We start from the raw sequence: 230686 nt of genomic DNA on the forward strand, positions 1-230686 counted from the left end.
CGGAATCCGCCAAAGCAAGCGGTGACGTTTTAGTACGACATAGCGACTTAAAGAAGCACTTGTTCTTGTGGACAGAAATACGTGGTTCGCCCGCCTACCTCAGTTATTTGAATGGCTGTTCCGCATCGTGGACAGTACTTGTAAGCTTCTGGGTCTTCGTAAGGTGACGTATCCCATTGCCGGGCATGAATCAGGAAGGAAGGGGGAAAGTCTTTATAATTAGCTTCGCAGCTGATAGCTGTATCAAGCACAAGGTGAATTGCATCGTGAATGGCTTGAACTGATTCAAGAGAAAGCTCAGAGCTGATATTCGATGGATTCACTTTTGCCTGAAATAGAACTTCATCAACTATCCAATTTCCTAAGCCTGCTGTAGTAGCTTGATCCAATAAAACCGGCTTCACTGGTGACCGCCGTTTTTTTAGCTTTTCAGCTAACGTAGCTACATCAATGGATAAAGCATCGGGTGCAATTTTCTTTAACTTTAGGTATTCATCAATATCGGAGACAAGACCGACGCGTTCAAACTTCCGTGGGCATACAAAACCCAGACAGAATCCATTCTTAAAGTAAAAAACGATACGGGCGTGTCTGGGCCGATCAATTGAGTTGTGGTAGTAGACTAAATCCCCTGTCATGCCAAAATGCATTCGAACAATGACAGAGGGATCGTCTGTGTAGATAAACAGGTTTTTGCCAACTCGTTTGGTGCCCAGAAACCGCCGTCCGTGAAGGCTCTCTTGTAACGTGCTGAAATCCGTGGTGAGTAGCTTTTTGTCTTCTACAGTGATTGAGTCGATAGGTTGATCGAATGATGTGGCTTCTAGATAAAGCCGCCGCATCTCGACCTCTGGTAATTCGGGCATATGGAAGTGATAAATGTCAGTTATATAACGAATCTGTTGCTGTTTGTTCGTAAAAATTTACAGCTACCGTTTCAAAATCAGACTGAATAACTATTTTTGTGCTCCGGATCGGGGTGTAGCGCAGCTTAGTAGCGAGCTACGTTCGGGACGTAAAGGTCGTGGACGGTCCGCCGCAGCGGTTCGAATCCCACCACCCCGATACTGTTGAAAAAAAGAACATGAACCAGATTACGAACAAAGCATGGTGGTGGCACTTTTCCTGCAAAGGATGAGGGTTGCCCTGTTGTGTTTTGTATAACACTATATCAAAAGGCTCACCGTCATCCCGGTGAGCCTTTTTTATTGTCCGAACTTCCGTCTAACGCCTTTCTACAATGACTATTTCGCCTCAAACCAGTCAACAGTATGCTGTTCACACCACGCATCGGCGCATGCTGGCTGACATCATCACGCCAGTAAGCAGCTATTTACGCATTCGAGATAAGTATCCTAATAGTATTTTGCTCGAAAGTGCCGACTACCACGGCAACGATAACAGCTTTTCATATATCGCATTTGACCCTGTTGCGCGGTTTACATACGATGAAGGCATTATTAGCACGGTGTTGCCTGGGAAGGAAGAAACACGTAGAACAGCTAATCCAGATGAGTTGATGCCTGCGTTACGTGTCTTTAAAGACCAGTTCGCAGCTCCGTCGTCGGGCTTTCCGTTCATCTCGAATGGCTTATTCGGTTACTTTGGTTTTCCGGCTGTTGAAGGATTTGAAGATATTCATTTGACAGCCCCGGTTCCAGAGGAGAATCATATTCCAGCAGCAGTCTTTCAGGTGTATAAGTACGTCGTGGCGATCAACCATTTTAAAGATGAACTACACCTGTTCGAGCATCAATACCTTCAAGAAGGTGAGGAACCTGCTGAAAGTCGAATTGACGAAGTCACCGCTTTTCTAACGAGTCGTAATTACGCGCTCTATTCATTTACAACGATGGGCGACGAAACCTCTAACTTTAGCGACGATGCGTTTCGGGGTGTTATTCAGCATGGCATTGATCACTGTCGCCGGGGCGATGTATTCCAGATCGTGTTGTCAAGGCGGTTTCAGACACCATTCAGAGGCGATGAATTTAATGTATACCGGGCATTGCGGTCATTGAATCCGTCGCCTTATCTGTTCTACTTCGACTATGGCAATTTTAAGCTGTTCGGCTCATCGCCTGAGTCACAAATTGTGGTGAAAAAGGGAGAGGCTACTATCTACCCGATTGCAGGTACGTTCCGCCGAACAGGTGATGATGCAAAGGATGCTGAGTTGGCCCAAAAGCTATACGATGATCCGAAAGAATCAGCCGAGCACGTGATGTTGGTTGATCTGGCCCGGAATGATCTTAGCCGGAACTGTGATGTAGTGAAGGTAGAGACGTTCAAGGAAGTTCAGTATTACTCGCACGTTATCCATTTGGTGTCGAAGGTCGTTGGTCAGTTGAATGAAGGGGCCGATCCGTTACAGATCGTAGCCGAAACGTTTCCCGCAGGTACGTTGTCAGGGGCTCCGAAACATATGGCGATGAAGCTTATCGACCGCTACGAAAATCAGAGTAGGGGCTTCTATTCGGGCAGCATCGGCTACATGGGCTTCGACGGTGAGTTCAATCATGCTATTATGATTCGCACATTCATGAGCCAGAACAACTCGCTGTACTACCAGGCCGGAGCTGGTATCGTAGCCAAGTCGATAGTGGATAGCGAATTACAGGAAGTGCATAATAAACTGGCTGCTTTGCGCTCGGCAATCAAGCAGGCAGAGACGCTTTAATCAACAGGTACAATTGATCAGGAAGTCATGAAAATTCTCGTTTTAGATAATTACGATTCGTTTACCTACAACCTCGTCTACATCTTGCGCGAGTTAGGCCACCGCCCCGATGTGATTCGGAATGATAAGTTGACAGTCGAGGAGGCTGGTAAATATGATAAGATCTTACTGTCGCCAGGGCCGGGTATACCCGATGAGGCTGGGATTTTGAAGCCCCTGATTGATGAATACAGCGCAACTAAGTCCATTATGGGCGTATGCCTGGGCCATCAGGCAATCGGTGAGGTATTTGGCGCAACACTCGAAAACCTGGGTGATGTATTACACGGAGTTGCGCACTCGGCCTATGTATTGGATCGAGATGAACTTCTATTTAATCAACTACCCGATGATATGAAGGTGGGCCGGTATCATTCGTGGTCAGTGGTGCGTGATTCGTTGCCTGAAGAACTGCTAGTTACTGCCGAAGATGAAGATGGTCGGGTGATGGGGTTGCGTCACGCTCGGTACGACGTTCGGGGCGTGCAGTTTCACCCGGAGTCGGTACTGACCGTTGGCGGCGTGCAAATGATGAAAAACTGGCTGGATAGCTAAAGAGTGAGTGATTAAGTAAAGAGAGCTGCCTGGCATTTTAGGGCATCTTTTCATTCACTCTGTTTACGATTTAGTCTTTTCTTCAGTCTGTACCTCTATCACCCGTTGCTTCTTTTACCCTTATGAAAGCAATCCTGAATCACCTGTTTGAGTACAAAACGCTGACCACTCAACAGGCCAAAGAAGTATTATTAGGTATTACGCAAGGCCAGTATAATCAGTCGCAGGTAGCGGCGTTTATGACCGTCTACATGATGCGGAGCATCCGTGTAGAGGAACTGGCAGGTTTTCGCGATGCTATGCTGGAATTGTGCCTACCGATTGATCTGGCCGACTATGACGCTATGGACGTGTGTGGTACTGGTGGCGATGGTAAAGACACGTTCAATATGTCTACACTGTCTGCATTTGTCGTTGCCGGAGCAGGGCAACGGGTGGCCAAACACGGTAATCATGGCGTATCGTCGCTGACTGGTTCGAGCACTGTGATGGAGCGGCTGGGCTATAAGTTCACCAACGATATCGGCGAATTGAACCGGAAGATGGAAACGGCTGGCATCTGTTTCCTGCATGCCCCCTTATTTCACCCGGCTATGAAAAATGTGGCGCCCATCCGAAAAGAATTAGGCGTAAAAACTTTCTTCAATGTACTCGGGCCAATGGTGAATCCGGCAAGGCCTCAAAAGCAGCTTGTAGGGGTTTTTAGCCTTGAATTGGCCCGCCTTTATGCGTACCTTTATCAGCAGACAGACAAGCAGTTTATGGTCGTTCATTCGCTTGATGGGTACGATGAAGTGTCGCTTACCGGCCCCTTTAAAGCAATCACGAACAAGACAGAGCTCATGCTGAATCCAGCAGATATAGGGCTTCAACGGCTCACACCAGAATCGTTATCGGGTGGTAAAACAGCAGAAGATTCAGCCCGCATATTTATGAATGTGCTGAACAATGAAGCAACCCCCGCGCAGACCCAGGCCGTACTGGCTAATGCGGCTATGGCGCTGATGGCCGCAGGCCGGGCTACAACCAGTGAAGAGGCTGTGGCTCAGGCGCGCGAATCGTTGGCAAGTGGCCGGGCAAGGCAGTCTTTCGACAAATTGATGAAATAAGTTTTACCCCAACCTTCGAAGAGCTAAAGCTTCACGGCAGCATCCTGCAGTGCAGTAGTCTTCTTTAGGGCGACCGCCGTTACGGGTTAAGGTATAAGCTAGTAAATGACCACTTAATGACTATTCTGGATACGATAGTTGCCCGTAAATGGGAGGAAATTGCCGAGCGAAAAGCAGCGGTTTCAGACAGTGAACTACGTGCTATGCCACTTTTTGGTCGCTCAGTAAACTCAGCGCGGGCATCGATTTTGGCGGCAGGATCAACCGGCATCATCTCGGAATTCAAGCGTAAATCACCGTCGAAAGGAATTATAAATGACCGGGTCGATGTAGCTGAAACGACGCGTGGGTACGTTGCTGCGGGCGCGGCTGTGTTATCGGTGTTAACCGACGAGCCATTTTTCGGAGGTACCCCCGCCGATTTACAGGCAGCGCGTGTCGCTAATCCGCAAACGCCAATCTTGCGAAAAGACTTCGTCGTCGACGCATATCAATTGCTGGAAGCCAAAGCATGGGGAGCTGATCTGGTCTTGCTTATTGCATCATGTCTCACTCCCGAGCAGGTGCGTTCGCTGAGTGCCTATGCGCACGAGCTTGGCATGGAAGTGTTGCTGGAAGTGCATGATGCTGATGAGCTACAGCGTTCTTTATGCGACACCGTTGATCTGGTTGGCGTGAACAACCGCAATCTGAAAACCTTTGTCACAGATATTAATACATCGGTTCAGTTGGCTAGGTTGATTCCCGACCAGTTTGTGAAAGTGACTGAAAGTGGGTTGCACGAAGCCAGCACTATGGTGCGGCTACACGAAGCCGGTTATCAGGCATTTCTCATTGGAGAGGCGTTTATGAAAACGGATGATCCCGCTACAGCTTTAGGTCATTTAGTGACCGATTATAGAGAACAACTTGTTACGTCTAAAACCATTCATCAAATCGTATGAAGATTAAAGTATGCGGCCTGCGCGACGCGGCCAATCTGGAGCAAGTGGCGGCTCTGAATCCGGATTTTGTCGGCTTTATCTTCTACGACCAATCGCCCCGGTTTGTGGGCGACGACCTGGATGCAGACGTGGTCAAATCGCTACCCCGGTCAATCCGGAAAGTGGGCGTATTTGTCAATGCGAATCCAGAGTACATTCTGCGATCTGTGAAAAAGTACGATTTACAGTACGTACAGCTTCACGGAAACGAGACGCCTGATTTTTGTCGGAGCCTGCAGAACAGAGGCATAAACATCATCAAAGCGTTTCGGGTCGATGGCTCGTTCAATTTCTCGATGGTAAACAATTATAAGGCGTACGCCGATCTGTTTCTGTTCGATGCCAAAGGTGATCAGCCCGGTGGCAACGGACATACCTTTGATTGGCGCGTGTTGACCAATTATGACAATGAGAAGCCATTCTTTATTAGCGGCGGTATTGGCCTCGAAAACCTTGACCAGCTAGAGCAGCTGAAAGGCATGAAGCTATATGGTGTCGACGTTAACAGCCAGGTCGAAGTATCGCCGGGCGTGAAAGATGTGGCAAAAGTAAAGGAACTTATAGACCGCCTGCGGCCTATCGAAGAAGAGGAAGAAGCGTAGAGAGTAGTAGCATCACTAATGGGCGGATGGCCACTTTATGGCTACGTCTGATAAAGTACTAATTTTATGCAAACCACAGTTGAAACCCAGTCCCCATTCGAGGTAACCGATAAAGGCTTCTATGGCCATTTTGGGGGGGCGTTCATCCCCGAAATGTTGTACCCCAACGTAGAGGAGCTACGCCAGAACTACCTGAATATTATAGCCGATCCATCGTTTCAGGCTGAATTCTGGCAGCTGCTTACCGACTATGTAGGTCGCCCTACGCCTTTGTTTTTGGCCAAACGGCTATCGGCACAACTGGGGGCAACAATCTACCTGAAACGGGAGGATCTTTGCCATACGGGTGCCCATAAGATCAACAACACCATCGGGCAGATTCTGGTGGCACAGCGGCTTGGTAAGAAACGCATCGTTGCCGAAACAGGCGCTGGTCAGCATGGTGTAGCTACGGCTACTGTTTGCGCCCTGATGGGTCTGGAATGCATTATTTACATGGGTTCGATCGATATCGAGCGGCAGAAGCCAAACGTTGACCGTATGCGGATGCTGGGCGCTGAGGTGCGTCCCGCCAAATCAGGTAGCCAAACATTGAAAGATGCAACCAACGAAGCAATGCGGCACTGGATCAACAATCCGGTCGATACGCACTACATCATTGGCTCGGTGGTTGGGCCACACCCATACCCCGATATGGTAGCTCGTTTCCAGTCGGTAATTTCGGAAGAGATTCGGAAACAGCTATTAGAAAAAGAAGGCCGCGAAACGCCCGATTATGTGGTAGCCTGCGTGGGTGGTGGTAGCAATGCAGCTGGCGCATTCTTCCATTTCCTCGACGAGCCTCAGGTACGTCTGGTTGCCGCCGAAGCGGCTGGTCAAGGCGTGACAACTGGCCACTCAGCTGCTACAACGGCGTTGGGTAAGCCTGGGGTATTACATGGTTCGCGTACGATCCTGATGCAAACGGAAGACGGGCAGGTAACTGAACCTTACTCAATTTCGGCAGGCTTAGACTACCCCGGCATTGGCCCGCTTCATGCTCACTTGTTCGATTCGGGACGGGGCTATTTTTACAGCGTTACCGACGACGATGCGCTGAAGGCCGGATTCAACCTCAGCAAGTTGGAAGGCATTATTCCAGCCCTCGAAACTGCCCACGCGCTGTCGGTACTGAATGAGCTACCGTTGAAAAAAGACGATGTGGTCGTTGTCTGTCTATCAGGACGGGGCGATAAAGATCTGAGCACCTATACAAAGTACTTATAAAGGAATTCCGGGTTTGATGTTTCGAGTTTGACGTTGCTCTGCTATGTCTGGATACGCTAGATCAGGGAAGCAATGTCAAACCCAGAAAATCAAACCTGAAACCTGTTCTCTATGACCACTTCCACCATACAAAACCGCATCACCGACTTATTTGCGACGAAAAGCGATCGGTTGCTTAATGTCTATTTCACGGCTGGTTTCCCCCAATTGAACGACACACGCACGGTGCTACGTGGCTTGCAACAGGCAGGCGTTGATCTGGTCGAAATCGGTATGCCGTATTCTGATCCGGTGGCCGACGGTGAGGTTATTCAGCAAAGCAATGGCGTTGCTCTCGACAACGGTATGACGCTGCGCGTCCTGTTTGAGCAACTAGCCGATTGCCGCCACGAGATTACGGTGCCATTGTTGTTAATGGGTTATATAAACCCGGTACTGCAGTTTGGTGTTGAGGCGTTTTGCCAAAAATGCCGGGAGGTAGGCGTCGACGGTGTGATCCTTCCCGACTTACCATTTGATTTATATGTGGCTGAATACAAAGACACGTTTGAACGGTACGGTATTCTGAACATATTTCTGATTACGCCACAAACAACAGACGAGCGCATCCGCTTTATCGACGAAGCATCGGAAGGGTTTATCTATATGGTGTCATCGGCGAGCATTACCGGGTCTGTATCTGGTATCAGCGACACCATGAAAGCTTATTTTGAACGTGTAGCAACCATGAACCTGCGTAACCCACGGTTGATCGGTTTTGGGATCAACAATCAGGAGACGTTTGATACGGCTAGTGAGCATGCCAACGGGGCTATCATTGGTAGTGCGTTTGTGAAGCATCTGGAAAAAAATGGGCCCGGTGCTGAAGGCATTGAAGCCTTCGTAAAAGCGGTAAGGCCAGCATAAATACAGTTGGCGTTGCGCCACATAGGCCGGTAACTGTTTGTGAACACGAGCAGCTACCGGCTTTTTTTTACATTTGAATTCACGAATCAACCGATGTATGCGCGCGGTACTGCTGCTTCTGTGTATGCTTACAACCAGTTCACTCGCTGCCCAGCCGGCACGTACCTACGATCTGCAGGGCCATCGGGGGTGCCGGGGCTTAATGCCCGAAAATACAATCCCGGCTTTTTTGACGGCCCTCGACCTGGGCGTAAACACACTGGAACTCGACGTGGTGATAAGCCAGGACGGGCAGGTGGTCATTTCGCATGAGCCCTATTTCAACGCCGCATTTAGCATCAAACCAGATGGTACGCCGGTGACGAAGAGTGAGGAAAAAAGCCTGGTTTTATACAGGATGCCCTACGCTGATATTAAGCAATATGACGTTGGCTCGAATGGGAACGCCCGTTTTCCTGAACAGCAGAAACTGAAGGTAGCCAAACCGCTTCTCACCGATATGATTGCGGCAGTGGAGGCCTATCGAACCGAAAAAAAGCTGCCAGTTTTCGCCTACAACATTGAGTTGAAAAGCGAGGAGACGGAATATGACGTAAGCCAGCCCCGCCCGGTGGAGTTCTGTCGGCTGGTAAACGCGGTGCTTACCAGGGCAGGTATCCCGGCTGAACGATTAATTATTCAGAGCTTCGATTTCGCAATCTTGCAGGAATGGCACCTGCAAATATTGGCTAAACAAGCGCTGCCTGTTCGACTGGCGGCACTGGTCGAAAACATTCGGGGTATCGACCATAACCTAAAAAAGCTTGGTTTCAAACCGGCTATTTATAGCCCCGGTTATCAGTTAATTGGGCGGGATGGCGTGGAAAAACTGCACCAACAGGGTATCAAAGTAATCCCCTGGACGGTGAATAATGTGGCCGATATGCGCCGTATGCTCGACTTCGGCGTCGATGGGTTAATCACCGATTATCCTAACCGTGCAAAAGATCTATAGAACAAGCCAACGCAATACGTGTTTGTACTTAGACCGGCAAACGGTTAAGTTTATAGCTTAATCGCCTGATCGTACCGCCCGTATGACATTTCTGAACACGACGCTCAGTTGGCTTCTCCGTCGGCGCCTTCCCCGAATTGAGGGACTGAAGGCCCGCCCTGGCGAAGCGCAACAACTCGTTTTCCGATCGCTGATCGGTCGGGGGCGGCGTACCGAATGGGGTCGAAAATACGGCTACAATGCCATTCAGTCGGTGCAGGATTTTCAGCAACGGGTGCCCGTATCAGGTTACGAAGAGCTTTTTCCGTATATAGAACGGATCATGAAAGGCGAGCAGAATGTACTCTGGTCGTCGCCTATCCGTTGGTTTTCCAAATCGTCAGGAACAACCAATGCCCGTAGCAAGTACATTCCTGTTTCGTCGGAAGCGCTCGATGACTGCCACATAAAAGGCGGTAAAGACATGATGGCGCTTTACATCGCGAACCGGCCGGATACCCGTGTTTTTGAGGGGAAAGGGCTGTCTATCGGTGGTAGCCTGCATGCAAATCCATACGGCCACAACAGTGCAACGGGCGATATATCGGCTGTTGTTATGAAAAACCTGCCTGCCTGGGGGCAGGTAATCAGAACTCCGTCGCTCGATGTAGCCCTGATGGACGAATGGGAGGCTAAAATTGACCGGATGGCTCACATCACGGCGCAGGAAAACGTAACCAGTATTTTGGGCGTACCTACCTGGACTATGGTGCTGATACAACGGGTGCTTGACCAGACCGGTAAAGAAAGTATTCTTGATGTGTGGCCCAACTTTGAAGTGTTTATTCACGGAGCCGTTGCGTTTCAGCCTTACCGTAAATTATTCAGTGAGCAGGTTTTTGGTCGTAGTAGTGTAGGATTTCAGGAAGTATACAACGCTTCTGAAGGGTATTTCGCCATTCAGGATGATATGACCCGGGCCAACGAGATGATGCTCATGCCCGATTATGGCATCTTCTATGAGTTTGTACCAGTCGAAGAAGCTGATCAGCCATTCCCAAAAGCATACACCATTGAAGAGGTAGAGTTAAACCGAAACTACGCGCTGATCATCTCGACCAATGCTGGCCTGTGGCGTTACCGAATTGGCGATACGGTCCGTTTCACCTCTCTATACCCCCATCGGATCCGGGTTAGTGGGCGTACCAAGCATTTTATCAATGCCTTTGGGGAAGAGGTTATTGTCGAGAACGCTGAGATGGCTATTACGCAGGCTTGCCTGGCTACAGGCGCCGTTATCGCCGACTATACGGCAGGCCCCGTCTATATGCAGCACGGTCAGCAGGGAGGGCACGAATGGGTGATCGAATTTGCCCGTGACCCAAGTAGCCTTACGGAGTTCACACGCGTGCTTGATGATACCCTCCGGCAGGTTAATTCAGATTACGACGCTAAGCGTTACCATGATTTGGCGCTCGTTAAGCCCGTAGTGCACGCCGTGCCTACAGGTACGTTCTACGCCTGGATGAGTCAGCGCGGTAAAGTTGGCGGGCAGCACAAAGTCCCCCGCCTCAGCAACTCCCGCGAATACGTCGACGATTTACTCGGCGGCCGCTATGGCAACGTCTATAAGTAGCAACTGAGCTAAGCCTTCTCCGCAGTAATTACACGTTAGTACACAACGTATGTTAGGAACCAGCCACTAACTTAATATACTATTTGTCGCAGTTTGATAGATAATTGATAAAAATAACAGTTATTAGTGGCTAAAACAGTCTGTTAGTAAGCTCTTTAGGCTTCGTTGTCTCCCTTCTGTCAATACAGTATATATTCATTCGGCATATCTATTTATCTGACTTCTTTGTCGATTTAGTTTGACAATGACAGGCACGTAATGAACCGAATTTACTCAACCGTCTGAAAGCTGATGAAGTAACGCAACCACATCATTGATATAAATGTCGTTTACTACTCCAGAGACACTACACACAAAAACCAAACGTAAACCAACCAACCAACAGTATCAGGAAGTCAAGTGGCCGCAATGGGTCCTTTTAGGAGCATACGCGCTATTTACGGGATTTTTGATGCGTCGTCACGAACCCTGTTTTGACGAGATACACGCCTGGGTGATTGTCCTGCACAGCGAGTCACTAAATGCACTTCATGCTAACAAAGTATATGAGGGACATCCAGATGCCTGGTACGTAATACTGTATGCTATAAGCCAGTTTACTAAAGATTTTTTTTGGGTTCAGATAGCACATTGGGCTATGATTGTAGGGGCCATGCTTTTATTAGTACGTTATGCTCCTTTTTCAATCGTTACTAAATCACTACTTCTTTTTAGCTATCTGTTTGCCTACGAATATGCAGTTATCAGCCGGAATTATGCGCTCGGAATATTATTGTTATTCGTCGTATGCTCGCTTTTCCGGTACCGATCTCGCAGCCTGGTTTACCTAAGCATTTGCTTAATCTTGATGGTGCTGATACAAGTATCTGCATTAACCGCGTTGGTAGGATGCGCTTTATATGGCGCGTTGATTCTTGACAGCATCCTACATAATAAAGCTGCCATACGAGCAAATTGGCTTATTTATGGAGTAGGCTTGTTGCTGATTGTGGCGGGGTTAGCTTTCTGTTACCTATCTGTAGTCCCCCCGGCTGATCTCAACTTATACTGGATAGATACAAGGTTAACTGTAGAGCGATTCTTCAGATCAGCTACCTATTTCGTAAATGCGTTCCTCCAGATACCGGCAGATCCTTGGTATTTCTGGAATACAGCTTTGCTAGATAATATACAAAACGGGTCACTTCAGTTGCTGGTGAAATGCATGGTTGTGCTTGGTATCATTGGTCTAGTGGCAGTACCAATGTTCCGTAGCCGTGTGGCACTACTTGGGTGGACAGCAGCATGCCTTGCGGTCTTTATTATGTTTTACACCCGCTATCCAGGAATATTTCGCCATCACGGTCACTTTTTCATTGCTTTTGTGTGTTTCCTATGGATTCAGCCCCAACTGATCGACTATAGAAAGTCAATAACCGTGTCTAAGAAGGCTGGCATTCTGTTTGCCAATAAAGCCTGGGTCCTGCTGCTGAGCTTACAGGTTGCAATGGCATTTTTTGCCGGATATCAAGATGCCAGACGGCCTTTTTCCATGGGAAAACAAGTAGCAGCGTTCATTCTATCGCAAGGCTATAAAGATCATTTTCTGGCTGGCTATCTCGACAATATAGGGGAGAGTGTTGCTGCCTTCATTCCGGGCTTTAGAATGTATTACCCTTCCTCAGGTCGGCAGAACAACTATTTAAAAAATGATAGCAAGGTGAAATTTCTGACAAACAGACAGTTGGTCGACTCTGTCAGAAAGCGTACTATCGGGCCAGTACTATTAATTGTCAGCGGCAAAATGCCCCATCAAGAGGCTGATTCGTTAAACTTAATTCCTGTACAGCATTTTGTAGGGAGCATTGTGATGGATGAACAGTATATGCTATATGAACTGAGACCAGAAAACTAAAATCATCCTCTGACCAATTTCTTATCTTTCAGGTAGTCGTTGGTCAATACTGTCTTGCCGGGGTTGAGCACCACCTGCCTGATCACATCACAGATAAACACATCGTGATCGCCGCCATCGACACTGTCGAGGACGCGGCATTGAACGTACCCAACGGCCTCGGTCAGGTAAGGACAGCCCCGATCATCGTAGGCATGCGGTAGCCGGATGAACTTGTCCACGGTGCGGCCCGACTGGCGGCCCAGCTTACGGATCAGACCAGTTTGGTCTTGGGCCAGCAGGTTTACATTGAGCAACCCGCTCTGGCGCACAAGCTCAATGGTGTAGTCAATTTTATAAAGAGCCACGGCCAGTCGGCTACCGCCCAGTGCTGTCTGCATTACCCAGGTAGCAATATTGGCATTTTGGCGTTGCTGAGGTGTACCTGGGTCGGCCACGGCCGTGATCGAGTGGACATCGTAATTTTTATACTTGAGCAGACGTTTGGGCATAGGTTCGGTGGGTGGTTAGGTAACGTCGGGTATCAATAACAAAAAGCGTAAAAACAATTCCGTATTCAACTAGAAGTAGCATATGGTCCTCCTGAACGGGGTCGGTTCGATAGGCCGAGTAGGAGAGCCACACCAGGCCAGACCATACCAACATATATCGAATGGAATAAGCTGGTGAGGCCACAAAGATTGATGCCGCCACCAACGAGGTGATATACCAGGGATGAACCGTTGTTGCCATAGCCAGGTAGAGCGTAAGCATCCAGAGTATACGTACCCAGACCGGGAAAACGCGGGCAAAGGCAATGACCAGTAAACCAACCGTTGTTGCCAGCGAAAGCCACAGCCCGATACGGCCGAGGATATTGTAGCCTTCCAGCCAAAAACCAGCTTCCCGAATCAGGTAGTACAGGCTGGCGTTGAACTCAAATTTCCGGAAATACAGTTCAATGCTTTCCAGCATATTCAAGAGCAGCGATACATCGAAGAACGGAATAAACAACACGCCCACCAGACCCAGCACCAGGGCTGCGTACCGAATACCACGCGGCCAGCCAATATGGGCGATTATCACAGGTAGCGCAATCAGTGGAAGCAGTTTGGTGGCAATGGCCATGGCCAGCGCAGCTGCTGAAAGAACTCGTCTGTGTACCTGCCAGAGGTACACAGCCAGCAAGGTAAAGAAAATCATAATGGCTTCGAAGTGGACATTGCCGGTCAGCTCCAGAATGATCAGTGGATTCAGGCCATAAAGAAAGGCTAGATTAGGGTTGCGACCGTTGCGTGTCAACAATCTGATCATTAACCATAACGTACCTAAATCGGCCAGAATAATCGGTACCCGCAACGCCACTACACTACTTGCGGCATTAGTGGGAGCTATCCAGGCAGCCAGTGCGAAGAGAAGTTGGTCGACAGGTGGATAAACGGTGTAGTAATTGGGTGAGTTTAAGAGTTGGTACAACGTAGGGTCGATATGAGCATCCGGTGCTACGCCACCAGCCATCAGCTCAACGGGTAAGTACCGAAAGGGATTGACCCCGTTGAGCAGCAGCCGGCCATCCCAGATGAATCGGGCATAGTCATCTGAGAGAGCGGGCATGGCCAGTAACAGCAATAGCCTGAATACTATAGCTGACCCAGCTAAAAACTTGTCGGGCGCTGCTGTGGCATCAGTAGTGGCCAGCAATAGAGGCTGAGCGCGCAGGCTATAGCCCCACATCAGCAGTGTATATAGGCCAATAAGCATCGGAAACTGCCCACGCGGCGTAGCGTAGCCAAGCAGGCCGTATAGACAGGCCGATAAAAGGAGCCAGCCCCAGCGTAGGGCTGGTGTGGCAGAGAAAGGGTTGGGTAGGATCATGCAACCGCACCAGCCGGTCGCCGTTCAGTGTTGGGCGTATCGGTACTGATTGACCGAGGTCCCGCCGAAAGACGCACTGTGTGCAGCAGCGAATATACGAATACCATACCGAAGCCTGCTGTCAGCATACAATGGAAGAAGAGCATCCGGTAATCGTTTAAGTAGATACCCAGCCCAATACCGCCTAGGAAATAAAGTAGCATAAGGCCCTCCAACAGGGTGAGCCACGGAAACCCCGACGCCATGTACACGTTAGACCGCCAGTTGTCAGAGCCCTTTTGAACGTTGAATTTAGGCGTTCTCACAAAAGGCGTTTTTCGACCGATATAGCCTTCGATAACGGCAATGGCGTTATGGAGCGATAACCCCATCATCAGCGATGAATAGGATAAGAAATAAAGCGGAAACCACCGGCGGCGTTGCGTATGTGATCGCCAGAACGGTATGCCGTAGAAAAGAAGCAGGATAATAAGGTTGTATTGAAAGAAATTAATCAAGTAGTAAGCCGTTGCCCATTCGGGGTGAAGGCTGCGGATATAAAGAACAGGAACGCTCAAAAAAGCCAGCATGAATACCAGCAGAAAGGTAGAGCTGCTGAAGAGATGAAAAAACGCGTGCAGCTTATTGACAACAGGTACGTTCGGCGAACGTAATACGCTTAGCATCAGGCGGCGGGCGCATTCGGCTGCACCTTTCATCCATCGGTACTGCTGCGACTTCAGGGCGGCCATTGCTACAGGTAACTCAGCGGGTGAGCCAATGTCTTCACGGTATACAAATTTCCAACCTTTCAACTGTGCCCGATAACTCAGGTCAAGGTCTTCGGTAAGGGTATCGCTGCTCCACCCCCCCGCGTCATAAATAGCTGACTTGCGCCACACACCCGCCGTACCGTTAAAATTCATGAAAAAGTCGGCCGCATTACGGCCACCCTGTTCAATGAAAAAGTGCGCGTTTAATCCAAAGGCTTGCAGCTGCGTCAGGAGTGAGTAATCTTCGTTGAGGTGCGTCCAGCGTGTTTGGACGATCCCTACCGACGGGCTGGCAAAATGCGGAATTGTTTTCAGCAGGAAATCCGGATCAGGCACAAAGTCGGCGTCGAAAATAGCAATGAACTCACCGGCAGATCGGTCGAGCCCATAGGCAAGGGCTCCCGCTTTGAACCCCACCCGCTCGGGCCGCTGAATCAACTGGATAGTTAAGCCAAGCTGCTGGTAGTAGGCTACTTTTTTGGCACTCAGGTCAACAGAATCATCTGTGGAATCGTCGAGCACCTGAATCTCCAGCTTATCTGCTGGGTAATTCAGCGCAGCTACAGCATCAATGAGTCGTTCAACAACATAGCGTTCATTATAGAGGGGCAGTTGTACGGTTACAGCCGGAAGCGCCGACCAGGCTGCTGAACCGGGCATACTGACTGGCGCGCGCTGAGCCTGCTGTCGTTTTCCCGATCGGAGATAGATGACAATCAGGCTTAGCTGTCCCAGGTTGTAGATGAACAGCAACAGCAGCGTAAGGGCATAAAGCGTAAGAATAAACTGTTCCATAAAGTCAGACAAAGTCGTCTGGATAGGTTCATAACGTTGGCAGTTCGTTAAAAATGCCAAAAGCAATTTCGGGTCATGGGCCTGTTGTCAGTGGCCACACAACCCTGTCGCTTTCGCGTTATGCTACTTACGACCGTCCAGACGTACCACTGTATCTGGCAATGGTAGTCAAAATTTTATAGCCCGCCAGAACAGTCCCCCGTAACGTACCCGAAATCTTGGAATGACCAATTCGACGGCGATATCGAACGGGTACTTCCACACTACGCAACCCGCGCTTAGCCGCTTTTACCTGCATCTCCACTGTCCATCCGTAGGTCGTGTCCTGCATATCGAGGGCTATCAGGCTAGTGTAACGAATAGCCCTGAATGGCCCCAAATCGGTAAAACGAACGCCGTAGAGCCAATGAATTAGCCGCGTTGCCAGCCAGTTGCCAAACACCTGTTGTGGAGTCATCGACCCCTGCTGCCGCTCACCCAATGCCCGCGAGCCAATGACTAAGTCGGCGGAATTGGCCAAAATTGGCGCAATCACGTCGGTCAGCTCGGCCGGGTAGTCAGAATAGTCGGCATCCAGAAAAACGATGATATCGGGCTTTTGTTGGCGATTGTGAGCGTACGCGATTCCACGGAGGCAGGCCCGGCCATATCCCTGGATGGGTTCGTCGAGAACCGTAGCGCCGGCCGCGGCGGCCTGAACTGCCGTTTGGTCGTTTGAGTTGTTGTTGACCACAATAACCTCCGAAACGACATGCATCGGAATTTCGCGGATAACGTTGCCTACCGAATTCTCTTCATTGAAGGCGGGAATGATAACCAGAACAACGGGGGCAGGGGAATTATGCACAGGAATGTATACGTAAAAAAGCCGGTAAAGGTCGATCCTTTACCGGCATCTTGGGGTACGGGCTGTACCTGGTTTATTCAATTTCGATTACTACGTTTTTAGACGCCGGATGGGCTACGCAGGTCAGAATATAACCCGCTTTTATCTCCGAGGCCGACAGGCCGTCTTCTTCATCCAGTTTCACTTCGCCAGACACACACTTGCCTAAGCAGGCAGTACACATACCGGCCTGGCACGAATAGGGCAGATCGATATCCTGGTCGAGTGCTGCTTCCAGAATAGTCTGATGCGGCTCAACGGTAAATTTGTATTCGTTGCCTTCATAGAGCACTGTTACATCCTGCGTGCTGCTGTCGTCATCATCGGTATCGCCTTCCAGCACCGCGCCAACAGCCTGAGCTGTGGTGGCCGTCTGGAAACTTTCACGGTGAATTTTGTCAGTTGGTACGGCTAGCAAATTTAACGCCGAACGTACCTCGTCCATCAACCCATCGGGGCCACACAGGTAGTAGTCGGCCTGACGCAACGATTCTACCTTGTGCGACTCCAGCAGTTTCAACAAATTAGACTGGTTGATCCGTCCCGAAAAACCACTCCAGCTGGGGCTTGGCTGACTAAGCACGTGTGTTACCGTCAGGCGGTCCGTGTATACGCCTGAGATCGCATCCAGATGTGCCTTGTAAATGATCTCTTCTTCGTTGCGGTTACCGTAGATCAGCCATACTTCGCTTTTGGGTTCGGTATGCAAAATCGACTTCATCATCGAGAAGAGGGGCGTAATGCCACTGCCAGCTCCAATCAGAATATGCAGCCGTTTAGCCATCGAGTCGAGTGCCGGGGTGAACGTACCCATGGGTTCAAGGGTCTCCAGTACGTCGCCTTCTTTGATCCTGTCGCAGAGATAATTAGATGCTAAGCCACCGGGTAGCCGCTTCACAGTAACGGCCAGAGATGCATCTACGTGTGGTGAACTCGACATTGAATAAGACCGCCGGACTTTTTGGTTACCAATGGTCAATAAAAAAGTCAAGAACTGGCCAGGCTGGTAGCGAACTACTTCATTGATAGGGTGCCAGAATTGTATCGTGATGGCGTCGGGGGTTTCCCGTACCACTTCTTTCACTTTCAGATAATACCGATTAGCCATGAATGAGTAACGCCTCGTAGACGAACTTTGTTGATGGATTTTTTACCAGTAAAGGTCGTTATAAAACCGATAGTACAGGTGTGGAATTAACCATATAGACTAAAGGTAATAGTCTATATTTGTTCCAGACCGTGCTTACCTTACTGTAATGAATCTACCACTGAATAAATTTCTTTTCATCCTACTTCTTCGCACGATAATTGCTAAACGATCTGGCAGAGACCATTTAATTCCTTATATCGTTATACAAACTGGTCTTTTTCTAACCCAAACTATAAGTAGATCCCCCTTGCCCAACCTGGTGACAGCCTCCCGCTGGTTGAGCAGAATTAGTAAGCATACAAAATCCAACTAAAAATTATGCAACAATCTTTTACGATTGGTAGGCTGCTTGTGTATTGGTTTCTTATACTAATAGGAGTAGTTATTGTAAAACCTGCATTTGGGCAGGGTTATGTAGAAGACGGTAAGCGATATGCAATGTACACGCTCTATCACTACGGAGACAGTGATGGTAGTATGCAAAAACGTCAGATTTTGGGAATGGAACAGGCTTTTGCTAATGGCTGTAACTCGGTCGTTATTGGTATTGCCTGGGATATCCTACAGCCTTCGCTGAATAGTGCGCCCGATTGGGCCTATATAGACCGGTTTATTCAGGTAGCCGAGAAGTACAAAGCAAAAATAGCTATACGGCTTCGTACAGGTCGGAAAGATCGGATTGGGTATTGGCCAGAGGAACAATGTATGCGCGACACCCGCGGAAACATCATGGATCTGGAAGGAACATCGCATGCACGTTTCGGCTACACCCCTGCTATGGATAAGGTGCAGGAATTTGTTCGAACTGTAGCTCAGCGGTATAAATACATAAATGACCGGGGCGATCTGCTGTTCATGTCGGCTACGTTTAACCCACAATGGGAGAACGAATACTGGGCTACTAATTTTCCGGATCAGTATAAAACTACTTACGACTATAACGAGCTGACAATCGCAGATTTTCAGCGCTGGGCACTGGCTAAATATAACGGTAGTCTTGCCGAACTGAACCGGGCCTGGAATACAGATTATTCAACTATTACGGCAATCCGGCCAACGTACCCGGATCAGAACAATCAGGGTGGATTTCCCGGTAAGCGGGGTGCCGACTGGTACGTGTTTCGCCACCAGCTGTTGAAGACATTCAATGACCGGTTTGCTAAAACCGTCAAGTCCGTAGATCCAACTATCCACATCATTACGGAGCAGGGAAGCGTGTGGGATGGTAATAGCGCGAATCGGGGAACCCTGGCCTTCAAAAGCTTAGCCGAGTTGTATGATGGTATAAAGGTGAACGATGATGCCGCCTATATTCATCAGTACTCAATGGATCTACTGCGCAGTAATATGAAGCCCGGCGCGTGGATTCTCAACGAAATAGATGGCGCTGCGTACTTATATGATCGTGTCGATAAGTCGGCCCAACAGGCCGAAATGGCTGAGGAACTCTATAAGTACGGCGCCAAGATTATTACATTTGCCAACTTCTGGCCCGATGCCAATGGCGAGTACTTCAAAGCCATTATGGATAAAATAAGGGCTAAAGGATTGCTCAGCCAGCCGGTCACTACGGTGACGCCTGTTGGTACGATGACGTTTAAGTTGTCTACAGTCGTTCAGAGCAATATCTACGAGACAGGCGTCTTCGGGCAGTGGAACACCATTCGTGGGGGTAATGAAGGAAAACCTGTCCGTATATTGATTGATGAGGATTTGCTGGCTACAACCACAACACCCGTGGTCAATCAGGCCCCAACGGTGGCCAACCGGGTGCCTAACCAAACGGCAATCATTAATAAAGCATTCTCGTTTAAAATACCCGACAATACCTTCACCGATGCTGACGGACAGATTACCTCAGTCAATATAGCGGGCCTGCCGGTTGGGTTGAATTATGATGCTGCCTCGCGGACGATCAGCGGTACGCCAACACTGATTGGCTTAAACGAGATAACGATATCAGCTACTGACAATGGAAACGCTAGTGTTACTGACTATTTTACGCTAACGGTAAAGCGGGCGACGCTCCCACTCCAGTTGCTCGACCCTGTGCTGGATTGTGCTTCGGGTCGGTTTGAATTCCGATCGACAGAAGGTGATGGGACCACTATAGAGTATGCCGTCGATGGTTTGTATGCCTGGAACACACAAGCAGTGTACACCTTGACAGAGCAACTTCGCTCGGGGAAGGCGCTGACTATCCGGGCCCGGCAAAGCGGGACAGAAATTTCGCTGATTTATACTACCACCTGCGCTACTTCTACCACAAACCTGTCTCCAGTTGTCAACAGCACCATTCCTGATCAGGTAGTTGCTGTGGGTAAAGCACTCAGTGTAAGTGTAACGGCCAACATGTTCTCAGATCCAGATGGGTCAATTGCATCGATCAGTGTATCGGGCCTCCCCGCCGGAATAACTTATAACGCATCAACCCGTATCATCTCGGGAACCGTAAGCACCTCGGGTGTATGGGCGGTTACTATCCTGGCCACTGATAATAAGGGGGCTACTGTAACTAGCTCCTTTAAACTTACAGTGGAAAGTAGCACGGGTGTGAAGCCGTTTAGACTCTTAGATCCACTGATTGATTGTATAACAGGTCGGTTCGAGTTCCGCTCGGCCGATGGGGATGGTACTCCTGTCGAGTATGCAGCCGACGATTTGTATGGTTACAATACGCAAACTGTTTACAACCTGGTCGACCAGTTCCGCTACGGAACGCGCCTGACTATCAGGGCCCGGCAAAGCGGAGTAAACTTTTTGATATACTACACCACAGCTTGTCCGATTGTCAACAAGGCACCGGTAGTTAGCGCGGCCATCAGTGAACAGCGCGGCATAGTCAACCGATTCCTGTCAATCTCTATTCCAGCTGCTACGTTCACCGATCCAGATGGCCAGATTGCGTCGGTTAGCGTGAGCGGATTACCATCGGGCCTCAGCTATGATCCATCGACCCGGATGATCACGGGGACCGTAACTACTACAGGAAACTGGCCCATCACTGTTGTCGCCGCAGATGACAAAGGAGCTACCGTATCAACAACATTTTCAATTATTATCAGCACCGATTCAAAACCACTTCGGCTGCTCGAGCCCGTGCTCAACTGCGAAACAGGTGTTTTTGAGTTCCGTTCAGCCGATGGTGACGGGACACCTATAGAATACAGTATCGACAGACTAGTGGCTTGGTCAACGCAAACGTCATTTACGCTGGCGGCCAATATGCGTACAGGTTCGCAGTTGGACATTAAGGCCAGACAAAGTGGACAGATTATTTTCGGAGTGTATTACACAGCCTGCCCACCTCCAAACCAATTGCCAACGGTTGCTAACCCGATTCTGAGCCAAACCATAACGCAGTTTCGGAATCTGTCGGTTGTTATGCCTGCCAGCACCTTTGCAGATGCTGATGGAACAATCGCAAGTATTGCGCTGATGGGTTTACCTCCGGGACTAACGTACACGACTGCTTCGCTTGTTGTGAGTGGTGCTCCCACAGTAACAGGTACCTGGACAGTGACAGCCACAGCAACGGATGACCGGGGAGGTTCAGTCAGTACAATGTTCAACGTGACAGTAGTGCCTCAGCAAAAGCCGTTACGTTTACTGGCTCCGCTGTTCGATTGCGCCACGGGAAAACTTGAATTTCAGACTGCTGACGGCGACGGAACTACCATTGGCTACAGCATCGATCAGTTGCTGGCCTGGACTAGCCAGTCTGTCTATACCCTGGCCGAAGGCCCGCGTTACGGTACCTCGCTAACACTGCGGGTGCGCCAGAGTGGGATAGAGCAAACGCTCACATATACCACTCCCTGTTTACGGCCAAACAAGGCGCCAGTGCTAGCCAAACCACTCGCCGACCAGGTGCTGACAGTGAACGTACCCGCTTCTATTACGCTGCCGGTTGGGATGTTTACAGATGCCGACGGTACCATTTCGTCGATCTCACTAAGTGGTTTACCGGTCGGGCTCAGCTACAACCCAACTAAGCAGGCTATAGAAGGTACCCCAACTCTGATTGGGAGCAGCCCGGCTATCGTAACAGCAACAGACAATGCCGGTGTTTCTGTCAGCGACACGTTCCTGATCACAGTACGTACGGTGCCCCGTTTTGCTGTGACCACTATTTTGCTCGATGCGCAGGGAAGGGTATTGAAGGAACTGATAGACGGTGATTTGCTCGACAGCAAAAAAATGCCTGTTCTAGCCAACCTAAGTTGCCAGCCTAAAGTAACTGCAGGAAGCGTGTTGATGGAACTGACCGGAAAAGCAAAACGGACGGTATATGCCAACAATGCACCTTACTTGCTTTACCCGACAGGTCAGGGCTTTAAACCAGATGTTGGGTCGTATCAGCTAAAAATAACAGTATTTTCTGGTGCCAATGGTACGGGCACGTTGATAGGCACCACCACCATCCGGTTTGACGTTGTGGTGCCGAATGAAGGAGGTTGATAAGCTCTGCAGCGGGCAAGCTCGTAGATAAAAGAATGACAACCAGGCAACTGGTTGTCATTCTTTTTATGTGTGATACGCAATCAACCCGTCGATAGGCACCTGAACGAAGCGGCCTGCCAGCAGATGCCGTTCAGACAGGAGATCCTGAAGAAAATCGGAGAAGAAATAAGCTACTGAGCCCACAAAATGAATCGGAAACTGGTCATAATCGGGCATTCGGGTAAGGTAGAGGGTCAGAAAATCGGCAAAGGCGGTGCGTACGAGTGCCTGTACAAAGGGACTCTGACGATGCTCAGCTAAAAATGGCACGAAGTGTGCGAAGTATCGATTAGGGTACGGCTTGTTATAAGCGTGGTCCAGTACAGTCAGTCGATCGAGGTTGTACTGGTCTGCAAACGCGTTGTGCAGGTCGGTGGGTAAGTTGCCATGAAGAAAAGCGGTGACCAACCGTTTGCCCAAATTGCCGCCGCTGCCCTCGTCACCGAGCCAGAAGCCCAGCGAATAACTGGGCGTCGTGATGGTTTGGCCGTCGAAAAAGCAAGTGTTGGAGCCAGTTCCGAGAATACAGACGATACCCGGTTCGGTACCAGATGCCCCGCGGGCTGCACCCAGCATATCGCTAGCTACTTCAATTAAGGTAGCCACAGGAAGTATTGATTGTAGGGCATTGGCAATTCGGGTGTTACTGTCGGGGCCGGTGCAGCCAGTGCCATAGAAGTAAACCGTACAGGGTGCTGTCAGGGTTGGTAAGTCAGGCAGCAACTGCGTTTGTAAGGTTTGCCGAAGCTGGGCTTCGTCCTGAAAGTAAGGGTTCAGCCCATCGGTTCGGATAGCGAGTGTTGGCTGCCCGGGGCGAATAAGGCGCCATTCAGTTTTAGTGGAGCCGCTATCCGCAATTAGTTTAGTGTTCATTCGTTAATCAAATCAATACCCCAACAGCCTTAAACCGCTGAAATACAAGCTCAGAATGGGGGGCGTCGGCTAGTTCGTCAGTAAGGTCCTGTCCAGCCCAGTGTTCATAGTGCTTTCCGTTACGCCATAGCCGCGATGCACCTACGTCGTAGATGAGACCCTGGTAGGCGCACCATATTTCATCGCGGTCATTGCCGTTGCGCAACGCTAGCTGAGATCTTGAGTAATGGGGTAAATGGGCAGGGTATTGCATAGCGAACCATTTAGTCACTCCCACAAAAATAACGGGAAGTACCTTTGTCTATTTACTGAATATACATGTACCTTTAACATTCGGGTCAGATGCATGAAAGGCTTATGAAAAAGACACAATACACACTCTTACTTGCGCTTAGCACAATTTTCTATGTCCTTACGAGCTGCAAGGGAACGGAACCTGCCGTACCTGTCGCCGATCGGATTAAAAACAACTACGTAGCTGCATCAGTGCTGGAAGGTAGCACAACGGTGTATACAAGCGGTGGTACGTCGAACACAAAGCCTGGCTACTCCCAGTTTCGGCTTAACCTCTCGAATCCACCGGCCGTAACCTATACCGCCGTCGACGGCAGTGTATTTACGGGTACCTACACAGTAGTAGGTGATAACCAGATCGTTCTAAGCGGGCTGACACCTCAGCCATCCGGCACGAACGGCACCATCACGTTTACGATTACAAACCTGGCCGACGGTACCGTGACGCTGACGCGTACAACGCCCGATCAGAAAACGGGCAACACAACAAACGTATATAACCTACGGAAGGGGTAACCGTCCGCAACTTATTCAATACCGAGGCCGTTCCGTTAAACTGGAACGGCTTTTTTGATATGACTACACTTGACACTATCGGCGAAATCGGTTTAATCGATCGCATTCGGAAAGAGACCCCATCGCCCGTGCAGCCCGGCACTATTCGGGGCATCGGTGATGATGCCGCTGTCTTCGCCCTTTCCGACTCAGAATTCGGCTTGCTGTCTACTGATATGTTGCTGGAAGGCATCCACTTCGACCTAACCTACATGCCACTTCGGCACCTGGGCTTTAAAGCCGTAGCCGTAAACGTATCTGACATTGCGGCCATGAATGGCTTGCCCACGCAGATCACCGTCAGCCTGGGATTGAGTAGCCGGTTTACCGTTGAGGCCGTCGACGAGCTATACGCGGGTATCCGGGCTGCTTGCGACGCGTATAAAATCGACCTGGTTGGTGGCGACACTGCATCATCGCGCTCGGGCTTGGTGATTTCCGTGTCGGTGCTGGGGCAGGTACCCAAAGACCGCATTACGTACCGCAACACCGCCCAGCCCAACGATGTGATCTGTGTTACGGGCGATCTGGGCGCGGCGTACCTGGGCCTGCAACTGCTGGAACGCGAAAAGCAGGAATACCTGGCCAACCCCGATATGCAGCCTGCGCTGTCTGAAGAGAGAGCCTATCTGATTCAGCGGCAATTACGGCCCGACGGACGAACCGACATCATTCATGAACTGCGCGATCTGGCCATTGTGCCCACCGCCATGATCGATATCTCTGATGGATTGGCCTCTGAACTGCTGCACCTTTGCTCGCAGTCGGGAACGGGGGCGGTTATTTTCGATGAGAATATTCCGCTCGACGATCAGACGTACCTGGCTGCCGAAGAATTTAAAATCAGCCCGATTACCGCCGCGCTGAATGGGGGCGAAGACTACGAACTGTTGTTCACTGTGAAACCGCAGGAATTTGAGAAGCTAAAAAACCACAGTCGCATTACTGCCGTTGGCTACATGACCAATACCCCCGACCGTGTGGTGTTGGCCACAAAAGCTGGGCAGCAAACACAGATCAAGGCACAGGGCTGGAACCGTTAGAAAAAAGGTTCGTGCGTATATTTGGAACTTACTGTGTTCCTTCGATTAATTCAGGTTATGAAAAAAAAGGTTGATGTGGCGGTTATCATTTACGGTAAGCCCAATCACACGATTATTGCGATTAAAAGTATTCTGGAACATAGCAGACAGCATATAGATAAAATATACCTGTCGTACGAATACCGCCAGCCACATAACGATTGGGGCGGCCTGCACAAAATAGTCGATTATTTCAAAGGCGATCCCGTAACGTTTGTTATTCACCGCCCCACTTACTTTCTGGCGCCCGATACCCACGATGTAGAACGTACCCGCACCGACGAGCGGTACCGGCACAGTATCATGTTTCAGTACGCGCTGGAAAAAACTGATAAGCCGTATCTCTGCGTCATTCATAACGACCTGCTGTTTCACCGCGACATGATCGGTGATATGCTGGCTACGTATGAAAAACAGCCCGAACTGGCTGGTATTGGCTCTATTGGCCAGTGCTGGAGCTGCCCGGCGTCGCATGCCTTTGCCAATCGGTGTTCGTCGACGACGATGCACCTGTACGTACCCGATAGGCAGGAAGCGGTTGAGCTGCACAAGAATTACAATACGCCCCGGAAAGTACTTGACATACAGGTAATTGAAGCGGGGCGTGTGCACCCGCTGCCCGAATGCCGGCTGAATGAGTACTGTGCCCTGATCAATATTGATACCTACCGGAAAAACACCTTACCGGTTGGTCCTGTTGGCTGTTATGGCGGGGGGTGGCGCGGTGCCGATATGGCTACGGTCTGGTTCCACGAGATGTTCAACCGCGGCTTTAAATTCCAGCATATTGTGCTGGAAGACTACCTAACCCACGCCCCATTTGAAGAAAGCGGCAGTGGCAGCATTGCCTACGATAAGGTTGATCGCTACTGGCAGGCCGAAGAACGGGCTAAGGCGTACATCGATACCAACTACCCTAAAAAAGCTGATTTTGGCTTCAACGTGTGGCTCAACACTGCCTGGGATAATGCCCGGCGCGAAGCCTGGTTGCTGACCATTCGTAGCGTAGGAGTGGCTAAACGGCTGGTTGGCCGTAACTAGCCCGAGACCTACTGGTTCCGGTACCAGCCGGCGTACATGACGTAGTTGTTGGCGGTGCGCATGAAGACCTCAGCCTGCTCGGGCGACACGGCCTTGAGCAGGCGGGCCGGATTGCCAGCGTAAATACTGCCTGGCGGTACAATGGTATTCTGCGTAACGATGGCCCCTGCGGCAATGATCGACCCGGTGCCAATGACGGCCCCGTCCATCACAATGGCTCCCATCCCGATCAGTACCAGATCTTCGATGGTACACCCATGAACGATTGCATTGTGGGCAATGGATACGTAATTGCCAATGGTTGTTGCTGTTTTCTGGTAAGTACAGTGAATGACCGCCCCATCCTGTACGTTGCAGCAGTCGCCCAGCCTGATCTGGTTGACGTCGCCACGAACCACGGCGTTGAACCACACGGTACAATCACGGCCCATCACAACGTCACCTACTACGGTGGCGTTATCGGCGATCCAGCACGAGTCATCAAATTGGGGGGAAATGCCGCGAACAGGTCGAATCAGGGCCATAGTGATTGTAAAAGTGAATTGCTGCAAAGGTCGTAAAGAGAATCGTTGCCGGTATGGTATACCCCATAAAAAAAGCGGTGTTGACCTGTCAGCCAACACCGCTTACGCCTCAATCGTCCGCTCTATTTTTTGTCAGTAGCCTTTTTGACGAGCTTTTCCATCGAATCGGTCACGTCGTCGACAAGGCGGTTCGTTTCGCGACGTACCTGACGGAAGTCACTTTCTGACGTACGCTGCACTTTGTAGGCCTGATCGGTCAATTGCCGCCGTTTCTCCTGAAGGTCTTTCTGGGCATCTTCCCGGGCCTTACGGGCCGACCGATTTTCGTTCGGTACGTCGGCCTTCAACTCGTCCATCTTTTTGTCGATTTTCGAAATCTCGTCGTCGATCTCCTCGATCAGATCCTGACGGTCGTTAGTGAAGCGATCATTATTGCCTGAACGACCTCCGGCGTTCATTTCGCTGCGACCACCGCTGTTCATCATTCCGCCACCCCGATTTGGGTCGTTTTGGTTCGATGATCTGTCTGCCTGCGAATAAGACCGGTCCTGACTGTTCCGATTCTGATTATCCATCATCGATGAATCGCTACCAGATCCGTTCATGTTCCGGCTGTCCTGATCCTGCCGCATTCCCTGCTGGCTCCGCGAGTTAGTGTTGTAACTGTCATTACCACTTCCCGACCTGTTGTTGTACGAATCATAGCCGTTCGACTGATTCGATCCCATCCGACGATCATCGTTCATGCGGTTGTCAGAATTCCTGTCACCGCTTTGTGAGCCATTATATTGGTCATTTCGTGACGAGTTCCGATCGTCATAGCTGTTTCGGTTGTCGCCACGATCCATATAGGCGTTGCGATTGTCGAAGCCACCGTTGTATGAATTACCGGAATTGTAAGAATTGCGATTGTCATTCCGATCATCGCTACGGTACGAGCGACCGTTCATGTCAGTGCTGTACCGGTCTGAACGACTGTTATCCCGATCGTCATTGTAAGAAGAACGGCCGTCGCGGTCAGGGCGGCTGTTGTACCGGTCATCTGAGTAGCGAGAATCATACCGATCGTCGTCGCGGCTGTACCGATCGTTCGACGAACGTGAGTCGTACCGATCATCGTCACGGCTATACCGATCGTCATCCCGATCTGCGTACGAGTCTGAATTGTACCGGTTGTTATACGAGGGTGAGTTTCGACGGCTATTGTCGTCTCCCGACCGGTACCGATTGTTGTAAGACCCGGAGCGTTCACGACTTGATACACGGTCGTCATCATCGCGGTCACGGTCGCTGTTTCGATCCGAGAACAGGCCTTTCAGCCCTTTGTTATCATCGTTCCGGTCGCTGGTGCGGCGGTCCCGATCAGTACGTGAGAAAAGGCCATCGCGGTCATCATCCCGACGGTCGGTAGTGCGGCTGCTACGATCCGAATCACGGTCGTTGCGCGAGAAAAGGCCTTCACGGTCGCTGTCTCGCCTGCGGTCGTCATCCCTATCTGAGCTACGTGCTGTCGATGGGGCTCTGTTTACAGAATTAGAATCTTTGTAAAGCCACCCCTCTACGGTGGCGCAGGATGATAAACTGGTAATGGCAGCTAACATAGCGCCTACTACCCACACCTTCTTTTTCATAACGTTGCTATTTTCACAAAAAAGCGGCCCAAAATTGGTGCCAATGCCAATTTTGGGCCGCTAAGCGCATTTTAGGTACGGGGAGTGTAGAAGTATTCTACAAAAACTGTAGAATATATTGCCTACTGCTTATTAAGTACCCAATGATGTAGTTAGGCGGTCTGATCATCCACTGTTGCGTCGGGAGCATTCTTCTTCACCGACTCAATACCATTATCACGGGCCGACGTGCTTTCATACATCTCGCTCGAGCCTATGATCTGACCATTTGTAGCTTTCAGGCTAAAGAAGGGCTTACCACTCGATGACTCTCTGCGCTCGAACCGGTTATCGTCCTGTGCATTGCGTTTTACCGACTCGATGCCATTTTCACAACCTGACTTTGAGGAATAGCCCTCGCTGCTTAGGATTGTCTGGCCGTTACCAGCTTTCAGATTGAATTGGAACTCGCCATTGGCGCGCTTGGTAATCACGAATTTTCCCATGGTTATTTAGTTAAGTATTTAGCGGAGGAATGAATAGTAAAGAAATAACTTTTTCCGTTGATTATACGCGTTAAAGTTATCCGTTCGGCAAACGAAGAAGCTGGTTTAGGGTGGTAAGGATGATCAGCTGGCAACAATTTGGCGCGACGCCACCCAGCGTATCATCGCTTGGAGGCTGCGTGTTTCTCCAGCAAGCGGATCGTATGCGTCAGTGACTTGGTATCGCCCCATTCTTCATGACCGGGAACCACGATTTTGGCGCTACCGAACCGAGCCATCACCCGCCGCATTGAGGTAGCCCACTGGTTGATGTTTGCATCGCCCACGAAGCCCATCCCAAAGGCCGCTGTGCTTTTCACGAAACAACCGCCGTGTAGAATCCGCTGCTTCGGTAGCCAGACCACGATGTTATCACTGGTGTGGCCTTCGCCGGGGAAATAGCACCGAATAGGTACGTTGCCGATGGTGAAGGTGGTATCGGCCGGGAGAATACCTTCTGGCAACGGGTACCCGTCTTTAACCGCCAGCTGAGCCGTTCGCGGTGTACTAATGACCCGGATGCCCGCTTTTTGCATCTCGCCAGTGCCGGCAACGCGATCGCCGTGGGCGTGGGTAACAATGCACAACCGAACAGGCTGGTGCAGGCTATCGGCCACCCATTGCAGTAGCTGACGCGTATTGTCGGTGTTGTCGCGCGTGTCCCAACCTGTATCAACCAGCACTACGCCGTCGTCTGTCCGGATGATGAGTCCGTTCGAGGGGGTGAAGCTGTTTTGGTATTCGCCATACGTAACGTGTACGTATACCCGGTCGGTCAGGGGCGTAACGGTGAGTTTGGGTTTCGACTGTGCATGGGCAAAACCAGTGAAGAGGAGAGCGAAAATGAGTGTAGTGAGCGTGCGCATTGGCCGGAGGAGAAAGCGCTAATTTACAACGCTGATGCATTATATGAGGCGAAATGGCTGACGTATAGCCGTTCGACTAAGTACCAGCCATTTCGCCTCATAAATACAGCATGAACTCAACTGCGCATGTAGCAATCAGTTAAACGATTGCCTGAATGCCAGTGGCGACTGGGCAGTTTTGCTCTTGAACAGTTTGCTGAACGACTGCGAATGCTCGAAACCCAGCTCGTAGGCAATTTCCGTAACGGTTAACTCAGTGGTCGATAACCGTTCTTTCGCCTTCTCGATCAGCTTATCGTGGATGTGTTGCTGTGTGCTCTGGCCAGTCAGTACTTTCAGCAAGCCACTTAGGTAGTTGGGTGACACATTGAGCGCATCGGCCACGAATTGAACGGTGGGTAAGCCCCTTTTTGCCAACGCATCGCTGTTGATGTAATCGGTCAGAACGGTTTCGAGCCGGTCGAGGAGCTGATAATTCGTGATTTTGCGGGTGATAAACTGCCGGTGATAAAACCGGTCGGCATAGGTCAGCATGAGCTCCAGCTGCGCAATGATCACATCCTGACTGAAGGTGTCGATGGGGGAGTGGTATTCCTGCGCAATCTGTTGCATCAGCCCCGAAATCATTGTCTCTTCCTTATCCGACAGGTGCAGGGCTTCGTGTACGGCATAGCTGAAATAGTCGTACTGCCTGATCTTTTTGGCCAGCGGGGTATTCCACAGAAAATCGGGATGAATCAGCAACAACCAGCCCGTATGGGATAACTCGGCTTGGGCTTCGATGGTAAACACCTGACCGGGTGAAACGAAGAACAGTACACCTTCATCAAAATCGTACGCCTGCTGCCCGTATTTCATCTTGCCGTTGAAATTTCGTTTCAGGGCGATGGAGTAAAAATCCTGAACGATGCTGGTCGACTTCTCGCACGAAAACCCTTTGATCGATTCAAAATTGATCACGCTGATCAACGGATGCTCCGGCTTCGGCAAGTGCCTGCTCTGGTGATACTCGGTAATCGTTTTCAGGCGAAGCGGCTGTCCATTTTTCATAGGTACGTTGAGTTGGTAGTGATCAGGTGGTTTTGCTGTGTGTTGCTAGGCTTCGGCAACGTACGGCGTGAAACCCTACACCAGGCAATCTACAAGGTAAACAACGCCTTCAACCCTTCCCGAAGCGACGCCGGTTTGCGCCCAAGCAGGTGTTCAAGATCAGCGCTTACTGTATCTTCCTGCCCGTTTTTGATGTCGGTCATGAAGCCAATCATACGCTGAACCCTGAACTCGGGCAATCCCCGCTGTTGCATCTGCTCAGCAAAGGCTACCGCTGGCGTATCCGTATAACGTACCTCTCTACCGGATAGGTCTGTCAGCATAGTCGCCACATCGCTGAAAGAATACGATTCGCTGCCCGTCAGTTCATAGACCGTGTTATCCGTACCCGGCGTAAGCAGAGCATTGGCCATTGCTTCGCCCATTTCGCTTCGAAGCGCAAAGGCCACCCGCCCTTCACCCGCTGGCAGGTAAATGCCCCTGTCGAACACCGCTGGACCCACAAATAGCGGAATGGTGTCCATGTAGAGAATATTTCGAAACAGCGTGTAGGCCAGTCCGCTCGCTTTAATGTAATCTTCCGTCTGGAAATGACCTTCCATTAACTGATTCGCCAGCGTGCTCCGGTCTTTCAACGCCCGACTGGTATAGGCAATCCGCTGAACGCCGGCTTTTTTCGCGGCGTCGACCACCCGCTGGTGTTGCCGAAGCCGGTTGTCTTCATCGGTTCCGGCAATCAGCAGTACCGTGTCGATTCCCGCCATTGCCTGGTCGAGTGAAGCAGGATCGTCGTACGTACCCAGCCGGATAGATATACCGCGTTCGGCCAGATGGCTAGCCTTCTGCTCATCGCGAACCAACGCGGCAAGCTGGGAAAAAGGCAGTTTTTTGAGTAAAGCCTCGATAACGGAAGCGCCAAGCTGGCCCGTTGCGCCGGTTACAAGAATCATAGTGTTGGTTGTTGACATGGAGCTACGCTGCTACTGATCCGTTATACACCGCCGCAAATTCCGTGGCGAACTCCTCCAGTTTTACCTTTCCCTGCGGTGTCGACTGGTGCAGGTCGTAATCGCGTCGCATACTGCCTGAGTGAATACTGGCACCCAAATCGACCAGATCGGCGGCAATACTGGCTGGGACGCCACTGGCCTCCATACCGCTGCGCGCCTGCTCATCGGTGAACGTGACCCACGTTAGCGTTGGTTTGCCAATGGCGGCACCCAGTACGTGCGCAATCTCGGCACAGGTGCGATCATCGCTGGCAATGTAACGTACCGACTGGCCCGTAGCCGCTGTGGTCAGCTCGTCGGCCGCAACAAGGGCAATATCGATGGGAGCCACCATTACCAGCTTGTCGTCGCCGCCGTAGTTAGCACCCATGAAGCCCATGCCATTGATCATGTCGACCTGGGTGAACAGGTTGTAATAGAAGAACGCCGGGCGTAGCAGGGTCACATTCACGTTTGGCAACGCCGTCAGCATGCCTTCAATATCATGCGCCCCAAGAATAACGCCGGTGCCCTCGGTCAGGTCGGCGCCGTAGCTGCTGAGGTAAACTACCCGCTTTACGCCCGACTGCTCGATGGCCTGCACGTAGGTACGTCCGATGCGCCCGTAATAGGCCCGCAGGTCAGGTACGTTATAGTTGGGCGGTACCATCGCGTACACGGCGTCGGCACCGGTAAACGTGATTGTCAGAAAGTCGGGGTCGTCGAGCGTGCCGATAGCGGCAATTGCGCCCAGCGCCTCAATGGCGGCCTGTTTGTCGGGGTTGCTGCTGATTACCGTGACGGTATGCCCTTGCTGGACAAGCGCTTCGGTCAGTGGTTTGCTGATATGGCCCAGCGAGCCGGTTACTACAAGGTTCATCGTCGTTGATTTTTGACAAAGGTCCATCGCTGCGGACAACCAACTGTAACCGAATCTATGGTCGTTGTATCCGAAACCACGTACGTAACGAAGTACAGAACCGAACTACCGACTGGTGTAGCCCGCGACAGGACAGGTACGTTTCCGGCAACCAGCAACGTACCTGGTTCACCGGATACCACGGTTGGCCACCCGGTATGTGTGACCGCTACAACCGTGCGCCCTGAATCAGGATAGCCGCCCGAACTGATTGCTCTTTCAGGTGCAGAAACTGCTTTCGGCTCTCGTCCTGCGAAAAAGCCCTGAAATCCTGCTCGGTCTCAAAGCGTACGAAATGGATTTCATACGGCTTTTCCATCAACTGCTCGTCAATAAACGCCTCGTCAGTGGGACGTACCCGCAACAAAAGCTGCCCGTTGTACTTCGCAATAAGCGGAATGGCTACGTCCTCAAACTCATGGAATACCGCTTCCTGCCCTTCGTTAACGTAAATTAGCTGCGTGAAGTAGATCATGATTGCGTTAGGTTATCAGCAAGTTAGCAAACGAGTTGGGCAAGCCCATCGCTACGTAACGGATTAAACGTAGCTACGTACCCGCCATCTGAGCCTTCCTCGTATTACCTCAGAAACGCCAGATCAACTGCGTTTACACGCCGACGCTGTAGGCCTTGTAATTCAGCGTTTGCGAGGTGTGGTTCACCGCTGGTTTGTAGAAAGAATACGACGCCGTGGGCTGAACCAGCAGCGACAGGCGCGATGTGAACCGGTAATCGCCCCCGCGCCAACTACGCCTTCTAGCCAGAGGTGATAGTCTGTAAACGCTTTGCTTTGGGACAACACGATACCCGCCGAAAAATAGGACGATAACCGCTGCCCTATCATCTGATAGCTACTCTTGCTTCGGGCCGAATTGATGCTGGTACTTGGGCCGGTAGAATGTAATGCCTTCAATGAAGTCGAAATCTTTCTTGTTGAAGGTAAACAATTCAACTGGGTACGTCAGGGCCGTTGCTGCAATCAGCATGTCGGCAATGCCGGGGCGTTTTGTGTGGTGTTCCCAGGTTAATCGAAGAAGCGTGCGGGAAATTTCTGCATCCAGGCCAATGATATTGAATTTGTTAATGGTCTCTGTTGTCTTCCGCCGCTCTGTTCGCTTCATACCGACATACATCTCTGCTTCTGATATTACGCTGAGGGCCAGCCGAGAGAAACCGAGTTCATCAAGTTCCTGTAGCATGACGGGCGTACCTCGGAAATACTCAAACAAGACGTTTGAATCACAAAGGACTATCTTCTTTTGGGCCATGCTGCCTTACGAATAGACTCCATTGTGCGCTCGTCTTTCGCCCATATGCCGCCGAACGAAGCAGGGGTTTCGGTGGGGCTAGCATTACCAGTACGCAGAAATGGAATGGGCGTCTCTACCTGAGCGTCTATGCCATTCTCGCCCAGCAGCTTAAGGGCTTTGGCTAAATCATTATCGCTGACGAGTAAGGTCTTCATTGGTCTTTGTGCTATGCTACAAGTATACAACAAATTTCGCCCCGTTAATGGCTCAGCAGCGTAGCACCGGTGGCTATCCAGCAACGTACCTGCCGCGCTTAGCATTAGGCCCTACCGGAATCGTGTTACCTTATAACCGCCAGATCAATTGCGTCTGCGCGCCAAAGCTGTAGGCTTTGTAGTTCAGCGTTTGTGAGGCGGGGTTGACAGCCGGTTTGTAGAAAGAGTACGAAGCCGTGGGCTGAATCAGTAGCGACAGGCGCGAGTTGAAGCGGTAGTCTACCCCCGCGCCAACTACGCCTTCCGTCCAGAGGTGATCGGCTGTAAACGTTTTGCTTTTGGCGAAAATGACACCCGCCGAAAAATAGGGCGATAGCCGCCGATCCGTTAGCCAGTAATTCACCAGAACGGGCACTTGCCATCCCTCACTGGTGAAGGGTGAGGGGTCACCAGGCCCTTGCCAATTCGCTATCCGAGCCGTGTTCCGGTAATACAACGCCCCGACCGACACATCCCATTTCGGCGTGACATGATACCGCGCCGTTAGCCCAACCGACGAAACCGTACTACGGATATCCGCCGGAATCAGCGTTCTCGACCCGTTGGGGTTGAGGACATCAACCTGATAACTAGTCTTGGTTGCGTTAAGCCAGTAAGCGGGCGCGATCGATACCCAGCTTCGAGCCAAAACGCCCGTCATGCATGCGCCCAGCAGAGCAACCGAAATTGGACTAAAACCGAATTGCTTATTATAAATAATAAAACTTACTGTATACTTATTGATAAGCTTAGGGCTTATAATTTAGGACTTTTTCTATATCTGATCCCCGAACAACGGGTCTCCCTAATTTAATATCTAAGTCTTGAATTCTTATTTTGGGGAAGTTTATTCCGTTTGGCCCCTTAATTCCATCGTAATTTAAAATGTATAATTGAATTTCAAGTTTATCATATAAATTTAAAAGTTTGCTGAACCAGTCTTCAGACATAAAAACCTCACTCTTTAATTGTTTAAAGTTTTTAGGGATTGGGTACTTTCCCCAGTATGGAATTACGTCGCTTAATACTTTGCAGATTTCTTCTTCTTCATTGCTGAATACCAAAGATTTAACCTTTTCAGATAAAAACAGAATATTATGCCCAGAAGAAATATCTCTATGTATAATTCCATCCTTAACGTATTCTGGATTTTCAGAAATCAATAATCCTTTAAATAGATTTTCTATTGCTAAACCCATTAATAGAAAATAAGTGCGAGAATAAAGTTTTCTATGATAATTTCCCTCATCGTGGGTAAGATAAACAATTAATTCGTTAGAATGATTTCTCCATAATATAAGAGATGCGTCTCTTAATTCCCTAGCATAATCAAACCAGTGTTCTGGAAATGCTCTCTTAATATATCTATCAATTCGTGATTTTTCCATTGTCTTTTTATAAACTTATTGACCTGTCATTCTAGGAAATATTCCAGCTTCTGCAATGCCGTAAAGCAGAAGTTGGAGTTTTTAAACTCATTCTATTCCACCACAACCCGCCCAGCGCCGTTGTAGCTGCGGAGTTCGGGGTTGTACATGGCGTCGGCGGCGGCGGGGCCTACGATGAAACGGCCTTTCGAGACGGCGCGGACCATGTAGTAGACGGTTTTGGTTTCTGAGCCGCCCACCGAGAGATAATAGTTGACCCGGTCGTCGCGGATGTCGAAGTAATCGATGGGCGAGGCGTTTTTGATCCAGTCGAGGGTGCGCTGTTCGGCGGTGCCGTTCTGGGCGGTGGCGCCGCTGAGGCGTGGGTTTTCTACCTCGAAACCGGCGGGCAGCAGGTCGGTCAGCACCACGTTCTTCACCGGTAAGCCCGATTGGCTGCTCAGGGTCAGCTTCACCACAACCAGGTCGTTTTGCTTGAAGCGCGTCTGCACGGCCCCATCGCGGCTCAGGTACGTCCGGCGCACGATCAGGCCACGGTCTTCGTCAAGAACCATCCCTGATGTCGGTACGCCTTCGCTTTGGCCGAAATAATACAGGCTTCCGCTGCCTTTGGCGGTCAGCGTCAGCGGTTGGCCGGTGGGGAGTCGGCGGAGGGTGACGTCGGTGCCGGTAAACGCACCCAAGGCTTTTCCAGCGGCGGTCAGCGTAGCGGTGGCGGTGCTGTTGGCGTTCTGCTTGGCCAGCTTGCCGAGGGCCAGAAACGCAAAAGCGGCCTCCTGCGTATTCAGGTAATCGGCCTGCTGCACCGCGCCAGCCAGTTGCCGGGCCAGCGTCGGAATCTGCAAATTGTCGGGATCGGTGTCGACCAGGTTGCTCAGCACCAGCGCCACGTTGCGGATCGGCGAGGCGTAACTGTCGCCGGTTTCGCGGCCCATCGTTCCGTCGGCAAACTGCTTCGGCAGGAGGGACGCGCTGCTTGCCTGATCGCCGAGGCGGGCGTAGGTCGTTGCCAGCAGGTAGCGTCCGTCGGTGGTGAGCAACGTACCGGCCGATTCCTTGTAGACGCTCATGGCGGCGCGGTTCGGTTTTTCGGCCAGCGCCAGCACATACAGGCCGTAGAGATTCGTCCGGCTCGCCACGGTGCGGTCGGTGCGTGACCCGTCTTCGTTCATCACCGACACCGTTTCGGTGCGGTTGTTGCCCGTCAGCGTCGTGAGGCGGTCAATGAGTTTGCTCTTCACCGTGGCGTTGGCTTCAAAACCCGCTTTTTCGGCTTCGACCATGAAATGCAGCGCATAGGCCGTGGCCCACGGGTCTTCCACGTTGTAGCCCGGCCAGAGCGTGACGCCGCCGTTGAACAGTTGCCGGTTTTCGATCTGCTGCAACGCCTGCTGAATGTTCGTCGCCGGGTTATAGTCCGACTCGCCATTGCGGACGAAGTAGACCGTGCCCTGCCGAACCGTTTTGGTCAGGTCGGCGAAGTAGAGCTGCGGAAACGCTTTCGAGATGGTCTGTTCCGTGCAGCCGTGCGGGTAGCCCAGCAAATAGCTCAGCGTTTTGGCGTACTGTACCACCGGCGACCGGCTGATGGTGAGGCTGCTGCGCGTGGTGCCAGGTAGGAAATTGCCCGTCAGCGTCAGGGCCTGGGTACGTCCACCCGCCACCACGCCCGCCACCGTGGTTTTCTGCAACGGCGCGGCGGGGCGAACGGTGATGTCGGTTTTCTCGACAAACGTTTTGCCCATCGCATTCACCGTCACCGTAATGTCGCCCGGTCCCACGCCGCCCGTAGCCCGGATGCGGAACGTCGTGCGGCTTTCGCGCCCCGGCTGAACGGTCAGCGACTGCGACACGCTGCGCCCCGAATCGGCCACCACCTGAAGCGGCCCGCTGACGGTGACTTTCGCCACCACCCCGGCGGCTTTGCTGGTGGTGTTGCTCAGGTTGACGGGCATGTTCAGCTCATCGCCGGGCGACAGAAAACGCGGAATGCCGGGGCTGATCACGATCGGGTCCGACACGGTCATGCCCTGCTCGCCCGACCCGAAGGCGTTGTCTTTGTAGGCTACGGCCATCACGCGCAACGTACCCGAGAACTGCGGAATGTCGATGGTGTATTCGGCTTCGCCCGAGCTGGTGGCTTTGAGTACGCCGCTCCAGAGCGCCACCAGTTGCACGCGCTTGTTGCTTAGCGGATTCACGCGCCGTTCCAGATCGTAGCCGTCACCGCCACTGCTCGATCGGCTGCGGAGCGACAGTTCGGGATACAGCAAGGCGTAGCCATCGGACGGGATCACTTCCAGCGCCCGTTTCTGGAAAAAATAACCGTGCGGATCGGGCGTTTTGAAGTTCTTCAACTGCAAAATCCCCTCGTCGACCACCGCCACTGTCACCGAGGCGTTGGCCTTCGTTTTCACGCGGATGGTCTGTTTCGTCTTGGAAAACGACTTCGCCACGGCCTCTATCGCCACCGGCAGTTTGGTATCGGGGTCGGTTACGGCCACCGAGGCAAAACCGTGGGCGACGGTCAGAGGGAGGTCGGTGCCGTCCATGGCGCGGATGAGCGTAGCCGTGACGTAGGCGTTGGGCAGGTGCTCGTCGTCGACGGAAAATGTCCATTCGGCGGCTTTGTTTTCGGTCGTTAACCAGCTGTGGGTCAGTACGCCGCTGCGCTCTACCGTCACCAGGATTTTCCCCTCGAACGGGGCTTTGAACAGGACTTTGACCTTATCGCCGGTTTCGTAGCTCGGCTTGTCGAATTCCATCAACACCTCGCCTTCGGTGCTCACTTCAAACGACGAAGCCGATGTGCTGCCGTAGCCATAGGCGTAGAAATCAGCCGCCGTGTACCCGACAGCGCCGGGGCGACGTACCCGTACCTCGTACTCACCCGAGACCGTGGGGACGTACCTGAACGGCATGGGTTTCGCGCCGAGACTCAGCGTGTTGGTGTACACGATCTTCTCGCGGCGTTTGCTGCTGTATTTGATCTGCCCGTCGGCCTGTTTTTCGGTCACGGTCTGGTAATCGTACCGCACCACGTCGACCTGCGCCTTCGCCGATTGCGGTTGCCCGTCCTTGTTCAGGCCTACGACCTCAACGGCCAGCGGCGTGTTGGTGGTCAGGTACGTATCGGCCAGCCGGATGCCGTAGAACACATCCTGCGTTTGCACATCCAGGCGGCGGAGGCGGTTCACGGGTCGGCCATTTTCGTCGAACACCGTCACGAACAGCTTGGCTTCGAGCAATCCAATGTCGCGGTAATCGGCGGGGATGGGGAAGCTCTCGGTAGCCTGTCCGGCGGCGTTGGTCCGGCCCTGCCGCAGCGTTTTCTCGAACGACGTGGGTACGCCCGTTGCCTCGGCAGGAATGCTGAACGTGTAGGCTCCGTAGCCTTTGGGGGCAAAGACGCGGCGTTTCAGTTGTAATTCCACTTCGTAAGCGCGGTCTGACGCGGGTGGCCCGAACAGGTTCTGCGCCGTAGCCGACAGCACGATCGTTTGCCCCGCCTTGTAGCTCTCCTGCGCCGTCTTCACGTCGACCTTGATGCGGTCGGGAATAAACTCTTCAATGCTGATGGCTTGGGAGGTCAGCAGCGTATTGCTGGCGTTCAGCACCTCCACGGTGTAGCTGCCCGTCACGGCGGCGGGGTCTACCGGTACGTCGGTTTGCACGGAGCCCTGCTCGTCGGTCACCTTGCGGAACACGCGGTACTCGCTGCCGTTGGGCATCAGCACGCGCACCGTCAGCGGAACCTCGGCCACTGTAGTTTTGCTGCCCGCTTCAGGGCGGATAACGGTGTTCAGGTGAATGGTTTCGCCGGGGCGGTAAATGTTGCGGTCGCCATAGACGAAGGCGTTCAGGCCCGTCGCATTCGTGCATTTGCCGTCCACCTCGAAGCGCGACGTTTCCACCTGCGTGTCGGTCAGGTGCAGGAAATTGAAGTCGTCGCCTGTCCGGGCCGTGAGCATGGCGATGGTGAAGCCTGGCGCTTTCTCCTGGATCTTCTCGAATTTGACAAAGCCCTTTCCGTCCGTCTTCAGCGTGTACACCGACTGGTTATTGCTGCTGATCAGCGAAATCTCCACGCCATCGAGCGGCTCGGCACTCTGGATGGAATTGGCCCAAACCAGCAGATCGGTATCCGTTTTCCGGGCAATCAGGCCAATATCCGAGATCGACACCAGTTGTGTCGCCGATACGTAGGCCTCGTCTTTCGACTGCACCGATACCAGATACGCGCCACGCAACGGCCGTTCCCGATCACCGCCGCCCTGCTCAGGAATGGACAGGTTCAGCGCCGACACACCGCGCACTTTCGGCAAATCGCTCGTCTGTACCGTCTTGTCGACCAGCACGCTGCTCAGGTCGCCTTCTTCGTCGTTGCCGTAGGTATACGTACCCGACGGACCCCAGGTCGCATTTTCGCCACTGCCCTGCTGCACGTAGGCCTCGTAGCGGTTATTTTTCAGGTAATGCAGCAGGTTGTTTTCGTACAGCCGCGCAATTTTTACCTGCACTTTTTCCACGTTCGTAATGCTCAGTCCCACATTTCGCGACCCTTTCGACGATAGGTAAAGCGCGTTTTTCGTGGCGAATTGCAGTCCGGCGGGCATTTTTCCGAAAAACATATCGCGCGTAACGGGCTCATCGAGTTTGGTATTCAGTACGCCGCGCATGGCCTCGGTGAAAGTGATCACGTAGGTGTCTGTCTCGTTGAAATCGCCTTTGATCAGCAGGCCGTTGTCGGTGAGTTCGGCGGTGGTGGCCAGAGCGGGCTGAATGGTGTAGTACTGGCTCAGGTTCTGGGTTGGTTGTAGCGTTTGGGTCGTCACCACGCGCACCGTTCCCTGCCGATTGGCATAGCCCGTTTGCACGTCTACCACCTCCAGCTTCGCGCGGGTAGGCAGCGTGGCGGTTTGCTCAATGGCCTCGGTGCTCGTATAGGCCGTGTTGGGCACTTTCACGCCTTTATCGACGGTCAGGATCAGCGGCTGCTCATTGTCGGCACTGGGCGCGTCGGTCAGGGTCACCACCAGGCCGCCGCCCGAGAGTGCATCGCCCTGCGCCTGAATCGGTCCCGCCGTTACGGTCGCTTCGTCCGCTTTGATGCCCAGCCGGGAAGCTACCTCCGCCGCCGAAACCGGGTAGTTGAACCGAAGCCGCGTTTTGGCCACCGGCTGTCCCGACGTACCTGTACCGTTGCCCGTCGCGCGTGTCCACCACGTTTCGGTACCGACCAGTTGCAGGTAGGGCGTATGAAATTCGATTTCCTCACCCGATACGCTCAGGTCTTTGTCGGTGGCATTCCTGAGCAGCTCTTTCGACAGTTCGGCGCGGTAATTCGTGGCCGGATCGAAGGCCGTAGCGGGCGAAAACACCAGCTCGCTCGGCGACGTCCATTTGAATTGCCCTTTCACAGCGGGCTTAAACGTGATGTAGGGCGTTGACTCCCATACGTCGGCCTGCGCGCCGTTCCCATCCGGTCCGACGTTTTTGTTAAAGGAAAAAACCAGGTTTTGCGACTGCTGAATCTCGTCTTCGAAGTTCTGGCCAACCACCGAAACAGTATTCGATAAACGGGCGCAGTGCGACAGCGTCAGCGTGACGGTCAGGAGTGCCAGCCACAGGCGGGCAGAGGCAGAAAAGGACATGAATGGTACAGGTTTATGCTGCTAATAAACGCAGAAAACCAGTGCCTTTCGCGTATGCGCCGTGCGAAGGGAGTGAATGTATTTTGTACGGTAGTGGGGTGGGTTAGCCTCAAAAGCCGATGCTGGATATGTTTCCCTGTCGAAGGGCACCACTGGCGAAAGCATCCTATGGCAAGAAGCTTCTCTCTAGTCTACGAACTCGCCAGCACGCAGGCCGACGCGTTGAGCAGGTTATCGGCAATGCAATCCCCAGCGGCTTGATCAGCCGAAGCGTGGGTAACGTGCACCGTCTTAACACCCACGCGGCGACCGGCAAGCATATCGCGCAGGGCATCGCCGATCATCCACGATTGCGATACGTCGATGTTGTACTTGGCGATGGCCTTTTCAAGCATCAGTGACTCCGGTTTGCGCGTCAGCGAACGCGTCGTGTAATCGGGATGGTGCGGGCTGTAATAAATATCGTCGATCAGGTGGCCGCACTTTTCCTGTAGGTACGTATGGCAACGCATTACATCGTCGCGGGTGTAGAGCCCTTTGGCAATTCCGGCCTGATTAGTAATCACGATGAGCATGTACCCTGCCTCTTTAAGACGGCGAAGGCCTTCCACAACACCATCCGGAATGATGAAGTCTTCGACCCGGTATACGTAATCGGTTCTGTCTTCATTCAATACACCGTCGCGGTCCAGGAAGATGCACTTATTCATGGTTGAACTGGAAATTGGTTTGGGAGCTGGGGGCAATATACACATATAATTACATTATTTCATTAACTAATTGTAATTAATCAAGCAAAAAATAGATCGTATGGTTTATAATAAGGTAGTTTGTTTACTAGATCGCTTTCTGGTGATACGTGATAGACAACGTTTTTTATGATTCGTTTAACGGTTTTAGTACTTCTCGCTCTCTCTACTTATCAGCAGTCGGTTGCGCAGACAACCACTTTTTCTTCCTACACGCAAGTCATTACGGGTAGTAATCAGACCTACCCCATGCAGGCAATTCCGGGCGGAACGTACCTCATGGGCAGCCCCGCTACTGAAAAAGGCCGCAAGCCTGACGAGGGGCCGCAACACAAGGTTACGCTTGAGCCCTTCTGGATGGGTAAGTATGAGATTACCTGGGATATCTACGATTTGTTTACTACGAAGAACATCGAAAAGGAAATGGCCGCCCGCTATCCTGAGAACGCCGATCTGAGTAAAACAGATGCTACAACCCGGCCCAGTCCATCGTACGTCGACATGTCGTTTGGTATGGGACGGACGGGGTATCCGGCCATTAACATGACCCAGTATGCAGCGGTCAAATTCTGTGCCTGGCTGTACGACAAAACCGGAATTTTCTACCGGTTGCCTACCGAAGCCGAATGGGAGTACGCCTGTCGCGCCGGCACCGCCACACCCTATTCGTTTGGTGCCGATTCGAAATTGCTGGGTACGTATGCCGTGTACAAAGCCAACAGCGGCGGGGGATACAAGAAAATTGGCACCAAAAAACCCAACGCTTTTGGCCTGCACGACATGCACGGTAACGTGATGGAATGGACCCAGGATCAGTACATTACCGATTATTATGCGCAAGTGGCCAAAGGCCTGGTGAAAGAGCCATATGCCCCCCGCAAGACGCTGTATCCGAACAGTGTTCGCGGCGGCTCGTGGGACGATGACGCCACCATCCTACGCTCGGCCGCCCGCACGCCATCTGACCCCGCCTGGAAAGTGATCGACCCGCAAAGCCCTAAATCTGATTGGTGGATGACCTCGGCTTCATTCTGCGGTTTCCGCATCGTGCGCCCACTCAAAACGCCATCGACTGAAGAAATCAGAGCGTATTACGATATCAAACCGATCAAAGATTACGGGTATTAAATTGAATGTGGCTTCGCGCTAAGTACCGGCTTCGCTAGGTAGGCCCTTCGACATGCTCATTTATAAGTGCAAGAGCCCAAGCAAAAGGGGTGTTTCTTTCCAATGATCTCGTTGGAAGGAAACACCCCTTTTTTGTTTCGCTGGCCGAGGCTAACGAAACAGCGGCTTAGTAACCCGAATTTTGCGGGAACGTAGACGGGTTGTTGTACGTGTCGATTTCCGACTGCGGAATGGGGTACACGAGCCGGTTGGCGGGCACCGTAATGCCCGTTACCTTTAGGGCGTCTACTGCCCTCCCCGTGCGGACCAGATCAAACCAGCGGTCGTTTTCCAGCGCCAGTTCGAGGCGACGCTCGTTAATAACGGCATCACGGAAAGCGGCCTGGGTACCGATCTGCGCTTCGGTGTAGAGCGGAACACCTGCCCGCGAACGTACCTGGTTCAGGGCGGTAAGAGCGTCGGCGCTAAATTGGGTGCCTGATTCGGTCAGGGCTTCAGCATAGAGCAGCAGTACGTCGGCGTAGCGCAGCACGGGAAAGTCATTGCCCACGTCGTTGGTCGATGAAAATTCATCGTAAAATTTCCGGGGCACTACGTTTACGTTGCTTGGCACCGGAATTTGCACCGTCAGCGCCCGACGCGTATCGCCCGCCGGGTACGCCGCCCGGAGCGACGCTTCGATGTTGTCGCCGATGTTGGTGCCGTACCAGAGCGAATGCCCTTCTGGTAATGCCCCGCCAACGCCTTTCTTGAACTTCACCGCGAACAGGATCTCGGCGTTATTCTTATTGGCAACGGCAAACACGTCGGCCACGTTGGGCAGCAGCCGGTACGTACCTGAGGTGACGACGTCGCGCAGTACTGTGGCCGCCTGACTAAACTTCTTTTCGGTTACCAGCACCTTACCCAGTAACCCTTTGGCCGCCCCCGACGTGGCCCGACCTACATCGGCGCCCGTGTAGCTGGCGGGTAAATTCGCCGCTGCGTCGGTCAGGTCTTTTTCAATGGCCGCATACACATCGGCCACTTCATTGCGGATATACGAACGCGAATCGGTGGTGGTACCGGCTTTCAGCACCAGCGGCACTTTTCCCCACAGGCGAACCAGGTTGAAGTACGACAACGCCCGAATAAACTGCGCTTCGCCTTTGTAGCGGTTTTTCAGCGCATTGTCGAACGTCACCGCGTCGATCTTGTCGAGAATCAGGTTACTGCGGTTGATACCGGTATACAGGCTGCCCCAGGTATCGCGCAGGATCGAGTTGGTAGTCGGCTCAATGAACCGGTCAACGTTGTAGCGAAGCCCCGCGTTAGACGACGGGTCATTGTCGAGCACATTGTCACTGCGGGCTTCGAGCAGAGTGTTGAAATCACCCCCGTACTGACTGGCTGATTGCAGCACGTCGTAGGCACCGTTCACCGCATTACCAAAATCATTGGCGGTCTGGTAAAAGTTATCGACGTTCGGTTGCGACTGGGGTTTCAGATCCAGAAAGCCCTGCTGGCACGCCGAAAGGCCCGCTATCAGCAGCGAAAGGGCAACCGTCTTGCGCAGTGATCCACGAAAGACCGACTGCTGGATAGGATGTGTTTCCTTGTTCATAAAGTTGGGTGGTTTAGAAGCTGAGGTTAATGCCGATCGACGTGGTGCGGGCGAGTGGGTACGTGCCGTAATCTTCGCCCTGCGACAATGAATTGTCGGGTCGGCTGCTTACCTCAGGGTTATAACCGCTGTATTTCGTGAACGTAAATGGGTTCTGCGCGCTGGCGTAGATGCGGGCCCGGCTCAGGTGCAGGCGTTGTAGCAGGGCCGTAGGGAGCGAATAGCCCAGCGAGATCGTCCGAATCCGAACGTAGGAACCGTCTTCGATATGCCAGGTCGAAATTTCACCGTTCGAGCCTGTTTGCAGGCGGTTAGCCCGGTTAACCAGGCCACTGCCCGGATTGTCAGCCGACTGCCAGCGGTCAAGCGCACCGCGGAACTGGTTGCCATTCCCTTCCGAGTTATAGATGTAGCGGCGAATGAGGTTCAGGATCTTGTTGCCCTGCACACCCTGTAAGGTTACGCCCATGTCGAAGCCCAGGTACGTAAAGCGGTTGGTGAAACCGAACGTGTATTTGGGGAAATAACTGCCGGTAACGGTGCGGTCGCTGCTGAAATCAATTTTCTTATCGCCGTTGGTGTCGATAAACCGGAAATCGCCGGGGCGGGTCGTTGAAGTATGCGGATAGGCATCCACCTCAGCCTGATTCTTGAATACACCGTCGTACTGCATGGTCCAGTATTGGCCAATCGGTTCGCCGATCCGTGTGATAAACTGCGCACCAGCTACTCCGCCCGACACAATGATGGGGTCTCCCGACGCGCCCAGGGCCTTGACCTCGTTGCGGTTGGTCGCCAGGTTGGCGCTCGCTGTCCAGCCAAACCGCCCAAAGGTCTGCTGCGTGCCGAGGGTAAACTCAAAGCCCCGGTTATTCACCTTGCCGATGTTCTGCAGTTCGGTGCTGAAACCCGAGGTGCGGGGTACAGGTACGTTCAGCAGCAGGTCAGACGTATTGGCAGTGTAGTAATCGACGGTTAGGGTGAGGCGATTCCGGAAGAAGCTGGCGTCGAAACCAAGGTCGAGCATGGCCGTTTTTTCCCACTTCAGTTTGTCGTTAGCCGAGTTGCCCGGTGCCAGTCCACTCACGATGGTTTCGGGACCGAGCACGTAGTTCTGGTAGTTGAGCAGGCTGACCGATCCGTAGTTGGGAATCTGGAAGTTACCCGTGAGGCCGAAGCTGCCGCGTAGTTTCAGGTCGCTGAGCCAGGTCGATGATTTCAGGAAAGGCTCCTGCGCAATGTTCCACCCCGCCGACACGCTCGGGAACGAACCCCAGCGGTTGGCCGCGCCAAAACGCGATGAGCCGTCGGTCCGGATGGCGGCCGACACCAGGTAACGTCCGTCGTAATCGTACTGTACCCGCGCCAGATAGGATAGCAACGACCACTCCTGAATGTCGGAGCTACCCGCCGTTACCTGCCCGGCGTTGAGCGTTTGCACCAGATCGTTAGGGAAGTTCGTAGCCGTCAGCTCGCTGGCGGTGCGGCGGTCTTTCTGCGACGAGAAACCAGCCAGCGCCGAGAAGGTATGGCGACCTACGGTACGGTTATAGTTCAGCGTGTGCTCAACCAGCCAGTTGATGTAACTCTGAGTCCGCGAAAAACCGGTTGGGATCGACGGGCCTTTGCGGTCGCGAATCTCAACGGTCGACGGGCGGTAGTAATCGCGCTGGAAATTGTTCAGGTCGGCTCCAAGGCTGAGACGATACGAAAGTCCCTTGGCAATGTCGTACTGGGCGTAGGCATTACCCAGCAGCCGGATCTGGTCGAGTTTGTCGCTGATTTCCTTGGCTACGGCTACCGGATTAAGGATCGAGGTAGCGCCGTAGCCCCAGCCGTTCGCATCGAAATTATACGAGCCGTTGGCATTGTAGACCGGCCAGATCGGTGCCATCTGCACAGCTAGTCCAATCACGCCATCGGCCAGATAGGGGCCTTCGGCCTTGATCAGGTCGTGGTGGGCAAAGGTCGGGTTCAGGTTGAAACCAACCGACAGGCGACCGCTTTTGATGTCCAGATTGGCGCGGGCACTATAGCGTTTAAAGCCCGAATTGATCACCGTTCCCCGCTGATCGAGGTAGTTGCCTGATACGTAATACCGCACGTTGGCCGTACCGCCCGAAATAGACAGCGTGTGGTTTTGAATGGGTGCCGTCTGGAAAATTTCGTCTTGCCAGTCTGTGTTTGTCAGGCCCGCCTGCCCCGACAGATACGGCGTAACCTGCGGTGGAATCAGCGTACTTGGTGCGCCGACACCCCGGTTACGGATATCGTTGGAATCGGTTACCCGGCCGGTTGGATTCCGTTCCAGATAAGCCGTATTCTTACCTTCTGCGTTGAGCAGGGCGTATTCGTAGGCGTTGAGCAGATCCAGCTTTTTGGTCACCTGCTGGAAACCCACGTACGTGTCGTAGTTGATAACGGTTTTGCCTTCTTTACCGCGTTTGGTGGTCAGCAAGACCACGCCGTTGGAACCCCTTGACCCGTAAATAGCCGCCGCCGAGGCATCTTTCAGCACTTCGATGCTCTCGATATCGTCGGTGTTAAGGGTACTCAGCACGTTGATCGGGTTGTCGGGAAACTGCGTGCTGGTGCTGCCTGTGGCAAACTTCGTGTCGCGCGAGAGCGGAATCCCGTCGATTACATAGAGCGGATCAAGACCCGCGCTGATCGAGCCGGTACCCCGTACCCGCACCTGTAGGGCTGCCCCCGGTGCGCCCGACGTTTGGGTGACCTGCACCCCGGCGATTTTAGCCGCCAGTGCCTGATCAAAGCTGGAAACGGGCTGGTTGGCAATGTCACGCGCCTTCACCGAACCAATCGACGTGGTGATGTCGCGGCGGTTCTGCACGCCATACCCAACCACAACCACTTCACCCAGCGCATTATCTGAATTCGTCAGTTTTACGTCAATTACGGTTCTGCTGCCAACTGCCTGCTCGAGCGGCTGATAACCGATAAACGAAACGACGAGCGTAGTGCCCGCTCCGTTACCGGGTACGTTGATGCGGTACTTACCCTGCGCGTCGGTGGTGGTGCCAACGGTTGTGCCTTTGAATTGAACCGTGGCGCCGGCTAATGCTTCGTTAGATAGCGCATCGGTGACGGTGCCGGTAATGATTGTCTGTGCCCAGGCCGACGAAAGGCTGCATAATAGGGTCAGACAGAGCAGCCATTGTCGCGTTACGGAGCTGGCTGATCGGTGCTTACGTACTAATTGGATCATAGAGATGATAGAAAAAGGTTTCCAAACGGCGGCTGGTCGTTTACCGGCCACATACTCAGTAAAATAATAAAGACATGCTGTTGGCGACAGGTACGTGCAGCCTGCCCCGGCTTCCCCCGCAACCCATTGAAAAGGCAGTGACGCAAAGTTGAGACGTAAAATTCAGTTCCAATAGGAAAGTTAATTAAATGACTATCAAATGGTTGTGTAAAAGTCTATAGGTTTTAGGGATTATTTGCGTTTGTCACTAGGCTAAGGCTAGTAGTCGCCTCATTCTCAGCCTGAGACACGATTTTTTCGCATCCCGATTTTTGGCAGAAATGGATTAGTAAAAAGGCTGATTAGTTAATGGGCAGATGCGCCGACGAGCGAACTCCGCGTGAATTTGGCATAGGTAATCAGGTAGGAATTTTTATTTCACGAGTTACCATATAAAATTTATCGAACAAAAAGACTTTTTGCGGAGGTCTTTCGCGTTTACAGATATGATCTCGAAAAAAGCTAAATATGCCATCAAGGCACTGAAAGCACTTACAGAGGCCTACGGCGAAGGGCCGGTGCTGATTGCTCAGATTGCCGCGAAGGAGTCGATTCCTCAGAAATTCCTGGAGTCGATCTTGCTCGAGTTGCGCAATCATGGCGTGTTGCAGAGCCAGAAAGGAAAAGGTGGGGGTTACCTCCTCCGGGTTGATCCGGAGCGCATTACGCTGGCGCAGATTATTCGCATCATCGACGGACCCATTGCGCCTACGCCCTGTGTGTCGCTCAACTTCTACGTGCGTTGCGACGATTGTGAGGATGAAGAAACCTGCACCATTCGTCCCATCATGCTTCAGGTACGTGATGCCAACCTGGCCGTGTATGAAACAACCACGATGCAGATGCTCGTAGACCGCGATAAACCAATGCGGTAGCGAAGCGGTTAGCCTGTATTAGGATAAAAAGCCTGTTTATCAATGTCAATTCAGCGACTTGATAAACAGGCTTTTTAAGTAGTGAAGGCGGCCTACGCTGCCTTCTGGAAGGGCACAACCACTTGCGTTTCGTCCCAGGTGAGCAGCATAGCCAAACCACCGGGCTGGGGTTCGAAGCTGATAAAAAACTGCTCCGAGGCCGGGGTGTAGGTACGTGTCTGGGCGGTGAAGCGCATGATGTCGGCGGCTTCTTTATAGCTCACGCCCCACTGACCCGTCCGGCGGTTGATGATGATCGTCCAGTCATTGGGAGTCGGGATGGTATAGAGCGAGTAGCGCCCTTTGGCCAGCAGGTTGCCGTTCACCCGCACGTTCTGCGACAGCTCAATGATGGTAGCTGCGTTGGCCCCGGTACGCCAGACCTTATCGTATTTCACCACATCGCCGAAGACAGTGCGGCCTTTTTTGCTGGGTTGGCAGTAAAGCACTTTTATCGTGATGCCGTTTTGCGTAGCCTGAGCCACCGCTTTTGGACTCTTTTTGGCCGATTCGCGGAGGTAAATCGCAACGCCGATGATGAAGAGTACAATGCCTCCGATAATAAGCCAGGTAGAGGAATCAATCGAATACAGAAAATCCATTGTTGGTTGTGTTAACGTCATTGGCGGCGATTGTCGCCGTCCTGAAATGACTACTTAATTTGTGGACCGAAAGTTACGGGATTCGAGAAGAAACCGCTCGTGTAAAATAATAGTATGCATGCATACTACCTATCAAATTTATCCCCATCTTTGTAGGTAAATAGTATGCACGCATAACAATTCCTGAACAATGATTGCGACCGACAACAAAGCTTCGATTAAAGGCGGCGAGTTTTTGATTAAAGACACGGATGCCGCGCAGGTGTTCATCCCTGAAGAATTTACTGAAGAGCAACAGATGATTGCGGCGACCTGCCGTGAGTTCCTGGCTAAAGAAATATGGCCCCGCCTGGACGAAATCGATGCCGCCAAGTCGCCAGACCTGATGTCGTCATTGATGGACAAAGCGGGTGAGCTTGGTTTGCTGGGTACGTCGGTTCCTGAGGAGTACGGCGGATTCGGCATGAACTTCAACACGTCGATGCTGGTGGCCGAGGCTACCGGTGCCGGTCACTCGTTTTCGGTGGCTCTATCGGCCCATACGGGCATCGGTACCCTGCCGATCGTGTATTACGGTAATGACGAGCAGAAGGCGAAATACCTGCCTAAGCTGGCTACGGGCGAGTGGAAAGCCGCCTATTGCCTTACTGAGCCTGATTCGGGATCAGATGCCAACTCGGGTAAAACGAAAGCCAAACTATCGGACGATGGTACATTTTACACCATCACCGGTCAGAAGATGTGGATCACCAATGGTGGTTTCGCCGATCTTTATATTGTCTTCGCCAAAATCGACGATGACAAGAACCTGTCTGCTTTCATTGTAGAGCGTTCGTACGAAGGCATTACGATGAATGAGCCTGAGCACAAGCTGGGTATCAAGGGGTCAGACACACGTCAGGTGTTCTTCACCGATGTGAAGGTGCCCGTCGAGAACCTGCTGTCAGAGCGGGGTAATGGTTTCAAAATCGCGGTGAACATCCTGAACATCGGTCGGATCAAACTGGGTATTGCCGTAGTAGGTGGTGCCAAGCAGGCGATCAACGACGCGGTTCGGTACTCGAACGAGCGCAAACAGTTTGGCATCAATATTTCGCGGTTCGGTGCCATCAAGCACAAGCTGGGCGAAATGGCGATCAAGGTATACGCCTCTGAATCGGCCAGCTACCGGGCTGGTCAGAATATCGATGATGCCATCGAAGACCTGAAAGCGGGCGGCATGGACGATGCCACGGCGAAACTGAAAGCGCTGGAGCAATTTGCCATTGAGTGCGCCATTATGAAAGTACACGGCTCGGAAGTGCTCGACTACGTAGTCGATGAAGGCGTGCAGGTGTACGGCGGCATGGGCTACTCGGCCGATGCCCCCATGGAGCGCGCGTACCGTGATGCCCGGATCAACCGGATTTTTGAAGGTACCAACGAGATCAACCGGATGCTGGTGGTGGACATGCTGTTGAAGCGCGCCATGAAGGGTGAGCTCGACCTGATGACCCCGGCTATGGCGATCGCTAAAGAGATCATGTCGATTCCTGATTTCAGCGCCGACGAAGACGAGTCGATGTTTGCTGCCGAGAAGAAGGTGTTGAAAAACCTGAAAAAATCGGTGTTGATGATCGCTGGTGCGGCCGTTCAGAAGTTCATGGGTAAACTCTCGCACGAGCAGGAGATCCTGATGAACCTGGCCGATATGGCGATCGAGGTGTACGTGGCTGAATCGGTGCTGCTGCGCGTCGAGAAGTCGATCGGGGTGAAAGGCGAGGCTGCGTTGGTCCTGCAAAAAGACATCGCGATCACGTACCTGCACGAGGCCGTCGAGAAAATTAGTGCCGCTGGTCGGTCAGCCATCACTAGCTTTGCCGAAGGCGATGAGCTTCGTGTGATGTTAATGGGGTTGAAACGGTTCACCAAAATTGAGCCGATCAATCTGAAAGAGGCTCGCCGTCGTGTGGCTGATGCCATGATCGCCGAGAACAAATACATTTTCTAAGTGGCTGCAAGTCGCTAATTGCACTTTTACAACAACTGAAGAATCAAAAAGCCGTTCCTGAGTCAGGAACGGCTTTTTTGTGTGGCTACTATTGCCTGACGTTTGTGGGTTGCTTCAGGTTGCGTGGGGCTTTAGCGAGTCGTGTCCACTACAGCGCGAAGCCTTAACGTGCTAATCCATCCCGCTTTGCCCGGTCACGTACGCGCTGCGCCCGTTTGGCACTGTCGGGGTGGCTCGAGACGAATTCAGTCAGCTTGCCACCACCGCCGCCGCCCAGTTTGGCTAGCTTCTCAAAGGAAGTGGCCAGGGTAAGTACGTTATAGCCGTTTTTCTTCAAAAACTGATAGCTGTAGTCATCTGCTTCGGTCTCTTGCTGCCGACTAAATTTGGCGTTGGCCAGGTAATCGAAGGCACCGGCCAGTTGTGATCGCGATAGCTTACCCAACGTACCTGAAGTAGCTCCCAGTACGTTGATGGCGGCCGACCGACGGAGGGCAGCCTTCATGCCGTCGCGTGAATCCTGATTGACGACGTGGCCGATTTCGTGGCCCATCACTGCCAGCAACTCCTGGTCAGTCATGATGTCCATCAGGCCTTTCATTACCCGAACGCTACCATCGGCCGTAGCAAAAGCGTTTACATCTTTTACCATATACACCTTGTAGTTGATCGGAATGCCGCTGATAGTGCGGTGCCGGGCCACAATCCTGTTCAAACGAGTGGTGTAGGGGTCGTTGGGTCCTGCCACTGGATTCTTGGCGTCCATCTCCAGAACCGCCTGCCGCGATGCTTGGGCGATCTGCGCGTTGGAAATAGCAAAAGAGCCTACTGCTTCAACGGCGGCTTGGGCGAGTCCACCGTTTTGAGCCATGGTTAGGGTAGACGTGGCTAACAGCGTGCCTACCAGTATGTGTGAGAAGCGATTCATGGTATGTGTGAGTTAGTTGGATAAACGTCTGCGATATACTGCGCAGATATATACCTTAGATTAACTAGACTACCAATGGTTTAGGCGCAGGATCTTAACGAATGGACAAGTACCCGTGACAGTAAGGCTGGCAACCGACGACGCGTCATCCCTCATCGCTTCGGTCTGATCCAGTACGTGGCTCCCCCCACCGCCACAACAGCCAGTCCAACCAGGCTTTCGCGGGGGCGGTCGGTGAGGATAAACCCCAGCACAAACAAACTAAAGGCGATATAGGCCCATTGCAACCACGGACGGAACGGGCTGGGGAAATCGTCGGACTGTCGCGGAGTACGGAGCAGACTGGCTACCGCCAGCGTACCCATCAGTTGCAGCACGAACGAAGTGCAGAGCAGCACCTGTTCCAGCGTACCTGAGAACAGCAGCAGCAACGTGATGCCTACCTGAAGCCAGATGGCCCGTACCGGAATTTGCTGGACAGACTGCTTGCTAAAGAAACGCCAGAGCGGGAAATCCTGCGCCATACGCTGCGTTACTCGTCCGCCTATCCAGACATACGAACTCATGGTGGCGATCAACTGAAAAGCAATACCAGCACTGACCCAACGCCCACCCGACGTGCCCAGCACATTTGCCAGTGAAATGACTGCTACGTCGACCTGCCCCTGTAACTGAGCTACCGACGCAAACTTGAGCAGCACCAACTGCAAGCCAACGTAGATAATCGCCACGCCTAACGTACCCAGTAGCAAGGCACGGGGCAGATTCCGGCGCGGATCGCGGATCTCGGCCACGATATACGCCGCCGCATTCCAGCCTGTGTAGGCGTAAGTAACGTACAGCAGCGAGACCGCAAACGGCGACGTGAACACTTCAGTCTGATAACTGGCATCCCACCGCAGCGCATTGCCGGGAATAGCCGACACGAACACGCCAACACCCAGGATGGACGCAATGAAACCGATTTTTACCAGCGTCGTCATGTTTTGGAACACGCTGCTATGGCGCAGGCTGAACGAGTGAAGTAGCCCAAGCAAGAGGATCAGCACAACCGTTAGAAACCGTAGGTTTGGTATGCCAAGCGGGGCGAGGTACGATTCCATGGCTTTTCCCGCAATAGCCACCGGTGCTGCAAAACCACCTACCAGCGATACCCAGGCCGACAGGTAGCCAAGAAAAGGATGTAGCCCATTGGCAATGAACACATAATCGCCCCCGTTTTCGTGGGCGTAGTGCGTACCCAGTTCGGCAAACGTAAAGGCGCCAATCAGGGCCAGTAGCCCGCCCAGTACCCACAGCAGCACAATCGACCAGGTGTTTTGCACCACGGCCACTTGAAATCCCAGGCTGGTGAAAACGCCCGTGCCCACCATATTCGAGATGACTAACGCACAAGCCGTTCGCCAGGAAATTTTGGTAGAAGAGAGCGACATAGCAGGTTGAACGCCCGGCCAAATCGGCTACGGTTTTCGCCGAATCTGTTGCCAGAGCGCTACTAAGGTACTGTCGTGGGCAGGAACAAAATGCGTTTTTGTGGCCAGTTCATTGGTTGCTTCAATGCGAGCCTTTGTTTTGGGGTGCGATTGCAACATACCCGGTAGCCCATCGCCATCGTCGGGCAGGCGCGTCATGAGCCAGCTGGTGCCGCGTGGATTCAGGCCCGCGGTGGCCAGTCTGTGTACGGCGAACGCATCGGCATCGGCTTCGTGCTGCCGCGAATAAGACAGCGACAGCAGATTGCCTGCCCCTTGCGACACTGCCGTTGTTAAACCACTCACATCCCCATAGAGCACCGCAACGATGGCAAACCCCGCCGTTGCCTGAATTAGTTGTTGTAACGTGTGGCGATGGTCGACATGAGCCGCTTCGTGGGCTAGCAATGCCGCCAGTTCTTCGTGTCGTTGTAGTCGGTTAAGCAGGCCGTCATAGACAATGATATGGCCACCCGGAACGGCAAAAGCATTGATCTGGTCAGATTTGACCACGGTAATGTGCAGCGGGAACCGGGTTTTTATGTGCAGCGCTTTCCAGTAAGCCTCTACCGACCGTGACCGGGCTCTATCTGGTACAAAATTGCTTTGCGAAGCCATAGACAGGTATAATTTATTGCCCAATGTGACTTCCTGCCCAACGGGAACCATACGTACGGCATACCGGGAAAGACCCGGCACACCATACGTATAAATGGCCCAAAGCATGATGATGATAGTTACGCCCAGGGCCAGAAAACTCCTTACGCCCCGGCTTAGTACCTGTTCATACAGGCCTAACCGAACAATGTCTGCCTGTTGTGAAAACTGATGATACGACTCAGTAGGAACATCGAGGTACTGATGCGGAAAGGGCCCATATTGTAGTCGTGTTTTCCCCGCCGGATTCCACGATGCCAGCCTGATTTGATCGACAGGCCATTGCACAAACTGTTCTTCACCGGCTGCATCGATGTAGAAAATTTGCAGCTGCTTATCCTGTAGTAGTGCACGTGCAGGATGATTGCGAGCTACTTTGCCATCGAGGTACGTAGCAATTGTTTCCATAACAGGCTAAAGGCGGCGGAAGTGTGTTGGGCAGGCGTTTAAAACGGACTTATATCCAGGATATCGGCCAGGTCATCGCCAGTGGCATTCCGGTAGTCGGCTTCGGTTTGTAGGATAGCGGCTGGTTCAAACCGTTCATCGATAAGAATATTGTCGAAAATGATCCGAAGCGACCGGGCGATAACCCAGGGCATGGCCAGCCCCAGTGTGAAAACCAGCAGCAATACATTCACGACAACCAGGTTAAAAAAGGTACCCACTGTCATCGACGACTGAATCCCGTATTCCATGTCGTCATGTTCGATGTGCAAATTATCAATCTGGTAGTCGAACCGGTCGCGGCCCCACCAGAAGCCGTAGATGCCAAGGGTGAGAACCGTCAGGATATACCCTTTCACGTTCAGCCAAAAATACGACTCGCCACTGCCGGTAAACGCTATTTTAGCCGATCCAAATCGGACATGTCCTGTAGTATAACGTAGGATATTCACGGTCATCCAGGCGCTGTAAAGGCCTAACGTGATAATCGTTAGCAGGCCATTGGTCAGAAACAGTTTGATCAGTTCACCCCGATCGCCCCGGTAACCAAAATGAATTCCCTGCCATGAGGTGCGCGATAGTCTGTATTTTAACGATCCGTGAATGGCAATGGGTGTAATAAGCAGAATAGCGGCCAGGTAGCCAACTATGCCAACTAGGCGCAGGGCAGGAACTGATGAATTGAAGCAATACCCGATTACCAGAAAAAAGGCGAGAATAAGGCCAATGGCTTTAATAAAGCCGATAAACATTTCGCGACCTGTACCGTGAAATTGAAACGGGTTATTGTCGAGGTTTGTATTGGCGTAGGTATACTGCAAACGGGCGGCTTTGGCCCAGGGGTAGTAGAAGCCGATGGTAACAACAGTCAGAAGTAAGTTGACTAAGTAGATACCGAAATAATCGGCACCAGTACCTACAAATTGCAGGCGGTTTCGAAGAACGTGCATGGACAGGTGGTGAATAGGTTACAAACGGCTGGTAAAATACACGTTACCAGTTTGCTGACTTTCTGAGAATACATATTTATTTTTAAACGCGCCCGGAGAGACTACTTATGAGCTATCGCCATACCATAGGGCAACGTACCTACACCTTTACTGATCTGAAAACGTTGCTAGCGCGGGCGTCTCCCCGGCGATCGGGCGATGAGTTGGCAGGGTTGGTGGCGGCCTCGGCTGAGGAGCGGGTAGCGGCGCAAATGACCCTGGCCGACCTGCCGTTGGGTACGTTCCTGAACGAAGCCGTCATTCCCTACGAGCAGGATGAAGTAACCCGCCTGATCATCGATACCCACGACACCGACGCTTTTGCGCAGATCAATCACCTCACCGTGGGCGAACTGCGTGACTACCTGCTGGCGGCTCAACCCGCTCAACTGACGAGCCTGCACCGTGGCCTGACGCCCGAAATGGTGGCCGCCGTGTCTAAACTGATGCGTAACCAGGATCTGATCAGCGTAGCGCGGAACTGCCATATCGTTACCAAATTCAGGAACACGCTCGGTGGTCCCGGCCATTTTCACACGCGGCTGCAACCCAATCACCCCACCGACGATTTGCGCGGTATCACGGCCAGCCTGATCGATGGGCTCTGCTACGGCTCGGGCGACGCAGTGATCGGCGTGAACCCGGCTACCGACAACGTACCTGCCACAGTGAACCTGCTCCGGATGCTCGATCAGGTACGGGAGCGGCTGGATATTCCCACCCAAACCTGCGTATTGAGTCACCTGACTACCACCATCCGCGCTATTGAGCAGGGCGCACCGGTCGATCTGGCATTTCAAAGCATTGGCGGTACCGAAGCCGTGAACCGGTCATTCGGCGTTGATCTGGCCCTGCTCCGCGAAGGGTACGAAGCTACGCTGGCGTTGGGGCGCGGCACGGTTGGCCACAACGTGATGTATTTCGAAACAGGGCAGGGGAGTGCCCTATCAGCCAACGCGCATCACGGTGTCGACCAGCAAACGTGCGAGGTGCGAGCTTATGCCGTAGCGCGGGCATTTGATCCATTGCTGGTTAACTCGGTAGTGGGCTTTATCGGCCCCGAATACCTCTACGATGGCAAGCAGATCATTCGGGCGGGGTTGGAAGATCATTTCTGCGGAAAGCTGCTTGGCTTGCCCATGGGGGTCGATGTGTGTTACACCAACCACGCCGAAGCGGATCAGGACGATATGGATACGCTCTTGACATTGCTCGGTGCGGCGGGTGTCACCTTCGTGATGGGCCTGCCCGGTGCCGACGATGTGATGCTACACTACCAAAGCACCAGCTTCCACGATGCGCAGTATGTACGGCAGGTACTTCAGCTTCGACCTGCACCGGAGTTTGAAGCCTGGCTCATGAAAGCCGGGATTATGAACGAGCGATTACAACTACAACCGGTTCAGCTGGGTCATCAGGTCATTAAACTATTGCCAACTTCCTGACATACCCGCTTATGCAACGCGCTTTAACCCTGTCTGCCATGTTGCTACTCCTGCTAACCGCTCTGTCTTGTGGTCAGGAGGAAGTCAACCCGGACCTGCTCTACCTGAAGATTGCCAGCACGACCAAAGATTGCCAGGGTTTTATTCCTCAGAAGTGCCTGCAGGTCAAAGAGAAGGACTCTGACAACTTCCAATACTTTTACAATCAGATTCAGGGCTTCACTCATGAAGAGGGCTACGAGTATGAGGTACTGGTGATTCGCAAAGACATTAAGAACCCGCCAGCGGATGGGTTTGGTAGCGAGTATTTTCTGGTCAAAGAAATCAGCAGGACGAAGAAGTAAACGCGCTGAATAAAATGGACAACGACCCCTGGGACTTTCTGCAAACCTATACCGCCGCCCGTATTGCGCGGGGGCGCACGGGTCATAGCCTGCCAACGCGCGCATTGCTCGATTTCCAGCTCGACCATGCCCGCGCCCGCGATGCGGTGTATTCGACCCTGGAAACGGGACGGCTGCTGGCAGACATCGATCGTATTCATCCCCGGCCGGTGTTACTCCAGAGCCAGGCAGGTGACCGTAAAACGTACCTGCAACGCCCCGATCAGGGTCGCCGCCTGGAGTCTGATTCGTGGCTACGACTGAAGACACTGAGTACCCGGCCAGCCGATCTATCGATTGTCGTTGCTGATGGCCTGTCGGCTACAGCAGTCAATACGCATGTTGTACCATTACTGACCCAATTAGTGCCCGAACTGATGGCACAAGGCTGGTCGCTGACGCCTATCTGCCTGGTGCAGCAAGGTCGCGTTGCTATTGCCGACGAAGTGGCCCATACGTTAAAAGCCAGTGTGACACTGATGCTCATTGGCGAGCGCCCCGGCCTAACATCGCCCGATAGCCTGGGGGCCTATCTAACCTACGCGCCCCGCCCAGGCCTGACAGACGAATCTCGCAACTGCGTGTCAAACATTCGTCCCGAAGGCATGCCCTACGAGTTCGCAACGCAAAAGCTGCTCTACCTGCTTACCGAAATGAAAAGCCGAAAGCTCTCCGGTGTTCAGTTGAAAGACGAGATGGGGTTGTTGGAAGGGTAGCCTACCCTCACCCGCCGCGACAGTCCGCCGTTGCGGATGAGGAAAGAGAGCGACTCAGCAGTTTCCTGCTGCCCGGGCTACCGTAGAGCCCCCAGAGAGAGGAAGCCCCATAAAATTTGGAAAATAGTATACGCGGAAGGTGCCGTTGTCATTGATAGTCCAGCGTTCGCGGGTGGCAATGCGAAATAGCCATGATGACACTTCAGACTGCCCGGCCCGGAAACCCCGGTCGCGGAGATATGACTTTACGTTAAGTGTTGTTGTGCTTCCTTCGGCCAGCATCAGCAGGGTAGCGGCCATGCGCACAGACTGCCGGTTAAGTGGTTTTAGCTTCATGATTCTCAGAGGTTATGGGTTGTTACAGTTTCACCCGAATCAGGTACCGAATCGTATTTTGATTCTGGTTGTAGACGATGAACTCGTTCCTAAGCAAGCTCTTACCACGCTGAGCATACACCGAGTCGAAACTGGCCCCGTGTTTTGCCAACGTGTCGCTCGTCAGGCTATAGTGCCAGGCTTCGTGTTCATGTATGACAAACTGCTTGCCAACGTGTACTTCGTAAATGGCCAGGTACGCCTCGCGCTGCCGTCCGCCCGCCCAGAATGAACCGCTGAGCGATGTGTAGTTGAGCGACTTACTAAACTGATCGGCGAAGTAAATGCCGTAGCCAAACATTTTTCCGGTAATCACCGCATTGGTAGGGCGCAATACCAGGCCACTCTTTAAGATCGACAACCAGTTTTCTGACCGGCTTCCGTGCCAGAGCAGTTGGGTCTTTTTCGCTTTGGCAGTTGCCATGTGTTTGGCAAAAGCCGCCTCAGTAAGAGCTTGTTGCACAGAAAAAGCCGCATCGAACTTGTGGGCGTCGTTGCCCATCATCCGCTTAATCAAGGTCAGTACTCGCTCGTCAGTGACCGGCTCCATGGTCAGGCCCAACGAGTCGAGCAGCGAAGGCGCGGCCTGCTCAGGGCTGGTGGCATCGGGCTTGGGCTGGTTCAGGTCTACCTGGCTTCGCATTACGTCGAGTGTGTCCTGTTCGGCCGACAGATAGTCGCGTAACGCCTGTATGTCAATACCTGTTTGTGGACTTTGCTGCACAAGGTGTTGACTTACCTTCCCCATTTTCCTCGGGATAGTCTTGAACAGGCTGAGCAGCTTATCGTTGTATCGGCTTACGTCTAGGTTTAGATCGATCAGCGCTGCCAATTCATCCAGCAGTTGTTGGGCCGCCTCCACCTGCTGTTTCGTCACTTGTTGGGCCGATACCACGTAGTTCTGGAAAATCGATTGGTTGGCGTAGTCCATCAGCTTCGCTACCAGCGAACGAACCTGAGCGTCGGTAATCGTATCTGTACTGGTCGTAGCAGATTGGTCGGCGTAGAGATACGTTTGGTCAACATATCCCTTCGATACTTTCTCACGGAATTTCTTGTCCCACTGATCTATTGGGTACGTGGCTGTACTGACCGAACCACCCACCCGGCCATAACTGACCGTGAACGTACCTGAGGCGGTTTCGTGCATTTCATAATACTTGTTGTTATTGGCGGCCGTTACCATGATCAGCTTTACCGTTCGCAACGCCGGTGCCGTTGAGTCGGTCGTTGTTAATGGGGCGGGGGCTGGCGTCGACGTAGTGGTCAACACAGGAGCCATAACCGTTTTAAGCGCCGTCGCTGGATTCGCCGCGCCGGTGATATGTTGGATGAGTTGAGATAGCATAAAGAAGGAGTTTTACCCCACCCGGACGCGGGGCCGCCCCGGCCCCCTTAACCAAGGGGAGGGGAGCAATGCTTCGATAGCTATTGTATCGCTTGATGCGTAGCTTTTCGAGTGAGCGGAGCATCCCCTCCCCCTGGTTAAGGGGAGGGGCTAGGGCGGTCCCGCGTCCGGGTGGGGTCTTTTCTAGATCATTGCCCGCCAGAACAGGGTCAGGCGTTCACGCTGGGTATAGCTGCCAGCCTGCGCTCTGGCGCCTTCAGTGATGCTACCGTACTGGCTCAGGTTATACATACGGGCCTGAACGGGTAGCGATGCGTACTTCACCAGCGCCTGAAACCAGGTAGCGCGGTCTTGATACGGGGCCAGCAACGTACGGCCACGACTCAACAGACGGTGCTGTTTGGGGGTCCACACGGGCCGACGCAGGTAGATCAGACCGTTACCCGACAACAGATCAGGCAGGGCTTCGGGTGGCGCATCGGGCAGCAGTTCGGTAAGCAGAAAAAGACCTAATTCTATATTCAGGAGGCGATTGGCTGATTGGCCCGCCAGGTTGTACTGATGCTTCAGGCGCGTAGCCAGGGGTTCCTGCCAGCCGAAACGCGCACTTGGAGTAGGCTGCGAAGGCAGTGGGCTGGAAGCTAGGGTGAAAGCAGTCATGTTCATTTTCTTTGTTGTTGTTCGAGCAAGAGTAGTACGGCATCCCGCCCTACGCCAGAAGCTGGCGAAGAGTAAAGACGCGGTTGCGAAAAAAACCAACCGACTTCTGGTTGAAGTGGCTGCGGTCGTTACTAATGTCGAATGCCTGCATCTGGTCAGTCAGGCGGCTGTATCGGTCAAGGAGGTCGCTCCAGAGCGTGCTGTGTTGAAAGGGGCGTAGCAACGCGCGGCCACGGTTCAGGCAGCGGCGTTGTTTGGCGGTCCAATCGGTCTTGCAGGCTGCCACGTCGTCATTGAGCAGAGCAGGCAGGTGATCGGGCGATGCCGTCGGCATCAATTGGCTCAGGAGCACAAGGCCCAGTTCAACATCAAACAGTTGGCGGGCCGATAGGCTAGCCCGCTGTTGACGGGTTGCGGCAACTGGCAGGCTGGCCAGTGCGGCGGGGTAAGGTGCGTTTGGTCGCGGACGTTGCGTAAGGTTCATGATTATCGTTTCTGTATGTCCGATACAAATATTTACCTAGCAAGACGTAATCTTTTTACGTTGATCTTTTTTTTTAGAATTATTTTTGACGGTGATTCACCTCACCCCCGGCCCCTCTCCTTGTGAAGGAGAGGGGGGTGCTCGGCCCAGTATTTAGCGTAGCTAGTCAACGGCGCATTGCTCCCCTCTCCCAATGTGGGAGAGGGGCTGGGGGTGAGGGTAAACCCCCAAAATCCCTTATGCCCATCACTCGCTCTGCTTTTCAACGCTACCGCCTGATCGACGAGGTTATTAGTCGGTATCCACGTCAGTATTCCAAGGAACGCCTGTTCGAGCTGTGTCAGGAAACCTGTGGAATCCGGTCGATCTCGTCGCTGGAAAAAGACATTCAGCGCCTACGGGAAGACCACGATGCGCCCATCGCCTACGACAAGCGTGCCAATGGGTACTACTACACCAATCCGCAGTTCAGGCTGCTGAAGCTGATGCTCACGCCCGACGATATGGAAGCACTCGACTACGCCCGTGAGGTGCTGGCGGCCACACAGGGCGCCTCGGTGGCGGATGAACTGACCAGCGCGTTGCAAAAAGTGCGGCAAAGCCTCGACATCATTCGGGAGGTGAAACCCGGTGATGGGCCCGAAGGCATTGGCCGGCGCGTAGTGTATGTAGAAGAGAAAATTCTGGGGGGCAACCGCCAGTATGTCCCCATCTTGATCCGGGCCGTGAACCAGAACCGGCAAATCATGTTCCGGTACACCAAACACGAACCAACCGAGCCAGGCGTGGTGCCTGTATTACGTACCTTGCACCCGATTTTGCTGCGCGAAGTGTGGGATAGCTGGTACGTGATCGGTTACGATGAACGTACCCAGAAGGAGCGCACCTTCGCCCTCGACCGCATGAGCGACCTCTCAATTCTCGATGAGCCCTGCTACGTACCTGAGGCTATCCTGACCAACGTCAGCGAACTGTTCGAGCATATCTACGGCATTACGGACAGCAGCGGTCCCGTTGAGGAAATTCGCCTGTCGTTCAGCCCGTTGTTTGGCCGCTACGTTAAGGCCAAGCCAATTCATCAAACGCAGGAGGTTATTTCCGACACCGAGACCGAATGCATCGTGAAACTCCGGCTGGCTCCTAACCGCGACCTGCTCATGCACCTGCGTTCCTATGGTGAACACCTGCGCGTACTGGCCCCCGCCAGCCTCGCCGAAGCCATGGTCTCGTCGCTGAAAGCAACCCTGGCGCAGTATTGACCCGGACGCGGGACCCTCCTAAATTCCTTGAAGGGATTTAGACAAAGCCAACGCAGGTACGGCAGGCTAGCCCTAAAACATCAAACTTACCAGCCTGTTACTACCTTGCCTGTCTGACTTTCCAAACCCCTTTGCAATGACCATTCAGTTTATGGGTGCTGCCCGTACCGTTACCGGTAGTAAGCACCTCATTACCACCGCCGACGGTTTTCGGATCCTGCTCGACTGCGGCCTGTTTCAGGGCATCAACACCGACGAGCTAAACCAGGAGTTTCACTTCAATCCCGCCGATGTCGACGTCTTGATCCTGTCACACGCTCATATCGATCATACGGGATTGGTGCCGCGGCTGGTTCGGCAGGGCTTTGCCGGGGCCATTCTCTGCACCCCCTCGACGCTCGATCTCTGTCGCATTATGCTCATGGACAGCGCGCGTATTCAGGTGAAAGATCTAGAGCGGGTAAACAAGCGTCGTCGCAACCGAAACGAGCCCGAACTGGACGTTCTGTACGAAGAAGCCGATGTAGAGCAGGCCCTGACTCAGATGCAGGCCGTTGAGTACGGCAAACGAACGTACCTGAACTCGAACGTCAGCTTTCTCTACACCGATACTGGCCATCTGCTGGGTAGTGCGGCCATCAGTCTGAGTATCAAAGAAGCCAACACCCAGGGGAATGTGGTGGAAAAAAAGCTGTTTTTCAGCGGCGATATCGGACGTCCCGACGATAAGATTCTCCGAACGTTCGAGACGTTTCCGCAAGCCGATTACATCCTTTGCGAGTCGACCTATGGCGATAAGGTGCATGAGACCGAGCCTGACATGAAAGCCCACCTGCTGCGGATTGTGGAAGAAACCTGCGTGCAGAAGCGGGGCAAACTGCTCATCCCTGCCTTCGCCGTTGACCGTACCCAGGAGTTGATTTACGCCCTCGATCAGCTGGCCAGTGAAGGGAGACTGCCACACCTGCCCGTCTACATCGATTCGCCCATGTCGGTGAGTGCCACCACCGTGATGCGGAATCATGAAGAAGATTTTAACCCTGAGATTCTGGCTTACATCAAAAAAGACGGCGACGCCTTCGATTTTCCGAACCTGCATTATATTTCTGACGTAGAGCAGTCGAAAGCCATTAACGGCCAGCCGGGGCCCTGCATCATCATTGCGCCATCGGGTATGGCCGAGGCGGGTCGGATCAAGCACCACATCAAAAACAATGTGGAAGATCCCAGCACTACTATTCTGTTTGTGGGCTACGCATCGCCCAACAGCCTGGGGGGCATTCTGAAGCGTGGTGACAAACAGGTAAACATTTTCGGCGAACGCTACGATGTCAATGCCACTATTGAGATCATGGATTCGCTTTCGGCCCACGGTGATTCGGTCGAGATGCTCGAGTTTTTAAGCTGCCAAAACCCCGCCGCTGTCAAAACCTTGTACCTCGTTCACGGAGATTACGACACCCAGCAGATCTGGCGCGAAAAGCTACAGGCTGCTGGCTTCAAAAACGTAGAAATCCCGGATATGTACGAGCAGGTAGAGCTGTAGAAAGCTGGGTACGCGGATTTAGGGGCTTTTAGTTTCAGTTGGTAAATCCACCTCGTCGGGCTAGAACTAAAAGCCCTTAAATCAGCATACCAATGTTTTTTTGCAGAAAACGTTTGCAAAACGCGTATATCGCCCCTTATCTTTGCAGTCCCAACAGGGGAAAGCGTACCTGCCGAAGTGGTGAAATTGGTAGACACGCACGTTTCAGGGGCGTGTGTCTTTACGGACATGCGAGTTCGAGTCTCGCCTTCGGCACCAGCCTGCAAATTATTGATTTGCAGGCTTTTTTTATTGCCTTTCGGCCAAACGAATGGCAATCTATCGGGCAGTATTGTCGAAAGGAGATCTTGATTGCGCACACCTGTAGGTAAACGAGATAGACACGCTTGCGCAAGCAGCGCAGGCCGAAAGGAGCTTACATATACAGTAGCTAGGTGAGTCATAAACTGATCGCCCTTGCTCAGCGGGGAGATTGAAACCTTGCGCACCGCATTTACGAGCAGGGCGTTTCAATGCATGAACAACTGCTGGGTACGTTGCTAGAGCGATTACTGAGCGCAGACCTTTCGGTGAAATCAATACTATCGGAAAGAGTTCTATTCTACGGTATCAGTGCTGGTTTAGCCAACTATTCTATCTCGTTTCGTTATAGAACCCATATAAAATGGCGTACTTCGAGGCTAATTCATCAATGAGCTCCCCGGCTCTCGTTCATTCTATGTTCCGTACAACTTTACTTGCTTTAAGTACAGCCTTGCTGCTGCATGTGTCGGCACTGGCGCAATCTGTACCGACACCGAAAGACCATTTCGGCTTCAATATCGGCGACGATTACCAACTCGCTACCTTCACTCAAACCGAGGCGTATTTTAAGAAGCTGGCCGCTTCGCCCCGCACCAAGTTGGTCAGTATCGGGAAGACAGAGGAAGGCCGCGATCAGTTTATGATGATCGTTACCTCACCCGAAAACCACAAAAAACTGGCCCGCTACCAGGAGATTTCAACCAAAATGGCGCGGGCCGAGGGGCTAACCGAACAGCAGGCACGCGCATTGGCCGAGGAAGGAAAAGCCGTGGTCTGGATTGATGGCGGCCTGCACGCGACCGAAACCGTGGGTACGCACCAGTTGATCGAAACGGCCTACCAGCTCGTTAGCCGCACCGATTCCGAGACGATGCGGATCCTGGACAACGTAGTTATTCTGCTCACCCACGCTAATCCAGATGGGCAGGAACTGGTTTCGAATTGGTACATGCGGAACCCGGCTCCTGAAAAGCGGTCGCTGGATAACCTGCCCCGCCTGTATGAGAAATACGCTGGTCACGACAACAACCGCGATTTCTACATGATGAACCTGAAAGAATCGCAGAATATCGGCCGGCAACTGTTCGTCGACTGGATTCCGCAAATCATGTACAACCACCACCAGCGCGGCCCGGCCGGGTCGGTACTGGCCGGACCACCCTACCGCGACCCGTTCAACTACGTGTTCGATCCGCTGATGGTGACCGGGATCGATGCGTTAGGGGCGGCTATGTACAACCGCCTGAATACCGAAAATAAACCAGGCTTTACCCGACTCGGTGGCTCGGTTTTCTCGACCTGGTACAATGGTGGTCTGCGCACAACCACGCACTTCCATAACATGATTGGCCTGCTGACAGAGATTATCGGTGGCCCAACGCCCGAGAACGTACCCCTGATTCCATCGCGGCTCATTCCGAATGGCAACACGCCCAACCCGGTAACGCCCCAGCGGTGGCGGTTCCGCCAGTCGATCGATTATTCGGTGTCGCTCAATTACGCCGTACTCGATTATGCCGCCCGGCAGCGCGACCAGTTGCTCTACAACATCTACAAGATGGGCAAGAACTCGATTAACCGGGGCAGCGACAATTATTGGACGCTCTCGCCAAAGCGGGTCGATGCGATTAACGAACTATACCAGGCCGACTTGAAAAAGACGGCTCCCGGCGTGGCAACGCCTGCCAATGCTACGGTGGCTAGCGCTGCCAGCCGAACCGCAACGGTACCAGCCAGTACCACGGCCCTCGGTAGCACTACTGCCTTGTCAGATGCCGGGCCGACGCCGCGTGGCGAAGGGGTTCCGGTGAAATACTTTACTGCCGTGCTCCAAGATACCACCTTGCGCGATCCGCGTGGCTACATCATTCCGTCGGGCCAGACCGACTGGCCTACGGCGGTGAAATTCGTAAATGCGCTTATCAAAACAGGCATCCAGGTGCAGGAGGCTACGGCTAGCTTCAGCGTAGCGGGCAAGACGTACCCAGCAGGTTCGTACATCGTGAAACTTGATCAGGCATTCCGGCCACACATACTGGATATGTTCGAACCGCAGGATCACCCCAACGATTTTCAGTACCCCGGTGGCCCGCCGGTTCGCCCTTACGACGCCGCTGGCTGGACACTGGCCTACCAGATGAACGTGAAGTTCGACCGTGTACTCGCTGGTTTCAACGGGCCGTTCAAGAAGTTGCCCTACGGCGAATTACAATCGCCCAAGGCCAACGTTGTTGGGTCGGGTGCTGGGTACGTGCTGAACAGCCAGGTTAACAACGCGTTTTTGGCGGTTAATGACCTGATTAAGGCGGGTGTCGAGGTGTACCGGATGCCGGCTGGAACGAGTACTGTAACGGCTGGTTCATTCTACGTACCAGCGTCGGCCAAAGCCAAATCGATCCTTGATGCGTCGGGTATGACAGTAGCTAGCCTGGCTAAACGGCCGACGAACGTGAAAAAAGTTACGCCCATGCGCATTGGCCTGTGGGATACCTACGGCGGATCGATGCCCTCGGGCTGGGTACGTTGGTTGATGGAGCAGTACCACTACCCGATGCAGCTCGTGTATGCGAAGGACATCGACGCGGGTAATCTGAAGAGCAAATACGACGTGATCGTGTTCGTGACCCGCGCCATTCCGGCGGTGGGTAGTGGCAATGCCCCGGCACGCGGTGAAGGCGATACGGGTGGGCCCCGCGAGCCAAAGATTGAAGAGATCCCTGCTGAATACCATCCTTCGATGGGGCGCATCACCGCCGATAAATCGATTCCGCAGCTAAAAGCATTTATGGAAGCAGGCGGTCAGGTAGTGACCATTGGCAGCAGCACGAACCTGGCGTATCACCTTGGTTTACCCGTACGGAATGCCCTTGTGGAGATGGGACCGACCGGGCAGGAGCGCCCCCTGAACAATGAGAAATATTTTATTCCCGGTAGCATTTTACGCGTATCGCTCGACTCAACGCAGCAGGCTACCTGGGGAATGCCTACGCAGGCCGATGTGTATTTCGATTCGAGCCCGGTCTTCAAACTGGCCCCGGAAGCCATTGCCAAAGGCACAGTGAAACCGCTGATGTGGTTCCCAACCGACAAGCCACTCCGTAGCGGCTGGGCCTGGGGGCAAGCCTACCTCCGCGATGGCGTAACGGCTTTCATGGCGCCCGTTGGTGCTGGTAAACTCTACGCGTTCGGCCCCGAAATCACGTTCCGGGCACAGGCGCAGGGTACGTTCAAGCTCCTCTTCAACCAGTTGTATGGATTGGCTGAGTAGATAAGTAAGCCTGAAATGAGATTAAATACAGAGGCACCGCGTACACAAAGATTCCTTTTCTGTGTACGCGGTGCCTCTGTATTTAATCTCATTTCAGGCTTAAAACAACTTCTCCTGTGGTGGCTTGGCACCCGCCAGACGAATGTAGACCGTGGTTTGACCCCGGTGGTGTGTCTGGTGCTCGAACGCTTTAGCCAGCGCCATCCCCCGGCTCATGTCGAAGCGGCCGAATAGTTTTACCTGCTCGCTCAGTTGAGCAGGCGTCAATTTCTTCACCCCGGCGATCACGAAATCATAGCTGGCCAGTACGAGTTTAGTGATGTTGGCTTTCGATTTATCAGTTGTCGATTTCTCCAGTTCGCCGACGCCAGCCGGTAGTTTCTCGCCGGTTGCTGCCGAGCCAAATCCGTAACCGGCGTCCGTCAGGTGCAGCATCTGCTCAGCGAACGAACGCATTTCCGGCGTGGGTTTCAACGCATAGCCCGACTCAGGCATGGCATCCAGATACTCTTTGGTGTAGGCTTTAGCCCGTTCCCATTCCTTTACTGTTTCGTCGATTGAGGCCTGCGCCTGTACAGCCTGGCTGATACCCAGGGCGAGGCATAGCGATAGGAGTAGCTTCTGTAGTTTCATAGTTCAGCTTGGTTAAATGCTCCTGCAAAGCTGGTAAGGAATCTGCGTGGGCACAAGAACTTGATCAGTAAATCAGTAGGTTACTTTGCGGCGCTGGTTATGCCCTTGTTTCTGCCATCTACGTTTTGTAATGCCGCTACTCGTTACTGTTCTGGGAATCATCCTGCTGGTGCTGTTGATTTCCTATGTGCGTTTGCACGCCTTTCTCGCGTTTTTGCTGGTTTCGCTGGGGGTTGGGCTGGCGTTGGGTATGTCGCCGGTTAAGCTGGTCGACTCTATTCAGAAAGGCATTGGTGGCACGCTTGGCTCCATTCTGGGCATCATCGCCCTGGGCGCCATGCTGGGCAAGTTGGTAGCGCAAAGCGGTGCCGCCCAGCGAATAGCGGCGAGTATGATCCGGTTGTCGGGCACTGGTCGTATTCGGTGGGCGTTTATGCTGACGGGCTTTGTGGTAGGCCTGCCGCTGTTTTATTCGGTGGGCTTTCTCCTGCTGGCTCCACTGGTGATTACGGTAGCGCAACGGTACAAACTACCGGCGGTGTACGTGGGCATTCCCATGCTGGCGTCGCTGTCGGTGACGCAGGGCTATTTGCCGCCGCACCCGGCTCCGCTGGCTATTCTCAAGCAGTTCAACGCCGATATGGGCCTGACGCTGTTTTACGGTATACTGGTTGCCATTCCGGCTATTCTGGTGTCGGGTATTCTGTTCGGCTCGACCCTGAAACGCTACACTACGCTGCCCAATCAGGCCTTGATTGCGCCGGAACTGACCGACCAGCAAATGCCATCGACGGGGGTGAGTTTCCTGACGGTGCTGCTGCCCATTTTTCTGATTAGTCTGGGTACGTTGCTCAACCCGTTTCTAATCGACGGGTCATTCATCAAACAAGCCTTGTTATTCTTGAGCGAACCCGTTGTGAGCATGCTGGTTTCTGTGCTGGTAGCCATGTACACACTTGGCATTCAACGGGGCAGGTCGCTGGCCAGCGTAACGGACTTGTTGGTTGATTCGGTGAAAGAGGTAGCCATGCTCTTCCTGATTTTTGGTGGTGCCGGTGCGTTAAAGCAGGTGCTGACCGATGCGGGCGTGAGCCAGTCAATTGCTGACCTCATGCAGGGCTCGTCGCTGCATCCGTACATCATCGGCTGGGGCATTGCCGCCATCATCCGGGTTTGCGTGGGCTCATCGACCGTATCGGGCATCACCACGGCGGGTATCATGATGCCGCTATTGAAGGCGTCGGGCGTGGAGCCAAACCTGATGGTGCTCAGTATCGGAGCGGGCAGCATGATGTTTTCGCATGTGAACGATACAGGCTTCTGGCTCTTCCGGGAGTATTTCCAGCTGTCGATGGCCGACACGCTCAAGACCTGGTCGGTCATGGAAACGCTGGTATCGGTCTGCGGCCTGGCCGGAGTGATGGCACTTAACCTGTTCGTAGGCTAGGAGAGCATGCCGCTTCGTTTACCTGTTTGCCGCTTCTAGGGCTTTGGGTAACTGCTCAAAAGCTTCTCTGCCAGCCAGATAAGCGACTACGTTTCCGGCTTTGTTAATAACAAACATGGACGGCCACATGGTCACGTGAAATTTCTGGCTAAAGTTATAGGCGCTGGGAATCGCCACGAATGGAATTGGCTGCGAAGCCATGGCGGCAGCAACCTCCTCTTTCGAATCACGTACCACACCTAAAGCAACAGGGCCCATTTCTGACTGGTAGGGCTGCAAGGCATCGGCGAAAGCGGCTGCTTGCTTAACGTTCCAGGTAGGCGGCTTCAAGCCCGCCCAGAAGCTGAGGACAACAACTCGGCCTTTCAATGTCGAAAGCCGATACGATTTGTCATCAAACCCCTGCATGACGAATTCGGGCATTGGTTCGCCAACCTTGGGTCTCAGGGCTGGGTCAAAGGGCATGAAACGGCGTGTTTCGCGCTCTTCAGTCGTTGTTGGACGGATGGAATATGAGCTGACTTTCCCATACTCGTCAATGATAGACTCTAGAAAGTAACCTTGTCTATCTGTTCGCATTAGCTCAAGATACGCCTGGTATGAAATTGGGTTGCCGGTGCGCTTATCAATAAATTTGGTCGATTCATTGATCACCCGTCTTTCCATAGGAATCGCCACTATTTCCTGTCGCACAACTGTTTGGGTTGTTTGGGCAGTAAGCGATTGACAACTAAAGAGTGTAAGAATACCGGCGAACGTAAGCAGGAAGAAAGAACGCATAACTTCTGGCGTAGATTTAATTCTCTACCAAGTTACAAAGCGCTTCGGAATAGCTCTTGATTTCTTTCTTCAGTGGCTTGTCTAGTCCTGCGTAACCAGATTAGTGGCAGGCTGCGTATCGGTTTTCGCGAGTTTGGGTTTTTGGTATAATCGGTAAATACCCCAGGCTGTGCCCAGGCCCAGCAGTACGAAAATGACCAGTTTATCATGCTGGCGTATGTGGGCGTACACCTGCTCGGCGGCGTGCGCGATGCTATTGCCAGCCAGTGCCACCACAACCGCCCAAACGATTGCCCCGAGAGCGTTGATAAGCAGAAAACGGCTATTCGAATAGCTGGCCAGGCCGAGCGATGCGGGAATGAATCCGCGCAGGCCATACAGCGCCCTGTAGCCAAATACCAGCCCCGATCCGTAGCGATGGAGCATGGTTTGTACGCGGCTAAACCGCTGTTGCCATTTAGGCCGCTTGGCAATGAAGCCCGACCCATATCGATGGCCGAGAAAAAAGCAGAGTTGGGCTACTGCAAAAGAAGAAAGAGCTGCCACACCGATCACGATCGGCAACGAAAAGTAGCCCCGGTGTGCCAGATAAGCAGCCATGATCAGAAAGGCTTCGCTTTCGATCATCACGCCTACGAACAGAATCGGATAGCCGTAGGTCAGCATGAGTTCCTGGAATGACATAGCCGGATAAGTTTAGGTAAAGCGTATACCTAAAACCTACCCGTTTAACCAGTGTTCAGTTACCTACTGAGTGGGAATTTTTTAGCCCATTGTGGCTTGACAACCAGCTTATTGTATGCCGTTTTATATAAGAAGGAACTCGCGAGCCGGTCCCATTGACGAGGTATTTCCGGCTATGCGAAGCCTACTATATACTACAGTAAGACAATGCCCTCAGAACCAGTCGCTATGCATATCCAGCGTGAGGTGATCGGTTGATTGGAGGCGCTGCGCCAGCGAAAGGGTTTTTACTAATTCGTATTCGTAGAAATAGCGGGCGGCCATGAGCTTACCGTTGTAGAACGCCTGATTGTCGCCCTGAGCGGTAGGCAACGCGGCCTGCGCGACGGTGGCCTGCCGAAGCCACTGCCAGGCGAGGGTGACGATACCGAAAAATTCGAGATACAGTGTGGCGTCGGCCAGGAAAACGGCGGGATCGGCGGCGAGGCTCAGCAGGTACGTAGTCACCTTTGTGAGCCGGTTGATTGCCTCGCCCAACTGGCTGGCCAGCTGACTCAATGCTGGGTACGTTGTGGCCTCAGTCATGGCCTTCTGCATCTCGGCGATAAGCAGTTGAACACCTTTACCGCCGTGCAACGTTACCTTCCGGCCTAATAAATCGAGGCCGTGAATACCCGTGGTGCCTTCGTGGATGGGGTGAATGCGGGCTTCGCGGTAAAACTGCTCTACCGGAAAGTCAGTGGTGTAGCCCGCCCCACCCAGGATCTGCACGGCCGCGCTGGTGGTGAGGCAACCCATTTCCGACGGATACGATTTGGCAATGGGTGTCAGCAGGTCGAGTAAGATGGCGGCGTTTTGGGCCGCTACGCCGTCGCCAGCATGGGCCACGTCGGCGTAGTAGCTGCATTGCAACAGTAACCCCAGCGATCCTTCCAGCACCGATTTCTGAAATAACAGCATACGGCGCACGTCGGCGTGACGGATGATCGGCACTTGCGGACTACCGGTCACCTTTTCGGCGATAGGCCGCCCCTGTGGCCGTTCGCGGGCATAAGCCAGCGAGGCATAATAGGCGGCGGTGCCGATAGATACGGCATTCATACCCACGCCCACGCGTGCCTCGTTCATCATCTGGAACATGTAGCGCAGTCCCTGATGCGGTTCACCCACGAGGTACCCAATGGCGCCTTCACCCGACCCGATCATCAGGTGGGCGATAGGCGCGCCTTTGTAGCCCATCTTATGGTACATACCCGCCGTTTGCACGTCATTATCGACTAGCTGATTCGTCGTTGAGAGTGTGTCAGTTGTGCGTTGGCCCCAGGTTGACAGACGTTTCTGAGGTACAGCGAACAGCGAGATGCCTTTTGCGCCGGCGGGGCCGCCTTTGATCTTGGCCAGCATCAGGTGCACCACGTTTTCGCACGCATCGTGATCGCCCGCCGAGATGTAAATTTTCTGCCCCCGAATGCGGTATTGGCCCGGTACGTCGGTGGGTTCGGCAGCGGTTATCATGTCGGAGAGCGACGATCCGGCATCGGGTTCGGTCAGGGCCATGGTGCCCTGCCAGCGACCGGCGTACATCATGGGCGTGAACCAATCGACCAGTTCCTTTGAGCCAAAGGAGCGCAGCAGATTGGCCGCACCGGTGGTCAGGAACGGGAATACGCTCGACGAATAATTAGCTGCGCCGAAAATAAACGTGGCTGCATTCATGATCGTGGCCGGGAGTTGCTGCCCACCCTCGTCGTAATCAAACGGGGCGTTGATCCAGCCATCGTCGCCGAACCGACGGATAATGGCCCCCATCTGCGGGTGTACCCTGATTTTCCCGTCGACGAGTTGCGGCTCCTCGCGGTCCATCACGGTCAACAACGGTCGAAGCAGGGTTTCGCTGATCTGACCGGCTGCATCCAGCACCATATCGAACGAGGTTCGGTCATGGTCGGCAAAGCGGGGTAGTTGGGTTAGTTGGTCGGCCTGAATGACTTCATACAGGTGAAACCGAAGGTCGCGGGGCGAATAGAACATAAAAAAGTCCGCTGTCCTCTGTTGCGCTGCTCAGTTACAACTAGGTACGTTAGCGGAGCAACAGAAGACAGAGGCCTTGAAAGTTACAAATCGAGTTTCTCAATCCGTGCCTGGTGGCGACCGCCTTCGAAAGGGGTGCTGATGAAAATATCGACGATGAGCAGCGCAAGGTCTTCGGGAATCTGGCGGGCGCCCATCGACAGTACATTGGCGTCGTTGTGTTCGCGGGTAAGGCGGGCGGTTTCTTCGCTCCAGCATAAGCCGCAACGGATGCCTTTAAGGCGGTTGGCCGTCATGGCCTCGCCGTTGCCAGAACCACCAAAAACGATGGCCCGTTCGGCTTCGCCGTCAAGTACAGCCTGGGCGGCAGGCCGGATATAGTCAGGATAATCGACGGGGTCGGGCGAGTACGTGCCTTTGTCGATAACGGTGTGGCCAGCCTGCGTCAGGTGGGCTTTTACCAGTTCTTTGTAGGTGAAACCGGCGTGGTCGGTGCCGAGTGCAATGATCATAACAAACTGCTTTTTACAGCCTGCAAGGTACGGCGCAAATTTAGTTTCAGGTGCCAAGTTTCAAGTGCGCTGCCCAGGAACGGTTGGTGGATGAGCAGCGCACTTGAAACTACTGTCTACAGCGTCGGATCGGCCGGCGTGCTGGTATTGTTATCGCGTTCGGTACGCGGATACGGGAAAAAATTCCGATTCCGTTCAGCTCCAGTTATGCCCGCACCGGGCCGACCGAACCGGCGGCTATCTTCAAGGCGGAATCCCTGAAAGGCTAGCTCAACAAGACGGTTCTTGTAGATGTCGAGCAAAACATCAGCGGCGGTGGCTGACCCCGAATAAGCGGGCAAGGCGGCACCCAGACCGAACACATCAGCCGTGGCCACTTTGGTACGTACCCGGTTCAACTGCGTTATGGCGTTGGTCAGATCGTTTTTCCGGGCATAGGCTTCTGCCTGAATCAATATGATTTCGCCCGGTACGTATACCGGAATGGCCGCGGTGTTGGCAGTGTAATAGGCCGTAGCTACCACCGGCGTAACGGCCGTATTGCTGCTCGTTCGGGTCAGAAACGTGAGTCGCTTATCGGCAGGGTCAGGCGCCAACGTACCCGAGATGCCGAGGTTAGCATTGGTGGGCTGAAATACATTCAGGTTGCCAAACGTGTAATCGAACAGTGGATTGCGGGTGTTATCGTCGAAATTAAAGACCGACCGGCTGCTCAGATTAACTTTAGCGGCGGCAGTAAGGGCTTTGTCGTAATCACCTGCGAACAAGGCATAGCGGGCAATTAACGCCTGAATGGTGTTCGGAATATCGATGCCCGGCACCACCTTATTGGTGAAATTAGCCGAGACGGGCGTAGCCGCCACCTGCGTAGCGGCCGTTTCCAGAGTTTTGATGGCTTCCTGTAAAACCTGAGTCCGGGCCACAAATGGTGCGTTGGTACCCGTCGTGATTGGTGATTGCTCGAAGAACTGAGCTAACGTACCCAGCGAGAGCGCCCGGAAGATCGACGCGTAGCCTACGATACCACTTTTTGTACCAGGGTCATTATCGACCACCGCCGTGTTGGCCAGGATCAGTTCAGCGTTGGCCCGCACCAGATGTGACTGCGTCCAGAGGTTACGTACAACCGCGTTTCCGTTGTTCACCGTGCCGCCGCCGGTAGCCAGGTTCGCTTCCTCAATGTTGCCGACGTTCAACACGCTCAGTTCACGAGTGGTAAGCCCACCACCCGCCGTGGCGTTATACAGAACGCTCAACGCGCCACCAGTGGTGTAGCGGTATTGCAACCCATTGGCCAATGTGATCAACCCATCGGGTGAGCTCACCGCCTGCGACTGACTAATCGAACTGGGATTTAGGTATTCGGGCGATTGGCAACCCATCTGCGACAGGCCCACCGCCAGTAGGGTGGTAAGAATGAGGTATCGTTTCATTATGAAGGTGTTTGCCTTCACCCCTGGCCCACTTTCTTATGGCAAAGAGAGGGGACGGGGGTGAGGGGGGTTAGAATGATGCCGTCAATTTAAGCTGGTAGGTACGTGGGATGGGTACGTTGCCGAAGTCGACACCACGGATCAGGTCGTTGTTACCACCAGCGTTGGTTTCAGGGTCGAAACCGGTGTACTTATCCCATGAATACAGGTTGCGGCCAATCAGGGCCACATTCAGGCTGCGGATCGCTTTGGTAAAGGTTGGCAATGCGTAGCTAAGCGCCACTTCACGCAGTTTAGTGTACGAGCCCGGATCAACACGGAACTCCTGCGTGTTATAAATGCCGAAGATGTAGCCGCGTGGTAGTTCGCCCCGTAATTCGCGCTCGGCAAAATCGCCAAGACCCACGCCCTGCCGGGTACGTTTGTCGGCGTTGAACACATCAACACCCTGAACGGCGTCGAGCAATACGTGGAGATTCAGCTTCTTGTAGGTCAGGTTGGTGCTGAACGAGCCCGTCCACTTCGGATTTGGGTTACCGATAATCACGTTGGCCAGGGGCTTGGTGACATCGAATGTGCCGTCTGCATTACGGGCTGGCACAAAATCAATCGAACCGGTTGCCTGTTGCGAAGCCCGTTCCGACTGCGGGAAACCAGACGACGTCAGAATCAGTGATCCGTCGGCATTACGTGCGTAGGCCGTACCGAAGAATACACCAACGGGCTGGTTCAGCAGGAGGCGAACCGGCGCACCAGATACCACTTCAGCCCCCACGTCAACTACCGTCAGGCCACCCAGATCGGTCACTTTGTTTCGGTTCTGGTTGTAGATTACCGTGAAATCCCAGCTAAAATCTTTGGTCTTGATGGGCTGCACATCCAATGAAACTTCGAAGCCGGTATTCTGCATTGCCCCCACGTTGTTCAGAATGCTGGTACCGCCCGTTGATGGGGCCAGCGTACGGTTCACAATCAGGTTACTGATTTTCTGCTGATAGGCCGTGATACCTAGGTTGATTTTGCCATTGAGCAGCCCTAGATCAACACCTCCTTCCAGTTCAGCCATGCGCTCGGGCTGTACCTCCGGGTTGGCCAGCTGTGTGCCGGGCGTGATCGTATTCCTTCCCAGGAAACCAACGGGATTGAACTGGTAGAAACGGGCGTATGACCCAATCCCCGACAGGTTACCGGCCTCGCCATAACTGGCCCGGAGCTTCACGCTGTTCAGCGTTCTGCCAATGCCCGCACTCTTCCAGAAGTCCAGATCCGACAGGATGAACGACCCGCTTACTTTTGGGTAAAACTGGTTGGTTTGCGTAGGCGAGAATTTACTTGACTGGTCGCGGCGGATAGCTCCCGTCAGAAAAGCCAGATTTTTGTAGCCGATCGTGGCCTGACCAAATAAGCCGGCCAGCGCATACCGATCCAACCCGTAGCCCAACCCATAGGTTGTATTGCTGGTGCCACTTACCGTTTCGATAAACGGTGATAGATTCTGCCCACTTAATGTGGTATAATCAGACTGGAAATACTGGTAGCTATAACCAGCAATGGCGTTCAATTTAAAATCCTCTCCGAATAGCGTCTGGTACGAGACGTTCAGGTCATTGTTGAACTGCATCACCATGTTGGTGGCGTTGGCCGCGTAACCTTGCGGGTACCGCGCCGCTGGCAAACCAGCTACGGCCTGGTAGGGATAGGGCCGGATGTAGTTTTTGCCCAGTTGCGAGTAGGAGTCGACACCGGCGATGTAATCGACGGTTAGGCCTTTGAGGGGCGTCAGGTTCAGTTGTACACTACCGATTGTCCGGCTCACTTGCTGCGAGAACTTCATGTCTTCGATGGTCGAGAGCGGGTTTACGCGGGTGGGTTCAACGGCGAGCAGGTTACCGGCGGCATCGCGCTGGGTGATGTCGTAGATGTTATTGGTGATGTTTACCGCGTTGATGGGGCTGTAGAACACGTTGCCATTGGCTTTCTCATTCGAGAGGCTGTTGGCGTAGCTCAGGCCAACGGTCACTTTGGCCCAGTTGGTCAGGCGTTGGTCGACGCGGGCCCGAAGGCTGTAACGCGTAAAGTCGGTGCCCTTAATGATGCCCTGATTCTTCAGATACCCTAGCGATACGTAATACTGTGTGTTGTCGTTTCCGCCGTTGACTGATAGGTTGTTATCGGTGCCGGTGCCTGTCCGGAAAATCTGGTCGAAATAGTTGTAGCGGGTTACGTCTACGAGGTTTGTGGCCAACGGGGTAGTGGCGCCATCGCGGAAAATGCCGACGGTAGTAGTGCCGGGGTTCGCGGCGATCTGGGCGGCCGAAATGGCACCGATAGGGTAGAGGCGCAGGCCCGTAAAGCCGAACTGCTTACCGTAGGTGTTGACGGGTACCATCTTCCGCAACTCGTTGACGTTGAACGAGGTCGAGAAACTTACCTGTGGTTTGCCACTCGTGCCGCGCTTAGTCGTGATGATCACCACCCCGTTGGCGGCCCGTGAGCCATACTGCGCTGCTGCTGCCGCTCCATTGATGACGTTCAGCGTGGCAATATCGTCGGGGTTAATGTCCGACAGGCGGTTTTGTCCCACGTTCGAGGTGCCTACGTCGTTGGCCAGCGCTATCTGCGACACGTTCGTGCTGGCATTGCTAACAATGACACCGTCGATGATGTAGAGCGGATCAGATGAGCCCGCCAGCGATTTGATACCGCGTAGACGAATGGTGATGCCCCCCGCCGGATCGCCGGAATTCTGCGTAATCTGCGCACCGGGAACCTTGCCCTGAAGCGAATTGATCAGGTTGCCCGATCCAGACTGAACCAGGTCTGCCGCCCGAACTGTGCTAATGGCGTTGCCCAGTTCCCGTTTTGGAGCCGATAGCGTTGACCCCGTCACGACCACCTCATCGAGGTTCGTTGGGGCCGCCTTGACGGTAACGTTCAGGGTAATCTGCTCAGATGTACCAAGGGTAATCTCCTGGCGAGCCGTTTCGTAGCCAATGGCTGAAATGACCAGGGTTGCAGGGCCAGGTTTCACTGTAGCGGTGAGCGTATAGTTGCCATCAGCGTCAGACGAAGTACCGATGGTCGTTCCGGCAATGAGTAGTGTAGCGCCAGGCAGACCCTGTCCGTTGTCTTCAATCACACGACCTTTAATGGTGTAGCGGGTTGGCGATTGGGCCACCGCGCTCAGGGTTGCTACCCAAAAGCAGAGCAACCACAGTAGGCTCTGGGTAAGCAGAGGCCTGGAGAGTGTATACAGTTTGTCCATTGGCGAAATGGGAAAGAGGTAAGTACTGAGGCTAAAATACGCGTGAACAGGCAATCCGCGACCGACTATCGTACAAAAGGCAGGTACGTTATATGATGGGGTTGTTCGTATAGTAGTATACAGACATGGCATATGATTTATTGGCTATACTAGTAACGCCTGCTGTTGAACCAGGTACTCAAAAGCCGACGCGCCTACACAGCCAGCTAGTCGGCAGTATAGGCGCGTCGGCCTCGTAATCAATGGACAGAATAGCCGTTACTCTTTCGGCAATAGCACAAACCGGATCAGGTTGTCGACGAGGTAACGATTGGCGGCGGCCTTTGTGCTTTCGACCGTTACCTGCTTGATAAGTTCGGGCTCGCGGAGAATTTCCAGCGGGTCATCTCCGTTGTAATACTGGTTCGACAAATAGCCTAACCAGAAACTGTTGTCTTTGCGCTGAACTTCCTGTTCCCGCTGGGTTTCTGCCTTGAACTTGGCAATGTCGGCGGCATCGGCCCCAGTCGCTTTCAGTTTGGCAATCTCCTTATTCACCAGCGCAATCAGCTTATCTACATTCTCGGGGGCACAGCCAAAGTTGATCCGGAATGTGTAGCGTGGCACCGGATACCGGCCATATACGCCACTGGCCGAAACGCCGTAGACACCGCTTTCGGCTTCGCGTAGTTGCTCAATCAACTTAATTTCGAGCACTTCTGCCAGGGCATCAACCTGCGTTGCGTTCTCGGCGGTCCATTCGAAATTGCCGGTATACACCAGCTGAACGCTTGCTTTGGGATCAACGCCCCGCCGAACCGTTTTGCTGAGCTGCCCCTGCGGTGCCCGGATGCCCAAATCCCGGAAGGTCTCTTTGCCGTTGGTGGTGGGTAGGCTACCCAGGTACGTCTCCAGCAACGGACGAATTTTGGCTACGTCGAAATTGCCTACAAAGACGAACGTGAAGTTGCTGGCGTCGGCGAACCGTTCCTTATAAATCTGAATGGCCCGGTCCAAATTTACCCGGTCGAGGTCGGCGGGCGTAAGGGGCTGGCGGCGGGGATTGTTGTTGCCCAGCGTCACGCTGATCGTATCCTGAAACACCCGCTGTGGGGTTGGAGTAGCCAGCTGATTGGCCAGCGCACTTTTCTGATTCGACAGGAAGCCGGCTACTACGTCGGGGTCGCGGCGAGGCTGGGTAAAGTAGCTGTTCAGCAGTTGAAGCGCCGTTTCCAGATCCTTCGGTGCTGTGCCGCCACTAACCCCTTCGCCCAACTCCGACACGTAGGTCGACACGTTCAGGGCTTTTCCGGCCAGAAATTTCCCAAGTTGCACCTGGCTGTATTCGCCCGTTCCGCCCAGATTGACCAGCGTAGAGGCAAAGCGAGCCGTCTGGTAATCGGGGAGTTCATACAGCGACGTACCCCCGAGGCTATTTCCAGTGAATAGGATCTGGTCGTTTTTAAACGTCGTTGGCTTAAGTACTACACGCACGCCATTTTTCAACCGCAATTCTGTCACGTCGATCTTTTCGATCTTCGTTGTATTCACCACGGGGCCGGGCGTTGGCGGGGTAGCCAGCAGCGGCTTATCGAGGACTTTATCGTCGTAGGCTGTCAGGTCTTTTCCGGCGGCATCGATATAGCCGATCACCTGGTCAATGCCGGGCAGCTTGGCTTTGTCAGACTCAGGGGCCATAATTACTACCGCCCGGTTTTCGGTCCGGATGAACTGATCGACCAGCCCATTGATCTCGGGTAGCGCAATACTGCCGAGGTTCTGTTTTACGAAGTTGTAGTAATAATCGATGCTGACAACTGGCTCCTGGTCAGTGAAATTACCCACGTATTGACCTACGTAGTTGGCCGACCGGGTTTTGTTGCGTTCCAGGTACGCCTGCTCCGCTCCGCGCAGTAATTCGGTTTTGGCGCGGGCCATTTCCGTGGCCGTAAATCCAAACTGCTTTACGCGCGATGTCTCGTTAAGTAACGCCTGTATTGACCGTTGAATGTTGCCTTCCTTCGCCACGGCATAGGCAGTAAATGCGTCCAGGTTGCCTAAAAATGAGCCGTAGTTGCTGGCTCCGTACAAAAAGGGTGGGTCGGCCTGTTGGGTGAGTTCCTGAATTCGGTTGCCCAGCATGGCGTTGAACAGTTCGCGTGTAATGTCAGACCGCAGGTCACCAAGGGTGCGGTCTTTCAATTCGGGGCGTTTGTAAATGATCTGGATGGTGGTGTTTGGCTGCTCATTATCCGTCACAATGACCACCTTCGTGTCTTTGTGCGAGTCGATCAGGTACATTGGGCGCGGCACCGGCGTAGCTGCTTTTGGGATCCGTCCGAATTTCTGACGGATCATGGTTTCCACCTTAGCCACGTCGAAGTCACCCACAGCAATCACGGCCATCAGATCGGGCCGGTACCAGGTCTTATAGAAATTTCGCAGTACCTCGGGCTTGAAGGTGCGGATGATGCTGTCTTTACCAATAGGCAGCCGGTTGGCGTAGCGCGAATTATTCAGGATGTACGGGAAGTATTTGTCGCGCATGCGCTGTTGTGCGCCACGACCCAACCGCCATTCTTCCAGCACCACGCCACGTTCTTTGTTTATCTCGGTGGTATCGAGGCTGACATTGTGAGCCCAGTCTTCCAGAATTTGCATGGCCCGCTCAAATACCCGCGCCGAGTCAGTTGGTACAGGCAGCTCATACACTGTTTCGTCGAAGCTGGTGTACGCGTTTAAATCGGCCCCAAACCGGATACCCGATGACTGCAGGAAGTTGACCAGTTCGTTTTTAGGAAAATTTTTTGTGCCATTGAACGCCATGTGTTCCATGAAGTGGGCCAGCCCCTGCTGTGCATCGTTTTCCAGTACCGAGCCTGCGCGTACCACAAGCCGCAGTTCGGCCCGGTTGGCGGGTTCGGCGTTCTTGCGGATGTAGTAGGTCAGACCGTTTGGCAGTTTCCCCACTTTCACGGACTTGTCGAATGGAATCGGCGCAGTGGGGTTAAAACGTGCCACAGCGGGTTTAGTGGCTTTTTTAGGCTGCGCCAGGGTCGGCAGCGATAAGCCAAGCGCGACCGTCAGTAGCAACGGCCAGTTACGCAAAGAAATCATAGGGTAGGGGCAAAACTGTGTATATAAAGGTGTAACAAATTGCTGTAGAAAACAGATTCGCTTCCCTCAAAATAGTGTAGCTACCCACTAGGCACGTGGCCAGACCTGTCTGTCAGGGTTGAGTGCTAATCAGCTACTGGAGTTCCCTATCGCCTGAGGCCTGACAACGATGGTAAAGTGTTTTGGTCACATGGTTACCACATAAATGGCTAACCGTCTACGAAATAAATGATGAGTTGATCCTTTTGACCATCCATTTATTACTGAAACTAATTATTTGATTAGTACAAAAAATTGTCACATTGGCTGTTAGCTTTTGATAGATAGGACCAATCGTTCGATCGGTCTACCGCCTGCGTACTTACCCTGATAGGGTGCATCTTGGCATGAGACAATTGAAGAGGGGAACACCAGCAAACGGCCCTTATGTAGGCGTCACTCTCTTGTTTTTATAAGTGTAAGATGTACACTACCCGAATGAGTTGATCAGCCTGTTAAAACTTGTCGCTCTTCTTTGTAACTAGCTCAAAAAGAATTGTTTATAGGTAAGCATTTCATGCGTAAATATATACTGCGCCTTATTTTAGAAACTCAAACTGAGTATCAGTTAAAGTCGAGCGTTTTCAGATATTAGGCACAGGCTGAATAATATGCGTGAGCGTGCCGATGCAAACGTCAAAAACAAGAGGGAAGTAGCGGGCCTGAAAACGGGCAGGTTCGTGAATACGCCGGCAGGATAGGACGATTGACGAGAAATGGAGCCTTACTAATTGGGAGGCTGTAAAAGAGATGCGAACACGGAATAATTAAAACGAGGCTACTTCTGTGACTACCTAAGCAGTTATGTAGTCTAAAGCTTTAACTATTGACATAACCGTACATAAACGCCGATTGAGCTACCTGGAGAGGGAGCTACATAAGACGATTTGTACGGTGCTATAGCTTAAATAGGGACGGCCTCTTTTAATTACTTAGCTGGTTCTACTTGGTGTGTAGCAATAAATGTGCCATCATCAAGTTGAGAACCTTCCATTCCACAACAAAACATGAAAAAAATAAAGCGTCAACTCCTGATCGTTGAAGAAAACCCTCACATTGTTACAGTCCTGACGCAAACATTGCGCGATGAGTATACGATTACCGTGGCTACAAACAGCCGCGATGCGGTTCGTTTTCTAATCCAGGGACTTCAATTTGATTGCATCATCACCGAGTTGAATTTGCCGTTTTTTGATGGTTTAGAATTAATTAAGCTACTCAGGATGAATAAGTTATCTCGCAATACGTTTGCTATCGTATTGTCTGATGCTGCAGATAGCGATACGCGAATAGCGTGCCTAGAGGCTGGTGCTGATGCGCACATTGCCAAGCCATTCAACCCCGTTGAAATTAGTGTCACGCTACGCACACTGGCTAACCGGTATGGCCTTGCCGAGACACAGGACGAAACGCCTGTAATTCCTATGCATTCGTCGTTGTTGAAGCGATTTTGGTCGCCCAACTCCCTGAATTTATAGAGCTCGCAGTTGAATTTGGGCGTATCAAAATCTATGCCATCATTTACGTATTTCCAGGATTCCCGATTAGAGAAATTGTCTATTCAACGTCACTGAACCACTAGTAATCTATGATACGCGCGGAAACGAACCGGCAAACGGCCACTTGTCTGGTGTTGGTTGAACGAGAAGAAGCCGTATTCAATCAATTATCAGCTCTAATTGATTCCGCCTATCTAATCCATTGGTATCGCCGGATTGATGATGCAATCGCCTGGATGCGCGATCGTCAAATGGCCTCGCTCATTATTGTTAATGAGAACCAGAGCAATATTGAATCATTAGCTGCGTTACGCGCCACAACGATACAGCAAAGTGTGCCGATCCTACTACTGTGCAATAAATCAACTGAAGAGACTGTAAGCCTTGCGCTCCGGGCGGGCGTAACCGATTTACTATCGCTGTCTGATCTGGCGCATCTCGAAAAACGTATTCATTTCTTCCTGACGCTCATGCGCCGGGTTGCTGCCCAACCCGATGCACCGCTGCCTGTCGGTAGCTTCCAGTTTGAACTGCCCACCTGGAAACGGGCTATTGATATTGCCGCATCACTACAGGCACTTGTTGTTTTTAGTCCTTTGATGCTACTGGTAGCTATTCTGATCAAACTGGATTCAAAAGGCCCGGTCTTTTATAAATCGAAGCGCGTGGGGGCAAACTATCGGGTGTTTGATATGATCAAGTTTCGAACCATGCGGACCGAGGCAGATCAACTGCTGAAACAGATGGTCTCAGGAAACAACATGTACAACACGGGTCAGGCACAAGGGAATTCTGAGTCGGTTTCCGAATCAAATCTGTGCGAGGAATGCGCTATGATTGCCTCATCCTGCCAGCGAAAGCTGTTTGATCAGGATCGTTTCGTGTGCGAGCGCGACTACCTGCGTCGGGGTGAAAAAGGAGCCGCCTTCGTCAAATTCCGGAATGACCCCCGCATCACTCGATTAGGTAACTTTCTGCGTAACAGTAGTATCGACGAACTTCCGCAGTTGATCAATATTCTGCTTGGTCATATGTCAATCGTGGGTAATCGCCCGCTGCCGGTATACGAAGCCGAGAAGCTAACCACCGATCAGGCCGTAAAGCGATTCGCCGGGCCGTCTGGACTAACGGGCCTGTGGCAAGTAGAAAAAAGGGCTCGGGGCGAATCCCGGATGGACGAACAGGAGCGGATAAGTCTTGATATCAAGTATGTGGAGACATTCTCGTTTCTGAACGACATGAAAATTATTTACAAGACATTCTTCAGCCTCTGGCAACAGGAAAACGTCTGATTTCCATCTCTATGTTCTTACTTATACTCTTCTGGTTTCTCATGGCCGTAGTCGTCTACACCTACGTAGGGTACGGTGTAGTGCTATATGCGCTGGTCAAAATCCGCCGTGTGTTGGGTATTGGGCAGCGTACGTTACCCTCAGCTGGTCTGCCACTGCCTGTAACGATTGTAGTACCGGCCTACAACGAGATCGACTGCTTACCGGCGAAGTTGCAAAACTGCCTGAATCAGCACTACCCGGCCGCCCAACTGCACCTGCTGTTCGTGGTTGAAGGGTCAACCGATGGTTCGGCCGAGTGGCTGGAGGCGCAACGGGTGAACGTACCTAACCTGACTATCCTGTCGGGTACACAGCGGCTGGGTAAGATCGAGGCTATGAACAACGCCATGCACCAGGTACGTACCCCACTGGTCATTTTCACCGATGCCAATACCACGTTGAATCTGGAGGCTGTAAGCCGTTTGGTCAGGAAGTTCGACGACCCGAAGGTTGGTGCCGTTACCGGTGAAAAGCGCATACAGATGGAGGTCACCGAAGCCGCTTCGGGTAGTGGTGAAGGACTTTATTGGCGATATGAGTCATTATTAAAACGGCTCGACGCCGAGTTACACACCATCGTTGGTGCGGCAGGTGAACTCTTTGCTATCCGAACCGAGCTGTATGAGCCCGTTGAGGCCGATACACTGCTCGACGATTTTATGATTTCGCTCCGGATTGCAGCGCGCGGTTTCCGGGTCGAGTACGAACCCGAAGCCTATGCTCTGGAGCGCCCATCACCATCGATCCGGGAAGAGCAAAAGCGGAAAATACGCATTGCCACAGGCGGGTTTCAATCCATTCGCCGGCTAAGCCCATTACTAAACGTAGTCCGTTATGGCTGGCTTTCGTTTCAGTACGTATCTCATCGGGTATTACGCTGGGCCGTAACGCCCTTCTGCCTGCCATTGCTTGTTATATTGAACATAGCAATCGTAGGTCAATTGACAGTCGCTTCGGCATCTAAGCTATCTTTACTTTTCTGGTGGCTATTGCTGGCTGGGCAGGTAGGTTTCTACGGACTCGCGTATGTCGGGTATCGTAACGAAGACAAACAAACCCGCTGGAAGCCTGCTTTTGTACCCTTCTATTTTGTCTTTATGAATGCCTGTGTACTTGCTGGACTGGCGCGATATTGGCAAGGAAATATCTCGGGGATATGGGAAAAGGCGGCCAGAACAACTCAATCTGACGATTTACAACCGATAGAGTCGATAAATCCCATAGGTTAGTATCATATTTGCTATGCCCTAAGCGGGTGCGTTCGACGTGAGGGCGCCCCGACAACGAGCCTTACAGGGCATCACGTAACATACACCGTTGATTTCTGTCAAAAAGGAAACGCGACCAAGTCTTGTTGGGCCCTTCGGGGAATAGCCTTAGTCGTATACCTGCGTATCTCATAGTTCAATCGCTTAATCGCTTCGTGGTTCTTTTCCGTTTGTCAAGTTTAGTCATTACCATGGTAATCCTCAGTGTGGGATTACCTGCCGTTGCCCAAAATACAGGTGCACGGGGAATGGTGTCTTTTGGTCGATCGGCCGGGTTGCCGGGCGATACGCTCTACCTCGATGTGAATCAGGATATCGCCGTTCAACTCCTGCCTTTTGAGCAACTCCTGAAAGTGGCGTTGGCTTATTCTCCGCTAGTTAAATACCAGCAGGAACTGGTAAATGGACTCGACGCCGCCGTTGATCAGACACGTACCCAGATTTACCAGAACCTATCGGGTAATTTAAATTATTCAGTTGGCGACCAGACGATCATCGCTACAACTACCGACACAAGAGCGAACACATTGGGCCAGATCGCCAACGGCTATCGGGCTGGGGTCGACTTGCGGATCTCACTGTATGACCTGTTTGGCCGGAAACATGCCATTCGGTTGGCTAAGTCGAATCAGAAGGCCGCTCAATTGCAACGTGAGGTGATCGAACTGCAACTAAAACAGCAATTGATTTCCATTTACCAGGACATGATTACGGCTCAGCAGATGTTGAAACTTCGGCTTGTCGATGAACAGGCATCGTTGACGGCCTATCGGCTGGCCGAACTGGATTTGCAGAAAGGGCGGATCACTGCTACTGCAATGGCAACCATTACAACACAATATGTACTGACTCGGACGAGCACCGAACAGGCTAAAGGTGACTTCCTGAAACAGGTTCACTTTTTTGAATCCCTGATGGGTGTGCCTGTTCAACGGCTCAAACGATTATAACGCCTCTGTATGAAAATCGCCGTTTTTCTACGCCTCTTGAAACAGCACGCTTTTTGGTTTGTGCTGATTCCGCTTGTAACGGCAGGCACTGCCTTTTACCTGACTCGCAACGAGGTAAAGACGTACAAGTCGGAAGCTGCGCTTTATACTGGCCTGGCGTCGGGGTATACGCTGTTAAGCGATAAAATAGCGTCACCCATGGACCGCTCAACCAGCGCGTTCGACAACCTGCTGTCGACTCTCGGTTCGAAAGAAACCATGTTACAGGTTGGTGTGGCCCTGCTGGCCGACCATCTACAACTCGAGCAGCCCGATAGCCTGGTGCTTGGAGCGGCTGGTTTTCAGAAGTTACAGCAGGATATCCCCGTTGAAACCAGAGACCTGTTGCCCATATTGGGAAGTACTGCCGACTTGCGCATGGCGCTGGATAGTTTCGCGAAGATGCCCGCAGCGAACCCGATCAAAAGCCTGCTGCTGAATTCAGATTCGTACTACTCGATTACCAAAATGGGGGAAAAGCTGAAGGCGGCGCCCCGGAAGAATACCAACGATGTGCTTCTGATGGAGTATGAAGCCAATGACCCGGCGGTAGCCCAACGAACGTTGACTTACGCCATAGAGGCCCTAAGCAAACGAAATGCGTATTTCAAAACGTCGGAAACAAAATCGGTGGTTGGTTTCTACGAAGAGAAACTGAAACAGGCGAAGGCTCGTCTCGATGCGGCAGATGCGGCGCTGCGCGCCTTCGGGACCAACCACCAGGTGCTCGATTACGATGAAGAGGCGCGGAATGTAGCCTCCTCGCGCGAGGCCCTGATTTCTGAGTACAATCAGGAGAAGATGCGGCGAAATGGCGCAAAAGCGGCCTTAGACGCACTAAATAAACGCTCGGGTATGCAAAGCAGTGTACAGCTTGCCAGCGCAGACTTAAATGCCAAACAGCAAAAATTGAGCGAGGCCGAAAGTCAGTTGGCTAATGCTAAAGCGTATAACCAACCCAGAAGCGTGCTTGCCCGATTGCAGGCAACTGTCACGCAGGCTACCGATGACCTGAAGGCCAGTACGCAGCGCTACGATGCCATTGCCAATAACTCAGACGGGCTGCCGCAGCAGACACTGGCCACTGACCGGCTAGCCAGGTCGATGCAGTACGAAGAATCGTCGGCTAAGCTGGAAGTGTACGAAAAGCGCATTCGGGAGTTTGAGGCCAAAACGAATGAATATGGTCCACTGGGGTCACAGATTCGCCAGCTGAATCGCAACCTGGCTCTTGCTGAACGAGAATATACCGATCTGCTAAACCAGGTGGATCAGTCACGTACCCGCGAAAAAGATGTGTCGGTAGGGGGTAAGCTTGATATTCTCGATGCGCCCAATTTCCCGCTGGCACCACTGGCTTCGAAGCGGAAACAGCTGGTGATTGTTGGTATAGGCGTTGGGATCTTCATTGCCCTGCTACTCATGGCGCTCCGTTTCTGGCTCGACAAGCGGATCAAATCGCCTGATCATGCCGAAGAATTAATTGGTCGTCCGGTTGCGGCTTTGTTTCCAAAGGTTAAAAATCCACTGGCACAGTCGAAAGTTACGAGGGCGTCGCGCAGCATGTTCGAGCAGCTGATGAACACCATCAATATTGAGATTGCGCAGGTAACCAATAAGCCATTCCCACCAATTATTACTTTATTTAGTATTCGGCCGGGACAAGGTAAAACCTGGATTTCTAATGGCTTGATTCGATTATATGCAGAAGCTGATTTACGGGTGGCCTGTTGCTACCCCAGGCGCACCGGCAACGAACAGCGGGAAGACAAATTAGGGGTAACGTACTTGCCTTATACCGCCCGTCCGGATTTTATGAACGTGACCAGTCTGGAATACCTGCTCGATCACACAACAGATTTTGACCCAACGCAATACGATCGAATTCTGCTTGAACTGCCACCGCTTATTAATCATCAGATTCCGGTATACATGATGAAACAGAGCGCATTAGCATTACTCATTATGGATGCTGATGCTGCCTGGGGGCGAACGGAGCAACAACTTCTTGGCTTGTTCGATCGGGTAACGCAACAGCCGATACTACCTGTTCTGAATAACGTTGACGGTGACTACCTGGAAGAGACCAGCCAAATGGACATGGGAGAACTTACCGGTAGACCTAAAAAAACGCTACAGCGAGTTGGCCGGTAGGTGGCTAAGACGATTTAAATTGTAACAAAAAGGTAAGTGACGGCCAATAAATTTATGGCGAATTGGACCAAGTTAAAGCCGTAATTTCTACAGACAGCCACAGAGTGACCAATCAGGTTATCTTCCATCTCAAAACCATCGCTTATCTTTACCTATCACATATAGGTGCGTTCCAAGGGGCCTCACAGGTTCGTATCGATTAAGTGGTTTGATTTTTGCGAGTATAATGCAGCCTGTCGACGGGCTGCCGGTTTATGCAAACTGAGTAAAGATGCGCGAAACTACTACCTCGATTATCAGTACAGCCCCAGATTTTGACCCCTTTGCCGGCCCTCAGCTTGCCCGGATAGTACCCACGACGCAACCGCAACTTGAAATCTGGACTGCCTGCCAGCTGGGCGGTGATGCTGCCAGTTGTGCCTATAATGAATCAATTTCGCTTCGGCTTACGGGCCCGCTTAATCAACAGGCTTTTAGCCAGGCATGGGCAGAATTGGTTACTCGTCATGATGCCCTGAGAACCACGTTCAGTGCCGATGGGCAGCAGATGTGCATTTCCGATGAAGTAACCATTGGCCTGGAGATCAATGATCTGACTCATAAATCACCGACAGAACAGCAGGATGATTTAGCGGAGTATATTCACCAGCAAGCCTGTTTCCCGTTCGATTTTCAGGCGGGCCCGTTAGTGCAGGTTCGCTTAACCAAATTAGCCGCTGCCGACTGGCAATTTACGCTAACTGCCCACCATATCATCTGCGATGGCTGGTCGACGGGTGTATTGCTGCAGGAATTAGGAACGCTCTATTCGGCCTATAGTCATGGGATAAAACCATTACTCGCTACTGCGCCTCAACTGGCTGACTACGCAATGGAGCAGCAGGAACTGGCAGACAACACCGATTACCGGGAAATAGAGAGGTATTGGCTTAACCAGTTTCGGGATAACGTACCCACGCTCAACCTGCCCACTGATACTACCCGGTCAGTACCCCGCACCTTCGCCAGCCGACGGGCCGAATTGGTCATTAGTGCCGAGTTGGTCAACGCCGTTAGGCAACTCGGCCTGCGCACGTCGAGCAGCCTGGTGGGTACATTGACGGCTGCTTTTGAACTGTGGCTCCATCAGCTCACCCATCAAAACGATATAGTATTGGGGTTACCCACGGCCGGCCAGCTTATAGTTGGACAGGCAGGGTTGGTAGGACACTGTGTCAATCTACTCCCATTACGAAGCCGTTATCTGCCTCAGGAATCGTTTCTACAGTATCTCCGCAAACGACGGTCAGCTCAGCTAGATGCCTATGAACACCAGCCATTAACATTTGGCAGCCTGCTACGGCAACTAGCCATTCCTCGTGATCCGGCCCGCGTTACGCTGGTGCCTGTCGTGTTCAATGTTGATCTGGAACCCGATAAAGGCGTACATTTTTCCGGCCTCACGCATCAATTGCTGACGCATGCCCGCGCGTTCGAAAATTTCGAGCTATCGCTCAATGCACTTGGTACTGAGGGCGGACTTACGTTGCTGTGGTCATACAATCAGCAGCTGTTCCGGCCCGAGACCATTGCTCGCTTCCACCAGTCGTTTGCTGATCTGCTACTGGCCGTTACCCAGCAGCCCGACGCAGCATTGGCCGACCTAAGCATCGCTTTAACGGGTAAAGCCACTGGGAACGTACCTGCACCGTTCAACGAGTATCCTTACCCGCGCGAAAAGCCACTGTCGACTTTATTGAGCGAAACCGCCCGGGAATTTCCCAATAAGGTGGCTATTCGGTTCAAAGAAGAAGCATTAACTTATGCTGAACTGGAGCAACAGGCCAATCAGGTGGCGCATGCGTTGCTGGCGCAGGGTGTGAAGCCCGGCGATCGGGTTGGCCTGGCTGTAGACCGGTCGCTGCCGATGGTGACGGGTATGTTGGGTATCCTTAAAACCGGTGCTGCCTACGTACCTGTCGACCCGCAACATCCGGCCGACCGACTCACGTACGTGCTGACAGATGCGGGTTGTTCTGTGCTGCTTACCTCGAAGGCGCATCAGGGGCGCCTGGCGTTGGCAAACGTGCGTGAGCTGCTGGTAGAAACACTCTGGCCAACGCTGGAACACTATCCCGTAACGCCCCCGGAGGCGGGCCCCGTTGGTCAGGATATTGCCTACATTCTATATACATCCGGCACCACAGGCCGACCAAAGGGCGCGTTGATTCGTCATCACAGCGTGGCCAATGTGCTCTTCAGCATAGCCCGTGAGCCTGGCCTGACCAACACCGATAAGACCATTGCCCTGGCAACCATCGCCTTCGATTTGGCCGTTGTTGAACTATACACGCCGCTGCTGGTTGGTGCCGAACTCCTCCTGATCGACCCGGCCACCGCCCGGAATGGCGAAGCATTGGCCCAGTGCCTCAACGATCCGTCTATTACGTTCATTCAGACCACACCCGCTACGTTGCGGCTCCTGCTTGAGGCTGGCTGGCGGGGCCATGCTGGGCTGCGGCTTATCTCGTGTGCAGAGGCCTTACCCCTCGAACTGGCTCAGACGCTCTGGGGTTGCTGCCGCGAGTTATGGAACTACTACGGCCCCACTGAAACGACCATATACGCTACCGGAAAGCAGATTCTGCCCACCGACGAGCGCATTACCATTGGCCATGCCATTGCCAACACCCGGATATACCTGATCGACGAAACCGGACAGCAGGCTGCCGAAGGTCAGCCGGGCGAAATCTGTATTGCTGGTGAAGGCGTGTCGGGCGTGTACCTGAATCAGCCCGAGCTAACGGCGGAAAAATTCATTGACAATCCCTTTTCGGCCAAACCCGAAAAGCTGTACCGCACAGGCGATCTGGGCCGTTATCTGAACGGGGGCACACCCAGCACGGCCGATATCGTTTATCTGGGCCGAATTGATCAGCAGGTCAAGATCAGGGGCTTCCGGATCGAGTTGGGCGAGATTGAGCATACGCTCGTGCAACTAGACGGCATAAAACAGGTACTGGTAACGGCTCGTGAAGATCAGCCCGGCGACCAGCGACTGGTGGCCTACGTTGTGCCCGAAGAAAGTCCGGTTGGTGGCTTCGGTGAGAGCGGCGTAAGTGCCGTCGGCAGCGAGCAGGCTAAGACCTGGCGTCAGCAGGCTGCTAAGCTCTTGCCCGAGTATATGCTGCCGACTGATTTCGTGCTGCTGCCCCGGTTTGCCGTAACCACCAACGGTAAAATTGATCGTAAAGCGTTGCCTGCTCCGCCAAATACGCGTGTTGCGGCGGCAACGGCAGCACCCATCCCTCTGAGTCAACAGCCGGAAACGCCCGAAGAGCAAATGCTATCGGCACTTTGGAGTCAGGTGTTGAGCCGAGACCGCATTGGCCTTGACGATAATTTCTTCGAGCTGGGTGGGCACTCGCTCATGGCCGTTCAGCTCATGGCCCGGCTGCAGGAAAAAACGGGCCGTCGGTTACCCCTGGCTTCGCTCTTCGAGTACCCGACTATCCGCACGCTGGCCGCCCTCGTGCGGGAGGATGACAAGCCCGTATCATGGGAGTCGCTGGTGCCTATCAAGCCTACCGGCACGCGTCAGCCGCTGTATATTGTGCATGGGGCTGGCCTTAACGTATTGCTGTTCAACGCTGTGGCTCAAAATCTACATCCCGACCAACCGGTATATGGGTTACAGGCCAAAGGGCTAAATGGCGTCGATGAGCCGTTGCGCAGCATCGAGTCCATGGCCGCGCATTACAACGAAGAAATCATCAAGCACAACCCGTCTGGCCCGTATTCACTGAGTGGGTTTTCATTTGGCGGTATTGTTGCATTTGAGATGGCCCGTCAGCTCACTGAGCAGGGCAGAAAGGTGGCACTGGTGGCACTGTTCGATGCTGGGGCCTATGATCCCGGCCATGAAAACCCGTGGTGGCAGCGCAAGCAGCAACGCCTGACCTTGTTGAGTAATAAAGTAAGCCACACAATGTCGTTTTTGGCTAAACATGGCTGGCAGGGCGTCAACTACAAGATGGAGTCGATTGACCGGCGGCTGATCAAGAAGTACTGGTGGCTAAAGTCCAGCACCCGGCCTGACAAAGTACTGCTTCGGATGGCTATTCGGGCCTACTGGCAGCTTAAGTTTGGTCAGGCCCAGCAGCAGGAAGCCATCCTGGATACTCGCTTCAAAATCGAAGCGATCAACGATGTAGCCCTGGCGGAGTTTCGGCTGAGACCGGCCGACGTAGCGGTGCATCTTTTCCGGGCTACGGTGCAAACCTTCTACATGGATGATTACGAGTATTACGGCTGGCGCGCCTTTGCCCTGAAGGGGGTCCATGTCCACGACGTACCCGGCGAGCACAGCTACATATTTGCCCCGCCCAACGATAAGGAGTTTGCCCAAAAGCTCCAGGCAGTTCTGGACGGGCGGTAACACGTCACTGACCTGGTTTGTGTCTTATTAGTAAAAATTGACGCTGCATTGTGCTACCGTACCCGGCAGCACAATGCAGCGTCAATTGGTTGTTTCTCAGATTTGCCGGCGAGGTTCTACAACGCTTGCCGTAGCTGTTTTAACTCCCTGATCGAGAATTTGAAGGCAAGGGTGAGGCCGCTGTATATGGCGCCACCAATAACTATTTCGCTGAGGGCGTTTACGATACCTTCATACCCAAAAAATGCCTTGTAGGCAGTTACAGCACCAACCATCAGCAGGCAAAATAGCACTGGGCGCGCTACATTACGCAGAAACACGCCCATAAAACTGCCAATCAGGTAGTGAACAATGGCAAAGTTGAGAATGAGGTTAAACAGCGTGGTAAGCAAAAAAGCCATGGCTGCCCCCGTAACGCCGTATTGCCGACCCAGCCAGTACACCAGCGGGATCTTCACCACCAGCGTAACCAGATTCAGATAGAATAGGAGGTTGGGCTTACCCTTCGTGAAGGCGAGCGTAAACAGAGGATGATTCAGGCACATCATCATGCCGATAAACACAAAAATCCGGATGAGGTCAACTGTGCCTTCCCAGCCGGGTCCATACAACAGCGGAACTACACTGTCGGCCGTCAGAAAAAGACCAACCAGCAATGGGAAATTACAGTAACTCAGGATGTCCAGAATTTTCAGATAGAGCCGTTTTAACTCGTCGTTGTTATTCTGCATCTTGGCCAGTACCGGGTAAGCAACCTGCAGAATGATGGGGTTTAGCTTGGTGATCGGGAAGATGGCCAGCTGGTAAGCAAGCGTGTACAGGCCCAGCATTTCATTGCCCAGCACAAAGCCGATAAACAGGTTATCGTAGTTTGACTGTACATAGCCCAGAATACCGTCGCCAAGGTTGAAAATGCCGAACCGGAGGTGCTCTCCGACTTTATCAAAGGTGAAGCGCAGGACAGGTTTAAACAACGAACTGCCCAGGATGATCAGCAGCGGGGTTTTAATGGCCTGCATGACCAGTTGCCCAATTACCAGCGACAGCTCATGGTAGCCGTTGTAGGCCAGTGTCAGCGTAGTGAGCGTGCCAAAGAACGTACCCACAATTTCGATGAGGGCGATGGTGCGGAACTGTAGCTCCTTTTCCATCAAAAACAGATAAATCTGCCCGAAGTAAACGATCAGGAAATAGCACGATGACAGATGCAATACCCGTTCCAGTCTAGGCTCCTCCTTGAAGGCAACAATGGCTGGCGTTGCCAACTGAATGACACCGAAAATCAGTAGGCCTAGGGTGAGGTTCATCAGGTAGATGGTCGACAGAACCGATCGGTCACTTTCCTGCTTGTATATGATCGAGTTGGAGAAACCCAGATTGGTGAAAAGCTGAAAGAAGCTCAGGATCAGGTTACTGACTGCTACCAGCCCAAAATCACCGGGAGTGAGCAGTCGGGCCAACACAACCATCTGCCCAAACTGGAATACCGTAGAAATCACCGTAGCAATGGTGATCCATTTCCCCCCGTTTATCGCCGCACTTTTTGTATTCATTGTTTACTAGTTAAGGGGCCTTTACTGGCAGTAGGACGACCATGCCGGATGGGTGAAAGCAGAACAAAAACAGGCGTTTCGCTTACAGGAACAGAGACATTTCCATTTAGACTGACAAGGAGGCGTTTTGTCATAGTTTCCTGTCGGGGTGCGGGCATATAAAGTTGAATTGTATCGCCTTTAGGGACTGGCAGGGTGTAAAACCCAGTACGGTTGCGTTCGTCAGGAATCATCAAGACATAGGCCGTTTGGGTCAACTGATTGGGCAAATCCAGTGTGTACCTGTCAACAAGTGGCTGGGTAGGGCCCGATCTGCGAAGCGTTTCCTGATAGGTATAATTGCCAATCAGCCGCGTGGCCTGGAAAAGGTAATCGGCGGCGGGCTTACGGGTTCTGTTTTTGTTAATGAGGCCCATAGAACTAAACTGCGTAGGATCATCGGGATTTTCGTCGTACATCTGGTAGAAGAAAACCCGGTCGATGCCTACGCGGAGGTACAGCAGGGCGGTGCGCAGTATCCAGTCGGCCTGCGTTTGCTCCACTGATTTAGACCCAATCGCGATGGCTCGAAACGGGCTGCCGGGGTTGGTGTCATAGCCTGCTTCGGTAATCCAGACGGGCATATCGTTACAGAGTTCATGCGCCAGCTTCACAAACGCGGCCGCCTGCTGGCCGACTCCTGCCAGTTCCGGAGCGGCACCCCGCTGGGCGGCTCCATTATTGCTCTGCGACGTACCTGCGTCGTTGGCGTACAAGTGGTGATTAATTACGTCCCAGCACAGGTTCACGCGTCCATCGGGGTGGTAGCCCCGAAACTCGCGGCACCAGTCAACCATAGCCCGAACGTAATCGGTGGTGTGGCCGGCCAGCCCGCCAATGACCACCGTTACCGACGGATCGGCGTTTTTTACCCCGGCCTCGGGGCCCATCGTCTGTTTATGACCGTCGTAGAAAGCCGACAGGTTGGCGGCATATTCACGAGCAGTCTGGTAGCCCTGCCGGCCATGCCAGGTTTTGTCGCGTTCGTTTTCGCACTCAATGTAGCGGATCAGGCCCAGCCCGATTTTTTTCTGGTTTACGGGTTGCCAATGGTCATGCTCAGTCGTGACCGACACCAGCGCGGGATCGATGCGTTTGTTATGGCCGTAGCGGGCCATGTATTGAAAGGCCACCCGCGCCTGATCGACGTAAGACGCTGGTTTTGACAGATCACTGCCGTAGCGCACGGGGTTGTTGCTGTAATTGCGCCGATCGGCCGGGTACAGGTTTTCGAGCCACTTGGGAATGGTTTTCAGGCAGGCCAGCACGTCGATCTGCTCGGCCTTCAGTCGTTCGTATAGGGCATCGTAGTTCCAGCCCCCGCTGAGGGTGGGGTTAAACGAGTAGTGACCGGGTCGGGCTTCCAGCTTTTCCCAATCCATGTAATGCCGCACCGCCGCAAAGCTGCGCATGGCTGGCAACTGACGTTCGTCGATCACCAGCGCGTGTGCCGGATCCTCCATGTTCCACTCAAACATGTTAACGCCCGCTGCCTGCCGAAACGGCGTTCGACGTACCTGTGGTCTGTTAGCCAATGTCTCGCCCGGCACGTAGCGGCCATACAGTTCCAGCTCCGATGGATAGGCGCCCGAGGTGTGAAGGAGTAAATAACGGGCGCCTGTTATGGGCGTTTTCAGGCGGAACGTACCTGGTTGCGCGGGATCGGGGCCAACCCACTCGTTGTATTTATCGCCAATGAACCGGGCAATTGGAATCCGCCGCCAATCAGCCGTAATGATCGACAGGGTCATGGGCTTGTCGAGGTTCTGGTCGGCGAAATCAAAGAGACGAATCCGGTCGATGGTCATCTGCTCGCCGATCCGAAGGGGGTAATACGCTTCGTAACTGTCGGTCATTTTACTCCAGCCGGTGTTGACCGACACATCGGTAACGCCGTCGAAAAGCGCTTCCAATCCATTACTGCTATTGATGACCTGGTACCACCGCGTGGCGTCGATGGGAATGCGGCCGCTGGTATCGAAAGCGCTGGACGGAAGTAAGGTGGCTAATTTGGGCGGATGAGCGTCTACGCTATTCGGTCGATTCACCAGGAGAAGCACAATTCCCAGGGCAGCGGCCAGAAAAAAAAGCAGACGTTTCATTGGTGTGGTACAAGTCGGGAAGGGGGGCGTGCGTCAACAGTACGTAGCAACTGTCGAAAACGTTGGCAGAGCGGCTACATCAGAATGGGCTGGCCGCCTCCCGAACAGGCGAGTAGACAGCGTAGCCGTCTGGTTTCGCTGGCCGGTTGTTGCCCGAAGGTGGCCATGATACTTACGGTTTATCGTATTAATTTAGACCCAACCTCATTCGCTTCGTCACGTAATCCACCCGCATATAATGCACCATGTCAGAACGTTCGCCCATTAATCCCGTAGATGTACAGTGGGAACGCTGGTCCAGCGAGTTGCAACCGTCGTTAATTGCAGTGGTGCGCTATCGTATAAATTCTGCCGATCAATCTCGATTTTACGGGCTACTCAGCCTAACCGAAAAAGAACGAGCCAATCGCTTTGTTCAATTGGCTGATAAACAGCGGTTTACTGCCGGTCGTGGTCTGCTTCGACTGGTGGCAGGACAGCTTACCCAAACGCCTCCCAACCAGATTGACTTGCTGACGGGTCCGTTTGGAAAACCGGAGCTGGTATTCCCGGTGGCATCGCAGGTCGACTGGCAGGTGAACGTGTCGCATGCGGGCGAGTGGGTAGTACTGGCCGTTGGGTACGTACCTGTGGGCATCGATGTGGAGTGGATAAACCCAGACTGGCCGTATCAAGACCTTATTCCAATTATGTTTGACGCCGACGATCAGGCCTGTTTAGCCGCCAGCGCAGACCCCCGAACGCTGTTCTATACCTTCTGGACCCGAAAAGAGAGCCTGCTAAAAGCTACCGGCGAAGGGCTTATCAATGACCTGACGTGCATTTCATCGTCAAAAGGGATATACAAGGTTGAATCTGACCAGTTAGCCGGGGTTGAAACCTGGCGGACAATGAGCTTTTTGGTGTCAGATGGGTACGTTGGAGCGGTTGCCTGCCCGGAAGGCGTAACGGTATCTCGCTTTTTCACAATCGACACGACCCAGCTCGATTTTGCTTATTCACCACACAATGGGGCGGAAAATTAGAATACTTGAAACGATCCGGCAGGGTCAGATAGGGGGTGGGGAGTCTCACCTGCTCGACCTGGTCAATAATCTCGACAGAACGGAGTTCGAGCCCGTGGTGCTTTCCTTTACGGAAGGCCCTATGATCGACCGGTTGCAGAAAATGCAGGTGCCGGTGACCGTGATTGGCACAACCCGCCCGTTCGACGTGACCAAGTGGAAAGCTGTTCGAACATTTATTGAGCAGCAGCGGATTGATCTGGTTCATGCGCACGGTACCCGTGCGGCATCCAACGTGTTCTGGGCCGCGGGACAGCTGCAGTTACCGCTCATTTACACGGTACACGGCTGGAGTTTTCACGATGATCAACCCTATCTTGTTCGGCAGATACGGACGGCTGGCGAACAGTTGCTGATCCGTAAAGCAGCCAAAACGATCTCGGTATCGGCATCAAACCAGCAAACGGGCCAAAAGTTAATGCCTGCTTTCGAGTCGGTAGTGATCAACAACGGGATCGACACCCGCCGCTTCGATCCGTCGCGGGCGTTCCCGGATATTCGGGCTGAACTAGGCATCAATCCGGCTGCGGTGCTACTCGTGTTCGTGGCCCGGTTTACGCACCAGAAACAACCATTGGCCTTACTCAACGCCTTTGCGCAGCTAGCTGCGCAGAACCCGAACCTGCACCTGTTGATGGTTGGCGATGGCGAACAGCGGGCCGAAGCACTGGCGTTACTGGCTCAGTTGCCCTGCAAAAATCAGATTACGCTGCTCCCGTTCCGGCAGGATGTGCCGGCGGTGCTGGCGGCTGCCGATATCTACGTGCTACCCTCGCTTTGGGAAGGCCTGTCTATTGCGCTGCTGGAGGCTATGAGCATGGGTAAAGCCATTATTGCCTCGAAGACCGATGGCACCACCGAACTCATTGCCGACGGCCAGAACGGACTGCTCATCGAGTTGAATGACCTCACCAGACAGCTTGTCACGGCCATACAGCGACTCGGCAATAACCCAGCGCTTCGGTCGCAGCTGGGTAGGGCAGCCCGGCAAACGGTATTGACTGGTTATGACGCTGTAAGCATGGCCAGCGATGTCGCACAGATTTATCGCCAACTCACTGGCCAAATTGGAAAGGCTTCCATGGCGATGCCCACTCTTTAATCTGCCTCTGGCTGCATGCAAAAACTGGTTCTTAAATTTCTGTACGTAGTGGCGGCGGTACGGTACCCGCATTACCGGCCCGATCTGCGGTACTTCGTGCGCGATAACTACTTTGCTCGTCTTAGCCAAATTCGTTTCTGGAAAGCCGATTTCATGACGAAAAAGCCGTACAAAGTGATTGAGTTTTATGGTGAGTTTGATCAGGAAGTACGCTACGCCATGCCATTTGCTTACTGGCATTACCTGAACGGCACGCTGCAACAAACGATTTCGGCTAAAAACACCCGTCCATTTTATTTCTTCAGTCCCGATCATGTCGAGAAGCACGACAAGCGGGTATGGCAGGCGGGTTACGGCAACTACAGCATTCCGAACATGACCCACGCGCCCGCCTACGATTTCTCGAAATGGGCGCCGGTGCCGTTTAAGCAGCAGTACCGAAATGACTTGTTTGTTTACGATAAGCCGCTGCTGGTGATTGCCAATAAGTACAATATCGAGTGGGATAAGCCGCCCATTAACTTCCTGGACATTCCAGCGCTCGATCACCTGATTGGTACGCTGAAAGGCCGGTATCAGATCATTTACAACCGGCCGCTGGGCGGGCAGATTGTAAATGATAACAGTGAAATCATGGACCTGGGCGAACACGCCTGGCTACGAGACAACCACCCGGAAGTGCTGCTGATGAACGACCTCTTCGATCAGCACAAAGCACGGGTCGACAACTTCAACCACCTGCAACTGATGGTGTACGCCAATTGCGACCGGTTTATATCGATGCATGGCGGTACGGCGGCCCTGGCGAGTTGCTTCGGCGGTATCAACACGTTGCTGTCGCACCCGGGCGGCGGCTTCGAGCATGATTTCGACGAATACACGAATCTGTTTCCGGCACTGTCGGGTGCTAAAATTCTGCACGCCCGAAACCGTAGTGAATTGTTCAGGTACGTTGAGGATCAGTACTAAGCGATTCAAAAACGGTCTCGAACTCGTCGGCGCGGTGTGCCCAGGAGTTTGCCTGAGCCATGTCGACACGGGCCTGAATGCGCTCGGGTGCCTGATCGGTAAGGGCGTGGCGAAGAGCGGCGGCAAAGGCTTCCGGGGTATCGGCTAGGTCAACAATGCCCGCAAAATCGTCGAGAATCGAGAAAGGCGTTGATACTACGGGTAACCCACCCGCCAGGTATTCGTTGATCTTGAGTGGATAGATCGTGTACGTATGGGCATTGCATGCGAACGGAATCATGGCCGCCGATAACCCCGCCAGTACGGCAGGCAGGTCGGCGGGCTGGTGCGGTGGCGTAAATACCACGTTGGGCGACGTCCCCGTCGTGAATTCGCTCAGCCGTTGTAGAATGGCCGGCTCTTTTATCTCGCCAATAAACTGGAACACCACGTCAGGCATCGTTTTCACGCAATGCTCGATGATGTCGACGTTCAACCGATCGTCGGCGGTGCCGAGGTACCCCACAACTGGCCTGGTTGCCGGGCGCTGTTCGATCAACTGCCGCACCTGATTGAATAGCGGAAAATTGACGCCATTCTTCACGCAAAAAGCGTTCGGCTGCAGGCTCGACTTGGTTTGTCGCAACGGTTCGGAAGTAGTCACCACGGCGTCGACCCGGCGGAGGTAGTCGGGTTCGTGACGGCCGCCATGCTTGCTCATCCATTTAGAGATGGTGATCTCGTCGAAGCAGTAATAAATCGTGCCTGCTTCGTTCAGCTTGCCCAGCATGGCCCGGCCCAGTACCGGATGCATGCCATTGATTACCAGCGGTTTTTTGAAGCCCAGTGTCTTCATTACCCCCCGCAGCCCCGAAACCAGCCGGTCGGCATTCAGGGGCAGCAGGCTGTCGTGCAGGCCAGCGGGCAGGAAATTAATAGGCAGCATAACGGGTGGTTGCCAAACGTGCACCAGGCTACCGGCCTTTCCCGGCTTGGTCGTCAGCGGATTGCCGAGCCGGAGAACAGACCGGACAGGTACGTCTTTTTGACGCCCCATTGCCGCCATGAGTACGTCTTTGGCCGTGTGCTGGTAATCGACATACAACACCCGGTGCCGAACCGACAGCTCGCACATGAGTTGCACCACAGCTTTCTGAAAATCGCCTTCCCAGGTGGTCTGGCCTACGCAAATGATACTGTCGAAGGGGGGCATGGTCATTGACTGCGTTATCAGTTGGTAGGGAAACTGGTTATACGTTCACAGTTTTCTGCTCCCAGCGCGTGGCCGAGGCGAAGAGCATGGAGTTGATATACACCAGTGTGCTGGTGGGAAACTGCCCAAGAATCGGGTTCGAGTAGCTGACCACGCAAATGCCGATGAATTCGCTGAGTAATACCAGCATCAAAGTAGTAAGCCACGGATCTTTCAACTGCCAGACTTTCCAGATACCCGTCAGGATGATGCCGGCCAGCACAAACAGGTACAGACTCAGGCCAACAACGCCCGTTTCGATCCAGAGCATGACGTACCAGCTGTCGGGTGGAATCTGCGAAGCCCAGTGCCAGGGCGAAAACCGGGCACCCGCGCCCGATGAACTGCCAATGCCCGCACCAAATGGCAGGTCTTTTAAATAGCCCCGCAGGCGCTCCTGGTTTTCGAGCCGTACCAGAAACGATTCATCCTTGGTGGGATGCAGTGCCGTTCGGATCCGGTAAATCTGATAGACGCCGTCGCCGAGGTGGGTGAAATAAAGGATGCAAAAAATAGGAATACCAACGATCGCGCTATGAATGATAGGCATCATCTTCCGCTGCAACACAATAAAGGCACCAAAGCCACCAATGAGTACAAACAGAGCCGACCGCGTTCCGGACACAGCGAACCCCCAGAAAATCAGCAGGATAAGTATGCTGTAAAGTGCCCAGTAGTACCAACGGCGTTCGGCCATGAGCAAAATGAGGCAAATCAGCGTAACGCCTGCCATTTCAGAGCCAAACTGCCCCGCATCGGAGTAAAACGAAAAACTGCGCAGCTGACCCCATAAGATGTGGGTACGTGCCCCGCCCGCCGCCAACCAGTTCAGCTCAGCCTGCTCCAGGCCAATGTATTGCTGCTTAAAGCCCCACAGGGCCGCCAGAATAGACCATACAATCCAGGTCTTAACTAGCAGCCACACATCTTGCCGCGTAATGGGGTTCACCAGTACAATAACCGCGATGAAGAGCCAGCTTAACGCAAACGACCGGGCGTGGTAGAACCAGGCGGGTGGGTGGGGCGAAGCCGGATTGAAGTAGGAAAGGCTGACATACACTACCCAGAGGACCACCAGAAAGAAGGCCGGGTTTTTCAAGCGGCCCCATGCCATTCGACGGGCGTTGAGCAACGTACCTGCAAACGTGAGCACCAGCAGCCCGTCGAGGCCGAGGCCTACCTGAAGGTCACCGTCCAGAAAACGCGCCGCGCCAATCAGGAAGCTCAGGTTCACGTAAACGTATAAACCGATTTTGGGTTCTGTCAGTATCCCGGCCAGCAACGCCAGGCCGAGGGGCAAAGCAATGAACAGCAGACCGCCCAGAATGCCCAGCTTCGCAATGAGCAACCCCGCCAGCACCGCCAAGGCAAGGCCTGCCACGCCGTATAGCCACGGGTTATACCGCCATCGGTTGGTCAATAGGGTGAGTTGATCGAGCAAGACTTAACCTAGTTTCGGGGTAGTGGTATCAGACAGCAGAGGCCGAACCGTTTTGCAGGTTCCAGAGCGTCGCTTTCAAAAAAGCACCGGCATGTTCGAACCTGCCCTTGAGCACATAGGAAGCTACATGCTTAGGCAGTACGGCCACAGCAAAAAAACCGTAAAAGAACACCCGTTCGGCCAGAGAACCATGCCGCCGGATGAACAGAATACGGTTGCGGGTCATGTAATAGGTGCGGATGGTGCTTTCCCGACCTACCGAAGCCGACTCTTTATGCCAGATGGTGGCGGTGGGCTGGTACTGAATGGAGAAGCCCGCAGTACGAATACGTTGCGACCAGTCGAGTTCTTCGTAGTACAGAAAGAAGCGGTCAGCAAACCGCCCTACCCGGTTCACCACCGTCCGACTTACGAGCATGGCACATCCGTGGGCAAACGGCGACGTACCCGGCTGGTCGAACTGCGGGCCGTCGGGCTGGTTGAACCCTACCAGATGAGCCGTTCCGGTAAACATGTTCATGGGGCCGTACCCCGCAAACTGCACGAGGTTAGGCGTATCGAAAAACCGGATCTTAGGACACACCACACCTACCCTGGGGTCTTGCAGGAAGGGTTTGATGAGTTCGGTCAATAAATTGGCTTCCAGCTCGGTATCGTTGTTGACGATAAAAAAGTAGTCGCCTTTTGCGGCCTCTATCCCAAGGTTGTTCCCCCCGGTAAAACCCAGATTCTGCTCACTCCGAACAAGCCGCACAAACGGGTACTGCGCCAGGTCGACCTGCGTGCTCAAAGCGGGAATTGATGCGTTGTCGACCACAATGATTTCAAAAGCCGGGTACGTCAGCTTCCGCGCCGATTCCAGAAAGAGCCGGGTCATCTCGGCCTGGTTATAATTGATCGTGACCAGCGAAATCAGGGGGAAGGCCGAATTCATGCGTTGTGGGGCGTGTGCATAAAAGATTTGAATGCCTTGCGCATATTGAACAGCGCCCGCCCGAAGCTCACCATTAAGGCAACTACCACACCCAGATCGCGAATGGAGAGCCGTTTCCAGAGGTAACCGGGAATCGACAGCGCCAGGCTGAGGAACAGCGCCAGCAGCAGCCCAATAGCCATGAGCAACGTGGGTACGTGCCCGGCCAGCAGACATACGACCGTGGTGAGCAGCAGGATTCCCAGCAACAACACCTTCGGCAGGGCTAATTCTTGTACCAACTTAATCCCGCTGAGCCAGCGCCCGGTCAGCAGACTACGCATGCCGAGCGGAAAATAATCGGCCACAAACTGCCACTGCGCCGCAATCCAGCGGGTACGTTGCTGTTCGAATACTGCCCGTTTGGCCACCTTTTCGTCGTACACGTACGCTTTTTCAAGGTAACCGATCTTGTGTCCGCCCACGGCCAGGTTCATAGCCAGTTCTTTATCGAACCCGCCGATGGTGGTCAAGTTGTCCATGGCGGCTTTCATCAGACCCAGGTCTACGGCCATGCCCGACCCGATGATAGTGGCCGAGACGCCTACCGCCCGGTATCCTTTGCGGGCAATGTGATTGTTGATCTCTTCACTGACCGCATCGAGAACGGCCACGCGGGTATTGGTGTTTTTGGCTACCCGATGCCCCTGAATGGCGCGCCATCCCTGCGCAAAGGCGACGTTGACCCGGCTCAGGAAGTCGCTGGCCAGATGGTTGTCGGCATCGGCTACCACCACAATGTCATATTCGCTGGTCGACAGCGTACCCAACGCGGCATTGAGCGCCTTTGTTACCGTCGAGACCTCAAACGAAACGGGCAGCACCCGCACAGGCAGGGTCGCCAGCGCGTCGAGGGTGTGTTGCTGAAATGAATCGGCAATAACGATTAGGTCGTACTGGCTGCGTGGGTAATCCTGTTTGAGGTTGGCCTGCACTGATTCCAAAATGACGGCGTCTTCTTTGTAAGCCGGCACCAGTACGGCAATGCGTCGGTAGGAGATGCCGGCCGCCGCTGCATCGTGCGGGGGCGTTACATCGTCGGCCCGGCCCAGACGGCCCATGAGGGCGTAGAAGAGGTAATGTAGCGTGTTGAGGGCCAGAAAACCGAAAAAGAGACCAACAAGTAGCTGGAAAACTGTTTGCATGGGAGTAACCAACGGCGTCTGTCAAGGCGCTGTTGGCTCGTACGTTCAGCTATTTAGACGTGAAATGGCTGGTTTGGTAACACCCATAGTGGTGAAGTGCCTCACCAATTACGTTTCCCGGTTCTTGTAATACCGGATCATTTCGCTGTAACCCATACCCATCAAAAAACCGGTAATGGCCTGCGTAATTCGCTTGGCCTTTGTGTTGGCCGTTTTCGCACTCTCGATCCAGTTGGTGTAATAACGCTGATGGCCCGGTGGCAACGAATCGTAGTAGGCCTGTGCGTCCGGGTCATCGGCGAGGCAGGCTAGTAAGTCGGCCGATTGAGTAAACGGCTCATCATCTACCTCAATGGATAAATGCACCGTAGCACCTTCCTCCTTGCGAATGGCCCGGCGCATAGTAGCATTAACGGGCAACACAAACGTACCGTCGCCAATGGGAATCAGGGCCACTTGCCGAAGTGGGTATGTGTCCAGCCACCCTTTTATACGGAACGAGGTACGTTGGCCCGGTTTAAGCGATTCAGCCAATTCGCTCAAAATAGCAATATACGTCCAACCGGTTTTTTCGCCGTTCGGGCCGTATTTCAGGAGAGTTGCTGTGAACGAGGTAGGCATGGGAATGGTGGAAATCTGGCTTGCGTCTATGTACCGAACCGAAATATACGCTCTTGTAGGCTATCGAATACTCTTAGTTCGACAAGGCTTCTGCTGGATGTTAACCGCGTTGGACAAGTTAATTGGTAGACTAAATTGTCTTTTGCATAGAATTTATGTAGACACAGCAAGAATTATTGAGGTATCAGCAGACAAGCGAACCATTCGGCTTGGATTCATGATTTGGTGAATACTTAATTTGTAAACTCTATTAAGTCAATAGGATATAAGTACTAATAGTCTATCTGGAATAGGGAGTAATCAAAGCGAGTACAGATTTCGGCCGGGGAAGTTCCGGTGTCACGCATGAAACACACTACATACCAGTACCAATGAAACAAGTTCTAAAATCAACGTTTTTGCTTGGAGCCCTGCTGCTGCCCTTACTATTGTCGGCACAGAATGCGCCTGTTATCAACGCTACAGTATCCGGGAAGGTGATCGATGCCCGCACGAATAAGAAACTGATTGGTGCCACGGTGGCCATCAAAGGCACAACCAACGGAGCCTCGACCACCGAAGAGGGGCAATTTACCCTGTTGACTGGTCAGAAGCTTCCGTTCACGGTTGTGGTCTCGTTTGTTGGGTACAAAACAACCGAGGTTCTCCTAAGTGAGAATAACGTAGAAATTAAGCTGGAAGAAGGAACCAGCCAATTGTCAGACGTGGTCATCACGTCGCGGCGGCGGCAGGAGTCGGCGCAGGACGTGCCTATTCCCATTTCGGTGATAGGTGGCGTGCGGGCCGAAGATGCCGGCGCTTTCAACGTGAACCGCCTGAAAGAGCTGGTACCTACGGTGCAGCTCTATTCATCGAATCCGCGTAACACAACGCTCAACATTCGTGGACTTGGTTCAACATTCGGATTGACCAACGATGGCGTTGACCCCGGGGTAGGTTTCTATGTCGACGGCGTTTATTTTGCCCGTCCCGCTGCCACCACGCTCGACTTTATCGACATTGAGCAGATTGAAGTGTTGCGGGGCCCTCAGGGAACGCTCTTCGGTAAGAACACAACGGCCGGTGCTTTCAACATCACCACCCGGGCCCCAAGTTTCGAGCCGGGTGCCAATTTTGAGGTTAGCTACGGTAATTACGGCTACATTCAGGCGAAAACCTCAATTACTGGTCCGTTGAGCAAGAAACTGGCCGCACGGGTATCTTTTTCGGGTACGCAGCGCGACGGCCTGCTCTACAACGTCGTAACGCAGCAGTCGGTCAACGATATCAATAACCTTGGTTTCAGGGGTAAACTGCTCTACACGCCCACCGAAAAAGTAAACATCACCCTGACCGGCGATGCATCGAGCCAGAAGCCGAACGGCTACGCGCAGGTAATTGCTGGGGTTGCCCCCACGCTACGACCCGCCTACCGGCAATTCAACCAGATCATTGCTGATCTCAATTATAAGCTGCCCAGCCAGAATCCATTCGACCGGCTGATCGACCACGATACGCCCTGGCGGTCGGGGAATCAGCTGGGTGGTGTATCGCTCAATGTCGACGCCAAGCTGGGTACAGGTACGTTAACGGCAACTACTGCCTGGCGCTACTGGAATTGGGACCCATCAAACGACCGCGACTTTACCGGCCTGCCTGTGCTGTCGAAATCGGCGGCTACGTCGCGGCATGAGCAATGGACGCAGGAAGTTCGGTATGCCGGCAATGTGTCGGCGCGCCTGAGTGGCGTTGTGGGGCTGTTTGCCATTGGGCAAGACCTCATCACTGACCCCGTGCATACGGAAGAATCGGGCGCAGCTCAGTGGCGCTTTTCGCAGAGTTCGACCAGTGCCCTGTGGAAAACGCCCGGCCTCTTTGACGGCTTTGGTATCCGGACTACCTCGCGACTAAAAAGCTTTGGCGGTGCCGTTTTCGGTCAGGCCGACTGGGCTATTACGCCCCGTCTGCACCTGTTGCCTGGCATTCGGTACAACTACGACGAAAAAGACGTGAATTACAGCCGGCAAACCTACGGTGGCCTGCAGACTACCGACCCGGCTCTACTGGCGTTGAAGAACGCCGTTTATACCAATCAGGCGTTCACAACAAACGTAAAAGAAAATAACCTGTCGGGGCAGGTGACGGTGGCCTACCGGGCCGGTAAGCAACTGAATGCCTTCGTGACGTATGCAAACAGCTATAAGCCGGTGGGTGTAAACCTTGGCGGTTTGCCAACGGCGAATGGCGCGGTGCTGATCGATCTGGCGCGCATCAAACCTGAATACGTAAGCCACGTAGAAGCCGGGGTAAAAACCAGGCCGCTGCCCGGCGCTACGTTGAACGTTACGCTGTACAACACAAACATCCGGGATTTCCAGACGCAGGTTCAAACGGCTGAAGTGGGCGTGAACCGGGGGTATCTGGCCAATGCTGAGCGGGTACGGGTAATGGGTGTTGAACTCGACGGTAGCCTTCGGATCAACAATGCGTTCTCGCTCAATGCGGCCCTTGCCTATACAGATGGCAAATACATATCGTTTAAAAATGCGCCGGTTCCGCTGGAAGAAACAGGGGCAGAATCGGCGTTCAAGGATATTTCGGGTGGAGCATTGCCCGGTATTTCGAAATGGGCAGGTACGTTGGGTGCTGAGGTAACCAGCGCTGGTAAGTTGCTTAGCCAGAGTGGCCGGTTCTTCTTCGCGGCAGACACGTATTACCGCTCGTCGTTCTCGTCGAGTCCGTCGCCTTCAAAATACCTCAATATCGATGGGTATGCGCTACTCAATACACGGGCTGGCTTCCGGGCGTCGAATGGCGTGTCGGCATTCATATGGGCTCGCAACCTCCTCGATCAAAACTATTTCGAACAACTGTTGCCAGCCGCTGGTAATGCTGGTCAATACGCCGCTGTGCTGGGCGACCAACGCACGTACGGCGTCACCTTACGCTTCTCCTATTAATGCCAGACCAGGTGCATTCGGGGCAGTTACTCCGCAACGTACCCAAGACCCGTCTGCCGGTTAGCCCTGACAGATTGTCAACATTAAACCCGTCTGTGTTTTGTCATTCTGCCGCCCGGTAGGATGACAAAACACGTGTGTGGGTACCCCAGCCCCAAATGGCTAATTAACCGGTGCTGAAAGACTCCCGATCTTTCGCCTATTTTGCATTTATCGATTAAAAACTGTTGCTTTTCAATACTCACCTGTATGAGCAAATTACTACTACCGCTACTATGTACGCTGTTTTGTGCCTTTTCGAGCCTGGCCCAGACCCGGTTGACGGGAACGGTGAAAGATGATCGCAATCAACCCATTCCCGGCGTCAACCTGCTGATTAAGGGTAGCAATACCGGAACCGTAACTGATCGGGACGGGGCCTTTACGCTTGAAAGCAGCCAGACGCCGCCGCTCACGGTCGTGGTGTCGTTTGTTGGGTATGCCCGTCAGGAAATTCCTGTTACCAGTGCCAGTCAGGTGCTGACCGTTAGCCTAACCGAAGAGGCTATTCTGGCTGATGAAGTGGTAGTTTCGGCCAGTCGGGTACCGGAAGATATCCGGAAAGCGGCAGTGACCGTCGAGAAACTCGGTGCCCGGCAGTTTGCCAACTCACCCGCAGCTACGCCATTCGACGCCCTGCAAAACCTGAAAGGCGTTGACCTGCTCACGCAGAGCCTGACATTTAAGTCGGTAAACGTGCGGGGGTTCGGGGCCAATAACAACAACCGCTTTGTCCAACTTACCGACGGTATGGACAACCGGTCGCCGGGTCTGGGGTTCGGCTTTGGCAACGTAGCCGGTATTTCTGACCTCGACATCGAAAGCATCGAACTTATCCCCGGCGCTTCGTCGGCGCTCTATGGGCCAGATGCGTTGCAGGGTCTGATGCTGACAACCAGCAAAAACCCGTTTACCTACCAGGGCCTGAGTGCGCAGGTGAAAGTGGGTATGAACAACGTGGGGAAGACGGGTTTCGGCCCTAAAGGCTACGCCGATCTGGCTATTCGCTACGCCAAACAGCTGAGCGACCGCTTTGCGTTTAAAGTGAGTTTCCAGCGCCTGAGCGGTACCGATTTCATTGCCGACGATTATAGTGACCGGTCGACACGTGACCGCAGCCCGTTTTGGACTACTGATGCTGGTCGCGGAAACGTAGCTACGGGCATCGCCTACGTACCCAATAATAACCCCGCAACCAACTTTGAGTATGATGGAGTAAACATATATGGCGACGACATCAACGCGGGGGGCGCATTCCGGTATCCGGCCAGCTTCAGTAACCCGGCGCTGGCGGGGAAACTCGTGACGCGTACGGGCTACACCGAGCTGGACGTATTGGGTAACAACGGACAGGTGTTTAACAACCGGGCCAACGTATCGCTGCATTATAAAATCACGGACAAGATCGAGGCATCGCTGGGCTGGTACTACGGTAACGGCAACTTTGTCCGCACGGCCGGTTTCCGCGAATACTTCCCCAACTACATTCGCAACCAGTTTAAGGCCGAAATTCGGGGCGAAAACTTCTTTGTCAGAGCCTACACCACACGGCAGAATGCCGAAGGCTGGAACATCGGTCAAACCGCAGCCGCCATCAACAACATTTCGAAACCCCTGGGCACCACCTCAACGGCGGGTTGGGTGAGTGACTTTGCTACGGCCTTCACGGCCAATGGCGGCAACATTGCCGCTGCCCGCGCCACAGCCGATCAGGGCCGGATTCTGCCCGGTTCCGAGCGGTTCAATACCCTGCGCGACCAGCTGTCAGGTACGTTCAACAATCAGGCTATTCCCGGTTTAGGGCGTAACGGCCTTCGCTTCCGTGACAACACAACGATGAACCACTACGAGGGGATGTATAACCTCTCGAAGCAACTGCGCGTAGCCGAACTGATCGTGGGCGGCAGCCTGCGGCAGTACCTGCTCAACACCGGCGGTACGGCCGTAGCTCTGAACACTGACGGGTCTGAATACACGATCAATGAATATGGTGCTTACGCGCAGCTGGCGAAGGAAATTCAGCTGGGCACCGTGGCCGATCTGGCGTTTTCAGTAAAGCCAACGGTGGCTATTCGTTATGATAAGAACGAGTACTTCAACGGCGGTTTTACGCCTCGGGCATCGGCGGTGATAAGCCTCGGGCCACACAACTTCCGGGGATCGTGGCAGTCGGCGTTCCGTAACCCGTCGCCGGGGCAGTTATTTGCCGTACCTGCCGCTGGTCAGGGCGGTGACGTGGGTGGGTCGCGGCTGGCGGCTGAGCGGGCCGGCCTGTTCACGAATCCCGCGTATCTGAGCAACGATGTAGCCGATTTTCAGGCTGGCCGCATTACCGCCGCCCAATTGTCGAGCCGGGCCTATGACCCTACCCGCTTCACAACGGAGAAGATCAAGACTTGGGAGATTGGTTATAAAACGCTTATCAAAAACCGGCTGTATGTAGATGCCTTCCTGTTCCGGAGTGTGTATACCGACTTTATTGCGGCGCAGAGTTTCTTCCAGTTGCTGACACCAGGCTCTGTAGACGGGATTACCAACGCTGCCAACCGACGCACGCTGCAGGTCAACTTCAATAATTTCAACGAGATTTTTGTCAATGGCTGGGGACTTGGCCTTGAGTACGGCCTGGGCCGGAACTTCACATTGAGCGGCAATTATGCGCGGCAGGTTGGGTTGATCACGCTGCGTGATGCCCAGGGAAACGTGCGGAATAATCTGGCTGGTGAGCCCGTTGTCGAACGCCGGATGAGTGATCCCGATGTGGCGCAGTTGGGCCGTAACTTCTTTATTTCGCCCGAAAACCGCTACAATATCACCCTTGCCAATACCCGCCTGACCGACCGCCTGGGGGCAAACATCACCTACCGCTGGACCGACCGGATGTGGGTTGAACAGGGCACTACGGCGGGCGATATCTGGCTGCCAAGCTGGAGTACCGTCGATGCACAGGTAAGCTACCGGCTGCCCGCTCTGAAAACGGTGGCGAAACTGGGTGCCAGTAACCTGTTCAATCAGTATTATGCCCAGGGTTACGGCCTCGCCCGAATTGGCGGTCTGTATTACCTGAGCCTCACCTTCGATGAACTGTTCCGATAAACGCACTGCTACGCTTAAAAAGAGAGTAGGTTAGTTGTTACGTGGCTTCGCTGGGCGGGCTCCGCGAAGCCACGTAACAACTACTCGTTCTATAAATTGCACGCTGAATGAGCTACAGAGAATCCGTTATTTATCAGATATACCCCCGTTCGTTTGCTGATTCAGATGGCGACGGCATTGGTGATCTGCAGGGCATCATCGGCAAGCTGGATTACCTCGCCGAGTTGGGCGTAGACATTCTGTGGCTAAGCCCTATTTTTCAGTCGCCCAATGCAGATAATGGCTACGACATTGCTGACTATGAAGCGATCATGCCCGAGTTTGGCACGATGGCCGATTTCGATGCGTTGCTGGCCGGAGCGCATCAGCGGGGCCTGAAACTGATTCTTGATCTGGTTGTCAACCATAGTTCAGATGAGCACCGCTGGTTTCAGGAGAGCCGCCGGAGCAAGACGAACCCGTACCGCAATTATTATATCTGGCAATCGCCCCGCCCCGATGGGTCGCCGCCCAACAACTGGCAATCGTTTTTCTCCGGACCTGCCTGGAAGCTGGATGAGCAGACTGGTGAGTATTACCTCCATCTTTTCGCCGATAAACAGCCCGACCTGAACTGGGAACACGAGCTCCTGCGGCAGGAAATTTACCAGATGATGCGTTTTTGGCTCGACAAAGGCGTTGACGGTTTCCGGATGGACGTAATTCCGTTTTTGTCGAAAGAACCAGGATTCCCTGATTATCCCGAAGGGCGGTTCGGCGACCTGACGATTCACGCCAATGGGCCGCGTATCCACGAATTTTTGCAGGAGATGCACCGGGAGGTACTAGCCCGTTATACGGCCTATGACGGCACACCGCTGATTACGATCGGGGAGGGCTTTGGCGTATCGGCCGGGCAGGCCAACTTGTATGTGGGTGAAAACCGTCGTGAGTTGGGCATGATCTACCATTTCGATCATGCCGTACCGCGCGAAGAGTACCGTTTTCTAAACCCGGCCCCCGAACTGACCCTGCCTGAACTGAAAGCTATTTTTGCCGGGTGGAACAAGGCCCTGGATACCACTGACAACGTACCTGACCCTACGGGCCCAGGCTGGCAGAACGTGTATTTCGGTAATCACGACAACCCGCGCGTGCTGTCGCGGTTTGGTGAACCCGACGGATTCCATGACGAGTCGGGTATGTTGCTGGCTACTGTTCTGCTTACGCAACGCGGTACGCCAGGCATTTACCAAGGCGACGAGATAGGCATGAGCAACTGCCCATTTGCCTCCGTTAGTGAGTTCGACGATATTCAGGTGAAAAACGCGTACCGGGAATTGGTAGAAAAGGGCGGTGGATCTGCATCAAAATTCCTGACCGTAGCCAACCGCATTGCCCGCGATCACGCCCGCACGCCGATGCAGTGGGCCAACGTACCCGGCGCAGGATTCACAACCGGAACGTCTTGGCTGAAAGTCAATCCGGCTGTGGCGCAGGTAAATGTAGTGGCGCAGCAGCAATCGGCTACGTCGGTGCTGTCGTACTACCAGAAACTGCTTCGCTGGCGAAAGCAAACGCCCGCTATGCACTACGGCACCTACCGCGATTTATTGCCCGATCATCCCACGTTATGGGCTTTCGAGCGAAACCTGAACGGGGTCAGGTACGTTACCGTTGCCAATTTTTCTGGTCAGGCGTCCGTACTTCCACCGGGGTTGGCAGGCACGGCCGTACTGGGTAATTACAACAGCATGACCAGCGAACTACAGCCCTGGGAAGCTCGGATAATGACCCCGAATTAGTGATCGGCTATTCTACTTCTGTCATGGAACGCCAGATGGATTTGGCGGCAGATTGCAAAAAACCGGGGCCTTCTGATTTACCCTGATTGAACTCCAGAACATAACCGTCGGGATCAGATACGTAGAGTGTGGTGATGCCTGTTATCAAGCTTTGTTTTGATACTGCCACTCCCCGTTGCCGGAGCTGTTGTTCTGTTTGCTTCAACGAACTGACAACCAGGGCCAGATTGGTACCGGCTGTTCGGCTGGCATCGGTACGGCCTTCGACCAGCCTGATCTGCTGGCCCCCACCGATGTCGAACCAGGCTTGTGAATTGGCTATTCCACTGGGAACAGCTACTGGTTTTAGGCCAAGTACGTTATTGTAAAAAGGGATGCTAGCCCCCAGCGATTTGACCGGTAGCACTATGTGGCTATATCGTTGAATACCAAGCCGGCCTTGTGCGGCCGCACAGAGCGAAGCAAGCATAAGCAAGACCGTCAATCGTTGTTTCATACGTTGTATTCGTTTCGTTTGGCAAGTTACGGCCTGGTGGGGACGTCTTTGCTACTAATCAGCAATAGATAGATGCTAAAACAGGGTCCATTCGTTGCATGACGATGTCGTAAAATAACGTATTAGCCCCGTAAGACGGGGCCTGCTATAACATAGCGAACGGCTGAAAGTTACGTCGATGAATGAGTTAGACCTTAGGGTTCGAATGTGGTAGTAGCAGCCGCTAGTCAACAATATGGCCTACAAACTGGGCGGTGTTGTCGATCACCGCTCCGCCGCGCCTGAAACCCAACCCGCATGCCTCGCCGGCGAAAAAGACGCCTGCCTGATAGCGGTTTCCGGCTGCATCCTGTGGAAAATCAACGTATTGCTGGTAGATAGCTGGCTGGTCGCCATAGTCGCCATCAACGGCTTGAGTAACCTGCCCAGTGGCATCGAGCAGTCGAACGTTGGCCCCTTCGCGACCAAATAATACTTTCTCGACCGATGGCTTTCCGGGGAGCGGCTGCGTGGCTGTTTCGAGCAATAGTGGATGATCAGGGAAGAGCTCCCAAAGCACTTTCAGCATGTATTTCGACTGAAACAGCAGAGCGTAGGCTGGATTCATGATGACGACCTTCCGCTCGCGCACCAGTTGCGTTAGTATACCGGCCAGTTCGGGTTCGTCGTTGCCGATGTATTCCCAGGGGATGAGCTTGAACCAGAAATCGAAGCGGGTGAATGCGCCATTGTCGAACCGGTAAATGCCTTCGGTAGCCGAAAATTCAACCTCGTCGATGTAGGCGAAGGCCACCTCAAAACCGGCTTCGCGGGCGGCTTCGCCCAGTAGTGCTACATTGGCATCGTCTTCGGCAGAGTCGCGCATGGCCGACAGCAACAGCGTGGGTGTGAGGTCGGCATTTTGCGCCCTTATTTCCTCAAACTGAGCTACCAGCGCTTCAAAAACGGCGTTTACCTGCTGGCTTTCATCGAGCCCATTGGCTTTCAGGTGCGCGTACTGTACCACAGCCGTTTCGGGCAGGCAGGTAGCTGTGTCGGCATTAAATTCAATGAGTTTTACGGGCGTGTTATCGATGCCGCCTGCCAGATCGAAACGCCCATAGAGCAGGATGTTCCGATCATCGTCCCAGGAATGACGGATGAGCTCGATCAGGTTAGCAGGAATACCCAGCTCAGCAAAGCGGTCCTGATCGATCACGTGCTGACCGGCCTCGACCAGCAGTTCGAACAGGCGATTGGCGGCTTCAGCATAAGCCATTGCCTGCTGCACGTTGAGTTGAACAACTTCGTTGGTGAGGTACGGCAGGGTATCGGTGCCCAGCATCCAGTCCCACCCGATTTGCCGCAACTGTGCATCGGGTGACTGGGGGAGGGGTTTAAGGGAGATCATTTCGGTTTAATGTTTGTCGTTTGTGCGGTCCGCCGCTGCGGTTTGTGGTTGCGCTGCTACATAAGCGGTTGCGTAGAGTAGCAACGCAACCACAAACATCAAACGACAACCCACAAACTTATTTATCCCGAAAAGCCACGTCCGCTAGAGCCACGGCTGAAGAAACCGCTGCGGCCACCCGACGGACGGCTGGTCACTACCCGCGATGAGGTGACAGTTCGGCCTAATTGCTGCGAGCGATTATAGGTATTGGGGTTCGTGTAAAAGCCTGAGCTGTAGCGTTGTTCGTTATAACGCGGTGCCGTGCTACGCCCGATCATGTAGCCCAGACCACCCCACAGCAGTGCGTTGGCAAGGCCGTTGGAGTGATGCTGCCCATACGAACCGGGGTCATTGAAATACCGGCTTGTCGACGGGTCGTTCTGCACCAGTTTCCGGGCTGCTTCTACACTCAGCGTATCGGCGTGGCCGTCTTTGTACTTCACAATGGCCCCCGACTGAGAGGGATCAGCCTCTACTTCGTCGGTAATTTTAAACTCGCCCGGAGCCGTTTCAGTAATGACCGAACGGACTCCTTTTTTAAAGGTAACGGTCTCTTGGGCGGGTCCATCGCCGTAGCTGCCCCCGGCTTCTTCAGACCGGTTGTTGCCGCAGCTTTGGAGCATCACTGTTCCATTTACCAGAGCGATGGTGAGCGTAGTGCTCAGTGTTATGTCTTTAACACGCCGTAACAGCGTGCCTTGCTTGAGTATGGTCATGAGTGTTAACGGCCTGTATACGTATACTAAACTACAATCAGCCAGTGCTGGTTGCAATCGCTTTTGGGCAGGCGGTTCCGGGGCTGGGCAAGCGTTAGTTGGGCGGGGTGAGTGGGGTTGAGCAACGTACCTGCTACTCAACCATGGATTTTTGTCATCCTGAAGATTTTGTCATTCCGACGTTAGAAGGGATGACAAAATCTTCAGGATGACAGGCCTCTAGAGCCTAATGTCTGTGTTACCCCGCCAGTTCCATGGACAGGAACTTGCCGGTGTAGCTGCCTTTGGTTTTGGCAACTTTTTCGGGGGGGCCTTCGGCAATGATGGTGCCGCCTTTATTTCCACCTTCGGGGCCGAGGTCGATCACGTGGTCCGAGACTTTGATCACGTCGAGGTTGTGTTCGATCACCAGCACCGTGTTGCCTTTGTCGACGAGCTTTTGCAGCACGCCGAGCAGCAGGGCGATGTCCTGGAAGTGCAGGCCCGTGGTGGGTTCGTCCAGAATGTACATGGTCTTGCCCGTGTCTTTCTTCGACAGTTCTTCGGCCAGCTTCACCCGTTGTGCTTCCCCACCCGAAAGAGTCGTGGCGTGTTGACCTAGCGTGATGTAGCCGAGGCCCACATCGCTGAGGGTCTGGACTTTGCGGATGATCTTTGGCTGGCTCTGGAAAAATTCGAGTGCCTGCTCAACGGTCATGTCGAGCACGTCGGCGATGGATTTTCCTTTGAAACGTACCTCCAATGTTTCACGGTTGAAGCGCTTGCCTTTGCAGGTTTCGCAGGGTACGTGTACGTCGGGCAGAAACTCCATTTCGATCTTCTTCATGCCCGCGCCTTCGCAGTCTTCGCAGCGGCCGCCTTTCACGTTGAACGAGAAACGGCCCGGCTTATACCCCCGAATTTTGGCTTCCGACAGTTCGGCAAACAGCGTGCGAATTTCCGAGAACATACCCGTGTAGGTAGCCGGATTCGAGCGCGGGGTACGTCCAATCGGCGACTGATCTACCTCGATGACCTTATCCAGAAACTCCAGCCCTTCCACGCTCTTGTGCGGCATCGGCTCGCGCTTCGACTTGTAGAAGTGCCGGTTCAGCACCGGGAACAGCGTATCGTGAATCAGCGATGATTTGCCGCTACCCGACACGCCCGTGATGCTGATCATGCGGCCAAGCGGCAGTTTCAGGGTAGCGTTTTTCAGGTTGTTACCTGTTGCGCCCTTGATGATCAGAAATTTACCGCTGCCTTTACGCCGTTCGGCAGGTACGTCGATGTTCGTACGACCGCTGAGGTAATTGGCGGTGGTGCCGCCTTTCTGAATGAATTCGGCCGGCGTTCCGTAGCTCACCACCTGCCCGCCATGCCGCCCCGCGCCAGGACCAATATCCAGGATATAGTCCGACTCGAGCATCATGTCTTTGTCGTGCTCAACAACCAGCACGGTGTTGCCCAGATCGCGCAGGTTTTTCAGCGATTCAATCAGTTTTACGTTGTCGCGCTGATGGAGGCCGATACTTGGTTCGTCCATAATGTACAGTACGCCAACGAGTTGGGTGCCGATCTGCGTAGCCAGCCGGATACGTTGCGCTTCCCCGCCCGAGAGCGTTTTCAGCGACCGGTTCAACGTCAGGTAATCCAGCCCAATATCGACGAGGAAACCAATGCGCTTGCGAATTTCCTTCAGGATCTCTTTGGCAATCGTGTTCTGCCGGTCGGTCATCCGCGACTCTACGTCGACGAACCACTCGGCCAGTTCGGCGATGTCCATATTGGCCAGCTCGGAGATGTTCTTCTCGGCCACTCGGAAATACTGCGATTCCTTTTTCAGGCGCGCGCCGTTACATTCCGGGCAGGTGTTGACCACCAGAAAATCGCGCAGCCATTCCTGGATCTTCTCAGAACCCGTTTCCTGCTGCCGTTTCAGAAAGTTAACAATGCCTTCGAACTTGAAATTGTAGTAGTCTTCGCCCGGATGCTTCTTCGACGGAACCGCCGCTTCCTCTTCCGTACCATACATCAACACGTGCAACAGTTCGGGCGGGTATTTGCTGACTGGCGTGGTCAGGTTCATCTTGTATTTTTTCAGGATGACCTCCACTTCTTTGAAAAACCACAGTTCGCGGTATTCGCCCAGTGGCGCAATGGCCCCCCGGCTAATACTCAGTGACTTGTCGGGAATGACCGACTCTTCGGTAATCTCTTCTACCACGCCCAGGCCCTGGCAGACGGGGCACCAGCCGTAGGGCGAGTTAAACGAAAACGAGTTGGGCGATGGCTCGTCATAGCTGATCCCCGATTCGGGGTCCATCAGGTTTTGCGAGAAGTAATGCAGCTTGTCTTTATAGTCGAGCACCTGGATGGCGCCTTTTCCCTGCTTCAACGCCGTAGCTACCGATTGGCTCAGTCGGAAACGATCCTCAAGCGTCGGAACCAGGCGGTCAATCACGATTTCGATGTCGTGCACCTTGTACCGGTCGACTTGCATCTTTGGCACAATATCCTGAATCGCCCCATCGACCCGCACTTTGGTGTAGCCAAGTTTGGCAATCTGCACGAACAACTCGCGGTAGTGTCCTTTCCGACCGCGTACCACCGGAGCCAACAGCGTTGTCTTCTTGTTAGCGTACTGTTCCAGCAGCGTATCCACAATCTGGTCCTGCGATTGGCGGATCATTTTTCGACCCGTTACATACGAGTACGCTTCACCCGCACGGGCGTAGAGCAGACGCAGAAAATCGAAGATTTCGGTGGTGGTGCCAACCGTTGAACGCGGGTTTTTTGAGGTCGTTTTCTGCTCGATAGAAATTACCGGGCTCAAACCGTTGATTTTGTCAACGTCGGGCCGTTCCATATCGCCCAGAAAGGAGCGGGCATAGGCCGAAAAGCTCTCCATGTACCGCCGTTGCCCCTCGGCGTAGATGGTATCAAACGCCAGCGACGACTTGCCCGATCCGCTGATGCCGGTGACGACAACCAGTTTATTTCGGGGAATAGAGACGTCGATGTTTTTGAGGTTATGTTCACGGGCACCGAGCACGTCGATCTGCTCATAGCCGGTTAATTGTACGTCGGTCAGCGGTGAGCGATCCGACTGGGTCGATGGCTCGGCTGTTGGCGTAGTATGGGTTGTTTGTTGTTCCTGCGTCACGTGTTGCTCATTGGCCCAAAGCAATAGGGCTATTCTTAAGATCAACACCCAATCGAAAGGGGGAGTTTCCGGGCACTTTTATTTGTGCGCGATTGCCGTTCAGGTACGTTGACTGATGGCTACTTCGCCGATCCGGCCCCGTTTAGGAGTGCGCCTGCATTAAGGGTACCCGGGTCGGGCGGAGCAATGACGGTGGAACTGGGCTGGTTACCCATCACGTTTTTCAGCACCAATTCATACGACTCCGGCGTCACGCTGACGTCACCCCAGTATGGGTGATCAAGGGCCGCCAGCAGAAAAACCAGCAGACCGATCATGCCTGCCAGCAGGCCAGTCATGCGGGCATGAACCCAGAAGTTTTTCAGCGAGAAGTAATAGGAGGAAATCAGGGTGATAATGGCTCCGATCAGCACGACCGCCCATAACACACCCGGCACGCTGCCCCGTACGGATTCAATTCGCTGGCGCCGCAGTTCAACCATGTTGTTGAAGGCACGCACAGCTTCGGTATGTATAATTTCCTGTCCCGTCGTTTCGGGTTCAGTAGTTAGCAGCTTCTCCTGAAAATCAGTCAGCAGCCCGGCCTCACCGTCGCTGATGCGCCCACGGCGCTGAATGGGCCACGATTTGTTGATGATATAAGCAGTATAGTCTTTCAGCAACTGCCGAAGCTGTTGCTGCTCAGGTTGTTTATAGCCGCTCAGGTCACGGTATAGCACTGTTATGGTGGCCGATTCGTTGGAGGCAATGGACGAAGCCTGCGAGAAATTGCTCCATGTAGCTACGGTTATCAGACCAAGTGTGAGGCCGTAAAGAACAGTGACTGACGAGAAAAACCAGCCGATTGTGCCGTTGTCAAGCAGTAAGGCTAATTCGCTTCGATGAATACGACGATGAACAAAGCCAAGCCCGATCAGCGCGGGGACTACGAATACCAAAACAGTGAGCAACCCGAAAAGCCAGGTCGGCAAATCATATAGCCAGAGCATAGGCAACAATACATCGTCGACCGAACGCCCGGTTTCATCGTTCGTCAGCATAGGTTCACGTAGCTATATCAACCCCAGGTTTGGGATGTAGGTACGTCACCTGTAGATACTACCCTTTCTGGCAGATGTTTCGTAAAGCGACTATGAGGGAGAAAGTAAGAGGTTCTGCGAGCAGGGCTAATGGGTGCCTCCGTAGATCAGTTCACCGGCTTTGATGGCTACTGTCAGGCGGTTGGCGGCAGGTGGAATAGGGCAGGCGTATCCTTCTTTGTAAGCGCAGTACGGATTATAGGCCTTGTTGAAGTCGAGTTCAAGCTTGCCATTCTGAATCTGCCCGGTCCGTATATCGAGATAGCGACCGCCACCATACGTTTCTTTGCCGGATGTGGCGTCGGTGAAGGGCAAAAACAGGTAGTCGCGGTACATGGGGTTGGTAGCCAGGCTCAGACTCCGGTAGATCGTCAGCTGGCACGGCTTACCATCGATCAAAAAAGAAAGGGTGGCGTAGGGTGCCTCTGCTGCGGTTTTGTTGGCCATCGACGTGGGTAGGTCAACCGGCTTCGATCCCGGTAGGCGCTGAACAGTAGCTGTTACCCGGTAAGCGGAGTCGGCAGGGTAGAATCGAAGCAGATCTACGGCTTCTTTTGTCTGTAACGGGCTACCTCCACTGCCAAGAAATTCAGCTTTGTAATGTTCGCGATGCTGTTTAATCGCCTGTTCATACGGCGACTGAGCAACGGCTGAAAGACGGAGCAGGCAAAAGAAGATAATGTATAGACGCATAGAGGTATGGGTTGTGCCAGTTTCAGCAGCTACGGTAAACCAGACGAAGCCTTTGTGGAACGGGTCTGATCCTGGTAGTCCTTACTGGTTGCCGGTTGTCTTCGCTGACGGACTCTGGGTTCCTTGTAAGGTCAGGGCGATGTCGCGGTTAGTGGTGAGGGCCTGGCCGGGTTCCAGCGACTGGCCAACGACTTTGCCGCGACCTTGTGCCGTAACGCGTAACCCCCGGTTTTCTAGCAGGGGTAAGGCATCGCGCAGGGCTAATCCGCGTACATCAGGCACTCGGTCTTTTCGGACGGGTACGCTTTGCCATGACCCACCTTCACTGCGACGTACCCACCCTTCGGCGGCGGGCTGGCTGTCGATGTTCAACTCATTGCCAATTGTATGCAGATCATCGGCGTAACCGGCGCTGGCCAGCATAGCCCCCGATCTGGCTGCTTTATTTTTCCGTACGCGCATGGGTGCGTGAATGTCAATGTCGTAGGCATAGATTCGATCGGCCACTTCTTTGAACACCGGTGCCGACACGCTACCCGCATACAGCAGGTTGACGTTTTCACCGTGTGGATTGTCGACCATTGTCAACACGCTGTATTTGGGTTTGTCGGCGGGGAAGTACCCAATAAAGGAGGTGTAATACCGGCCTTTCTGGTATAAGCCGTTCACTATTTTCTGGGCTGTTCCGGTCTTACCGGCAATCGAGTAATGCGGGTTCTGTACGTTGCGAGCCGTTCCGTGCGTGACCACTCCCTCCAGCATTCTCTTCACTAACCGAATGGTTTCAGGCTTTGCAATCGGGTTCGGCGACGCGTAAGGCTCCGTTTCTTCGATGACCTCACCGGCCAGTTTAATCTGCTTCACCAGCATAGGACGTACCCACTTGCCGTCGTTGGCAACGGCATTGTAAAACGTCAGCATTTGCAGGGGGGTAAGTTGCATCTCATAGCCATACGACATAAATGTCAGCGACGTCTTGCTCCATCCTTTCATGTCGGGATTGCGCATCACCGGCGGCGCTTCACCCTTCATGTGAATCCCCGTTGGCCGGTTCAGGTGGAATTTGCGCAGGTATTGGCAATACAAATCGGGACGGGCATAGAAGTAACTCTGCATCATCAGGTGAATGCCGACGTTCGATGACTTCTCGAATACTTGCTGCGCCGTGATGCTACCCGAAGCACCGCCTTTCGAATCGGCCACCTCAACGCCATGATACCGCACTGCATGATTGCCGGTGTGGATCATCTTTTCCGGATAAATTGCTTTCTCTTCCAGCAGGGCCATCATCGTGGCCAGTTTGAAGGTGCTGCCAGGGTCGGTACGGCCAGCCAGGGCGTGGTTGAAGTTTTCAACGTACCCATCCTCCTGCTTGGTCAGGTTGGCCAGTGCGCGGATTTCGCCCGTCTGCACATCCATCACGATCACGCACCCTTTGTCGGCATTGTAGTTGATCAGGGCCTTCTTCAGCGCTGTTTCGGCAATGTCCTGAAAATTTACGTCGAGGGTCGTGTGCAGGTCGAGACCAGCCTCCGGCTTCATGTCGGGCCCGTCATCAACGGGTTTTTTTACGCCGCCAGCCAGGATTTCGACCAGCCCAACGGCATTTTTTCCGGCCAAAACGGGCTGGAATGACGCTTCGAGGCCCATCTGCCCCTGCATGTTGCGCGGATTTAAATCGCCAACCGTTCGCAGGGCCATTTGCCCATACGGGTGGTAGCGTTCATAATAAGCCCGCAGGCCACCGCCCCGCGCCGACAGTTTTTTGGTAGCGCGGAAAAAAGGCCAGGTTAACATCTGCTGCCGTTCGTCGAACGAAATCCGACGGCGGTTGAGCAGAAGGTATTTTCGGTTGCTCTGCCGCGCCGCCCGAACCAGACTGGTATACTCTCGGGCCGATTTGTCGCGGAACATACCCGACAGCAACAGGCCCAGCGAGTCTACTTTACTGTTGAAATACGTGTCTTTGGCTACGCGCGGGTCGATACCCACTTCGTAAGTCGGCAGCGACGTGGCGAGCAGGCTCCCGTCGCGGGCATAGATGTCGCCACGTTTGGCCCGGATCGTATCCTGCCGAATCTGAAACCCTTCGATGCGATCATGCCAGTATTTGCCTTTAAAGGTGGCGAAATACTGCATATACACCAGCCGGGCAGTGATTGCTACCCCCAGCAATACCAGAAAATAGAAGGCGTGCCGTGACCGGATGAGGAATTCTTCTTTGATGTTCATCGCTCAATGAGCAAATGAATAAACGAGTCAATGAGGGAGTAGACTTCGCTGGTTACCAGTTGGGGAGCAGTATAGCCTATTCCTTCATTCACTCATTTACTCACTCACGATTAGTTTCGTTGGGGGGCTTTGGCTATCGAGGAGACTATCCGCGAATACGCGTTTGCTGAGCTCTGACTGTTTGCTGCTTTGCGCCAGTTTCGCCTCGAGCGTAGTGGCTTGCGCGCGTAACTCATCTACGTCGGTACGGGTGCGGTGAATGCGGCGGACCAACCGTTCGGCGTTGTGGTTCAGACCAATATAGAGCACTAGTAGCAACGTTACCCACAAAATGCGGTTAATATTCCGGATGGGCCAGGCGTTGTCGGAGCCAAAGAGCTTATCAAAGCCCATCACTTCGTTGATCCAGACCGCAAGGCGATTGGGTCGCCGTTTCCGCCGCGCCGGTTTCACCGGTGGTTGATGCTTAAACGTGTTGAGGGCCATGGGAAGTCAGTAAACAGAAGCTAGTAAACTTATTTTTTCTCTGCTATTCTCAGTTTCGCACTTCGGGCTCTTGGGTTGCTGGCTACTTCCTCGGCGCTGGCTTCTACGGGCTTGCGCGTAACGGATTGCAATGGCTTGATCTCGTTGCCATACAAGTCTTTCTCTACCTCGCCCGAAAACTTGCCTTTGTTAATGAAGTTCTTCACCAGCCGGTCTTCCAGCGAGTGATAGCTCATCACCACGAGTCGGCCACTGGGGGCCAATACGTCCGGCGTTTGTTCCAGAAACTCTTCCAGCACTTTCAGTTCGTCGTTCACTTCAATGCGTAACGCCTGGAATACCTGCGCAAAGTACTTGTTTTCCTTGCCTCTGGGCGCACATCGTTTCAACGCATCTTTCAGGTCGTTGATTGTCTGAATGGTCTGGTTGGCCCGGGCTGAAACCAGCGCGGCTGCGGCCGTACGGGCGTTGGTGAGTTCGCCATACATGCCCAAAATGCGGTGAAGATCGGCCTCAGGATAAGAGTTAACCACCTGCTGGGCTGTGAGATCGCCCTGCTGGTTCATACGCATATCGAGATCGGCCTGGAAACGCGTTGAAAAGCCCCGTTCGGGTGTGTCGATCTGGTGCGACGAAATGCCCAGATCGGCCAGTATACCATCTACCTGCCGTACGCCATAGAGGCGCAGGTAGCGTTTCAGGTTACGGAAATTGGCGGCAATAAACGTTAGTCGGGGATCATTGATCGCTGCCGCATTGGCGCGGGCATCGGGGTCCTGGTCAAATACCAGCAATTTGCCTGCCTGCCCTTTGTCCCCCGGCTGCAAGGCGTCGAGGATAGCCCGGCTATGACCGCCGCCTCCGAAGGTCACGTCGACATAGACCCCGCCTGGTTTCAGGGCGAGACCGTCGATGCATTCGGCCAGCATAACGGGATTATGATATTCGGTAGTCATAGGGCGTGGGGTTAAGGTAGCTCGTTGGAAAAGCCTTATACAAACTTAGCAAAACCCGGCCAATGACGCCCTCATAAGCTGGCAGACCGGCTTATTTTGTGAGGGGCAGGTGCAGCCTGACGTTGATTGTTGGTGGCGAAACCCGGCTGAACCCCGCCACAAGTTGATAGAACACAGGTAGGCTGGCCGACACTGAAAGCATTTTCTTATAGGATAGCCCGGCACCGGTATCTAACGGGCCGAGTACTATGGACATGCCCGTGTACCACATCCCCTGTACCGCACCCGTGCCGAAGTAGCGGCCACCATACACCGCCAGATTTGTTCGAAAATCATTGATGGTAGCACCCTGGTAAGAAATCCTGGCCACTTCAGCAATCAGGAAATAGTTGTTGAAGCGTTGCGGCAGCAATAGGCGAATCGATAAACCGAACTGCATAGCCTTTCCGTACCGGATAGGGTCGTTTACATCATTGGCAGACGGTATATGGCTGTTAACAGCGCCAAGGCTGATTTTTATTTTGCCATAATCCTGCTGCTCCTGATATACCCGACTATCTATACGGCAATACGAGTGGTACTCTCTCAGCAAGGCCATGATGGCCGTTTCAGTATAGCCGAGGTCATCAGTTCGAAGTGTAGGACATTCATTCAGCAGGGTTTTCAATTTGTTCCTAAAGAGTGGGTTGTCGTATTCGCCTCGTTTCGTATCGGTTGTAACCATAGTCTGGATGTAGTCGAGCGGATGGAGGAGGCCGTCTTTTTCGAGGAAAAACCGTTTTCTGTTTTGGCCGTCGAAAAAGCGGTAAAACCGGACGGCGTCGCTTTCGAGTAACAGTTCGAGCAGGAGGTAAGCGGTTGTTGGCTGACCGACTAAAGCAGCGGCAATGCTGGACGTTGATTTCTTGTAAACCGAAAACGAGACCTGCCGCCCATCGTACACACGATCGGGAGCGATTACCATTCGTCGGATTTCTTTTGCCGCAACTTCCCGTGTGGTTCCGCCCGAAGGCGTGAAGTTGATGGCAGTAGGCGAAACGTCCCAATCATAATAATTTACCTGCCCAAGCAAGGTGTCGCTCTGCGTAATGACGGTGGCCGAACGGAGCTCAAACTGACTGTAGGCCGGAGTTGATACGGCGAGTAACCGGATGGTGAACGTAAGGAAAATAAGTCGGGTGACTAACAGGTGGATCGGCATGGCGAGTGGAATGGGTACGCTTGATGAGCTACGCATACTTGTTGGTAGACAAACATAGCGTACACAAGCTGTACCAATTCCGTTAAACGCCAGATTATAGGTAGACCTGCCGGTTCAGCTGTATGGGTAATAGACCGGGGGAGTAAAAACCCTCACCAGTTAGTTGCCGCTGGTCATCTCAGGTACGTAGGGTGCCTCGCTAGAGATGATCCGGTCGGTTCGCAGGCGTCGAACGATCTGTTCGGCATTGGGGACAACCCCACCGGGAGCTTGCGCAATGGCTTTCCAGAACGACTTCTGTGTGCTCATGTCGGTCATCTCCAGCAACACCTCGTCAGTCGATCGGATGTACTCGCCCGATCCGGTTGTGTAATTGCGGTACGGATTGATCGTTAGCATCACCTGACTGCGGCAGGCCGTCAGTTGTTTATTAATCAGACTATCGGGGTTACCGAACGCCAGTGGCCCGGCTTCAACGATACACACTTCATATTGCCTGGGAAACATGTTGAGAAACATGTAGAGGTAATCGGGCTTCGCATTGGGCAGCTTCGAAACGACCAGCAAGCGGGTGAATTCCGGAATGGATTTCCGGTCAACGTTACTGTTGAACGACACGCAACCTGTAAGCAGGCCCAGCGTTAGGATGGCAAAAGCAGCTTTCATAAGGTAAGTAGTTTTGTAGAATAGGCCCAACGGCGTTGGTTGTCGCGCATAAGACCTATTTCATGCGTGTAAAGTTTAACAGCGTATCCTCTTTTCTTTGTGAACGGGAGAACCGCTATTTGCTGTTGCCCATGTTGTAAAACTGAGTAAGCCTACGGGCGTCTTGTGTATGAAAAATCTAGTGAAGAACACCTTTATAAGCTTTCTCTTTCTGCCATTCCTACTGAATTGTCAATCGTCGCCAACCGTAAAAACGGGCGTGTGGCGGGCAACGCTGGAGACGAGTGGTGGCCAATTACCGTTTGGCCTTTCAATTGAACCAGCCGCGCAGGCAGGTAAATACACCGTTTTTGCCTTAAACGGCGCTGAACGACTGCCTATGGATGAAGCTACCCTGGTAGGTGATACACTCCGAATTCCGATGGATTTGTTTGAATCGGAGCTGGTAGGCAAGGTGTCTGGCGATAAGCTGACTGGTGTTTGGCGGAAACGGCGGGTTAAAGCTGATTTTCAGGTGGTACCCTTTTCGGCTGAATTCGGGCAGGATTACCGGTTTGCTCCTGCCGGGAAAGCCCCTGCCGCCGACCTGTCGGGTACATGGCAAACGCTGTTTCGGGCGGCTGGAGCTGAGGCTGCTCCGGGCGATACAACCGTTGCGGTCGGCGTATTCAAGCAGCAGGGCTCTGACGTGTCGGGTACGTTTCTGACTCCCACTGGCGATTACCGCTATCTGGCCGGTAATGTGTTTGGCGACAGCCTGTTACTGTCCTGCTTTGATGGAAATCACGCCTTTCTGTTTAAGGCTCGGCTAGCCGGGGCGGGTACAGATCGGACACTGACGGGCGTATTTCATTCAGGACCAACTTATCGCGAAACCTGGACCGCCCGCCTCAACCCGAACGCGACCCTGCCCGACCCAGCGAAACTAACGTACCTGAAACCCGGCCAGCGCTTTAGCTTTGCCTTTCCAGATCCGGCAGGGAAAACGGTGTCGCTGAGCGATCCGCAGTTTAAGGGAAAAGTGACCGTGGTGCAGATTATGGGTTCGTGGTGCCCAAACTGCATGGACGAGACCAAATTTTTAGCGCCCTGGTACGCTAAAAACAAGGCACGCGGTGTCGAGGTGGTGGGGCTTGCTTTCGAGAAAACGGCTGATCTGGCGGAGTATGGGCCAAAATTGACCCGCATGAGCGAACGCTTTCAGATTCAATACCCGGTGTTGCTAGCCGGCACAAATGACAAAGCCGAAGCAGCCAAGTCATTGCCTGCGCTAAGTAGCGTAGTGGCTTTTCCGACTACGATCTTCGTTGACAAAAAAGGAGCGGTACGCCACATCCACACTGGCTTTTCCGGCCCTGGCACGGGGGTGTACTATGACCAGTACGTGGGTGAGTTCAATCGGCTTATCGATAAACTTCTGGCCGAATAATTGCTGCGTGAATTGACATTTGCCTGTTGCACTTGTCAAAGGGCTGTTAAGCCTAACTGTCCGCAGCGAAAAAGGGATATACGTCGGCACAAAAAACCTATGTATCGACACTCGTTTTTTTCTGTGGAGAAGGAATTCGTCATTTGCCATTGTACTTAAAGTCCCCAAAACACATGAAACTTTTACTCCTTCCCGTGGCTGCGTTACTGTCGATGTCAGCTGCTTATGCTCAAACTTGGGCTGTTGATAAGTCTCACTCTCGCGTTGGTTTCACGGTTACGCACCTGTTGCTGTCGGAAGTTGATGGCAACTTCAAAACATTCGACGCGAAAATCACGTCATCGAAGGCTGACCTGTCAGATGCCGTTTTCGAAATGACGGCGGACATCAACTCGGTAGATACCGACAATGAGCGGCGCGATGGTCACCTGAAAAGCCCTGATTGGTTCGATGCGGCTAAGTTTCCAACGCTTGCTTTCAAGAGCACCTCGTTTAAGAAAGTAGACGGTAAGAAATACAAAATCATGGGCGACCTGACGATGCACGGTGTGACCAAGCCAATTACGCTGGATGCCGTACTGACTGGTCCCGTAACGATGGAAGGCCGGGGTGGCAAGCAGGAGAAAGCTGGTCTGAAGGTGAACGGTGTCATCAAGCGGACTGATTTTGGCGTAGGATCGGCTGGTGGTGCTACGGTTAGCGAAGAAGTGGAGCTGAAAGCCGCTGGTGAATTTACCAAGCAGGCAGCCGCTACAGCTGAGAAGAAATAAGATTCCCGTATCCGACTCGATCAGGTACGTTATATAGAAAAGCCGACACGGTCTACTGTGTCGGCTTTTTTTGTGGTTACAATGCGCCGATCTGGTCGATTGACTGGGTCGGAACAGTGCTCAATTGGTAACAGACGAATCCGTTCAACTCGAAAAGATCCGTGTAGATCCGGTTAATCCCTGTACCAGTACACCCACATAAAATTCGTATTTTTGCGGCCTTAACGCGGCCCCGGCCCTATCAGACGGCATGATTGCAAAGACATATTCACCCACCGATATTGAAGCTAAATGGTATCAGTATTGGCTTGATAATAAACTGTTTACCTCTACGCCCGACGAGCGTGAGCCGTACACCATCGTGATTCCGCCACCCAACGTAACGGGTGTGTTGCACATGGGCCACATGCTTAACAATACCATTCAGGACGTGCTGATTCGCAAGGCCCGGATGGAAGGGAAAAATGCCTGCTGGGTGCCCGGTACCGACCACGCCAGTATTGCCACCGAAACTAAAGTGGTGAACATGCTGAAGGAGCGCGGTATCGACAAGAAAGACCTGACCCGCGACGAGTTTCTGGCCTATGCCTGGGAATGGAAGGAAAAGTACGGCGGTATCATCCTGCAGCAACTCCGCAAACTCGGCGCCTCCTGCGACTGGGACCGCACCCGTTTCACGATGGACCCCGCCCTCTACGAATCGGTGATCGACGTTTTTGTTGACCTGTACAACAAAGGGCAGATCTACCGGGGTGTTCGCATGGTAAACTGGGACCCGCAGGGACTCACCGCCGTGTCGGACGAAGAGGTGAACATGAAAGAGGTTCAGCAGAAGCTGAGCTACATCCGCTATGAAATTCAGAGCGACGGCGGCGAGAAGGAATACGTAACGGTTGCTACCGTTCGGCCGGAAACGATCATGGCCGACTCAGCGATCTGCGTAAACCCGAATGATGAGCGGTACACTCACCTGCACGGAAAGTCGGCCCTGATTCCCCTGATCAACCGGCCCATTCCGATCATCACCGACGAATACGTAACGATGGATTTCGGAACGGGTTGCCTGAAAGTGACCCCCGCACACGACCCCAACGACTACGAACTGGGCATTAAACACCGCTTGCCTGTCATCGATATCCTGAACGACAACGGCACGCTGAACGAGAAAGCGCAGATTCTGGTCGGGAAGGACCGGTTTGTGGCTCGGAAAGAGGTTTTAAAGCTGCTGGAAGAGTCGGGCAATCTGGTCAAGACCGAGGAGTATAAGTCGAACGTGGGTTTCTCGGAACGGACCAACGCCGTGATCGAGCCAAAGCTGTCGCTGCAGTGGTTCCTGAAAATGCAGGACATCGCCAAACCCGCCCTGGATGCCGTCATGTCCGACGATATTGCGCTGGTGCCGCCCAAGTATAAGAACATGTACCGCTCGTGGATGGAAGAACCCCACGACTGGTGTATCAGTCGCCAACTGTGGTGGGGGCAGCGAATTCCGGCGTTCTACATGCAGGATGGTACCGTCATTGTCGCCAAAAACAAGCGGGAAGCCCTGCGGAAAGTGCAGCACGAAAGGCTGCTCTTCGCCATGACCGAAGCCGACCTGACCCAGGACGACGACGTGCTGGATACGTGGTTCTCGTCGTGGCTGTGGCCTATTTCAGTATTCGACGGTATCCGTCACCCCGACAACGAAGAGATCAATTATTACTATCCGACCAACGACCTTGTTACGGGTTTTGACATCATTTTCTTCTGGGTTGCCCGGATGGCAATGGCGGGTTTTGAGTACCGGGGAGAGCGGCCATTCAAGAACGTGTATTTCACAGGTATGGTCCGCGACAAGCAGGGCCGTAAAATGTCGAAGCAGCTTGGTAACTCACCCGACCCGCTTGTGCTGATCGACCAGTTCGGTGCCGACGGTGTTCGTACTGGTATGCTCTTCAGCGCCGCCGCTGGTAACGACCTGCTGTTCGACGAAAAACTCTGCGAACAGGGCCGTAACTTCTGCAACAAAATCTGGAACGCGTTCCGGTTAGTGAAAGGCTGGACGGTTTCTCCCGCTGCCAACGTGGGCGACAGCTTGCCCAGCCAGTGGTTCGAAGCTAAACTGAGCCAAACGCTGATCGAAATCGAAGACCATTTCAGCAAGTTCCGGATCTCGGATGCCCTTCAGAGCATTTACAAGCTGATCTGGGACGATTTCTGTTCGCAGTATCTCGAACTGATCAAGCCGACCAGCTATACCGAGAAAGACGCTGACGGGAACTACAGCGGCATTATCGACGAGGCAACGTACCTGGCCACGATCAACTTCTTCGAGCGGTTAATGGCTCTGACGCATCCGTTCATGCCGTTCATCACCGAAGAAATCTGGCAGGATATTCGTGAACGTAAAGACGGCGAAAGCCTGTGTACAGCCGCGTTCCCGAAAGCCGCGTCGATCGACATAGCTGTTCTGGCTGATTTCGATACGCTGTTCGAGATTGTGACCAACATTCGGAATATCCGTAACGCCAAGCAGATTGCCCCGAAGGCAGAGCTGCCCCTGTCGATACGTACCCAGACCCCTGACCGCTTTAAGGCGCTGGAAGGACTGATTCAGAAAATGGCGAACGTACCTGCGATCGAGTATGTATCGGAGAAGCCAGAAAACGCGACCTCGTTCCTGATCAAAGGCGATGAATTCTTTATCGACCTGGCCGATCAACTTGACGAAGAGCAGGAAAAAGAAAAAGCGCAACAGGAGTTAACGTACCTGATCGGTTTCCGCGATTCGGTGTTGAAGAAACTCTCAAACGAGCGTTTCGTTGCCAACGCCAAAGCCGATGTAGTCGAGCGCGAACGACAGAAAGCCGCCGACGCTGAATCAAAAATTGCCTCATTGCAAGCGTTTCTGAATAAGTAGTAACAAGATATAATTCAATTCATAAAAAATGCCCAATCGTTGCTGGTTGGGCATTTTTTATGAGGTGTATATTAGCGTCTTCCAGTCAAAAACTGCCAGAAGGAGCGGCGTTTGGGTGGCTCTTGTCGAGTAATTAGCAGGCCACCGCCAACAATAACACGACTTGGTTCAGCAGGGTACATAGTTAGTAACAAGGGGGGCTGTTCCTTAGTTGTCAAGATCGTTGTGCGTATCCTACCGCCATCTCCTCCCATAATAGATACTCGTAACGAATCGCTAACCTGATCGGCTCGATGAATTGATAACTGAAAGTTGCCACCCTCATCGGTGAGGGTAAACTTGCCATTACGCTCATTCAATACAGTCGCGGATTTGTAAGGAATCCCAGCTTCATCTACCACCCTTCCCCTGACATAGAAGAGAACAGGTTCAGTAAGCGTGAAGACATTTCTGGTTACCAGTGGCGAAAGGCTCGTTGGTGAACTTGCTGTCTGGGTCGGAACTGTTTGCCCTTTTGTTGTTTGCCAGCCCAGCACAAGGGCCACCGCCCAACGTACCCAGCTACCGTGATTGGGTTGCGAACGTATCTGAACCGGCTGGATAGATCTCTCCAATTGATCGGTACGCAGTCGGCCACAGACTGCTCCGCCGTTGTATGTAGCTAACCAGTTGGCCAGTTCACGATCTGAGAAGGTTGAGAAATCATGTACCGTTTTCTGGCAGGCAGCGCAATGCCGGCCGCCGCTCACGGTTGTCATCCGCTCCCAGGGTTCAGAGCAGGGCGTTGGTATAGTAACTACGGCTGGCTGGTTCATAGATCATTCGTATACAGCAAGATATACAAACGTGTACTAAGATGTACAGCCCTACTTTACCAACTTTACTGGTTCAACAGATCCTGATTGATAAAAATCAGGTTTTCGTGCTTCATGTCGAAGCTGAAGTTGTACTGGCTGGTGGCCTTGAAAACTGCTGCCGAACTGCCCATCTGCATATGATCGTGTACCTCTACAAGCAGCATACGTACCTGGGGAAGCCATGATTCGTAGTTAGTGGAGAAGATCTCCTTCTCAGAGCCTTCAATGTCTACCTTCAGTAAATCGATGATCGGCCAGTTTTGCTGCTGCATGATACTGGCAATGCTAATAGCAGGAATCGCCCCTGGGTCTGTAGGCGTTGTTTCAACAACCTGAAAGGAGTTATTGGTGGCATCGCTGTTGATGATCGTCAGGTGACTATCCGTTGACCATACACCCGCGCAGTGAGCCTGGATATGCGGGTAATCGACGCAATTTTGGGTTAACTGCGCAAAATTAGCTTTGTCAGGTTCGACAGCTACGATCTGAGCATTGGGAAAACGGTGCGAGAAATAAACTGCCGACAGCCCAATGTTGGCACCGGCGTCAATGATGGTGCGCGGCTCGAAGGGGTAATTTAGTTTGTACTGATTTTGGATGAATACCTGATCGAAGGTATACAGGTCGGAGGTGTGGGGCCGCAGGTGAAACGTCGTGCCATAACGCCCCGACGATAACCGGCCACTTGGCTTCGTTTTGATGTGTGCGTACATACGAAGCCCATCGAGCCATCCAAACGTTTTCCGTAATCCAGTTAATCGTGATGCCATACCGGCAGGCAACGATAATTTTTTTATCCTGGTGTACACTGAAGTAGCTCCGTTACTGCCTGGACCAACTAGTTACCTTACGGTCAACGAAGTAGTGAGGTAAAGGTCCTTCAGGTAAGTAGCAGCCGATCGAATGGAAAACCGTTTCTCTGCCTGAAGTGATGAGGTTATAAATGATAAAGCCCCGATTCGTCGCAACGAATCGGGGCTTTAATACTGAGAAGCGTAGTCGCTTACTTGCCGTATTTCTTACGGAATTTGTCAATACGACCAGCGGTATCGAGCAGTACATTCTTACCCGTGTAGAATGGGTGCGACTGTGAGCTAACTTCGATTTTCACCAATGGGTACGTTTGACCTTCGAACTCCATCGTGTCTTTTGTCTGAACAGTTGAGCGAGTTACAAACTTGTAATCGGCCGACATGTCGTGGAATACCACATCGCGGTACTCTGGGTGAATGCCCTTTTTCATTGTATCTATCTGATTATCTGCCAAAATTCGGTTTCCGTCCGAAAAGGATTGCAAAAATACGGGCTTTTTCGCTGACACACAACACCTTCTGGTAACGAATTAGTGAATTAACCACACCCTAATATTAATCCCCTAAAACAGGTAAGGGTGCTGGGATTTCCGACTGTAAATCGGCTATTTTGATCAGTCTGTCAGGATAAGGCTCTTTGTGTTCGCCATTAGTCCTGTATAGTCAGTAGTTTTTATGGTATACTGGCTATAGTACTTTTCAGAGTAGCACCTTTTTTAGGCGTGCTACCCTATCGAGTAATGTAAGTCGTTTACGGTCAGTCATCAACAGATTAGTTGAGCATTTAGCCAAGTTTCATTTTTCGAAGGACTTGTTGATAGGGCGAATTTTTCGGCCAGTTTTGGGTTACCTTTAACAGTGGCTTAACACAGTTTTTAGTCATCACATGTTCCTGTATCGATCTAACTGTCAACACATTGCATCATAAATGATTAGCCGGTTATGGAAAGGTTTCTACTGACTTTTCCACAGCCAGTATGAATCGTAAAATCACGGTAAAACGCATATCTAACCCCAGCAACACCATGTATGTAATCAAGCGAGATGGCCATCGGGAGTCGGTCAAATTCGACAAGATCACCGCCCGTATTGAAAAATTGTGCTATGGCCTTGACCCGGCCTATGTACAACCCGTTGAAGTAGCCATGAAAGTGGTCAATGGGCTTTATGATGGCGTGAAAACCACTGAACTCGACAACCTGGCCGCAGAAACGGCTGCATCGTTGACGACCCGGCACCCTGATTACGCCATTCTGGCGGCACGCATTGCGATCTCCAATCTGCATAAAGAGACCAATAAGTCTTTCTCGGGTACCATCAAGCGGCTGTATAACTACATCGATCCCAAAACGGGTGAAAATGCGTCGCTGATTTCAAAAGAGGTATATGACATCGTTCGGGAGAACGCCGCCATCCTCGACTCAACGGTGATTTATGACCGCGATTACGGTTATGATTACTTCGGCTACAAAACGCTCGAGAAGTCGTACCTCCTGAAAATGGAAGGCCGTATCGCCGAGCGTCCGCAGCACATGCTCATGCGGGTAGCGGTTGGTATCCACATGGATGATATCGACGCGGCTATCGATACGTACAACCTGCTGAGCGAAAAGTGGTTTACCCACGCTACGCCAACACTGTTCAACGCCGGTACGCCAAAGCCGCAGATGAGTAGCTGTTTCCTGCTGACGATGAAAGACGACAGCATCGAAGGTATCTACGATACGTTGAAGCAAACGGCCAAAATCTCGCAATCGGCGGGTGGCATTGGTCTGAGCATCCATAACGTGCGGGCTACAGGTACGTATATCAAAGGCACCAACGGTACCTCGAATGGTATTGTGCCGATGCTGCGCGTATTCAACGACACTGCCCGGTACGTTGATCAGGGTGGTGGCAAGCGCAAAGGCTCATTTGCCGTTTACCTGGAGCCCTGGCATGCCGATATCTTCGACTTCCTGCAACTGAAGAAGAACCACGGTAAAGAAGAAAACCGCGCCCGCGACCTCTTCTACGCCCTCTGGACGCCCGATCTGTTCATGAAGCGGGTAGAAGACAACGACGTTTGGTCGCTGTTCTGCCCACACGAGTGCCCCGGTCTGTCTGATGCCTACGGCGACGAGTTCGAGGCGCTGTACACACGCTACGAGCGTGAGGGTCGCGCCCGCCGCACGGTGAAAGCACAGGACCTATGGTTTGAAGTGCTGGAAAGCCAGACGGAAACCGGTACGCCTTATATGCTCTATAAGGACGCCGCCAACCGGAAATCAAATCAGAAAAACCTTGGCACTATCAAGTCGAGTAACCTCTGCACCGAGATCATGGAATACACCTCGCCCGATGAAGTGGCGGTGTGTAACCTGGCCAGCATTGCCTTGCCCAAGTTCATTCTGAAAGGTGACGACGGCGTGTTGCGGTTCGACCATCAGAAACTATATGAGGTAACACGCACAGCCACGCGTAACCTGAACAAAATCATCGACCTCAACTACTACCCGGTTGAAGAAGCCCGTCGCTCGAATATGCGGCACCGGCCAATCGGTCTGGGTGTGCAGGGTCTGGCCGATGCCTTCATCATGCTCCGCATGCCGTTCGAATCGGACGAAGCGCGGCGGTTGAACGAAGATATCTTCGAAACGATCTATTACGGGGCTATGACTGCCTCGCTCGAACTGGCTAAGCAACATGGTCCGTACGAAACCTGGAAAGGCTCGCCGATTTCGCAAGGCCAATTCCAGTTCGATATGTGGGGTGTAACCCCGAAATCAGGTCGTTGGGACTGGAACGCACTGCGCACCGAAGTAATGGAGCACGGCGTACGGAACTCGCTGCTGCTGGCTCCGATGCCAACGGCGTCGACAAGCCAGATTCTGGGTAATAATGAGTGTTTCGAGCCGTATACGAGTAACATCTACACCCGCCGCGTATTGTCGGGCGAGTTCGTAGTGGTGAACAAGCACCTGCTGCGTGACCTGGTGAAGCTGGGCCTGTGGAACGAGAGCATGAAGAACAACCTGATCATCGCCAATGGGTCGGTGCAGGACATTCCGAATATTCCGCAACACCTGAAAGACCTCTACAAAACGGTTTGGGAGATCAAGCAGAAGCATATCATCGACATGGCCGCCGACCGGGGCGCGTACATTTGTCAGTCGCAGTCGCTGAACATCCATATTCAGGATGCCAATTTCGGTAAACTGACGTCGATGCACTTCTACGCCTGGCGTGCTGGCCTGAAAACGGGCATGTATTACCTGCGTACGAAAGCCGCCACCGATGCTGTGAAGTTCACCGTGGTGCAGCCACAAGCCGAGCCACAACTCGAGCCAGCCATGGCCGAAACCGCTCCTGTTGAAGTTCCGCTCGATTACGTAGGGTACGCCAAAGAGCACGCGGCGCAAAACCCACAGCAGGTCAGCGAAGCCGAACAAGCCTACGCCGCCATGATCTGCTCAATCGACAACAAAGACGATTGCGAAATGTGCGGATCTTGATTTTAAGGCTGAATATCAGCTATTTATAGCTCCCGGCTGTGTCTGACATGGCCGGGAGCGTTAGTAAACGGTAAAGCCGTATATTTCGCTTATGAAAGCTTCAACAGAACAGAAAAAGATCAGTTTGAAGGACGTTGTGGTAACGGAAAATCCTGAACTAGGTCGCATTTTTGGAGGCCGTGTTCTTTTTCCGGAGAAGAATGAACTGGCTAAGGAGCAAATTCGCAAGTACGGATTGCCCAAGGATATAGCTGCGCCGAAGCCCTTCCGAGGTTGAGAAACTATCGATATACGATCTGCTAAACGGTTATAAAGAGAACGCCCACCCAGTTTAGACCGGGTGGGCGTTCTCTTTATAACCGTTTAGCAGGGTTAGATTAATTGATCTGTAACTGGCTGCCCCATTGGGACACTGAGTGCTCCTGAATTCTACTTTATATCATTGCCTGCTACTTCATCGTCAACTTCACCACAACGGGTTGGTGGTCGGAGGGGTATCGTTGGTCTTTGGCGTCGGTGAGAACGGCGTAGGAGAGGACCTTGATGGGCTTGCTAACGAACACGTAGTCGATGCGATCTTTCAACGGTGCTTCGAATTTGAAGCCGTTGAACGTACCTACGGGGCCGTAGGGTGGCATGGCGGTTACCTGGTAGGAATCGTTTAGTAATGTCTGAATAGTCTTTACCTGCTCGGTGTCGGGGGTTGAGTTCAGGTCGCCGACACAGATGGTCAGGTCGTTTCCGGCGATCTCCTTCATTTTCTGTACCATCAGTTTACCCGACTCGCGGCGGGCTACTACGCCCTGATGGTCGAAGTGGACGCTGAAAAAGTAAAACGTCTTTTTGGTAGCCTTGTCCTTGAATTGTGCCCACGAGCAGATTCGGTTGCAGCAGGTCGCATCCCAACCTTTGCCAGGTACGCCGGGCGTTTCGCTCAGCCAGAAATCACCTGATTTGAGCACGTCGAAGCGGTCTTTTTTGTAGAAGATGGCCGAATGTTCACCAGCCTCCTTTCCATCGTCGCGGCCTTTACCCAAAAAGGTGAACTCGTTCATTTCTGCCAGATCGACCAACTGCCCACGCAGGGCTTCCTGTACGCCAAACAGGTCAAAATCGTGGTAGCGAATCAGCGCTTTTACCATCTCTTTTCGGTTAGGCCAGGCATTTATACCATCGCCGGCCGTATTGTACCGAAGGTTATAGGACGCGACCGTGAGGGGGTCTTTTTTTTGGGCAAACGTTGAGTGTACAACCAGCAGGCTGCACAGACACAGTAATACGATTAGTCTCATAGTATGCGAAAGGAGGGAAGTCGCCAGAGCTAACTATTGGAACTGGGTACGTTGCCAGATAAGGCGCGTGTGGTCTGGCGTTGATGTATACCAATAGACAGCTACAGGGTAGCATCGCGGTAGGTTACAATTCCATGCCGCGGTGCAGGGAGACAGATTAGTGATGGCCGCCTCAGGAAATGGGCGCATAAAATAGGGCTGAAAATAACGTTTCAAACCTGTTTTATATCAAATGGGCCAAAAAGGGTTAATAATATTTAAAAAGTACAACTTATTTGTGTGGTTTACAGTTGCCTATACGGTGGGTTATAGTATACCCGCACGGATTGGTGGCCCGTTTAGGCGTTTACCTACCTCTCTGGATACCAATTCCAGCGCATACGCGCGGGTTCTCTCACTTAATACCAATCATGAATGGAGACATTTAGCAAGAAAGAAAAAGAAAAAGCAAGACAGAAGAAGAGAAAGGATAAAGAAGAAAAGCGGGAAGAGCGCAAAGCCAGTGCACAAAAAGGTCTAGGCCTTGATGACATGATGGCCTACGTTGACGAGAATGGAAACATTACCTCGACGCCGCCAGACCCTAATAAAAAGCGGCGGGTCATTGACCAGGCAGACATCCAGATTGGTGTGTCAAAGCAGGAAGATGCAGCCCCCGAAGATTTAGTCAGGAAGGGTATCGTTACCTTCTTTAATTCCTCGAAAGGCTACGGCTTTATTCGGGATCAGCAAAGCCAGGAAAGCATTTTTGTTCACATGAACGGCCTCATCGATGCCATCACGGAACAGGATAAAGTGACCTTCGAAATCACGAAGACCCCCAAGGGTCCGAATGCCGTTGAGGTCAGGAAGCAAGTAGCCTAAGGTAGCTCGTTGAGCTAGTCAGCAGCAGACCGCATGCGCCCGGTCGACAAGATTCGCGCAAAAATACGTTGACTAATCAGACAGGGTGACCTTACAGTCACCCATATTCATTTTATCATACGAATCATGAGCAAGCCAGTTTATACATCCATTCCGCCTACTACCGACAACGTCTACTGGATGCTCAAATTCTCGGACGGAAAAACCAGCATCTACGTTCCACGGGATAAGGAACTTGATCGTCAGTTGAAGATCAAATTTCAGGCCGAAGTTGCCGCCCGGACGTCGATTAAGCGGAAGCGCAATAGCTCAGCTTCATAACCTCTAGTCAGGTACGTTACTTATGCGAGGCATCTGCCGACTTTTTGGAGTCAGCAGATGCCTCGTGCTGTTTATGCCCATTGATGGGTAGCTTTTCGTTGCCTGCCTCCTCCTCGTCCAACTTCCGCTGGGCGTCGCGGATCGCCTCTTCTACCGAGTGGGTTTTGCGCAAATCACTGGCAGTTCGGGTCAGTTCAGCCAGGGTGTGGTAATGCTCGCGGAGGACTTCCAACTCCTGCTCCGATAGTTCTTCAACCGATACGAGCCGGTTACTAGCCCCTTTCGTCGCGGCAATTAATTCGTTGAGTTTCAGTTGCACGGCCATCGACTCCTTGTTTTGTGCTTTTTGGATCACAAATACCATCAGGAAGGTGATAATGGTTGTGCCGGTATTAATGACTAACTGCCAGGTTTCTGAGTAACGAAAGAAAGGTCCGGTAGCAGCCCAGATGATGATAACGGCAAAGGCCAGCAAAAAAGCGGTTGAACTGCCTGTAACACGGGTTATGTATAAGGCGAATCGCTCGAAGCGTTCAGCCATGCGTTCAGAAAAGGGTTGCTCCTGGTTCATGAAATTTCGCGTGAAATGGTTGTTGGTTATACAACACTAAATACGGCCTACCTCGGTAAGCGTGGGCCGTTAAAAACTACTTAAAAGGAGCGTCTGCTATTTATAGGGATAATTCGCGCCAGTTTACGCTGACGCGCGGTTTGCAATACGCAAAATTCCGGTGTTCCGGGGTGACTTATCAATAACAAGTCACTCCGGAACACCGGAATTTTACAGTTAATTTAAGCTATACGCTACTGGCGTACAGGACAGATCACATTACTCAGGCTGTAACCGGCTGCACGCGTTTAGCCTGCTTTCTCCGGTCCTGACGGGTGTAGATCAGGCCGTAAATGACGGGCAGGATCAGCAGCGACAGAATAGTGCTGGTAATGAAGCCGCCGATCATCACGGTAGCCAGTGGTTTCTGCGTTTCTGAGCCAATCCCCGTCGACAACGCTGCGGGTAACAAGCCAAGTGACGCCATGAGGGCAGTCATCATGATGGGTCGGACCAGGGCAATAGCACCTTCGCGGACAGCCTCCAGAATAGGCATCTTTCGGTGCTGGTTTTCCTTGAACCGGTTGATCAGGATCACGCCGTTTAGTACCGACACGCCAAAGAGACAGATAAAGCCAACCCCCGCCGAGATGCTGAAGTTAATGCCGGTCAGCCAGAGCGCCAGGAAGCCGCCAATCAGGGCGAAAGGTACGTTCAGGATTACCAGCGTGGCGTCGAGCGCACTGCCGAAGGTAAATAGCAGGATCAGGAAAATGACAGTGATCGAAATGGGGACTACCACCATCAGCGTGCGTTGAGCACGGGTCTGGTTCTCAAATTCACCCGCCCAGCGCATGCGGTAGCCATCGGGTAGCTTTACCTGGTCACCCACTGTTTTTTGTGCCTCGGCAATTGTGCTGCCCAGATCGCGACCGCGTACCGAGAACTTGATGGCAATGAACCGGGCACTATTCTCACGATAGACAAACGCAGGTCCCGACTTAGTGCTGATCTCTGAAATCTCTTTCAAGGGTACTTTAGCACCTGAGCGAGTTGGCACCAGCAGGTTTTCAATCAGTTCGGGCGAATACCGGAAGCGTTCATCGTACCGCACTTTGATGTCGTAGCGGCGTTCGCCTTCGAAGTACTGCGTCACGGTTTTACCACCAATGGCTGTCTCGATGACCGACTGTGCCACATCGGTAGGTACGTTATAAAGCGCCAGCTTCTGCGGATCGAGCGTGATCCGGAATTCGGGCTGCCCAAGATTCCGGAAAACACCCAGGTCTTCGACACCCCGGACTTTCTTCATTACGTTGAGCACCCGCGTGGCTTCTTTATCGAGCACGTTCAGGTCCTGGCCAATGATCTTGATCGCCATTGACCCTTTCACGCCCGATACGGCCTCTTCCACGTTGTCGGAAATGGGTTGCGAGAAGCCGAATGTGACACCCTTGAAACGGGCCAGTTTTTGCCGCATCTGCTCAATGATCTGGTCTTTGGTCAGGCCGCGCGTCCATTCTTCTTTGGGGTACAGATCCACGAAGAATTCGTTGTTGAAAAAACCGGTTGGGTCAGTACCATCGTTGGGCCGGCCGGTTTGCGAGATCACGCCACGCACCTCAGGAAATTCCTTGAAAATAGCCCGGAACTTGCGTGTGTAGGCGTAACTCTCGTCGAGCGATACCGAGTAGGGCAGGCTGGCCCGCACGTAGATCGATCCTTCATTAAGGCCAGGTAAGAATTCGGAACCCACGCGCGCGGCAAAGATGTAGCCCGAGATAGCCAGTGCGGCGAGGGCAATGCCAATGATGGCTTTGGGTTTCTGAATGGCCCAATCCAGCGCAGGTACGTAGCCCTTCTCGATCCCCTGTACGATGGGGTTGTGCCGTTCGCGGACGTTCTTTTTCAGCAGCAGCGAACAAAGCAGCGGAATCAGCGTGAGGCTAACGATCAGGGCACCAAGCAGGGCAAAACCGATTGTCCAGGCCAGCGGGCTAAACAGTTTACCCTCTACTTTCTGGAAGGCGAAAATGGGCAGCAGGGCCGTAATGATGATGATCTTAGCCGTGAAGATCGACTTACCTACCTCCGTTGCCGAGGAGGCGATCCAGCTTAGTTTGGCGCGTTTGTTAAACTGCATCATACCCAACTGATCGGCGCGGTGGGCCAGCATTACAAATAGTCCTTCCACCATAATCACGGCGCCATCGATGATAATACCGAAGTCGAGGGCACCTATGCTGAGCAAGTTAACCGTCATGCCGCGCAAGCGCAGGCAGATGAACGCAAACAGCAGCGACAGCGGAATTACGATGGCCACCATCAGCGTCGTGCGCCAGTCGGCCAGGAAGAGTAGGAGAATTACCGTCACCAGGAAAATACCCAGGAATACGTTCTCGCCCACCGTGTGCATGGTGTAGTTGTTCAGCGTCGTGCGGTCGTAGAACGTCTTGATCTTGACGTCTTTAGGCAGGATCTGGTTGTTCAACTCGTCAATCTTTGCTTTCAGAGCGGGGATTACCTCGTTGGGGTTCTCGCCTTTCCGCATCACCACGATACACTCCACTACGTCGTCTTTCTTGTCGCGCCCCACGATACCGAGCCGGGGCTGGAACGATTCGCGGACGGTAGCCACATCACGTACCCGGACAGGCGCACCGTTCACATTGTCGATGATGATACCGGCCACGTCTTCGGGCTTGGTCAGCAGACCAATACCCCGCACAACCAGGGCCTGGTTGCCCTGCTTAATGACGTCGCCGCCCACGTTGACGTTGCTCTGGTGAATGGCCTGATCTACGTCGACAGCCGTGAAGCCGTAGTTCGCCAGTAGCGTCGGGTTCAGGCTTACCTCGATCGTTTTTACCTTGCCCCCAAAGCTCACCACGTCGGCAATACCCGGCACTGATTTGATCTGCCGCTCAATCACCCAGTCCTGAATGGATTTCAGCTCGGTGATGTCTTTCGTTTTGCTTTCCAGCGTGAAGCGGTAAATCTCGCCGGTAGGGCCGTAAGGTGGCTGAATTTCGGCCTGTACACCTTCGGGCAAATCAACGCCGGCGATGCGATTGGCTACGTTGGTCTGCGCCGTGAAGTTATCCACCCCATCGTCGAAGATCATCGTGACTACCGACAGGCCAAACAGCGATACTGACCGGAGCGTAGTTTTCTTGGGTACTGAATTCAATTCTGTCTCCAGCGGAATGGTCACGTAGCGTTCCACCTCCTCGGCTGACCGACCCGGCCATTGCGTGATGACAATGGTGTTGGTATTTGTTACATCAGGAAACGTCTCAACGGGCGTATCCATAAAAGAGACCACGCCGCCCACAATGATGAGCAGGATGCCGAAGAACACGGCGAACCGGTTCGTGAGGGCAAACGTGATTATACTGCGAATGAACTTGTTCATGGTATTATGGAGCGACCGGTTCGCTCTGGTCCGGTTGCTATATCTAGTCTGTTAAATCATTGTATAACAGCAAGCTGCCTTCCGTAACGACGGTATCGCCGGGTCGGATATTCCCCTCGACAAAGGCGTAGCGGGTGGTGTTCTTCTCAACTTTCACCTCCCTGACGGCATACTTATCTTTACCCGTCTGTACGACCACATAGTAATGATCGCGGTCGAAAACGACGGCTTTTTGTGGTACGGCGAGTGCATTGCCAACTGTGCCGCCGCCATTGTTGCCTACATGCACATGGATAGTTGCGAACATGTCGGGCTTAAGCAAACCCTCTTTGTTATCGAGTACAATCCGCACTTTCAACACCCGGGCCTGCTCGTCGAGCACGTTGCTGATATTATCTACATGACCGCGGAAGGTACGGTCGGGGTAGGCCAGGAGTTGAACATCGACCGCTTCGCCCTGCCTGATCTGCGGGATGTCCTGCTCGTACACGTTCGCCATGACCCAGATACGCTGCAGGCTTGAAATGGTGTAGAGCGGGCTCTGGTTATCGGAGCGAAGGTCCTGGCCTGTGTTCACATTTTTCTCGACGATATAGCCCGAAATCGGTGCTTTCACTGTGAAGTAAGGTTGCCCGGTGTTAGCGTTCGCGCCGCCGTATACCCGTAGTACGTTCGTTGACCGGCCTAGTTCTTCCTGCGCTTTTTTCAGATTATTGCGCGCCGTAAGCATATCGGTTTGCGAGGCGAATCCCGCTTTATATTGGGCTTCAGTATTCTTGACCGCCTGTTGCGCCACTTCAAGGTCTGCTTTATCGGCCTGATAATTATTGACATAATTAGAGATGTCGCCCGAGCGGATCACGGCCAGGTCCTGGCCCTTCTTTACATAAACACCTAGGGTCACATTGGCCTTTTCGACGTTGCCCGAGACAAGCGGAAACACACGGACCACGTTATCCTGATCAAAGGTGACGGTGCCGTTAAGGACCAGTTCGTTTTCGGGATTCATGCGCCGCACCGAGTCGGTGAGGTAGCTGGCTGTTGAGTCGGCATCGGACGTAGGTACGTTGCTGGCGGTTGACTCTTTGTTCCCGCAGGCAGCCAACAGGCAAACGGCAAGGAAAGGGAGAATTGCGTGGATTGCTTTCATGGTAGTGTTTACCCTTACTCCCAATCTCTCTACCAGTGCGGGAGAGGGGCGTTGCTCTACGGCAGCTCCACTATCCAGCAGGGCTATGCCAAAGCAGTTCCCCTCTTCCACGTTAGGGGAGAGGTTGGAGATGAGGAGTTTAGAAGAATTTTGTATTTGTGACGAAATCGAGCTGTTGCTGGCTCTGGAAGACGTTATTGAGCAGGTTGATGTGGTTGAGCTGCGCCTGTTGATAGGTACGTATCTTGTCGAGATAGTCGAGAAGCCCGATAGTACGGGCGTTATACGCCTTCGACGCTTCAACGCCGATGTTCTGAATGCGATCGAGGTAACCGGATGGCCGGCTATTTACCTGTTCGTAATAGGCGTTCAGCACGTCATAAGTGGTTAGTACATCACTTTGCACAATGGCCTGCGCATTTTCGAGGCCTGCCCCAGCGCTCTTGGCGGTTAGCTCGGCCGCGCGAATAGCCCCCTGATTGCGGTTCCGAACAGGCAGGTCTATGCTAGCCTGTAGCCCAATGAAATTGGTATAGGCATTACCGTAGCGTTCATAGAGTAACCCGGTTGTCAGGTCGGGGGTACGGCGGGCACGTTCGAGGCTCAGGCTCCGCTGGGCGTTGGCAATCTGCTCCTGAGTCAGGGCCAGGTCGGGGCGGTTGGTCAAGGCCGAATCAAGGGCGACGGTCAGGGCCGGTGGCGGCGTGGTTTGGAGGGGTAATGAGGTGGGAAAAATAAAGGTCGGGCTGGCCTGCCGGAGTAAAATGCGCAGTGTTGCCTGTTCATCGGCGATCTGGTTCTTGTAGTTGGCAATGTTGGCCTGCAAATCCCGGTTAGCAACATCCAGCCGGGTCACTTCATACTGAGCTGCCCCTCCGGTCTGCAAGGCAATCCGTGTAGACTCGACCAGTCGCTGCTGCCGGGACAGCTCATCCTGAAAGAGTCTCAGCGCCTGCAAGTCGAAATACAGGTTGGCGTAGGTGGTATATAGCTGATAACGCAGCGACCGCAGCACATCGCGAAAGGCAATCTGCGATAATGTCCGGTTGCTTTCGGCCAGTGCCACCAACTTTGAGCGTTTGCCCGCCAGTGTGATTACCTGCTGTAGCTGTAGCGCAAAATAACCACTATTGAAGGTTTGCTGTTGCAAGTCGGCCTGCGAGGGCGTTCCGAGCGGCAACACCTTACCCGTGTTAGGGTTGTAGAGGTTGGTCTGAAACCAGAGGTTTGGGTTGGGGCGCAAACCGGCCTGGGTAATCGCCGCACCCGCAATATCGATCTGATACTTTTGTGCCAGCAACTGATAGTTACGGGCTAGTACCTGCTGCTCCAGATCGGGCAGACTAATGCGAAGTGTGTCGGTAACAGACGGACTGATAGGGGTAGTAGGTGCCTGTGGCTGTGTGCGCCCAGACAACGAGGAGAAAAGGAGTAGTGCCAGCAATGAGTACTTCCAATTGCTTATACGAACTCCAACCAAGCGATTCATAAAAATTACTAGTCTATGATGTGTGCGACAGACAGCGCACGAGTTATGCCCTGACTGCGGCTGCAAGTAGCTGCCACCTCGTTAATGTGTCGTTAAACGGGCGTTAAGAGCTTCTTAAACAAAATGAGGATTTCGTTTAGACCGTTTTAACGGTTCGTTCACCCCTCTTTAATCTAAGGCCAATACCTTCAGCGCACTGACTTTTACTTAGTTTATTCATGCACAGCACCCCTACCGTTTGCCGCTATATATGCTTATTTGCCGTTCTGCTACTTGGTAGCGTAAGCCCCGATGTATACGCTCAGAAAGACAACAATAACAATTACCTCGACTCCTCGCAGGCCTGGAGTTTACACTACCAGTTTACCACCATTGCGCAGGGGCATACCGGCTTTACTGGAGCTGGGTACGTGGGGCGTAATACGCTGAGTGCTTTGCCTGATACTGCTCTGTCTGTTACTACGACGTTGTTTGTAGGCCGTAAGTTGTGGAAAGGCGGAGCCGTTTATTTAAATCCTGAAATCGCGGGTGGGTTAGGCATTGGGCGGCGCGACCCACTGGAGCCTTATAACGAAGACTTGTATAGTCCGGCGGTGGGAATTGCTGGTTTCCCCAACGGCGAGAGCTTCCGGATCGGGAGCCCGAAGCCGGCTGTATACATTGCGCGTTTTTATGTGGAACAGGTATTTGCGCTGGGCGGCGCGCAACCAGAAGAAATCCAATCGGAGGCGAACCATGTAAAGCAACGCCGCCCCGACTCACGAGTGGTTATTACGGCCGGTAAGTTCTCGGTAGCCGATATTTTCGACAACAACAGCTTCTCGCACGATCCCAGAACGCAGTTTTTCAACTGGTCACTGATGAGCTACGGGGCCTGGGATTACCCCGCCAACACACGCGGCTACACCTGGGGACTGGCGCTCGAATATGTGCGGCCAGCCTACGAACTCAGAATTGCTTATAACCTGATGCCCCGCACCGCCAATGGCAATGTGCTTGACTGGACCATTAATCAATCGGGTGGGTTGACGGTTGAGTTGGAAAGCCGCTACCGGGTGCTTACCCGGCCGGGTACCGTCCGGTTATTGGCTTTCCGCAACGCATCGAAAGCACCGACCTACCAGTTGGCAACGCAACGCGTGTTAAGCGGTACTGACAATCCGGACCGGCCTTTTGTTCTGCATGGTGAACAATATGGCGGTATTAAATATGGCTTTGGCGTAAGTCTGGAGCAGCCTTTTGCCCGCAATAGCGGTCTATTCGCCCGGGCTAGCTGGAACGATGGCAAAACAGCTACGTGGGCATTCACCGAGATTGACCGCAGTGTCTCGGTTGGGCTGTTTATGGCCGGAGCCCACTGGGGGCGGCCGGAAGATGCCATTGGCCTGGCCGGTGTGATGAATGGTCTTTCACCCGACCACGCTGCGTTTCTGAACGCTGGCGGTACCGGATTCATGATCGGTGATGGGCGGCTGCCAAATTACAAGACAGAGCAGATTCTGGAAGCATTCTATAAAACCCGTCTTACGCGTGCGCTTTTCCTGACCGCCGATTACCAACGCATTGGTAACCCGGCTTATAACGGTGATCGTGGCCCGGTCAATGTCTTCTCACTACGTACCCATGTCGAGTTTTAGCGGAGGTGTGTAGCGGTACAGACGTTCAGCTATATATAAAAAATGCCCAACCGTTGCTGGTTGGGCATTTCTGATCGTGAAAACCGATCGAATTCTAAATCGCTTCTGATGTGATTTTGGCACCCAGGTACTCGCGGTTCAGGCGGGCAATGTGATCGAGCGAAATCTCTTTCGGACATTCAACTGAGCAGGCGCCGGTAAACGAACAGGCTCCAAATCCTTCAGCGTCCATCTGCGCTACCATGCGTTCGGCACGTAGGCTGGCTTCGGCTTTACCTTGTGGCAATACGGCCAGGTGAGACACCTTAGCCGCTACGAACAGCATAGCCGATGCATTTTTGCAGGCTGCTACGCAGGCACCGCAACCAATGCACTGAGCGGCATCCATCGCCTCATCAGCAACGGGGCGGGGAATCAACGTTTCGTTGGCATCGCGGGCCGAACCGGTGTTGACCGATACGTACCCACCCGCCTGCACGATCCGGTCGAACGCCGAACGGTCGACCATTACGTCTTTGATAACGGGGAATGCCCGGGCCCGCCAAGGTTCAACCACGATGGTGTCACCATCGCTGAACGAACGCATGTGCAGCTGGCAGGTAGTAGCCCCCGTTTGCGGACCATGCGCCCGGCCGTTGATGTACATCGAGCACATACCGCAGATACCCTCGCGGCAGTCGTGGTCGAAGGCAATAATTTCTTCGCCTTTCATGGTCAACTCGCCGTTCAGCACGTCGATCATTTCCAGAAAAGACATATCAGGTGATATGTTGTCGAGTTGATAGTCAACGAGTTTGCCCTGTGCGTTCCCGTTGCGCTGTCTCCAGACTTTGAGGTTAACTTTCATGATGTATAGTCGAAAAAAGTGCCGTGTTCCAAGTCTGGAAAGCCAGTTTCAGTTGAAGACTTTTTCATACTAAAACGACTTTCCAGACTTGGCGCTCTGTACCTGGCACTCTTGTTATTTATAACTACGCTGGGTAAGTTTGACGTTTTCGAACACGAGTTCTTCCTTGTGCAATACCTCAGGTACGTTGTCGCCTTTGTACTCCCAGGCAGATACGTACGTGAAGTTGGCGTCATCGCGGAGGGCCTCACCATCTGGCGTCTGGTATTCTTCCCGGAAGTGACCACCACACGATTCCTCACGGGCCAGCGCATCATCAACCATCAGTTCACCAAGCTCAATGAAGTCGGCCACCCGTCCGGCATGTTCGAGCGACTGGTTCATCTCTTCATTTTCGCCCATTACCCGAACGTTTGTCCAGAAGTCGGCTTTCAACTCCTGGATCATCTTCTTGGCTTTGGTAAGCCCTTCAGCGTTCCGGGCCATCCCGCAGTATTCCCACATGATGTGACCCAGTGCTTTGTGGTATGCGTCAACGGGCTTGTCACCTTTAATGGTCAGGAACCGGTCGATCATGTGCTTCACGTTCGCTTCGGCCTCTTTAAAGGCAGGGTTATCAACCGATACCTTATCGGCGGGACCAATCGTGGCGAGGTAGTCACCCAGGGTGTACGGAATCACGAAATAACCGTCGGCGAGACCTTGCATCAGCGCAGAGGCACCCAGACGGTTGGCTCCGTGATCCGAGAAGTTAGCTTCGCCCAGCGCGTACAGGCCAGGAATCGACGTCATCAGGTTATAATCAACCCACAGGCCACCCATTGTATAGTGAACGGCAGGGTAGATCATCATCGGTGTTTCGTACGGGTTGTCATCGACGATCTTTTCGTACATCTCAAACAGGTTACCGTATTTGGCTTCGATGGTCTTCTTGCCGTCACGCTTGATGGCATCCGAGAAGTCGAGGTAAACGGCCAGTCCTGTTGAGGCCACGCCACGACCTTCGTCGCACATGTTTTTCGCGTTGCGTGACGCTACGTCGCGGGGAACCAGGTTACCGAATGCCGGGTAGCGACGCTCCAGGAAGTAGTCGCGATCTTCCTCTTTCAGGTCAGTTGCTTTCAGCTGGCCTTTCCGGATCTTCTCGGCGTCTTCTTTGGTTTTTGGTACCCAAACACGCCCATCGTTCCGCAGTGATTCCGACATGAGCGTCAGTTTCGACTGGTAGTCACCTTTTACGGGAATACACGTTGGGTGAATCTGCGTGAAGCAGGGGTTGGCCATCAAGGCTCCTTTCTTGTGTGCCCGCCAGGCAGCTGTCACGTTCGAGTTCATGGCGTTGGTGCTCAGGTAGAACACGTTGCCATAACCACCCGTACATAGCAGCACGGCATGAGCCGAGTGCGACTCAATTTTACCCGTTACCAGGTTACGTACGACAATACCACGGGCTTTGCCGTCCTGAACCACCACGTCGAGCATTTCGGTGCGGGGGTACATTTTTACTTTGCCGTTGGCAATCTGCCGGCTCAGGGCCGAATAGGCACCCAGCAACAGTTGCTGACCGGTCTGGCCCCGTGCGTAGAACGTGCGTGATACCTGCGCGCCACCGAATGACCGGTTGGCCAGCAGACCGCCGTACTCCCGGGCAAATGGAACGCCCTGGGCTACGCACTGATCAATGATATTTACACTCACTTCGGCCAGGCGATACACGTTTCCTTCACGGGCCCGGTAATCACCTCCCTTAATGGTGTCGTAGAACAGACGGAACACGGAGTCGCCGTCATTTTGATAGTTTTTGGCTGCGTTGATACCACCCTGCGCCGCAATGCTGTGCGCCCGGCGGGGGCTATCCTGGAAACAGAACGCTTTCACGTTGTAGCCGAGCTCGGCCAATGAAGCAGCCGCAGATGCGCCCGCCAAACCGGTACCTACTACAATGACGTCATACTTGCGTTTGTTGGCTGGGTTTACCAGCTTCAGACCAAACTTGTGGCGTGACCATTTTTCTGCTAATGGCCCTTCCGGGATTTTTGACTCTAATTTCATAGACAATCGTTGTTAGGAAAGCTACTTATCCGATTAAACCTACGTGTTTGAGGAACATGTATACCGGCATGGCTGCAAACAAAGCCGGAATGAGAATGGCAAAAACATAAACACCCAGAAACTCAATAAGGGGGGTGTACTTTTTGTGGCGCAGACCAATTGTCTGGAATCCACTTTTAAAACCGTGAACGAGGTGATATCCCAGGGCCGCCATCGAGAGTACGTAAATAGCCACATACCACCACTGCGAAAATGCAGCTACCACCGTCTTGTAGAGGTCTTTATACTGCTTACCGTCATACTCGGCCATTGGTACGCTGCCAAAGTGCATTTCATACCAGAAAGTCCGCATGTGAAGAACAATGAAGATGAGCAGAATTGTGCCCAGAATTCCCATGTTTCTTGACGACCAAGGGCTATTAGCCTCCGGACGGGCGTAAGCGTACTTCACCGGGCGTGATGCCTGGTTGTGACGCGTCAGGATAAGTGCCATCAGCGCGTGAACAATAATCGACGTGTAGAGCAGGTAGGATACCGTCATGATCAGCGGATTATGCGTCATGAAGTAACTATACTCATTGAAGGCCCGGCCTTCGTCACCTTTAAATAGCTGAAGATTGCCCGCAACGTGAACAATCAGAAACGTACACAGAAACAGGCCGGTAAGTGACATAATCACCTTTCGGCCCAGCGAACTGGCTAACGTTTGGGTTACCCAAGACATAGATTGATTGGCAGAGATAAACAGTTGAAAAACAACAAAACAAGTCTTTCATTTTGGCAAAAAAGTAGCCTCAAAAAGACCGCGTAAAAGTACAGCCCGATGGATACGCAAACAAGGTAGATCCTTGTTTTTTGCCTTCGACAGCTGGTTTAAGCGTATGTTCGCTAACTGCCTGTTAATCCTGTTTGTTCCGGCATGGCTACATATACGTGGCTTTGGCGAGTTAGTCCGGCTACCAGGTGTGAAAGTCTAGTAGTTACCCTATGGCTATTTTTCTGATTGCCAGCATAGTTAATGGGCTAACTGAGCCTTGCAAATCTGGGGTTAGAGTCCTATATTTACTCTACAATTTCAGTAAACTAACAAACCGATGAATGCCGGGCACCACCAAGGTGAAAACCGGCTTTTTTGCGCTTATGGCACGTACCAAATATCATCCTGCACAGCTTCAGATTGATTTTCTGGCCAACTTCCGCCAGATGCTCGTCAGCCTTGGCAATGCCGATAATCTACCACATAACGAAGCACTCTTCGTACGCATGACCGACCAGTGGGAAAGCAAACAGGTGCTTCCGGCGGATCTGTTGTTTCAGAAGAGCCCTGTCGACGCGGTGGTGTATCGCCTTCAGAAAGAAGATCGTGCATCAGGGCTGGATCAGCTTCGCTTTCCCACTGACCTGGTTGCCGGGGAGTTGCGGGGCACCCCCGGTCTAACCGGATTTTCAGCTATGTTCAGAGAGCAGGGTTGGGTCATCCTACCGGCAGAGTTGTCGGGCATGTATAAAAATCTGTTTCTGAATATTCTGACCGCCTCTATTGGGCTGGCTTATCGGTACCCTAACCGGCGCGAGTTACTGGCCGAAGCCGAACGTGTAGCGCTGGCTTCGCTGCTGCCCGAATCAGAGATGAAGAAGTTTTTCGGTATTAAGCTCTCGCGCTTCCCGGACTCGTTTCGGAGCGAGGTGTCAACCTACTTCAATCTGCCATTCGATTATATCTTGAAACGGGCACAGCACATGGGAGCCGTTACCGCCGAAGCGGTGGAAGAAGCCGCGAATCCACGCAGCGTTCGGCCAACGACCTTGCGCAAGCCAGCCAGTTCAAGAGCTGCTTAGGCATACAGGTAGTCAGCTGTTTAGACCGCATATGTAAAAAGGGTGACCCTGTTGGGCCACCCTTTTTACGTTTACAGCCAGCAAGGCGTACACCGCTTGTTTACAAGATGCCTCGCAGGCCTCCAACGCTGAATCAGGTGACTTTTAGCATTAATCCCAGAAGGGTTTTTCCTGAATAAAGAATAATGGGAAAACTCAGGAAACTGTAAACTTTTCAAAAGTTTCCCCGGTTTCGGACTTGATGAACGTACCTGAGAACGAAACCATTAAGGACAAAATATTGAGAGAGTCGGCTAAGCTGCTCTGGAAGTACGGTGTGCGCACCATCACGATGGATGATATTGCCCGTAGGTTAGGTATCTCTAAAAAGACCATTTATCAGCACTTCTCCGATAAAGAAGATATTGTCTATCAGGCGGTTAAATACCACATAGATTATGAGATGATGGAATGTGATCGGGTAATGTGTCTGGATATGAACCCGATCGAGGAAATGCTCATGGTATCAGAAATGATGCGGCGGCAAGCCGATCAAGTGAATCCCAGCCTGCTGATGGACGTGCAGCGCTACTACCCTAAAGCATGGGCCGTTTTTCTGGAGCATAAAGAGAAGCGCATCATCAGTGATATCAAGACCAACTTGCAACGGGGCGTAGAGCAGGGATTATACCGAGCCGATATTGATCTGGAAACGATGGCCCGTCTGCGAGTCGAATTAATTCAGCTTGGCTTCGATGACCGCATATTTCCCAATAACAAAGACGTACTGCTCACGCAGGATCAACTGGTTCACCACTTCATTCGGGGAGTGCTGACCGAGGCTGGCTTCGTAGCCTACAATGAGCGCGTCAATAAATTCAAAGAGAGTACAATCTGATTTTTCTATAGCAATGAAAACTACTTTACAAAAGCATACCATCCGACGCTTTGTACCGGCTCTTTGGCTGGCGATAAGCTGGCTGGGCGCAGCCACGCCAGGTACGTTGTTGGCGCAGGTGCCCGCAGCCAGCACGCCAACGGGGTCGGTTCCTACGCAACCATCGGTGGGTCAACAGCCAACTGGGGCTGCCGCCAGCGGTCAGCAACCAGGCGCGCAACAACCGGCGGCAACCGGGGCGATTTCGCCCAGTGGACAGGCAACAGTACCTTCTCAGCCAGGTACGTTACCAGCAGGAGCTACCCAGCCCGGTATTCAGAACACGCCGGTCAATCTACAATCGGGTAACATCTCCACCTTCAATTCGGGACTGGCGCCAGCGCCAACGGGACTGAAGCCAGCCAACCAGCAAGGTGACGGACAGCGGTTCTCAATGCAGGAAGCCATTGATTTTGCCATTAAGCAAAACATCAACGTGCGGAACAGCCAGCTCGATGCGGTGAGTGCCGAGGCACGGATTCTGGAGATCAAAGCATCGGCGTTGCCACAAGTGAGCGTAAATGGATCGTTTACCGATAACCTCATCATTCAGCGGGCCTTCCTGCCAGCCGTTTTCTTCGACCCTAAAGCGTCGCCCGATGCACCGGCTGTTCCGGTTCAGTTCGGGGTAAATTATGCCGGCAACGCCACCGCCAGCGTAAACCAGTTGCTCTACAGCGCCAGCCTGAATGTGGGCCTCCGTGCTGCGGCTACCTATCGCGAACTGGCTCAGCGTACGACACAGGCCACCAAAGTGACGGTAGCCGAGCAGGTAGCCAAGGCCTATTATGGCGTACTGGTTGCCCGCGAGCGCTCGAAACTGCTGGACCTGAACATTGGCCGCCTCGACACATTGCTGCGCGACACGCGTGCCTCAAATCAGCAGGGTTTCGTGGAAAAGCTCGATGTGCAGCGGTTGGAGGTGCAGGCCAATAACCTGCGGGCCGAACGTCAGAACGTTGAAAACCTGATTCAATTAAGTTACGCTCTGCTAAAGTACCAGATGGGCCTGAGCGTAAACGACGAAATCACGCTGACCGAGCAATTACAGGATCGTAATCTGACGGAGTTAGAGTCACTGATCGCGCCTGACCCGACGTTCCAGTACCAGAGCCGTATTGAGTACTCGACCCTGCAGACACAGCTGAAACTGGCTGAATTGGACATTGAGGGATCGAAGAAAGGCTACTACCCAACGGTGTCGGCTTTTGTGAACTACGGCTACAACAACGGTAAGAACCGGATTGGTGATATGGTTACCACGCCCTGGCTGAACTTTTCAACGGCCGGTCTGAGTGTTCAGATTCCGATTTTCGACGGTTTTCTAAAGAAATACCAGATCGCCCAGAAGCGGGTGACGCTCCAGAAAGCGCAGAACAGCGGTGAGTTGCTAAAAAACTCGATCGACCTGCAAATCCGGCAGTCGAGCATCACGCTGAACAATGGTTTCCAGACGCTGCAAACCCAGTTGCGCAACCGCGATCTGGCTCAGGAAATCGTTCGCGTAACGCGGATCAAATACAAAGAAGGCGTCGGTTCGAACATTGAAGTATTGAACGCCGAAACGTCATTCCGTGAAGCCCAAACCAATTATTTCGCCTCCCTCTACGACTTCCTGATCGCCAAAGTAGACCAGGACAAAGCACTGGGCCGGCTGTATACAGGACAATAAAACTGGTTTGCGGTTTGTCGTTTGATGTTGCGCGGCTGATTAGCGAAGCAACCATAAACGGCAACCGACGAACCACCTACTGAAAAGAAAATCATGAAGCACACATACATCATTATTGCGCTGCTGGGTACGTTGCTGGCGGCATGCGGGGAGAAGAAAAGTGACCTGCAAACGAAGAAGGCCGAACTGGACAAGCTGAAAGGCGAGCAGGCCGAACTGAGTGCGAAGATCAAAGGGCTGGAAGGTGAACTGACCAAGCTTGATCCGGTGAAGCGCGAAGAAGCGAAAATAAAAGCGGTAGCAGTGTCGCCGGTAGCGGCTACTACGTTCCGGCATTTTGTAGAACTGCAGGGTACGGTCGATGCGAAGAACAACGTTCAGGTAACGCCGAAAGGACAGGGTGGTGTGATCACGGCCATGTACGTGTCCGAAGGAACGCCAGTCCGTCAGGGGCAGGTAATTGCGAAACTCGACGATCAGATTGTGCGCGAATCGCTGGCGGAGGTGCAAACGCAACTCGCGCTGGCCAACACGGTATTCGAGAAGCAGAGCAATCTCTGGAAGCAGCAGATTGGCACCGAATTGCAGTACCTGCAAGCCAAAAGCAACAAGGAGTCGTTGGAGCGCCGGATTTCTACGGTGAAAGCCCAATTGGGTCAATCGTCGGTGACGTCGCCTATATCGGGTGTCGTTGATCAGGTAATCGGTAAAGTTGGCCAGGTGGCAGCACCGGGTATGGGCATTGTACGTGTGGTTAACTTGTCGAAGCTGAAGGTTGTGGCCAAAGTAGCCGATACCTACGCTGGTACCGTGAAGCGTGGAGCCGCCGTGCAGGTAATGTTCCCCGACATTAAGAAGCAAATCAATGCGCCTATCAGTTTTGTGTCGACTTCGGTCGATCCGCTGAGCCGGACGTTCACGATTGAGATTCCGCTGCCATCAGACAACACGCTGAAACCAAATATGCTGGCGCAGGTGAAGGTCAACGATTTCTCGAAGTCAAACGCCATCGTGATCAATCAGAATCTGATTCAGAATACGGAGAACGGCCAGTTGGTCTACGTGGCGGCAACGGAAGGTAACAAGAAGGTTGCCCGGGCCAGAAAAGTAACGGTGGGCCAAAGCTATGGTGGCCAGATCGAGATTACGCAGGGTATCAGTGCGGGTGATCAACTCATCACGCAGGGATACCAGGAAGTGACAGACGGACAAACTATCTCATTTTGAGTTTGTGGTTTGCGGTTTGTCGTTTGATGTTGCCCTGCTGATTGGCGAAGCAACCACAAATGACAAACCACAAACCGCAAACGGTCTTCTTTATGAAATTCACAGACTATAAGACCCTTGGCTTCACCAACTGGTGTGTCGAGAACAGGACGGCGATTTACATCTTTACCTTCCTGATAACGTTCGGCGGGTTGTTCGTCTACAATAACCTGCCGAAAGAGCAGTTCCCGGATATTAAGATTCCAACGGTTATTATTCAGACCGTTTATTTCGGTACGGCACCCGCCGATATCGAGAATACGATCAATAAGCCGATCGAGAAGCAGCTGAAGGCGGTAACGGGCGTAAAACGCGTGAAATCGAACTCGTTGCAGGATTTCTCGCTCATCACGGTCGAGTTCAACCCCGACGCCGACGTGGCCGAGGCGCTGCAGCGGGTACGTGATGCCATTGACAAGGCCCGTCGCGATCTACCCCAGAAGCTCGATAGTGGCCCCACCGCGCAGGACGTGAACTTCTCGGAGTTTCCGATCATGAACATCAACCTGGCCGGTAACTTCTCGCTGAACCAGTTGAAAGACTATGCCGAAGACATGCAGGACGCCATTGAGGCCATGCCTGAGATTAGCCGCGTAGACATCGTGGGTGCGTTGAAGCGGGAGATCCAGATCAACGTGAACCTGCCTCGTATGCAGTCGACCGGCCTGACTTACTTCGATATCCAGAGCGCCGTGCAAGGCGAAAACATCAACGTATCGGGTGGTGATCTTGACGTCGACGGGGTACGTCGGACGTTACGCGTGAAGGGTGAATTTACCGACGTAGCCCAGCTGCGTAACCTGCAGATTCGGACCGGAACGGGCGCCACCGTTCGCCTTGGCGACGTGGCCGACGTGCAGGACAGCTTTGAAGAGCAGCAGGATTTTGCCCGTCTCGACAACAAAACGGTTGTTACGCTCAACGTCATCAAACGGGCGGGTGCCAACCTGCTGTCGGCGTCGGAGCGGATCGAGCAGACGATTGAGCAATATAAAGAAGACCGTTTCCCTCAGGGACTCGACATTCGGATTACGGCCGACCAATCAGAAAAAACGAAAGAGAACGTCAATGACCTGGTGAACACCGTCGTACTGGGCTTCATCTTCGTGGTACTGGTGCTTATGTTCTTCATGGGTGTGCGCGACGCTATTTTCGTGGGTCTGTCGGTGCCACTGTCGGCGCTGGTGGCTTTTGTGCTGATGCCCGTGCTTGGGCCCATCGTGGGAACGGCCTTTACGTTGAACACCATTGTACTCTTTGCCTTCCTGCTGGGTCTCGGTCTGGTGGTCGATGACGCCATTGTAGTGATCGAGAACACGCACCGACTCTTCAACCAGAATAAAGACTGGACCATTCAGCAGGCGGTGAAAGCGGCGGCGGGTGAGGTATTCATTCCGGTATTCTCAGGTACGTTAACCACCATTGCGCCGTTCTTCCCGCTCCTGTTCTGGCCGGGTATTGTGGGTGAGTTCATGAAGTTCCTGCCGCTGACGCTCATCCTGACGCTGTTTGCTTCGCTATTCGTGGCGTACGTGATCAACCCGGTATTTGCCGTGTCGTTCATGAACCGGCACGACGACGATCACCACGAAGACAACCAGGGTTTCGACGCCATCAAACGGCCGTTGATGATCATGGGGGTGCTCGCCATTGTTGGGTACGTTATCGACCGGGGTGTGGGTAACCTGTTTGTGGTTGGCCTGCTGCTCTATGTCTTCAACCACTACGTGCTGACGCCGAAGCTGATCGTGCCGTTCCAGGAAGGGCTTCTGCCCCGCCTGAAAAGTGGCTACCGGAAACTGATCTCGTTCCTGCTGACGGGCTACCGGCCGGTGTTCGCCGTCCTGGGTGCTTTCGGTCTGCTGGTGATGACCTTCATTCTGCTGGGCATTTTTCCACCAACGGTGATCTTCTTCCCGAGCGGTGAGCCTGATTACATCTACGTGTACAACGAATTGCCGCAAGGTACCGACGCCCGCGTAACCGACTCGGTGACGAAGGTGATTGAGAAGCGCGTATACAAAGTGCTGGCCGACAACAAGGCGCAGGGCACGGTGAACTCGGTGATCTCGAACGTAGGTAAAAACGCTGGTGATCCCGCCAACCCCGACCGGAACGCCACCCCGCAGAAGTCGAAAGTGACGATTGCGTTTAAAGGCAACGAAGAACGTGAAGGCATCTCGACGGATACGCTCCTGAGCAAAGTACGTATTGCCATGCAGGGCATTCCGGGTACCAATATTTCGGTACAGCGCGAAAGCAACGGACCGCCCACGGGTAAACCCATTTCGGTCGAAATTGCGGGTGACGACTTCGTGCAATTACAAAAGCTGGAACAGCAGGTACGTCAGCGCATTCAGCAGGCGGGTATCGAAGGTATTGAGCAGTTGAAATCCGATCTGGTGACCAACAAGCCCGAAATCGTCCTGAATATCAACCGTGACAAAGCGGAGCGTGAAGGAATCTCGTCACAGCAGGTGGCCTTTGCCGTTCGGACGGCCCTGTTTGGTACCGAGGTGTCAAAATTCCGGGATGCGAAAGACGAATACCCGATCATGGTTCGGTTGCAGAAAGACAACCGCAGCCAGATTGAGCGACTGTTGAGCCAGAACATCGTGTACCGCGACATGAACTCAGGTGGTGCCCTGCGCCAGGTGCCGCTGACATCGGTAGTCGACATTCAATATTCGACCACGTTTAGCCAGATCAACCGCAAAAACCAGAGTCGTCTGGTAACGCTGAGTTCCGACGTGGTGACGGGCTACAACGCAAACCAGATTGTGGGTCAGATACAGCAGATTGTGAATGACCTCGACGTACCCAACGGCTACACCATCAAAATGGGTGGCGAGCAGGAAGATCAGAAAGAGTCGATGAACTTCCTGGTGTCAGCGTTCGGTATCGCCATTCTGATGATCTACCTGATTCTGGCCACGCAGTTCAACTCGGTCATCAAGCCGTTGATCATCTTCACCACCATTCTGCTGTCGCTGATCGGGGTATTCCTTGGTTTCATGATTACCGGTAAATCATTCTCGGTCATCATGTCGGGTGTGGGTATCATTGCCCTGGCAGGTATTGTGGTGAAAAACGGGATTCTGCTCATTGAATTTATCGAAGAGCTGCGCGGACGGGGTGTTCCTACGCGGGATGCGATCATCGAAGCGGGTGGTACGCGTTTGACACCGGTATTGCTGACAGCAGCGGCGGCCGTACTCGGTCTGGTCCCCCTTGCCTTTGGTATCACCGTTGATTTCGTTGGCCTCTTCCGCGACTTTGATCCGCATATTGTGATCGGTGGCGACTCGTCGGTATTCTGGAACATCCTGGCCTGGACCATCATCTACGGCCTGACGTTCTCGACCGTACTGACGCTGGTGATCGTGCCCTGCCTCTACTGGATCAACGAGCGCGTTCGCGACAAGTGGTTCCGTAAAGGTGTTGTGACGCAACCCGCCCATCAGGAAGAACCTGCCGAAGTGTAACGGTAACGTACCTGAACTACTGCAAAAAAGGCGCTCATCGTATGGTGAGCGCCTTTTTTACTGAATAAGCGAAACCGGTTTGCACTTGACTGCCTAACTTGGGTGCCTATGGTTCGCGATTGCTGCGGCCCTGCTATGCTATGAGTCGATACAGACTTTTTGCCACTCTGCTTCTGGGTACGTTACCTGTCTGCTCGCTGGTGGCTCAGGTAGTAAGCCCACGTTCTGTTCAGGAGCGCTACCGGAAACTAGAGTACATGATTCCAATGCGCGACGGGGTCAACCTATACACTGCCGTGTATGTGCCGACAAGCGCTTCGGAAAGCCGACGATATCCGTTTCTGATGCAGCGAACCTGCTTTGGGGTGGCCCCGTACGGCCCGAGTCAATACAAAAAGACGCTTGGCCCCTCCCCAGCACTTGAACACGATGGCTATATTTTCGTGTATCAGGACGTGCGGGGTCGCTGGGCGTCGGAGGGCGTCTGGACCAACATGACCCCCATTGTGGCAGACCAAAAACCGGTGCTGGCGAAAAATGGGGCAAAGGCGACGGTTGCCATCGATGAAAGCACAGATACCTACGATACCATCGAGTGGCTGCTTACCCACGTGCCGCACCATAACGGGCGGGTGGGGCTGTGGGGAATCAGCTATGCCGGGTTTTATGTAACGGCAGGTGTAGTGGCCGATCATCCGGCCCTGAAGGCAGCATCGCCACAGGCCCCGGCGGCCGATTTTTTCTTCGATGACTTTCACCACAACGGCGCGTTCACGCAGGCGTACCTGCATGCCTACCCCGTTTTTGGCCTACAGCCTACGACGCCAACAACCAAGCCGTGGTTTATTAGCGGCATGATCGATACGGGTACAAAAACCGGCTTTCAGTGGCAAGCTGACCTGGGTCCGTTAAGCAACGTGAACGCCTACTACAAAACCAATTTTTTCTGGCAGGAGACAGTAGCGCACCCGAATTACGACGAGTTCTGGCAAAAGCGGAATGTGCTGCCGCATCTGAAAAACATCAAACCCGCTATCATGACGGTGGGTGGCTGGTTTGATGCCGAAGATTTGTATGGGCCGCTGAATACTTACAAGACGATCGAGAAAAACAACGCAGGTACGTCAAACACCCTCGTTATGGGACCTTTCGGGCATGGCGACTGGGCGAAGGAAACCGGCCACACAACCCACGGAGACCTGTACTTTGGGGATAGCCTCGCTACGGCTTACCAGCGCACGATTGAAGCGCCGTTTTTTCAGCATTACCTGAAAGGCCCCGGCGATGGCAAAACGGGTCTCCCCGAAGCGTACCTGTTCGACACCGGGACAAAAGCGTGGCGAACGTTCGATACGTGGCCTGCCTTTACGGCCCAAACGCAACGGTTTTACCTGGCGAGCAACGGCCAACTGACTTCTCAGGCTGGTAGCGGCACCCGTTTTTCGGCGTACGTCAGCGATCCGGCGCACCCTGTCCCGTTTTCGAGCGACACCGCGGCGGCCGACGATTTTGTGCCGTTATATGCCTACATGTCAGACGATCAGCGTTTTGCTAGCCAGCGCCCCGATGTGCTGACTTTTCAGACCGAGGTGCTGACTGAAAACCTGACACTGGGCGGCGAGATTACGGCCAAGCTAACCGTCAGCACGACTGGCTTCGATGCCGACTGGGTGGTAAAGCTGATCGACGTGTACCCGCCAGACGAGCCGAATCAACCGTACACGCCAACCAGGAATACCTCGCTTGGAAACTACCAGCAACTAGTGCGCGCGGAGGTCATGCGTAGTCGATTCAGGCGATCATTTGAGAAGCCGCAGCCACTAAAACCTGGCGAACCAACGGCCATTACGTTCAGGCTACAAGACGTGTTGCACACGATCAAAAAAGGCCATCGGCTGATGATTCAGGTGCAAAGCACCTGGTTTCCGCTTATTGACCGAAACCCGCAGACATACGTCGACAATATTTACAAAGCCACCGCCAGCGATTTCCAGAAGGCCACCCATCGGGTATACGACAACTCGGCTATTGAGGTGCAGGTGATTAAGTGATAGCCTGCCCGCTACCTGTTGGGCGCGATGCAGGTTATCAGCGTTGCTTATCTGTTTCTGGGTGTTAGTGAGACCTTGGCGCAACCCGTACACCGGCAATCGGTGGGGGTAAGTGTAATGGCTACGTCGACCACGCAAAGTCCCGATGAGCTAAACAACCTGACAGTATACGGCTGGCTGGAAGGTGGATTGGGCAGATTAGTGAAACTAACCGTATTATTGGCCACCAGTCGATTGCTGGCTGCTCCGTAGGCTGGCCCGTTCGTATAATTAGTAGCGGCCACCAGATCGGCTCGCTCGGTGTTTTGCAGGGTCGTGAATGTAATACGAGCGTTGTTGTTGGGCAACGTACCTGTACAGGTTGCTAACGTAACGGTTGGCTGCTGGGTATAACTTGGGGTGGCCCGTACCGTAACCGTGGTAGACGTTGTTGCCGAGCAACCGCTTGTGCCCATACACGTAACCGAATAACTGGTGGTTACCAGCGGCGTTACCAGAATGGTTGCCGTATTATCACGTGTTCCCCAGGTCAACGTGCCATCTGTGCAGCCTGCTACCGTCAGCGTAGCCGATAAGCCCGCACAGATCGTTGCTGAGTTGACCGAAAGGGAGGGAGTGACGGGTTGCGCATTGACCGTCACTGATGTAGTTGGCGAGATACAGCCGCTTGCATTTTTGACCGTTACTGAATAGGAGCCAGGCGCTACAGCTGTAAACAGGCCCGTTGTATTGGTGTAGGTCGTTCCGTTGATGCTGTAGGTTAGGCCCGTGCCGGTGGGGGCGGTGACGCTGATGGTACCGGTAGCCAGTGTGCAGTTGGGCTGAACCGTCACCGTTGCTGCGGGGGCAGAGGGAGAGAGCAACGCGGCATTGATGGTGACCGACGTGGCTACCGAGGTACACAAACTCCCCGTGCCATTCCGGGCGCGCACGGCATACGTGCCCGAGGCTACCCCCGCAAACACGGTGCTTGACGAGTAGTTGGTCCCGTCGATACTGTAGGTGAGACCTGTACCCAATGGTGCTGTAATCGTGATGGTGCCTGTTGGTAAGGTACATACCGGCTGAGTAAGCGCCACGGTGGGGGCGGCGGGCACCCCGGTTGGGCCGTTAACAGTCACTGTAGTGGTGCCTCCGTAACAGGCTTTCGTGGTATTGTAAAAAGCGGTGTAGTAAGTACCTGGCCCAACAGCGGTGACGCTGCTGAGCCGATTGGCATCGGTAGCTACTGCGCCAGTGTGCCAGGTTTGGGTTGTCCCGCTGGGTTGATTAGTGGCCGTAAAGCCGCTTAAATTGGTGGTAGTGGCTGGGCAGGCCAGCGTCACGGATCGACTACCAGCTATAGTTGGTGCCAAGTCGGCAATAGAAATCGCATCCAGAAAATTACCGATCGAGGTGATACCGCCTGCCGCCGACACCGATGTGAAACGAATCGAAAATGAATTGTTGGCTACACCAGTCGGCAACGTGAAGGACACAGAATAGTACCCCCAGGCCGTATTGCCATCCGAAAAATTACCGAGGTTCAAGTAGGTTGTCCCCGATACAGCCGTACCACTGGTTAAGCTGGTCGGGCTTGGCGAGCCAATGGACACATTCATCACATCAACGCCATTTCGTCCGCGGTGGGCAAAGTTTAGTGTAAACGTAGTGCCACCAGGGGCTACAAAGTCCTGATAGGTGGTTGCCGCTATGTTTGCGTTGAGCTCAATAAACTGATTGCCCGAATAAGAAGGAACGCCGTTGAAACCGCTACGCCAAACCTCCTGAGCACCGTCTCTGGCGGTCGTTTTCCAGGGCGCAATGATACCCGTACTTTGACTTATTGTTTGTTGCGCGGTGCTGATCTGAACGTTTTCAAAATCGGTATTTAACAAATAGGTACACTGGGCTATTGTGTCCTGCGCGAACAAGAAGAAGATCAATCCCAGAACAACAGCATAGAGACGGTTGCAGGCCGTCGAAAGACCGTCAATTAACATCTACTCGAGTCGTGCAGTGCCTCCCTGTCAGTCACTGCGTTTGTTCGTTGGACAAGAAAAACTAGTAAAGAATATGGTGAAATTGGTGCCAATACTGTGCCACAGTTGATCATATGTGATTATATTATTATGTGAAGTTAGTAGAGAAAACCAGTACAGTTCTCGCTGGAAGTTCCCTCCATTTATGGCACATCGCTGCCAGCAATACGTCAGCGACTAGCTTCTTTTTCTGTAGCTTTGATAGTACGATTCAAGCAACAAACTGCATTTCATGGAGCCTATTTTTGCCACCGACCATACCTGCGCCCTGATTCCCCGCATTCGTGAATTCATCGAAAATGAGATCATCCCGCTCGAAACGGCTGAGCACCTGACGGGTAACTTTTCCAAAGTGGCCAAAATTCTCGATCAGAAACGTGAGCTGGTGAAGCAGGCGGGGCTGTGGGGGTTGCAGCATAGTGTTGAGGAGGGTGGTCTGGGACTAACCCTTTGCGAGTTCGGACAGGTGAGCGAGGTGCTGGCTTACAGTCCGTTTGGCCATTACACCTTCAATTGCCAGGCCCCCGACATCGGCAACATGGAGTTAATGCACAAATACGCGCCGGAACACCTGAAACAGACGTACCTGGAACCGTTGAAAGAGGGCCACATCCGCTCGTGTTTTTCTATGACTGAACCCGAATTTGCGGGGTCAAACCCTACACAATTGGGTACGTTGGCCGAGCGTGACGGTGACGACTGGGTGATTAACGGCCATAAATGGTTTACGTCGTCGGCCGACGGGTCTTCGTTTGCTATCGTCATGGCCGTGACTAATTCTGACGCTGCGCCGCACCGCCGTGCCAGCATGATTCTGGTGCCGACCGATAATCCGGGCTTTGAGCTAGTCCGCAACATCAGCATCATGGGCGATGGCTCCGACCATTGGGGTAGCCACGCCGAGGTGCGATACACCAACTGCCGCGTGCCCGCCGCCAACCTGATCGGAGGCGAAGGCATGGGCTTCACGCTGGCGCAGGAACGCCTAGGCCCCGGCCGTATTCACCACTGCATGCGCTGGATCGGTATTGCCGAACGCTCGTTCGATCTGATGTGTCGCCGCGCCGCCACCCGCGAGATGGAACCGGGGGTGATGCTGGGCGAAAAGCAGTTCATCCAGGGGTTCATCGCCGAAAGCCGCGCTGAAATAGACGCGTCGCGCCTGATGGTGCTCCGTACCGCCCGCAACATCGACGAGCAGGGAGCGGCCGCCGTGCGCAACGAGATTTCGACGATCAAGTTCTACGTGGCCAACATGATGTTGCGCGTGGTGGATCGGGCTATTCAGACCTTCGGGGCGGCGGGCATTACCGACGATGTGCTGCTGGCCTGGTATTACCGCCACGAACGCGGTGCCCGTATTTACGATGGTGCCGACGAAGTGCACAAAACCGCCCTCGCCCGCAGCATCCTGAAAGGCTATGGGTTAGACACACGGAAACCTAAACCCGTAGTAGGTTGATCTGCCTTACTACGGTTCTCAACAGACTGCCAGCTAGTCGCTTGACTACGTCTGTTTTAATTACAAGTAATGAGGGGCGCTGTTACGCCCAAAAGAGGGGATCCACGGCTAATCCGGGCTGATTCGTCCAGACAAATTGATGATAATGGATAGTATACAAGACACTGTGCGGCCCGTTCGGGCGGGGGAGGAATTGAACGTACCTGCGCTGGAAACGTACCTGGGGCTGGGTTCAATTACGGGCGTCAGTCAGTTTCCGGGAGGGTACTCCAACCTAACGTACCTGATCACGATTAGCGGACGCGACTATGTGCTGCGTCGGCCGCCGGTGGGGGCAAAGGCCATTAAAGGCGGGCACGACATGGGGCGCGAGTTCCGGGTGCTGTTGCTGCTGCGCGAGGCGGGGTATGGTCAGATTCCGGCCCCGGTGGCGTATGGTGACGAGGAAAGCGTGCTGGGTTGCCCGTTCTACGTCATGGAGCGGGTACCGGGCGTCATTCTGCGGGCGCAGTCGGCTCCTAAACTCGGATTGTCGGCTGAAACGATGCGGCGTCTGTCAACAGCGCTGGTCGATACGCTGGCGGAACTGCACGCGTTGCCCACGGAACCAAACTTGATTCAGCTGGGTAAACCCGACGGGTACGTACAGCGGCAGGTCGAAGGGTGGCACAAACGTTACCTCGCCGCGCAGACTGATAACGTACCGGCCATGACCGAGTTGGCCCGCTACCTGACCGATAACCTGCCCCCGCAAAAACCCGACGTGACGCTGCTGCACAACGATTTTAAGTACGACAACGTGGTGCTGAGCGATGACCTTAGCCACATCAGGGCCGTGCTCGACTGGGAGATGTGTACTGTCGGCGATCCGCTGATGGATGTGGGTACGTCGCTATCCTACTGGGCTGAAGCAGGCGACGATCCGTTTCGCAAATCGTTCAATCTGACGTGGTTGCCCGGTAACCTGACCCGCCGCGGCTTCGCCGATCGGTATGCCGAACGGTCGGGCCGCGACCTGTCGAACATCCTGTATTACTACGTGTTCGGTCTGTTTAAAAATGCTGTAATCATTCAGCAGATTTATAGCCGTTACAAACAAGGACTCACCAAAGACGAACGCTTCGCCGGCTTGCTGGCTGGTGTACAGGCTCTGTCGACCGTTGGCGTGAAAGCCGTAGAAACGGGGCAACTATAGGCTGGCAATAGATTGAACAGGTTTCTAAAAGCGATACAGTTTGCAGCGCTAAGCCAAGCCTAAATGTCTCTCGATGAGCAAGATAAATAGGTGAATCACCTTGATGTGCACTTCCTGAATGCGGTCGGCAAAGCCGAAATGTGGCACGCGGATTTCCACATCGGCTGTGTTGGCGAGCTTGCCGCCGTCTTTTCCGGTCAGCAACACAACCTGCATACCCTTCTGGCGAGCGGCTTCTACCGCCCGGATGATGTTGGCCGAATTGCCGCTGGTACTAATGCCCATCAGCACGTCGCCTTCATTACCCAGCCCTTCGACAAAGCGCGAAAACACAAAATCGTAGCCGTAGTCATTGCTGACGCACGACATGTGGCTCGGGTCTGAGACCGCAATAGCCGCCAGCGATCGGCGATCACCGCGGTAGCGGCCCGATAGCTCTTCGGCAAAGTGCATGGCATCGCAGTGGGAGCCGCCGTTGCCGCACGAGATGATTTTGCCGCCGCCCTTCAGAGCCTTGGCCATCAGGCTGGCCGCATCGGCAATAGCCTGCACATTGGCCGGATCGGCCATAAACGTATCTAATACCGAGCGCGCCTCGGTTAATTCGCTGATGATGAGTTCGTTCATTTGTGGTGGTTTGATGTTTGTGAGTTGCTGTTTGTCGCTGCGCTACTGCCTCACAATTCGACTGATAAGCAGGGCAACGACAACCATCAAACCACAAACGTCAAACTAATTTTAAAACATCCAGCTTCGGTAGGGGGCGTTCCAGCGGATAGCGAAGTTGGCAACAGTGGTATTGTAAATATCGGGAATATACTGACTGTCCTGCATGCGGTTCAGGTAGCGGGCTTCCAGAAAGAAGTTGTGCTTTAGCATATAAGTCAGGCGCAGATCGGCATACGTAACAACCGTTTTGCGGCCCTGACCGATAAAGTTGTTGTAATCGCGGAGGCGATCTTCGTAGTTTTTCTGTGGATTACCGCCGTAGTTACGGCCCGGCGGGTCAGTCCCTTTCATCATCACGCTGAAGGTGCCGTTTACCGTAAACCGGTTGCGCTGGTAGCGAACCATACCGATGCCTTCGGCAAAGTTGGCCCCGAGCGGGTGGGCCAGTGGCTGGTTGTAGTGCGTGTAATTAGTTTGTCCTGATCGGTGGGCATACGTGTAAGGCCGGGCCACATTGAATTCACCCTGCAAATCAAGGTTGGGCACACCCAGCACATCGATGTATTTCAGCCCGATCTGGGCGGCTAGCTTATTGGTCCATGACCCGTTGGCAGCGCGCAATTCCTTGATCAGAAACTCGTCGAGCATCAGCTGGCCATAGACCAGGAAATGGTTGGCGGCGTTCACTTTCAAGTCCAGACCCACAAATGCGTTGTCGCCGCTGCCCCGCGCCGATTCAACGTATCGGTAGAAGATAACCGGATTCAGGTAATTGATGTCAAACTTATCGCGGCTGTAGATTTCAGATTCAAATAGCCCCAGGTTTACCCGCTTGCTCAGGTTAATGCTAAGGTGGTGCATGGCGGTAAACTTCTGCGGAAAAAAGTTAGTGCCGTCGAGTACGACCTGCCCATTTTGCAGCTCCGTAAACAGGTTAGTATACAGGAACCGTTTTCCGAACCGGGTCTGAATTTTCAGGAACAGACTCGGCGCAGCATTGTCTGACAGGAGTAGGGAGCGAATGCCATTGCCAAAGAAATTACGGTCATGGCCAAACTGCATATTGATGATTTTCAGGGCATTGAAGGTAATATATCCCCGCGCTTCGATGTAGTCGGCCGATGTGTTGAACAGCTTCGTAACACCCTGCCCCGGTGCAAAACCGCCCCCCGAATTCAGGCTGTAGAGTTGGCCGTAGTCTTGAATGTATTTCGGATAATAGACCTGATTATCGGTCACGTAGGTGTAAAAACCGAGTCGTCTGCCAATGCTTCCCCGTACTTCGATGCCCCGCGTGTTGGTGGTCAGCGCGGTAGATAATGCCTGATCGCGGCCATAGCCTACGCTCAGTACCGGGCTGATGTGCAGGTCAAATTCGTCATTTTTTATACTGTAGAAATCGCCTTTTTTGCGGTAAAAGTATTGAAGCAGCATCCGGTTGCTATTGCCGGGTTCTTCGTAGCGTAGAATAACGGGTTGCGTGGCCGATGAGTCGGTAGAGCGGCCAAAGGCAACCGATACGGGTGGAAACATAGCCCGAACCGGCTGTGGCGTAGCCCATTCCCAACTGTCGTCGCGTAGGTAATTGATGTTGAACCGATCGGTGGCCGACAGACTAACGCCGTCGGGGTCGTTCTCGAGAGTATCGATGAGTTGCATCACCGCCTGCCGGTTATACGGTTTAACGGTACTGTGAAATTTGTCGGCCCACCGCCCCTGCCGAATCTCGTACCGGTCGATGAGGTGGTACTGATCCTGGTTTAGTGGAATGTATGGACTTTGGGCCCGACTTATCGACGAAATCAGCAGGCAACTCAGAAGTAATAGACAGCGCATAGAGAACTCGGCAAAGGAAAAGCAGTGGCGGGTGATAGCCTTGTAGCGAAAAATAGCCGTTGAGGCTGGCATTACGTGTTCCGGCCAGCTAAATTACACGGAATCTTAGCGACAACCAGTACTCCCGTATGTTTGTATTTGCCCAGCACCCATCAATTGCCAATCAATACCTGGCTGAACTTCGTGACGCACAGGCCCAAACAGACCGCCTGCGTTTTCGGCGTAATCTGGAGCGTATCGGTGAATTGATGGCCTACGAAATTTCGCGGACAATGGCCTATCAGAATGGTAAAGTACAAACGCCGCTGGCCGTAGCGCCAACCCAAACGCTGCTGCAACAACCCGTGCTGGCTACTATTCTGCGGGCGGGATTACCCCTCCACCAGGGGTTTCTCAATGTCTTCGATAAAGCCGATAATGCCTTTGCCGGTGCCTACAGGCGGGGTTCCCGGCCCGACGATGAAGCCAACAACGAGTTCGATATCGAGATGGAGTACGTCAGTGGCCCCGATTTAAGCGGCCGTACCCTGATCCTGATCGATCCGATGCTGGCCACAGGTCGGTCGCTGGAGAAAGTATACCATACCATGCTGCGGTTTGGTGTACCGGCACAAACGCATATTGCGGCCGCCATTGCCAGCCCCGAGGGGGTCAGGTACGTAAAGGATCGGCTACCCCAATGCCGGCTTTGGCTCGGCGCCATCGATAGTCACCTCAACGATCACTACTACATTGTGCCTGGCCTGGGCGATGCCGGCGATCTCTCCTTTGGCGAGAAAATCTAACGTACCCAGATTTTGTGTACCTGCGCCGGTTGTCCTTCGGTCCGTAACGTGAGCAGGTAAACACCCGCTGACAATTTGCTTATGTCCAACTCGGTAACCTCGCCGGTCTGCTCCTGTTGTCGCACTGTCCGGCCCAGCAGATCAGTCAGGTAGAGCTGGCCCGCCGCGCCGTAGGTTGGCCAACGTACCCAGATTCGGCCAGAGGCAGGGTTAGGATACACTGTAGCCGGACTAACCAGCGGTTCTGTGGCAGTAATCACATAGTTCAGCGCTTCGGATGGGAGCGAAGGGCACCCGCCTGACATGGTCACTACATAATAAGCGCCTGAATCAGTTGGCCTAAACCGTGGATTGGTTGCCCCGGCTACTGGTTGCCGGTTGTTAGCATACCACTGATACGAAACATTAGTTGTGGCGGTTGTGCTGGCTACGAGCTCATCGCCCGCCTGGGCCACTGCTGGTATCGGGGGCGCCACACCTACCGTAACCGACAGGGGATCGCCTATGTAATTGGGCAGGGGGGCCACAGCTCGTAACCGATAACCTGTTCCGGCGGCGAGGCTGCCGGGTAAAGGCACTGTCAGGGTAAAGCTGCTGACATTGAACAGGTTGCCAGGTACGCCGATAGGTACGTTGCCGACAACCTGTGGTGTGCTAAAGTTGCCCTGCTCATCAGAAAGTTGCAGCACAGGACTCTCCTCAAAATGGCCAGTGTATGTACCACTCAATGGCACACTGCTACCCGCGCAAAGTACCGCCGGACCAGCCGTTGGTCGAAGCACAAAGGGCTGAAGTTGAGCCAGGTAGTAAGCCGGTTCGGCCGCGGTACCCGTTACCGACAACGTACCCAGGTTGAGGGTGCCGGTGGTTTTACCCAATAGCAGTAGGGCTCCGTTGTTGGCCCTTGCCGCACTGATCAGGCGATCGGTACCGGTGGGCGCATTCTGGCTAATCGACCAGCGAATGCTTCCATTTGGTGCATAGCCCGCCAGGCTAATATAGTCGGATGGGCCGTACTGGTTGGTCGACTGATCATAGGGACCGTTGTAACCACCATAGGCTACAAACGCTCCACCCTGATCGGTGAGCAGACCAATGGCTACGGCGGAATCAGAACGGGAAACGCCCGTCTTGACCCATAATTTTTTGCCGCTGGCATCATAGCGAATCAATGCCTGTCCCGATTCGATCGGTAGACCAATCGATCTATCTTGTAATGTGTAACTGCTAAGCGCGATCAAATTATCAGCTTTGTCGAGGGCTAGGTCAACCGGGGCGGTATCGTAACTCCGGCTACTGGTTGGCGCACCCAACGCTTCGTCGATAAAGGCACGCCACTGAATGGTATCTGCATCGGTAGCCACCAGCAACCCGAAGGTGCTTGTGCGCGATCGCTCCGTAATGCCCAACCGTGACCCACCCCGCGAATCGGCTACAGCTACCACAGCACTGGGCGAAGGTATGATGGGTACACCATACGTAGTGGCTTGAATAAAGCGTCCATCCGAATCGAAATTGCACAGGAAGGGAACGTTGGTGCTCGTTTGGCGACCAAACACAGATACAGAACCTGTAACGTCAGTCCCCAGACTCACAGCCTGACTCATCAGACCCTGTGGCGTAAGTACATAAGTAATCCAGCGCCGGGTATGCGTACTATCGAATTGAGCGACGAAGGTACTGCTCTGCGAAGCGTCGCCGAGGCTGTAGGTGGAATCGCCAATCGTAAACTGACTTTTGAAATCGCCTGCTACTAAAAGATTACCCGTAGGTGATGTGGCAATGCGTCTGATCGTTGGCCAGTCGGTGAAGGTCTGTTTCCAACGTTCACGGCCTTTGCTGTCGAGCAGAACAATCGTGTTGCCTTTTGTGAGTACATAAGCACCACGTGGTCCGTCGGCAACCACGGCGAGTGGTTCAGCGGCCAGGGTCGTTACCCACGTAAAATTAGAAGTCACGTTCGTAGCTGTCTGCGCCTGGCAGAAGCCGATTGCGCAAAGCTGAACGAGCAGGAAAAGAAGTAAACGGTGTGCCATCAACGAATGGCCCACAAATTCAGCGCCAGAAACGGAGATAAAGGCGCTACATAAAAATATACTTGTTCTATGGAGTATAAATTAAAGAAGGGTCTTGCTGAAGAATAGCAATGCTATTCATAGCAAGACCCTTGTAGTGAGTAGGTTAAAGCTGAATTAGCGCATTAATTCATCGAATGTAATGCCTAGATACACCATCGAACCAATAGTTGGACTACCGTATGCCTGGTAGTAAGGCGTACCCAAAATATTTGTTGCACCCACCTTGACGATCGACTTCATACTGGTTAGCTTGTAACTTACCTGTGCGTCGAGGTTATTGATTGCTGGCACCATTGTGTTTGAGAAGAGCGAAACACTGGCTTCTGACGGTTGCACAATACTTGACTGCCATAGAAATGCATCCTGATACTTGTAGCTAGCACTGAAGCCAATCTTCGACGCATTGGTTGGCCGCTTGGCAAACGTCAGGTTGTAACGGTATTTCGGCGTATTAAAACCTGAATACTGCACTTCTTCCGACGCGTTGAATTCCTCAAGGTTATTATTCGCCACGTTACCGCTGATCGAATAGCCATTGTTGAGGGCGTAGTTCAGACCAATAGCCCAGCCTGTCGCCGTAATGTCCTGACTGCTATTAGCCGGAAGCGAGAAAGCCTGACGGGTACCACCACTAAACACACCGCTTTTTAAATCGAGCTGGCCGGGTGCTAATGAGGCAGTTGGCTGTAGCAACACAACGCTGCCAATGAAGTCAGTGTAAACGCTATAGTAGTAGTAGGCGTCGACAAATAATTTCTTACCGAAGATACCCCGATAACCAATCTCGTAGTTAGCTACGCGCTCTGGCTTGAAGGGCTTCTGTTTATAGGGTACCAATTTGCTATAATTGCTAAGCACAGCAGCTCCCTGTATGGCGGCTGGTGCATTAGCCGTCACTACTTTAGCAATTTCCCCCGGCAATGCGGATGCTACACCGGCTGCAATGGCGGCAGCCGCGTTTGCAGCCGGTAGTTGCCCAGCTGCTACTGCCGCCTGCACCTGAGCCGTGACCGCCGCTGTTACTGCCGCCTGTACTTGCGGTGTTACCTGGGCTGTCAGGCTAGCGACAACCAGTTGCCGAAAAGCAGGATCTACCGCCAGTTTAGAAATATCGGCACCCACTGCCTGTACGTTACCCAGCGTGTATGAATTGGCCAGGTTGTAGCGGGTATAGAATTCCGGTAATCCACCAATCAAACGGGCATTGGGCGTCTGGAGGTCAATATACTGATTTTGCGTGGTTGGTATCCGGAAACCAGTTTGGTACGATAAGCGAACGTTATGCTCTCCAAACGTAGTGACGGCCGATACGCGGGGTGTAAACTGGCCATCGAAGTTCTGATTCTTATCATACCGTAACGAACCGCTCAATTTCAGGTGGTTATCGAGCAACTCTTTGCTTACCTGAGCAAACGCACCGTATTCGTTGATGTTGATGCGTCCATTCCGTCCTTCGGCCTGATCGGCAAACAAAGTACCTTCTGACCCCAGCTGATACTGTCGGATGTTGGCACCCACAAGGAAATCAGCAAACTTGATGATGTTTTTGAAATTGTAAACGCCTTCAACATGATACAGATTTGATTTGTCAAGGAAGGCACCCCCCCGTTGTGAGATCGGCCGATTGCGGATTGTCTCGAACAATGTCTGATAGGCTGCAGTACCCGGAATCGGCCGGCCTTGGTCGGCTACCCCTCGTGCTGTTACCAGTGCCTGCTCTACACTCTGATTTGCGCCGCGCGCCTGTGCAAAGGCACCAGCAAACTGATTGAACCAGGTAGTGCTTGGCTTCCAGGCCTCATTCATATAGATACTAGCCAATCCGGCCGCATATGAATCGCCCGACCGTTCCTGCGTGGTGTATGCCCGCAATGAGTAGTTGTTACCGCGCAGTTCGAGTTTTGCCTGTGTAATGTTGAAATCGCGCAGCGAATACCGGCTGGCACCTGTATATACAGTGGTACCTTGACCATAGTTTACCTGGCCAATCAGTTCGGCTTTCTCGGTCAGTCGGTAATGAACAGCTCCGTTAAACTTCAAGCTTTTGGTGTTGTAATCGACCAGATCCACTTCCTTGTAACCTGTACGGCTAACGTTCCCTAACCCAACTGCCGCCAGATTCGCTTGGGCTTCGTCGCCATATACGTTTACGCCGTCGTAGTTCGGTGCCACGCCCAACCCGCGTGCGGGGTCGTTGAGGCCTACTTGCGGTCCAGTGATGTTCAGGTTATTGAAGTTGCTGGCCTGCCAGTCGTTTGCTTTGATGTACGATAGATTGAGCTTAAAGGCGATCTTGTTATTGAATGCCTTGGCATACCGGATTGAGGCATCATAAAAGCCCGTTGTGGGGGTCGTGCGGCTACTTTCGCTCATGAGTCCCGTTTTTACATTGGCGCTTAGACCCTGATACAGAAATGGACTTTTGCTGCTCATCAGAATCAGGCCGTTAATGGCGTTGGGGCCGTACAGGGCCGAAGCAGCACCGGGCAGAATCTCGACGCTTTCAACGTCAAGTTCAGGCATACCCACAATGTTGTCGACGGGGAAGTTCAGACCGGGCGCGGCATTATCCATTCCGTCGATCATCTGAACTGTGCGGGGGTTTCCTGTTGCGCCAAAGCCACGCAGGTTGATTGATTTGAACAACAGGCCCTGTGTGGCCATATCAACTCCTTTCAAGTTGGCCAGCCCATCGTAGAAGTTGGCTGCCGGCGTTTCACGAATGGCGCGAATGTCCATCTTTTCAACCGACACTGGCGACTTCATTACACTTTCTTCAACGCGTGAAGCCGACACGACGATTTCCTGCCCTTGCATTGCCTGCTCGTTGAGTCGGATTTTGAGTGGAGCAGTGTTGTTGCCAAGTATAGAAACTTCCTGTGTGGCGAAACCAACCGACGAAACCACCAGTACGAAAGGGGGCGGTGTGCTCGTCGTGAGCGAAAAGTCTCCTCTGGTATCGGTGATTGTGCCGGCAATTTTACCCTTTATAGTCAGGCTGGCGCCGGGAATAGGCAGGCCGATATTGTCGATTACTTGACCCGTTACTCTGGTTTGTGCCCAGGCCGTCGCTGATGAAAGCAACGTCAGAAAGCAACAGACAAAAGCGAATAGATGTATGCGTTTCATCATATAAGGTTTTTGTTGATTTTGTCAGGTGGCTGTTAAACGGTCGAAAATACATATTGTATAGGCTTCGTACAATTTTATATAAGAATCATTACCTATTTAACATATAGCGTTCGTTTAATTGACTAGTAAACAATCAGTTACAAAACAGGTAATAATTGGTTGGCTATCTATAAGTCAGGCTGTTATCAGGTAAAATTGCGTTGATAACTGGCTAATAACTAGATTGGAGGGGGTGCTAACCTTTTTGTTGTGTCATAAAAATTATAGCGTAGGCTAAGATTTGAGGTCGTCGGTTCTGCTTTGACTTACCTTTGCGCGAACATCTATTTTACTATGAATCATACATATGTTGTTATAATGGCGGGGGGCGTTGGTACACGCTTCTGGCCATTCAGCCGTACCAGTTATCCGAAGCAATTTCATGACGTGCTGGGTACAGGGCGCACGTTGCTCCAGCAGACCGCCGATCGATTTGACGGGATTTGCCCACCTAGTAATATCTATATTGTAACGAGCGATAAATACAAGGATCTATGCCAGCAGCAGTTGCCTCAATTGGCCGATGACCAAATCCTCTGCGAGCCTGTAGCCCGTAACACCGCCCCCTGTATTGCCTACGCCTGTTATAAAATTGCGCAGCGCGACCCGGAGGCAACGGTTATTGTAGCCCCTGCTGATCACATTATTCTAAAAGAAGAGGCCTTCCGCGACACCATTCGTACGGCCCTGGCCGCTACCGAAAATAAAGACGTACTGGTTACACTGGGTATTCAGCCAAGCCGTCCCGATACGGGCTACGGATACATTCAGTACCTGGCCGAGTCGGTCGATGGCTCGGAGGGAAATGTAAAGAAGGTGAAAACCTTTACCGAGAAGCCCCATCTCGAACTTGCCAAACAGTTTGTCGAAAGCGGAGAGTTTGTCTGGAATGCCGGTATTTTCGTCTGGAATGTACAGGCTATCCGCAAAGCATTCGAGCAGTTTCTGCCCGAAACCGCCGAAATATTCGCCGAAGGCGATGAGGCTTATTACAGTGACCGCGAATCGGGGTTCGTTAATAAAGCCTACTCGCTTTGCAAAAGCATATCGATCGATAACGGTGTAATGGAAAAGGCCGACAATGTGTATGTAGTTCTGAGCGACTTCGGCTGGTCGGATTTGGGTACGTGGAAATCACTTTATGAGGTATCAGATAAGGCCGAAAACCTGAACGTAGTTGATGGGCATATCCTGTTGTACGATACGAAGAACTGCATCATTAAAACGCCTAAAGACCGCCTGGTGGTAGTAAATGGCCTCGACGGGTATATTGTGGCCGAGTACGACAATGTGCTGATGATTTGCCGGAAAGACGAAGAACAGAAAGTAAAAGAATTTGTGGCCGACGCCAAAGAACGCGGCAATGAGTTTGTGTAGCCGTAGATTGGCTGAAAGATTTTAGATGAAAAGGGCGTTATTGAGTAACCAGGTTGGTTATCAATGGCGCCCTTTCTATGTTTGGCCAGCCTGATACTGTGCTTACTCTGTCCAACTCACGTTATGGCGATTCATAATCCTACTGCTCAGATGAACGACATCTCGCCCGAACTGGCTGGGTTTCGGACAAACAAGCATATCCCAGCAATCATTGAAAAGAACGTACTGACGGCCCTTTCTTTTTACCCTGCCTTAAAGGACGTACCCATCCGGTTTGTCTTTAAGCAATCCATTAAGTCGTCGGTGATGCAGGCGCAGCCGGTTTTTGAGTCGTTGCTGAGCAGTCGAAAAAGCCGGTCGTACCGAATCAACATCAGCGCACTATTCAAACTGACGCATACAGCCGTGCCGATTCACCAACTTCCCGACTCCATTATGATTGGTTGGATTGGGCATGAACTGGGCCACATCATGGATTACGAAAGCCGGAGTAATCTGGGTTTGGTCGGCTTTGGTGTCTCTTACGTCTTGTCGGCGGCGTACGTGAAAAAGGTAGAGCGCATCGCCGATGCATACGCGGTAGAACATGGCCTGGGTACGTACCTGGTGGAAACGAAACGGTTTATTCTGGACCATGCCGAACTGCCGCAGACCTACAAAGACAAGATTGCCCGGCTGTATGTGTCGCCAGAGGAGATTGTGGAGCAGGTGAAGCTACTGGAAGAGCAGAAATTGGCGGCGCAGAAAAAAGCGCTAGGATAACCCTTTCACGTACTCGTCGAACGCAAGAAAATCATCCTCTTTCATTACCCTTGGAATCTTGGTTTGCCCACCCAGTTTCTTAAAGTCTTCGCTCCAGCGGTAAAAATGCTCGACCGGAATCACATCGGCTTCTACGCCTTTCAGCGATTTACTGCGCGCCACTTTGTAGTTCTTGTTTGAATCGGACAGGGCATTGTCCAGTGAGGTCGCCAATGCCTGCCCGTCGACTACCTTATTGGCACCAACGACCCATTTGTTGATATATTCGCCGTTTTTTCGGATCGCCGACACTACGAACTCCTTGATCTCGATGTCGAACTGCTGCTGCATGGTTTGCATGGCGGCGTTCATCTGATGAACCGATAGTTGCTCACCAACCACGTTGAGGAAGTGCTTGGTGCGGCCCGTAATCTTGATCTCGGCGCGCTGCTTGTCAGTAATCATCACGGTGTCGCCGATCATGTACCGCCACGCACCCGAAACGGTTGAAATCAAGAGCACATAGTCGACGTTTTCGTCGGCCTGTTCCAGCGAAAGCACAGTGGCGTCTTGCCTAACCCGTCCTTCGTCATCCATATTCTCATCGACAAAGGGGACGAATTCGAAGAAGATACCATTGTCGACAATCAACGCCATTGACGAGGTATCGGGCCGTTTTTGCGTTGCCAGATACCCCTCCGAGGTTAGGTACGTATCGATGTAGGTCAGGGGTTTGGCCAGCAGCGTTTCCAGGCTTTTGCGGTACGGATCGAGGGCTACACCCCCCGACGTATACACCTGCAGATTAGGCCAGATATCGTGAATTGTGTTCAGCCGATTATGGGCGATCACTTCTTTCAGCATCATCTCAATCCAGGATGGAATACCACTTAGGCTGCCAATGTCCCACTGGGGTGCTTCCCGGGCAATTCGCTGCACCCGCTCATCCCAATCCGTAATGGACGCGATCTCGACTCCGGGTTTGTAGTAGCCTCTGAACCAAGCAGGTATGTTCGCCGCGCTGATACCGCTGATTTCACCTTCCTGGTGGTCATCTTTCTCAATCAGGCTTACGCTACTGCCCAGCATCATGATCTGTTTCTCGAAGAAATCGGCGGGGAGGTCGAAGTTTTTCAGGCTCATGACCTGCTGAATGCCCGATTTGCGGATCGAGTCGAGCATATCATCGGTTACCGGAATTGACTTGCTGGTGCTGGTTGTACCGCTGCTAAGGGCGAAATACGACTGCCCGCCCGGCCAGGTCACATTCTGATGCCCGTCGAGCAGGTAGTGCCACCAGTCGGCGTAGAGTTTATCATAATCATGGATCGGTACGTGTTGCTGAAAAGCGGCAACCGGGTCCGGGGTGGCAAGCAGATCGCTGAAATTATGCTTCTTGCCGAATGCCGTAAGTCTGGCTTTGGTGAGCAGGTTTCGTAACACCTCGCGCTGGGCTTTCGCCGGTTCGGGTTCTGAGGTAACAAAACCATATACATCAATCGCTTTTTTGAGTAGCTCACCAAATACTGCCATCGGTCTGTTCAACTAGTTGTTCTATTGGCTAACCAGTTCCGTCAGGCATTGTTGATTATTGTTTGTGTAGGGGGGCGGCAGGAGGGGGCGGCACTGCAAGGGCATGACGAAGCGTGCTTAGAAAGTAGTTTTTCAACTCACCAACATCAGTCATGATAACTTCCCGCTCTTCGTCGGGATCAGTACCGTTGAGTTTCGCGATGATTGCCGTCTGTACTTCGAGCGTGACGTGCACCTTGGCGTGAATGTCACTTAAGGTGTTTAGCAACTCTGCAATAAGCTTATCGGTTACCAGGGATGGTTGTTCGTTGGTCATGTAGATTGTTTTCAGGTAGCGAGTCCAATTGGTAACACTACTCGCCACCGATTAGATACAGACACGCAATGAAATCAAGGTACGGTTTATAACCGAGTTTTGTACCGTTTTCGGCGTTGACGACGGCGGTAGAGACGGCGGTAGTTGGGGCTGCGGGCTAGTTTAAGCTTGAGTCGCACAACTTTTACCCGAATCGATAACCGGTCTTTCAGGTAAATTAAACAAGCAACAGGTTCCCGCCGGACGAAAAAGAGCAGGCGAATAAATCGACGTATTAAAACAGGCATGGTGAGGTGTGTTGAGTAAACAACACGATGCCAGATTGCCCGTTTGGGTAACTATCTAAGTTTGTAGGCTTATTTCCTGAGCGGTAGTAAGTTAGATGAACTACGCTAAGTACGGTTATTTTTGGTTACATATTACCTTGGCCGACCTGCAAAAGAAAGGGCCCCAGTTCCTGGAGCCCTTTCTTTATTATAACGATGTGTCAATTAATGTACACCATCGGCTTTCAACTTTTCTTTAAATACTTTCCGAAACTTGTCGAGTTTGGGGGCGATCACAAACGCGCAATAGCCTTGCTCGGGGTTCTGGGCGAAGTAATTCTGGTGGTAGGCCTCGGCTTCGTAGAATGTAGTGGCCGGGCTGATTTCGGTAACGATCGGCTTAGGATACGCGCCCGACTTGTCGAGCTCGGCTTTGGCCGTTTCGGCCAGGCGCTTTTGCTCGTCGTTGTGGTAGAAAACCACCGAGCGATATTGGGTGCCCACGTCGGCGCCCTGCCGGTTCAGGCTGGTTGGGTCGTGGCTCCGGAAGAACGCTTCAAGGAGTTCGGCGTAGGTTACCTTGGTGGGGTCGTAGGTCACCTCTACGCATTCAGCATGGCCGGTTGTGCCTTCGCACACCTGCTTATAGGTGGGATTTTTCACCTGACCACCTTCGTAGCCTGACACCGCCGCCTGCACCCCGTCGAGGGTTTCAAACATAGCTTCCGTACACCAGAAGCAACCAGTGCCAAACGTCGCTTTTTCGTACTGAGAAGCGACCAGGCCGTTCGTTGATGTGTTTTGAGGATTCATTTGTTGCTTTTTTACAGATGTAGCCGATTGGGCAACCGCGGCAGGTAATGTCGCACAAACTCCGAAGGCTACCAACCAGGCAGTAAAAAACAGACTGATTCGAGCGGCAGTTCGGGAGGCTATTGGAGTCATAACCATTCGGGTTGTTTTACGGTTAGATTGCTTACTGGTAGAACAGGAGTAAGTACGTATAAGTTTGCTCTATCGATTGCGTTCACCTGGCCACCCTTTCCCCTCATTCGCCATTGAAATCTCATCACACTGACGACTTCCGTTACGACGGTTCCTCTAAATTTTCGGCTAAGAAGGCCGAGACAAAAATCGACGACTGGTACGCTGATGATACTGATTATGAGCTGCAACTTCGCAAGCAAGCCGCTGAAATAGACGAGTTGCAAACGCGCATGTATGCCGATAATCGGTATGGTATTATAGCTATTTTTCAGGCAATGGATGCAGCAGGTAAAGACGGTACCATTCAGCATGTGTTTACCGGAGTTAACCCGATGGGCCTGCGCGTTTACTCGTTCAAGCGGCCCAGCGAGCAGGAACTGGATCACGACTGGCTATGGCGAACGTACCTGAACTTACCCGAACGCGGTACGATTGGCATCTTCAACCGGTCTTACTACGAAGAGGTATTGGTAGTGAAGGTGCATCCCGAGATTCTGACCGAGAGCCAGCGCATTCCCGCCGACTTGACGGATGACCTCGACAAGGTCTGGAAACATCGCTACACCGCTATCACCGACATGGAGAAACACCTGGCCCGTAACGGCTTTCCAACGATTAAGTTCTTTCTAAACGTGTCGAAGAAGGAGCAGGCCGAACGGTTGATAGCACGCATTGAAGATCCAGAGAAAAATTGGAAGTTTGAGGAGCAGGATGTCGCCGAACGTGAGTTTTGGGACGATTATCAGGATGCTTTTGAAGTGGCCATCAATGAAACGGCGACCAAAAATGCCCCTTGGTACGTGATTCCTGCCGACGATAAGAAGAACATGCGCCTTATTGTTGGTCGTATTTTGATAGACGAGTTGAAGAAGCTGAAGATAGGTGATGTGAAGCCTGATGAAGAACGCTTCGCCAAGCTTCAGAAGCTAATTCCGAAACTGAAGGAATAAGAATGGAGGGGGTTGCTTTCGCCAATATCCTGCTTGTGCGAAAGCAACCCCCTCCATTCTACGATCCTAGGCCCAGGTTGCGTTGCCAGTAAGGGGTAACAAACAGGTTGTGAGGGTCCATTTGCTGGCGGAGCGCCATAAACTGTTCCCAACGGGGGTACTGGCTACGCAGGTACGTTGTGCCCTGTGGACCGTTCGGGTCGGGCAGGTACTTGCCCCAATGGGGACGGAAGTCGAACCCAGCGGCGGGCAGTGCTGTCCAGAACCGGTTGTAATAGTCGACAGGGTTCTCTTCGTTGAGACCAAACCAAAATACGTCGATGCGAAACACGTCTGTTTTATAGGCAGGGCTCAACCAGAAATTGCTGGCTTTCGCGGCGTACAGTTCGGCCGAGAAGATACCCGCGTTTTCGGGATCTTTGTAGAACGTACGCAGGAAGTTCATCGCCGCCTGCGTTTGGTCAATCGGAATCCAAAGCTCGGTAAACCAGACCGGAAACAGCTTGTCGCTCATCTGGTTGTCCATGGGCAGTCCGTTCCACCAGGTATCTGAAAAAGCCTGATCCTCGCCGGTTGTTACAAAGAATCGTAAAATCATGCGGAGCATGCTGTCCTGGAGGGTTTCCAGTTTGGCAAGAATCTCTTTATAACTGGGGCTGTCGGTATCGAACCACAACGCAAATAGCTGGCCCAGAAAAAAGGGTAATCGGTCAACTATCTCGAACAGTTTCCCCGCCAGCCATTCGGCAAATTCCTGGCTACCCACTATATAAGGCACCTCCAGATAAGGCTTTGGTACAAACGTCTGCCAGTTTTCCGACGCATCAGTTCGGCTGGCCTGCCAGATCACTATCTGTTGCTCAGCTGCCTGGGGCCACCACATCAGGCGCGTGTAGTCGGTGGCTTCCATAAACCGTTGCAAGCTGGGTGTAGAGGCATTGCCCGGTCCAAAAAAATCGACGAGAGCACATTCATCCTGTTGAAACGTCTGCTCGCTGCCGCTGATATTGAACGCCGGAATGCACTGGTAGGTCGCCTCCACCACAATGCCCATCAGGCCCATGCTGGCAAAAGCCGCCCCGAAGAACGGATCATCGGGATTGTTGTCGGCGGGCCGTTCAAATAGTCGATCGGCTACGTCGGTTTCGCCGTAATACACCACCCGGACACTGCGCAGGGCATCTTCAAACGCAAACTTTGTTGAGCCGCCCGACGAGCCGGTCGCCATGAAGCCGCCGATAGTCTGGTGCGTAATGCCGCCAAGGTCGGGCAATGCCCAGCCGGGGGGAGACTGGCGTCGTCCGTCTTTATCGAGGGGGTCGAGCTGGTAGCAGAGGGAGTTTTCGGTCGTTGATACGCCAGTTGGATCGAACGGGTCGAGGCCCAGGTGGCACCCTGCCTGCACGGTGACCAGCCCAGTCGTTTTGTCAAGGGAAACGGCATTCAGGTACGAGAGCATAATGTGCAGGCATCCTGCCGCGGTGGCCGTTTGGTCGGTAAGCGGAAACGAGTGGCCGGAGCCCCGCACGGAAACCGTCTGACTGCTTTGTTTAGCCTGCCGAAGCAGGTCCTTCACCTCATCGATCGAATGAGGTAAGTAGACTAACGTACCGTTTATAAGCTGTGTCTGCATGATTGATTGAAAACGAATAACGATGGGTAAAGTAAGGTAAATCAGCCGCATATACTGATATATTAATTAAGCGTTGCTGGCACATGTCGCTGTCACGCCGGGAATAGCACAGGGCTTTCTAGTCACGGAAATCAGCGAAGGCAGCAGGCAAACAAATCAGTCAGGGTTTGGTTGAACAGGCAGGGTGTTCAGTACCGGCAACGAGCCATTTCAGCCCCCGTGTACTTACTCGACGCATGAAAAAATTAAACACAGGTACGTTCCGTTTCGACGGCAAGAAGCCTTATTCAGCCAGTGAGACGCCAACGCTCGTAGACCCTTTTTACACAGACGAGGCTGATCGTGCCCGGCAACTGGATTTGCTGAGCGACCGGATGGACCAGGCGCAGAACCAGATGCATGCACATGAAAAGTATGGGCTGGTCGTGTTGTTTCAGGCGATGGATGCGGGCGGAAAAGACAGTAGCATCCGGCACGTATTCAAGGGAGTGAACCCATCGCGCTTTCAGATTGCCTCGTTCAAAAAACCGGGTAAGGAAGACCTGGCGCACGATTTCATGTGGCGGTTCTGGAAAAAGCTGCCCGAACGTGGCACTATCGGTATTTTCAACCGTACCTACTACGAGGAAGTGCTGGCCCTGAAAGTGCACCCCGAACGACTTGAGGACAGCAACGTACCTGAGGAATTCATTGATAATCTGCCCAGGCTTTGGAAACAGCGCTACACCGATATTGCCAATTTTGAAGACTACCTGCACCGTAACGGCTTCCGGGTGGTAAAATTCTACCTTCACGTATCGAAAAAAGAGCAGGGACAACGCCTCATTGCCCGCCTGAAGGACGACGAAAAGCAGTGGAAGCTAAGCGATAATGACCTGATCGAGCGCGAGGAATGGGCTGATTACATGAGCGCCTACGAAGACGCAATAAACGGTACGGCGAGCAAAAGCGCTCCATGGTACGTAATTCCCAGCGACGACCGCGCTAATCAGCAGCTTATCATCGCTCACATCATGACCGAGATACTGGAATCGCTGCCCGTCATATTTCCCGAAAAGGATACTAAGGAAGCACAGCGGCTGATTAAAAAGATTGAGAAGCAAGACGCTTAATTATAGACTTAAGATGAGTTGGTACGGGCTTCGGCTGAACCGACAGGTCTGTGGGTAAACACACTCAATTGATTTAATAAGATATGTGCCCCGAATTGCTTATGCTTGTAACGCGGTTAAGGCTACTTATCAGCCTATCTATCACCAGTTACGAGCACAGCGTATGGTAGCATTTATCGGCATTGGGGGACAAGAAGTACTGTTCCTTCTCATTTTTGTCCTGCTAATTCCACTAATACCTCTCTGGACGATTTTCAAGAAATCGGGCCAAAGTCCCTGGTGGAGTTTGCTGGCGTTTATTCCGGGCGTTGGTATCTTGCTTGCGCTATATGTTGCCGCTTTCTCGACTTGGCGCGTTGGCCCCGAAGACTAATCTCAGTTAATGTTTGGGAGCCTTCGTAGCACTCACTTCACGGCTTCAACAACATACCCGGCTTTGCGGAGAAGCTGCAGCAGGCCGTTGGGGCCGGGGAGGTGACCGACGCCCACGGCAATAAACGTTGATCGTTCGGCCATCATGGGCACCAATTGGGTCATCCAGCGCAGGTTACGGCTATCGATCAGCGCGTAGAGGTCGGCGGGGCTGTCGCTTTCGCGCTGAAACAAGGCCCACATTCCATCGAGATCGGCGCGCAGGTATAGATCGGTCAGGTTGTTACCGGGTGTTTTAGGTACGTTCTTCTGCTTCACCAGCCTGACCAGCTGCTCGGCCTGTTGTTCAACGGGCTGACGATCATACAGCAGGGTGAGTTGTTCTGCCAGGGTTTCAAGACCCTTTAACGGTTTTCTTGCGGCCTGCGCCTGCTTCACAAAATACAGATCGATGGGCTGCCCCGAAAATTTGGTGAGTGTATCTGACCGCTGGCGGGCGTAGGCGACACTAAGCGCCGTAGCCACAATGATGGGCTTGAACTGATTGTAAAACGACAACTCCTGTCCCGTCACCGTATTAAACTCGTCGGCTACCAGCTTATAATCATTTGCCTCGATCAGCCGAATCAGGTTGTTGTCGGGCATCAGGGCGTACCGGCGCATGTTGGCAGCCTCAGCCTCATCAAATACCATCTCGACAACAATGCCCTCGGCCTGCTCGAAGTGTCGTCGCGTCAATGTATCCTGCTTCAGGTAGCTATCGCGCAGAATGTGGTAGGTGCCGAACAAGTAGGAGGGCTTGGTCAATCCATTGCCCGATACCTGCCAGAGCAGCGACTGCGCCTGTACCGCCAGGCCTGTCAGCAATAGAATAGCCAGGAATAAGCAGGACCGATGCATAAGCCGTTTCTTGGTTTTGTACCGTAATTCTGACCGTCTACCCCGAAAAATCGTGGTTTTATCTATTTCTTCCCGTTCGACCGAACAGCATACTCTACTTTTGGTGTAGTACTAACAATTAGCATACCCTGCCCGTTACTAATCTTATTCACCGGACACAACCACAATTGAATGAAATCTATTTGTATACTTTGGTTAACGTTAGCTAGTACCGCGTTGGGGTTCAGGGCGGTAGCGCAGGAAAAGCTTACCGTCAGTGGCTACGTGAAAGACGCATCGAACGGCGAAGGCCTGATCGGCGTATCGGTCTACAGCAAGGAAAGCGCAACCGGTGCCGTAACAAATAACTACGGTTTCTACTCGGTCACGCTGCCCAAAGGTGCCTACACGTTTGTGGTTTCATACGTAGGCTACGAGAAAGAAACCCGCACCGTGACGCTTGTCGATCAGAACGTGCGACTCGATCTGGAACTCCGCGAAGAAGGCCGCGATCTGAAAGAACTGGTTGTATCGACTCGCCGCGACGATGACAATGTTAAGAACATCGAAATGAGCGTAAACCGGGTCGATATCAAGACCATCCAGCGGATTCCGGCGTTGCTTGGTGAGGTCGACGTGGTGCGTAGTATTCAGCTATTGCCCGGCGTATCGACGGTAGGCGAGGGAGCTACCGGCTTCAACGTGCGTGGTGGTGGTATTGATCAGAACCTGGTTTTGCTCGACGAAGCCCCGGTTTATAACTCATCGCACCTGTTTGGTTTCTTCTCGGTCTTCAACCCCGACGCCGTTAAAGATGTGAAACTCATCAAAGGCGGTGTTCCGGCCTTATATGGTGGCCGGATTGCCTCCATTCTGGATGTCCGCCTGAAAGAGGGTAACTCAAAAAAAGGCGAATTGAATGGAGGTATCGGACTGATATTTAGTCGATTGTCATACGAGCGGCCGCTATTCAAAGGGAAGGGCTCGTTTATCATTGCTGGCCGCCGGTCGTATGCCGATGTATTGGCGCAGCCTTTCCTGACGGGAGATCTGAAGGGATCGCAGTTCTATTTTTATGACCTGACGGCGAAGGGGAACGTACGCCTCAACGAGAAAAACACCGTGTTTCTGTCGGGCTACTTCGGGCGCGATGTGTTCGGTGCTGACTTCGGTTTCAACTGGGGAAACGCTACCACGTCGTTGCGTTGGAACAAAGTATTCAATGACAAGCTGTTCCTGAATACGACCGCTTTTTACAGCAACTATGACTACTCGCTGGATTCTGACCTCCGGCGTAAGCCCGAGAATAGCAATGACTATTTCCGTACCAATTCAAAAATTGTCAACTACAGTATTAAGCCCGATTTTACGCTGTACTGGAACAAGAATACGGTCACTTTTGGCGGTCAGGCGTTGCTCTACGATTTTCAGCCCGGTACGGCTACTGCAGCCAGTGCCGGTACGGTGCGCACCTTTGGCCTGAAAAGCAAGTACGCACTGGAAAGCTCACTGTATGTAGGCAACGAACAGCAGGCCACATCGCGGTTACAACTCCAGTATGGGCTGCGCTACTCGTTCTACCAATACCTTGGTCCTGGTGAAGTATACACCTTCGGTGAATCGCCGTCGCCCGGTCTTCGTAGCAGACCCGTCACCGAAACAAGAACGTACAAGGCCGGTGAAACCATTCAGACATACGGTAATCTGGAACCCCGGTTTGCCCTGAAGTATGATCTGAGCGCCGGCAGTTCGCTGAAGTTGAGTTACAACCGATTAGCTCAATATGTGCATCTGCTCTCAAACACCAGTGCTTCAACGCCGCTCGACGTTTGGACACCCTCTACCAACAACGTAGCGCCTCAACTGGCCGATCAGGTAGCGGCGGGTTACTTCCGCAACTTCGGCGGGGCCGACGGCAACTTGTTCGAAGCATCAGTAGAAGTCTACTACAAATCATTGCAAAACCAGATCGACTACATCGACCGGGCTAATCTGGTGCTGAATCAATACCTGGAAGGTGATCTGCTGACGGGCAAAGGCCGGGCCTACGGCGCTGAGTTTTACCTGCGCAAAAGTAAAGGGCAGATCAATGGCTGGGTGAGCTATACGCTGGCCCGGACCGAGCGGCTGGTGCAGGGCGTAAACGAGAACAACTGGTACCCTACCCGATTCGATAAGCGCCATACATTAAATGTCGTTGCGCTTTACGATCCTATTCGGTCAAAGCGATGGAGTTTCTCTGCCACTTTCGCGCTTGCCACCGGCACGCCCGCTACGTTCTTCAGCAACCGCTACACGTTCCAGAATATTGCTGTAGGCACTAACCCCGACGACGTTCGGAATAATTACCGCATCCAGCCCTACCACCGCCTCGATCTGGCCGCCACGCTGCAGGGACGTAAGAAACCAGGCAAGCGTAAAGAAGACAACTGGGTATTTTCGGTTTATAATGCCTATGCGCGGAAAAACCCATTCTCGGAATATTATCGCGCCAATCCCGAAAATGTATTTCAGACCCAAGCCATTCGGTACTCTGTGTTTGCAACTATCATTCCGTCGGTTACTTATAATTTCAAGATCTAAGTTAGTAGCAGGGCAACGCGCTGCTAAACTAAATTACCATGAAACGTTCGTTTTATTCCTTACCGCTGCTGGGTACGTTACTGGTCGCTGCGCTGCTAAGCAGTTGCGAGACAGTAATCAATACGAGCATAACGTCTGCACCAACTCAACTGGCAGTAGATGCCTGGTTGACCGATCAGCCCGGTGAGCAGCAAATCCGGTTGACCCAGACAACTAACTACTTTAATAACGCCACGCCAACGCCCGCGCTAAGCGCCAGTGTAACAGTAGGCGACAACGCAGGTCGGGTATTCACGTTCACCGATCCTGACAATGATGGAGTGTATACCTGGAAACCGGCCAACGCTCGCGATACAACCCGGATCGGCATGATCGGACGTACCTACGGGCTCAGTATTCAGTATCAGGGGGATAGTTACGTGGCGTTTTCGCAGATGGCACGCGTGCCTAAAATCGATTCACTGACGTTTACCAAGGAGCCGGTCAGTCCTGTATCAACCGAGACGGGATACCGGGCGCAATTTTACGCCAACGACCTGCCGGGTGCTGTCGATTACTACTATATTCGGTTTTACCGAAACGGGACCTTACAAAGTCGACCACAGGACATTGTGTTGGCCTATGATGGGGCCTTCCGGGGTAGTGCCAACACCGACGGATTAATGTTTATCCGCCCAATCCGACGGTCGGTCAATCCCGACAAGTTTTACGCCATGAACGATTCTGTCCGAGTAGAGCTACGGTCAATCACGGTGGACGCTTATCTCTTTTGGGAGTTATTACGCGGCCAATTGCAGAACACAGGGCTGTTTGCAACCCCGCCTTCGAACGTACCCAGCAATATTAGAAATCAGACAACGGATGGTAAAGCGGCAGTGGGCTACTTTATGGTGTCGCCCGTCCGCACACGAACAGCCGTTGTATCGGCCGCCAACTTACGAGGCGATGGGGCGTGATAAGCCAAAAAGACGTCGGCCAAGTACATAAACGGCCATAGCGCCGATGATAAACAGGCTAGCCGACACAGTGAGAAATACGCCAACGAAGGCGAGGCACGTCAACACAAAGAGGAGCAGGCTTTTCATAAAAATGGCGATAAGAATAACACTAGTTTTTCTTATCGCTGTTCAATTTTTGTGCCAACTTCTGTAGAAATGCAAAAGATTTGGTATGATCTATAGGATTTGTTCCTGCTACCGCGGAGGAACGCACATGTAGCGCATTCTTGTCGAAATTGATTTACACAACCTTCGCCTTCAGGTATTCAATAACCACATTCAGGCCTTTTTGGTAGTGTATGTTGTTGGGAATCACGATATCGGCCTCGGCGCGATAGGGTTTTATAAACTGCTTGTAAGTTGGTTTTACGTGGTTTTTCCAGCGATACATTACATCATCGAGGTCGTAGCCACGTTCTTCGGCATCGCGCTTCACCCGGCGTTCGAGCTTGATGCTGTTTTTGGCGTCGATGAAAATTTTCAGATCCATCTGGTCGGACAATTCCCGGAAGTGAAACACGAAAATGCCTTCTACCACGATAATGGGCGCGGGCTCAAACGTTAGTATCGTCGGAATAATATCAGGGTTATTAAAGGTGTATTCCTTCTGCGTTACGGTTTCGCCCCTGCGTAATTTCCCGATATGTTCGGCGTATAAGTGATGATCAATGGTTTCGGGCATGTCGAAATTATGGATGCCTTGATCATCAACGGCAATTTCGTCGAGGCTGCGGTAGTAGTTATCCTGCGAAATGAGGCAGACCTGATGCGGTTGAAACGCATTCAATAATCCTTTCAGAAACGACGTTTTACCGGACGCGCTGCCGCCGGTGATGCCAACAATGTATGGTTGCACAAGTATTGATGAATAAGTCTGTAAACACCTGGCTGACCAACCTAGCTGGCCACCCTTCTACAAAGGTACGTTAGCCAGGTAGTTCGACACCAATCCGCGGTGAGGACTAGCCTATAAGTTGGTGCAGATCCGCTTATTCTATGGGCGGACCTATATTCTGACTACGATTTTAGGCTAAAAATGCTTGCGTAATCGACTTGAACGCTGTTCCTTTACAGCGTGATTACGCAATCAGCGAAATTTCGCTAAAAGAATAATGATTACAGACGCCCCTGCCACCCAATTAAACCGGTTCAGCCAGACGCTCACCCAGAAAATGGACAACCCAGCCGCCAAAGCCATGCTTTACGGTGTAGGATTGACCGCCGAAGACATGCAGAAGCCCCAGATTGGCATTGCCAGCACGGGCTACGAAGGCAACACGTGCAACATGCACCTCAACGGTCTGTCGGTTTATGTTAAGCAGGGCATTCAGGCCAGTGGGCTGGTTGGATTGATCTTTAATACCATCGGTGTTTCCGACGGCATGACCAACGGTAACGATGGTATGCGCTATTCGTTACCCAGCCGTGACCTCATTGCTGACAGTATCGAATCGGTGGTGATGGCGCAGTGGTACGACGGTGTGGTAACGGTCGTTGGTTGCGACAAAAACATGCCCGGTGCCATTATGGCTATGGCTCGTCTCGATCGGCCCGGTATTATGGTCTACGGCGGTACCATTCGGTCGGGCCATTATAAAGGGCAGAAACTCGATATTGTATCGGCGTTTGAAGCGCTCGGTAAAAAATACGCAGGCAATATCTCAGACGAAGATTACGAGGGCGTTATCCGTAACTCGATTCCCGGCGCGGGTGCCTGCGGGGGTATGTATACGGCCAACACCATGGCCAGCAGCATTGAGGCGATGGGCCTGAGCCTGCCATTCAGCAGCAGCTACCCCGCTACTCACGAAGGCAAGCAGGAAGAGTGCAAAAAGATCGGGGCTGCCATGCGCATCCTGCTCGAACGCAACATCACGCCCGCTGACATTATCAGCAAGAAATCGCTCGAAAACGCGCTGACGGTGGTTATGGCGCTGGGTGGTTCAACCAATGCGGTGCTACATTACCTGGCTATTGCCCGCGCGGCTGGCCTCGACCTGTCGCTCGACGATATTCAGGCGATTAGCGACTGGGTACCGTTCCTGGCCGATCTAAAGCCGAGCGGCAAGTACTATATGGAAGACATGCTGGCCATTGGCGGTGTGCCGGCGGTGATGAAATACCTCTACCAGAATGGCATGATCCACGGCGATTGCCTGACGGTGACCGGGAAAACGGTGGCCGAAAATCTCGAAGAAATTCCGGAACTGAATTTCGAGAATCAGAGCATCGTTCGTCCCCTGAGCAACCCCATTAAAGCGACCGGACATATCCAGATTCTGCGCGGCAACCTGGCCCCAACAGGTTCCGTCGCCAAAATTACCGGTAAAGAAGGCCTGCGTTTTGAGGGTACCGCCAAAGTGTGCGAACATGAAGGTGAGGTAATCGATGCGTTGTCGAAAGGCGAAATTTTGCCCGGTCAGGTGATCGTTATCCGGAACAGCGGCCCCAAAGGCGGCCCCGGCATGAGCGAAATGCTGAAACCAACTTCAGCCATTATGGGTGCCGGTCTGGGCGATAAAGTGGCCCTGATCACCGATGGTCGTTTCTCGGGTGGTACCCACGGTTTCGTCGTTGGTCACGTAACGCCCGAGGCCTTTGAAGGTGGTCCTATCGCTTTCGTAAAAGATGGTGACCTGATCACACTTGATGCCGTTGGCCGGGAGCTGACGCTCCATATTTCAGATGAAGAAATGGCCGAACGCCGCAGCCAGTGGACCCCACCCGCGCCTCGGTTTACGAAAGGTGTTTTGGGTAAATACATCCGAAATGTGAAGTCTGCCAGCGAAGGCTGCGTGACGGACGAAATTTAACCAACTGCCTGCTCGCTTATGTATACCGACACCGTCAACACGCTTCCTGACCGCTTTTCGGCAATAGAACTTGCCAGTAAGTCCATCCGTTTTTCGATGCCGTCGGACCTTCAAACGGGGGCGCTGCTAAAAACGCTGGTTGGGTCGAAGCCAAAGGCGCGTGTGCTGGAGATCGGCACGGGCACAGGGTTGGCAACAGCTTGGCTACTGGCCGGTATGGATGCCGACTCGTCACTGCTTTCGATTGATAATGACGCAACGTACCAGGCCGTTGCCGACAATATTCTGGGCGATGATACCCGTTTGCAACTGCTGTGTACCGATGCGGGTACGTGGTTGGAAAACGAAAAACAGACTCAGCAGTTCGACTTAATTTTTGCCGATGCCTGGCCCGGTAAATACGCGAACCTCGATGCGGCGCTGGGTACGTTGTCGGCCGGTGGTATGTACGTCATCGATGATATGCTGCCGCAACCCAACTGGCCGGAAGGTCATGCCGAGAAAGTCGATAAACTCGTTGCCGATCTGGAGAGCCGAGACGACCTGCAGTTGGTCAAACTAGCCTGGTCGACGGGAATTTTGATTGCTACGAAGAAGTAGCCGCTTGAACACAACAAACTGAACAGTATCAACAACCTGCACCACTCTATGGAAACGGTCAGCGTCTTACCTGAACTAACAATCGAACCGACGGAGATCAAACTCATGTCGGGCTCGGAGGCCCTCATGCGCTCGCTCGTAGCCGAGAAGGTCAATACCATTTTCGGATATCCTGGCGGGGCGATCATGCCCGTGTATGATGCGCTCTACGATTTTCAGGACCAGATCAACCACATTCTGGTGCGCCACGAACAGGGTGCTGGGCACGCCGCGCAGGGCTATGCCCGTATGCAGGGCCGCGCAGGCGTATGTCTGGTAACATCAGGCCCAGGGGCAACCAACCTGGTCACCGCCATTGCCGACGCGCTGATTGATTCAACGCCGTTGGTGTGTATTGTGGGTCAGGTGGGTAAGAAACTGCTGGGCACTGACGCCTTTCAGGAGGCCGACGTGATGGGTGTAACCATGCCGATTACGAAATGGAACTACCAGATCACCAGCGCCGACGAGGTGCCGGAGATCATGGCCAAGGCGTTTTACATTGCTCAGTCGGGTCGACCCGGTCCGGTGCTGATCGATATGACCAAGTCGGCACAGCTGGAGTTGATGACACAGCCGTTTGTGTACGAACGCTGCCAGACGATCATCAGTTACCGGCCCCGTCTGGTTCCTAAGCAAGACCAGGTCGAAGCGGCGGCAAAGTTGATTAACGAGGCAAAACGCCCCTACATTTTTGCGGGTCATGGCGTGCAACTGGCCAAAGCCGAAGAAGAGCTGCTGGCTTTTTCCGAGAAAACGGGCATTCCCGTAGCTACCACGCTGCTGGGCCAGTCGACTATTCCGACCAATCATCCGAACCATGTGGGCTGGCTGGGCATGCACGGTAACTACGGCCCCAACGTGCTGACCGATCAAGCCGACGTGATCATTGCCATCGGTATGCGCTTCGACGACCGGGTTACCGGCGACGCCAGCAAGTATATCAAGCAGGCGAAAGTGATTCACATTGAGATCGATCCGGCTGAAATTGACAAGATCATCAAGGCGCATGCGCCCGTTGTTGGCGACGCCAAAGAGGTATTGAAAGCCCTGTTGCCGCTGGTCAATGAAAATGACCATACCGTATGGCGCAATGAGTTCAGGAAATACGACGTGATCGAGAACGAGAACATCACGGCCCCTGAGCTGAGTGGCGATACCGAGAAGATCAAGATGGCCGAGGTGATTGACCTGTTATCACGGAAGACCAACGGTGATGCCGTACTGGTAACCGACGTGGGTCAGCACCAAATGATGGCCTCGCGCTATTATCAGTTCCGGCAAAAGAACAGCCTCGTTACGTCGGGCGGTATGGGTACCATGGGCTTTGCGCTTCCCGCTGCGTTTGGTGCGCAGGTGGCCGCTCCCGACCGGCAGGTGGTCGCTATCATTGGTGACGGCTGTTTCCAGATGACGTTGCAGGAATTGGGGACTATCGTGCAGAATAAGCAACCGGTGAAAGCCATTATCCTGAACAACAACTTCCTGGGTATGGTACGGCAGTGGCAGCAACTCTTCCACAGCCGCCGCTACTCGTTCGTAGAGCTGCAAAATCCAGATTTCGTCACGATCGCCAAAGGCTTCGGCATGGCGGGCCACACCTGCAACGAGCGCGAAACCCTTTCGGATTCGCTTGACCAGATGCTGGCGTACGATGGCCCCTATCTGCTGGAGGTAATCGTTGAAAAAGAAGAAAACGTGTTCCCAATGGTGCCAGCCGGTGCCAGTGTGTCACAAATACGATTGAAGTAGCAATGACGACTTACACCATTTGCATTTTCACGGGCAACACCATCGGGTTGTTGAACCGGATTACGATCATCTTTACCCGGCGGCGCATCAACATCGAAAGCTTGACGGTGTCGGAAACAGAGCGAAAAGGGGTGTCGCGCTTTACCATCGTCATTCGGCACGAGTCGCGGGATGAGGTGGAAAAGATTGTGCGGCAGATTCGGAAGATCGTGGAGGTGCTGGCCGTCTTTGGCTACCTCAACGACGAGATCGTGTTCAACGAAATTGCGCTGTTCAAGATCTCGACCCCACTAGGTAGTAAACCCATCGACGTAGAGACGATCAATAAACAGCACAAAGCGTGGGTCGTATATTGGGGCCTCGATTACGTAGTGATCGAGAAGACCGGTAGCGAAACGGAGATCTTTGCCTTCTTCGAATACCTGCGTCAGTACGAAATCCTTGAATTTGTCCGTTCGGGGCGCGTCGCTGTTGGCAAAACAGAGAAAGGGCTGGTTGAGTACCTCCCCGAAGCCGAATGGGCCTATTATTTGTAACGATTAGTCATGTTAGAGCCTGTTTCTACCCTTTCATCGCCATCAACCTCTGCACTCGCCCGATATACGCTACCGGTTCATGAAGCGGTTGAACGCTGGCTGCAAAGCGATACCTGGCTTTGGAAAGTGGTACTGGCGGGCTTGCTCTGCCCCCTGTTTTTTCTACCTACGCACAGTGGCTTATGGAACTTGCCTACTGAATACTGGGCCGCTTTCCAAACGAAATACTATTTCTGGGATACCATTGAAGATCAGATCATTCACCCGCTGCGACCCATCATCTGTTACGATAAAAATCCCGGTTGCCACGAAGATAAAATGGTATTCCGCCTGTTTTTGCCGGGTCTGTATGCGCTGGTTGGTAGCCGTGAGGCAGTTTACGCAGTGCAGTTGCTGTGCTGGCCCATCTTTCTGTACCTACTGGCCCGGGAAGCATATCGGCTCACCAACAGCAAGGCCGTGGCGCTCTACCTGACAGTGTCCATCATGGGGCTGTACATTGGCGGTGCCTTTCCGTTCGATTTCGTTACCTGTGGCGATGCGTTTGCGTATATCCTGCTGCTGATGGCGGCCGTCACCCGTAATCGATTTGCGCTGATTGCCAGTCTGTTTCTGGCCTACTGGGTTGATGAGCGGTCGCTGGTCAACTCGGTATATGTACTGGTGTATCGTTGCCTGGTTGTGGCGGATGACAAACCCCTGTTCAGCCGGAGTAATCTACTGACGATAGCAGCCGTAGGTGCAACCTGGGTTACGTACGTGGGGCTCCGGTTCTGGCTGAAGGCGCGCTACAACGTAGCTGATGCGACAGAAGGAGCCGGGTTTTCATTTCTGCTGACAGTACCCGTATTGACCAGCCTGTTGAAGATTGGCCGGTCGTATGAACTACTCTGGGCGTTGGTGGCCGTAGGGCTCTGGAGTCTCTGGCAACAACGTCAACTGCTGCTGTTGGTGGGTACGTTGGCGGCTTTGGCGGCCTCGACCCTGGTAGCCATCATGGTAGCCGATACCAGTCGGAGCCTTGGCTACGGGTTGATTTTGTTTCTGATTATGCTTCCTGCGGCGTTGGCTGCGTTGCGTCTTCCGCGTTTGAAAGACCTGCTGCTGGTGACGGCCATCGTTTGTGTCTTGGTGCAGACGCGCTTCCTTCTTCAGTTTCGGCCCGAAATCATGTACCTCTTTGAATAACTACTAGCTCACCCATCTTACAATTCAATAACCAAGTAAATCAATGGCACAAATTAACTTCGGCGGAACGGTCGAGAACGTTGTAACCCGCGAAGAGTTTCCGCTAGAGAAAGCCCTCGAAACGCTTAAAAACGAAACAATCGCCGTTATTGGCTACGGTGTACAAGGCCCCGGCCAGTCACTGAACATGCGTGAAAATGGCTTCAACGTGATCGTTGGTCAGCGCAAAGGCAAAACCTACGACAAGGCAGTCGCCGACGGCTGGGTACCGGGCGAAACATTGTTCGAGATTGAAGAAGCCCTCGAAAAAGGAACGATCATCTGCTTCCTGCTGTCAGACGCCGCTCAGATCGAGCTGTGGCCAACGGTAAAAGCGGCCCTTAAACCTGGCAAATCACTGTATTTCTCGCACGGCTTCGGCGTGACCTACAAGGAGAAAACCGGTATCGTTCCTCCGACTGATGTTGATGTGTTCCTGGTAGCGCCGAAAGGTTCAGGTACGTCGCTGCGTCGGTTGTTCGTAGAAGGCAAAGGCCTGAACTCGAGCTTCGCCGTCTATCAGGATGCCAGCGGGAATGCCCGCAACAAGTGTATCGCCATGGGTATCGGCGTAGGCTCAGGCTACCTGTTTGAAACCGATTTCTACAAAGAAGTAACGTCTGACCTGACCGGCGAGCGGGGTACGTTGATGGGTGCCATTCAGGGTATCTTCGCGGCTCAGTACGAAGTGCTGCGCGCCAACGGCCACAGCCCATCCGAAGCGTTCAACGAAACGGTAGAAGAGCTGACCCAGTCGCTGATGCCACTCGTCGCCGAGAACGGCATGGATTGGATGTACGCCAACTGCTCGACCACAGCCCAGCGCGGTGCCCTCGACTGGTGGAAGCCTTTCCGTGACGCCACGAAGCCCGTTTTTGAGCAACTGTACAACTCGGTGAAAACCCAGGAGCAGGCCGAAATCAGCATTACCCGCAACTCGCAGCCCGACTACCGCGAGAAACTCGAAGTAGAACTGGCCGAACTGCGTGAGTCAGAAATGTGGCAGGCTGGTGCCGCCGTACGTAACCTGCGTCCAGAGCGGAGCTAGTAGCTAAAAAAGGGCTATAACACAGAGATTCACAGAGGGAACACGGAGTTACACAGCGAAAAAGGAGTTTTTAATAAAATTTCTCTGCGTAACTCCGTGTTCCCTCTGTGAATCTCTGTGTTATAGCCCTTTTTTTGTATTGTGATAGACACTTCAACAACACTCGCCTTTCCCGATTTAGACAACATCTATCTGGCCGCCGAACGGTTGAGAGGAGTTGCCTTCCACACGCCGTTGCAGGAGAACCTGAACCTGTCGGAACGGTATGGAGCCACTATTTTCCTGAAACGGGAAGACCTTCAGGTGGTTCGGTCGTACAAGATCAGGGGCGCATATAATAAAATGGCCAGCCTGTCGGCCGACGAACTGGCGAAAGGTGTTGTGTGTGCCAGTGCGGGTAACCACGCACAGGGCCTGGCCTACGCCTGCCGGAAAATGGGCGTGAACGGCACGATCTTTATGCCGACCACAACGCCGAACCAGAAGGTGAAACAGGTAAAACTGTTTGGCAAAGAATTCGTCAACGTAGTGCTGATCGGCGATACCTACGACGACGCGTTTTACGCCGCTACGGAGTACGTGCAGACCCACGATAGCACCTTCGTTCACCCCTTCGACGATGTGCTGGTGATGGAAGGGCAGGGAACGGTTGGCCTGGAAATCTTCAAAGATTCAAATTTCAAGATCGATTACCTGCTCATGGCCATTGGCGGAGGCGGTCTGGCTTCGGGCGTCTCAACGGTCTTCAAGCAGCTGAGCCCCAAAACGAAACTCATTGGTGTGGAGCCACTCGGTTCGCCATCCATGAAAGTAGCGATGGAGGAAGGCCACGTAGTCACGCTCGATAAGATTGATAAGTTCGTTGACGGGGCTGCCGTGAAACGTGTGGGCGACACCACCTTTGAGATCTGCCGCCATAACCTCGACCGGGTTATTCTTGTGCCAGAAGGTAAGGTATGTACCACCATTCTGGAACTCTACAACGAAGAAGCGATTGTAGCCGAACCGGCAGGTGCCCTGACCATTGCCGCGCTGGATCTGATCAAAGATGAGATCAAGGGGAAAAACGTGGTGTGCTTGGTTGGCGGCGGTAACAATGACATTACCCGAACCGAAGAGATCAAGGAACGATCGTTACTGTATGAAGGCCTGAAACATTATTTCATTATCCGGTTTCCGCAACGCGCCGGTGCCTTCCGCGACTTTCTGGAACTGGCTCTCGGCCCCAACGACGATATTACGCTGTTTGATTACGCCAAGAAAACGAACCGCGAACGGGGCTCGGCACTGGTGGGCATTGAACTGAAAAGCAAAGCCGATTTCGACCCGCTGATCGAACGTATGAAAGACGCTAAAATCCAGTTCGAGTACATCAATGACAAACCCACCCTGTTCGAATTTTTGATCTGACGAAGCCGTGCCGCTTCATTTAGTTGGATGCACCTTCCATATGCTGCGCGTTCCCTCATCAATACAACCCCATCAGTTCCAGTCGCTGACTATTCAGCGGCCTGACTCGGCTATGGGGGATGGGGCACGGTCTGATGGGTCGGAGATGACGTTTGTGGCGTATCGGAGCGACGTATATCCCGAGCGGAACGAGATTTTCTTCGAAGAGCATGCGGTGGTCGTGGTGCTGGAAGGGGAGAAGAAGTTTAGCTCACCCACGCAGGAACTGCACGTCAAGAAAGGCGATATCCTGTTCTTCCAGCGGGGGTGCTATTCCATGAATGAGTCCATCGATGTGAATTACCGCAGTCTGGTATTTTTCGTAAATGAGCGGCTGCTGAAAGAATTTGTTAGCCAGCACCTGAGCCTCTTCCAACATACTCCGCCCGGACTCGCTCAGATCGGTCTTGCGCCTCTGCCCGAAGCAGCAATCTTGTCGTTTGCTTCGTCAGGTACGTCTATTCCAGGTACGTTTACCAACTTCATTCAGTCGTTGCTACCCTACTTCGGGTCGAGCACCCCGTACCTGAATGAACTGCTCCGACTTAAATTTCAGGAATTGCTCCTGCACCTATTTGAGCTCGACTCCACGGGTCAGCTTCGCACTATTCTCTGGCACCTCTATCAGGGCCAAAAGACCGACCTCGATTACCTGATGAGCACGTACCTGCTCAAACCCCTGTCGATGGATGAACTAGCCCGAATCTCAGGCCGTAGCCTCTCCGCGTTCAAGCGCGATTTCGAAGAGCACTTCCATACCTCGCCTGGCCATTGGATCCGCCGAAAACGCCTCGAGCACGCCCATTTCCTGCTCCGTAACACCGACAAGAACGTCTCGGAAGTCAGCATGGAAATTGGCTATGAGAGCGTATCCCATTTCATCAAAGCCTACAAGCAACAATACGGTTCTACACCGAAGCGGGCTGGTGCCCCCGTTAAGGTTGAATAAAGCCGTTTTGTACTAAGCGTCAGGTACGTCGGTTGGCTGCGCTGTCAGTTGCCTGTTGTTGAAGAGAGTTGGTACGGGGTTGCTAGCTAATGCTAATGGGGTGACAGCCCTAAACACCAGCGTTTAGGGCAGGATTACCAGTACGCTACAGGCGTAAATAAACCGAATCCGTGCCCATTACTTCCTGACTTTAGTAGCGACTTCGGTTTGGCTACAGCTGGTGTTCAGCAGTTGGTATCTATTTTGCTATTGACTGTACGACACGATCGTTTCTTCGAACTAGTATGGTGCTGGTAAAGGCTATCGGTATATGAGCACTGCTACCAGTGAGTAGCACAGATCTCGTCCAGATTAAGGTTATATATCAGAAGTCACTAATTAGCGTATTGTGTTGTTACCTTATTTCTACCTGGTCCGTAACCTTGTTATGAAGCAGTGTCTCAGCTACCTTTTGAGCTTGTTCATTCTGGTGTCCTGTGCTTCCAAAAAAGAAGAAGTGCCCCCTATAACGGGTGTGTATACTGGCACTGCCCAATTTGTCACCCTGTTTGACGGACAAACATCCAATCAGGTGCTAACCGGCACGCTCACCGTTAATTCAGTCGAGACCAATAAAATCACGATTAACCAGACTATTCCCGGCCATATTGTGTCATATGAAGCCGACCTTACCAACGACGTTGCCTTTACGCTGGTTAAGTCAATACAGAAAATTGACGTGAATGGAGTCACATACGAAGGCGTCTTACGGGGTAACGGGCAATTTTCGGCCGACAAACGGGCCTTAACCTTAAATACCTCGATTGATCTGGCTATTGGCGGGAAACTGGCTTCGCAAACGATGCACCTTGACGCGAAGTTGTAAATGCATTTACATCTACGTACCTATTGATCGAGTTAAGTAGCCTTGGACATTAGGCGGCTTTAACGAGCAAGACCGGGTCGCGCTCAGCAGATCTATTTAGCGGGATCGGTATGAGGGGATAGGCTACGAGAGCGCATTCTATTTCATAAAAGCTGACAAGCAACAATAGGGTTGAGCCCCGAAGCGCGCCGCAGTTGTTTAACGAGAGGGTTGAAGCCTCCTATAAGTAACCTGGGGGAGTGGTAAATAATCGCAGTATTCTAGCTGAAATAACGCGCCATCGAAGGCGCACGTAGTCACAGATTGGTTACTTTTAGGTCAAACCATATCAACCGCGATGAAGTCTCTCATTTTCACGGCTTTTCTCCTTCTTGGCTTATCAGTTCATACGCAGGCGCAAAACACTGAAAAACGAGCGCGCATCAAGTACCTTTTCTCGCTCATGAAGCAGGATTCCCTGATGTTCAAGCAAAGAGACGCGTCGCTGGCCATGATGCGAAGAGCGGCAGCTATGGGAACTGAAATGGCCAGCCATCTGGGGATGGATAGCCTTCGTGTCCCGGTCGATTCAGCAAGGCTCAAACGCCAGGATGCATTTATAACTAAGGTAATGAAGGTGTCGAGTGATAACACGATGAAAATGATCAACGAAGATCTGGTCGATATTTATGATCGCTATTTCACAGCCGACGAAATCGAAGCCTTCTGTACATTCTATCAATCATCAGTCGGTAAGAAACTGATCGACAAAACCCCGGCCATCTCGCAGGAAGTCATGACGCAGGCTATGACGAAGTACCAGCCAATCCTAATGAACCTGCTGAAAGAGTTTATAGATGAGGAGAGGCGGGAAACAGAGAAAAAGTTTAAGAACTGATATGCTCATGCTGTTTCCCGCCCATATAGTAGCAATGAACTAAAATCGCTATTTACTGGACGAATGACGGGATGCGTAGTTCTATACGATCTACCACTTTTGTAGGTACGTATTACGTTCTCCGCTACAGTTATGAGTACCCCAAAAACACTATTTGATAAAGTATGGGATGCGCATGTCATCCGGCACATCGAAGATGGTCCCGACGTGTTCTTTATTGATCGCCATTTTATTCACGAGGTAACGAGCCCAGTGGCGTTTCTGGGACTTGAGGGCCGTAACGCCCCCGTTCTGTTCTCGGGACGTACCTACGCCACTGCCGACCATAATACGCCTACGATTAACCAGCATTTACCGGTGGCCGACCCGCTGTCGGCGAACCAGCTGGATGCGCTGGAGCGGAATAGTGCAAAATACCACATCTCACACTGGGGTCTGGGCAACCCGAAAAACGGCATCGTACACGTGGTTGGGCCCGAAAATGGCATCACCCTGCCCGGTATGACCATCGTTTGCGGCGACTCGCACACCTCGACCCACGGCGCGTTCGGGGCCATTGCGTTCGGTATCGGTACGTCGGAGGTAGAGATGGTGCTTGCCACGCAGTGTATCATGCAGCCCAAGCCCAAGAAGATGCGGATTTCGGTGAATGGTACGCTGGGGAAAGGTGTGTTGCCGAAAGATGTGGCCCTGTACATCATCGCGCAGATTTCGGCGAGTGGTGCCACCGGCTATTTCGTTGAATATGCTGGCGATGTGTTCCGCAACATGAGCATGGAAGGCCGCATGACGGTCTGCAACATGAGCATCGAAATGGGCGCGCGTGGCGGTATGATTGCCCCCGACGCCACCACGTTGGCGTACCTGAACGGCCGTGACCTGGCCCCAAAAGGCGAGGCCTGGGATAAGTTGGTTCCGTACTGGGAATCGCTAACCACCGACGAGGGGGCTACGTTCGATATCGACCTGACCTTCAACGCCGCCGATATTGAGCCGCAGATTACATACGGCACCAACCCCGGTATGGGCACGGGCGTAACCAAACAAATTCCTCTGGCCGCCGATCAGCAGGACGGTGACGCCAGCTACCAGAAATCACTGGCCTACATGGGCTTCGCCGAAAACGAATCCATGATTGGCAAACCAATCGATTTCGTGTTCCTGGGCAGCTGCACCAATGGCCGTATCGAAGATTTCCGGGCGTTTGCCTCGATCGTGAAAGGCCGTAAAAAAGCCGATAACGTAACAGCCTGGCTGGTACCGGGTTCGCACATTGTGGAAGCGCAGATCAAACAGGAAGGCATTCTGGACATTCTGACCGAAGCGGGCTTTGCCCTTCGTCAGCCCGGCTGCTCGGCCTGTCTGGCCATGAACGACGACAAAGTACCCGCCGGTAAATACGCCGTGTCGACTTCGAACCGCAACTTCGAAGGCCGTCAGGGCCCTGGTGCCCGCACGCTCCTCGCCAGCCCCCTGGTAGCCGCCGCCGCCGCGGTCACGGGCGTAGTAACAGACCCACGAGAATTCTTAAACTAGTTTAGACTTTCTAGTTGGCTTCAGCGCACCCCCAACTCCCTGAAGTGGGTTAACGCACTGCTAATTCCCTTCGCGGAGCCGTAGCCCCCTTAATGGGGTTGGGGGTCACGCTGAAGCCAATCAAAGACGAAGGACCTTCCTATCATGGCTTACGATAAATTTACGATACTCCGTAGCAGTGCCGTTCCGATGCCGATCGAGAACGTGGATACGGACCAGATTATTCCTGCCCGTTTCCTGAAAGCCACCGAGCGCACAGGGTTTGGCGACAACCTGTTCCGCGATTGGCGGTACAACAACGACAATACGCCCAAAGCAGAATTCGTGCTGAATAACCCAACCTACTCGGGCAAAATCCTGGTCGGTGGTAAGAACTTTGGTAGCGGATCGAGCCGGGAGCATGCGGCCTGGGCCATTTACGATTATGGTTTCCGTTGCGTAGTGTCGAGCTTTTTTGCCGATATTTTCAAAGGTAACGCGCTGAACATTGGCATTTTACCGGTGCAGGTGAGCCCTGAATTCCTGGAGAAACTATTCGCCGCTATAGACGCCGATGCAAACACTGAATTGGAGGTGAATCTGCCCGCGCAGACGATCACGATTCTAGCTACAGGCGAGAGCGAGTCCTTCGACATCAACAGCTACAAGAAAGATAACCTCACCAACGGCTACGACGACATCGACTATCTGCTGTCGATGAAACCCGAGATCGAAGCCTTCGCCGAAACAAGGCCATTTTAAAGAATGACTGAGTGAATGAGCGAAAGAGTGGCTAATGTGGTCGATTAGTCATGCGACAATAATCTTTCGCTCATTCACTCAGTCATTCTTTCACTCGTTGACTATGAAAACCCGCCGCTACATTGAAATGATGGATACGACACTCCGCGATGGTGAACAAACCAGCGGCGTGTCGTTTTCTGCGTCCGAAAAACTGGCCCTGGCGCAGTTGTTACTCACCGAGGTCAAGGTCGATCGGGTGGAGGTAGCATCGGCGCGGGTGTCGGCGGGCGAGTTGGACGCCGTGAAGCAGATCACCCGCTGGGCGGCCAATGCCGGACTGCTGGATAAAGTCGAGGTGCTTACGTTTGTGGACGGACAGGCCTCACTTGATTGGATGAAGGCATCGGGTGCGAAGGTGATGAACCTGCTGACCAAAGGCTCGCTGAACCACTTGACCCACCAGCTAAAAAAAACGCCCGACTGCCATTTTGCCGATATCCAGCAAGTGATTGCTAATGCGCATCAGCTTGGTATTCAGACGAACGTATACCTGGAAGACTGGAGCAACGGCATGCGTAACTCGCCCGAGTACGTACTGCAATACCTGGATTTCATTCGGACACAGCCTATCCGCCGCGTGCTGTTGCCCGACACATTAGGTGTGCTGACGCCAGCCGAAAGTTACACGTTCGTGCATCAGCTCGTGACCCGCTACCCGGCCCTGCACTTCGATTTCCACGCTCATAACGACTACGATCTGGGCGTTGCCAACGTCATGGAGGCTATTCGGGCGGGGGCGCATGGCATTCACCTGACCGTAAACGGCCTGGGCGAACGGGCGGGCAACGCGCCAATGGCCAGCGTCATCGCCGTACTGCGCGACTTCATGCCCGAAGTACGTATGGGCGTTGTTGAAAAGTCGCTGTATCAGGTCAGTAAGATCGTCGAGACGTTTTCGGGGCTTCGTATTCCCGATAACAAGCCCGTCGTTGGCGACAATGTCTTTACCCAAACGGCCGGTATTCATGCCGACGGTGACAAGAAGAACAATCTGTATTTCAACGCGTTACTGCCCGAGCGCTTTGGCCGGAAACGGAGTTACGCGCTGGGTAAAATGTCGGGCAAAGCCAATATCGAGAATAACCTGCGCGAACTGGGCATTCAATTGTCGGAAGATGATCTGAAGAAAGTAACGCAACGCGTGATCGAGCTGGGCGATCTGAAAGAGGTGGTCACGCGCGAAGATCTACCGTACGTCATTTCTGACGTGCTGCATACGAGTTCGGTATCGTCGCGGGTGGAGGTGCTGAATTACGTGCTGACCCACTCGAAGGATCTGAAGCCATCGGCCACGCTTCGGGTACGTATCGACGAAGAGCAATTCGAAGAGAACGCCCAGGGCGATGGGCAGTACGACGCCTTCATGAATGCGCTAAAAAGCATTTACAGCCGCAAGAAAATGGTGCTGCCCATGCTCACCGATTACGCCGTACGCATTCCAACCGGCGGCCGAACCGATGCCCTGTGTGAAACGATCATCACCTGGAAATCGACTACTAACGAATTTAAAACCCGGGGTCTCGACTCTGACCAAACCGTGTCAGCCATCAAGGCAACCCAAAAAATGCTAAATACACTTGATTAAAACAGGTTTGATGGTTGTGGTTTAATGGTTGTCGTTGCGTCACTAAGCCAGCAATTGGTTGGATAGCATCGTAACGACAACCATCAAACGACAACCATCAAACCCCCTTTTTATGAATAAACACATTCTCGTTGTGCCAGGTGATGGCATTGGGGCCGAAGTGACAACTGTCGGCAAGCAGGTATTAGAGGCGATCGCCCGGAAGTTTAACCACGAATTCACCTACGACGAAGCCCTGATTGGTCACGTAGCCATTGAAGCTACTGGCCTGCCACTTCCCGCCGAAACGCTGACCAAAATGCGCGCCGCCGATGCCGTTCTGTTCGGCGCGGTAGGGCACCCCAAATATGACAACGACCCGTCAGCTAAGGTACGTCCCGAGCAGGGGCTGTTGCAGATGCGCAAGGAATTGGGCCTATATGCCAACCTACGGCCCATCAAACTATTCGATGAACTGCTGGAAGCGTCGAGCATCAAGCCGGAGATTCTGCGCGGTGCCGATATCCTTTTCTTCCGCGAGCTGACTGGCGACGTGTATTTCGGCGAGAAAAAGCGCTCGGAAGATCGCAACACAGCTTCTGACCTGATGGTGTACCAGCGGTACGAAGTAGAACGCATTGCCGTAAAAGCCTACGAAGCCGCACGCACCCGTCGCGGAAAACTAATGAGCGTCGATAAAGCGAATGTATTAGAAAGCAGCCGACTATGGCGTGAAGTGGTGCAGGAAGTGGCCCTCCGCTACCCAGACGTGGAAACGGAACATCAGTTCGTTGACTCAGCGGCGATGCTGCTGATCAAAGACCCAACCCGCTTCGACGTAGTTGTAACGGGTAATCTTTTCGGCGATATCCTGACCGACGAAGCCTCGCAGATCGCTGGTTCGATGGGCATGCTGGCGTCGGCGTCGGTAGGCGACAGTACAGGTGTGTACGAGCCAATCCACGGTTCAGCTCATGATATTACCGGAAAAGGCGTGGCGAATCCCCTTGCGTCGGTGCTGTCAGTAGCGTTGTTGCTGGATATCTCGTTCGGTATGAAAGCCGAGTCAGAAGCTGTCATCGCCGCTGTTGATGCCGTGCTGAAAGATGGCTACCGCACCCGCGACATTGCTGATGCCGATACCCCCGCCGATAAACTGCTGGGTACGTTCCAGATGGGCGAGCAGGTGTTGGCTAAGTTGTAAGAAGCCAGCGGCTTAGCCTCTAAAGGATAGCTAAGTACGAGAAGAGTTGTATCTGATGGGGATTGTGTGTACACGTCGTCAGATACAACTCTTTTTTTGCTTATTTACGGGTGCATATTACTCCACACCTAATTAGCTATCGCCATGACACCTAAATCGTTACGCCTGTTTACTTGTTTATTGACTGGTTATCTTCTAACAGCTTGTCAGGCCAGGCAGTACGGTTTCTTTCAGGCCTCAAATGCGGTGATTCTCCCAACTGAGCAGCAGGGTAGGGCAACGGGCCAGTTTACTCAGGAGCCTGCTTCGGAAGTAATGTTAGCTGTTGCCGACACGGTAGCCGTAACCACTAGACAGGAAGCTACTATTGCGGATAAGGCCGCGGATACACCTGTTATTACCGGTCGTAGTGCGTCTCGAGATCAATCGGTTGGGAAGGCTGAACAGAAAGCGCGCAGAAAACTGATAAGGTCGGAGTTGAGAGCGGCGATTGGTCAATACAAGGCTAAACCAGCCGAAAGTCAGACCAACGGGTTAGCAACGGCCTCTTTTATTACTGGCTTGCTGGCTCTCGTGTTGCTATTTACATCAAGCAGTATAGCTGGCATAACCTTGTTATTGGGGCCGTTAGCCTTGATTCTGGGAATCGTCTCACTGGGACAAATTAAGCGAAAAGGACAGAAAGGGCTTGGTTTGGGAATTGCAGGTACCGTACTAGGCGCAGTCTACATTTTATTGCTGCTGCTGGTTATAGCGGCTCTTTCCAATTTTCGGTAGTCGCCCTAAGTAATAGGAAATTCGTCTTCGATTGACAGATGCCTCTGCAAGTGGTTAGGTTGAACTGAGACCGATCTCACTACGCATCAGGTCAACTTCCCTGCCTTGCTGTTAGCTAGAAAACCAGTAGGACAGACGCGTTTGGCACTGTGTAGGCAACCGAGGTGACCAGCCTGCGCGCGGGGCAAACGCACAATCGACAGGACTGGTATTGCTACTCTTGCCCAACGGCGACGTCTAAAAATTCTTTTTGAATCACGGTGTACGAATCAAATTCTGGTTATTTTTGTAGTGAAATAACGCATATAGCGAAATTTCGCTACAAACTTTCCGCCTGATTTTGACTATGAGCAACCGGATTTACATCTTCGATACCACCCTTCGCGACGGCGAACAAGTGCCTGGCTGTCAACTAACCACCGATGAAAAAGTGCAGGTGGCGGTTCAGCTGGAACTACTTGGTGTGGATGTGATTGAAGCTGGATTCCCTGTTTCCAGCCCCGGCGATTTTCGGTCGGTGGTTGAAATTTCGAAAGCGGTAACCAACCCGACCGTTTGCGCACTGTCGCGAGCCGTTGTTGGTGATATCGATGCGGCTGGTGCGGCGCTTAAGCACGCCAAACGCGGTCGTATTCATACCGGTATTGGTGCGTCGGATATCCACATACGGAACAAATTCGGTAGCACCCGTGACGCGATTCTGGAGCAGGCGGTAAGAGCTGTAAAACACGCTCGTGGGTACGTAGACGACGTAGAATTTTACGCCGAAGACGCTGGCCGGGCCGACCTGGATTTCCTATGTCGCCTCACCGAAGCTGTCATCAGTGCCGGTGCGACAGTGGTCAATATTCCTGATACTACAGGCTACTGTCTTCCTGGTCAGTACGGTGACAAGATCAAATACATCTATAATAATGTACCCAACGTCGATAAGGCAACTATCTCGATTCACTGCCACAACGATTTGGGTCTGGCCACAGCCAATTCGCTGGCGGGTATCATGGGCGGTGCCCGGCAGATCGAGTGTACGATCAACGGCATTGGCGAACGTGCGGGCAACACCTCGCTCGAAGAAGTAGTGATGGCCATGAAAGTACATAAGGAGTTGGGCTTCGAGACGGGCATCGACACCACACGCCTGTACCCAGTCAGCCAACTGGTATCGGGCCTGATGCGGATGCCGGTGCAGGCCAACAAAGCCATCGTAGGTCGCAACGCCTTTGCCCACTCATCGGGCATTCACCAGGACGGTCACCTGAAACACACGGAGAACTACGAGATCATGAACCCCCTCGACGTGGGTGTCGACAAATCGCTGATCATCCTGACCGCCCGCTCTGGTCGTCACGCACTCCGTCATCGCCTCGAATTGCTGGGCTACCGATACGACAAACCCACCCTCGACACCATCTACACCCGCTTCCTCGACATGGCCGACGTCCGCAAAGAGGTGAACGACAAAGATTTGATGGAACTGGTTCGCTAACATAAAAAATGCTCCGCCAAACAGCGGGGCATTTTTTATGTTGACTTTAGCTAGCTATGGTAAGTAATGAGCTCATAAAGTCAGTAGGCGGTTGTCACGCGTCAATGAGCTAGTGAGAGCGAAGTGCAAGGGACAGTCAATGATTACTGTGTACCACTTCCACCGTTTCCGTTGAAAACGCCACTGGCTTATCGGCGAATAACACTTTGGTAGCAGCCCAGGTTGTTCGGAAGAGATCAGACTGGCGGTAGGCTTCCAGTGCTTCGGCTGATTCCCAATGGCTGTGCGTCATCCTGACGTTCGGCTGGTCGAGGTCGCGGAGAAGTTCGAGGTGCTGGCAACCGGGGAATACCCTAATTTTTGCCTTCGATGCCTCGAAGATGGATAGGAAATCCGCCAGGCGATCTTCTTGAAACGTCATGCGAACAAAGCGTATGAGCATAAAAATTGGGTTTGATGTTTGTGATTTGACGTTTGCTGGTGCGCTGGATAACTACGCGCTTCAGTTTTAGCAGCGCAACAGCAAACGTCAAACTACAAACATCAAACTTTTTATATGCAATACAGGACATTTGGCCGTACAGGCTGGCAAGTAAGCGAAATCGGCTATGGCATGTGGGGTCTGGCCGGTTGGACCGGTTCCGACAAAGCCGAAGTACTGCGTGCCCTTCAACGCTCGGTTGAACTGGGCTGTAACTTTTTCGATACGGCCTGGGGGTATGCGGAGGGGGTTAGCGAGCAGATTCTGGGGCAATTGTTGAAAGATAACGCCGACAAGAAACTGTATGCCGCCACAAAAATTCCACCCAAAAACCGGGTATGGCCATCACGAGCTGACTTCTCGATCGATGACGTTTTCCCGCCCGATTATATTGTCGAGTACACCGAGCGCAGCATGAAGAACCTGGGTGTCGAGCAAATCGACCTCATGCAGTTTCACGTTTGGGAAGATGCCTGGGCGGAGCGGGACGAATGGAAGGAAGTAATCGAGCAGTTGACGAAGGCCGGTAAAGTAGCCGCTTGGGGCTTATCAGTTAATCGCTGGGAGCCGGATAACTGCCTCAATACCCTTCGCACCGGCCTGATCGATGGCGTACAGGTGATCTACAATATTTTCGATCAGAACCCCGAAGACAACCTCTTCCCACTTTGCCGTGAACTCAACATCGGCGTGATCGCCCGCGTCCCGTTCGACGAAGGTACGCTCACAGGTACGTTCACGAAAGAGACGACTTTCCCGGCCAACGACTGGCGGTCGACATATTTCGTGCCCGAGAACCTGAACAGCAGCGTCGACCATGCCGATGCGCTGAAACCGCTGGTTCCACAAGGGATGACGATGCCGGAAATGGCCCTACGCTTCATTCTGGCTAACCCTGATGTGGCAACAACCATCCCTGGTATGCGCCAGATTCGGAACGTAGAAGCCAACTGCGCCGCCAGCGACGGAAACGCCCTGCCCGCCGAGCTACTAGCTGAGCTAAAAGGCCACCGCTGGGATCGCACCCCAACGGAGTGGAGCCAGTAGAGCGAGTTGAGCTTGTGGATTGGGCTGACGTATGAGCGTTCGCCGCGTCAGCCCAATCTACTAGGCATTAATAGTCCTGCTCCAGCGGGTGCACCATGAACTCGTCGATGACCACGTGGGCAGGGCGGCTAACGATGAACAACATCGATTCGGCCATGTCTTCACTTTGCAGCCAGCCTTTCGACGTCTCGTGGCCGTGGCCTTTGGCGTGGAAATGCGAATCGACCAGACCCGAGTATACACCCGTAACCTTAATGCCATTGGCACGTACCTCTTTCCGAAGGGCTCCCATGAAGGCTTCCTGCGCATATTTGCTCGCTGTGTAGAGCGATCCACCGGCAAACGTGCGCTTGGCTACGTCAGAGGCGACCACCACAATGTGGCCGCTGCCCTGTGCTTTCAGCGCTGGCAAAGCGGCTTTCGTCAGCAGGAATGTGCCTTTTACGTTGGTGGCCATCACCGAATCCCATTCATCAACGCTGATCTCATCTACGTTTTTGAAAACGCCGTAGCCTGCGTTGTTAATCACTACGTCAATGCGGCCGAAACGGTCGAGTGCCGTTTGAACGACCTGCTCCATATCTGCTTCATTGGCCACGTCGCCGGGTACAACGGCGATTTTTCCATTTCCTTCGGCTTCGAGTGCACTTAGTTCGTCGGCGTTACGGGCTGTGGCCACTATGTTCGCGCCGTTTTGGGCCAGCAATAAAGCGGTGGCCCGGCCAATTCCCCGCGATGCGCCGGAGATGATGATTGTCTTGTTATCGAGGGTCATAAATGCGGTTGTTTATGGGTACGTTGCACGCGCCGCGCGTCTGTACGCTATTGTGCAAAGATGCGCTGTAACTTGCCGCCCGTGTTTATTCCGTCTAAAAAATGATCTACCTCCTCGCCAGCATCCTGCTCTCGGTGATGTTGCTTCTCAATTTCCGCCTGTTTCCACGCTATAACGTCAATACCGTGCAGGCCATTAGCCTTAACTACATCGTCTGCTTCCTGACCGGGTACGCTCTGCTACCGACCGATGTCCCGTTTACGGTCGATTTCAGCCAAACTTGGACCTGGGTGGCGCTGGGCATTGGCGTAGCGTTCGTCGTTACATTTCTGCTGTCGGGCGAATCAACCCAACGCAATGGTATCACAGCTACCTCGCTGGCTAACAACCTATCGCTGGTTATTCCGGTCTGTGTCAGCCTGTTTGTTTTATCAGGTACGTCGGCCCAAGCGTTTGATGGATGGAATTACCTGGGTCTGGCGCTGGCGGTAGTGGCGGTGGCGTTGAGTACCTACAAAAAATCGGCCGATGAAGCGCAGGCGACACCCGGCCACGCCAGCAGGAGCGGTCTGGTTGCGCTGCTGCCGGTGGCTGTTTTTCTGATGTACGGGTTCACCAACACCATGATCAACTACATGAACGTAGCCTACATCGCTACGCTGGGTATCAACCCCGTTGTGGTAACGCTGACCATGGTGATTGGCGCTATTGCGGCAGGTATGGTGCTGTTTGTCTTCCGTCTGGTAACCGGTCAGGACCGATTCGAGGCACGGAACCTGATTGGCGCATTCACGCTGGGTGTCCCCAACTTTTTAAGTTTCTACACGCTGGTGCTGGCGCTGTCGGCCTTTAGTGGCAATGGGGCGCTGGTTTACCCACTTTATAACATCGGTGTTATTCTGGTGGCCGCCGGGGTCGCCGCGCTGTTCTTTCGGGAAAAGTTACTGGCTATCAATAAAATTGGCCTGGCCTTGGCCGTGGTAGCCATCGGGTTGATATCCTGGCAGAAATTTTGTGGTATGTAGTAGTCTGAGGAGAAAAAATATGATTGCTTGTGAATGTGGTCATAGAAATCAGACATATTATTCATAAGTTACGGTTACAAAATTTTAACAAACGTCCTACATGAAAAGCACAGTTTACACAGGCCAGCGGCTGCTGGCTGCCTTGATTTGTTGTGGTGTATTGTACAGTTGTCAGCCTAAGACTGACTTGTTGCCTACGCAAGCCGGGCAGGCGCGCGTTGGAGCAGAAGGAAAGTATGTGGCCGGTGAGGTCATCATTAAATTCAAGGCCGACGTCAGCGACGAGAAAATGCAGAAAGCGCTCGATAAGATGAAAGTCACCAAGGCCGAGAAGATTCTGACGAAAATGATGGAGAAGGCTGGTCAGAAAAATGGGATAGTGCTGGCCAGCGTATCTACCGACGTGCTGGATGCGATTAGCCAGTTGGAAACCCTTCCGGAGGTTGAGTACGCCGAGCCCAATTACATTTATACGACCGATGCCACTTCAAATGACTCCTATTTTACGAATGGATCGCTCTGGGGCATGTATGGGTCGAGTACATCACCGGCTAACCAGTATGGAAGTCAGGCGGCAACGGCCTGGGGTAAAGGACAAACGGGTTCTGGTAGCGTCATCGTTGGCATTATCGACGAAGGGTGGATGAATACCCATACTGATTTGGCAGCCAACAAATGGGTTAATCCGTACGAGACAGTCGATGGAAAAGACAATGATGGTAATGGCTATATCGACGATATAAATGGCTGGGATTTCGCCAGCAACAACTCGTCTATTTATGACGGAGCCGCAGACGACCACGGTACACACGTGGCCGGCACGATTGGGGCCGTAGGCGGCAATGGTACTGGCGTGGCTGGCGTGTGCTGGAACGTAAAAATGATCGGTCTGAAATTTTTAGGTGCTAATGGTGGTACCAGTGCCAACGCCATCAAAGCCATCGATTACTTAACCGACATGAAGACCCGCCACTCAGCCCTCAATATTGTGGCCAGTAATAATTCATGGGGCGGCGGCGGTTTCTCACAGGCCTTGCAGGATGCCATTGGCCGCGCCAATAATGCGAATATCCTGTTTGTGGCCGCAGCTGGTAATGGCGGTTCAGACGGCGTTGGCGATAACAATGATGCGGTAGCCAACTACCCCTCTAACTACCCTAACGCGAACGTCATTGCTGTTGCGGCTATTACTTCATCTGGCGCTAGGTCTAGCTTCTCCAATTACGGGGCTACAACGGTTGATATTGGCGCACCGGGATCAGGAATCTGGTCAACGGTGCCCAACTCAAGCGGTGCGTCAAGTTATGCCTCATACAACGGTACGTCGATGGCGACCCCACACGTAACAGGTGCCGTGGCGTTATACAAGTCGCTGTACCCAACGGCAACAGCGGCTCAAATCAAGTCGGCTATTCTTAGTAAGGCGGTGCCTACGTCTTCGCTGTCGGGTAGGTGTGTCACAGGCGGGCGACTGAGTGTCTCTTCATTCTAACGCTGACTCATAGAGATTGCGCGAAGGCCGGGCTAAACAGTCCGGCCTTCGTTATGTATATGGGCGTGCGTGTTCAGGAAGCCGTTATCCAGTCGAGGACGCGGCTGGTACGGGCACCTGTTTCGCCAGTGCTGGGGCAATGGCCCTGACCGCGCAAATCGTTGACCAGTAGTTCGATCAGCGGCTGTTGCACGTGCGTAGGAAAAGGCACTGTCATGGTTTCTGTGCCTGCCGCCGTCTCGACGGTGATGACGAAATTTTCGAAGAACGAGAACGTGATTTTGCCCTCAGAGCCAATTAGCTGTGTTTGCTCAAGGCGTTGTTCTTTATTTACGGTGAAGCACCAGCTCCCAGTACCTAGCACGCCTGATTCGAAGGCAAACGTACCCACTACCATATCGTCTGCTTCGTATAAACCCGCCTGATTTCGTGCCATACCATTGGCCGATGTGATGGGGCCAAGCAGGTAATCGAGGAAATCGAATTGGTGTGCGGCGAGGTCGTGAAACAGCCCGCCGCCCGAAATGGCCGGCGACACCCGCCAGTTGGGCTGTGCCCCCACTTCGCGCTCGTCGGGCTGCCAGTTGAGTTGGATAGATACCGCCCTGATAGTACCGACTACCCCGCTGTCGACGAGTTCTTTGACCCGCAAAAAGTAGGGGAGAGCACGCCGATAAAAGGCTACGAATAGCGGCACCCCCGTTTCGCGACTGACCTGGTTCATCGTGTCGCACTCAGCGGTATTCAGCGCCATTGGCTTCTCAACGTATACAGGCTTGCCCGCACGCATGGCCCGAATGGCGTAGTCGGCGTGGCTGCTGGGCGGGGTTGCCACATACACCGCATTTACGTTGGGGTCGTTGATCAGGGCATCAGCGTCGGTGTACCAGGTGGGTACGTTGTGCCGGTTGGCATAATCGGCCGCTTTCTCAGCGTCGCGCCTCATCACGGCCACCAGCGATGAATGCGACACTTTATTAAACGCCGGGCCACTTTTCACTTCGGTCACGTCGCCGCAACCGATAATACCCCACTGTACTGTTTCCATTCGATTCCTGCGTGTTTTATTGGAAAAGCACATTGCTGCTTGGTTTACCGTGTTTTGTGCATGCCGTGCTTCGCGCTCATCGCATAATAAGCGACAATATCCTTGTATTGATTCCCTGAGTTGAGCCAAGACTTTGGCCCCGTCAGGAGCTTCACAACGTAGCGTCGGTAGATAAGGAGTGATAAAACAGCACATCCAGCGTGCCGCGGTTACGCAACCGAGTTTTGTAGCGTACCTACGGCACGCAGAAAATTGGGGTGCATTGTTGGTTTCTACCGATGCTGCGCCGTGAATCCCCGAACGGGGCTAACATACGTTGCTGCCCCCAGGCCGAAGCGTGCGATCCTATCGCCATCGGCAAGGATAACAGATACACACTTGCTGTGCGAATTCGCACCGGATGTGCTTTTTCGCACAGAATACCACGAATAGAATGAGGTCAATCGTCTACTAGCCAATTAGTTAACGGTTGGCACGTCGTTGGCAACCAGTATAGGCAAAATGCGTATGCTGTATGGATCGTGAACTGGCCCCTGAATTACTTACCCGCTCCCGCCGAAAGCCCTGGCTCGTTGGGCTGATTGCCTTGCTTGGACTGGTTGGAGTGGTTCTTGGTGCCCGGTCGCTCCTGAAAACGTCTGTCGATGCCGCCAAAATCCGGACGGCAGTGGTGCAGACGGGGGCCGTCGAAAATACATTGAACGCTACCGGCGAGATCATTCCGGCTTATGAGCAGATCATGACCAGCCCCATTCGGGCCAGCATCCGTCGGGTGCTGCTAACGCCCGGTGCGCGGGTACGTCCCGGTCAGCCGTTGGTAGAACTGGATAAGTCCCTGACGCAGATCGAATACGAAAAATTACAGGATCAACTGGCATTGAAGCAAAACGGGATCGAGCAACTCAGGATGAAGCTCGACAAGAACCTGTACGATGCCGATGTGAATGATCAGGTCAAACTGCTGAATATCAATAAATTGACTGCCGAAGTAGACAACGCCCGCCGATTATTGAAAGTGGGTGGTCAAACGCCCGAAGATGTTACCCGCGCCGAGAATGCCCTGCGCATCGCTCAACTCGAAAAGAAGCAGTTGGAAAACGATCTGGACTATAACCGCAAGTCAATGGGTGCCAGCCTGCGCGAGTCGCAACTGCAGGCCCGGATCGAAGGGACCAACCTGAAAGTATTGGCCCAGAAACTTCGCCAAGCCGATATTCTGGCCGACCGGGCTGGCGTGTTGACCTGGGTGAACGAGAACGTTGGCTCGGCGGTGAATGAGGGCGAGATGCTGGCGAAAGTAGCTGACCTGGGCAGTTTCCGGGTCGAAGCATCATGCTCCGACACCTATGCCGATCAGCTTCGCGCCGGGCAGCCCGTCATCGTCCGCATCAACGAAACCGATCTGCGGGGGCTGATCACGCAGGTAAAGCCATCGGTGCAAAACGGCACCATCAAGTTCGCCGTGAGTCTCGATGATAACAATAACGCGTCGCTACGGCCCAACCAGAAAGTGGAGGTATTCGTGGTGACGAATCGTACGGCAAATGCCATGCGGGTTGCCAACGGACCCGCTTTTAAAGGTAAACGCCGCCAGTTCGTCTACGTGATGGGGAATGATAACGTCGCCCGTCGGCGCGACGTAGAGATCGGCCTGACCAACTTCGACTGGGTGGAGATCAAAAGCGGCCTGCAGCCCGGCGACAACGTAATTCTGACCGACCTGAGCGATTACGAGCACCTCGAACAACTCACGATTGATCCAGCGAAGCCATGAAGACGAACGTGAAAGCTAGTGTTGATTTGGGGAGTATCACTTTTTGCGCCAAGCCGAAACGTCGGACTGCCTTCGACAGGCTCAGGGGGACAGGCGACCCAGGTACGTTGACGATACCCTTGAGTAGGCTTGTCACTCGGAGCCTGTCGAAGGGTCATGCGAAAGCAATACGGGCAATCATGCTCTTTTTCGTTCTCCTCGCCAACGTACCCAGCTTCGCCCAACCAGTAAAGCTAACGCTGGACGAGGTGGTGAACCTGGCGCGGGAACAGTCGATTGCAGGGAAGCAGGCAGCTACGTTAAAGAAGACAAACTACTGGAAATACCGCTCGTTTCTGGCTGACTTCAAGCCACAACTGAGTCTGGATGGCTCACTACCCGGTTTTACGCGCTCATTCATTCAGGTGCAGCAACCCGACGGTACCATCGCCTTCCAGCCCGTATCGCTCAATAACTCGCTGCTGAATCTGTCGCTGAGCCAGAATATTCCGCAAACGGGCGGGTCCATTTACGTGCAGCAGCAACTCCAGCGATTCGACAATTTCCTGAATCGGTCTACGCTGTACAACGGCATTCCGTTCGCCTTTGGCATCAGTCAGCCGCTGTTTCGGTTCAACCAGATGAAATGGGATCGACGCATTGAGCCGCTACGGTATGCCGAGAGCAACCAGCAATACATCGAAGCGATGGAACAGGTGGCGCTGGATGCTACGGGTCTGTATTTTGATCTGCTAGTGGCGCAGGTAAACCTGCAGATTGCCGAGACCAACCGGGCCAACAACGATACGCTCTATACCATTGCGAAACACAAGCTGGAGATTGGAAAAATCTCGCGCAATGACTTGCTGCAACTGCAACTGAGCGTGCTGAATGCTCGCAAAGACCTAGCCTCGGCCCGGCAAAGCGCCGAAGTCGCGTCGTTGAAATTGCGATCGTACATCAATATCCAGACAACGACCAGCGAGGTACGTCCCTTTGACCTGGTTATTCCCGATCAGGTACGTTCGTTCGACGTTGACCTGCAGCAGGCGCTGGCCGAGGCATTTGCCAACCGGTCTGACGCCATCGGATTCCAGCGCCGGCGGCTTGAAGCGGATCGGGATGTAGAGAAGGCACGCAAAGAGAACGGTATCAACGCCACCCTCAACGCCGATTTTGGCCTGACGAACCGGGGAAGCCGACCTATCGACGTCTACATTCAGCCGCAGGACCGGCAGTCGGTTATCCTTCAGTTTATCGTACCTATCATGACTTGGGGGCGGGCGCAGGCCCGTACCGAAACGGCCCGCGCCAATCAGCAACTGGTTGTACAAACCGTTGAACAGGCCCGACGCACGTTCGAACAGCAGATCTACACACAGGTGACACTGTTAGATATGCTTCGGCAGCAGGTAAAACTCACCGCCGAAGCCGACCAAATTGCCCAAACCCGTTACCAGATTGCCCAGGAGCGATTTCGCCTCAGCGACCTGACCGTGACCGACCTCGGCATTGCTACCCAGGACAAAGACCGCGCCCGCCGCGACGCCATTTTGGCCCTCCGCGACTACTGGCAGTCTCACTATACACTCCGTTTATTGACCCTTTACGATTTCGATACGAACCAGAAATTGCAGGGAGCGTAGGGCTGGAAACTTGGGGCAGAAGCTCTGCATGCCCAAGTCATGAACCCCAAGCCCCCAGCCCTACGCCCCCTGCCCACTCACATGATCACGCTCACAAACATCGAAAAAGTGTACCGCACCAGCTCCATCGAAACGCTGGCGCTGACCAACATCAACCTGACCATCAAATCGGGTGAATTTATCTCTATCATGGGGCCTAGCGGCTGCGGAAAGTCGACGCTGATGAACCTGATGGGCCTGCTGGATGCGCCCAGCGCTGGCCAGGTGCAAATTGACGGGAAAACCGTGACGCAGTACCGCGATAAGGAACTAGCCCTGCTGCGCAACCAGCAGATCGGCTTCATCTTCCAGAGCTTTCACCTTATCAACGACTTGTCGGTGCTCGATAACGTGGAGATCCCGCTGCTATATCGGAAGGGCGACGCGACGGGTGCATCACGTCGGCAACTGGCGCAGGAGGCGCTGGAAAAAGTGGGCCTGAGCAACCGGATGAAGCACTTTCCCGGCCAGCTTTCCGGGGGGCAGAAACAACGTGTCGCCATTGCCCGCGCCATTGTCGGTCGCCCGTCGATTATTCTGGCCGATGAACCAACCGGTAACCTCGACAGCGCGATGGGCAACGAGATCATGGCTATTCTGCAGCAACTGAACACAGAAGGTAGCACGATTGTGATGGTCACGCACGACGAAACGATGGCCAAAAAAACGCACCGTCTGATCCGACTGTTTGATGGCGCAATGGTGGGGGATTCATTGCTGGGGGTAGGGAGCTTGGCGCAAGGGGTGGCGCTGCCTAGCCATTCCCCGTCCCCCAGTTCTGCGCCTTCGAACCTTAACCCACAGCCCTAACCCCCCAACCCTATGCTCACGAACTACATAAAAATAGCCTGGAAGGTGTTGCTTCGGCATCCGTTCTACACCTTCATCACCCTCTTTGGCATTAGCCTCACGCTGACCGTTTTGATGGTGTTGACCTCGTTTCTCGACCACCTGTTCGGCACACATTACCCTGAACTGAAGCGTGACCGGTCGATTTATATTCAGATGATGACCCAACTAGATTCGACCCATAGCGGTCGAACGCAGGGCCCTATGAGCTTCAAGTTTCTGACCAAACACGCCAAAGCATTGAAATCGGCTGAGCGGGTTACGATCTGCTCGATGTTCAATGCCTCGAACGCGTATGTCGGGTCGCAGAAAATTGATCTGAGCACCAAGTACACCGACGCTGATTTCTGGCGGGTAACTGACTTTGATTTCCTGGAAGGCAAACCCTACAACGAGCAGAATATTGCCAACGGTGATTACGTAGCGGTGATTACCGATGATTTCAGAAAGCAGTATTTCGAAGACCCGTCGGAGCCGGTGATTGGGAAGGATGTGGAGATCGAAAACATCCACTACAAGGTAATTGGCGTGGTGAAAGGCAGTCCGATCACGCGCATATTGACGCACGCCGACGTCTATTTTCCGTACACCGCCCCCAAGAGTAATTACCAGACTACGGGTATGCGGGGTAATTACATTGCCATTGCTCTGGCAAGCGACAAGGCCGGCATGAAGACGATTAATGACGAATTTCAGGGCTTCATCAAGCGCATTCCGGTGCCGGGTGACCAGTATGGATTCAAATATTACGAAGTGGTTGTCAAGAGCCTGCCCTATCTGGAAAGTTTCGTTGGTGCTTTTGCCGATGGTGATAGCGGCCTGAAAACCATTTTCTACGGCGTTGTCGGGTTCATTATGCTCATGCTGATGGGACTACCGGCCATCAATCTGGTCAACGTGAACGTGAGCCGAATCCTGGAGCGGGCGTCGGAAATAGGCATTAGAAAGGCCTTTGGCGCACCCATTCGTACGCTGCTCTGGCAATTCATTGTCGAGAATATTTTCATCACCCTCATTGGTGGAGCCATTGCGCTGGTGCTGACGCTGATTGCCATTTCGCTGATCAACAACAGTGGCTGGATTGCCCATGCCGACCTGACCATTAACGTAACGGTCTTCCTGGTCAGCCTGGGTATCTGCCTGGTATTCGGACTCCTGTCGGGTGTATTGCCCGCCCTGCGCATGTCAAAACTCAATATTGCCGAAGCGTTAAAAGCGTAGGGCTTAAGGCTGGCGGCTTAGGGTGAAATGCCCTGCCCCATGCCCCCAGCCCCTTCCCCCAGCTCCAAAAATTATGATCCGTCATCTGTTTACCCTCATTTGGAACAAGAAGCGTGCTCACTCACTGTTGATCATTGAGATCTGGGCCTCATTTTTGGTCTTGTTCGGGCTGGCTTCGTTGCTGGTCTATAACCTCAGAAATTACCGCGAACCGCTGGGTTTTTCTTACGAAAATGTCTGGGTCATAGACCTGAACAATAACCAGGATACCACCGATGTAGGTGGGAAAGTGCAGCTCCTGATGCAGCGGATCAACGCCTATCCGGAAGTAGAGTCAGCGTCGCGCATGAGCGATAACTCACCGTTTTCGGCCAATACCATGAACAGCAATGTTGACCGCGGTAAACGAAAAACGATGATGGACTTTTACGTAACCGACGAAAATTTTGTCAACGCACTGGACATGCAGCTAAGTGCGGGCAGATGGTATACAGCCGCCGATAGCGTTGGGAAGTACCGGGCCGTTGTGATCAACCAGAAGGCAAAAGAAAAATTGTTCGACGGAGAAGATCCGATCGGGCAATTGCTAGGCGAAAAACCCAAGGAGAATGATGGTTCACGGCAAATGAAGATCATCGGTGTAGTCGACAATTTCAAAGCTAAAGGTGAGTTTATGACCAACAAACCGGCTCTTTTTCAGCAACTGAGCGCCAATGAAACGTACTACAAAAAGATCCTGGTCAAGCTAAAGCCGGGTACGGATGCCGTTTTTGAAGCAAAGCTGGTAAAGAACATTACGGCTATGGTTACCGGCTGGAGCGTCGATGTGGACCACCTGACTGAGTCGCGTAAAAATCAGCATAACCTCACGCTGGTGCCTGCCATTATCTTCGTGATCGTGTGCAGCTTTTTGCTGATCAACGTGGCGCTCGGCCTGTTCGGTGTGTTGAATGTGAGCATCACCCGCCGCCGGGGCGAGATCGGGCTTCGTCGGGCGCTGGGTGCCACCGAAGGGTCAATTTCGTGGCAGTTTGTGGGCGAGATGTGGGTGCTGGCTACTTTTGCACTAGTGCTGGGGCTCATACTAGCCTGTCAGTTTCCGCTACTCAACGTCTTCGACCTCGCTTCCAGTGTATACGTAATAGCCATCATCATCGCCGCCCTGATCGTGTACCTGCTCGTCACGCTCTGCGCCCTCTTCCCCAGCCGACAAGCTGCCACGATTCAACCCGCGGTGGCGCTTCATGAAGAGTAAGAAAATGCTTGGAGCTTGGGGCGGGGGGATTGGGCTCTGCTCATTTTAGGACGGGGGTGGTAGGAGCGATTTCTGAAAGTTATTGATTTTGCGACTTAGTTCATCCAGATCATTGAAGATGCGTTGCTTCGTTTCAACACTGACATAGTTTCTGCGTTGCACAACGATCAATATGTTAGCACATTCGTAGCAAGACCGGCGGGCATAGTTTAGAAATTGATAAAATTCCTTCTTTGACGTTGAACCGGACCCCTCAGCAATGTTATTAGAGATACTCATACCGGCGCCTCGTAATTGTTCAGCAAACCGAAATAGTTTTCTGTTCTCCAACGAGTCAGAAATATCAAATAGGTTATCGCCAAGGTCAATGGCTCGCTACCAAATTTCAAGTCCTTCAAATCTAAATCCTCTAGTCATCAGTTCTTCGGTGGTTTTAGCGAAAATATGAAAAAAGCGTGGGGTTTGGGGCTTAGGGCGAGGGGTGTTGCTCTCGCGCCAGCTACCCCCAAGCCCTACGCCCCAAGCCCATTCCCCCATGCTCTTAATCATCGACGACGATATTGCTGTTCAGACGTCTCTTTCGCTGCTTTTCAGGAAAGAAGGCTTTGCTGTGCGTATTGCTGATGGGCCGTTCGAGACGCGGGAGGTGCTGGACGAAGAAACGCCGGAAGCCATTCTGCTCGACATGAATTTCTCAGTCGAAACGTCGGGTGATGATGGGATTCGGCTGCTGCGATACATTCGCGAACGGCTGCCCAACGTACCTGTGCTGCTCATCACAGGCTGGGGGAGTATCGAGCTGGCGGTGCAGGGCATGAAAGCCGGTGCCAACGATTTCATTACCAAACCCTGGCAGAATGAGCATATCGTGCAATCCGTCAAAACGGCGATTAAGCTGGTGGGAGGGAAGGCTGGCGAAGCGGTGTCGGCTGGTCGTCGACAGCTTGACGAGCAATTTCAGTTCGACAATATCGTGGGTGAAGATCCGAAATTGTTGGACGTGCTAACGACCATTGGGCGCGTGGCCCCAACCGACGCGCCGGTGCTGATCACGGGCGAAAGCGGAACGGGGAAAGAACTCATTGCTGAAGCGATCCACCAGAATAGCCGCCGCAAACGGCAACCCTTCGTAAAGGTGAACCTGGGCGGTATTTCCAGCACGTTGTTTGACAGTGAACTCTTCGGCCACGTGCGCGGCGCTTTCACCGATGCCAAAGCCGATCGCGTCGGCCGCTTCGAGTTGGCTAACCGGGGCAGTATTTTCCTTGACGAAATCGGTGATCTGGATGCGGCATCTCAGGTTAAATTACTTCGTGTGTTGCAGGACCGTACCTTCGAGCCGCTGGGCAGCAGCAAAACCCGGACGGTCGACGTGCGGGTGATCTGTGCTACGAACCGCAACCTTGAAGAGATGGTGCAACTGGGTACGTTCCGAGAAGACCTGTTCTATCGGATTAACCTGATCACAGTACGTCTGCCCGCCCTCCGCGAACGCCCCGCCGATATTCCCAGGCTAGTCAATTTCTTTACCAGTAACCTAAAAGCGCTCTATGGCCGCCCCAATCTGCAGGTGGGTAAAGACGCACAGCACTGGCTTAAAGACCTGTCGTTGCCCGGTAATATCCGTCAACTGAAAAACGTGGTCGAACGCGCTGTATTATTAGCCCCTGGCGATACCCTGACCGTCGCCGACTTCGAAAAGCACCTTGCCCCCCAAGCCCTTAGCCATCAGCCCCCTGCCCTAAACCAACTCCCACCCGTCGGTAGTATGACGCTCGATCAGATGGAACGGCAAATGATCGAACGGGCAATGGCGCATCACCAAAACCGAGTCGGCCACGTAGCGCGTGCGCTGGGTATTACCCGCTTCGCCCTTTATCGCCGCCTGGAGAAATACGGCATTGCGTATAGCACGGAGGAGTGATGAGCGAGGGGCATAGGGCTTGGGGCTTGGGGTAGCTGACGCGAGAGTAACCCCCCAAGCCCTACGCCCCCCGCCCTATGTCCTCTTCCAGTCGATTTCGATGCGGCGGCCGGTGTCGGCAGAGCGGACGATGGCGTCGATAATGCGGAGGTCTTTGATGCCTTCGGCGGCTGAGGCAATGGGCTCGGTGTTGTCGATGATGCTGGCGGCGAAGGCATCCATTTGGCGGATCTGCTGGAAAGGAGGCGTTGCCAGATCGATCTTGCCTTTCGACGAATCGCCTTTGGCCCCCGTAGCGTTGAAGGCAGGTTGCAGCCCAAACCACTCATGGCCCGTGGTGGCATGAAGTCGATCGACGTACGACGTGTAGGTTGTCGTTGAGTTGGAAAGTGCCCCGCCCGGAAATTCCATCTGGAAAAACATACTCTCGTAAATGTCCTTGAAAACTGTTTTATCCCGAACAAACCCCTGTGCCGTCACCGCAATCGGGTCTTCGCCGATCGTGCGGCGGGCGCCCTGAATGGCATATACGCCCAGATCCATGATGGCCCCGCCACCGCCCATCTGCCTGTTGAGTCGCCACGAATTTGGGTTAGCCATGGAGAATCCCAGTGCCGTTTCCATCAGTTTCACCGTACCCAGTTCCTTCGATTGCGCCAGCCGACGTACCTCCAGATGATGTGGTTCGAAATAAAGCCGGTATCCCACCGACAGTTTTACGCCCGCTTTCTTACACGCCTGCACCATCTGTTCGCATTCACCCACATTGAGGCCCATCGGCTTTTCGCAGATCACGTGCTTACCCGCTTTGGCCGCCCGAATTACGTATTCGGCGTGCATTGAGTTGGGCAATACCACGTAGACGATGTCGATATTGGGATTGTCGGCAATGCGGTCGAAGGTCTGGTAATCGTAGATATTCTCTTTCGCAACGTTGTACTTCTGCATCCACTCCTGCGCTTTTGCCGGGGTGCCCGTCACGATGCCCGCCAGTCGACAGCGCTCAGTATGCTGTAACGCCGGACCCAACTGCACGTTGCTATACGTACCCAGCCCCACCAGCGCAATGCCCAGCTTACGGGTGTCGGCAGTGTGAAACAGCGGCGAAGCATTGGCATTAACCAGGGCACTGGCCCCGAGAGCAGCCTGCGTCATAAAAAGGCGGCGGTTCATATGTGGTAGCGATTAGGGTATAAGGATGGCTGACTGTTCAAATAGTTGCTTCGCGAGTTAGTGGATAACTTCGCTAGTGGTGCCTATTCTAAGCAACTACGCCAAGAATATGAGCAAAACAGAACAGACCTTTGCAGCCAACAAGATACTGAAAGTGCGTATCCTTAGTTTATGAAATTTCAAACCCGCTACCTGCTCTACATTGGCGCCGTTCATGCTGTACTGATTGGGCTGACGTTTCAGTTGCTGAAGGAAGAAAAACCCTATTTCATTGCGGCGGAAGTACTGATTTTGCTGTCGCTGTATGTGGCTGTTCGGCTGTACCAATCCTTTCGGCAGCCAGCGGCGTTCATTGCTTCGGGCATTGAGGCGATTCGAGATAAAGACTTCACCGTCAAGTTCGTAGCGACGGGTAATGAAGAGGTTGACGGACTCATCAATGTCTATAACCTGATGATCGACCAGCTTCGACAGGAACGCACCCGGCAGGCCGAACAGCAGTTTTTCCTGGATAAGCTGATCGAGGCCGCCCCCATTGCCCTCCTGACGTTTGACTTCGACGAACGGGTATCAGCTGCGAATCCGAAAGCCCGGCAACTATTGAATCTGCCCAACAATGAGCTGATCGGTAAGCCGCTGTCGGCCATCGGACACCCTCTGCTAACGTACCTGATTGACCTGCCCGACGACCAGCCGCAGACGATCAAACTGACGGGTGTTGAAACCTACCGGGCTATGCGCGGACAGTTCATCGATCGGGGGTTTCGGCGGCAGTTTTTGTTCATCGAAGAGTTAACGGCCGAGATCATCGATACAGAGAAGAAGGCGTTCGGCAAGGTGATTCGCATGATGGCCCACGAGGTGAATAACTCGATCGGTGCAATCAACTCCATCCTGCACATTGCCGAGCCCGACGTACCTGACCCTGATGTGCGCAAAGCCGTGCGCGTCGCCATTGAGCGCAACGACCGGCTCAACCAGTTCATGCGTCGTTTTGCCGATGTGGTGCGGTTGCCGGTGCCCAATCCTGTCCTCACCAACGTACCTGGCCTACTGCGCGATGTATTAAGCCTGATGCAACCACAAGCTAGCGCGCGTGGCCTATCACTGACGCTGACCCTCCCCGAAGCATCAGTAAGGCAGCTAATGGATGTTACCCAAATGGAGCAGGTGCTAGTGAACGTAGTGAAAAACGCGATTGAAGCCTGCCAGACTGGACAGTCCGTTGAGATCGTTCTGAGCAACCGCGAATTGCTCATCCGCGATAACGGCCAGCCTATTCCCGGCGAGGTAGCCGCCAATCTGTTCAATCCTTTTTTCAGCACAAAAATCACCGGCCAGGGTATCGGCCTGACCCTCGCCCGCGAAATCCTGCTCAACCACGGCTTTGCTTTCTCGCTACGTACCCAGCCCGACGGCTGGACAGTGTTTCGGATACAGCTCGCGTGATGTAGTACGCGTATCTAGGAGATTTAAAAGCTTACGCGTTCGAAGCTACTGGCTTGTCTCAGTCTGTTTAATCCGCTAGATCCGTTCCTGCCACATCATTTCACCAGACAGCGGTTCAGGCGGAGTCCTTGTGAGTTGATGGCTGTGAAGAGCAACGTTTCCTTGTTGGGACCGTGTAGAAGCGCTGACGATCGGGCATCGCCCCGAATTAATAAGCCGCTGGTCGTGGGGTCGAGCGGCTTGAAATGCCCCCGCCCATCGCCCAGCAACACCACACCATACGAGGCATCTTCGCGACCCATATTGACTTCATTTGGGTAGAAATTACCCGTCAAGACGGCGTCCAGATGCCCGTCGTGGTTAAAATCGTGCACAACGATGCCGAACGTCGGTGCTACCTGAGCCGGGCGAGGCAAGGCATGTACGACAAATTTGCCCTTCCCTTGGTTTTCGATATATGCACTTTGCAGATAGGTCGCCTGCGCCTGATAGGCGTCTGTCAGCTCGTCCTTTGTTAGTAACTCATCGAATGTAACGGCAGCATAATCGGCAAAGCGCTGATATTTCCGGCGGAACTGAATCACTTGCTGATTTAACGCGTCGCGGGGAATAGCCGGATAACACATGCCATTGATGAAATAGCCCATTAAAGGGTCTACAGTACCGTCCTTGTTGAAGTCGCTGGCGATAATTTTGACCGGTTCGTTGGGCGATGCCTGATACAGTGTGTTCAGTCCTTCATTACCGGCCATGTAGTCGAGGTCGCCATCGTGGTCAAAATCACCCTGCGCCAGCGTATTCCACCAACCCGCTGTGTTCGGCAGTTGAATGGCGGCCGATTTGAAACTGCCTTTTTCGTTCTTATACACCGTAAGGGGCATCCACTCACCGGCCAGCAGCAAGTCAGACCAGCCATCCTGGTCATAATCGGACCAGAGCGCCGAGCAAACCATACCGGCTTTCATCAGCGACGGACATACTTGCTGCGTCACGTCGGTGAAGCGATAGCCAGTTGCCAGTCGGTCATTTCGTAACAGATAGCTCCGGGCGGGTAACGGGTATTCGCCTGGAATCTGACGCCCCCCTACAAATAAATCGAGATCGCCATCATGGTCAAAATCGGAGGCTAGTACACACGATCCACTGCCCGACAGATCAGGCAACGTACCTATAGGCGCTATACTAAAATTGCCTGTTCCGTCATTGATATACAGCTGATCCTGGTAGAACGCCTTGTCGGTTGCCAGTCGCTCGTTTCCCCCGTTAACCACGTATAGATCCAGGTCTTTATCGCCGTCAGCATCGAAGAACAGGGCACTCGTTGCTTCATGGTCGCCCTGTGCGGGAAATGGTCTTTTCGTAAATCCGCCGGAAGTATTCTGGACTAGTAAACAGGCCGAACTGCCCCGGTAAGAACCACCCGCAAAACAATCGTCTAGTCCATCGCCATTGACGTCACCGACCGCTAGCGCAAAACCAGCGCGCGACAGCATCTTCAGCATAGCGGCCCGCTGCTTGAAATCAACGAAATCGGACTCTGTATGTACGAAGTCGATGGGATATTTTTCTGTAACGTCAGCAAAAAGAAGATTGCTGGGCGGGGCAGTAGGGGAGTTGGTATCGGTCGTTGCCTGGGCATACGATAGAGTAAGCACCTGATCGGCCAACACGTTTCGTTTGATTTCCGACCGTCCGCCTGGCCACTCGATACGCAATGAGTCGATTTTGGTTTTGTTGCCCAAGCCAAAATGAAGTAGCGACTCTACCGACGACAGGTAGCCCCGTACCGTGAATAGCTCTGCATACTGAGTTGCACCCGCTGCCCACAGCGTTACGTTTGCGCCTATGCCTTGTCGATTGGTCGAGTCGCCCTGTAACTTGATTGTCAGGTAATGTTGATCCGGTGCTTGTTCGCGGCTTCGATTGCGGTACACAAGCGCTTCATCGTCAATGTTGTTAACCGCTACGTCCAGGTCGCCATCGTTGTCGAAATCGGCATAGGCTGCGCCGTTTGCGTATGATTTAGTGTTGAGGCCCCAGGCTTTGGAAACATCGGTAAATGCTCCGTTGCCCGCATTGCGGAAGGCATAGTGTGCGAGTGGAAGCTCAGGCACTTTATCCATTAAGTCGAGGCGTTTCTGCGTGTTGTATTCGGTCGTGCCAAAACTGGAGAAGTCTTCGGTGAACGTGATGAAGTCGCGATCGGTCACGTTTTTGCGATACCCGTTGGTGATGTACATGTCTCTCCAGCCGTCATTGTCGAAATCGGCCAGCAATGTTGCCCAACTCCAGTCTGTCTGGGCCACCCCTGCCATCATGCCTACTTCAGAGAAAATAGGCGTGGGGCGTGGGGGCTTTGGGCTTTGGGCTTGGGGTTGCTCTGCCTGGGAACGCCCCTCGCCCACATTCATCTGTAGCGAGTTCCGCATGTACTGCATCTGGTTGCCGTAGCGGGGCGAAACGCTCATTTCCTTGCGGTCATAATCCTGCCCGCCCAGCATCATCTTAAGCCGGTTATTCTCCTTTGGCAGCATATCAAGCTGCATCAGGTCAATGCGAGCGTCGTTGTTCAGATCGGCCGCATCGACACCCATACCATACATGCTGGTGTGGGCGGTCGCCTCTTTAATGACGTTGGTAAAATGGCCATTCCCGTCATTCAGGTACAGGATATCACTGCTGGTAAAATCATTGGAGCAATAAATGTCCGGATAGCCGTCCTTATTGATGTCGCTGATAACCAGCCCCAGGCCAAGCGCATCGTAGGTAATGCCCGCCTGCCGGGAAACGTCGATGAAAACCGGATGACCCGCCGGACCATTGCCTTCATTTCGGTAGAGCTTTCCCGTGCCGGGGTGAGATCCATCCGATACGACCGGGCGCACGTGAGAAGGGTTCTGATACTCGGGCGCTGTGTTAAGCAGAAAGACGTCCAGATCGCCATCCAAATCATAATCGAAAAAAGCGGTTTGCGTGGTAAAAGCCGGATCTGCCAATCCATAGGCTTTCGCCATTTCTTTAAAAACAGGTTTTCCGTTTGTCAGCCCCTGGTTAACGAAGAGCAGGTTTCCGCTCTGTTTAAGCGACGGATGGCTGGCAACCGAAATATAAATATCCAGCCAGCCGTCCTGATTAATATCGGTCATTACCGCGCCCGAACACCATCGGTTAGTAGTCAATCCGGCCGCTTCAGTAATGTCGGCGAACGAAAAGCCATCGTTGGTCTGCTTCCCCTGATTCAGATACAGGCGGCAGCTGACCTGGTTGCCGGTAAAGAACACATCCGTGAAACCATCGTTGTCTACGTCGCCAACAGCTACACCGCCGCCATTGTAAAAATTGGTAAACGTAAAGCCATTCAACTGGTCAGAAGGGGTCAGCGAATTGGCAAACGTGATGTGGGTTTGATTGCTGGAAAGTTGCTCGAACAGGGTATCTGGTGCCCGATTACAGGCCAACAGCATGCCGCCCATCAAAATTGCCCAAATCGCCCGTAGCCAACTCAATTGCATAACTCTATCTTTTGGGTTTGCCTGGTACAACAATGACACCGGGTGATCCGGTGTCATTGTTGAAAGATACTCGTATGTTAAGCCACTAAATTAATAGCCAGGATTTTGTCCTTTTATACCAACGTTCGGGTTGTTGTCGATCTCCTGCTGAGGAATGGGCAGTAATTCATGCTTGCCTTTCTGGAAGTACGAGAAGGGTTCGGTTGTTAACTTACCCTGTTTCCGCCACCGCAGAATGTCGCGGTTCCGAACTTCTTCACCGTTTAGCTCCACACGCCGTTCGTGCACAATAGCGGCAAACACCTGATCTTTTGTCGAAGTGGGGTATTTGGCAGTTGGGTACGTAGGCATGGCTACACTGGGCCGGTTACGAATCATGTTCAGGTACGTGACTGCACTGGCCGAATTTCCCAGCTCATTTTCACATTCAGCCATAGCCAACAGCGCTTCAGCGTAACGCATAATCCGCTGGTTGATACCGCCGGTTGTTGAAACACCCGCTTTGTACATCAGCGTGAACTTCCGCCAGCTTACTTTCTGTGCTTTACCATCAACAAGCGAGCTGTTGCCGTTTTGAACCTCATCCGTCAGGATGTTCTGGTCTTTGTTAAACTTATCCCCAGTGGTGTAGAATGACCGCGCGTAACGTGGGTCGGTCTTTGCATCACCTTTAGCCGTTTTCTCAAACTCAGATAACAGACTGTTCGACGGAATGATGTTCCGCCAGCCAATCCCTGAATACTCCTGGGTACGTACTGTTTCTTCGCCTGCCGAAGCACCGTCAGCATCGCCGTTCCAGTTGAATGAGCCCCCCGAAGGCAGGAAGTTTATTTCCCAGATCGACTCCTTGTTGAACTCGGTTTCTTCGATGAAATTATCGCTGTACTCATCTACCAGAGCGTACGTACCTGAACTGATAATTTTTTGCAGTTCGGTTTTGGCGTTCGTATAATCGCCCTGTTGCAGGTAGACCCGGGCCAGCAGCATCTGAGCGGCACCTTTGGTAGCCCGACCCTGGTTGGCGGCATCGTATGTGGCTGGCAATGCCTCCTGAGCCGCTTTCAGATCGGCAACAATGAACGCATATACATCGGCTTCCGGTGAACGAGGCAATGAACCGGATACTCCCGTAACAAATGTTTTGTATAGCGGAACGCCCCCCCACATACTCACCAGTTCAAAGTACGACCATGCCCGAAGAAACTTTGCTTCGCCAACCGCTTGTGTGGCGATGCTGGCTGTCAATGCTTTAGCGGCCGCGGCCTTGTCAATGACCACGTTGGCCCGGTGAATTACTCGGTAAGCGCCCGTCCAGACAGAACTTACCAGCCCGTTGTCTGTCGTGTGTACACCCAGCAACAGTTGGTTACGTGGCGTCTCGAGCTGGCCACCACCTGCCGCCACATCGTCTGAACGCAGATCATGGGTGAAGAACCACTCGCGGGCAACCAGGTTAGTCGATTGAAGAGCCGCATAGACTCCGTTGACCGCGCTCCTGATCTGTAAATCATTTTGAAAATAACTGTCGGTCGTTACCGCGTTGGGGTTCAGTTGTTCCAGTCTTTTATCGTCACACCCAACGGTTAGAACCAGCAAGAAAGCTCCGATTAAGAAATAGTGCCTTTTCAT

177 protein-coding genes and 2 tRNA genes are annotated in these 230686 nt (G+C 53.0%); 89 read left to right on the forward strand and 90 right to left on the reverse strand.

Annotated features, from left to right (window positions below):
* Positions 1–47: 47 nt before the first annotated feature.
* Positions 48–866, reverse strand: coding sequence for an Fpg/Nei family DNA glycosylase (locus tag F7231_RS14160; RefSeq protein WP_085411581.1), 819 nt, complete (start codon positions 864–866; stop codon positions 48–50).
* A gap of 109 nt (positions 867–975) precedes the next feature.
* Between F7231_RS14160 and F7231_RS14165 the strand changes: the two genes are divergently transcribed.
* The 11 genes from F7231_RS14165 to F7231_RS14215 all read left to right on the forward strand — a co-directional run bounded on the left by F7231_RS14165 (position 976) and on the right by F7231_RS14215 (position 12643).
* Positions 976–1065 (forward strand) — tRNA-Pro (locus F7231_RS14165).
* Positions 1066–1240: 175 nt separating this feature from the next.
* Positions 1241–2680: an anthranilate synthase component I family protein gene (locus tag F7231_RS14170; protein ID WP_166692376.1), complete on the forward strand. Its 1440-nt coding sequence runs from the start codon at positions 1241–1243 to the stop codon at positions 2678–2680.
* A gap of 27 nt (positions 2681–2707) precedes the next feature.
* Positions 2708–3274 carry an anthranilate synthase component II gene (locus tag F7231_RS14175; RefSeq protein ID WP_085411579.1) on the forward strand — a complete coding sequence of 189 codons (567 nt, stop codon included), beginning with the start codon at positions 2708–2710 and terminating at the stop codon, positions 3272–3274.
* A 122-nt stretch (positions 3275–3396) separates the two neighbouring features.
* The gene (gene trpD, locus F7231_RS14180) at positions 3397–4383 is read left to right on the forward strand and encodes an anthranilate phosphoribosyltransferase (RefSeq protein ID WP_085411578.1); all 987 of its coding nucleotides are present in this window, start codon (positions 3397–3399) and stop codon (positions 4381–4383) included.
* Positions 4384–4499: 116 nt separating this feature from the next.
* Positions 4500–5327 (forward strand): indole-3-glycerol phosphate synthase TrpC, encoded by an 828-nt coding sequence (gene trpC / locus F7231_RS14185; RefSeq protein WP_166692377.1) that lies wholly within the window; start codon positions 4500–4502, stop codon positions 5325–5327.
* Positions 5324–5968, forward strand: a complete 645-nt coding sequence (locus tag F7231_RS14190) for a phosphoribosylanthranilate isomerase (RefSeq protein ID WP_166692378.1) — start codon at positions 5324–5326, stop codon at positions 5966–5968. The genes trpC and F7231_RS14190 overlap by 4 nt, the downstream gene beginning before the upstream one ends.
* A gap of 66 nt (positions 5969–6034) precedes the next feature.
* On the forward strand, positions 6035–7234 hold the full coding sequence (trpB, locus tag F7231_RS14195) for a tryptophan synthase subunit beta (RefSeq protein ID WP_166692379.1): 1200 nt from the start codon (positions 6035–6037) through the stop codon (positions 7232–7234).
* A 111-nt stretch (positions 7235–7345) separates the two neighbouring features.
* On the forward strand, positions 7346–8140 hold the full coding sequence (trpA, locus tag F7231_RS14200; protein WP_085411574.1) for a tryptophan synthase subunit alpha: 795 nt from the start codon (positions 7346–7348) through the stop codon (positions 8138–8140).
* A gap of 97 nt (positions 8141–8237) precedes the next feature.
* The gene (locus tag F7231_RS14205) at positions 8238–9134 is read left to right on the forward strand and encodes a glycerophosphodiester phosphodiesterase family protein (protein ID WP_166692380.1); all 897 of its coding nucleotides are present in this window, start codon (positions 8238–8240) and stop codon (positions 9132–9134) included.
* A gap of 82 nt (positions 9135–9216) precedes the next feature.
* Positions 9217–10749, forward strand: a complete 1533-nt coding sequence (locus F7231_RS14210; protein WP_085411573.1) for a GH3 auxin-responsive promoter family protein — start codon at positions 9217–9219, stop codon at positions 10747–10749.
* A 322-nt stretch (positions 10750–11071) separates the two neighbouring features.
* Entirely contained in the window at positions 11072–12643 is a 1572-nt protein-coding gene (locus F7231_RS14215) for a hypothetical protein (RefSeq protein ID WP_166692381.1), read from the forward strand.
* A gap of 2 nt (positions 12644–12645) precedes the next feature.
* On the opposite strand, the gene F7231_RS14220 is transcribed toward F7231_RS14215, so the two are convergent.
* The 5 genes from F7231_RS14220 to F7231_RS14240 form a co-directional block, all read right to left on the reverse strand.
* The gene (locus F7231_RS14220) at positions 12646–13134 is read right to left on the reverse strand and encodes a flavin reductase family protein (protein WP_085411571.1); all 489 of its coding nucleotides are present in this window, start codon (positions 13132–13134) and stop codon (positions 12646–12648) included.
* Complete coding sequence (locus F7231_RS14225) at positions 13109–14497, reverse strand: MptA/MptB family glycosyltransferase (RefSeq protein ID WP_166692382.1); 1389 nt, start codon at positions 14495–14497, stop codon at positions 13109–13111. The genes F7231_RS14220 and F7231_RS14225 overlap by 26 nt, the downstream gene beginning before the upstream one ends.
* Complete coding sequence (locus tag F7231_RS14230) at positions 14494–16044, reverse strand: cellulose synthase family protein (RefSeq protein WP_085411569.1); 1551 nt, start codon at positions 16042–16044, stop codon at positions 14494–14496. The genes F7231_RS14225 and F7231_RS14230 overlap by 4 nt, the downstream gene beginning before the upstream one ends.
* A 127-nt stretch (positions 16045–16171) precedes the next feature.
* The gene (locus tag F7231_RS14235) at positions 16172–16891 is read right to left on the reverse strand and encodes a glycosyltransferase family 2 protein (protein ID WP_166692383.1); all 720 of its coding nucleotides are present in this window, start codon (positions 16889–16891) and stop codon (positions 16172–16174) included.
* A 73-nt stretch (positions 16892–16964) separates the two neighbouring features.
* Positions 16965–18038, reverse strand: coding sequence for a ferredoxin--NADP reductase (locus F7231_RS14240; protein ID WP_085411567.1), 1074 nt, complete (start codon positions 18036–18038; stop codon positions 16965–16967).
* 519 nt (positions 18039–18557) lie between these two features.
* On the opposite strand from F7231_RS14240, the gene F7231_RS14245 reads away from it, so the two are divergent.
* Positions 18558–22541: a putative Ig domain-containing protein gene (locus F7231_RS14245; RefSeq protein ID WP_166692384.1), complete on the forward strand. Its 3984-nt coding sequence runs from the start codon at positions 18558–18560 to the stop codon at positions 22539–22541.
* 66 nt (positions 22542–22607) lie between these two features.
* On the opposite strand, the gene F7231_RS14250 is transcribed toward F7231_RS14245, so the two are convergent.
* Together F7231_RS14250 and F7231_RS14255 are read right to left on the reverse strand one after the other, a co-directional pair.
* Positions 22608–23456 carry an N-acetylglucosamine kinase gene (locus F7231_RS14250; protein ID WP_166692385.1) on the reverse strand — a complete coding sequence of 283 codons (849 nt, stop codon included), beginning with the start codon at positions 23454–23456 and terminating at the stop codon, positions 22608–22610.
* 7 nt (positions 23457–23463) lie between these two features.
* A complete protein-coding gene (locus F7231_RS14255) occupies positions 23464–23709 on the reverse strand; it encodes a cytochrome b5 domain-containing protein (RefSeq protein ID WP_166692386.1) in 246 nt (81 codons plus the stop codon).
* A 104-nt stretch (positions 23710–23813) separates the two neighbouring features.
* Here F7231_RS14255 and F7231_RS14260 point away from each other — a divergent pair, with 104 nt between their 5' ends.
* From F7231_RS14260 to F7231_RS14270, 3 genes are read left to right on the forward strand one after another with little or no spacing between them, the layout of a single operon-like run.
* Positions 23814–24266 carry a hypothetical protein gene (locus tag F7231_RS14260; RefSeq protein WP_085411563.1) on the forward strand — a complete coding sequence of 151 codons (453 nt, stop codon included), beginning with the start codon at positions 23814–23816 and terminating at the stop codon, positions 24264–24266.
* A 59-nt stretch (positions 24267–24325) separates the two neighbouring features.
* A complete protein-coding gene (thiL, locus tag F7231_RS14265) occupies positions 24326–25348 on the forward strand; it encodes a thiamine-phosphate kinase (protein ID WP_085411562.1) in 1023 nt (340 codons plus the stop codon).
* 57 nt (positions 25349–25405) lie between these two features.
* Entirely contained in the window at positions 25406–26428 is a 1023-nt protein-coding gene (locus tag F7231_RS14270; RefSeq protein WP_085411561.1) for a hypothetical protein, read from the forward strand.
* Positions 26429–26436: 8 nt separating this feature from the next.
* On the opposite strand, the gene F7231_RS14275 is transcribed toward F7231_RS14270, so the two are convergent.
* The 7 genes from F7231_RS14275 to F7231_RS14305 all read right to left on the reverse strand — a co-directional run bounded on the left by F7231_RS14275 (position 26437) and on the right by F7231_RS14305 (position 32892).
* Complete coding sequence (locus F7231_RS14275) at positions 26437–26952, reverse strand: gamma carbonic anhydrase family protein (RefSeq protein WP_166692387.1); 516 nt, start codon at positions 26950–26952, stop codon at positions 26437–26439.
* 122 nt (positions 26953–27074) lie between these two features.
* Complete coding sequence (locus F7231_RS14280) at positions 27075–28583, reverse strand: hypothetical protein (protein WP_166692388.1); 1509 nt, start codon at positions 28581–28583, stop codon at positions 27075–27077.
* Between the two features lie 152 nt (positions 28584–28735).
* Complete coding sequence (locus F7231_RS14285; protein ID WP_085411558.1) at positions 28736–29068, reverse strand: YegP family protein; 333 nt, start codon at positions 29066–29068, stop codon at positions 28736–28738.
* A 161-nt stretch (positions 29069–29229) separates the two neighbouring features.
* Positions 29230–29973 (reverse strand): subclass B1 metallo-beta-lactamase, encoded by a 744-nt coding sequence (bla, locus tag F7231_RS14290; protein ID WP_166692389.1) that lies wholly within the window; start codon positions 29971–29973, stop codon positions 29230–29232.
* Positions 29974–30108: 135 nt separating this feature from the next.
* Positions 30109–31023, reverse strand: a complete 915-nt coding sequence (locus F7231_RS14295) for a helix-turn-helix domain-containing protein (RefSeq protein ID WP_166692390.1) — start codon at positions 31021–31023, stop codon at positions 30109–30111.
* A gap of 89 nt (positions 31024–31112) precedes the next feature.
* Positions 31113–31973, reverse strand: coding sequence for an SDR family oxidoreductase (locus F7231_RS14300; protein ID WP_166692391.1), 861 nt, complete (start codon positions 31971–31973; stop codon positions 31113–31115).
* Positions 31974–31995: 22 nt separating this feature from the next.
* Positions 31996–32892, reverse strand: a complete 897-nt coding sequence (locus F7231_RS14305; protein ID WP_166692392.1) for an NAD(P)H-binding protein — start codon at positions 32890–32892, stop codon at positions 31996–31998.
* A gap of 57 nt (positions 32893–32949) precedes the next feature.
* On the opposite strand from F7231_RS14305, the gene F7231_RS14310 reads away from it, so the two are divergent.
* The gene (locus F7231_RS14310) at positions 32950–33129 is read left to right on the forward strand and encodes a hypothetical protein (RefSeq protein WP_166692393.1); all 180 of its coding nucleotides are present in this window, start codon (positions 32950–32952) and stop codon (positions 33127–33129) included.
* Here the strand turns inward: F7231_RS14310 and F7231_RS14315 are convergent.
* From F7231_RS14315 to F7231_RS14345, 7 genes are all read right to left on the reverse strand, one after another.
* Complete coding sequence (locus tag F7231_RS14315) at positions 33101–33406, reverse strand: DUF1330 domain-containing protein (protein WP_166692394.1); 306 nt, start codon at positions 33404–33406, stop codon at positions 33101–33103. The two genes, F7231_RS14310 and F7231_RS14315, sit on opposite strands and share 29 nt — an antisense overlap.
* Before the next feature lie 376 nt (positions 33407–33782).
* Positions 33783–34199 (reverse strand): type II toxin-antitoxin system VapC family toxin, encoded by a 417-nt coding sequence (locus tag F7231_RS14320; protein WP_262889672.1) that lies wholly within the window; start codon positions 34197–34199, stop codon positions 33783–33785.
* On the reverse strand, positions 34181–34396 hold the full coding sequence (locus tag F7231_RS14325; protein ID WP_166692396.1) for a hypothetical protein: 216 nt from the start codon (positions 34394–34396) through the stop codon (positions 34181–34183). The genes F7231_RS14320 and F7231_RS14325 overlap by 19 nt, the downstream gene beginning before the upstream one ends.
* A 130-nt stretch (positions 34397–34526) precedes the next feature.
* The gene (locus F7231_RS14330; protein ID WP_310589338.1) at positions 34527–35198 is read right to left on the reverse strand and encodes an outer membrane beta-barrel protein; all 672 of its coding nucleotides are present in this window, start codon (positions 35196–35198) and stop codon (positions 34527–34529) included.
* Complete coding sequence (locus F7231_RS14335; protein WP_166692398.1) at positions 35185–35823, reverse strand: hypothetical protein; 639 nt, start codon at positions 35821–35823, stop codon at positions 35185–35187. The genes F7231_RS14330 and F7231_RS14335 overlap by 14 nt, the downstream gene beginning before the upstream one ends.
* 92 nt (positions 35824–35915) lie before the next feature.
* Entirely contained in the window at positions 35916–41477 is a 5562-nt protein-coding gene (locus F7231_RS14340; protein ID WP_166692399.1) for an alpha-2-macroglobulin family protein, read from the reverse strand.
* Between the two features lie 191 nt (positions 41478–41668).
* Positions 41669–42187 carry a D-glycero-alpha-D-manno-heptose-1,7-bisphosphate 7-phosphatase gene (locus F7231_RS14345; RefSeq protein ID WP_085411548.1) on the reverse strand — a complete coding sequence of 173 codons (519 nt, stop codon included), beginning with the start codon at positions 42185–42187 and terminating at the stop codon, positions 41669–41671.
* A gap of 168 nt (positions 42188–42355) precedes the next feature.
* Here F7231_RS14345 and F7231_RS14350 point away from each other — a divergent pair, with 168 nt between their 5' ends.
* The gene (locus F7231_RS14350) at positions 42356–43354 is read left to right on the forward strand and encodes a formylglycine-generating enzyme family protein (RefSeq protein WP_166692400.1); all 999 of its coding nucleotides are present in this window, start codon (positions 42356–42358) and stop codon (positions 43352–43354) included.
* A 166-nt stretch (positions 43355–43520) separates the two neighbouring features.
* Here the strand turns inward: F7231_RS14350 and F7231_RS14355 are convergent, their stop codons facing one another.
* Together F7231_RS14355 and F7231_RS14360 are read right to left on the reverse strand one after the other, a co-directional pair.
* Positions 43521–44957, reverse strand: coding sequence for a RagB/SusD family nutrient uptake outer membrane protein (locus tag F7231_RS14355; protein ID WP_166692401.1), 1437 nt, complete (start codon positions 44955–44957; stop codon positions 43521–43523).
* Between the two features lie 13 nt (positions 44958–44970).
* A complete protein-coding gene (locus F7231_RS14360) occupies positions 44971–48183 on the reverse strand; it encodes a SusC/RagA family TonB-linked outer membrane protein (protein ID WP_166692402.1) in 3213 nt (1070 codons plus the stop codon).
* Between the two features lie 485 nt (positions 48184–48668).
* Here F7231_RS14360 and F7231_RS14365 point away from each other — a divergent pair, with 485 nt between their 5' ends.
* Entirely contained in the window at positions 48669–49097 is a 429-nt protein-coding gene (locus tag F7231_RS14365) for an RrF2 family transcriptional regulator (protein ID WP_085411544.1), read from the forward strand.
* A gap of 92 nt (positions 49098–49189) precedes the next feature.
* On the opposite strand, the gene F7231_RS14370 is transcribed toward F7231_RS14365, so the two are convergent.
* Positions 49190–49738, reverse strand: coding sequence for a DUF2911 domain-containing protein (locus F7231_RS14370; RefSeq protein WP_166692403.1), 549 nt, complete (start codon positions 49736–49738; stop codon positions 49190–49192).
* A gap of 190 nt (positions 49739–49928) precedes the next feature.
* Here F7231_RS14370 and F7231_RS14375 point away from each other — a divergent pair, with 190 nt between their 5' ends.
* Entirely contained in the window at positions 49929–51728 is a 1800-nt protein-coding gene (locus tag F7231_RS14375; protein WP_166692404.1) for an acyl-CoA dehydrogenase FadE, read from the forward strand.
* Between the two features lie 163 nt (positions 51729–51891).
* On the opposite strand, the gene F7231_RS14380 is transcribed toward F7231_RS14375, so the two are convergent.
* The 4 genes from F7231_RS14380 to F7231_RS14395 form a co-directional block, all read right to left on the reverse strand.
* Positions 51892–52656 carry a M48 family metalloprotease gene (locus F7231_RS14380; RefSeq protein ID WP_085411541.1) on the reverse strand — a complete coding sequence of 255 codons (765 nt, stop codon included), beginning with the start codon at positions 52654–52656 and terminating at the stop codon, positions 51892–51894.
* Between the two features lie 152 nt (positions 52657–52808).
* Entirely contained in the window at positions 52809–54089 is a 1281-nt protein-coding gene (locus tag F7231_RS14385; RefSeq protein ID WP_085411540.1) for an APC family permease, read from the reverse strand.
* 27 nt (positions 54090–54116) lie between these two features.
* Positions 54117–55193 carry a M48 family metallopeptidase gene (locus F7231_RS14390; RefSeq protein ID WP_166692405.1) on the reverse strand — a complete coding sequence of 359 codons (1077 nt, stop codon included), beginning with the start codon at positions 55191–55193 and terminating at the stop codon, positions 54117–54119.
* 38 nt (positions 55194–55231) lie between these two features.
* Positions 55232–56182 (reverse strand): YjgN family protein, encoded by a 951-nt coding sequence (locus F7231_RS14395; protein WP_229369964.1) that lies wholly within the window; start codon positions 56180–56182, stop codon positions 55232–55234.
* Positions 56183–56289: 107 nt separating this feature from the next.
* On the opposite strand from F7231_RS14395, the gene F7231_RS14400 reads away from it, so the two are divergent.
* Genes F7231_RS14400 through eutC form a run of 3 tightly spaced genes read left to right on the forward strand, consistent with a single transcriptional unit; the run spans position 56290 to position 58765 of the window.
* Positions 56290–57666, forward strand: a complete 1377-nt coding sequence (locus tag F7231_RS14400) for an ethanolamine ammonia-lyase subunit EutB (protein WP_166692406.1) — start codon at positions 56290–56292, stop codon at positions 57664–57666.
* A gap of 11 nt (positions 57667–57677) precedes the next feature.
* Positions 57678–58010, forward strand: a complete 333-nt coding sequence (locus tag F7231_RS14405; RefSeq protein ID WP_166692407.1) for a DUF4377 domain-containing protein — start codon at positions 57678–57680, stop codon at positions 58008–58010.
* A 14-nt stretch (positions 58011–58024) separates the two neighbouring features.
* Positions 58025–58765: an ethanolamine ammonia-lyase subunit EutC gene (gene eutC / locus F7231_RS14410; protein WP_208295614.1), complete on the forward strand. Its 741-nt coding sequence runs from the start codon at positions 58025–58027 to the stop codon at positions 58763–58765.
* 54 nt (positions 58766–58819) lie between these two features.
* Here the strand turns inward: eutC and F7231_RS14415 are convergent, their stop codons facing one another.
* From F7231_RS14415 to F7231_RS14430, 4 genes are all read right to left on the reverse strand, one after another.
* Positions 58820–59101, reverse strand: a complete 282-nt coding sequence (locus F7231_RS14415) for a hypothetical protein (protein WP_085411534.1) — start codon at positions 59099–59101, stop codon at positions 58820–58822.
* A 22-nt stretch (positions 59102–59123) separates the two neighbouring features.
* On the reverse strand, positions 59124–60488 hold the full coding sequence (locus F7231_RS14420; protein ID WP_166692408.1) for an ADP-ribose polymerase: 1365 nt from the start codon (positions 60486–60488) through the stop codon (positions 59124–59126).
* A gap of 183 nt (positions 60489–60671) precedes the next feature.
* Positions 60672–61154 carry a pPIWI_RE_Z domain-containing protein gene (locus F7231_RS14425; protein ID WP_166692409.1) on the reverse strand — a complete coding sequence of 161 codons (483 nt, stop codon included), beginning with the start codon at positions 61152–61154 and terminating at the stop codon, positions 60672–60674.
* 43 nt (positions 61155–61197) lie between these two features.
* Positions 61198–61632, reverse strand: a complete 435-nt coding sequence (locus F7231_RS14430) for a pPIWI_RE_Z domain-containing protein (RefSeq protein WP_166692410.1) — start codon at positions 61630–61632, stop codon at positions 61198–61200.
* Positions 61633–61871: 239 nt separating this feature from the next.
* Here F7231_RS14430 and F7231_RS14435 point away from each other — a divergent pair, with 239 nt between their 5' ends.
* The 4 genes from F7231_RS14435 (at position 61872) to F7231_RS14450 (ending at position 68008) form a co-directional block, all read left to right on the forward strand.
* A complete protein-coding gene (locus F7231_RS14435) occupies positions 61872–62891 on the forward strand; it encodes a helix-turn-helix transcriptional regulator (protein ID WP_085411530.1) in 1020 nt (339 codons plus the stop codon).
* A 136-nt stretch (positions 62892–63027) separates the two neighbouring features.
* Positions 63028–64437: an MBL fold metallo-hydrolase gene (locus F7231_RS14440; protein WP_166692411.1), complete on the forward strand. Its 1410-nt coding sequence runs from the start codon at positions 63028–63030 to the stop codon at positions 64435–64437.
* Positions 64438–64608: 171 nt separating this feature from the next.
* Positions 64609–64695, forward strand: a tRNA-Leu gene (locus tag F7231_RS14445).
* Positions 64696–65155: 460 nt separating this feature from the next.
* On the forward strand, positions 65156–68008 hold the full coding sequence (locus tag F7231_RS14450) for a M14 family metallopeptidase (RefSeq protein WP_085415028.1): 2853 nt from the start codon (positions 65156–65158) through the stop codon (positions 68006–68008).
* A gap of 99 nt (positions 68009–68107) precedes the next feature.
* Here F7231_RS14450 and F7231_RS14455 read toward each other — a convergent pair whose 3' ends face one another.
* Positions 68108–68641 carry a DinB family protein gene (locus F7231_RS14455; RefSeq protein WP_166692412.1) on the reverse strand — a complete coding sequence of 178 codons (534 nt, stop codon included), beginning with the start codon at positions 68639–68641 and terminating at the stop codon, positions 68108–68110.
* Between the two features lie 130 nt (positions 68642–68771).
* Here F7231_RS14455 and F7231_RS14460 point away from each other — a divergent pair, with 130 nt between their 5' ends.
* A complete protein-coding gene (locus tag F7231_RS14460) occupies positions 68772–70088 on the forward strand; it encodes a gluconate:H+ symporter (protein WP_166692413.1) in 1317 nt (438 codons plus the stop codon).
* Between the two features lie 18 nt (positions 70089–70106).
* On the opposite strand, the gene F7231_RS27440 is transcribed toward F7231_RS14460, so the two are convergent.
* From F7231_RS27440 to F7231_RS14495, 7 genes are all read right to left on the reverse strand, one after another.
* Entirely contained in the window at positions 70107–70781 is a 675-nt protein-coding gene (locus F7231_RS27440; protein ID WP_166692414.1) for a peroxiredoxin family protein, read from the reverse strand.
* A gap of 168 nt (positions 70782–70949) precedes the next feature.
* Positions 70950–71552, reverse strand: coding sequence for a DedA family protein (locus tag F7231_RS14470; RefSeq protein WP_085411525.1), 603 nt, complete (start codon positions 71550–71552; stop codon positions 70950–70952).
* 213 nt (positions 71553–71765) lie between these two features.
* Complete coding sequence (locus F7231_RS14475) at positions 71766–73583, reverse strand: acyl-CoA dehydrogenase (protein WP_166692415.1); 1818 nt, start codon at positions 73581–73583, stop codon at positions 71766–71768.
* A gap of 83 nt (positions 73584–73666) precedes the next feature.
* A complete protein-coding gene (rpiB, locus tag F7231_RS14480) occupies positions 73667–74095 on the reverse strand; it encodes a ribose 5-phosphate isomerase B (protein ID WP_166692416.1) in 429 nt (142 codons plus the stop codon).
* A gap of 116 nt (positions 74096–74211) precedes the next feature.
* Complete coding sequence (locus tag F7231_RS14485) at positions 74212–75528, reverse strand: RagB/SusD family nutrient uptake outer membrane protein (protein WP_166692417.1); 1317 nt, start codon at positions 75526–75528, stop codon at positions 74212–74214.
* Positions 75529–75598: 70 nt separating this feature from the next.
* Positions 75599–78793, reverse strand: a complete 3195-nt coding sequence (locus F7231_RS14490) for a SusC/RagA family TonB-linked outer membrane protein (protein WP_166692418.1) — start codon at positions 78791–78793, stop codon at positions 75599–75601.
* Positions 78794–79051: 258 nt separating this feature from the next.
* The gene (locus F7231_RS14495; protein ID WP_166692419.1) at positions 79052–81889 is read right to left on the reverse strand and encodes a M16 family metallopeptidase; all 2838 of its coding nucleotides are present in this window, start codon (positions 81887–81889) and stop codon (positions 79052–79054) included.
* A 1046-nt stretch (positions 81890–82935) separates the two neighbouring features.
* Between F7231_RS14495 and F7231_RS14500 the strand changes: the two genes are divergently transcribed.
* The 6 genes from F7231_RS14500 (at position 82936) to F7231_RS14525 (ending at position 93589) form a co-directional block, all read left to right on the forward strand.
* Positions 82936–83406 carry a response regulator gene (locus F7231_RS14500; RefSeq protein WP_085411520.1) on the forward strand — a complete coding sequence of 157 codons (471 nt, stop codon included), beginning with the start codon at positions 82936–82938 and terminating at the stop codon, positions 83404–83406.
* A 110-nt stretch (positions 83407–83516) separates the two neighbouring features.
* A complete protein-coding gene (locus tag F7231_RS14505; RefSeq protein ID WP_310589325.1) occupies positions 83517–84719 on the forward strand; it encodes a sugar transferase in 1203 nt (400 codons plus the stop codon).
* Between the two features lie 11 nt (positions 84720–84730).
* Positions 84731–85990, forward strand: a complete 1260-nt coding sequence (locus tag F7231_RS14510) for a glycosyltransferase family 2 protein (protein WP_166692420.1) — start codon at positions 84731–84733, stop codon at positions 85988–85990.
* Positions 85991–86220: 230 nt separating this feature from the next.
* Complete coding sequence (locus tag F7231_RS14515; protein WP_229365045.1) at positions 86221–86979, forward strand: TolC family protein; 759 nt, start codon at positions 86221–86223, stop codon at positions 86977–86979.
* 9 nt (positions 86980–86988) lie between these two features.
* Positions 86989–89172 (forward strand): GumC family protein, encoded by a 2184-nt coding sequence (locus F7231_RS14520; RefSeq protein WP_166692421.1) that lies wholly within the window; start codon positions 86989–86991, stop codon positions 89170–89172.
* Positions 89173–89443: 271 nt separating this feature from the next.
* Complete coding sequence (locus F7231_RS14525; RefSeq protein ID WP_166692422.1) at positions 89444–93589, forward strand: non-ribosomal peptide synthetase; 4146 nt, start codon at positions 89444–89446, stop codon at positions 93587–93589.
* Between the two features lie 116 nt (positions 93590–93705).
* Here F7231_RS14525 and F7231_RS14530 read toward each other — a convergent pair whose 3' ends face one another.
* Together F7231_RS14530 and F7231_RS14535 are read right to left on the reverse strand one after the other, a co-directional pair.
* Complete coding sequence (locus tag F7231_RS14530; RefSeq protein ID WP_166692423.1) at positions 93706–95142, reverse strand: MOP flippase family protein; 1437 nt, start codon at positions 95140–95142, stop codon at positions 93706–93708.
* The gene (locus F7231_RS14535; protein WP_208295615.1) at positions 95139–97283 is read right to left on the reverse strand and encodes a hypothetical protein; all 2145 of its coding nucleotides are present in this window, start codon (positions 97281–97283) and stop codon (positions 95139–95141) included. Before F7231_RS14535 ends, F7231_RS14530 begins: the two co-directional genes overlap by 4 nt.
* Before the next feature lie 245 nt (positions 97284–97528).
* On the opposite strand from F7231_RS14535, the gene F7231_RS14540 reads away from it, so the two are divergent.
* From F7231_RS14540 to F7231_RS14550, 3 genes are read left to right on the forward strand one after another with little or no spacing between them, the layout of a single operon-like run.
* Entirely contained in the window at positions 97529–98308 is a 780-nt protein-coding gene (locus F7231_RS14540) for a 4'-phosphopantetheinyl transferase family protein (RefSeq protein ID WP_166692424.1), read from the forward strand.
* Positions 98274–99449 (forward strand): glycosyltransferase, encoded by a 1176-nt coding sequence (locus F7231_RS14545; RefSeq protein WP_166692425.1) that lies wholly within the window; start codon positions 98274–98276, stop codon positions 99447–99449. Before F7231_RS14540 ends, F7231_RS14545 begins: the two co-directional genes overlap by 35 nt.
* Positions 99450–99464: 15 nt before the next feature.
* Positions 99465–100418, forward strand: a complete 954-nt coding sequence (locus F7231_RS14550) for a hypothetical protein (protein ID WP_166692426.1) — start codon at positions 99465–99467, stop codon at positions 100416–100418.
* Here the strand turns inward: F7231_RS14550 and F7231_RS14555 are convergent.
* From F7231_RS14555 to F7231_RS14575, 5 genes are all read right to left on the reverse strand, one after another.
* Positions 100393–101610, reverse strand: coding sequence for a glycosyltransferase (locus tag F7231_RS14555; protein ID WP_166692427.1), 1218 nt, complete (start codon positions 101608–101610; stop codon positions 100393–100395). The genes F7231_RS14550 and F7231_RS14555 overlap by 26 nt on opposite strands.
* A 37-nt stretch (positions 101611–101647) precedes the next feature.
* Complete coding sequence (locus tag F7231_RS14560) at positions 101648–103090, reverse strand: O-antigen ligase family protein (protein WP_085411510.1); 1443 nt, start codon at positions 103088–103090, stop codon at positions 101648–101650.
* Between the two features lie 28 nt (positions 103091–103118).
* Entirely contained in the window at positions 103119–104024 is a 906-nt protein-coding gene (locus tag F7231_RS14565; protein WP_085411509.1) for a glycosyltransferase family 2 protein, read from the reverse strand.
* The gene (locus F7231_RS14570; RefSeq protein ID WP_085411508.1) at positions 104021–105208 is read right to left on the reverse strand and encodes a glycosyltransferase family 2 protein; all 1188 of its coding nucleotides are present in this window, start codon (positions 105206–105208) and stop codon (positions 104021–104023) included. Before F7231_RS14570 ends, F7231_RS14565 begins: the two co-directional genes overlap by 4 nt.
* 108 nt (positions 105209–105316) lie before the next feature.
* Positions 105317–105829: a YdeI/OmpD-associated family protein gene (locus F7231_RS14575; RefSeq protein ID WP_166692428.1), complete on the reverse strand. Its 513-nt coding sequence runs from the start codon at positions 105827–105829 to the stop codon at positions 105317–105319.
* A 371-nt stretch (positions 105830–106200) separates the two neighbouring features.
* Here F7231_RS14575 and F7231_RS14580 point away from each other — a divergent pair, with 371 nt between their 5' ends.
* From F7231_RS14580 to F7231_RS14590, 3 genes are all read left to right on the forward strand, one after another.
* Complete coding sequence (locus F7231_RS14580) at positions 106201–108768, forward strand: TonB-dependent receptor (RefSeq protein ID WP_166692429.1); 2568 nt, start codon at positions 106201–106203, stop codon at positions 108766–108768.
* Between the two features lie 249 nt (positions 108769–109017).
* The gene (locus F7231_RS14585; protein ID WP_166692430.1) at positions 109018–111903 is read left to right on the forward strand and encodes a TonB-dependent receptor; all 2886 of its coding nucleotides are present in this window, start codon (positions 109018–109020) and stop codon (positions 111901–111903) included.
* A gap of 107 nt (positions 111904–112010) precedes the next feature.
* The gene (locus F7231_RS14590) at positions 112011–113687 is read left to right on the forward strand and encodes a glycoside hydrolase family 13 protein (protein WP_166692431.1); all 1677 of its coding nucleotides are present in this window, start codon (positions 112011–112013) and stop codon (positions 113685–113687) included.
* Positions 113688–113694: 7 nt separating this feature from the next.
* Here the strand turns inward: F7231_RS14590 and F7231_RS14595 are convergent, their stop codons facing one another.
* From F7231_RS14595 to F7231_RS14645, 11 genes are all read right to left on the reverse strand, one after another.
* Positions 113695–114183 carry a VOC family protein gene (locus F7231_RS14595; RefSeq protein WP_085411503.1) on the reverse strand — a complete coding sequence of 163 codons (489 nt, stop codon included), beginning with the start codon at positions 114181–114183 and terminating at the stop codon, positions 113695–113697.
* A 223-nt stretch (positions 114184–114406) separates the two neighbouring features.
* A complete protein-coding gene (locus F7231_RS14600; RefSeq protein ID WP_166692432.1) occupies positions 114407–115573 on the reverse strand; it encodes a glutathionylspermidine synthase family protein in 1167 nt (388 codons plus the stop codon).
* A gap of 122 nt (positions 115574–115695) precedes the next feature.
* Positions 115696–116331, reverse strand: coding sequence for a Cj0371 family chemotaxis-regulating polar lipoprotein (locus tag F7231_RS14605; protein WP_166692433.1), 636 nt, complete (start codon positions 116329–116331; stop codon positions 115696–115698).
* A 238-nt stretch (positions 116332–116569) separates the two neighbouring features.
* A complete protein-coding gene (gene uvrA, locus F7231_RS14610; protein ID WP_229370002.1) occupies positions 116570–119404 on the reverse strand; it encodes an excinuclease ABC subunit UvrA in 2835 nt (944 codons plus the stop codon).
* 191 nt (positions 119405–119595) lie between these two features.
* The gene (locus F7231_RS14615) at positions 119596–120516 is read right to left on the reverse strand and encodes a bestrophin-like domain (RefSeq protein WP_166692435.1); all 921 of its coding nucleotides are present in this window, start codon (positions 120514–120516) and stop codon (positions 119596–119598) included.
* Positions 120517–120642: 126 nt separating this feature from the next.
* Positions 120643–121248 carry a DUF1684 domain-containing protein gene (locus tag F7231_RS14620; protein WP_166692436.1) on the reverse strand — a complete coding sequence of 202 codons (606 nt, stop codon included), beginning with the start codon at positions 121246–121248 and terminating at the stop codon, positions 120643–120645.
* A gap of 81 nt (positions 121249–121329) precedes the next feature.
* The gene (locus tag F7231_RS14625) at positions 121330–123480 is read right to left on the reverse strand and encodes a PASTA domain-containing penicillin-binding protein (RefSeq protein ID WP_166692437.1); all 2151 of its coding nucleotides are present in this window, start codon (positions 123478–123480) and stop codon (positions 121330–121332) included.
* Between the two features lie 96 nt (positions 123481–123576).
* A complete protein-coding gene (locus F7231_RS14630) occupies positions 123577–123966 on the reverse strand; it encodes an FtsL-like putative cell division protein (protein WP_085411496.1) in 390 nt (129 codons plus the stop codon).
* Between the two features lie 29 nt (positions 123967–123995).
* Positions 123996–124922 carry a 16S rRNA (cytosine(1402)-N(4))-methyltransferase RsmH gene (gene rsmH / locus F7231_RS14635; protein WP_166692438.1) on the reverse strand — a complete coding sequence of 309 codons (927 nt, stop codon included), beginning with the start codon at positions 124920–124922 and terminating at the stop codon, positions 123996–123998.
* Between the two features lie 91 nt (positions 124923–125013).
* Complete coding sequence (locus F7231_RS14640) at positions 125014–126159, reverse strand: hypothetical protein (RefSeq protein WP_166692439.1); 1146 nt, start codon at positions 126157–126159, stop codon at positions 125014–125016.
* A gap of 123 nt (positions 126160–126282) precedes the next feature.
* A complete protein-coding gene (locus F7231_RS14645) occupies positions 126283–126789 on the reverse strand; it encodes a hypothetical protein (RefSeq protein ID WP_166692440.1) in 507 nt (168 codons plus the stop codon).
* A gap of 169 nt (positions 126790–126958) precedes the next feature.
* Between F7231_RS14645 and F7231_RS14650 the strand changes: the two genes are divergently transcribed.
* The 3 genes from F7231_RS14650 to F7231_RS14660 all read left to right on the forward strand — a co-directional run bounded on the left by F7231_RS14650 (position 126959) and on the right by F7231_RS14660 (position 131890).
* The gene (locus tag F7231_RS14650; RefSeq protein ID WP_166692441.1) at positions 126959–128218 is read left to right on the forward strand and encodes a peroxiredoxin family protein; all 1260 of its coding nucleotides are present in this window, start codon (positions 126959–126961) and stop codon (positions 128216–128218) included.
* A 173-nt stretch (positions 128219–128391) separates the two neighbouring features.
* The gene (locus F7231_RS14655; RefSeq protein WP_085411491.1) at positions 128392–128988 is read left to right on the forward strand and encodes a YceI family protein; all 597 of its coding nucleotides are present in this window, start codon (positions 128392–128394) and stop codon (positions 128986–128988) included.
* Positions 128989–129238: 250 nt separating this feature from the next.
* A complete protein-coding gene (locus tag F7231_RS14660) occupies positions 129239–131890 on the forward strand; it encodes a valine--tRNA ligase (protein WP_166692442.1) in 2652 nt (883 codons plus the stop codon).
* A 71-nt stretch (positions 131891–131961) separates the two neighbouring features.
* On the opposite strand, the gene F7231_RS14665 is transcribed toward F7231_RS14660, so the two are convergent.
* The 3 genes from F7231_RS14665 to F7231_RS14675 all read right to left on the reverse strand — a co-directional run bounded on the left by F7231_RS14665 (position 131962) and on the right by F7231_RS14675 (position 133990).
* A complete protein-coding gene (locus tag F7231_RS14665) occupies positions 131962–132705 on the reverse strand; it encodes a hypothetical protein (protein ID WP_166692443.1) in 744 nt (247 codons plus the stop codon).
* 65 nt (positions 132706–132770) lie between these two features.
* A complete protein-coding gene (locus F7231_RS14670; protein ID WP_166692444.1) occupies positions 132771–133517 on the reverse strand; it encodes an FkbM family methyltransferase in 747 nt (248 codons plus the stop codon).
* 233 nt (positions 133518–133750) lie between these two features.
* Positions 133751–133990: a type B 50S ribosomal protein L31 gene (locus F7231_RS14675; RefSeq protein ID WP_085411487.1), complete on the reverse strand. Its 240-nt coding sequence runs from the start codon at positions 133988–133990 to the stop codon at positions 133751–133753.
* 594 nt (positions 133991–134584) lie between these two features.
* Between F7231_RS14675 and F7231_RS14680 the strand changes: the two genes are divergently transcribed.
* Both F7231_RS14680 and F7231_RS14685 read left to right on the forward strand, forming a co-directional pair.
* Positions 134585–137053, forward strand: a complete 2469-nt coding sequence (locus F7231_RS14680) for a ribonucleoside-diphosphate reductase subunit alpha (RefSeq protein WP_085415025.1) — start codon at positions 134585–134587, stop codon at positions 137051–137053.
* A 91-nt stretch (positions 137054–137144) separates the two neighbouring features.
* On the forward strand, positions 137145–137330 hold the full coding sequence (locus F7231_RS14685) for a hypothetical protein (RefSeq protein ID WP_166692445.1): 186 nt from the start codon (positions 137145–137147) through the stop codon (positions 137328–137330).
* Between the two features lie 172 nt (positions 137331–137502).
* Here F7231_RS14685 and F7231_RS14690 read toward each other — a convergent pair whose 3' ends face one another.
* Entirely contained in the window at positions 137503–138345 is an 843-nt protein-coding gene (locus F7231_RS14690; RefSeq protein ID WP_166692446.1) for an endonuclease/exonuclease/phosphatase family protein, read from the reverse strand.
* Positions 138346–138759: 414 nt separating this feature from the next.
* Here F7231_RS14690 and F7231_RS14695 point away from each other — a divergent pair, with 414 nt between their 5' ends.
* Both F7231_RS14695 and F7231_RS14700 read left to right on the forward strand, forming a co-directional pair.
* On the forward strand, positions 138760–139209 hold the full coding sequence (locus F7231_RS14695; protein ID WP_085411484.1) for a cold-shock protein: 450 nt from the start codon (positions 138760–138762) through the stop codon (positions 139207–139209).
* 126 nt (positions 139210–139335) lie between these two features.
* Complete coding sequence (locus F7231_RS14700; RefSeq protein WP_085411483.1) at positions 139336–139530, forward strand: hypothetical protein; 195 nt, start codon at positions 139336–139338, stop codon at positions 139528–139530.
* A 16-nt stretch (positions 139531–139546) separates the two neighbouring features.
* On the opposite strand, the gene F7231_RS14705 is transcribed toward F7231_RS14700, so the two are convergent.
* The 4 genes from F7231_RS14705 to F7231_RS14720 all read right to left on the reverse strand — a co-directional run bounded on the left by F7231_RS14705 (position 139547) and on the right by F7231_RS14720 (position 146134).
* Entirely contained in the window at positions 139547–140071 is a 525-nt protein-coding gene (locus F7231_RS14705; protein ID WP_157510560.1) for a low affinity iron permease family protein, read from the reverse strand.
* 292 nt (positions 140072–140363) lie between these two features.
* Entirely contained in the window at positions 140364–143495 is a 3132-nt protein-coding gene (locus F7231_RS14710; protein WP_085411481.1) for an efflux RND transporter permease subunit, read from the reverse strand.
* 43 nt (positions 143496–143538) lie between these two features.
* On the reverse strand, positions 143539–144645 hold the full coding sequence (locus F7231_RS14715; protein ID WP_085411480.1) for an efflux RND transporter periplasmic adaptor subunit: 1107 nt from the start codon (positions 144643–144645) through the stop codon (positions 143539–143541).
* Positions 144646–144784: 139 nt separating this feature from the next.
* Positions 144785–146134 carry a TolC family protein gene (locus tag F7231_RS14720; protein ID WP_166692447.1) on the reverse strand — a complete coding sequence of 450 codons (1350 nt, stop codon included), beginning with the start codon at positions 146132–146134 and terminating at the stop codon, positions 144785–144787.
* 218 nt (positions 146135–146352) lie between these two features.
* Between F7231_RS14720 and F7231_RS14725 the strand changes: the two genes are divergently transcribed.
* Positions 146353–147771, forward strand: a complete 1419-nt coding sequence (locus F7231_RS14725; RefSeq protein WP_166692448.1) for a carbohydrate porin — start codon at positions 146353–146355, stop codon at positions 147769–147771.
* A 94-nt stretch (positions 147772–147865) separates the two neighbouring features.
* Here the strand turns inward: F7231_RS14725 and F7231_RS14730 are convergent, their stop codons facing one another.
* From F7231_RS14730 to F7231_RS14740, 3 genes are all read right to left on the reverse strand, one after another.
* Entirely contained in the window at positions 147866–148618 is a 753-nt protein-coding gene (locus F7231_RS14730; protein ID WP_085411477.1) for a succinate dehydrogenase/fumarate reductase iron-sulfur subunit, read from the reverse strand.
* A gap of 114 nt (positions 148619–148732) precedes the next feature.
* Positions 148733–150670: a fumarate reductase/succinate dehydrogenase flavoprotein subunit gene (locus F7231_RS14735; RefSeq protein WP_085411476.1), complete on the reverse strand. Its 1938-nt coding sequence runs from the start codon at positions 150668–150670 to the stop codon at positions 148733–148735.
* Positions 150671–150695: 25 nt separating this feature from the next.
* Positions 150696–151394, reverse strand: coding sequence for a succinate dehydrogenase cytochrome b subunit (locus F7231_RS14740; protein WP_085411475.1), 699 nt, complete (start codon positions 151392–151394; stop codon positions 150696–150698).
* Positions 151395–151810: 416 nt separating this feature from the next.
* Between F7231_RS14740 and F7231_RS14745 the strand changes: the two genes are divergently transcribed.
* The 6 genes from F7231_RS14745 to F7231_RS14770 all read left to right on the forward strand — a co-directional run bounded on the left by F7231_RS14745 (position 151811) and on the right by F7231_RS14770 (position 161899).
* Positions 151811–152509: a hypothetical protein gene (locus F7231_RS14745; RefSeq protein ID WP_166692449.1), complete on the forward strand. Its 699-nt coding sequence runs from the start codon at positions 151811–151813 to the stop codon at positions 152507–152509.
* A gap of 241 nt (positions 152510–152750) precedes the next feature.
* Positions 152751–153386 (forward strand): TetR/AcrR family transcriptional regulator, encoded by a 636-nt coding sequence (locus F7231_RS14750; RefSeq protein ID WP_208295616.1) that lies wholly within the window; start codon positions 152751–152753, stop codon positions 153384–153386.
* 13 nt (positions 153387–153399) lie between these two features.
* Positions 153400–155097: a TolC family protein gene (locus F7231_RS14755; RefSeq protein WP_166692450.1), complete on the forward strand. Its 1698-nt coding sequence runs from the start codon at positions 153400–153402 to the stop codon at positions 155095–155097.
* A gap of 93 nt (positions 155098–155190) precedes the next feature.
* Entirely contained in the window at positions 155191–156324 is a 1134-nt protein-coding gene (locus F7231_RS14760; protein ID WP_166692451.1) for an efflux RND transporter periplasmic adaptor subunit, read from the forward strand.
* A 92-nt stretch (positions 156325–156416) separates the two neighbouring features.
* Entirely contained in the window at positions 156417–159848 is a 3432-nt protein-coding gene (locus tag F7231_RS14765; RefSeq protein WP_166692452.1) for an efflux RND transporter permease subunit, read from the forward strand.
* 140 nt (positions 159849–159988) lie between these two features.
* Positions 159989–161899, forward strand: coding sequence for a CocE/NonD family hydrolase (locus tag F7231_RS14770; RefSeq protein WP_166692453.1), 1911 nt, complete (start codon positions 159989–159991; stop codon positions 161897–161899).
* A gap of 47 nt (positions 161900–161946) precedes the next feature.
* Here the strand turns inward: F7231_RS14770 and F7231_RS14775 are convergent, their stop codons facing one another.
* Entirely contained in the window at positions 161947–163776 is a 1830-nt protein-coding gene (locus F7231_RS14775; RefSeq protein ID WP_166692454.1) for a hypothetical protein, read from the reverse strand.
* Between the two features lie 376 nt (positions 163777–164152).
* Here F7231_RS14775 and F7231_RS14780 point away from each other — a divergent pair, with 376 nt between their 5' ends.
* Both F7231_RS14780 and F7231_RS14785 read left to right on the forward strand, forming a co-directional pair.
* Positions 164153–165382, forward strand: a complete 1230-nt coding sequence (locus F7231_RS14780; RefSeq protein ID WP_085411472.1) for an acyl-CoA dehydrogenase family protein — start codon at positions 164153–164155, stop codon at positions 165380–165382.
* 145 nt (positions 165383–165527) lie between these two features.
* On the forward strand, positions 165528–166577 hold the full coding sequence (locus F7231_RS14785; protein ID WP_166692455.1) for a phosphotransferase family protein: 1050 nt from the start codon (positions 165528–165530) through the stop codon (positions 166575–166577).
* A gap of 48 nt (positions 166578–166625) precedes the next feature.
* On the opposite strand, the gene lpcA is transcribed toward F7231_RS14785, so the two are convergent.
* Positions 166626–167204: a D-sedoheptulose 7-phosphate isomerase gene (lpcA, locus tag F7231_RS14790; RefSeq protein WP_085411470.1), complete on the reverse strand. Its 579-nt coding sequence runs from the start codon at positions 167202–167204 to the stop codon at positions 166626–166628.
* 111 nt (positions 167205–167315) lie between these two features.
* A complete protein-coding gene (locus tag F7231_RS14795; protein ID WP_166692456.1) occupies positions 167316–169082 on the reverse strand; it encodes a hypothetical protein in 1767 nt (588 codons plus the stop codon).
* Between the two features lie 128 nt (positions 169083–169210).
* Between F7231_RS14795 and upp the strand changes: the two genes are divergently transcribed.
* Complete coding sequence (upp, locus tag F7231_RS14800) at positions 169211–169867, forward strand: uracil phosphoribosyltransferase (protein ID WP_085411469.1); 657 nt, start codon at positions 169211–169213, stop codon at positions 169865–169867.
* Here upp and F7231_RS14805 read toward each other — a convergent pair.
* Both F7231_RS14805 and F7231_RS14810 read right to left on the reverse strand, forming a co-directional pair.
* Positions 169864–171903: a T9SS type A sorting domain-containing protein gene (locus F7231_RS14805; protein ID WP_166692457.1), complete on the reverse strand. Its 2040-nt coding sequence runs from the start codon at positions 171901–171903 to the stop codon at positions 169864–169866. The two genes, upp and F7231_RS14805, sit on opposite strands and share 4 nt — an antisense overlap.
* A 156-nt stretch (positions 171904–172059) precedes the next feature.
* A complete protein-coding gene (locus tag F7231_RS14810) occupies positions 172060–175077 on the reverse strand; it encodes a carboxypeptidase-like regulatory domain-containing protein (RefSeq protein WP_166692458.1) in 3018 nt (1005 codons plus the stop codon).
* Positions 175078–175410: 333 nt separating this feature from the next.
* Here F7231_RS14810 and F7231_RS14815 point away from each other — a divergent pair, with 333 nt between their 5' ends.
* Together F7231_RS14815 and F7231_RS14820 are read left to right on the forward strand one after the other, a co-directional pair.
* Positions 175411–176493: a mannose-1-phosphate guanylyltransferase gene (locus F7231_RS14815; RefSeq protein ID WP_166692459.1), complete on the forward strand. Its 1083-nt coding sequence runs from the start codon at positions 175411–175413 to the stop codon at positions 176491–176493.
* 123 nt (positions 176494–176616) lie between these two features.
* On the forward strand, positions 176617–177255 hold the full coding sequence (locus F7231_RS14820; RefSeq protein ID WP_229369968.1) for a hypothetical protein: 639 nt from the start codon (positions 176617–176619) through the stop codon (positions 177253–177255).
* Here the strand turns inward: F7231_RS14820 and F7231_RS14825 are convergent.
* The 4 genes from F7231_RS14825 to msrA all read right to left on the reverse strand — a co-directional run bounded on the left by F7231_RS14825 (position 177247) and on the right by msrA (position 180162).
* Positions 177247–178767, reverse strand: coding sequence for a GH3 family acyl-acid amido synthetase (locus F7231_RS14825; protein ID WP_166692460.1), 1521 nt, complete (start codon positions 178765–178767; stop codon positions 177247–177249). The two genes, F7231_RS14820 and F7231_RS14825, sit on opposite strands and share 9 nt — an antisense overlap.
* A gap of 55 nt (positions 178768–178822) precedes the next feature.
* Positions 178823–179083, reverse strand: a complete 261-nt coding sequence (locus F7231_RS14830; protein ID WP_166692461.1) for a hypothetical protein — start codon at positions 179081–179083, stop codon at positions 178823–178825.
* 86 nt (positions 179084–179169) lie between these two features.
* A complete protein-coding gene (locus F7231_RS14835) occupies positions 179170–179370 on the reverse strand; it encodes a hypothetical protein (protein WP_166692462.1) in 201 nt (66 codons plus the stop codon).
* A 204-nt stretch (positions 179371–179574) separates the two neighbouring features.
* Positions 179575–180162: a peptide-methionine (S)-S-oxide reductase MsrA gene (gene msrA / locus F7231_RS14840; RefSeq protein WP_166692463.1), complete on the reverse strand. Its 588-nt coding sequence runs from the start codon at positions 180160–180162 to the stop codon at positions 179575–179577.
* 245 nt (positions 180163–180407) lie between these two features.
* On the opposite strand from msrA, the gene F7231_RS14845 reads away from it, so the two are divergent.
* The gene (locus F7231_RS14845; RefSeq protein ID WP_166692464.1) at positions 180408–181286 is read left to right on the forward strand and encodes a PPK2 family polyphosphate kinase; all 879 of its coding nucleotides are present in this window, start codon (positions 180408–180410) and stop codon (positions 181284–181286) included.
* A 58-nt stretch (positions 181287–181344) separates the two neighbouring features.
* Here F7231_RS14845 and F7231_RS14850 read toward each other — a convergent pair whose 3' ends face one another.
* Entirely contained in the window at positions 181345–182919 is a 1575-nt protein-coding gene (locus F7231_RS14850) for a D-arabinono-1,4-lactone oxidase (protein ID WP_166692465.1), read from the reverse strand.
* A 236-nt stretch (positions 182920–183155) separates the two neighbouring features.
* Here F7231_RS14850 and F7231_RS14855 point away from each other — a divergent pair, with 236 nt between their 5' ends.
* Both F7231_RS14855 and F7231_RS14860 read left to right on the forward strand, forming a co-directional pair.
* A complete protein-coding gene (locus F7231_RS14855) occupies positions 183156–184031 on the forward strand; it encodes a PPK2 family polyphosphate kinase (RefSeq protein WP_166692466.1) in 876 nt (291 codons plus the stop codon).
* Positions 184032–184194: 163 nt separating this feature from the next.
* On the forward strand, positions 184195–184404 hold the full coding sequence (locus tag F7231_RS14860) for a hypothetical protein (protein WP_085411433.1): 210 nt from the start codon (positions 184195–184197) through the stop codon (positions 184402–184404).
* A gap of 32 nt (positions 184405–184436) precedes the next feature.
* On the opposite strand, the gene F7231_RS14865 is transcribed toward F7231_RS14860, so the two are convergent.
* Positions 184437–185303 (reverse strand): TraB/GumN family protein, encoded by an 867-nt coding sequence (locus F7231_RS14865; RefSeq protein ID WP_166692467.1) that lies wholly within the window; start codon positions 185301–185303, stop codon positions 184437–184439.
* 171 nt (positions 185304–185474) lie between these two features.
* On the opposite strand from F7231_RS14865, the gene F7231_RS14870 reads away from it, so the two are divergent.
* Entirely contained in the window at positions 185475–187865 is a 2391-nt protein-coding gene (locus F7231_RS14870; RefSeq protein WP_166692468.1) for a TonB-dependent receptor, read from the forward strand.
* A gap of 38 nt (positions 187866–187903) precedes the next feature.
* Complete coding sequence (locus F7231_RS14875; protein ID WP_085411430.1) at positions 187904–188821, forward strand: DUF4249 domain-containing protein; 918 nt, start codon at positions 187904–187906, stop codon at positions 188819–188821.
* On the opposite strand, the gene F7231_RS14880 is transcribed toward F7231_RS14875, so the two are convergent.
* Positions 188801–188950 carry a hypothetical protein gene (locus tag F7231_RS14880; protein ID WP_157510550.1) on the reverse strand — a complete coding sequence of 50 codons (150 nt, stop codon included), beginning with the start codon at positions 188948–188950 and terminating at the stop codon, positions 188801–188803. The genes F7231_RS14875 and F7231_RS14880 overlap by 21 nt on opposite strands.
* Positions 188951–189104: 154 nt before the next feature.
* Complete coding sequence (gene udk, locus F7231_RS14885) at positions 189105–189719, reverse strand: uridine kinase (protein WP_085411429.1); 615 nt, start codon at positions 189717–189719, stop codon at positions 189105–189107.
* Positions 189720–189975: 256 nt separating this feature from the next.
* On the opposite strand from udk, the gene ilvD reads away from it, so the two are divergent.
* The 16 genes from ilvD to F7231_RS14965 all read left to right on the forward strand — a co-directional run bounded on the left by ilvD (position 189976) and on the right by F7231_RS14965 (position 208368).
* Positions 189976–191676: a dihydroxy-acid dehydratase gene (gene ilvD, locus F7231_RS14890; protein WP_166692469.1), complete on the forward strand. Its 1701-nt coding sequence runs from the start codon at positions 189976–189978 to the stop codon at positions 191674–191676.
* A gap of 18 nt (positions 191677–191694) precedes the next feature.
* A complete protein-coding gene (locus tag F7231_RS14895; RefSeq protein ID WP_166692470.1) occupies positions 191695–192276 on the forward strand; it encodes an O-methyltransferase in 582 nt (193 codons plus the stop codon).
* A 48-nt stretch (positions 192277–192324) separates the two neighbouring features.
* Entirely contained in the window at positions 192325–194067 is a 1743-nt protein-coding gene (gene ilvB, locus F7231_RS14900) for a biosynthetic-type acetolactate synthase large subunit (protein ID WP_166692471.1), read from the forward strand.
* 2 nt (positions 194068–194069) lie between these two features.
* On the forward strand, positions 194070–194603 hold the full coding sequence (gene ilvN / locus F7231_RS14905) for an acetolactate synthase small subunit (RefSeq protein ID WP_085411425.1): 534 nt from the start codon (positions 194070–194072) through the stop codon (positions 194601–194603).
* Positions 194604–194612: 9 nt separating this feature from the next.
* Complete coding sequence (locus F7231_RS14910; protein ID WP_166692472.1) at positions 194613–195791, forward strand: hypothetical protein; 1179 nt, start codon at positions 194613–194615, stop codon at positions 195789–195791.
* Positions 195792–195834: 43 nt separating this feature from the next.
* Entirely contained in the window at positions 195835–196878 is a 1044-nt protein-coding gene (gene ilvC / locus F7231_RS14915; RefSeq protein WP_085411423.1) for a ketol-acid reductoisomerase, read from the forward strand.
* Between the two features lie 141 nt (positions 196879–197019).
* On the forward strand, positions 197020–198288 hold the full coding sequence (gene ilvA, locus F7231_RS14920; protein ID WP_374757379.1) for a threonine ammonia-lyase: 1269 nt from the start codon (positions 197020–197022) through the stop codon (positions 198286–198288).
* Between the two features lie 40 nt (positions 198289–198328).
* A complete protein-coding gene (locus F7231_RS14925; RefSeq protein WP_166692473.1) occupies positions 198329–199276 on the forward strand; it encodes a helix-turn-helix transcriptional regulator in 948 nt (315 codons plus the stop codon).
* 427 nt (positions 199277–199703) lie between these two features.
* On the forward strand, positions 199704–200141 hold the full coding sequence (locus F7231_RS14930; protein ID WP_085411420.1) for a hypothetical protein: 438 nt from the start codon (positions 199704–199706) through the stop codon (positions 200139–200141).
* Positions 200142–200478: 337 nt separating this feature from the next.
* The gene (locus tag F7231_RS14935; RefSeq protein ID WP_166692474.1) at positions 200479–201018 is read left to right on the forward strand and encodes a DUF2059 domain-containing protein; all 540 of its coding nucleotides are present in this window, start codon (positions 200479–200481) and stop codon (positions 201016–201018) included.
* Between the two features lie 132 nt (positions 201019–201150).
* Positions 201151–202554: a 3-isopropylmalate dehydratase large subunit gene (gene leuC, locus F7231_RS14940; protein WP_166692475.1), complete on the forward strand. Its 1404-nt coding sequence runs from the start codon at positions 201151–201153 to the stop codon at positions 202552–202554.
* A gap of 144 nt (positions 202555–202698) precedes the next feature.
* Positions 202699–203295 carry a 3-isopropylmalate dehydratase small subunit gene (gene leuD / locus F7231_RS14945; protein ID WP_166692476.1) on the forward strand — a complete coding sequence of 199 codons (597 nt, stop codon included), beginning with the start codon at positions 202699–202701 and terminating at the stop codon, positions 203293–203295.
* A gap of 103 nt (positions 203296–203398) precedes the next feature.
* A complete protein-coding gene (locus F7231_RS14950; RefSeq protein WP_166692477.1) occupies positions 203399–204922 on the forward strand; it encodes a hydroxymethylglutaryl-CoA lyase-like TIM-barrel protein in 1524 nt (507 codons plus the stop codon).
* 112 nt (positions 204923–205034) lie between these two features.
* The gene (leuB, locus tag F7231_RS14955) at positions 205035–206105 is read left to right on the forward strand and encodes a 3-isopropylmalate dehydrogenase (protein ID WP_085411415.1); all 1071 of its coding nucleotides are present in this window, start codon (positions 205035–205037) and stop codon (positions 206103–206105) included.
* 144 nt (positions 206106–206249) lie between these two features.
* Positions 206250–206882: a DUF4190 domain-containing protein gene (locus F7231_RS14960; RefSeq protein ID WP_208295617.1), complete on the forward strand. Its 633-nt coding sequence runs from the start codon at positions 206250–206252 to the stop codon at positions 206880–206882.
* Positions 206883–207228: 346 nt separating this feature from the next.
* The gene (locus F7231_RS14965) at positions 207229–208368 is read left to right on the forward strand and encodes a 2-isopropylmalate synthase (protein WP_085411414.1); all 1140 of its coding nucleotides are present in this window, start codon (positions 207229–207231) and stop codon (positions 208366–208368) included.
* Between the two features lie 136 nt (positions 208369–208504).
* Here F7231_RS14965 and F7231_RS14970 read toward each other — a convergent pair whose 3' ends face one another.
* The gene (locus F7231_RS14970; RefSeq protein ID WP_085411413.1) at positions 208505–208810 is read right to left on the reverse strand and encodes a putative quinol monooxygenase; all 306 of its coding nucleotides are present in this window, start codon (positions 208808–208810) and stop codon (positions 208505–208507) included.
* Positions 208811–208924: 114 nt separating this feature from the next.
* Between F7231_RS14970 and F7231_RS14975 the strand changes: the two genes are divergently transcribed.
* Complete coding sequence (locus F7231_RS14975; protein WP_166692478.1) at positions 208925–209896, forward strand: aldo/keto reductase; 972 nt, start codon at positions 208925–208927, stop codon at positions 209894–209896.
* A gap of 67 nt (positions 209897–209963) precedes the next feature.
* Here the strand turns inward: F7231_RS14975 and F7231_RS14980 are convergent, their stop codons facing one another.
* Positions 209964–210671 (reverse strand): SDR family oxidoreductase, encoded by a 708-nt coding sequence (locus F7231_RS14980; protein WP_166692479.1) that lies wholly within the window; start codon positions 210669–210671, stop codon positions 209964–209966.
* A 101-nt stretch (positions 210672–210772) separates the two neighbouring features.
* Here F7231_RS14980 and F7231_RS14985 point away from each other — a divergent pair, with 101 nt between their 5' ends.
* Complete coding sequence (locus tag F7231_RS14985; protein ID WP_166692480.1) at positions 210773–211696, forward strand: EamA/RhaT family transporter; 924 nt, start codon at positions 210773–210775, stop codon at positions 211694–211696.
* 100 nt (positions 211697–211796) lie between these two features.
* Positions 211797–213188 (forward strand): S8 family peptidase, encoded by a 1392-nt coding sequence (locus F7231_RS14990; protein WP_166692481.1) that lies wholly within the window; start codon positions 211797–211799, stop codon positions 213186–213188.
* A 73-nt stretch (positions 213189–213261) separates the two neighbouring features.
* Here the strand turns inward: F7231_RS14990 and F7231_RS14995 are convergent, their stop codons facing one another.
* Positions 213262–214236, reverse strand: a complete 975-nt coding sequence (locus F7231_RS14995) for a Gfo/Idh/MocA family protein (RefSeq protein WP_166692482.1) — start codon at positions 214234–214236, stop codon at positions 213262–213264.
* Positions 214237–214750: 514 nt separating this feature from the next.
* Between F7231_RS14995 and F7231_RS15000 the strand changes: the two genes are divergently transcribed.
* From F7231_RS15000 to F7231_RS15020, 5 genes are all read left to right on the forward strand, one after another.
* Complete coding sequence (locus F7231_RS15000) at positions 214751–216010, forward strand: efflux RND transporter periplasmic adaptor subunit (protein ID WP_166692483.1); 1260 nt, start codon at positions 214751–214753, stop codon at positions 216008–216010.
* 179 nt (positions 216011–216189) lie between these two features.
* Positions 216190–217635: a TolC family protein gene (locus F7231_RS15005; protein WP_166692484.1), complete on the forward strand. Its 1446-nt coding sequence runs from the start codon at positions 216190–216192 to the stop codon at positions 217633–217635.
* Positions 217636–217716: 81 nt separating this feature from the next.
* Positions 217717–218484 carry an ABC transporter ATP-binding protein gene (locus F7231_RS15010; protein WP_166692485.1) on the forward strand — a complete coding sequence of 256 codons (768 nt, stop codon included), beginning with the start codon at positions 217717–217719 and terminating at the stop codon, positions 218482–218484.
* A gap of 12 nt (positions 218485–218496) precedes the next feature.
* The gene (locus F7231_RS15015) at positions 218497–219744 is read left to right on the forward strand and encodes an ABC transporter permease (protein WP_166692486.1); all 1248 of its coding nucleotides are present in this window, start codon (positions 218497–218499) and stop codon (positions 219742–219744) included.
* A gap of 73 nt (positions 219745–219817) precedes the next feature.
* Entirely contained in the window at positions 219818–220999 is a 1182-nt protein-coding gene (locus F7231_RS15020; RefSeq protein WP_166692487.1) for an ABC transporter permease, read from the forward strand.
* Positions 221000–221044: 45 nt separating this feature from the next.
* Here F7231_RS15020 and F7231_RS15025 read toward each other — a convergent pair whose 3' ends face one another.
* Entirely contained in the window at positions 221045–221368 is a 324-nt protein-coding gene (locus F7231_RS15025; RefSeq protein ID WP_310589339.1) for a four helix bundle protein, read from the reverse strand.
* Positions 221369–221534: 166 nt separating this feature from the next.
* On the opposite strand from F7231_RS15025, the gene F7231_RS15030 reads away from it, so the two are divergent.
* Positions 221535–222923, forward strand: a complete 1389-nt coding sequence (locus tag F7231_RS15030) for a sigma-54-dependent transcriptional regulator (protein ID WP_166692488.1) — start codon at positions 221535–221537, stop codon at positions 222921–222923.
* Positions 222924–222998: 75 nt separating this feature from the next.
* Here the strand turns inward: F7231_RS15030 and F7231_RS15035 are convergent, their stop codons facing one another.
* On the reverse strand, positions 222999–224096 hold the full coding sequence (locus tag F7231_RS15035; protein ID WP_166692489.1) for a Gfo/Idh/MocA family protein: 1098 nt from the start codon (positions 224094–224096) through the stop codon (positions 222999–223001).
* 171 nt (positions 224097–224267) lie between these two features.
* Here F7231_RS15035 and F7231_RS15040 point away from each other — a divergent pair, with 171 nt between their 5' ends.
* Positions 224268–225545, forward strand: a complete 1278-nt coding sequence (locus F7231_RS15040) for a sensor histidine kinase (RefSeq protein ID WP_166692490.1) — start codon at positions 224268–224270, stop codon at positions 225543–225545.
* A 95-nt stretch (positions 225546–225640) separates the two neighbouring features.
* On the opposite strand, the gene F7231_RS15045 is transcribed toward F7231_RS15040, so the two are convergent.
* On the reverse strand, positions 225641–229057 hold the full coding sequence (locus F7231_RS15045; protein WP_229369972.1) for a VCBS repeat-containing protein: 3417 nt from the start codon (positions 229055–229057) through the stop codon (positions 225641–225643).
* Between the two features lie 90 nt (positions 229058–229147).
* Positions 229148–230686, reverse strand: a complete 1539-nt coding sequence (locus F7231_RS15050) for a RagB/SusD family nutrient uptake outer membrane protein (protein ID WP_085411398.1) — start codon at positions 230684–230686, stop codon at positions 229148–229150.

Origin of the sequence: Fibrivirga algicola, from assembly GCF_011742925.1 — a bacterium.
In the GTDB taxonomy this organism is placed as follows: Bacteria; Bacteroidota; Bacteroidia; order Cytophagales; family Spirosomataceae; genus Fibrella; species Fibrella algicola.

Bases quoted from the DNA above. Each gene is read 5' to 3' on its own strand.
- F7231_RS14160 (WP_085411581.1), bottom strand. From the start codon at position 866: ATGCCCGAATTACCAGAGGTCGAGATGCGGCGGCTTTATCTAGAAGCC.
- F7231_RS14170 (WP_166692376.1), top strand. From the start codon at position 1,241: ATGACTATTTCGCCTCAAACCAGTCAACAGTATGCTGTTCACACCACG.
- F7231_RS14175 (WP_085411579.1), top strand. From the start codon at position 2,708: ATGAAAATTCTCGTTTTAGATAATTACGATTCGTTTACCTACAACCTC.
- trpD (WP_085411578.1), top strand. From the start codon at position 3,397: ATGAAAGCAATCCTGAATCACCTGTTTGAGTACAAAACGCTGACCACT.
- trpC (WP_166692377.1), top strand. From the start codon at position 4,500: ATGACTATTCTGGATACGATAGTTGCCCGTAAATGGGAGGAAATTGCC.
- F7231_RS14190 (WP_166692378.1), top strand. From the start codon at position 5,324: ATGAAGATTAAAGTATGCGGCCTGCGCGACGCGGCCAATCTGGAGCAA.
- trpB (WP_166692379.1), top strand. From the start codon at position 6,035: ATGCAAACCACAGTTGAAACCCAGTCCCCATTCGAGGTAACCGATAAA.
- trpA (WP_085411574.1), top strand. From the start codon at position 7,346: ATGACCACTTCCACCATACAAAACCGCATCACCGACTTATTTGCGACG.
- F7231_RS14205 (WP_166692380.1), top strand. From the start codon at position 8,238: ATGCGCGCGGTACTGCTGCTTCTGTGTATGCTTACAACCAGTTCACTC.
- F7231_RS14210 (WP_085411573.1), top strand. From the start codon at position 9,217: ATGACATTTCTGAACACGACGCTCAGTTGGCTTCTCCGTCGGCGCCTT.
- F7231_RS14215 (WP_166692381.1), top strand. From the start codon at position 11,072: ATGTCGTTTACTACTCCAGAGACACTACACACAAAAACCAAACGTAAA.
- F7231_RS14220 (WP_085411571.1), bottom strand. From the start codon at position 13,134: ATGCCCAAACGTCTGCTCAAGTATAAAAATTACGATGTCCACTCGATC.
- F7231_RS14225 (WP_166692382.1), bottom strand. From the start codon at position 14,497: ATGATCCTACCCAACCCTTTCTCTGCCACACCAGCCCTACGCTGGGGC.
- F7231_RS14230 (WP_085411569.1), bottom strand. From the start codon at position 16,044: ATGGAACAGTTTATTCTTACGCTTTATGCCCTTACGCTGCTGTTGCTG.
- F7231_RS14240 (WP_085411567.1), bottom strand. From the start codon at position 18,038: ATGGCTAATCGGTATTATCTGAAAGTGAAAGAAGTGGTACGGGAAACC.
- F7231_RS14245 (WP_166692384.1), top strand. From the start codon at position 18,558: ATGCAAAAACGTCAGATTTTGGGAATGGAACAGGCTTTTGCTAATGGC.
- F7231_RS14250 (WP_166692385.1), bottom strand. From the start codon at position 23,456: ATGAACACTAAACTAATTGCGGATAGCGGCTCCACTAAAACTGAATGG.
- F7231_RS14255 (WP_166692386.1), bottom strand. From the start codon at position 23,709: ATGCAATACCCTGCCCATTTACCCCATTACTCAAGATCTCAGCTAGCG.
- F7231_RS14260 (WP_085411563.1), top strand. From the start codon at position 23,814: ATGAAAAAGACACAATACACACTCTTACTTGCGCTTAGCACAATTTTC.
- thiL (WP_085411562.1), top strand. From the start codon at position 24,326: ATGACTACACTTGACACTATCGGCGAAATCGGTTTAATCGATCGCATT.
- F7231_RS14270 (WP_085411561.1), top strand. From the start codon at position 25,406: ATGAAAAAAAAGGTTGATGTGGCGGTTATCATTTACGGTAAGCCCAAT.
- F7231_RS14275 (WP_166692387.1), bottom strand. From the start codon at position 26,952: ATGGCCCTGATTCGACCTGTTCGCGGCATTTCCCCCCAATTTGATGAC.
- F7231_RS14280 (WP_166692388.1), bottom strand. From the start codon at position 28,583: ATGAAAAAGAAGGTGTGGGTAGTAGGCGCTATGTTAGCTGCCATTACC.
- F7231_RS14285 (WP_085411558.1), bottom strand. From the start codon at position 29,068: ATGGGAAAATTCGTGATTACCAAGCGCGCCAATGGCGAGTTCCAATTC.
- bla (WP_166692389.1), bottom strand. From the start codon at position 29,973: ATGCGCACGCTCACTACACTCATTTTCGCTCTCCTCTTCACTGGTTTT.
- F7231_RS14295 (WP_166692390.1), bottom strand. From the start codon at position 31,023: ATGAAAAATGGACAGCCGCTTCGCCTGAAAACGATTACCGAGTATCAC.
- F7231_RS14300 (WP_166692391.1), bottom strand. From the start codon at position 31,973: ATGATTCTTGTAACCGGCGCAACGGGCCAGCTTGGCGCTTCCGTTATC.
- F7231_RS14305 (WP_166692392.1), bottom strand. From the start codon at position 32,892: ATGAACCTTGTAGTAACCGGCTCGCTGGGCCATATCAGCAAACCACTG.
- F7231_RS14310 (WP_166692393.1), top strand. From the start codon at position 32,950: ATGGTCGTTGTATCCGAAACCACGTACGTAACGAAGTACAGAACCGAA.
- F7231_RS14315 (WP_166692394.1), bottom strand. From the start codon at position 33,406: ATGATCTACTTCACGCAGCTAATTTACGTTAACGAAGGGCAGGAAGCG.
- F7231_RS14320 (WP_262889672.1), bottom strand. From the start codon at position 34,199: ATGGCCCAAAAGAAGATAGTCCTTTGTGATTCAAACGTCTTGTTTGAG.
- F7231_RS14325 (WP_166692396.1), bottom strand. From the start codon at position 34,396: ATGAAGACCTTACTCGTCAGCGATAATGATTTAGCCAAAGCCCTTAAG.
- F7231_RS14335 (WP_166692398.1), bottom strand. From the start codon at position 35,823: ATGGAAAAATCACGAATTGATAGATATATTAAGAGAGCATTTCCAGAA.
- F7231_RS14340 (WP_166692399.1), bottom strand. From the start codon at position 41,477: ATGTCCTTTTCTGCCTCTGCCCGCCTGTGGCTGGCACTCCTGACCGTC.
- F7231_RS14345 (WP_085411548.1), bottom strand. From the start codon at position 42,187: ATGAATAAGTGCATCTTCCTGGACCGCGACGGTGTATTGAATGAAGAC.
- F7231_RS14350 (WP_166692400.1), top strand. From the start codon at position 42,356: ATGATTCGTTTAACGGTTTTAGTACTTCTCGCTCTCTCTACTTATCAG.
- F7231_RS14355 (WP_166692401.1), bottom strand. From the start codon at position 44,957: ATGAACAAGGAAACACATCCTATCCAGCAGTCGGTCTTTCGTGGATCA.
- F7231_RS14360 (WP_166692402.1), bottom strand. From the start codon at position 48,183: ATGATCCAATTAGTACGTAAGCACCGATCAGCCAGCTCCGTAACGCGA.
- F7231_RS14365 (WP_085411544.1), top strand. From the start codon at position 48,669: ATGATCTCGAAAAAAGCTAAATATGCCATCAAGGCACTGAAAGCACTT.
- F7231_RS14370 (WP_166692403.1), bottom strand. From the start codon at position 49,738: ATGGATTTTCTGTATTCGATTGATTCCTCTACCTGGCTTATTATCGGA.
- F7231_RS14375 (WP_166692404.1), top strand. From the start codon at position 49,929: ATGATTGCGACCGACAACAAAGCTTCGATTAAAGGCGGCGAGTTTTTG.
- F7231_RS14380 (WP_085411541.1), bottom strand. From the start codon at position 52,656: ATGAATCGCTTCTCACACATACTGGTAGGCACGCTGTTAGCCACGTCT.
- F7231_RS14385 (WP_085411540.1), bottom strand. From the start codon at position 54,089: ATGTCGCTCTCTTCTACCAAAATTTCCTGGCGAACGGCTTGTGCGTTA.
- F7231_RS14390 (WP_166692405.1), bottom strand. From the start codon at position 55,193: ATGGAAACAATTGCTACGTACCTCGATGGCAAAGTAGCTCGCAATCAT.
- F7231_RS14395 (WP_229369964.1), bottom strand. From the start codon at position 56,182: ATGCACGTTCTTCGAAACCGCCTGCAATTTGTAGGTACTGGTGCCGAT.
- F7231_RS14400 (WP_166692406.1), top strand. From the start codon at position 56,290: ATGAGCTATCGCCATACCATAGGGCAACGTACCTACACCTTTACTGAT.
- F7231_RS14405 (WP_166692407.1), top strand. From the start codon at position 57,678: ATGCAACGCGCTTTAACCCTGTCTGCCATGTTGCTACTCCTGCTAACC.
- eutC (WP_208295614.1), top strand. From the start codon at position 58,025: ATGGACAACGACCCCTGGGACTTTCTGCAAACCTATACCGCCGCCCGT.
- F7231_RS14415 (WP_085411534.1), bottom strand. From the start codon at position 59,101: ATGAAGCTAAAACCACTTAACCGGCAGTCTGTGCGCATGGCCGCTACC.
- F7231_RS14420 (WP_166692408.1), bottom strand. From the start codon at position 60,488: ATGCTATCTCAACTCATCCAACATATCACCGGCGCGGCGAATCCAGCG.
- F7231_RS14425 (WP_166692409.1), bottom strand. From the start codon at position 61,154: ATGAACATGACTGCTTTCACCCTAGCTTCCAGCCCACTGCCTTCGCAG.
- F7231_RS14430 (WP_166692410.1), bottom strand. From the start codon at position 61,632: ATGAACCTTACGCAACGTCCGCGACCAAACGCACCTTACCCCGCCGCA.
- F7231_RS14435 (WP_085411530.1), top strand. From the start codon at position 61,872: ATGCCCATCACTCGCTCTGCTTTTCAACGCTACCGCCTGATCGACGAG.
- F7231_RS14440 (WP_166692411.1), top strand. From the start codon at position 63,028: ATGACCATTCAGTTTATGGGTGCTGCCCGTACCGTTACCGGTAGTAAG.
- F7231_RS14450 (WP_085415028.1), top strand. From the start codon at position 65,156: ATGTTCCGTACAACTTTACTTGCTTTAAGTACAGCCTTGCTGCTGCAT.
- F7231_RS14455 (WP_166692412.1), bottom strand. From the start codon at position 68,641: ATGAAACTACAGAAGCTACTCCTATCGCTATGCCTCGCCCTGGGTATC.
- F7231_RS14460 (WP_166692413.1), top strand. From the start codon at position 68,772: ATGCCGCTACTCGTTACTGTTCTGGGAATCATCCTGCTGGTGCTGTTG.
- F7231_RS14470 (WP_085411525.1), bottom strand. From the start codon at position 71,552: ATGTCATTCCAGGAACTCATGCTGACCTACGGCTATCCGATTCTGTTC.
- F7231_RS14475 (WP_166692415.1), bottom strand. From the start codon at position 73,583: ATGTTCTATTCGCCCCGCGACCTTCGGTTTCACCTGTATGAAGTCATT.
- rpiB (WP_166692416.1), bottom strand. From the start codon at position 74,095: ATGATCATTGCACTCGGCACCGACCACGCCGGTTTCACCTACAAAGAA.
- F7231_RS14485 (WP_166692417.1), bottom strand. From the start codon at position 75,528: ATGAAACGATACCTCATTCTTACCACCCTACTGGCGGTGGGCCTGTCG.
- F7231_RS14490 (WP_166692418.1), bottom strand. From the start codon at position 78,793: ATGGACAAACTGTATACACTCTCCAGGCCTCTGCTTACCCAGAGCCTA.
- F7231_RS14495 (WP_166692419.1), bottom strand. From the start codon at position 81,889: ATGATTTCTTTGCGTAACTGGCCGTTGCTACTGACGGTCGCGCTTGGC.
- F7231_RS14500 (WP_085411520.1), top strand. From the start codon at position 82,936: ATGAAAAAAATAAAGCGTCAACTCCTGATCGTTGAAGAAAACCCTCAC.
- F7231_RS14505 (WP_310589325.1), top strand. From the start codon at position 83,517: ATGATACGCGCGGAAACGAACCGGCAAACGGCCACTTGTCTGGTGTTG.
- F7231_RS14510 (WP_166692420.1), top strand. From the start codon at position 84,731: ATGTTCTTACTTATACTCTTCTGGTTTCTCATGGCCGTAGTCGTCTAC.
- F7231_RS14515 (WP_229365045.1), top strand. From the start codon at position 86,221: ATGGTAATCCTCAGTGTGGGATTACCTGCCGTTGCCCAAAATACAGGT.
- F7231_RS14520 (WP_166692421.1), top strand. From the start codon at position 86,989: ATGAAAATCGCCGTTTTTCTACGCCTCTTGAAACAGCACGCTTTTTGG.
- F7231_RS14525 (WP_166692422.1), top strand. From the start codon at position 89,444: ATGCGCGAAACTACTACCTCGATTATCAGTACAGCCCCAGATTTTGAC.
- F7231_RS14530 (WP_166692423.1), bottom strand. From the start codon at position 95,142: ATGAATACAAAAAGTGCGGCGATAAACGGGGGGAAATGGATCACCATT.
- F7231_RS14535 (WP_208295615.1), bottom strand. From the start codon at position 97,283: ATGAAACGTCTGCTTTTTTTTCTGGCCGCTGCCCTGGGAATTGTGCTT.
- F7231_RS14540 (WP_166692424.1), top strand. From the start codon at position 97,529: ATGTCAGAACGTTCGCCCATTAATCCCGTAGATGTACAGTGGGAACGC.
- F7231_RS14550 (WP_166692426.1), top strand. From the start codon at position 99,465: ATGCAAAAACTGGTTCTTAAATTTCTGTACGTAGTGGCGGCGGTACGG.
- F7231_RS14555 (WP_166692427.1), bottom strand. From the start codon at position 101,610: ATGCCCCCCTTCGACAGTATCATTTGCGTAGGCCAGACCACCTGGGAA.
- F7231_RS14565 (WP_085411509.1), bottom strand. From the start codon at position 104,024: ATGAATTCGGCCTTCCCCCTGATTTCGCTGGTCACGATCAATTATAAC.
- F7231_RS14570 (WP_085411508.1), bottom strand. From the start codon at position 105,208: ATGCAAACAGTTTTCCAGCTACTTGTTGGTCTCTTTTTCGGTTTTCTG.
- F7231_RS14575 (WP_166692428.1), bottom strand. From the start codon at position 105,829: ATGCCTACCTCGTTCACAGCAACTCTCCTGAAATACGGCCCGAACGGC.
- F7231_RS14580 (WP_166692429.1), top strand. From the start codon at position 106,201: ATGAAACAAGTTCTAAAATCAACGTTTTTGCTTGGAGCCCTGCTGCTG.
- F7231_RS14585 (WP_166692430.1), top strand. From the start codon at position 109,018: ATGAGCAAATTACTACTACCGCTACTATGTACGCTGTTTTGTGCCTTT.
- F7231_RS14590 (WP_166692431.1), top strand. From the start codon at position 112,011: ATGAGCTACAGAGAATCCGTTATTTATCAGATATACCCCCGTTCGTTT.
- F7231_RS14595 (WP_085411503.1), bottom strand. From the start codon at position 114,183: ATGAAACAACGATTGACGGTCTTGCTTATGCTTGCTTCGCTCTGTGCG.
- F7231_RS14600 (WP_166692432.1), bottom strand. From the start codon at position 115,573: ATGATCTCCCTTAAACCCCTCCCCCAGTCACCCGATGCACAGTTGCGG.
- F7231_RS14605 (WP_166692433.1), bottom strand. From the start codon at position 116,331: ATGACCATACTCAAGCAAGGCACGCTGTTACGGCGTGTTAAAGACATA.
- F7231_RS14615 (WP_166692435.1), bottom strand. From the start codon at position 120,516: ATGCTGACGAACGATGAAACCGGGCGTTCGGTCGACGATGTATTGTTG.
- F7231_RS14620 (WP_166692436.1), bottom strand. From the start codon at position 121,248: ATGCGTCTATACATTATCTTCTTTTGCCTGCTCCGTCTTTCAGCCGTT.
- F7231_RS14625 (WP_166692437.1), bottom strand. From the start codon at position 123,480: ATGAACATCAAAGAAGAATTCCTCATCCGGTCACGGCACGCCTTCTAT.
- F7231_RS14630 (WP_085411496.1), bottom strand. From the start codon at position 123,966: ATGGCCCTCAACACGTTTAAGCATCAACCACCGGTGAAACCGGCGCGG.
- rsmH (WP_166692438.1), bottom strand. From the start codon at position 124,922: ATGACTACCGAATATCATAATCCCGTTATGCTGGCCGAATGCATCGAC.
- F7231_RS14640 (WP_166692439.1), bottom strand. From the start codon at position 126,159: ATGCGTAGCTCATCAAGCGTACCCATTCCACTCGCCATGCCGATCCAC.
- F7231_RS14645 (WP_166692440.1), bottom strand. From the start codon at position 126,789: ATGAAAGCTGCTTTTGCCATCCTAACGCTGGGCCTGCTTACAGGTTGC.
- F7231_RS14650 (WP_166692441.1), top strand. From the start codon at position 126,959: ATGAAAAATCTAGTGAAGAACACCTTTATAAGCTTTCTCTTTCTGCCA.
- F7231_RS14655 (WP_085411491.1), top strand. From the start codon at position 128,392: ATGAAACTTTTACTCCTTCCCGTGGCTGCGTTACTGTCGATGTCAGCT.
- F7231_RS14660 (WP_166692442.1), top strand. From the start codon at position 129,239: ATGATTGCAAAGACATATTCACCCACCGATATTGAAGCTAAATGGTAT.
- F7231_RS14665 (WP_166692443.1), bottom strand. From the start codon at position 132,705: ATGAACCAGCCAGCCGTAGTTACTATACCAACGCCCTGCTCTGAACCC.
- F7231_RS14670 (WP_166692444.1), bottom strand. From the start codon at position 133,517: ATGGCATCACGATTAACTGGATTACGGAAAACGTTTGGATGGCTCGAT.
- F7231_RS14675 (WP_085411487.1), bottom strand. From the start codon at position 133,990: ATGAAAAAGGGCATTCACCCAGAGTACCGCGATGTGGTATTCCACGAC.
- F7231_RS14680 (WP_085415025.1), top strand. From the start codon at position 134,585: ATGTATGTAATCAAGCGAGATGGCCATCGGGAGTCGGTCAAATTCGAC.
- F7231_RS14685 (WP_166692445.1), top strand. From the start codon at position 137,145: ATGAAAGCTTCAACAGAACAGAAAAAGATCAGTTTGAAGGACGTTGTG.
- F7231_RS14690 (WP_166692446.1), bottom strand. From the start codon at position 138,345: ATGAGACTAATCGTATTACTGTGTCTGTGCAGCCTGCTGGTTGTACAC.
- F7231_RS14695 (WP_085411484.1), top strand. From the start codon at position 138,760: ATGGAGACATTTAGCAAGAAAGAAAAAGAAAAAGCAAGACAGAAGAAG.
- F7231_RS14700 (WP_085411483.1), top strand. From the start codon at position 139,336: ATGAGCAAGCCAGTTTATACATCCATTCCGCCTACTACCGACAACGTC.
- F7231_RS14705 (WP_157510560.1), bottom strand. From the start codon at position 140,071: ATGGCTGAACGCTTCGAGCGATTCGCCTTATACATAACCCGTGTTACA.
- F7231_RS14710 (WP_085411481.1), bottom strand. From the start codon at position 143,495: ATGAACAAGTTCATTCGCAGTATAATCACGTTTGCCCTCACGAACCGG.
- F7231_RS14715 (WP_085411480.1), bottom strand. From the start codon at position 144,645: ATGAAAGCAATCCACGCAATTCTCCCTTTCCTTGCCGTTTGCCTGTTG.
- F7231_RS14720 (WP_166692447.1), bottom strand. From the start codon at position 146,134: ATGAATCGCTTGGTTGGAGTTCGTATAAGCAATTGGAAGTACTCATTG.
- F7231_RS14725 (WP_166692448.1), top strand. From the start codon at position 146,353: ATGCACAGCACCCCTACCGTTTGCCGCTATATATGCTTATTTGCCGTT.
- F7231_RS14730 (WP_085411477.1), bottom strand. From the start codon at position 148,618: ATGAAAGTTAACCTCAAAGTCTGGAGACAGCGCAACGGGAACGCACAG.
- F7231_RS14735 (WP_085411476.1), bottom strand. From the start codon at position 150,670: ATGAAATTAGAGTCAAAAATCCCGGAAGGGCCATTAGCAGAAAAATGG.
- F7231_RS14740 (WP_085411475.1), bottom strand. From the start codon at position 151,394: ATGTCTTGGGTAACCCAAACGTTAGCCAGTTCGCTGGGCCGAAAGGTG.
- F7231_RS14745 (WP_166692449.1), top strand. From the start codon at position 151,811: ATGGCACGTACCAAATATCATCCTGCACAGCTTCAGATTGATTTTCTG.
- F7231_RS14750 (WP_208295616.1), top strand. From the start codon at position 152,751: ATGAACGTACCTGAGAACGAAACCATTAAGGACAAAATATTGAGAGAG.
- F7231_RS14755 (WP_166692450.1), top strand. From the start codon at position 153,400: ATGAAAACTACTTTACAAAAGCATACCATCCGACGCTTTGTACCGGCT.
- F7231_RS14760 (WP_166692451.1), top strand. From the start codon at position 155,191: ATGAAGCACACATACATCATTATTGCGCTGCTGGGTACGTTGCTGGCG.
- F7231_RS14765 (WP_166692452.1), top strand. From the start codon at position 156,417: ATGAAATTCACAGACTATAAGACCCTTGGCTTCACCAACTGGTGTGTC.
- F7231_RS14770 (WP_166692453.1), top strand. From the start codon at position 159,989: ATGAGTCGATACAGACTTTTTGCCACTCTGCTTCTGGGTACGTTACCT.
- F7231_RS14780 (WP_085411472.1), top strand. From the start codon at position 164,153: ATGGAGCCTATTTTTGCCACCGACCATACCTGCGCCCTGATTCCCCGC.
- F7231_RS14785 (WP_166692455.1), top strand. From the start codon at position 165,528: ATGGATAGTATACAAGACACTGTGCGGCCCGTTCGGGCGGGGGAGGAA.
- lpcA (WP_085411470.1), bottom strand. From the start codon at position 167,204: ATGAACGAACTCATCATCAGCGAATTAACCGAGGCGCGCTCGGTATTA.
- F7231_RS14795 (WP_166692456.1), bottom strand. From the start codon at position 169,082: ATGCGCTGTCTATTACTTCTGAGTTGCCTGCTGATTTCGTCGATAAGT.
- upp (WP_085411469.1), top strand. From the start codon at position 169,211: ATGTTTGTATTTGCCCAGCACCCATCAATTGCCAATCAATACCTGGCT.
- F7231_RS14805 (WP_166692457.1), bottom strand. From the start codon at position 171,903: ATGGCACACCGTTTACTTCTTTTCCTGCTCGTTCAGCTTTGCGCAATC.
- F7231_RS14810 (WP_166692458.1), bottom strand. From the start codon at position 175,077: ATGATGAAACGCATACATCTATTCGCTTTTGTCTGTTGCTTTCTGACG.
- F7231_RS14815 (WP_166692459.1), top strand. From the start codon at position 175,411: ATGAATCATACATATGTTGTTATAATGGCGGGGGGCGTTGGTACACGC.
- F7231_RS14820 (WP_229369968.1), top strand. From the start codon at position 176,617: ATGGCGATTCATAATCCTACTGCTCAGATGAACGACATCTCGCCCGAA.
- F7231_RS14825 (WP_166692460.1), bottom strand. From the start codon at position 178,767: ATGGCAGTATTTGGTGAGCTACTCAAAAAAGCGATTGATGTATATGGT.
- F7231_RS14830 (WP_166692461.1), bottom strand. From the start codon at position 179,083: ATGACCAACGAACAACCATCCCTGGTAACCGATAAGCTTATTGCAGAG.
- F7231_RS14835 (WP_166692462.1), bottom strand. From the start codon at position 179,370: ATGCCTGTTTTAATACGTCGATTTATTCGCCTGCTCTTTTTCGTCCGG.
- msrA (WP_166692463.1), bottom strand. From the start codon at position 180,162: ATGAATCCTCAAAACACATCAACGAACGGCCTGGTCGCTTCTCAGTAC.
- F7231_RS14850 (WP_166692465.1), bottom strand. From the start codon at position 182,919: ATGCAGACACAGCTTATAAACGGTACGTTAGTCTACTTACCTCATTCG.
- F7231_RS14855 (WP_166692466.1), top strand. From the start codon at position 183,156: ATGAAAAAATTAAACACAGGTACGTTCCGTTTCGACGGCAAGAAGCCT.
- F7231_RS14860 (WP_085411433.1), top strand. From the start codon at position 184,195: ATGGTAGCATTTATCGGCATTGGGGGACAAGAAGTACTGTTCCTTCTC.
- F7231_RS14865 (WP_166692467.1), bottom strand. From the start codon at position 185,303: ATGCATCGGTCCTGCTTATTCCTGGCTATTCTATTGCTGACAGGCCTG.
- F7231_RS14870 (WP_166692468.1), top strand. From the start codon at position 185,475: ATGAAATCTATTTGTATACTTTGGTTAACGTTAGCTAGTACCGCGTTG.
- F7231_RS14875 (WP_085411430.1), top strand. From the start codon at position 187,904: ATGAAACGTTCGTTTTATTCCTTACCGCTGCTGGGTACGTTACTGGTC.
- F7231_RS14880 (WP_157510550.1), bottom strand. From the start codon at position 188,950: ATGAAAAGCCTGCTCCTCTTTGTGTTGACGTGCCTCGCCTTCGTTGGC.
- ilvD (WP_166692469.1), top strand. From the start codon at position 189,976: ATGATTACAGACGCCCCTGCCACCCAATTAAACCGGTTCAGCCAGACG.
- F7231_RS14895 (WP_166692470.1), top strand. From the start codon at position 191,695: ATGTATACCGACACCGTCAACACGCTTCCTGACCGCTTTTCGGCAATA.
- ilvB (WP_166692471.1), top strand. From the start codon at position 192,325: ATGGAAACGGTCAGCGTCTTACCTGAACTAACAATCGAACCGACGGAG.
- ilvN (WP_085411425.1), top strand. From the start codon at position 194,070: ATGACGACTTACACCATTTGCATTTTCACGGGCAACACCATCGGGTTG.
- F7231_RS14910 (WP_166692472.1), top strand. From the start codon at position 194,613: ATGTTAGAGCCTGTTTCTACCCTTTCATCGCCATCAACCTCTGCACTC.
- ilvC (WP_085411423.1), top strand. From the start codon at position 195,835: ATGGCACAAATTAACTTCGGCGGAACGGTCGAGAACGTTGTAACCCGC.
- F7231_RS14925 (WP_166692473.1), top strand. From the start codon at position 198,329: ATGCTGCGCGTTCCCTCATCAATACAACCCCATCAGTTCCAGTCGCTG.
- F7231_RS14930 (WP_085411420.1), top strand. From the start codon at position 199,704: ATGAAGCAGTGTCTCAGCTACCTTTTGAGCTTGTTCATTCTGGTGTCC.
- F7231_RS14935 (WP_166692474.1), top strand. From the start codon at position 200,479: ATGAAGTCTCTCATTTTCACGGCTTTTCTCCTTCTTGGCTTATCAGTT.
- leuC (WP_166692475.1), top strand. From the start codon at position 201,151: ATGAGTACCCCAAAAACACTATTTGATAAAGTATGGGATGCGCATGTC.
- leuD (WP_166692476.1), top strand. From the start codon at position 202,699: ATGGCTTACGATAAATTTACGATACTCCGTAGCAGTGCCGTTCCGATG.
- F7231_RS14950 (WP_166692477.1), top strand. From the start codon at position 203,399: ATGAAAACCCGCCGCTACATTGAAATGATGGATACGACACTCCGCGAT.
- leuB (WP_085411415.1), top strand. From the start codon at position 205,035: ATGAATAAACACATTCTCGTTGTGCCAGGTGATGGCATTGGGGCCGAA.
- F7231_RS14960 (WP_208295617.1), top strand. From the start codon at position 206,250: ATGACACCTAAATCGTTACGCCTGTTTACTTGTTTATTGACTGGTTAT.
- F7231_RS14965 (WP_085411414.1), top strand. From the start codon at position 207,229: ATGAGCAACCGGATTTACATCTTCGATACCACCCTTCGCGACGGCGAA.
- F7231_RS14970 (WP_085411413.1), bottom strand. From the start codon at position 208,810: ATGCTCATACGCTTTGTTCGCATGACGTTTCAAGAAGATCGCCTGGCG.
- F7231_RS14975 (WP_166692478.1), top strand. From the start codon at position 208,925: ATGCAATACAGGACATTTGGCCGTACAGGCTGGCAAGTAAGCGAAATC.
- F7231_RS14980 (WP_166692479.1), bottom strand. From the start codon at position 210,671: ATGACCCTCGATAACAAGACAATCATCATCTCCGGCGCATCGCGGGGA.
- F7231_RS14985 (WP_166692480.1), top strand. From the start codon at position 210,773: ATGATCTACCTCCTCGCCAGCATCCTGCTCTCGGTGATGTTGCTTCTC.
- F7231_RS14990 (WP_166692481.1), top strand. From the start codon at position 211,797: ATGAAAAGCACAGTTTACACAGGCCAGCGGCTGCTGGCTGCCTTGATT.
- F7231_RS14995 (WP_166692482.1), bottom strand. From the start codon at position 214,236: ATGGAAACAGTACAGTGGGGTATTATCGGTTGCGGCGACGTGACCGAA.
- F7231_RS15000 (WP_166692483.1), top strand. From the start codon at position 214,751: ATGGATCGTGAACTGGCCCCTGAATTACTTACCCGCTCCCGCCGAAAG.
- F7231_RS15005 (WP_166692484.1), top strand. From the start codon at position 216,190: ATGCTCTTTTTCGTTCTCCTCGCCAACGTACCCAGCTTCGCCCAACCA.
- F7231_RS15010 (WP_166692485.1), top strand. From the start codon at position 217,717: ATGATCACGCTCACAAACATCGAAAAAGTGTACCGCACCAGCTCCATC.
- F7231_RS15015 (WP_166692486.1), top strand. From the start codon at position 218,497: ATGCTCACGAACTACATAAAAATAGCCTGGAAGGTGTTGCTTCGGCAT.
- F7231_RS15020 (WP_166692487.1), top strand. From the start codon at position 219,818: ATGATCCGTCATCTGTTTACCCTCATTTGGAACAAGAAGCGTGCTCAC.
- F7231_RS15030 (WP_166692488.1), top strand. From the start codon at position 221,535: ATGCTCTTAATCATCGACGACGATATTGCTGTTCAGACGTCTCTTTCG.
- F7231_RS15035 (WP_166692489.1), bottom strand. From the start codon at position 224,096: ATGAACCGCCGCCTTTTTATGACGCAGGCTGCTCTCGGGGCCAGTGCC.
- F7231_RS15040 (WP_166692490.1), top strand. From the start codon at position 224,268: ATGAAATTTCAAACCCGCTACCTGCTCTACATTGGCGCCGTTCATGCT.
- F7231_RS15045 (WP_229369972.1), bottom strand. From the start codon at position 229,057: ATGCAATTGAGTTGGCTACGGGCGATTTGGGCAATTTTGATGGGCGGC.
- F7231_RS15050 (WP_085411398.1), bottom strand. From the start codon at position 230,686: ATGAAAAGGCACTATTTCTTAATCGGAGCTTTCTTGCTGGTTCTAACC.